Source organism: Kitasatospora sp. NPDC096128 (assembly GCF_040303105.1).
In the GTDB taxonomy this organism is placed as follows: domain Bacteria; phylum Actinomycetota; class Actinomycetes; order Streptomycetales; family Streptomycetaceae; genus Kitasatospora.
On the sequence record NZ_JBEOSP010000002.1, the window covers coordinates 230,555 to 447,877 of the forward strand.

Consider the following 217,323-nt stretch of genomic DNA (forward strand, 5'->3'; position numbering starts at 1 on the left):
TAGGGGGCGGCGATCTGGTAGTCCCAGCCGACGCGGGAGGGCGGCAGGACGATGTCCGTCGGCGGCGGGAGCGAGGGGCCCGGCGTCCCGCCCCCGGTCCCGCCGGAACCCCGGCCGCCCGAGGCACTGGCCGTGGCGTTCGGCTCGGGGTCGTCGCCTCCGTCGGAGGACGAGCCGCACGCGGACAGCGCGAGCGCGGTCGCCACGGAGGCCGCCAGCGCGGCGGTGATCCGGCGCCGGGCAGGACGGGACCGGCCAGGGATGTCGGGCATCGTCGGACTCCAGAGGGAGGGCCCGACCGCGCTGTCTCGACGGTGATTGCGGCCCGGTCGGGGCTTACGGCACTGAGGCTCACCTTAGCCGCTGTCGATCATGTCTTCGAACGCCGTTGACGAACTGTTGACGCCCTCCCCGCGTTTGCAGCGCCCCGTCCGTTCCGCCCGCCCTCGCGGACCCGGGTCACGCCTGGACGTGACCCGGGCCGACGGTCACCCGAGGAGGCGCTCATTCGAAGGCCGCCGCCGCCTCCCTCAGGGCCTGGGCCACGGTCTCCGGGTCGTAGGGGGCGGGGTCGCCGGGGATGTAGGTGACGGAGCGGAGGCCGCCGGTGTAGCGGAAGGAGCGGTGGCGTTCGTGGACGGGCCAGGACACCGGGGACTTGCGGTCGATGCCCACGCTGATGCCCTGGAACGGGGCCATGCCGATCAACTGGTGGACGGGGCCCAGCCGGCCGGCCTCCCTTCCGTCGACGGTGAGCCGGAACTCCCACGTGAGGTCCGCGACGGCCGCCGCCTCGACGGTGATCAGCCGGGTGCCCGCCGGGATCGCGCCCGCGTCCGTCTCGAACAGTTCGCCGTACTGGTTGTAGGCGAAGTGCAGTCGGCCGTCCTCGATGTAGAGGCTGTAGCCGCCGCCCTGGTCGCCGTGCGAGACCAGCACGCCCTGGTCGCCCTCGGCATGGTGGTCGAGGGCGGTCTCGATGGTGAAGGAGCGGAAGGAGATCAGCCGGGACGAGCGGTAGCGTTCGAGCTCGGGGGTGCCGGGAAGGAGGGTGACCGGGCGGCGCAGGCGTTCGGCCTCCGGGCCGCGCAGGGCGAGGGCCCCGCTGCCGTCGGCGAGCGGGAAGACGCCGTTGCGCCAGGCGGCCGCCTCCCAGGCGGCGGACAACTCCTTGACCAGATCAGGGTGTCGGTCGGCGACGTCGTGGATCTCGGTCGGGTCGGTGCGCAGGTCGTACAGCGCCCACTCGCTGTCGTCGTACGGGGTGCCGGGGCGGTGCAGGGTGACGAGCTTCCAGCCGTCGCGGTAGTAGCTGCGGTTGCCGGTCATCTCGCAGTACTGCTCGGCGTGGGTGCTCTCTGCCGCGGCGGAGCGCAGGACGGGGGCGAAGCTGACGCCGTCCAGGCTCTGGACGGGCTCGCCGCGGCGTGACGACGGCCGTTCCACGCCTGCGAGTTCGAGCAGGGTCGGCAGGATGTCCGTGACGTACTGGTACTGGGCCCGGACACCGCTGTCGCCCTCCGCGCGCGGGAGGCCCGCGGGCCAGGACAGGACGAACGGGACGCGCACGCCGCCCGCGTACGTCTGGCCCTTGTAGAGGCGGAACGGGGTGTTGGAGGCCATGCCCCAGCCGCGCGGGTAGTGGACGAGGCTCTGCGGGCCGCCGATCAGGCCGATCTCGCGCTCGACGTCCGGGTTCCAGTCGTCGGGGAGGCGGGGGTGGTGGACGAAGCGGCTGAAGTAGCTGCGGGTGCCCTCGGCGCCGCCCTCGCCGGTGCCGCCGTTGTCGGAGGTGAACAGGATGATGGTGTTGTCGAGTTCGCCGAGGGCCGCGAGGGTGTCGGTGAGGCGGCCGAGGTTCTGGTCGACGTTGTCGACCATCGCCGCGTACACCTCCATGTAGCGGGCGTACAACTTCTGCTGGACCGGGGTGAGTTCGTCCCAGGGGCCGACCTCGTACCCGGCTTCGGAGTTGCGGTCGGGCAGTTCGGTGCCGGGCGGGAAGTGGCCGGCTGCGAGCTGGCGGGCGAAGCGGGAGGTGCGCAGTTCGTCCCAGCCGCCGTCGTAGCGGCCCCGGTGGCGGGCGAGGTCCTCGGGCTTGGCCTGGAGCGGGCCGTGGACGGCGTTGTGGGCGAGGTAGAGGAAGAAGGGCTTGTCGGCGTCGTGGGCGCGCAGGGACTTGACCATGGCGATGGCCTGGTCGGTGATGTCGTCGGTGTAGTAGTAGCCGTCGTGGAACTCGTCGATGTCGAGTGGGCTGTTGTCGCGGACGAGTTGGTGCGGGTGGAAGAGACTGGTGAGTCCCTCCAGCACGCCGTAGTACTGGTCGAAGCCCTTCTGCAGCGGCCAGTTGGCGCGGTTGTCGGCGGCGCTGGAGGCGGAGTCGCGGGTGAGGTGCCACTTGCCGACGGCGTAGGTGGCGTATCCGGTGTCGTGGAGGAGTTCGGCGAGGGTGGGGATGTCGTCGGCGACCTCCATGCCGTAGCCGGGGAAGCCGGGGTCGGCGTTGGCGACGAAGGAGTAGCCGACACGGTGCGGGTTGAGGCCGGTGAGCAGGGCCGCGCGGGCGGGCGAGCAGAGCGGCATGGTGTGGTAGTTGGCGAGCCGGACGCCGGTGGCCGCGAGCCGGTCGAGGGTGGGGGTGGGGATCTCGGCGCCGAACGGGCCGATGTCGCTGTAGCCCATGTCGTCGATGAGCACGACGACGATGTTGGGTGCGCCCTCGCGCGGGCGGACCCGGGTGGGCCAGGCGGGCGTGGACTCGGCGAAGGTGCGGCCGACGGTGCCGGGGAAGCCGGCGTACGGGTCGCGGTGGTGCGGGTCGTGCTGCTGTGGGTCGTCAGGGGTGGCGGCGGGACTGGTCATGCGGTGCTCCGGGTGGTGGGTCGCGAGGCGGGCCGGGTGGTGGGTCGGGCCTCGTCGAGGCGCGGGACGGCGGCCAGGAGTTCGGCGGTGTAGGGGTGTTCGGGGGCGGTGACGACGCGGTCGGCGGGGCCGGTCTCGACGATCCGGCCGCGGTGCATCACGGCGATCCGGTGGCTGACCCGGCGCACGACGGCGAGGTCGTGGGCGATGAAGAGGACGGCCAGGCCCAGTTCGCGCTGGAGCCGGGCGAGCAGGTCGATGACCTGGGCCTGGATCGAGACGTCGAGTGCGGAGACCGGTTCGTCGCAGATCAGCACGCTCGGTTCGGGTGCCAACGCGCGGGCGATACCGATGCGTTGGCGCTGGCCGCCGGAGAAGGCACGTGGGTACCGGTCGGCCGTCGCCGGGTCGAGGCCGACCTGGCGCAGCAGTTCGGCGACCCGGGCGGTGCGCTGCGCGCGGTCGCCGAGGCGGTGGTTGAGCAGCGGTTCGGCGATGATCTGGCCTACGGTCATCCGGGGGTTGAGCGAGGAGTACGGGTCCTGGAAGACCATCTGGATCTCCCGGCGCGGCGTCCGGCCGAGTTCCCCGCCGCGGAAGCGGATGCTGCCCGCGGAGGGCGTGTGCACCTGGACGAGCGCCTTGGCGAGCGTGGACTTGCCGGAGCCGGATTCGCCGACCAGGCCGAGGGTTTCGCCGGGGTGCAGGGCGAGGTCGACGCCGTCGAGGGCGGTGACGGGTCGGCGGCGCGGGCCGTAGGTCTTGCGCAATCCGGTGACGGTGAGCAGGGGTTGGGCGCCGGGGGTGCTGTTGGCGGCGGCTGCGGACGGGGTCTCCAGCCGGGGGACGGCGGCCAGCAGGGCCCGGGTGTAGGGGTGTTGGGGGTCCTTCAGGATGTCGGCGGTGTCGCCCTGTTCGAGGATCCGGCCCTCGCGCATGACGAGGAGGCGGCGGCAGGTCCGGGCGATGACGCCGAGGTCGTGGCTGATGACGACGAGGGCGGTGCCGTTCTCCCGGTTGATCCGGGTGAGCAGGCGCAGGATCTGCTGCTGGACGGTCGGGTCGAGTGCGGTGGTGGGCTCGTCGGCGACGAGCACCTCCGCGTCGTGGGCGAGCGCGAGGGCGATCATGATGCGCTGGCGCTGCCCGCCGGAGAACTGGTGCGGGTGGTCGCGTTGCCGCCCGGCCGCGTCCGGGATGCCGACGAGGTCGAGCAACTCGACGGCGCGGGCCCGTCGTTCGGCGCGCGCGAGGGTGCCGTGGGCGCGCAGCGCCTCGTCCAACTGCTTGCCGATCGTGAGGACCGGGTTGAGCGAGGACATCGGGTCCTGGAAGATCATCGCGATGCGCCGGCCGCGCAGGGCCCGGAGCCCGTCCTCGGGGAGCTCAGCGAGGTTCTGGCCGACCAGTTGGATTGAGCCGCCGCTGATCCGGCCGCCGGTCGGGAGCATGCGGAGCAGGGCGAGCGCGGTGGTGGACTTGCCGGAGCCGGACTCGCCGACGATGCCGAGGGTGTCGCCGGGGGCGAGGTCGAAGGTGGCGCCGTCGACCGCGGTTTCCTTCGCTCCGTCGAACTCCACGGTGAGGTCGCGTACGTGCAGGGCGGCGGTCAACGGCGGATCCCCCGGTTCAGGGCCTCGGCGACCAGGGTGAAGCCGAGCACCAGTGCGGTGGTGGCGGCCAGCGGCCCGGCGGCGAAGGCGGGGTCGGTGGCGAGGTAGGCGACGGACTGGCTGAGGATGCTGCCGAGGGTGGGTTCCGGCGGCCGGACGCCCAGGCCGAGGAAGCTCAGCGCGCCCTCGATGAAGACGCCGACGGAGAGCGCCACAGCGGTCTGGACGATCAGCGGGTCCACGGCGTTGGGCAGGACGTGCCGCAGCAGGACCCTGCTCCGGGTGGCGCCACCGACCCGGGCGGCCACCGCGTACTCGCGTTCCCGCTGGACGAGGATTCCGGCGCGCAGCTGTCGGCCGAAGTAGGGGACTTCGGCGATCGCGATGACGAGCGCGACAGTCCAGCGGCCGGGCCCGAGCACGGCGGTGACGGCGAGCCCGAGGATCAGGCCGGGGAAGGAGAGCAGCAGGTCGAAGACCCGCTGGACGGCGAGGTCGGCCCACCGGGAGCTTGCGGCCAGCAGGGCGCAGGCGCAGCCGAGCAGGGCGCCGGCCGGGACGGCGAGCAGGATGATCGAGAGGTCGGTGCCGATGCCGTGGAGCACCCGGGCGAACAGGTCGCGCCCCAGGTCGTCGGTGCCGAAAGGGTGCTCGGCACCGGGCCCGGCGAGGGCGAGCGGGCCCTGGGCGTTCGGGTCGGTGCCGCTGAGCAGTGGCGCGAGCAGTCCGGCGAGGGCGACGACGCCGACCAGGGCGAGGCCGGTGAGGCCGCGCCAGGTCAACAGGCCCGTCAGGTACCGGTTTCGGGAGCGGGCGCCGGAGCGGGAAAGGGCAGCGGTGGTGGTCATCGGGTCACTCCCACCGGACTCGGGGGTCGAGCCAGGCGTAGGCGAGGTCGGTGAGCAGCTGGACGGCGACGTAGCCGGCGACGACGAGCAGCAGCAGGTCCTGCACGACGGGGTAGTCCCGCCGCAGCACGCCCTGCTCGATCAGCTGGCCGAGGCCGGGCCACGCGAAGATCCGCTCCACCAGGACCGCCCCGGCGATGAGTTGGCCGATCTGGAGGCCGAGCACGGTGACGGCGGGCGGCAGGGCGTTGGGCAGGGCGTGCTGCCACAGGATGCGCCGGCGCGAGACGCCGAGGGCGGTCGCGGTGCGCACGTAGTCCTCGCCGAGGGCCCGGTCGATGCCGTTCTTCAGGTAGCGGGCGAGGACGGCGGCGCTGGGCAGGGCCAGGCAGAGGGCGGGCATCAGCAGGTACTGGACGGCCAGGTCGGGGGCGTCGAGCAGGGACTCGTGTCCGCCGGCCGGGAGCAGGCCGAGTGTGACGGCGAAGAGGAGGACGAGGAGGACGCCGGTGACGAACGGCGGCACGGCGAGGACGGCCGTGGTGACGGCCTGGACGGTCGCCGCGACCGCGCGGTGCCTGGTGGTGGCGCCGAGGACGGCCAGCGGCAGGGCGAGGAGGACGACCAGCAGCAGTGCGCCGAGCGTGAGTTGGACGGTGGCGGCGAGGCCGTTGCCGATCAGGTCGGAGACCTGGCCGCCGATCGCGTAGCTGGGCCCGAGGTCCCCGGTCAGCAGATGGCCGAGCCAGTGCACGTACTGGCTGAACAGGGGCTGGTCCAGACCGAGTTGGGTGCGGATGGCGTCGACGGTGGCCGGGGTGGCGTCCGGGCCGGCCAGGGTGGTGGCCGGATCGCCGGGGATCAGCCGCAGGATGAGGAAGACCAGGAAGGAGGCGAGGAGGAGGATGAGCAGCCCGCTGGGGAGCCGTTTGAGGAGGAAGGTGCGCACGGTCGGGCTCCGTCAGGCGGTGAGGAAGGCGTCGTCGAGGTTGAGGTAGCCGAACTTGTTGAGGTCCGCGCCGCGGACCTTGCTTCCGGCGACCTCGATCAGGCCGGCGATGGCCAGGTCGATCACGAAGGACTCGTCCAGCAGGATCTCGGTGATCTGCTGGTGCAGGGCCTTGGCCTCGGGGCTGTCGCTGTCGGGGCGGTTCCATGCCTTCTGCACCACGTCGGTGTAGGCGGGGGAGCTGAAGTGGGAGCTGTTCTTGGCCTCGTTGAACGGGTAGGCGCTCACCGCCAGCGTGGCGGGCTGGAGTTGGGCGAAGCCGTGGCTGAGCGTCCACAGTGCGGGCATGGACTGGGAGATGAGCTGCTTCTGCATCGTCGGCGAGTCGGTGGGCTGCAGGACGGTCTGGATGCCGACCTGCTGGAGGTCGTACTGCAGGATCTGCGCGACCGCGGTGGCGCCGGGCTCGGCGGAGTGGGCGAACGGGAGGGTGATCGGGCCCACCCCGGCCTCCTTGAGCAGGGCGCGGGCCCGGTCGGGGTCGTGGTGGTAGCGGGTGGCGTCGGCCTCGCGGTAGGCGGGGGAGGACTTCGGCCAGGGGATGGAGGAGATGGTGCCGTAGCCGCCGAGCGCCTGCTGGAGGAAGCGGTCGCGGTCGATCGCCCAGGCGATGGCCTGGCGGACGCGCTTGTCCCCGACGTGCTCGGCGGTGAGGTTCGCGCCGATGTAGTAGGCGCCGGCGCCGGTGTCGTACTGCTTGATCCGGAACAGCGGGTCGTTCCTGAGGGTGGCGACGTCCTTGCCGCGGACGTTGTACGAGAGGTGGGTCTGGCCGGTGCGCAGGGAGGAGAGGAGGGACTCGGCCTGCGGGATGACCCGGATCTCGACGCCGTCGAGGTGGGGGCGGCCCGGGTTCCAGTAGTCCGGGTTGCGGGCGAAGGTGAGCGAGGAGCCCGGCCGGCGCTCGGTGAAGGTGAACGGACCGGTGCCGATCAGCTTGGTGCCGGCGACGGCGTCCTCGACCGTGGCCGAGTCCGGGATGATCATGAACTCGAAGAGGTCGAAGAGGTTGCTGACCGGGTGGGCCAGGATCAGGGTCAGCTCGAAGTCGCCGTTCTTGCGGAAGTCGGTGACGGCGGCGGCGGTGGCGCGCAACTGGGCGGAGCGGGCCGGGTTCTGGAGGTTCTTGACGGCGAACACGACGTCGTCGGCGGTGAACCGGCGCCCGCCGTGGAAGCGCACGTCCTCGCGTAGCTTGAGCGTGACGCTCCTGCCGTCGGGGGCGACCTGCCAGGAGGTGGCGAGTTCGGGCTGCGGGCGGAGCTGGTCGTCGTACCTGGTCAGGGTGTTGAAGACGAGGCGCTGCACGAGGGTGTTGGCGCTCTGGGCGAAGAGCAGGCCGGGGGTGAAGTCGATCCCGGTGCCCACGGTGAGGACACCGCCGCTGCGCGGTCCGGCCGACCCGCCGGCGGCGGGGGAGGCGGCGGTGTCGGCGGCCGACCGGCAGGCCGCCAGCGCCAGCAGGCCGGCTCCGGCGAGGCCGCCGCGCAGCAGGGCGCGGCGGGTCACGCCGTGGGCGGGTGATGGGGTGAACGCGGTCATCGGACGGGTCCTTCGGTCGGGGCGGTTTCGGAGGTGGCCCTGTTCAGGAGGCGAGGGTGCGGAAGGGGCGGGCGTAGAGCTCGCCGAGGACGGCCGCGCCGGCCGCCACGGCGAGGGCGTCGGCACCGCGCTGCTGGGCGATCAGCAGGTCGGCGTCCCGGTGCAGGTGCGAGCGGAGGGCGAACTCGCTGCGGACGACGTCCAGGTAGACCGGGTCGAGGAGGGCGAAGGTCTCGGTGAGGACGAGCAGGTCGGGATTGACGACGTCGGCGAGCAGGGCGAGCGCGCGCCCGATCACCCGGGCGCGCTCCCGGACCAGCCGGTCCGCCCGCCGGTCGCCCTCCCGGACGGCGGCGATCAGCCCGGCCCGGTCCGGCCCGGCGGTGATCCCCTCCCGGGCGGCCGCCGCGAACAGCGTCGTGTCCGAGGCGGCCACCGCCAGACAGCCGCGCCGGCCGCAGTGGCAGGGTTCGTCGCTGTCCGGGACCGGCAGGTGACCGACGTCGCCGGTCGGGGACGGCGGTCCGAGGTGGACCGCGCCCGCGACCGCCAGCGCCGCGTCCACCACGTGGCCGACGAACAGCTGCACCACGCTCCGCCGGGCAGCCGGGTGGCCGAACAGGATCTCGGCCCGGGTGAGCGCTCGGGCGTGGTTGTCGACCTGGACGGGCAGCCCGGTGGCCTCCCGGAGGAGGTCGCGCAACGGCATGTCCCGCCAGTCCAACGGATTGTGACGGATCGTCACCCCGCGCACCGGATCGACTGTGCCACCCGTCACCGCGCCCACCCCGACCACCGTCCGCTCGCCACGCCGGGCGGCGATCAGCCGGGGCAGGCGCGCCAGCAGCGGCCGAAGCACGGCGAACCCGGTGCGGCCGCGGTTCGAGATCTCCTGCCGGTGCAGCACCCGGCCGCGCAGGTCGAGCAGGGCGAAGGTGGTGTAGGGCACGCCGATGTGCAGGCCGGCCACGGCGAGGCGGTCGGTGTCGACGTCCACCGGGAGCTGCGGGCGGCCGAGGGTGCCGGTGCCCGACAGCTCCGGGTGCTCGCGCAGGAGTCCGACTCCCATGAGGTCCACCACCTGCCGGGACACCGCGGAGGCGCTGAGCCCGGTGAGCGCGGCGACCCGGCTGCGGGCGACCGGCCCGTGGTCGAGCACCGTGCGCAGGACGGCGGCGGCGTTGGCGTCCCGGCGGTCGTCCCCGGCCCGGGGAAGGGCTCTGGCCGTCATGGCCGTGATGGTCGTCATGGTCGTCATGGTCATCGGTCCCGTCTGCGCGGATCAGGCGGTTTCGAGCTCCTCGGCGGGGACCAGCCCGGCCACCCGCGGCGGGTCTGCCGGCTCGACCAGGCGGCTGGGGGTGCCGTCCACGCCCACCGGCAGGTCCCCGTCCAGGGTGATCCGGCGGACCAGGCGCGGGTCGTCCCCGTAGTCGGCGACGGCGTAGTGCTGGGTGGCGCGGTTGTCCCAGATCGCGACGTCGCCGACCTGCCAGTCCCAGCGGACGGTGTTCTCCAGCCGCTCGACGTACCGCTGGAAGATGCCGATCAGGGCCCGGCTGTCGGCGCCGGAGACGCCCTGGATGCTCTGGGCGAAGGCACCGAGCAGGAGCGTGCGCTCGCCCGTCACCGGGTGCACCCGCACGACCGGGTGCTCGGTCTTGAACGCGGTGGAGACGAACACCTCGCGGAACAGCTTCGCCACCTCGGCGTTGTCGGCGAGCTCGGGCCGCAGGGCCAGGCTCGCAGCGTAGTCGTAGTCGTTGGTGTGGACGGCGCGCAGGCCGTCCGCGAGGGCCTTCAACGGCGCGGGCAGGTCCTGGTAGGCCGCCGCCGTGTTGGCCCAGACCGTGCTGCCGCCGGCCGTCGGGAGCTCCAGGGCGCGCAGGATCGACGCCTTGGGGTAGGACGGGACGAACGTGACGTCGGTGTGCCAGTTGTTGGCGCGCACGCCCTTCGTCGCGTCCAGCTCGAAGATGTAGCGGCCGTCCGCGCTGGGGACGGTGGGGTGCCCGACCGGGTGGCCCAGCAGGCGGGCGAACGCCTCGTGGCCGGCGTCGTCGAGGTGCTGCTGGCCACGGAAGAAGAGCACCTTGTGCTCGTAGAGGGCGGTCTCGAGGGCGGCGACGGTCCCGGCGGGCAGGTCGCCCCCGAGGCGCACGTCGTGCACGACGGCTCCGATCCGGCCGGCGGCGGGGGTGAGGCGGAGTTCGGTCAGGGCAGTGCTCATGACGGTTCCCTTCGACTGTGTTTGCGTGATGACGGTGCGACGAAGCACGACAGAACCCGGCGGCACGGCGGACTTCCGGCCGAGGGGTGCGTGAAAGGAGTCCCAGCGAGTGGTCAGTGCGCGAGCGTGCGGCGACAACACCGGCAGCGAGCGGGAACCGGGCACGGAACAGGGCGATCGGCGGTGTGCACGGCCCCTCCTTCCGGTTCGCCACGAGTGGGCTCGGCGCTCATCGTGCTGAACGCCGTGGCCGGATGTCAATCGCCAACTTGCCTGCTGAGACCGGGTGTTGCCGCCCCATGGCCGCGTGTTGCGGCAGGTGTCACAGAGATGGCGAGCGTGCTTCGGCCGGGAGTCCGACCTTGTCCCGGGCTCGCGCCGGCGACTAACTTGCGGAGCGGAAGTAAGGCCCCCCTCGCGTTTTTGGGCGCCTACCGTGGCCGTTTCGTCATGACGTGAGCGGCCGTGCGGCCGTACAAGGGTGGATCGGATGGGTCCGGGCGACCGGCCGGAGCGGCTGAACCGCATGCACGATGCTGTCGGGAGGGTAGGGCGACGTTCATGGTGCGGGGCGATGCCCCAGCCGAGCAGCCCGGTGCCGAGCCGGCCGCGATCCGGGCGAAGCCCCGATCGCCGTGGCCAGGGCCGCCGAGGTGGTTGCTGCGGCACGGCGCTCCGAAACCCTGGGGCAAAGGGCTTCCACTCGGAGGGTCCCGCGGGACTTCCGTCACCGCTGGCGTCATTGCTGCCGATGGGTGGCCCCGGCGTGCGGAGCACCGAACGTCGAGGCCGCCTTTGAATCTGTAGAACTACGGTGATCTTCGAGTCCTCGAACACCCTGATTCGCTCCGTGGCCGGCACAAGCTCCAGCGCGTGCCGCGCGTCTTGTTCCGAGCGGTAGCCGCTGAGCGCCTGATCGTGGCCCGCCGCACGTAGGGCCATCCGCAGTCCGGTCCCGGTGGGATGCCCCGCGGGGACCGGACGCGTCCGCATGTCAGCGACACGGTGTGCAGGTCTCCGGCGGCCAGATAGCGTCAGCGGATGGATTCTCCCGTATTCGACAAGCTGGACCGGGATCTGGCGCACGCGTTGCGGATCGACGGCCGGGCCCCGTTCAACAAGATTGCCGGCGTGGTGGGCGTCTCCGACAGCACCATCGCCCGGCGCTACCGCCGGCTGTACTCGGCGGGGCTGCTCCGGGTGGTCGGGATGGTCAATCTGGGACGGCTCGGGTACATGCCGTGGACGATCAGGTTGCAGTGCCCGCCGGACGCGTCGGGTGCCATTGCCGCGAACCTCGCCCGCCGGAGCGACACGTTCTGGGTGCACCTGCTCTCGGGAGGCACGGAGATCGCGTGCAGCACCCAGGCCCGGGCCGGCGGCAGCGGCGACACCCTGCTGCTCCAGCGGCTGTCCCGGACGGCCCGGGTGACTTCGGTGCGGGCGCACTCGCTACTCCAGGGCTTCACGGCTCCGGGGGAGTGGTCCGGTCTGGACTCGCTCGACCCCGAGCAGGTCGAGGCGTTGCGGCCGGACCGGGTCGAGGCCGACCCCGCGCCGCCGGTGCTCGCCCAGGAGGACCAGCCCCTGCTGGAGGTGCTGTCCCGGGACGGCCGGGCCGGGTACGGCGAACTGGCCTATACCACGGGCTGGTCGGAGTCGACGGTCAAGCGCCGCATGGAGTTCCTGCGGCGCACCGAGGCGCTGCGCTACGAACTCGACCTGCCGGTGTCGGCGCTCGGCTACCACGCCGAGGCGAGGCTGTGGCTGTCGGTTCGGCCGTCCGCCCTGGTGTCGGTGGCGCAGGCGTTGGGTGCCCACCCGGAGGTCTCCTTCGCTGCCGTCACGACCGGCCCCACCAACCTCATGGCCTCCGTCATCTGCCGTGACCCTTCCGACCTCTATCGCTATCTGACCGAGCGGATCGGCGCGCTGGAAGGGGTCCACACCGTGGAGACTGCCACCGTGGACTGCACCCTCAAGCGGGCCGGCGCCGTCCTGCCGAGTGCTGCGTTCCGGCGGACCGACGCCGACTGACCGCCCGCCCCCGCACCTTCCCGGGGGCGCCCTGGGTGCGAGCAGGGCTTTCAGAGACGTTTCACCAGGTCGAGAGCGATGCTTCCGAGACTGCGGCATGTGCCTCGGTCTGGGGATCTGAGTCCGCCCCGGTGGCTGCCGGTCGTCGACCGTCGGGGAATCAGACGAGGGGGTCCGGAGCCCTGCGCAACCTCCTCGGTAGTTCCTTGCGCAGGGCCCGTTCGGTGGCGGTGAGCGGCAGCTCCGGGCGCAACCGCTCGGGGTGAGCGCCGAGGGGGCCCCGGTGCGGGGCGGGCCACCACGCGGTGGCGAACCAGGTGGTACCTACGGCGGCCAGCCGGCCGATGAGCCACCACATGCACCGTCGGGGTCCACCACGTCGTCGACCAGGCCTCACACGACACCTCCGTGCGGCGGAACCTCGGTCGGGGTGCGGCGGCCTCGGCCGAGCGGGTTCAGGTGCCGGCAATGTTCCGGTCGGCGCGTCCACATGTGCTGGGGAACAGCTGAACGGGCTTCTCAGGACGACGAAGTGAGCCGCCGGCCGTTGCGGGCCGGCGGCTCGTCCGCGCGCGGCGCGACGGGGGTTTGACGCCGCGTGCGGAGTCGGAGGGGCGGATCAGTGCGCCTCGGCCGGTTCCCTCGCCGGAACCTGGGGGGCGTCTGTGCCGCGATTGCGGATGAGGGTGACCGTCAGGACGGCCGTCGCCAGGGCCAGCCCGGCGGCGAAGAAGTAGACGGTGGTCAGGCCGTGGGCGCCGGCGTCGTGCAGGACGTCGAGGGTGGTGCGCTGACCACTGGTCAGCGCGGCTTCGGCGGCGTCCGGGGCAGCAACCCTGCCGCGCAGGTAGCTGCGGATGGTGTCGACGAAGACCACACCGAGGACGGCGACGCCAAGTGCTTGGCCCAGCTGGCGAAAGGTGGCCATTGCACCCGAGCCCATGCCCGCCCGGTGCGCGGGGACGGCGGCGAAGACGGCGGCGCCGGTCGCCGGCACGCCGATCCCGACGCCCGATCCGATGACGACCAGGCCGGGAAGCACCGCGGCCCAAGAGGACCGGCCGTCGACGACCAGGCCGTTGAGGGCGCACCCCACACCGATGAGCACCAGGGACAGCGTGATCGTCACCCTGGGTGACACGCCGTGCAGGCGCTTGCCGGACAGCGTTGACACGACGAAGGTCGTCGCGGCGAGCGGCACCAGCGCCAGGCCCGCCTTGACCGGGGTCAGGCCGACCACCGACTGCAGCCAGAGCGAGGTGAAGACCAGGCTGGCGAAGCCCCAGGCGGATGCGACGGTGCTCAGCATGATCGCCAGGAAGGATCCTTTGCGCATCAGTGTGAGGTCCAGCATCGGGTTCGAGTGCCGCTGCTCGGCGACGACGAAGAACGCCACGCCCAGCGCCGCGACGGCGAGGAGCCCGATGACGGACGGCGCCGTCCAGCCCTTTTCGCCGGCCAGGATCAGCGCGTAGGTGAGGGCGCCGGAGGCCAGTGCGAAGCTGAGGAGGCCGGGGGTGTCGATTCGGGCGCCCTTCGGCTTCTTCGACTCCGCGAAGCCCGCCCTGGTCATCAGTATCGTCACCAGGCTGATGGGGATGTTGACGTAGAAGATGGCCCGCCAGCTCATGCTTTGCGTCAGCAGGCCTCCGAAGATCGGGCCGACCGCAGCTGCGGCGCCGATGACGGCGGACCACACGCCCATGGCCGTGCCCCGGTCCTTGCCCTCGTAGGTGGTGCCGAGGAGGGCCATGCTGGTGACGAACATGGCCGCGCCGCCGACGCCCTGGAGACCGCGGGCAGTGATCAGCAGGCCGAGGTTCGGGGCAATGCCGCAGAGCAGTGACGAACCGCCGAAGATCGCCAACGACAGCAGGTACACCTTCCGCTGTCCCAGCAGGTCGCCGACGGAGCCCGCGCTGAGCGTGAGCGCCGCGAGCACCAGGGTGTAGATGTTCATTACCCACTGGAGGCTGGACAGGGAGGCGTTCAGGTCCGTGCCGATGTCGGGCAGTGCGATGGTCACCACGGTGGTGTCCACGATGAGCATGAACGACCCAAGGCTCACTGCCACAAGAGGTAACCACTTGCGCATGGGATGTCCTTTCGTTTCCGGGAGCAGTCACAGCCTGGGCCCGCAGGGCTCCTTGGCCCTAGCCAGATCGGCGATCCTGATGGATATCGGCATGGGAAGCGCTGCTTTCCGTGAGAATCCTCAGCGCGTCTCGCCGGAAGCCAGGTTGTCGCTGCCTGGCAGGGCGCGGGTGACCCAGTCGTCGATGTGCTGCGGCCGAAGGTCGAGGAGCCGGAGGCGGCCGAAGGCGGGGATGAGGTCGCGCTCGACTCATGCTGCGTAGCCAGCGTGTGTGTTCGGTGAGAGGGTGCGGCTTCCTCGCGGCGAGCCAATCGCGCAGGTGGCTCGCGACGGTCGTGCGGCGGTTCTCGTAGACCCCGCGCAACTCACCGTCCAACACGGATGCCATCTCCCGGGTGGCCTCGTCACGGCTCGCGAACCCGCGACGGCGACGGATGCGACGCCCGCCCTCCTGCCGCGCGAGATCGACTGCATACGTCCACGTCCCGTGCTTGCGGTCCCCGGCCAGCCGGGAATGCCACGGTTCCAACAGCGCGGTGGATGTCGTGAGGTAGGCCTTATGGCGGGGCGGCGACTTCCAGTCACTGACGAGGGGTCCCGTAGTGATGTGGTGACCTGAAGCCCACGCGTTCCCCGCTGGCGTACTCTCGCCGGCGAGAGTACGCCAGCGGGGGTTCGGAAAGTCGACCCCCGCCGATTTCGTGTTGGTGGCACAAACCTTCCTGCCAGTCAGCGCTCGCGATTCCCCGGGCTTCCCCAGGCTCGGCGTCGTCTCGCGCACCGAGCTGCGCGCGGTGGCCGGCGCCTTGCGTCGATGCACCGTCAGGTGACGCTCGATCGCCTCATGCCGGTGCGTCTAGTGTTCCCCCGGTCGGTGTTCCGAGGACGAGGGGGTCTCCATGGCGTGGCGCGGGCTGCGAACCGGGGCGGTGCGGCCGCTGGTCGGCCGCTCGGCCGAACGCGAGGTGATCGGACAGCTGCTGGACGCGGTGCGCGACGGGCTCGGGGGCGCCTTGGTGCTCGTGGGCGAGGCCGGGATCGGCAAGACGCGGCTGCTGGACCACGCGGCGGCCCTGGCCGCCGGCATGGAGCTGACCAGGCTGGTCGGCGTCGAGGCCGAACAGCCGCTGGGCTACGGCGCGCTGCACCGCCTGCTGCGCCCGTACCTGCACCGCGTCGACCGGCTGCCCACCAGGCAGCGGGACGCGCTGAACGCGGCGTTCGGCCTGGCCGACGCCGCCCCACCGGACCGGCACCTGGTGGCCCTCGCGGCCCTGAGCCTGCTCTCCGACGTCGCCTCCGAGCAGCCGATGCTCTGCCTGGTGGACGACGTCCACTGGCTCGACCGGGAATCGGCCGAGACGCTGGCCTTCGTTGCCCGGCGACTGCACGCCGACTCACTCGGCCTGGTCTTCGCGGCCAGGGACGACCCCGGCGGCCGCACACTCTTCGAGGCCATGCCGCACCTGAGGGTCGACGGGCTGCCCGCCGCCGACGCCCGGCACCTGCTCGCCCTCGCCGTGCCCGGCCACCTGGACACCGCGGTCGCGGACCGGATCGTGGCCGGCACCGGGGGCAACCCGCTGGCGCTCATCGAACTGGGCGCCAACCTGGGTGCCGAACAGCTCGCCGGGGTGGCGCCGGTGCCCGAGCCGCTGCCGGTGGGCAGGTTACTGGAGGAGCACTTCCGGCAGTCGGTCGCCGCCCTGCCCCCCGGCACCCGGACACTGCTCCAGCTGATGGCAGCGGCGCCGACCGACGACATGGCGGTGGTGTGGCAGGCCGCAGGCGTGCTCGGCCTGCCGGCCCGAGCCACCACCGCGGCCGTCGACGCGGGAATCCTCAACCACGGGGCCGGCGGCGGGTTCCGGCACCCGCTGATCCGGTCGGCGGTCTACGCGGCGGCCTCGGGGGACGACCGGCGGCGGGTCCACGCCGCGCTCGCGGCGGCCAGCGACCCGGCCCGCGTGCCCGACCGGCGTGCCTGGCACCGGGCCGAGGCGGCCCTCGGACCCGACGACTCGGCTGCGGCGGACCTGGACGCCGCCTCGGACTGGGCCCGGTCCAGGGGCGGCTACTCGGCCCAGGCGCTGTTCCTTTCCAGGGCCGCCGAACTCACCACCGACCCGGCCCGGCGCGCCGAGCGCTACCTCGCCGCGGCCGAGGCCCACCAGGCCTCCGGCGACCACGCCGCGGTGCAACCGCTGCTCGACCTCGCCGTACCCGCCCTCGACCGTCCTGCCGCCCGGGCCCGCGCGCTGCGGGTGCGCGCCTCGGTCGAGCTGTTCAACATCCGGATCGACCGGGTCCCGGCCATGATGCTCGACGCCGTGGCCGAACTCGGCGACGCGGACCCTTGGACGACCCGGGAGCTGCTCTACGAGGCCGTGCACGCCGCGGTCATCGCCGGAGGGCCCATCTACCGCACGACCTCGGCGGCGGTGTCCCGGGCCGTGACGGCCGCCCCGCCCGAGCCCGACGACCAGGCCTGGAGCCCCACGGGGCTGATCGAAGGGCTGAGCCTGCGGTCGGCCAGCGGCTACCGGAGCAGCGTGACGGTGCTCCGCGCAGCCCTGGCCCGGCTCCGTTCCGCGCCCGAACTGCGCAACATGGCCAGTCCGTTCAGCGCCATGGTGAGCATCGCGGCGACCGAGGTGTGGGACATCGAGGCGTACGTGGAGATCGTCGGCCGACTGGCGGCCGTGGACCGCGGCAACGGAGCGCTCTACGGCCTCAGCCTGTCCTTGTCGGACCTCGCGTACACCGAGATCTGGAACGGGAGGCCGGCCGCGGCGGAGGCGCTCTACGCGGAGGCCGACGACTACGCCACCGCGATCGGACTGACGACGCACGGGGACCTGCGCAGGGCCCTGCTGTACGCGTGGACGGGCCGGGAGGGCGAGACACGCGCCGCCGTGGCGATGATGGAGGCCGTCGCCGGGACCTACGGACTGGGCCTGCTGCGCCAGCTGGCGCTCCACGCGCTCTGCGTCCTCGAGCTCGGCGGGGGCCGCTACGACGAGGCGCTGCGTCATGCGCTGACCGTCTGTCGCGAGGACGCACCGTCACAGGGAAACCAGGTGCTGCCGCTGCTCATCGAGGCCGCCGTCCGCACCGGCGACCGGCGCACGGCGACCCGCGCGCTGGGGCGGCTCGAGGAACGTGCGCTGCTCGCCGGGACGCCGTGGGCGTTGGGGCTGTTGGCCCGGTGCCGGGCGCTGGTGGCCGAGGACGCCGAGGCGGAGAAGTGGTACGCGGAGTCGGTCGATCTGCTGGGGCGCGTGCCGTTGGCAGCGGAACAGGCCCGGTCACGCCTGCTGTTCGGCGAGTGGCTCCGGCGGCGCAGGCGCCGCGCCGAGGCCAGGACCCACCTGCGGGCCGCGCACGAGCTGTTCGAGGCCGGGGGAGCGGCACTGTTCGCCGAACGGGCCCGGACCGAGCTGCTCGCGACCGGGGAGACGGCGCGCCGGCGCGTCCCGGGGACCAGCCTCGACCTCACCCCCCAGGAACGCCAGGTGGCGCTGCTGGCGGTGTCGGGACTGACCAACGCCGAGATCGCCTCCCGGCTGTTCATCACGACCTCGACGGTCGAGTTCCACCTGAACAAGGTGTTCCGCAAACTCGGCATCACCTCGCGGCGGAAGATCGCCGCCGCACTCGACCAGGGCGCGCTCGCCGACGGTTCGACGACCTCCGGTGCGAACCCGGCGCGCGTTCCGTAGCGCCGCACCACGCCACGCCACATCGCACCACGCCACGCCGCACCACGCCACGCCACATCGCACCACGCCACGTCGCGCACCACGTCGCACCGCGCCGGGACCGGGTCAGTGCCAGACTCCGGCATGCCGTGCGCGGCTGAGCCGGTCGGCGGTGGCCGAGCAGACGGCGAGCAGCCCCGCGGCCGTCCACAGCGGGGCCGCCACGTCGGCGTGCCGTAGTAGAAGTCCGCCGCCGAGGGCGCCCGCGGCCATAGCCAGGATCGAGGCGACGCGCAGTCCGCGGACGCGGGCGCCGGTCCGGTCGGCGAACAGGCCGGCGGTGGTCAGGGTGAGCACCGTCGTCGTCAGGTCGGGTACGGCCAGGCGCCGCACGACGGCGTTCTGCATTCCCATCGCCACCGCGAGCAGGGCGACGAGGGTCAGTTGGACGGCTCGCCGCCCCGGGTCAGCGAGCGCAGCCAGCACGGCTGCTCCGATGACGACGGCGCTCTGCGCGGCGGTCGAGAGCGCCAGCAGTCGCCCGCGATGCGTGCTGCTGCCACCGACGTGGCGTCCGCCGAGGTACGCCCCGGCGCCGAAGGCTGCCAGGGCCAGCAACGTCGCGCTCCACGAGACTCCGTCGACGCCGCTGAGGGCGAAGCCCGCGAAGACGACGTTCCCGGTCATGTTGGCGACGAAGACGTGGCCGAGCACCAGATAGCTGACGGCGTCGACCAGCCCGGTCGCCACCGTCAGGGTCAGTAGCAGCGCGGGCAGCGGGCCGTGGTTGCGGGGGGCGGGCACCGGGCGTTCTCCTTCGGCGTCGGGTGTGGCGCGGCGTCGGGGGTGGCGCGGCGTCGGGGTCAGGAGCGGTCGAGGAAGTCGAGCAGCAAGGCGGTCAGTTCCTCGGGGTGCTCCTCGTAGATCCAGTGGCCGGAGTTCGGGATGGTCACGCCGGTGACGTCGGAGGCGTAGGCCTTCATCTGCTCGCCCTCGGCGCTGCCGAGGCTGCCCGATGCGCCGATGGCGAGCACCGGCATCGGGAGCGGGGTCCGCTGGAACTGCGCGTTGTCCCGGATGTCCTGCGGGAACACCCGGAACCAGGCCAGACTCGCCGCCAGGTGGGCGGGGTCGCGCAGGTAGTGGGCGAACACCCGGATGTCGTCCTGGCTCACCGCGCCCGGCACGCCCTCGAACCCGCCGATGAAGCCGGCGGTCCAGCCGACCTCACGGCCCCGGATCATGTTCTCCGGCAGGCCGTCGGTCAGGTTGAAGAACCCGAAGTTCCAGACCCCTGGGCCCCGCTCGGTCAGTGACGGGATCTGGTAGATGCCCAGGTCCGGGATCGGAGCCTCGCTGAGGACCAGCTTCTCGACGGTGGCGGGGTACTGCGCCGCGTAGGAGTAGGCGACCATCGTGCCGATGTCGTGGCCGACGATCCGCACGTCGTCGTCCTTGCCGAGCGACACCAGCAGCGCGTGGAGCTCGGCGGCCATCGTCTTCTTGTCGTAGCCCGAGGGCGGCGCGTCGCTCTGCCCGGCGCCGGGCAGGTCCGGGGCGATGACGGTGTAGTGCTCGGCCAGGGCCGGCATGATGCCGTGCCACTCGTACCAGGTCTGCGGGTAGCCGTGGAGCAGCACCAGCGTCGGCCCGTGGCCGCCGGTCACGTAGTGCAGGCCGGTGCCGGCGGCCCGGGCGCGGTGTTCGGTGAACCCCGCGGGGATCCGTTCACCGGCGGACGCGGTGGCAGGGGAAGCGGTCGTGGGGCCCGCGGCGGCGCTGATCGTCGCCGTGCTCAGCGCGACGGCCGCGGCCAGGGCCGCGCCGAGCAGTCGACGGCGGCCGCGGGTTCCGGGCAGGGGGAGTCTCACTCAGTGCTCCTGGTGGTGGGTGACGGAGGGTCGGCGGCCCCTGGCGGGGGCCTGGTCGGGCGGGCGGCGGTCGTGCCGCCGTCGACGGGTGGTCAGGCCGTCCGGCCCTGGCACCGGAGCCAGGCCAGCACCGCCTCCGCGACCTCCCGCCAGCCGCCGTCGACGGTCAGCGAGTGCCCGCGGTCGGGGAAGGACAGGAACTCGGTGACCGCCCCGGAGTGCCGGTACTGCTTGAGCGTGGCGCGGGTCACCGACTCCGGGACGGTGTGGTCCTTGCCGCCGGACACCAGCAGCAGCGGGCCGCGTCCGGAGTTCGCGGTGTCGACCTTGGCCGGCGAGTGGGGGTCGAAGTTCGCCGCGGCGGCCTCGAACAGGGGCTTGCCCGGCGCCGGGATGGTCCACCGCTCGAAGAGTCCGTCGGACTCCTCCTCGCTCAGCGCGTTGCCGAACGCGAAGCGGAACTGCTCGGTGGTCAGCGACACCGCGCGGTGCCGGTTAGCCGGGTTCCTGAACACCGGCAGCGTCGAGCGCAGCGCGGACAGCGGAAGCGGCAGGACGCCCTTGATCTGGGCTGCGTCGATCGCCACGGCCGCCGCCACCGGTTCCCGGCCGAGGAGCTTCTGGGCGATCATGCCGCCGAAGGAGTGGCCGATCAGGACCGGCGGCGCTTCCAGCCCGCGGATGATCGTCGCGTAGTGCTCGACGACGTCGTCGATGCCGTGGTCGGCGATGCTCTCCGGGTTCTGCCGGGCCTCCTCCACGGTGTCCGGGTCACCGGGCCAGCCGGGTGCCGACGGGGCGTAGCCCTCGGCACGGAAGAGGTCGATCCACGGCTGCCAGGAGGTGCTGTGCAGCCACAGGCCGTGGATGAAGAGGACGGGGGTCGGGCTGGTCATGGGCCGGGTGCCCTTTCTCGGGGAGGGGACCGGGTGGGACTGGGGCGGGTCGTGCCGCGCCCGGCTGTGCCGCGCCCGGCCGTGCCGGGCAGGGCAGGGCAGGGCGGTACCGGGCCGGGCGCTACCGGGCCGGGGGCGACAGCGGGTCGGGCCGGTTCTCGGGGCGCCGAGCGCCGACCGGTCCTCAGGGGCGGGTGCTGAACGGGCCGAGGATCCCGGCGTCGATCCGGAGCGACTCGACCATCGCTGCGGCGTTGTCGAGCGTGAACACGTCGGCTGCGGCGAGGACACCGGTGTACTTGGCGATCACCGGTGCGGCGGCCTGCGCCGCCACCGCGTCGAGGTAGGTCTTGAAGATCGCCCAGGAGTTGCCCTGCGGGCCGTACTTCGCGAAGTACGGCCCGGGGTCCAGGTTCATCGAGGCGCGGGCGGCGGCTTCGAGGTCGGCCGTGTAGGCACGCTGGAGGTCGCCGTCCGCGCGCACGCCGAGCCGGCCGAGGTGACCGCCGACCAGGGTCCGCCAGGGGTAGCCCATGGCGATGTCCTGCGCCCGCAGCCAGGCCGGGATGTCCTGGGAGACCGCGAGGTTCTTGAACGGCACCCAGCCCGGGTACAGGACGTCGACGACCATCAGGGTCCGGTGTTCCGGCGCGTGGATGAAGATGTTGTCCGGGCTGTGGTTGGGGCCGTGGTAGGCCAGTTCCAGCCGCTCGCCGCCGACCTCCAGCGTGTAGTGATCCTTGAAGGTGACGGTCGGCGCGGGACGGTTCGGGTCGCCGTCGCGCAGCAGCAGGCGTCGGCACTCGGCGTGACCGATCCGCACGACGTCCTTGCCCAGGATCGACGAGGAGCCCGCGTGGTCGGCGTGGGAGTGCGAGTAGACGAGGTGCGTGACCTGCGACGGCCGGCCGTTGGCCCGCGTCACGTCGGCTATTGCCCGCAGCAGGTTGTGCCCGATGGTCGGGGGAGCGTCGACCAGGACGACGCCTTCCCGGGTGCTGAGGAACATCGCCTGGTAGTACCCGTCGGTGACCCAGTGGAGGTTCCCGTCGATCCGGCCGACGTAGTAGCCCGTGTCGTTGATCGCGGGCCCTTTCGCGGCGAGCGGGACGGGCGCGAAGTCGGGCAGGCCGGTGCCGGTGCCCTGGGCGGCGGCCGCCGTGCCACCGCCCAGGGCCGTGCCGGCGACGGCGACCGCGGGCAGGACGGCCGCCGTGCGCAGCAGGGCGCGGCGGTTCGCCGGGGTGTTCATCGGGTGGTTCATGGCGTGGCCTTTCGGGATCGGTCCGCGATCGGGTCGGATTCGGTCGTGCCGAGCGGAGGGGGCGTCGGGTGCTCGGGGCGGATCACTCGAAGCAGGGGTCGGACACCCGCAGGACGGCGTCCGCCTCGGTACCGGCCCCGCGCCGACCGGACCGGCGCAGCCGCTCCGTGGAGTCGGCGGCGGCCTGGCCCAGCAACTCGGCCTGGCGCGCGCCGTCGCCGACCCGGCGCGGGGCGGCCTGGTAGCCGCCGAAGTGGGCCAGCGGACTCCAGTCGGGTTCGACCGGCGGCGCGGGCGCAGTGAGGCCCTCGAACTCGCCGACCGCGTGCACGATCCGGCCGCCGACAACGGTGAGGGCGGCTTCGATGAGCGGGATGTCCTGCTCGGGGACGGTGAAGTAGTCGTCGGTGAGGATCGCCAGATCGGCGAGGAAGCCCGGGCTCAGCCGGCCCTTCACCTCCTGCTCGCCGGTGAGCCGGGCGCCGGCGGTGGTGTACATCTCCAGCGCGGTCTCCCGGCTGACGCAGTGTGCTGTCGAACGGGTGCGCAGGCCGCCGACGGTGCGCCCGGAGACGAGCCAGTGCAGGGCCACCCAGGGGTTGTAGGTGGACACCCGGGTCGCATCGGTACCGGCCGCCACGTCCAGCCCGCGTTCGAGCATCGCGCCGAGCGGCGGGGCGGCCGCCGCCGCGGCGGCGCCGTATCGGCGCGCGAAGGTCTCGCCCTGGTACGCCAGCCGGTGCTGGACCCCCAGCGACCCGCCGAGCGCCGCGATGCGGTCCAGACTCTGCGGCGAGACGGTCTCGGCGTGGTCGAACAGCCACCGTCCCGGTCCCGGGAAGAGCCCTTCGGCGGCGAGCTTCTCGAAGACGGCGAGGTCGCGGCGGATGGTCTCGTCATACGTGGCGTGCAGCCTGAATCCCCAGCCGTTCTCCAGCAGGACCCGTACCGCCTGCTCCAACTGGTCCTCGTACGGGCCCAGTTCGGGACGCGGCTGGGCGAAGTTCTCGAAATCGGTGGCGGCCCAGACGAGGTTCTCGCCGGCGCCGTTGAACCTGAGCCACTCGTCCCCGTCGCCGGGCTTGACCAGGGTGGCCCAGCGCCGCAGGTCCTCGACCTCCTGCCCGAGGGTCTGCGGGAACAGGTGGTAGGCGATGCGCACCGTGAGCTCCTGCGCGGCGGCCAGCTCCGTGACGGCCGTGTAGCCCGACGGGAAGTCCTGGAACCCGCCGGCGCCGTCCACCAACGAGGTCAGGCCGAACCGGTTGAGCTCGCGCAGGAAGTGGGCGGTCGAGGCCTTCTGCAGCGCGGGGTCGAGCACCGGGGCCTTGGCGATCGTCGCGTAGAGCAGTCCGGCGGCCGGGGCGGCGATCAGCATCCCGGTCGGCTCGCCGTCGTGGCCGCGGACGATCTGCCCGCCCGCCGGGTTCGGGCTCTCGCGGGTGATGCCCGCCGCGCGCAGCGCCGCCCGGTTCAGCACGGCGGCCTGGTACAGATGCGTGATGATCACCGGCGTGTCGGGCGCCGCCGCGTTCAACTCGGCGGGCGAGGGCAGGCGGTGCTCGGCGACCGTCTCGACGCTCCAGCCCCCGGCGACCCGGACCCACTGGCCGGCCGGAGTCCGGGCGGCCTGCTCCCGCAGCATCCTGAGGCCCACCGCGAGCGACGGCACGCCGTCCCACCGCAACTCCAGGACGAAGTGCAGGCCGCCGCGGACGACGTGGCAGTGCGAGTCGTTCAGCCCGGGGACGACCCTGCGGTACTGCGCGTCCACCACCACGGTGTCCGGCCCGAGGTACGGCGCGACGTCCCGGTCGTCGCCGACCACGCCGATCCGCCCGCCGTGCACCGTCAACGCCGAGGCCGTCGGGCGTCGCCGGTCCCCGGTGTGGATCCGCGCGTTGCGGACGACCAGATCGGCGCGGTCGTCTCCCAGGCCGGGCCGCAGGCCGGCCACGGGCATCGATGTCATCGGAGCTCCTCGCTGCGGTGGGTGCCACCCACAGCAGAGCACCGAGCCCGGTCCATTCGAACCGTGGAAAGACCCCAGTCCTGACAGGTCGTCGGCGCGTGGCACGCCTGGGGGCCGGCCCCGTTGCGAAGCCTCGGCGAGCCGTGGTGCGGCGCAGCTCGTGGCACCGACCGATCACCGCACCGACCGCGCTGCGCCGCCCGGGAGAGGTCGGCGGAGCACGGTTCAGGTGCCGGCTCCGAGGCGCCACAGGAGGCCGAACTCCACGCGGACGCGGTCGATGTCGGCCCTGAGGAACGCGGCTGCCCGGTGCGCCCGGTCGGCGTCGGCACCGGACTCGGAGGCCCACTGCAGGACGCGGGCGGCGGCGAAGGTGTAGGCGATCACTCGGCCGGCCAGGACCAAGTGCTCCTGGGCGAGTTCCCCGTCGAGGAACCGCAGGTCGAGGCCGTGCACCGAGACGGCCGGCGCCGTCGGCGCCCAGGCGGCCAGGAAGGTGCTGAGGGAACGGCCGTCCGCGCTGTCCAGGCAGTGCCGGGCGAGTTGCTCGCTGAGGAGGTCGTTGGTGCCGTCGAATACGGTGAAGACCCGGGAGTCCAGGAACGCCTGGGCGGCGATGTTGGTCGGCGAGCCGTTCCGGTAGCCTTCACCGCCGGCGAGCTGCTGGTAGTGGTTGGCGGAGCTGACCATCAGCTCGGTGGCGACGACCTTGACGGCCAGGATGAAGGGGAACGCGGGGGTGAGGTCGGACGTGAGGTCCAGCCGGGTCCGGACGTAGTGGTTGAGCGCCGTACAGACCGTGTGGGCGCTGTCGATGGCTGCGAGCCGGTAGCGGACGAACCCGATCGCCGACAGCGGCGAGCGCCCGATGCGACGCGCGTCGGCGAAGGCGCGCGCCTCGCGGGCGACGCGGCGCAGGAAGCCGCATGCCAGCGCGCCGATCAGCGCCCGCCCCGACAGGTAGATGTCCACCATCGAGCTCAGGTTCCCCGCCCCGACGTCGATACGCCGGTGCGCGGGGACGAACGCGTCGATGTCGTTGACCCCGTAGTCGATCACCTTCAGGCCCAGCGCCTCGTACCGCTGCGAGGTGCGGAACCCGTCGGTGCGCTCGACGACGAACCACCCGTACTCGCGGCCGCTGTCGCCGTCCCGCTTGGCGACGACCACCCACCAGGACGCGGTGGCGCTCAGCGCCTGCCAGTGCTTCCGGCCGCGGATGCGGTAGCCGCCCTCGATCTCCTCGAAGGTGGTGGTCAGACCAGACATGGCCGAGCCGCAGCCGGGCTCGGTGGAGGCGAACCCCGCGGTCGGCGCCACCGGACCGGCGAACAGGGGCAGCACCTCGCGCTTGGCCTCCTCCCCGGCCCACAACACGACGGGCCGCAACGCCAGTCCGGTGACGATCGCGGTGTAGACGGCGACGGCCAGGTTCCGTTCCGCCAGGACCTCGACCACCCGGCACATCTCGACGTGGCTGTCCCGGCCCCCGTACTCGACCGGCAGCACCGGCAGCAGCACACCCGCCCCCGTCAGCCCGACCCAGTCCTCCGCAGGCAACTCCCGCTGCGGGTAGGTCGCCGCGTCGAACCGCACGGCGGCCGCCTCGACCCCAGCGATGAACTCCTCCGTCGAAAGCGACGCGAGGACCGCAACGGACGCGACGGCGTCCGCAGGTTCAGTCATGTCTCCATCCGTTCCAGGAAGTCCGACTCGACTGCACGGAACCATTCCGGACGGTCCGCGGCCGCCGCCGAACGGGCGGCGCGGATGTCGGTCCGGTGATCCTACGGGCGGCGACAGAGCTTCACCGACCGGGGCGGACTGTCAACGGCGTTGAGGCGCCCAGGTCGGCGGTCATCCGGTGCGGCTCAGCGGATGCGCGAACAGGGCCAACCCGCCCCGTGCTTGCTCGCGCCGAAACCACGGCCTCGGTTCGGTCGTCACCTCTCACGCGCTTCTCACGGACCGGGTGTCATGAGGCGGCACCGGGCGTCATACGAGGTGGACGTGACAGGCCCTGACCTTCGGCTTCTGTAATGAGCGGACTGACCGTCACTCCCCTTTCGACCGCTGGGGGGCAAGGGGTTGGAGAATTCACTCGGAGAGCGCCGCGGAACCTCCTGTGAGCATCATGTCGGCGTTGGCGCCGGTTCGGGCGGTGGTGGGTTCGCGTGTGTCGGACACGCATGGGGATGAGGGCAAGGTCTCGCACTTGGTGCAGGCAGGAGGGGAGACGAGTGGAAGGCGTGGCCGTGGCGCAGGACCAGGACTGGTGTAGCAGGCTGGATGCCGCCTTGGTGGACCCGGAGGGTCCTGTGAACGGGGTCGGGGCCGTGGTCACGGATGATCGCGTGATCATCCGTGACCACGGCGGGGCCGCCATGCTGGGCGCCTGACGGTTTCAGCGGGGCTTCTGCCCACGGGCCGGGTGCGGTTGCGGTCCGGTGGCCGGCCGTGTGTGCCGACCTGGCGGTCCCGCCAGGTCGGAGGCGGTTTCTGCCTCGGCCGGCGGCGGTGGGCTTCTGCGACAATCGACCGGCCGGTAACAGAGACGGACGGAGGGAGGCCTGCGTGGGCGGGGACGGAGTGCGGTCGCGGATGCCGCAGCTGCGACTGGATGAGCTGTTGGAGGAACTCCAGGCGCGGATCGACGCGGCCCGGGGTACCCGGGACCGGGTGCACAGCCTCCTGGAGGCCGTGCTGTCGGTGGGCCGGGAGCTGGACCTCACCCAGGTGCTGCGGCGGATCGTGGAGGCGGCCGCCGTGCTGGTGGACGCGCGGTACGCGGCGCTGGGGGTGATCGGGCCGGACGGCGAGACGCTGTCGGAGTTCCTGACCGTGGGGCTGTCGGAGGGGGAGATCGCGAAGATCGGCCCGTACCCGACGGGTCGGGGCATTCTCGGCGAGCTGATCCGCAATCCCGAGGCGCTTCGGTTGACGGACCTGTCGGACCATCCGGCCTCGCACGGCTGCCCGGTGCACCACCCGGTGATGCGGACCTTCCTGGGCGTGCCGGTGCGGGTGCGCGAGGAGGTGTTCGGCAACCTCTACCTGACCGACAAGCGGGGCGGTGAGGAGTTCGACGCCGACGACGAGTCGGTGCTCTCGACCCTGGCGGTCGCTGCGGGGGTGGCGATCGACAACGCCCGCCTGTACGAGGAGGCACAGCGGCAGCAGCGCTGGCTGAGCGCTAGCGCGGAGATCACCCGGGGCCTGCTGTCGGGCAGTTCCCGCGCGGACGTGATGGAACTGATCGCGCGGCGGGCGCGGGAGATCACGGGCGCCGCGCTGGCTGACGTGTCGATCCCCGTCCCCGGTACCGACACGGTCCGGGTGGAGCTGGCCCTCGGGGGTGACGCGGCTGCCAGGCAGGGCCTGGTGGTGCCGCTGGACGGGACCCTGTCGGGGGAGGCGTGTGCGCAGGGCTCGCCGACGACCACGGTCGACCTTTCCGCTGATCCGCGGCTGTCCGCCGGCCCTCGGAGGTTCGAGGGGCTCGGCCCGGCAGTGGCGGTCCCGCTGGGGCGGGCCGAGGGGCCGGTCGAGGGCGTGCTGCTGCTGGCCAGGGAGGTCGGTGAGCCGGCGTTCACCGAGCGGGAGACCGGTCCGTTGCTGGGCTTCGCCGACCAGGCGGCACTGGCCCTGGAGGTGGCGGAGCGGCGCCGCGACGCCGAGCAGCTGGCGATGCTGGAGGACCGGGACCGGATCGCCCGGGACCTGCACGACCTGGCCATCCAGCGGCTCTTCGCGACCGGGATGACGTTGCAGAGCGCGGCCCGGTTCATCGAGCACCCGGGTGCGTCGGACCGGGTGCTGCGTGCGGTCGGGGACCTGGACGAGACCATCAAGATCATCCGGTCGACGATCTTCGGGCTCCGAGCGCGCGAGGATCATGCCGGGCAGGGATTGCGGGCCAGGGCCGTGCGGGCCGTCGAACAGGCGCAGGCTGTACTGGGCTTCCCGCCCAGGCTGAGCATGGAGGGCTTGCTCGACACCGATGTTCCCGCGGAGGTCGCGGAACACGTCGTGGCCGTGCTGGGGGAGGCGCTGAGCAACGCGGCCCGGCATGCGAAGGCGAACCGGGTGGAGGTGGTGCTGCACGCCAGCGGTCAGCGGGTCGTGCTGACGGTGCAGGACAACGGTGTCGGCGTCCCCGAGCAGGGGCGGCGCAGCGGCCTGCGCAATCTCGCCGAGCGGGCGGAGGGCCTCGGGGGCGCGTTCGAGGTGATCGTCCCGGCTGCGGGCGGGACAAGGCTGACCTGGTCGGCTCCGCTGGTGTGAGAGTCGGATGCCGATGTTCGCGGGCTCGTCACGCCTCGTAGACCGGTGAGCCGGGCAGGGAACGCCCGGTCACCAGTTCCGGGCGGATCCGGATGGTCACGCGACCGGCTGTTCTCGCGGGGACGGGCACGACGGCCGGAATGGTGCGGCCCTCCTCGATGTCGGAGGTGACGTCCGCCCGCCCGAGGACGGTGACGCTCCAGCCGCTGCCGTCGGCTTCGTCGAGTTCGCTCGCCTCGAAGGCGACGATCGCGTCGGCGACGGCCCGGGTGATCTCGGAGTCGGTGTGAGCGTGGAGCAGGACGCTGCCGTCCGCCGCGATCCGGTAACGGACCGGCATGACGGCCGGCAGCGCACCAACGGTGTAGACCAATCGGCCGACGGCTGCCCCGCTGAGAAGCCTCAGGCACTGCGGCTCGTCCAGTGATGTGAATTCGGCGGTCATGGCATCCATGCTCGGTGGGGGCATGGCCTTCCGCGAGGGGCTGATGGTCCCCCGGGAGGCCTCCGGGCGGCCCCGTGCACCGGGTGCTTTCGGTTCGGGCACGAGTGCCGCTCAGACGGTCCTGCGGGCCGCCGGGTGGCCCTGGCCCGTCAGTACCTGGGTGGCGATGATCGCGGCCTGTACCCGGCGCTCCACACCGAGCTTGGCGAGCAGGCGGGAGATGTGGTTCTTGACGGTCTTCTCGGCGAGGTAGAGCCGCTGGCCGATCTGCCGGTTGGTCAGGCCCTCGCCCACCAGGGCGAGGATCTCGCGTTCGCGCTCGGTGAGCTGCGGGGCATCGGACGCCTGCTGGGTGGTGGCCTCGCCGCGCAGCCGGGCCATCAGCCGGGTGGCGGCGCCGGAGTCGAGCATGGACTGTCCGGAGGCGACCGTGCGGACCGCCGAGACGAGGTCGGTGCCGCTGATCTGCTTGAGGACGTACCCGGCGGCACCGGCCATGATCGAGTCGAGCAGGGCCTCCTCGTCGTCGAAGGAGGTGAGGATCAGGCAGGCCAGCTCCGGCATCCGGGACCGCAGTTCGCGGCAGACCGTAACGCCGTCGCCGTCGGGCAGGCGCATGTCCAGGACCGCGACGTCCGGGCGCAGCGCCGGAACGCGGGTGAGCGCCTGCGCCACCGTGGAGGCCTCGCCGACCACCGTGAAGCCGGGCTCCGCGTCCAGCAGGTCGTGCACACCCCGCCTGACCACCTCGTGGTCGTCGAGGAGGAACACCTTTACCGGGTCGCCCGCGCCTGCCGCGTTGTCCGCCATCACCGCTCCGTGCTCAATGTCTGCCCCCAGCGGCAGGTCATACAGATCTCATCGCAGTCTGCCGGACGCCGGGCGGGGCCGATAGGGCCGGAGGGCCCTCATCGTGAGGGGTGCCCGGACGCCGTGTGTGCGGGTCGGCCGTCAGGCCACCGCGGCCAGCGCGGCGGCGGGCTCCGGTACCGGCTGATCCGTCGGGGGTACGGGCATGCGGCGCGGGGTGGGAAAGCCCACAGGGCCGTACCCGGCACGCAGCAGCATCTGGGGTGCGCCGCGATGCGGGAGCGACCGGGCCAGCCGGCTGCGCAGGTCGGGCCACTCCAGGGCCTGGTGGAGCATCGACGCGCGCAGCCCGTGGAGGGTGAGGACCAGCAGAGCGTGCTGCAGGGCCTGACCCGCGTGCAGCCAGTCGACGGGGTGGTCGCTCCGGGTGACGAGCATGAGGAGACGCGGGTCGGGTTCGTACTCGGCCTTTGGCCGGCCTGCCGTGCGTTGCGGTGTGAAGTTCCGCATCGGCAACAGCCCGTCGGAGTCCAGGGCGCCGAGGGCACGGGGCGGCACACCGGTGTCGTCGCCGGGCCCCGCGATCCAGTTCAGACTCTCGGCCAGGCGCTCCGGGGCCAGGCCGTTGCGCTGTTCCGCCTCCGCTGTGAGTTCGAGCAGGTGGACCCGGGAGGTGTGTTCCGGCAGCCACAGCGTCGCACCGTCCTGGTGCGCGGCCTCGGTGGCCTCGGCGAGGACGGCGGAGGGCACGGGCTCGGGGGTGAACGGGAAGCGGCTGCTGCGGCGCTGCCAGACGGCTCGGTACAGGTCCGGCCTACGGGTCAGCGAGGCCCGGGGCCGACCGGCGAGACGGACGACGGCCAGCAGATTGGGGACACTCGGGTCGGGCATCAGCCGAACCACCGGTTCGCGGCTCAGATGGACCGCGGCGACCCGGAGGTTGAACAGGGCGGCGCCGACCGAGAGGTGCAGTGCCCGGCCCTGGGGGTCGGTGCGCGGCAGCCTCCGCAACGGGTGTGAGAACACCTCGATGGTGTCCGCCTGCGCGTCGGTGCGGAACAGCCAGGGCTGCGTGTTGTGGATGGACGGGGCGGCGCACGCGGCGGCGATGAGAATCCGGTGGACGGGATCGTTGGCATCGCGGCTGCTGACTGGCTGTGCGGACATCGGGGTCGTCTCCTTCCGAGTGGCGGGTGCGGTCAGCCCGCCCGGTTGTCGCGTGAGGCGCGGCCGCTCCACACGGGTTCCAGCTGGGCCCAGGAGTGTTGCCATGCCCGGTCGGCTCGGCGGTCCAGGACGTCCAGACGGATGCCGAGTCCGGTGACGACGAGGACGCCGAGGCCTCCGAGGAGGAACAGTCCGAGGCAGGCCGCCTTGGCGGCGATGGCGGCCGATCCGAGCGGGGACGCCACGGAACGGCCGGCGTCGTCGACCCATATGCCGATGGTCGAACCGGGGGCCGTGCCGCCCGGCACCGGGACGCTGCCCGTGGTGCGGTGCCCGGTGGGGTAGACCCAGACAGCGTCGGCCTCGTACCGTCGCCTGCCGGCGCCGGTGTCGGCCTCCCGCTGCGCCGGAGTCAGCACGCCCGCCTGGACCTGGTGCAGGCGGGCGGCCGTCACCGAGGCCTGGTGCCGGACAACGGCGAAGTCGGCCGCCGCCGCGCCCGCGCTGCCGAGCACGGCAAGGCCGATGCCGAGCACGGCCAGGACCAGGGCCCGGCTGCGTGAGCGGTCGATCGTGCGACCCAACGGATTCCGGCCCTTCCCGAGAGCCTGCCGCAGGTGGTGGCGGAAGGGCGGCACCGGGCCGGCTTGCTCGGGTGCGGTGTTCATTTCCGGTCCTCCTTCGTGGACGGTCTGGCAGATGGTGGCAACCGGCACGGGCCGGTCTTCAGAGGTGGGGGACGACCGCCACCGGGACGGTGGAGTGGTGGAGTACGGCGTGTGCGACGGGCCCGAGCAGCATGCCGATGTGGTGACGGCGCTCGCGTCGACCGATGACGACCAACTCGGCACCGGCGGAGGCGTCCAGGAGGGCCTTCGCCCCGCCGCCGAGCCGGACGTCCTCGACGACGGCCACGCCGGGATAGTTCGCCAACTGACGGGTGAGGTGCTGTGACAGCAGGGCCGCCTTCGTACCCTCCTGGCCAGGGATGTCCACCGGAGGCGGCATCACGCCTCCGAAGGCCCAGGCCGGGGCCGGGTCCCAGCCGTGGACGGCGCGCAGCCCGGCGCCGCGGCGCTCCGCCTCCGCGAAGGCGAATTCGAGGACTGCTTCGCCCGGTTCACCGGAGTCCATGCCGACCACGACGTCGCCGACGGCGGCGGTGCTCGCGCGAGGGAGGGGCCCTGCCTCGCGGACGAGGACCGTCGGGACCGTCGCGCGGGCGGCGACCGCGAGGGAGACCGATCCGACGAGCAGGCCGGCGAATCCCCCGAGGCCCCGGGAGCCGAGCACCAGCATCTCCTGTCCCCGTGCTTCGGCGACCAGTCCGTCGACCGGGTCGTCGGGCCTGACGGCGGTCTCCACCGACAGTTCCGGGTGGGCGAGGCGGATCCGGTCGGCGACGCGGGCGAGGGCGTCGAGCGCGGCGGGCCTGAGGTCGCCGGGCTCGGCCCGGTCCGCGTTCTCGCCGTTCAGCCAGGGCCAGACGTGCAGGAGGCGCAGGGGCGCTCCGAGCCGCTGGGCCTCCGCCGCCGCCCACATGGCAGCGGTCTCGCTCTGCGGTGAGCCGTCGAGGCCGGCCAGGACGTGTCGCGTCGTCACGGATGCTCCTTCGGGGTCGGGTTGAGGGCCGGGCTGGACCGTGGCCCGGCGAGCACCAATCTCCCGCGGGGCCTCGCGGGACCCCAGGGCCGGACGGAACCCGTCGGTGGGCCGGTGGTCCCGAGGGGGCGGATCCGGCAATGCGTCACGCGCCATGCGCCGGTGGGCGGTCCGGTGCTGTCGGGACCATCGGACAGGGAAGACAGGGACCGCCGGTGCGGGAAGCGGGACCGTTGGCCCATGGGGCCGGCCGCTCGCGGATTCGAGGATCTTCTCAGTGGGCCACGGCGGAGACCGGGCCCGTCAGCGCGGTCAAGCACCTGGCAGAGGAGCCCTTGATGTCCGTACACGACAGCGGAAGACCACCGGTGAGCACGTCGGGGGACGGCCCACAAGGGCGTAGTACCTCCTTCGGGCTGCCCGCGGCGACGGCGCTGGTGGTGGGCAGCATCATCGGTACCGGCGTGTTCGCCCTGCCGTCGGCGCTCGCGCCGTACGGGCCGATCGCGCTGGTGGCGTTCGTGCTGGTGACCGTCGGGGCGCTGGCGCTGGCGGTGACCTTCGGGCGGCTGTCGGAGCGGGTGCCCGGCAGTGGCGGGCCGTACGTCTACGCCCGCGAGGCGTTCGGGGAGTTCGCCGGGTTCCTGACCGCCTGGTCGTACTGGATCACGGCCTGGGCCGGGAACGCGGCCATCGTGGTGGCCTGGGTCGGCTACGTCGAGGTGTTCGTCAACAAGGGCCATCACACCGGGGCTTCGGTCGCAATAGCCCTGGTGGGCCTGTGGCTGCCCGCGATCGTGAACCTGGCCGGTGTGCGCAGCATCGGGGCCTTTCAGGTGGTCACCACCGTCCTGAAGTTCCTGCCGCTGGCGTTCATGGCCACGGCCGGCCTGTTGTTCGTGAAGTCCGGCAACTTCGGGGCCTTCAACGCGAGCGGCGGCTCGGCGCTGGGCGCCGTGTCGGCGGCCGGGGCGATCGCGCTGTTCAGCTACATCGGCCTGGAGACCGCCTCGGTGGCGGCCGGGCGGGTGCGGGACCCGAAGCGCAACGTGCCCCGGGCGACCGTGTACGGCACCCTGGCCTGCGCGGCGATCTACCTGCTCGGCACCCTGGCCGTGTTCGGCACCGTCCCGCACGGCCAACTCGGCTCCTCCACCGCGCCGTTCACGGACGCGATGAACCACATCGCGGGCGGCACCTGGGCCGGGAACCTGGTCGCCGTCGCGGCGATCATCTCCGGGCTCGGGGCACTGAACGGCTGGACCATGATCTGCGCGGAGATGCCGATGGCCGCCGCACGCGACGGGCTGTTCCCGTCCGCGTTCGCCGGCACCCGGGGCCGCGGTGAGGTGCCGGCCTTCGGCATCGTCTCGGCGACCGTCCTCGCGTCGGTGCTCACCGTGATCAGCTACACGCGGTTCACGCAGGTGTTCACCGAGATCGTGCTGCTGAGCGTGCTCACCGCTGTCATCCCGTATCTGGTCTCGGCCGCCGCGCAGCTGTACTGGCTGGTGCTGCACGGTCGGGAGGAGCTGGACCGGCGCCGCTTTGCGCGGGACGTCACCGTCACCGCCCTGGCGCTGGCGTTCTCCTACTGGTCGATCCAGGGCAGCGGCTACCAGGCCGTCTACTACGGCCTGTTCACGGTCCTGCTCGGCATCCCGGTCTACATCTGGCTGAAGCGACCGCACGCCCGGCCTGCGGCGGGGGCTCTCACCGGCACCGCCGCCCCGCTCACCGCCACCGAGCCGGCCCACCACGACGAACCGCCGTTGAAGGCGGCCCGCACCGTACGGCCCGTCGGCCTGCCGACCATTCTCCGGCGCGCGCTGACCCCGCGCCACCTGCACTGAACTCCGAGGAGCACCACCGATGTCCACCCTGCGTGTCGATTCCGAAGCGGGCCGCCTGCGTCAGGTGATCCTGCACCGTCCGGGCCTGGAACTGTCCCGGCTGACCCCGCGCAACGTCGACGACTTGCTCTTCGACGACATCCTGTGGGCCAAGCGCGCCCGCGAGGAGCACGACGCCTTCGCCCAGGTGCTGCGCGACCACGGCGTGCGCGTGCACCACTACGCCGACCTGCTCGCCGAGACCCTCGAACTGGCCCCGGCCCGGTCCTGGCTGCTCGGCCAGGTGGCCACCCCGGCCATTGTCGGCCCTGCCCTGGTCGAGCCGGTGCGCGAGCTGTGCGAGGAACTCGACGGCCGGACGCTGGCCGAGTACTTGATCGGTGGTGTCCTCAAGGACGACCTGCCGCTGAAGAACCCGCACAGCCTGGTGTGGAACACCCTCGGGAACCAGGACTTCGCCCTTCCGCCGCTGCCCAACCACCTCTTCCCGCGCGACAACTCCTGTTGGATCGGCGCTCGGTACAGCCTCAATCCGATGGCGAAGCCGGCCCGTCGGCGGGAGACCCTGCACACCGCCGCGATCTACCGCTTCCACCCGCTGTTCGCCGAGACCGCGCCCCCGCTGCTGGACGGCACCACCACCGCGCCGGGGCTCAGCGTGGAGGGCGGAGACGTCCACGTGATCGCCCCGGGCGTCGTCATGGTCGGGATGGGCGAGCGCACCACAGCGGCAGCCGTCGAAACCCTCGCCCAGCAGCTGTTCCTGACCAACACCGCGCACCGGCTGATCGCCGTGCGACTGCCGCGGAGCCGGGCGTTCATGCACCTGGACACCGTCATGACGATGATCGACCGGGACACCTTCACGCTCTACCCGGGCCTGGCCCACGAGTTGCGCTCGTGGACCCTCACCCCCGCCCCCGAACGCCCGGCCGGCTTCGACGTGCGGACCGACACCGACCTCGCCGCCTCGCTCGCCGAAGCCCTCGACCTGGACAAGGTCCGCTTCCTGTCCGCCGAGCAGGACGCCCGCGCCGCCGAGCGTGAACAGTGGGACGACGGCAGCAACTTCCTCGCCCTCGCCCCCGGCGTGGTCGTCGGCTACGAGCGCAACACCACCACCAACACCCACCTGCGCAAGCAGGGCGTCGAGATCGTCACCATCGCCGGCTCCGAGCTCGGCCGCGGCCGTGGCGGCCCGCGCTGCATGAGCTGCCCGATCCAGCGCGACCCCGCCAACTGACCCACCTCACCCGGCCAACCCAAGGAGCGAACAGCCATGACCATCGACCTGCGCGGCCGCCACTACCTGCGCGAACTCGACTTCACCGCAGAAGAGATCCACCACCTCCTCGACCTCGCCGCCGAGCTGAAGGCGGCCCGACGGGCGGGCACCGAGGCACCCCAGCTGACCGGTCGCAGGATCGCCCTGATCTTCGAGAAGAGCTCCACCCGGACCCGCTGCGCCTTCGAGGTCGCCTCAGCCGACCAGGGCGCCATGACCACCTACCTGGGCCCGGACGGCTCGCACATCGGCCACAAGGAGAGCATCGCCGACACCGCCCGCGTCCTGGGCCGGATGTACGACGGCATCGAGTACCGGGGCTTCGAGCAGGACGCCGTCACCGAGCTCGCCGACCACGCCGGCGTGCCCGTGTACAACGGCCTCACCGACCAGTGCCACCCCACCCAGAGCCTGTGCGACGTCTTCACCATGCGCGAGCACAGCGGAAAGCCGCTGGAGGACATCTCCTTCTGCTACCTCGGCGACGCCCGCAACAACACCGCCAACTCCCTGCTCACCATGGGAAGCCTGCTCGGCATGGACGTGCGCATCGCCGCACCGCGCGAGCTGTGGCCCGACCCGCTGCTCGTCTCCGAGTGCCGTCGGCTCGCCCAGGACAGCGGCGCCCGGATCACCCTCACCGACGAGGTCGAGGAAGCCGTGCGCGGCGCGGACTACCTCTACACCGACGTATGGGTGTCCATGGGCGAGGACCACGCCCAGTGGCCCGAGCGCATCGCCCGGCTACTTCCGTACCAGGTCAACGCCAAGACGCTCGCCGCGACCGGTAACCCGGACACCGCCTTCCTGCACTGCCTGCCCGCCCTGCACGACCGCCGCACCGACCTCGGCGCCGAACTCGCCGACGAGCACCGGCTCGACGGCCTCGAAGTCACCGACGAGGTCTTCGAGTCGCCGGCCTCGCTGGTCTTCGACCAGGCCGAGAACCGCATGCACACCATCAAGGCGATCCTCGTCGCCACCCTCGGGAGGAAGTGACCATGCGCATCGTCGCCGCCCTCGGCGGGAACGCCCTGCTCCAACGGGGCGAGCACCCCGACGCCGCCGTCCAGCAGCACCACGTCCACGACGCCGCCCGCTCGCTCGCCGAACTCGTCACCGCCGGGCACGAGTTGGTAGTCACTCACGGCAACGGGCCGCAGATCGGCCTGCTCGCCCAGGAGAGCGAGGCCGACCCGGCGCTCACCGCGCCGTACCCGCTGGACGTCCTCGGCGCCCAGACCCAGGGCATGATCGGCACCCTGCTCGCCCGCGAGCTCCTGGGCCGACTGCCGGGCCGTGCCGTCACCGCACTGGTGACCCACACCGAGGTCGACCCCCACGATCCCGCCTTCCAGCGGCCGGGCAAGTTCATCGGCGGGCAACTCACCGACCACCAGGCCAGGATGATGGAGATCGAGCGGGGCTGGACGATCGCGCGGGACGGTGAGCACCTGCGCCGGGTCGTTCCCTCACCCCGTCCCACGGCGATCGTCGAACTCCCGGCCATCCGGGCGCTCCTGGCCACGGGCTCGGTGGTGATCGCCGCCGGGGGCGGCGGTGTCCCGGTCAAGCGGAACCCGGACACCGGCCTCGTCCACGGTGTCGAGGCGGTCGTTGACAAGGACCTGGCCGCGGCGCTGCTCGCCGAACAGCTCGACGCCGACGCGCTGCTGATACTCACCGACGTCACCCACGTCTTCACCCGCTTCGGCTCCACCCGCCCCGGCCCCCTGGTCAGCGTCACACCCGACCGGCTGCGCGAACTGGACCTGCCGGAAGGGTCGATGCGGCCCAAGGCCGAGGCCGCCGCCGCCTTCGCCGAGCGGACCGGCCATCTCGCGGCCATCGGCCCCCTCGACAACGCCCTCGGCACGATCCTCGGCACCACCGGCACCACCGTCCGCGCACTGCCGGGCGCCGCAGGGGAGGGACCCGAGGCGTTGCCGGCGGGACCTTCGACCCTCGGCCCGGCCGATCAGCGCGCGGCAGTCTGAAAACCACCCGGAAAGGAAACTGCGATGACCCGTCTGCAGAGCCGACCCGCCACCGAGGTCCTGGTGGCGTCCCGCGGCGAAGTCTCCCTGGCCGCGCCCGAGTACGCCCGGACCAAGCTGCTCGCGGTGCTCGAACGCCTCGACGAGCCGGTCCTCGCGGTCCGGGTGAAGCTCACCCAGGAGCCCAACCACGCCGTGGCCAAGCCGTCGACCGCCCAGGCCACGCTCGACCTCAACGGACGGCCCGTGCGCGCCCACGTCGCCGGCACCACCATGCAGGAGGCCGTCGATCTGCTCCAGGACCGGCTGAACGCCAGGATCGCTCGGGTCCGGACCCATCAGCGGCACCACCGCCACCACGCTGAGCCGCCCGTGGCCGGCGGGCGCGAGCACAGGCCGCGGCGCCGGGTGTTGGATGCCGAGGAGCGCCGCATCGTGCGGCACAAGAGCTACAGCCTCGCGCGCCAGACCACCTGGGCGGCGGTGTTCGAACTGGAAGCGATGGACTACGACTTCCACCTGTACACCGACGCGGCGACGGGCTGCGACAGCGTCGTCCATCACGACGGGGAGACGGGGGCGTACCGGATCGTCTCGGCCGGAGCGGCACCCGAAGCCGAGCCGGGCATCGCGGTGAGCACCCAGGCCGTGCCCGAACTGACCGTCGCCGACGCCGTCTCGCGCCTCGACCTGAGCGGCCTGCCGTTCGTCTTCTTCACGAACGGCGAGACCGGTCGTGGCAACATCCTGTACCACCGCTACGACGGCCACTACGGCCTCATCACACCCGCGCAATAGCCAGCGCCAGCCGGGGGCCAGCTGGGACCGGTAATGCGACCGGGGGAGCGGTTGGGGCCGTCCTCCGGCCGCCCTGGAGCGGCCCTGGACATCCGCGCGCACGGCCCGCCACCGAAGCCACGGTGGCGGGCCGTGGCGTTGGGTGCTGCTCTGGACGCGAGGTTGTTCCACACACACTGCTGAGTGCGGATCCACGCTGCCGCGTCGGGGGGTGAATCCTTGTCTGCCGGTCGTTCACTTCTGCCGATGCCCGCCGAACCCACGCACTTCGCGGAGCACTGACCGGCGCGGACGCAGGTCGAGCGCAGGCCGGAAGCCGGATGCCGCGTCCACCGGGGGTGGACGCGGCATCGGAGCGTCATCGCTGTGCGCCCGGTACCCCGGAGGGCACCTGCGCCGTTTCAGTCGTGCGGGATGACGGCGACCGGCGCCTGTGCGTGGTGGATCACCGTGTGGGCGACCGGTCCGAGGCGCAGGCCGAGGTGGTGGCGGTGCCGGTGGCGGCCGACCACGACGAGTGCGGCGTCGCCGGATGCGTCCACCACCGCGCCGGCGCCGCTGGCGATCCGGCTGTCCTCGACCACCGTGACGTGCGGGTACTTGTCCCGCCACATGCTGAGTGCCTGGCTGAGCAACTCGTCCTCGATGGTGCGGAACTGCTCGGTCTCGATCCGCGATGTCACCCAGCCCGGGTAGCCCCAGACCGCCGGCGGAGTCCAGCCGTGAACGGCACGCAGCACGGTGCCGCGGGCCGCGGCCTCCTGGAAGGCGAAGTCGATGACCTCGTCCGCCGGGGCACGGGTGTCGATGCCGACGACCACCTCGGCGGCGTCGCGGGCGTCGGCCTGGTGCGTCTGCGCGGCCCGGACCAGGACGACGGGCACGTCGCATCGTGCCGCGGCGTTCAGACCGACCGATCCCACCAGCAGACCCTCGAAGCCGCCCAGGCCCAGCGAACCGACGGCGAGCAGTTCGGATTCGGCCGCGGCAGCGAGCAGGGACGCGGTCGGCTCGTGGCCGGGCAGAAGGCCGGTGTGCACCTCCAGCCCCGGGTGGGCCGAGCGCACCTGCCGCGCGGCGTCGGCGAGCATGCGCTCGGTCAGGGCGCGCACCTGCGCCGGTTGGCCGGGATCGGCGTGGACGTCGTCCTCCCAGGTCCAGGCGTGGACGAGTCGCAGGGCGTGGCCGCGGCGCACCGCTTCGTCGGCCGCCCACTGCGCTGCTGCTGTGCTCTCGGCCGAACCGTCGATACCGGCGAGAACGAACTTCCTCATGGCAGTGCCCTACTTTCCGCTGCTCGGGACCGCCTCGGGCGCAACCGCCTGAGGCCCGGGATCAGCCTTGCCGAGGGCGATCGTGCATCCCAGGGCCGGCCGGGTCCGCAGGCGGGGCCCAAGGTCCCGAATGGCCGAAGGCGGTCTTCAGCGCCCGGAACGCCGTCTTCGGATCGGAGAGGGCGTGGTGGACGGGCGGAATCGGCTTGTCGAGGCCGAGCAGTTGGTACACGGCGTGCATGGCGCCGCGCACCGAGTACTCGACGGTGAAGACGACGTCCTCGGGGATCTCGACGTACTGGCCGAGGAAGGCGAAGTTGCGCGCACCGTGCGGGATCACCCGGGGCCGGTCGTGGACCGAGCGGCGGGCGAACTGGCTGGTGATGTACGGCATCATCACCGTGGTGACGGTCGTGGTGGCGCGGACCTCGTCGGCGATGTCGTCGAAGCCGAGCTGGCCGAGGAGTTCGGTGAGGATCTCCCGTCCGGTGGACTCGGCCATCGTCGTGCCGGTGTGCTCGCCGGGTGTGTCCAGGAACAGACCGTAGCCCCAGAGGGTGAAGACGTCCTCGGGCTGGCCCTCGAAGTGCGGCGGACGGGGAACGACGATCGACATCAGCCAGGGCGAGTCCTTGAAGGTCATCAGCGCGCCGGTGCCCGGGGCGTTGCCGCTGAACTCCTCGATCCGCTTCAGCAGCGCCGGGCTTCGCATGGTCAACGTGAAGGATTCCCAGGCGGCTTCGCCGATGTTGCCGTTGAAGACCGCCGGCTGGCCGAAGTCCGGCGCCTTGCGGGAGAGGGTCTCCCACAGCGTCCAGCTGCCGTCCCGCTTGTCCCGGACCAGCTCCGGTACGGTGTCGTCGTCGCCGTAGGCGGCGTCGGCGGTCATCGAGCCGAGCGTGATGAACGCCAGGTCCAGGTCGGCGAGTTCGACGCTCTCCCGGTGGTCGTCGCGCAGCAGGTGGAGGCGCTGCGCGCGGCGGATGCCGTCCTGCTCGGTGAAGTCGACGTCGGTGACGGTGACGCCGTGCTCGAAGCGCACACCGCGCTCCTGCAGCCACCGGGTGAGCGGCCGGACGATGGAGTCGTACTGGTTGAGGCGGGTGCGGCGCACGCCCGCCAGGGTGTGGATGCGCGGGAACTCCTGGAGGAAGCGCAGGAAGTAGCGCTTGAGCTCGATCGCGCTGTGCCAGTTCTGGAAGGCGAAGGTGGTGCGCCACATCGCCCAGAAGTTCGTGGCGAAGAAGTGCTCGGAGAAGAACTGGTCGATCCGGCGGTCGCCGATCACCGACTCCGGCAGGACGAGCAGCCGGGCGAGTTCGATCCGGTCCTGGGTGTCGAGACCGAGGTGCGCGGCGTCGAGGACGCGGTGGTCCCGGTCGATCAGCCGGGCCCTGGCGCGGGTGGGGCAGTCCCGGTTGAACCGGATGATCTCCTCCCGCACCGAGACGTTCTCGTCGTCGAGGGTGGGGATCGTCCCCAGGAGGTTCCACAGGCAGGTGTACGCCTCGTCCTCCAGCATCCGCCCGCCCCGGGTCACGTACGCCCGTGCCGGGGATCCGCGCCCGTCGAGCGAGCCGCCGGCCAGCGGGAGCTGCTCCAGGATGTGGATGTTCTCGCCGGGGAACTCGCCGTCGCGGATCAGGAAGGCCGCGGCGGCCAGTGCCGCTATGCCGCCGCCGACCAGGTAGGCCTTCGTCCCGCGCCCGCTGTCGATCATGATCTGTCCCACTCGTCCACTCGTCCACGCGTCCGCGCGCCGTGCGGCGCGCCTGCACGGGTCGTGCAGGTGCCAGCCAGCCTGTGGCACGCGACGCACCCGGACGCAGGGCCGGCGGTCCCCACTTCGGGGCCGTACGTCCCGGGGCGGAGCGCGGTGCGGGGCCGTCCGGATGAAGTCGTGGACAGCAGGGACCACCGGCCCCCGGTATCCCGTGGAACGGGGCCTGTTCGGCCCTGCGCGGACCTCGGCCGAGGGGCAAGGATGAAGGTCGGCCGACCGTCGACGGTCGGTGAAGCCGACAGACTCCGAGGAGTGCACAGTCATGTCCGTCACCCCAAGTTCGGCTCCCGGTGGACCCTCCGAGGAGGAGATCCGGGCGCTCGACGCCCACTGGCGGGCCGCCAACTACCTCGCGGCCGGCCAGATCTACCTGATGGCGAACCCGCTGCTGCGCGAACCGCTGCGCCCGGAGCACATCAAACCCCGCCTGCTGGGGCACTGGGGCACCTCGCCCGGCCTCAACCTGGTGCACACCCACCTCAACCGCGTGATCAAGGACCGGGACCTCGACGCCGTCTGCGTCTGGGGCCCGGGGCACGGCGGTCCCGCCGTGCTGGCGAACTCCTGGCTCGACGGCAGCTACACCGAGACCTACCCCGACGTCACCCGGGACGGGGCCGGCATGGCCCGGCTGTTCCGGCAGTTCTCGTTCCCCGGCGGCGTGCCCAGCCACGTCGCTCCCGAGACACCGGGCTCGATCCACGAGGGCGGCGAGCTCGGCTACGCGCTCTCGCACGCCTACGGCGCCGCCTTCGACAACCCCGGCCTGCTGGTCGCCTGCGTGATCGGCGACGGTGAGGCCGAGACCGGCCCGCTGGCGGCCTCCTGGCACGGCAACAAGTTCCTCGACCCCGTCCACGACGGTGCGGTGCTGCCGATCCTGCACCTCAACGGCTACAAGATCGCCAACCCGACCGTTCTCGCCCGCCTGCCCGAGGCAGAGCTCGACGCCCTGTTGCGCGGCTACGGCCACAACCCGCTGTACGTCGGCGGCGACGACCCGCTCACGGTCCACCGGGCCATGGCCGAGGCCATGGACACCGCCCTCGACCGGATCGCCGCCATCCAGCGTGCCGCGCGTGCCGACGGGGCCACCGAGCGCCCGGCCTGGCCGGTGATCGTGCTGCGCACGCCCAAGGGCTGGACCGGCCCGGCCGAGGTGGATGGCGTGCCGGTGGAAGGCACCTGGCGCGCCCACCAGGTGCCGCTCGACCAGGTCCGCGACAACCCCGTGCACCTCGCCCAACTGGAGGACTGGCTGCGCTCCTACCGTCCGGAGGAACTCTTCGACGAACACGGCCGTCCATCGGCGCAGGTCCTCGACCGCGTCCCCGAGGGCCCCCGCCGCCTCGGCGCCAACCCGCACGCCAACGGCGGCCTGCTGCTGCGAGACCTGCCGATGCCGCCGCTGGAGCGCTACGCCGTACCCGTGGACAAGCCCGGTGCGACGCTGCACGAGCCGACCCGGGTCCTGGGCGACCTGCTCGCCGACCTGACGGCCGCCACCGCCGAGCGCCGGGACTTCCGCCTGGTCGGCCCGGACGAGACCGCCTCCAACCGCCTCCAGGCCGTCTACCGGGTGACCGGCAAGGCGTGGCAGGCCGACACCCTGCCCGTCGACGAACACCTCGCCCACGACGGGCGGGTGATGGAGATCCTCTCCGAACACACCTGCCAGGGCTGGCTGGAGGGCTACCTCCTCACCGGCCGACACGGCCTGTTCTCCTGCTACGAGGCCTTCGTCCACATCGTCGACTCCATGGTGAACCAGCACATCAAATGGCTGCGCACCACCCGCGCCCTGCCCTGGCGCGCACCGATCGCCTCGCTCAACTACCTTCTCACCTCCCACGTCTGGCGCCAGGACCACAACGGCTTCTCCCACCAGGACCCCGGCTTCGTCGACCACGTCCTCAACAAGAGCCCCGAAGCCGTGCGGGTCTATTTCCCGCCGGACACAAACACCCTGCTCGTCACCGCCGACCACGTGCTGCGCAGCCGCGACTACGTCAACGTCGTGGTCGCCGGCAAGCAGCCCTGCTTCGACTGGCTCACCCTCGACGAGGCGCGGGCCCACTGCGCCCGCGGCGCCGGGATCTGGGAGTGGGCCGGCACCGATGACGGCGCCCGCGAGCCGGACGTCGTCCTGGCCTGCGCCGGTGACGTGCCGACCCAGGAGGTGCTGGCCGCCGCCGGTCTGCTCCGCCGTCACCTGCCGGACCTCCGCGTGCGGGTGGTCAACGTGGTCGACCTGGCGCGGCTGATGCCCGCGGAGGAACACCCGCACGGGATGCCCGACGCCGAGTTCGACGCCCTGTTCACCCGCGACCGGCCGGTGATCCTCGCGTACCACGGCTACCCGTGGCTGATCCACCGCCTCGCCTACCGCCGGGCCGTCCACCCGCAGCTGCACGTGCGCGGCTACAAGGAGTCCGGCACCACCACCACGCCCTTCGACATGGTGGTCCGCAACGACCTGGACCGCTACCGCCTGGTCATGGACGTCATCGACCGCGTCCCCGGCCTGGCCGTGCGCGCCGCCACCCTGCGCCAGGAGATGGCCGACCGACGTGCCCGCCACCACGACTGGATCCGCGAGCACGGCACCGACCTGCCCGACGTCACCGACTGGACCTGGCAGGGCTGACCCGAAACCAGGGGGGCTGAACGTCAGGAGAACAGCACCATGGAGCTACCCGTCGCCGTCGGAGTCGACGGCTCCGACAGCAGCCTTACCGCCGCCGACTGGGCCGCCCGCGAGGCGCTGCTGCGCGGCTGCCCGCTGCGCGTCCTGCACGCCATGCCGCTGATGCCCCATCTGCTCCCCAGCTGGTCGGCAGGGCGGCGGCCGGAGCCGGGCGCCCTGCTGTACGAGGTCCGCCACGTCCTGGCGGTGCGCTACCCGCAGCTGGAGACCCGCACCGACGAGGTCCACGACCTCGCCACCGTCGCGCTTGTGGCCGCCGGCGAGGACGCCGAACTGCTCGTCGTCGCCGCCCGCGGAGCCGGCGGCTTCCCCGGACTGCGCATCGGGTCCACCGCCCTGCACCTGGCAGCCCGAGCCGGCTGCCCGACCGTGGTGCTCCCCGCGGACCCGCCGGGTCCGGCACCGCGCGAGCAGGTCGTGCTCGGGCTGGACGCCCGCCGACCCGCCGAGGCGGCCCTGGAGTTCGCCTTCGCCGCCGCACGCCGCCACGGACTGCCGCTGCACGTCGTCCACGCCTCGGCCGCCGGGGCACAGGACGACGAGGACGAACTCCTCGCCCGCGCCCTCGCGCCGTGGCAGGCCGCCCATCCCGAAGTCGAGGCCGTCGCGGACACCTCGTGCACGGGAGCGGGCCTGGCACTGGTGGAGGCGTCGGCCAAGGCCCGACTGCTGGTGCTGGGCAGGCGGCCCGCAGTCCTGGTCGGCGCGCTCGGCCCGGTCGGCCACGCCGTCCTGCACCACACGCTCTGCCCGGTCGCCATCGTCCCGGAGGCGTGAGCGGGACCTTCGGGCCACACCCGGGGGCTGCTCGGCCCCTGGGACAGGCCTGCGGCGACCGCGATCGTGGATCGCGCACCGGGGTCGCCGGCATCCGCGCCGGGACCGTCGAACAAGGGAGGGCTGTCATCATGCCGTACGCCGTAGTGGTCGGAGTCGACGGATCGGAGCCGAGCACGGTCGCCGCCGAGTGGGCCGCCCAAGAGGCGCACCGCAGCGGCCGGCCGCTGCGGCTGCTCCACGTCGGGGGCGCGAACTCGCCCGCGCCCGGGGAGCCCGATCGCGGCGGCGAGCCGCTGCCGTCGTCGGTGCTCGCCACCAGGAACCACACCGCGAGCGTGCTGCCCGGACTGGAGCTGACCTGCGAGCACATGCCCGGGAACCCGGCCTACGCGCTCGCCGCCGCCGGTGGCCGCAACGGCCTGCTGGTGCTCGGCTCACGCGGCCCGGGAGGGTTCGCCGGGCTGCTGGTCGGCTCAGTCTCGCTGCGGGTGGCGGGCCACGCGACGTGATCGGCCGCACCTTCCACGACGCCCTGTAGGCCTCACCCCCCGCTCGCGGTGCCGGCGCATCCCCGACCAAGGGCGCCGGCACCGCGCTTTACCGGGAGATTCCCATGCCCGACCCCGTTCTGCCCGTCCATCTGCCGAGTCGATCCGCGTCGGCCGCGACACCGGCCGCCGTCGCCAGCAGGCGCCCGGCCGGCGGAATGTTCCACTCCTGGGACCTGTCCACCGGCGTCGACGGCCCCGGCACCCGCTTCATCGCCTTCCTGGCCGGCTGCCCGCTGCGCTGCCTGTACTGCCACAACCCCGACACCTGGCACCTGCGGGACGGGCGACGCATCTGTGCGGACGAGATCGTCAGCGAGGCGGCCAAGTGCGTCGAGTTCATCCAGGTCTCCGGCGGCGGCGCCACCGTCAGCGGTGGCGAGCCGTTGCTCCAGCCGGTCTTCACCGGCGAGTTGCTGCACCGCTTCAAGCACGACCTCGGACTGCACACGGCGCTGGACACCTCCGGCTTCCTGGGTGCCCGTGCCACCGACGCGCTGCTCGCCGACACCGACCTCGTCCTGCTCGACATCAAGTCCTGGGACCGCGCCCTCTACCGGCACCTGACCGGACAGGAGCTCGCCCCAACCCTGGACTTCGCCCGCCGCCTGGCCGACCTCGGCAAGGAGGTCTGGGTCCGCTTCGTCCTCGTCCCCGGACTGACGGATGCCGTCGAGAACGCCGAGGGGGTCGCCGCATTCGCCGCCTCGCTGGGCAACGTCACCCGGGTCGACGTCCTCCCGTTCCACAAGCTCGGCGTGGCGAAGTGGCGCGCGCTGGGCCTGGACTGCACGCTGGCGGACACCCCGGTGCCCACCGGTGACCAGACGGCGCAGGCGCGTGCCGTGTTCGAGGCCCACGGCCTGCACGCCGTCTGACGGCCCTGATCGGACGCGGACGCGGACGCCGACGCATCGCGAGAGAACGAGGCTCCCCGACGGGAAGCCTCGTTCTCGTGTGTCCGGGAGTCGAAGTGCTGTGGCGGGTGGGCACCGCGGCCTGGCACGGTGCGCTGGCCTTGGTCTGGCTGCCCCAGTCGGCAGCGATGTCTGCCGGTGTGGCGTCGGAGATCAGGGGCGCGCTGAACCGGAAACCGCCGGAGCCGACGGCACCTTCCCCTGTGGAGGGGTGGGTGCCGCCGGCTCCGGCAGCGGAGTGTCGGCGTGCGGTGCTTCCGGGACGGCGGTGGGGTCTCAGCGGAGCCAGGCGTGCTCGCGGACGACCGGGAGGGCAGCCCAGCGGCGCCCCAGGCCCCAGGTGTCGCCGGCGCCGACGGCGGCCAGCGCGAGGAGCAGCAGAGCGTAGACGACGTGGTAGTCGATGACGGGGTTGCTGGAGCCGCTGGCGGCGCCGTTGGCCAGGTGGCGGGCGGGCGGCCACTCGGCGGCCCACATCAGGGCCAGCAGCAGGGTGCCGCCACCGGCGGCGGCGCGCATCCCGACGCCGCCGACGAAGGCGAGGCCGATGCCGAGCAGGCCGAGCATGAACAGCCAGTCGGCCCAGGCCTGCCCGGCCCAGGCGTGGAAGGTGGACTGGAGCGGACCGGCCGAGACGTGGCTGAGGAAGCCCTTCGTCGGGGAGCCGCCGTTGAGCCAGGAGCCGGCCTCTCCGGTGGCGTAGCCGAGGCCGAACGTCTTGTCGAGGAAAGCCCAGAGGAAGACGAAGCCGACGGTGATCCTGGCGCCCGCGATCGCGAGCCCTGCCCCGGTGCTCAGGGCGACGGTGCCCGATGCCTCCCGGGAGCGTCGGGTGGCGACCGGGCGGCGGTCCGTGGTGAGACGGTGGGTGAACCGGGGGAGGTGCGGGTGGTGGACGGCCATGGCGAGCTCTCCTTGTCGATTTCACGGTGGATCGGTCGTTTTGTGGCGCTGGGACAGGACCGTCGGCCGGGCCTTGAGGCGCCGGGTTCCCCGGCGCCGGGGCCGGGTCGTGCGGGTGGAGCGGGGAGGCGGACGGCGCCTCGCCTGCCTCCCCGGGGCGAGCCGGTCGGGCTACTTGCGGTGCATGGTGTGCAGGGCCTGGGCCAGGACGTGCGGGTCGTGGTGGCCCTTGTAGACGCCCGGGGGCTGCCGGTCGAGGTCGAGCAGTTGCGCGACGGCGGCCCAGGCGGTGCGTACGGAGTACTCGACGGTGAAGACGACGTCGTCGGGGACCTCGGCGTACTGGCCGATGAAGGCGAGGTTGGTGGAGCCCTTCGGGACCACCCGCGGCCGGTCGCCGTGGCTGCGCGCCAGGAACTGGCTGGTGATGTACGGCATCAGGCAGGGGATGACGGTCGAGGTCTCGGCGATCTTCTCGGCGGTGTCGGGGGCCACGGCCAGGTGCTGGAGGACCTCCTGGAGGATCTCCGCGCCGCTGCACTCCCGCATCGGCTTCTCGACGAAGGCGCCGGGCCTGTCGGGGAAGAGGCCGTAGCCCCACCACACGGATACGTCCTCGGGCTGCTGCTGGTAGACCGGCTGGCGGTTGACGACGACGGTGAGCAGCCACGGGGAGTCGGTGAGGGTGAGCAGGCCGCCGCGGCCGGTCTGGCGGCCGGTGAACTTCTCCATCCAGTCGAGGAAGGCGGGGTCCTCGGCGGTGACGGTGAAGGACTCCCAGGTGGATTCGTCCGGGTGGTGGTCGAAGACGGCGGGGTTGCCGAAGTCGTCGCGGCCACGGGCGATCCGGTGCCACAGCAGGAAGGAGTCGGGGCTGAGGGAGGTGTTCGGGCTCGCCGGCGGGGCGGTGTGGGAGCCGAGGGCGGAGTCGGCGGTCATCGATCCGTTGGTGACGAACACGAGGTCGTCCTCGGCGACCGGGATGTCGTCCTGCGCGCCGGCGAAATGGATGCGCTCGACGCTCGTGCCCGGCCCGTGCCGGAAGGCCAGGTCCGCGACCCGGTGACCGGTGTGGAGGTGGACTCCCTGCTCCAGGAGCCAGGCGGTGAGCGGACGGACGATCGAGTCGTACTGGTTGTAGCGGGTCCGGTAGATCCCGGACATGGTCTCGAACTCCGGGAAGAGGTGGACGAACCGCTTGAGGTAGCGGCGGAACTCGATGGCGCTGTGCCAGGGTTCGAACGCGAAGGTGGTGCACCACATGTACCAGAAGTCGGTGGTGAAGAAGTCCTCGTCGAAGCAGTCCGTGATGCGCTTGCCGTCCAGCAGCCGCTCGGGCGTGGCCAGGCACTTGACCAGTTCGAGCCGGTGGCATTCGGAGAAGCCCATGGCGTGTCCGTCGCAGATCTCGCCACCCGCCCGCACCAGCCGGGCGGGGTCGTCCCAGGGGGACTCCTCGTGTGAGTCGAGGATGTCCTGGGTGGCCGACTTCGACGGGTCGTCCAGCGAGGGGATGCCGGACAGCAGGTCGTAGGTGCAGCGGAACTGTGCCTCGAACATCCGGCCGCCGCGCATCGTGTACCCCGTCTCGGGCGTACCGCCCGCGTCCAGGCTGCCGCCGACCACCCCCTGGTCCTCGTAGAGGTGGATGTCGTCGCCGGTGAAACCCGCGTCCCGGATGAGGAACGTTGCTGCGGACAGGGCGGCGATGCCGCCTCCGACCAGGTGGGCCTTGGGCATCGGAGATCTCCTCAACTGTCGTGCACTGAACCGCCATCGGCTGAATGAGCAGCGATCCCGGCGGTCGACGCCGGGCGATCGAGTCCATCGATCGGGGGTGCGGACGACAGCTTGCTCCCGAGTCGGCCGACGGGTCGTTGGGCCATTGGTCACCGACGGTGCAACGACGGTCCCGATGGCCTCCCGGGTGCGCGGGACCGGCGGACCGGGACCTTCGGGCCCTGCCGCGGGCAACGTGGACCCTGTCGAACAGCGTGCGCGAAGGAAGAGTTGATCGGGCGGACACCTACCGCAGGACCCGAGGAGGAGACCCATCAACAGTCCCGGACCGACCCCCGGGGTGCCCGCGCCCGTGTCCCTGCTCGGCCCCCGGTTGTCGGCGTCGGCCGCTCCGCGGCCAGCCGCGGAGTCGTGACCTGGGCGGCGGACGAGGCCGCCCGCACGGGCCGGGCGCTGCGGCTGGTCCACGTCCTGGAGCGGCCGCCGAGCGATCCGGATGAGGGCCCCGACTGCTGAACGATCACCTCCGGGTCGGGGGCGACATCGTCCTGGCACAGGCACGCAAGCTCGTCGAGCAGTGGCACCCCAGTGTGGAGACCGAGACCCGCGCGGTCGACGGGCCACGGGCGCGAGGCCTGCTGGAGCAGGCCGCGGACGCCTCGCTCCTGGTCGTCGGAGGCAAGCCAGGCCGGTTGCCGAGCCGGTGCTCACGCTCCCGCCGATCGGCGTCCCGCTCAGCTCCCACGCCCCCTGCCCGGTGGCGGTCGTCCGCGAGACGGCGGATACCGCCGTGAATGCCCCAGGCTGCTGGCCGTCGTCGGAGCGGGCGGATCGCCGGACTCCCTGGCGGCTCTGGAACTCGCCTTCGCGTAGGCCGCGGCACACGGTGCCGTGCTGCGCGTAGTCCGGGTCTGCCGGGCCCGCCAGGAGCGGACCTCCGCAGCGCGCGCGGAGTCTGCAGGCCGCTCTGAGGTCGAACTGCTGTGCGCAACAGCCGAGTTGCGCAAGCGCGATCCGCGAGTCGAAGTCGAGCACGAGGTGGTGTTCGGGCGCCCCGTGGGAGCACTGCTGGGCGAGGCGACTCGGGCCCTGTGCCTCGTTCTCGGTTCGCGGGGCCTCGGCGGTTTTCGGGGTCTGCTCCTGGGGTCAGTGAGTCATGCCCTCGTCGAGCACGCGGAGTGCCCGTTGATCGTCGTTCCCCTGCGCAAGGGGCGCTGAGGGGCATGGGGGGATCCCGGCCTCGGCCGCTCACGCGGTCCGGGCGGGACCGGCAGGCCCAAGACCGCACCGTACGGCATCGCCTTCGGCAGGGAACTCACATTCCTGTGCCGGGCAAGGGTCGGGCTGAAGGTCCCGGTCTTCGGGACCCGTTCGGTCCTTCGCAAGTCCGCCGGCAGTGCCGATGGTTGAGACCGACGAGAACACGAAGGAGGAAGACACGTGAGCGAGCAGACCGGACCGGAGCAGCGGATCGTTGTCGGTGTCGACGGATCGCCGGCATCGGTCGACGCACTCCGATGGGCCATCGGCCAGGCCCGCATACAGGGTGCCGTGGTGGAGGCCCTGATCGCGTGGCAGCACCCGGCGGCCACCGGCTGGACGGTGCCGATCGAGGCCTACGAGGATCTCCCCGGCATCGCGCGGAAGATCCTCGACGACAGCGTCACGGAGGCGATCGGCTCCGACGCCCCGGTCGAGATCAGGACCAGGGTGCAGGAGGGCGGCGCCGCGGCGTGCCTGCTGGACGCGGCCCGCGGCGCCGACCTCCTGGTCGTCGGCAGCCGGGGCCACGGAGGCTTCGCCGGAGCCCTGCTCGGCTCGGTCGGCCAGCACTGCGTCCAGCACGCGCCCTGCCCCGTCGTCGTGGTCCGCCACCGGAACGACTGACCCGCACACCCAGCACCCGACGCGCGGCCGCGCCGCCGATCGGAAAGGAGCGAATCGACCATGCGACACCGGATCGTGGGAGAACTGATGACCCCGGCCGTCGTGCACGTACGGCCCGACACCGGCTTCAAGGAGATCGCCCGGCTGCTCGCCGAGCACGACATCACCGCCGTGCCCGTCCTGGACCACGAGGACCGGCCGCTCGGCCTGGTCTCCGAAGCCGACCTGCTGCTCAACGAGGCGGCCCAGGAGGACCCCGCCGGCCTGCTGCTCACCCCGGACCTGCCGCCCCGCGAGCGCGCCCGCAGCCGGGCGACCACCGCCGTGGGCCTCATGACCGCCCCGGCCGTGTGCGCGCGCCCGGAGTGGACGGTCGTCGAAGCGGCCCGCCTGATGCAGAGCGAGCGCGTCAAGCGCCTGCCCGTCGTCGACGAGGCCGGCCGACTGGTGGGCATCGTCAGCCGCAGCGACCTGCTCCGCGTGTTCCTGCGCCACGACGCAGCGATCCGCGAGGAGATCCGGGCCGAGGTCCTGCGCCGCGTCCTGGGCATCGACCCGGACACCGTGGACGTCCGGGTGCAGGACGGCCGCGTGACCCTCACTGGCGCGCTCGGCCACGGCGGCCAGGCGGCGGTGGTCGAGCGCCTGTGCCGCGGCGTGGACGGCGTCGTCGACGTCACCGGCCACCTCGACCACCGCACGAAGGCCACCACTGCCCTGAACCGGGCCGGCTGACTCTCCGCCGCAACCACCCGCGGGATCCCGCACCGGCCGCCGTCGAGAACTTCGACGCGCCGACCGGCGCCGTCTGCACCGAGACTGTCGAGCCTGCTCTGCCGCCCTTCCTGAAAGGGCGGCAGATGGCCGTCACCGGCAGTAGCTGCGGCGGGGTGACCACCCCTGGGACCACTTTGGGACCACGCGCGATGAGCGCTCATGGGCGCCCATGGATCAAAACGGACGCTTGTGAACGTCGGCTGGCCCCGGGGACAGATCCGGTCACGATGGTCCAACTCCTTGCCACGCCCCCGAACCCCGCTTGTCTAGACCAGCACATCGTCGACCGGCCAGCGAAGGGCGCAAACGGTCCGTCGTCGCCCCGGGTCGCCTTACAGCCACCAACCCACGGAGCCCACCCGTCGGGGTTGGACTACAGTTCCCGCGGTCGACCGCATGGCCCGGCCTGCGCGGTCGGTCCCGACCTCGACCGGGAAGCATCCGTCGCCCGAGCCGGTCCGTCCTTACATCCGCAGCGTGCGGCCTTCTGCCGGATCGCCTGGCCGCGCAGGACCTCGGCCGCGGTGGCGTGTTCGGGGTCGGTGACGGTCCGGTGCCGGGCCCAGCATCGGCCGTGGCGGGCGACGATCTCGCCGGTGCGGGTGGTGGCGACGATCTCCTCGGTGTCGGCCCGGACGGTGATCTGCTGTCCGATCGCGCGCGGGTGGACGGAGTAGTCGCAGGTGTCGACGCGGATGTAGTGGTCGCGGCCGAGGCGGGTGTGCAGCGGCCACCAGTGGGGCGGGGCGACGGGCGGCAGGGTGAGCATCGCGTCCCGGTCGGCTTCCCAACGCGCGCGAAGACCAGTCCTTCGCCCAATCCGTGACGGACACGACGTCTGGTCAGGGCTCCCCAGTCTTCTGAGGAGCCCTGACCATGGAGAGCTGTCAGAACTGGTGGTCGAACACGACAGTCACTGGCGCGTGGTCGGACCAGCGCTCGGCGTGGGTCTCGGCGCGTTCGACGTAGGCCTCGACGGCCTTGGCGGCGAGGCCGGGGGTGGCGACCTGGAGGTCGATCCGCCAGCCCGAGTCGTTGTCGAAGGCGCGGCCGCGGTAGGACCACCAGGAGTAGGGGCCGGTGCGGTCGGGGTGGAGGGCGCGGACGACGTCGACGTAGCCGGCCTCGTCGTAGACGCGGGAGAGCCAGGCGCGTTCCTCGGGGAGGAAGCCGGCGGACTTCTGGTTGGCCTTCCAGTTCTTGAGGTCCTCGGGGCGGTGGGCGATGTTCCAGTCGCCGCAGACCACGACCTCGCGGCCGTCGGCGGCGGCGCGGGTGCGCAGGGCGGTGAGGTGGACGAGGAATTCCGCCATGAAGCGTTCCTTTTCGTCCTGGCGCTCGGTGCCGACCTCGCCGGAGGGCAGGTAGAGGCTGGCGACGGTCAGGCCCGGCAGGTCGATTTCGACGTACCTGCCGGAATTGTCGAATTCCTCAGAGCCGAATCCGATCGTGCTGCGCTGCGGCTCCCGGCGGGAGAGGATCGCGACGCCGGCCCGGCCCTTGGCGACCGACGGGGCCCAGACCGCGTGCCAGCCGTCCAGGTCGCGCAGCTCGACGGGCAGCTGCCCGGGCTCGGAGCGCACCTCCTGGAGGCAGATCACGTCCGCCTCCGTTCCAGCGAGCCACTCGATGAAGCCCTTCTTGGCAGCTGCCCGGATTCCGTTCACATTCACACTCGTCACCACGATCACCCGGGCAGCCTACCCATTGGGCGCGCACGCACCGAAGCGTGACGCGCGGCCGGGGGTGGTCGTGGGGGCCGTCGCGGGGCGGTGGAGGGCGGCCGTCCCGGGCTGTCGTGAACGTGGCATGAATGTTCGCGACGGTCCCATCAAGCCGTGCCATTGGTCTTGACCATCTCCGGACGGAGCACCTAGGGTCGCTTACTGCAAGGACCTTTAATAAAGAAGGACGGATAAAGGCCCGCTCTCCCACCTGCCGCAACAGCGGGCAGCGGGCCCGGGATCCGCCCTCCTTGTCGTAGGGCGGACAGGACACAGGTGGAGGACATGGTGGGGACGACAGGACAGCTCTCGGCGGTGCCGGAACCGAAGTACTGGCACCTGCGCACGGTGCTGCTGCGGGCCATCGACTCGGAGTTCTCCACCGGCCAGGTCCTGCCGAACGAGCGCGAGCTCTCCGCCCGCTTCGGCGTGGCCCGGGCCACGCTGCGGCAGGCCCTGGACCAGCTGGAGCTGGAGGGCCGGCTGGTCCGCCGCCGGGGGATCGGCACCCTGATCGCCGCCCCGCGGGTCGGCGTCCCGGTGAACCGGCAGGAGGAGGGCTGGCCCGGCGCCGGTCGCAGCCAGTCCTGGCGCACGGTGGACTGCACCACCGCCCCCGCCTCCGCGCAGTTGGCCAAGAACCTCGGCATCACCGAGGGCGCCACCGTGCACACCGTCCGCCGGGTCCGCCTGGTCGAGGGCCGTGCGATGGCCACCGAGTCGCTGCACGTCCCGGCCTCCGCCCTGCCGCACCTGCCCGGCTTCCGCGCCGAGAGCGACCGCGCCCGTTCGGTGCTGCGCCAGCTGGAGCGCCTGGAGGTCGACGGCGAGTCCCGGGCCGTCGAGCTCGGCGTCGCGGAGGCCGACGAGGCCGTGCTGCTGGAGCGCCCCCCGGGCACCCCGGTGCTGGTCATGACCACCCAGTACGCCGCCGCCGGCCGTCTGGTGGCCCTCGCCGTCGCCACCTACCGCGCGGACACCTGCAAGCTGACGTTCGGTGAGACCGGCCTGGTCGAGGTCACCCCGGTCGGCGCGACCCCGGCGGTCCGCACCGCCTCCTGAACCATTCTCCGACACCCTCAGACCGCGACCCGGATGCCGAACTGGCGCCCGGGTCGCGGTCGTTGGGGGCCGGCAGGGGTCGAGCGGCCGCTGGTGACGTTCACCGACAGTGCGGACGACGCCCTGACCGTCGACCCCACCGACCCGGACTACGCCGCCACCTGAGCCCCGCCGCTCACGCCCTCGGGGGGTCCACCGCGAAGAGCTGGTCCTCGACGTGGTCGAGGGCGACCCGGAGGGCGCCCATCGAGACGACCTCGGAGCCGAGGGCGGCGAGGGCCACCTCGGGGGCGCGGAGGGTGAATTGGGCGAGGCGTTCGCGCAGGGGTTCCAGGACGCCGTCGAGGCCGGCGGCCCAGCCGCCGATGACGACCAGCTGGGGGTCGATGGCGAGGACCAGGGCGGCGACGCCCTGGACGAGTCTGGTGAGGAAGCGGTCCATGGCGACCTTGGCGACCTCGTCGCCCTCGCGGGCGAGCCGCAGGACGCGCGCGACGGCGGCCTCGTCCAGTGGGTTGAGCGGCTTGCCGGTGGTGGAGAGGAGCCGCTCGGGGGTGACTTCCTGGCCCAGCAGGTGGAGGGCCCCGATCTCGCCGGCGGCGCCGCCGTAGCCGCGGTGGAGTCTGCCGTTGATGAGGGAGCCGGCGCCGGGGCTGAGGCCGGCCATGACGAAGACCACGTCGTCGGCGCCGACGGCGGCACCCTGCCAGTGTTCGGCGATGGCGGCGAGGTTGGCGTCGTTCTCGATCAGGACGGGGCAGCGGAAGGAGCGTCGGAGTCGGGCGCCGAGGTCGAGGCCGGTCCAGCCGGGCATGGCGGTGCCGAGTCGGACGGTGCCCTCGCGGTCGACGATGCCGGGGGTGCCGATGCCGACGGACCACAGGTTGTCCCGGGAGATGCCGGCCTTGCGGAGGACTTCGGCGACGGCGGTGCGGACGGCGGTGAGCCGTTCCTCGGCGTCGAGGGTCTCGTCGACGGGCTTGAAGTGACTGCCCACCACCTCGCCGGTGAGGTCGGCGAGGATGACCCGGATGTCGTGGACGCCGATCTCGATGCCGAGGATGTGTCCGGCTTCGGCCCGGAACCGGAACCAGCGGGCCGGGCGGCCGCGGCGGCCGGGGCCGGCCAGGCCGTCCTCCCGGGGTTGTTCGACCTCGGCGACCAGTCCGGTCTCGACCAGGCCCTCGATCACGCCCTCGACGGTGGGCCGGGAGAGCCCGGTCTCGCCGACGAGTTGGGTGAGGGTCACCGAGTGGCCGGTCCGCAGCGCCCGAAGCGTGACCGCCGCGTTGATCCGCCGCAGCAGCGAGGAGTCTCCTCCGGTGAGCCGATCCGCCAATGCGATGCCCTTCGCCGTTCGCGCGACTGCCCTGGCGCGCGGTGTCGAGTGCGCGGAGCCCACCGAATGGCCCGCGGGGGTCTGCCCCCGGAACGCGGAACGGGCGGCGCACGGCCGCCCGAACGGAGGCCCGGAGGACAAGCCGGAGCCTACCCGGGGAGCACCCCGGGCGGCGAGGATTCCCGCAGCTCACCCGGGCTTCGGTATCGAAATGGTACGGATCGGGTGGCGGTACGTGACGTCGGCTTCACCGGTCGGCCACGGACGGCCCCCGCCCGGGGCGCCGCCCCCTTACGGACCAGCGGGAGCGCACCGACAGCAGCGAGCCGACGCTCAGCCAGGAGCAGGCCGAGAACGCGCTGACCACGGATCCGGCCGAGCCGATGGACAGCACGCTGCCGACGGAGCCGATGGAGAGCACGGATCCGACGGAGCCGATCGACAGCAGCGAGCCGATGGAACCGATGGAGCCGATCGAGCCGAGGGAGGCCCGGGAGCGGATCGAGCGCACGGAAGCGGCCATGCGCCCGATCGTAGCCCGGGGCCGGCCCGGCCTCGGCTCAACGGCCCCGCCGTCAGTCGAGCCGTCAGTCGAGGGGTCGGTCGAGCCGTCAGTCGAACCGTCAGTCGAGGGGTCGGTCGAGCCGTCAGCCGAGCCGTCAGTCGAGGGGTCGGTCGAGCCGTCAGTCGAGCCGTCAGTCGACCCGGGCGACGAACAGCCCCTGCCCGAGCAGCCCGATCGGGTGCCCGTCCTCCGGGAGGGTGAGGACGGTTGGGCAGCCCGCGGCGGTGAGGGCGGCCAGCCAGTTTTCGGCGGGGTGGGCGGTGAGGCCGCGGGGGTCGCCCGTGATCAGCAGGTCGAGCTGTTCGGTGACGGGGGCGAGCAGCAGCAGCCGGCCGCCGGGGGCGAGCAGGTCGACGAGGGCGGGGACCTCTTCCTCGGGCCGTCCGCCGGCGGTGGCGACGACGACGTCGTAGCGTCCGCCGTCGGGGGTGAGGTGGTGGTCGGCGTTCTGGCGGGGCCGGGCGGCGAGGGCGCGGGCGACGGCGGTCTCGGCGCCGTCGCGGTCGAGTTCGAGGACGCGCAGCGGCTGGGGCCCGGCGTGGGCTTCGGCGGTGGCGCGGACGAGGGCGCCGAGCGCGGCGCCGAGGTAGCCGCGGGCGGCGGCCCAGCGGACCGGGGCGGCGGCGGGGCGGGGGGTTTCCTCGCCGGCGAGGAGTCTGGGCAGGCGCAGGGCGCCGCGTCTGACCCGGTCGAGGACGGCGGTGGCGCCGAGGCCGTCGGTCCAGGTGTCGGTGGCGGGCCGCCAGGTCTCGCGGACTTCGGCGGAGCTGAGTTCGGGGGCGCCCTGGTAGAGCGGGCCCTGGGCGCCGCCGTCCTGGTGGGTGATCAGGCCGTGCCGGGCGAGGGCGTCGAGCCAGCGGCCGACCCGGGGGCGTTGGGCGGGGGTGACCAGGGCGGTGGCGAGGAGTTCGGCCTCGGAGCGGGCGGGGGCGGGCTCGGTGAGGATCCCGGCCTGCTGGAGGGTGTGCAGCAGGGCGGTGAGCACGGCCCGGTCGAGGTGGGTGCCGAAGGCGCTGACCTGTTCGGCGGTGACGCCGATGCTGTGCTTCCAGGCGGCGGCGGTGGCGGCCGCGGTGTCGGCGCGCAGGCGGCGGTCGGCGGCTTCGGCCTGGCTGTGCGGGGCGCGGACGTGGGCGAGGACGGCGCCGAGGGCGTCGACGGCGGCGTACACGTCGTCCTGCCGGGGTTCGGGGCCGACGTGGAGGACCAGCCGGAGCGCGCCGAGGTCGTGGTCGGTGAGGCCGGGTTGCCGGCTGAGCCGCCAGAGCAGGGCGGAGGGCAGGCTGAGGTGGGTGGTGCCGTTGGCGGCGAGCGCGGCGAGCTGGTCCTCGGGCTGCTGGTCGGGGTCGGCGCAGTGCACGGTGCCGCCGGCCAGCAGGGTGGCGAGGGCGAGTTCGACGGCGAGGTCGGTGGCGGGGTGCAGCACGGTGTGCCGGATGGGCGGCGGGCCGAGGACGCCGGCCCAGTGCCGCAGCCGCTCTTCGGCGGCGCGGGCGGTGGAGGGCGGCAGGGCGGCGTGTTCGGCGACGCGCTCGGCGAGGGCCCGGGGCAGGCCGCCGGGCGGGGAGACGCCGAGCAGCAGGCCGATGCCGCTGATCGCGCGTCCGTCGGCGACGACGGCGGGCCGGTCGCCGAGCTCGCGCAGCGCGCTGACCAGCGCAGGGGTCGAGGCCAAGGTGATCACTCCGGGGTGCAGGGGAGAAGCCGCACTACTGAACCATGGGTCCGGGCCGGTGAGCGGGGCGAACGGGTAATAATTCCGTAATGATTTTCATATCGGCCAGCCAAGCGGCGGGCGCGATCCCGGTGCGAAGGCGCCGGAACTGCGCATTCCGGGAACGCCGCGCGATCCCTTGACAGGTGGTTCGGGTGCTGGGTTACTTGGCCTGGGCTTGCCCTGACCGAACGATCGGTTTGGCTCCCCGTCCCGTCCGACCTGCGAAGGAGCGACGATGACCGGCCGTGCGTCCGACCCCGACCGCCGCCTGGGGGAGCCGATTCCGCCCGCACTCCTGGACGCCGGCGAGCGGATGAGCGTCGACGAACTGCGCGCCCACCAGCTCGACCGGCTCCGGGCCACCCTGCGGCACGCCTACGACCACGTCGAGCTCTACCGCCGCAAGTTCGACGCCGCCGGAGTGCGCCCCGAGGACTGCCGCACCCTGGCGGACCTCGCCCGCTTCCCCTTCACCACCAAGGCCGACCTGCGCGAGGGCTACCCCTTCGGGATGTTCGCCGTCCCGATGGAGCAGGTCCGCCGGATCCACGCCTCCAGCGGCACCACCGGGCGCCCGACCGTGGTCGGCTACACCGAGCGCGACCTCTCCATGTGGGCCGACGTGGTCGCCCGCTCGATCCGCGCGGCCGGCGGCCGGGCCGGCCACAAGGTGCACATCGCGTACGGCTACGGGCTGTTCACCGGAGGCCTGGGCGCCCACTACGGCGCCGAGCGGGCCGGCTGCACGGTCATCCCCGCCTCCGGCGGCATGACCGCCCGGCAGGTCCAGCTGATCCAGGACTTCCGGCCCGAGATCATCATGGTCACCCCGTCCTACCTGCTCACCCTGCTGGACGAGTTCGACCGGCAGGGCCTGGACCCGCGCGCCAGCTCGCTGAAGGTGGGCATCTTCGGGGCGGAGCCCTGGACGGAGGAGATGCGGCGCGAGATCGAGGAGCGGCTCGACCTGGACGCCGTCGACATCTACGGCATCTCCGAGGTGCTCGGCCCCGGGGTCGCCCAGGAGTGCGTGGAGACCAAGGACGGGCTGCACATCTGGGAGGACCACTTCTATCCGGAGGTGGTGGACCCGCTCGGCGACGAGGTGCTGCCGCAGGGGGAGGGCGGCGAGCTGGTCCTCAGCTCGCTCACCAAGGAGGCGCTGCCGATCGTCCGCTACCGCACCCGCGACCTCAGTCGGCTGCTGCCCGGCACCGCGCGGCCGGCCTTCCGGCGGATGGAGAAGGTCGCCGGGCGCAGCGACGACATGATCATCCTGCGTGGGGTGAACCTGTTCCCGACCCAGATCGAGGAGATCCTGCTGCGCACCCCGGGCGTCGCCCCGCACTTCCAGCTGCGGCTGACCACGCAGGGGCGGCTGGACCAACTGACCGTGCGGGTGGAGGCCCGCCCGGAGGCGGACGCCGGGCTGCGGGAGGCCGCACGGGTGGAGATCGTCCGGGCGGTGAAGGACGGCGTGGGCGTGACGGTCGCGGCCGAGGTGGTGGACCCGTACACGCTGGAGCGCTCGGTCGGGAAGATCAAGCGGGTGGTGGACGAGCGGAAGTAACCGGAGTCCGAGCAGGGAGGCCGGAGGCGCACGGCTGTCCGGGGGGTGATGCCGTGCGCCTCCGACGTCTACAGCAATGTAGACGCTCAGGGGGCGGAGAGTCCAGCCGCCCTGGCGCGGTGCGCCCGCGCCGACAGGGCCAGCGCCACCGCCATCAGCACCGCCAGGGCCAGGCTGACCGGGCCGGTGCCCAGGCCGATGCCGCCGCGGTCGGCGCCGACACCCAGCCAGTCCGCGAAGGAGGCGCCGAGCGGGCGGGTCAGCACGTAGGCCCACCAGAAACCGGCCACCGGGCCCACCCAGCGGGCCTGCGAGGCCACCGCCGGGATCGCGATCAGGACGGCGAAGCCCAGCGCGGCCACCAGGTAGCCCAGGTGCAGGGTGGCCGCCGTCAGGTCGCCGAGCGCGGTGCCCAACGCGAAGGTCAGCAGCACGGCCGCCCAGTAGAACAGCTCCCGGCGCAGCCCGGTCACCCGGTCGATCGCCAGCGAGCCCTCCACCCGGTGCCAGAGCAGGAACAGCGCCGCCAGTGCCACTGCCAGCGAGCCCGCCGACAGCGCGTACGGGACGCCGAGCGCGACGTGCGCCACATCGGCGACCATCGTGCCGAACACGCTCACCATCACGACGACGGCCCAGTACAGCCCGGGCACGCAGCGGCGGGTCCGCAGCTGGACCACGAGGGTGACCGCGAGCAGCAGCCCGGCGGCGGCCACCGCCAGGACCGGGTCGAAGGTCTTGGCGAGGAAGTCGGAGAGGGTCTCTCCCATGCCGGTGGTCAGCACCTTCACCAGCCAGAACCAGCCGTCCACGCCCGGCACCTTGCTGGCGGCGGACGGCGCGGTGCGGCCCGGGGCGGGGTGGGTCGTTGCGGTGTGGGCCATCTCAGCCCTCGGCGCCGTCGTCGGCGGCGCCGACGGCCGCAGCGGTGGTGTTGGAGGTCAGCTCACCGCTGGTGCCGTCCACCGTCAGCAGATGGCGCACGCCGTCCTGGCCGACGACCGAGACGGCCCAGGCGGCGCCGCCGCCCTGCTCGGTGATCCGGTGCAGCGACTCGGCGCGGCCGCCGGGAACGGCGGCCTGGGCCTTCTCCAGGGCGGCGGAGGCGCCGAGCGAGGGCAGCGGCGCGGGCGCCTGACCGCGCTCCTGCACCTGCCCGTTCCCCTGCCCGTTCCCCGGCCCGTTCCCCTGACCGTGCCGCTGCCCGTGTCCGTGCCCGTGCGCCCGGCCCTGGCCCTCGCCCTGCTCCTGCCCGTAACCGCGCCCGGCGCCGTTGCCGTCCTCGGCCGAGGCCGCCGCCTCGCGGTGACCGCGCTCCCCATGCCCCTCGTGGGCCACCGCCGCGACCGCGAGCCCGCCCGCGCCGAGCAGCGCCACCGTCACCACCCCGGCGGCGAGCCGGCGCTCCCTCCCGCCCGCCCAGGCACGCAGCCGCTCCGCGCGTCGGCGCCGGGGCGTCAGCGGCGGCAGCTCGGGGATCTCCGGCTCCTCGCCGGACGGCGGGGTGAAGGACGACAGGGGTTCGGTCATCGGGCATGCTCCTTGCCTGGGAAGTGCTGCGCTGTGCTGCGCTCGGCGCCCGGTGATCATGGCGGAACGTACCTGAACCCACGCTTAAGCCGATGCGGGGGCTCTCAGGCGCACCTGGCACCCTGAACGGATGCACATACTCGTCGTGGAGGACGAACAGCGGATGGCCACCGCGCTGCGGCGCGGCCTGGAGGCCGACGGCCACACCGTCGACACCGCCCACAACGGCCCCGACGGCGTCGCCCTCGCCGAGCGCCACCCCTACGACGTGATCCTCCTCGACATCATGCTGCCCGGCCTCAACGGCTACCGGGTCTGTGCCCGGCTGCGCGCAGGCGGCTGCCGGGCCGGGATCCTGATGCTCACCGCCAAGGACGGCGAGTGGGACGAGGCCGAGGCCCTGGACACCGGCGCCGACGACTACCTCGCCAAGCCGTTCTCCTTCGTCGTCCTGCTCGCCCGGCTGCGCGCCCTGCACCGCCGGATCGACCAGCAGCGCCCCCGGTTGCACACCCTCGGCGACCTCGTGCTGGACGCCAACGCCCGCACCTGCACCCGGGCCGGCACCCCCACCCACCTGACCGCCCGGGAGTTCGCGATCCTGGAGCACCTGGCCGCCCGGGCCGGGACGGTCGTCTCCAAGCGCGAGATCCTCGACCACGTCTGGGACGCCGGCCACGATGCCGACCCGAGCATCGTCGAGGTGCACGTCCACGCCCTGCGGCGCAAGATCGACGCGCCCTTCGGCCGGGCCGCCCTGCAGACCATGCGCGGCGCCGGCTACCGGCTCGACCCGGCCGGCGGCTGAGGTGCGCCGACTCCGGGAACTGCCCTCCGGACTCCGCCGGTTCGTCCCCCGCACGGTGCGCGCCCGGGCCACCGCGGCCGCCGGTACGGTGCTGGCCGCCGCCCTCGTGCTGGCCGGGGCCGGGCTGCTTGCCGCCGTCCGCGCCGACCTGGTCGCCTCGGCCACCTCCGCGACCCGGCAGCAGGCCGACTCGATCGCCCAACTCGCCGTCCAGGGACGGCTGACGCCCGTCCTGCACGCCGCCCACGGCACCGACTTCCTCCAGGTCGTCGACGCCCGCGGCACCGTCCTCGCCGCCAGCCCCAACCTGGCCGGCCGCCCCGCCCTGCCCACCGCCGGACCCACCGGCTCGCACACCACCGACCAGGTCGACCCGCTGTACGAGCACCACCGCCAGCGGCTCGCCGCCGTCACCGCCGACACCCCGACCGGCCCGGTCACCGTCTACGCGGGCGCCTCGCTGCGCGCCGCCGACGAGGCCATGGACATCACCCAGGCCGGGCTCGCCGTCGCCTGCCCGCTGCTGCTGCTCACCGGGGTGGTGGTCACCTGGAAGGTCACCGGGCAGGCGCTGCGGCCGGTGGAGGCGATCCGCGCCGAGGTCGACGCCATCACCGGCCAGGACCTGCACCGCCGCGTCCCCGAACCGGGCACCGCCGACGAGATCGCCCGGCTGGCCGCCACGATGAACGCGATGCTCGACCGGCTGGAGGCCTCCGGCCGCCGGCAGCGCCAGTTCATCGCCGACGCCTCGCACGAACTGCGCAGCCCGCTCGCCGTGCTGCGCACCCAGCTGGAGGTCGCCGACACCCACCCGGACCCGGCGGTCCGCGCCGAACTGGTGCACGGTGCCCTGGAGGACACCGACCGGCTGCAGAATCTCGCCGCCGACCTGCTGCTGCTCGCCCGCCTCGACGCCGGCGGCACCGACGACCGCCCCCGCCAGCGGATTGACCTCACCGACCTGGTCGCCGGCACCGTGCTGGCCCGCCCGTCCGGCCCGCACCGCCGCACCACCGACCTTGCCCCCGGGGTCGCCGTCGACGGCATCCCGCTCTGGCTCGGCCGGCTGCTCACCAACCTCCTGGACAACGCCGAACGGCACGCCGCCACCACCGTGCACGTCCGGCTGGCCGCCGACCCGGGGCGCGGTCTCGCCCTGCTGGACGTCGAGGACGACGGCCCCGGCATCCCGCCCGCCGACCGGGAGCGGGTCTTCGAACGCTTCACCCGGCTGGACGACGCCCGCTCCCGCGACCACGGCGGCAGCGGCCTGGGCCTGCCGATCGCCCGTGACATCGCCCGCCACCACCACGGAACCCTCGCCGTCACCCCGACCCCGGCCGGCGCCAGGCTCACCGCGGCGCTGCCGCTGGCGCCGCCGCCGGCCGAAGCGCCGACCGAAGCGCCGGAAGCGGCGCCGGCGGGGTCTCCGGCGGGGTCTCCGGCGGGGTCGTAGGGACCCGTTCGGCGCACCAGGGGTCGTGGGCGCGGCGATCCCTTCCCAGACTCGGAGGGACAGGGGGGCGGATTCAATCGGAGAGGTTTCCCGATGAGCATCAGGCTCCGCCGCGTCCTCGCGGTGACGGCAGTGGTTTCCCTCGGCCTCGGCGCGGCGTCCTGTGGCAGCGCCAAGCAGTCGTCGTCCGGAGGCAGTTCCGCAGGCGCCGCGAGCGCGAGCGGAGGCAGTGCGGCCGCGGTGGGCGCCGTACGGATCGGCCTGCTGCTGCCGGAGACCAAGACCACCCGCTACGAGCAGTTCGACCGCCCGCTGATCGAGAAGAAGATCAAGGAGCTGGCCCCGGACGCCCAGATCGACTACTACAACGCCAACCAGGACGCGACCCTCCAGCAGACCCAGGTGGACACCGCCCTCACCAAGGGCGACAAGGTGCTGATCCTGGACGCGGTGGACTCCAAGTCGATCCAGTCCTCCGTCCAGAAGGCCCACGACGCGGGCGTCAAGGTGCTCGCCTACGACCGGCTCGCCCAGGGCCCGGCCGACGCGTACGTGTCCTTCGACAACCGCAAGGTCGGCGAACTCCAGGGCCAGGCCCTGGTGGCCGCCGTCGGCAGCAAGGCGAACGCGGGCGAGATCTTCATGATCAACGGCTCGCCGACCGACCCCAACGCGGCCGACTTCAAGGCCGGCGCGCACAGCGCCATCGACGGCAAGCTCAAGGTCGGCAAGGAGTACGACACCCCCCAGTGGGATCCGAACACCGCCAACCAGGAGGCCGCCGCCGCGATCACCGCGATCGGCGCGGCCAACGTGGTCGGTGCCTACTCCGCCAACGACGGCATGGCCGCGGGCGTCGCGACCGCGCTCAAGGCGGCCGGCCTGAGCGTCCCGCTCACCGGCCAGGACGCCCAACTCGACGGCATTCAGCGGATCGTGGCGGGCAGCCAGACCATGACCGTGTACAAGCCGCTCAAGCCGGAGACCGACTCGGCCGCCCAGATCGCGGTCGCCCTCGCCTCCGGCAAGCCGCTGGACTCCAGCCTGGTGCCGACCACGGTGACCAACGGCAGCGGCCACAAGGTGCCCGCCAACCTGCTCACCCCGATCGTCGTCACCAAGGACAACGTCAAGGACACCGTGGTCGCCGACGGCTTCTACACCGTCGCCCAGATCTGCACGCCGGACTACGCCGACGCCTGCAAGGCCGCCGGCCTCCAGTAAGCCGGCCGCGCCCCCGGAAACCGAACAGGCCCCGCCCCCAGCACGGGGGCGGGGCAAGGGAGTTGGTCACTGTGCCAGGTGAGACCGTACTGGCCCTGCGCGGGGTCTCCAAACGGTTCGGCGCCGTCCAGGCGCTCACCGACATCGAACTGGAGGTGCACACCGGCGAGGTGCTGGCCCTGGTCGGCGACAACGGCGCCGGCAAGTCCACCCTGGTCAAGTCGATCGCCGGGGTGCACCAGCCCGACGAGGGCGCCATCGAGTGGCAGGGCCGGCCGGTCAGCATCCACCGTCCCCAGGACGCCCAGCAGTTGGGCATCGCCACGGTCTACCAGGACCTCGCGCTCTGCGACAACCTCGACGTGGTCGGGAACCTCTTCCTCGGCCGCGAGATCCGGCGCTTCGGCATCCTCGACGAGGTCGCCATGGAGCGGCGCTCCCGGACACTGCTGGACACCCTCTCCATCCGCATCCCCAGCGTGCGGATCCCGGTCGCCTCGCTCTCCGGCGGCCAGCGCCAGGTCGTCGCGATCGCCCGCGCGCTGATCGGCTCGCCCAAGGTCGTGATGCTGGACGAACCGACCGCCGCCCTCGGCGTCGAGCAGACCGCCCAGGTGCTCGACCTGGTCGAGCGGCTGCGCGAGCAGGACCACGGCGTGATCCTGATCAGCCACAACATGGCGGACGTGATGGCCGTCGCGGACACCGTCGCGGTGCTGCGCCTCGGCCGCAACAACGGTGTCTTCGACAAGCGCAGCACCAACCAGGAAGAGATCATCTCGGCCATCACCGGCGCCACGGACAACGCCGTGACCCGGCGCAGGGCCCGCGGCCAGGAGGATTCCCCGTGAGCGACCACACCCCCGGGAACACCCCCGGCGACGAACCCGGACGCCACCGCCCCCGGCTGCCCGAGGACTCCATGCCCACCGGCGGCGTCAACGCGCCCGTCCCGGTCGCCCCCGAGGCCACCCCCGCGGTCGACCCCCGGCTGATCGTCCGCCAGGAGGGCATCAAGGGCTACCTGGGGGAGTTCCGCCGCCGGATGAGCAGCGGCGAACTGGGCTCGCTGCCCGTCGTGCTGGCCCTGATCGTGATCTGGGCCGTGTTCGGCAGCCTCAACAGCAGCTTCCTGTCCGCCCAGAACCTCTCCAACCTGTCCCAGCAGATCGTCGGCACCGGCATGATCGCGATCGGCGTGGTCTTCGTGCTGCTGCTCGGCGAGATCGACCTCTCGGTCGGCTCGGTCAGCGGCCTGTGCGCGGCGATCTTCGCCGTCCTGAACGTCACCAACGGCGTCAACCAGTGGGTCGCCCTGATCACCGCGATCGTCGGCGGGGCGATCGTCGGCACGATCCAGGGCTTCTTCTTCGCCAAGGTCGGCGTCCCGGCCTTCGTCGTCACCCTGGCCGGCAACCTCGGCTGGAACGGCCTGATGCTCCAGGTGCTCGGCGCCACCGGCACCGTCAACCTCTCCGGCAAGGACATCGTCTCCCGGCTCTACAGCACCATCTACGGCCAGCAGATCGCCGCCTACGGCGCGGCCGCGGTCGGCGTGGTGCTGTTCCTGCTCGCCTCGCTGGTCGACTCCCGGCGGCGGCAGAGCGCGGGCGTGCCCTCCCGGCCGCTCGCCGACATCGTGCTGCGCACCGTGCTGCTGGCGGTCATCGCCTTCCTCGCCGCCTACACGCTCAACCAGTACAAGGGGCTGCCGCTGGCCCTGCTGATCTTCCTGATCTTCATCGTGGTGCTGGACTTCGTGCTGCGCCGCACCACGTACGGCCGCCAGGTGTTCGCGCTCGGCGGCAACATCGAGGGCGCCCGCCGGGCGGGCATCAACATCTCGTGGATCCGGATCAGCGTCTTCGCCATCTGCTCCACCATGGCCGCGATCGGCGGCCTGTTCCTGGCCGCGCAGATCCAGTCCGCCAGCCAGACCTCCGGTGGCGGCAACCTGCTGATGAACGCCATCGCGGCGGCCGTCATCGGCGGTACCAGCCTGTTCGGCGGGCGCGGCAAGACCTGGTCGGCGCTGCTCGGCGCGCTGGTGATCGGCTCGATCCAGTCCGGGATGAACATCCAGGGCCTGAGCAACGCCATCCAGTTCATGATCACCGGCGCGGTGCTGCTGGCCGCCGTCGTGGTCGACTCGCTGGCCCGGCGCACCCAGCGGGCCGCCGGGCGGGCGTGAGTGCGGCCCGACGGGCCCTATGCTGCGGGAATGCCGAGTGAGCTGCGAGTTCATCGACCGGACACCGACCAGGCCTTCATCCTGCGGGAGACCGAACTGACGTCCGTGCCCTTCGTCCCCGAGATCCGCCTGCACATGGCGCAGGACGCCATCGCGCTCTGGGAGACCACCGAACGCGAACGCGGCGAGATCGGACTCCCGCCGCCGTTCTGGGCCTTCGCCTGGGCCGGCGGGGTCGCGGTCGCGCGCTACGTGCTGGACCACCCCGAACTGGTCGACGGGCGGGCGGTGCTGGACATCGCGGCCGGCTCCGGGCTGGTCGGGGTGGCCGCCGCGCTGCGCGGCGCGACCGGGGTCCGGGCGGCCGAGATCGACGCCTACGCGGTCGCCGCCATCGGACTGAACGCCGAGGCCAACGGCGTCCGGGTGGACGGCGCGCTGGTCGACCTGGTCGACGGGGACGGCGCACCGGCCGAGGTGGTGCTGGCCGGTGACGTGTTCTACGAGCGCACCATGGCCGCCCGCTTCCTGCCCTTCCTGGAACGGGCCGCCGCCCGCGGCGCCACCGTGATCGTCGGCGATCCGGGCCGCGCCTACCTGCCCCGGGACCGGTTCACCGCGGTGGCCTCCTACCAGGTGCCGGTGGTGGCGGACCTGGAGGACGCCTCGGTCAAGACCACCACGGTGTGGCGCCTCGGCTGACCGCCCGCTCGGCGTCCCCTCGGCGTCCCTCGGCGTCCGCTGGGCGCCCCCGAAGGTCCCGACCCGTCCAGGACCCGGAATTCCGGGCGGCCCGGCCGGAGGCCCTGCTAGACAGGCCGGCATGACCGAACAGATCGTGCTGCGCCCCGCCCGGCCCGAGGAGATCCCCGCCCTGCTCGCCCTGTGGGCCCGGGCCGCCAAGGGCACCAGCATCACCGACGACGAGGCGGGCGTGGCCGCGCTGCTCGCCCGGGACCCGGAGTGCCTGATCGTCGCCACCGCGGCCGCCGACCCGGGCACCCCGCTCGGCACCGTCATCGCCGGTTGGGACGGCTGGCGGTGCCACCTGTACCGCCTGGCCGTCGACCCCGAACACCGCCGCCGGGGCATCGGCGCCGCCCTGCTGGCCGCTGCGGAGGAGCGCTTCGCCGCACTCGGCGGCCGCCGCGCCGACGCGATGGTGCTGGACGACAACGCCCTCGGCCACCGCACCTGGCAGTCCGCCGGCTACCACCCCGAACCGCAGTGGAGCCGCTGGGTCAAGCCCCTGGCGGGCGCGGCTTCGGCCGAGGATGTGGTGGACGCGGTGGGGCGGACGGCCACGGCGCTCGGCACGTCGAAGTGACGGCGTGCGGCCCCGGCGTGCTGCCGGGGCCGCACTTCGGCCGTCAGCCGCGCAGCTCGGCGAGCCAGGCCTCGACCTCGTCGGCGGTGCGGGGGAGGTCGGCGGAGAGGTTCTCGTTGCCGCCCTCGGTGACCAGGATGTCGTCCTCGATCCGCACCCCGATGCCCCGGTACTCCTCCGGCACCGTCAGGTCGTTCTGCTGGAAGTAGAGCCCCGGCTCGACGGTGAGCACCATGCCCGGCAGCAGGGTGCCGTCGACGTGCTCCTCGGTGCGGGAGTGGGCGCAGTCGTGCACGTCGATGCCGAGCATGTGGCCCGTGCCGGCCAGGGTGAAGCGGCGGTGCAGACCCAGCTCGTACACCTTGTCGGCGGTGAGGTCGCCGAACAGGCCCCAGGCGGTGAGGTGTTCGGCGAGCTCGCGCTGGGCGGCGTGGTGGAAGTCGCGGAAGTCCGCGCCCGGCTTGACGGCGGCGATGCCGGCCTCCTGGGCGGCGTGCACCGCGTCGTAGACCTTGCGCTGGATGTCGGTGAACCGGCCGGAGACCGGCAGGGTGCGGGTCACGTCGGCGGTGTAGAGCTCATCGGTCTCCACGCCTGCGTCGAGCAGCAGCAGGTCGCCGGGGCGGGCCTGGCCGTTGTTGCGCACCCAGTGCAGGGTGGTGGCGTGCGGCCCGGCGGCGGCGATGGTGCTGTAGCCGACGTCGTTGCCCTCCAGGCGGGCCCGGACGAAGAAGGTGCCCTCGATCAGCCGCTCGGGCGTCGCGGCGTCCGTGCCGAGGACGCGCACCACGTCCGCGAAGCCGCGCGCGGTCGCCTGGCAGGCGAGGCGCAGCTGGGCGATCTCGAACTCGTCCTTCACCAGGCGCATTCCGGAGAGGAAGACCTCGAACTCGGCGTCCCGCTCGGGGTTCGCGCGCTCCCCGAGGACGGCCTCGACCCCGGCGTCGTGCCCGCGCAGCACCCGGACCGGGGCGGTGGCCGCGCCCAGGTCGGTGCGCACGGTGCGGACGTCCCGGCAGGGCAGGCCGAGCAGTCGCTCGCTCTCGGTGAGGCTGTTGCGGCGGCCGTCCCACAGCTCGCCGTGGCCGTCGAGCCAGAACTCGCCGCTCTCGATGTCGGAGCGGTTGCGCAGGTAGAGCACGGCCCGGTGGCCGCTCTCGCCGGTGGGTTCCAGCACCAGCACGGCGTCCTGGGACTGGTCGCCGGTCAGGTAGATGTAGTCGGAGGACGGGCGGAACGGGTAGTCGGTGTCGTTGGCCCGCACCTTGGGGTTGCCGGACGGGACCACCAGCAGCTCGCCCGGGTAGGCGGCGGACAGCGCGGCGCGGCGGCGCTCGGTGTGGGCGGCCTGCGGGATCGGCTCCAGGGCGTGGCGCTCGGTGTCGGCCCACCCGTGCTTCATGCTCTCGGCGAGCTCCTCGGTCACCCCGCGCGTGAGGCCGTTCTTGCGGTACTTGATGGGCTCGGTGGGCTCGGTCACAGCGGACTCCGGGTGTGGGTACGTGGGTACGTAACAAGCGTTGTGTACCGTATATCGAACGGCGTCCGAAGAGAAGAGGGCCGGGGCATCGGGGGTCCTTTCCGGCCCCCGCTGCCTCGGGCTGCGGACAGGTGCTCCGGATGAGGCAGGATGATCGGCATGACGGACACCCTCAGCCGGCTCGCGGAACCGCAGCCGATCGCCTATGGCGGCCACAGCGCGCTCCTGGCCCGGGGCCCGGAACCCGCGGAACGCGAACTGCCCGCCGTACTGCTGGAGGCCGCGTGACGGCGCCGGGGGCGCACTGGGCGTTCGGCTGCGCCGAGTGCTACGGCGAGGACCCGGAGGCGGTGTGGGCGCGTCAGCGGGAGGGCTTCGCATACGAGGCTGCGGTGGTGGCCGACCCGCACTTCTCGGTGTCCATCCGCCGCTGCCTGGCCTGCGCGCAGCGGTTCGGCTGGATCCGCACCGAGTTCACGAACTGGTCCGGCGGGGACGACGCCTGCTACCTGACGGTCGTGCCGCTCACCGGCCAGGAGTCCACCGCCCTGGCCGTCGGCACCCTGGCCCCGCTCGACCTCGGCCCGCTCGGCGAGGGCCGCCGCCACCTGCACCACGACCGGCCGAGCAGCGGCCCGGCGCGGCTGCACTGGGCCACCGGGCCGTTCCCGGTCGAGGAAGGCCACTGATCGCTTCAAGCACCACTGATCGCCTCGAACACCGCTGAGGGATCAACACCACTGAGGGATCAACACCACTGAGGCGTCAGGGCGGGGATTCCCTGACGCCTCAGTGGGGGCTCGGTGCCGGGCTCAACGATCACGGAGGGCGGTAGACGGACTGCCAACGTCCGTCCGGGGACGGCGGGGGCGGGATGTTGATCGGCTGTCTACCGGCTGCTGCGAACGTGCGGGCGCTTGAGTCCCACGTGAGCAAGGAGCAGGGAAGTGTTGCGAACTGTTGTGAACCGCACGGTGGTTGTCGGTGCGGTGATCCTGGCGGGAGGGTCCGGGCTCGCCGCCGTGGCGGCGGGGGATCCCGCGCGGCACGGCTCGCCGGCCGCACCGCCGTCGGCCTGCGGGGGGTCGGCGGATGTGCAGTGCCTGGCGAACAAGGTCGCCTGGAACGGGACGGGGCTGGTCATCCGGCTGAAGTGACGGACCCGTCGGCGGTGGCCAGTGCCGTCAGCAGCGACCGGGCGTCGGCGGACTCCGGGGCACCCAGGCCGCTGAGCAGCCGGTGCGCCTGAGCCGCGTGAGCGCGGGCGGCGGACTGGTCACCGCGGGCGGTCAGTGCATGGGCCAACACCAGGTGGGCGAGAGCGCGTTCGCGCTGTCGCCCACCTTGCGTTGCGAGCCGTAGGGCCCGGGTCGCCTCGTCGACGGCCTCCTCGACCCGGCCGAGCAGGCGCAGCACGTCGGCCAGGCGGCTGCGGGCCGCCGACTCGCGGTCCAGGTCCCCGGCCGGGCCCGCGTGGTCGACGCAGGAGCGGAGCTGGGCGGCGGCCTCGTCGAGTCGGCCCAGCTCCTGGTGGGCGAGGCCGAGGACGTAGTGGACGTAGGCGGTCATCGCGGCGTCGGCGGTGCCGTCGGGGTCGGCGAGGAGCTGCGCGCAGGTCTCCGCGGCCGTTTGGGCCTGACCCGTGCGGATCCGGGACAGCGCCGCGTTCGCGGTGCTCGCCACCGCGCCGGAACGGTGCCCGAGGCGGCGGGCGAGGGCCGCCGCCTCGTCGAAGGCGGCGATCGCCTCCTCGTGGCGGGCCTGGGCCTGCGCGATCAGGCCCAGGTCGTTGAGGGCCTGCCGGAGCACGGCCGGGTCGTCCGCCTCCTGGCAGGCCCGGGCCGCTTGGCGGGCCTGCTCGGCGGCCTCCTCCAGCCGGGCCCGGCCCAGCAGGACGGTGCCGAGGAGGAACCGGGCGCGGCCCTCGGCGGCGCGGTCGCCGGTGTGGAGCGCGGCGGCGACGAGGAGGCGGGCGGCCTCCTCCGCCCGGCCGGCGAAGGCGCCGAGGCCCAGCGGGCTGAGGGCGACCAGCAGGTCGACGGCGGAGCGTACGGCGGTGGCGTCCGGGGCCGGTGAGGCGGGCGTGGCAGGCATGGTGGCCGAGGCGACGGCGGCGGCCAGCGCGACGGCACCGGGAGTCTCCGCCCGGGCCCAGCGGCGGGCGTCCGGCAGGTCCGTGAAGACCGGGTGGGGAGCCGGCGCGCCGAAGACGTCGGCGACCGGGTCGCCGGGGACGGCGAGGGCGAAGGCCGTACGGGCGTGGGTGAGGAGCAGGGACAGGAGGTGCTGGTGGGCCGTGGTGCGTTCGGTCGCGTCGAGGCGCAGGGACGACCGGCGGGCGAAGGCCCGCACCAGGTCGTGGAAGCGGTAGCGGCCCGCGCCCGTCGACTCCAGCAGGGCCTGGTCGACCAGCGCCTCCGTGAGGTGCTCCGCCCGGTGCTCGGGAAGGCCCAGGACGGCGGCCGCCGAGGCCAGGCCGATGTCCGGCTCCACCCAGGAGAGCCTGCGGAACGCCGTCGCCAGGCGCGGCGGGAGCAGCCGGTAGCTGAGCTGGAAGACCTGCTCGATCGCGGGGATGCCCTCGCGGTCGTCGGCGAGGAGCCGGACGAGCTCGGCGATCGGCTGGTCCGGGGTGGCGGCGAGCCGGGCCGCGGCGATCCGTACGGCGAGGGGGAGTCGGCCGCAGGCCTCCACCAGCAGCTCGGCCTCGGCGCGTTGGGCGGCTCGGCGGGCGGTACCGATGACCGAGTCGAGCAGCCCGACCGCCTCCGGCGGGCTGAACACGTCCAGGGCGATCCGCAGGACGGACGGGATGCTGGGCAGCGCGGTGCGGCTGGTGACGATGACGGCGCAGTCGGAGGAGCCGGGGAGGAGCGGGTGGAGCTGGGCGTCGTCGCGGGCGTTGTCGAGGACGATGAGCAGGCGCTTTCCCGAGGTGGTGGTCCGGAACAGGGTGGACCTGCCGGCGAGGTCCTTGGGGACTGCGGACGGCCGGACGCCGAGGGTGGTCAGGAACTCCGCGAGGATGTCGGAGGCGCTGGCGGGGACGAGGTCGGCGCCCCGGAGGTCGGCGTAGAGACGGCCGTCGGGGAAGTGGCCGCGCAGCGAGTGGGCGGCGCGCACGGCGAGGGCGGTCTTGCCGACCCCGGCCATGCCGGTGACGGTGACCAGGCGCAGGCCGGGCGTGCTCCGGTGGGTGAGGGCGTGGGCGATGTCGGCGACGTGGGACTGGCGGCCGGTGAAGTGGGCTGGGGAGGAGGGGAGTTGGTCCGGGTCCAGCTCGTGGCGGAGGGCAGTGATGTCGGGCCCGGGCTCGATCCCGAGGTGCTCGACCAGGCGGGAGTGAAGGGCGTCGTGGACCGCGCGGGCCTCGGCCGTGCGGCCGCTGCGGTGCAGGGCGCGGATGAGCAGGGCCTGGAGGCGCTCACGGAAGGGGTGTTCGGCCGCGAGTGCCTCCAATTCCGTTAGCTGGTCGGCGGAGTGGTCGAGGGCGAGGTGCTCCTCCTGGAGCGTGAGGCGGAGCTCGGAGAGTCGTTGCCGCTCGCGGCTCATGAGGGGGCCGGGCAGGTCGGCGAGCGGCTCGCCGCGCCAGAGGGAGAGGGCCTCGGCGAGGTGCTCCCGGGCCTGGTGGGGGTGGCCGGCGGCGAGTTCGTGGAGCTGTTTGACCCGCCAGAGGTCGATGCAGTCGGGGTCCACCGCCAGCCGGTAGCCGCCGGATTGGGAGAGCAGGAGGGATGGCCTGCCGCGCACCGGCTCCAGCAGCTTGCGCAGTTGCGAGATGTAGGAACGGACGGCGACGACGGGCGATCCTGGAGGCTCATCGCCCCATAAGTCGTCGACCAGTTGGTCGATCGCCACGACGGAGTTCGGCCGGAGGAGGAGCGACACCAACACCGCCCGCTGCCGAGGCGCGCCCAGCTCGATGGCCGCACCGGCGCGCTGCACCCGCAGCGCGCCGAGTAAGGCGAAGCCGACCGGTTGCAATGTGCGTCCTATGCTCGGCGAACGGAGGTCGGTCAGATTATGCCGAACTCCCCGGCAGAGGTGGTGGACGTGAAGGCGCTGAAGCCCTCGGGACTGACAGCGGGACGGACACCTGGAGTCTTGCTGTCGCCGACGGGGATGAGGTCGCGAGACGGGAGAAAGCCGGCTGCGGGGCGGGCTTCGAGCGCCGCTCGAAGCCCGCGCCCAAAGCCTTGACCTTCCACGGTGGGCGGCGGATCCTCGGTGCCATGACCGTGCCTCCGCAGTCGTCGTACGCTCCTCGATCGCGTCCCGGCGGTGGTTCCCGGGCCAATGCGGTGGCGGTGCTGCTGCTCGCGGGTGGGGCCGTCGGCTCGCTGGCGCTGCCGTGGGCCTCCTACAGCGGGGAGAGCGGCGGCCTGGAGTGGTCCGGCTTCGACCTCCTGAACAGCCCGCGCTGGGTCGGGGAGTTGACCAACGGCGCCGACATCTGGATGGGTGCCTTGCAGTGGGTCGGCCTGGCGCTGGTCGCCCTGTCCGTGCTGCGCCTGCTCACCCGGGAAGTCCGGCTGGCCGGGCTGGGGTTGCTGCTGGCGGTCGGGGTGGCCGGGGCCGCCATCGGCTCGCTGGTGCAGTTCCACAAGCTGCTGCAGGACGCCGGGGCCTTCGCCCCCTCCATGCAGGCGGGCCCGATCGTCGCCGCGGTCGCCGCCGTGCTGTGCTTCCTGGTCGCCTGCTTCGGCCCGGCCACCGAGCACCGCTGAACCTGTTGGTCCCACGAGGCGGTGCGGGCTCCGAGCATCGGCTCGGAGCCCGCACCGCCTCTCTGCTCCTCAGACGCCGTTGAGGGCGTAGTTGCGGAAGGTGGCGAGCAGCGGCAGCACCTCGGTCTTGTTGGGGTCCTCCGTCACGGCCCGCATGGAGTCGATGACGGTGTGGGCGATGACCTTGGTGACGGTGAGGTCGTCCGCGGCGGCGACCGTGCCCCAGGCCTTGAGGGTCTGGGTGAGCAGCGCGCTCATCCGTGCGCCGATGTTGGCGCTGACGGCGTCCGAGAGTTCGGCGATCTCCTCGTCGCTCATGCTGGACCGCAGCCCGAAGGCCAGGGCCATCAGCGTGTCCATCGCGTGCTCGCCGTACGCGGCGACCAGCGCCGGCAGCGACCGCTCCCCGGCCGCGCCCGCCGCGAGGGCGACCAGCGCCTCGTCGTCGTCCTTCCAGGCCGCCTCCAGGGCGGCCAAGGCCCGGAGGGCCTCGTCCATGCTCAGCCCGTCTGTCATGCGGGCAACGCTATTGACCCCCTGGTGCTCGGATCTGCAATTCGGGCACCAGGATCACTCCATCGAGCGAAGTCGGGGCTGTTCCGGCCGGTGGACGTGTGCGAAGTGCTCCGCGTTCCAGCTGCCGCCCAGCTCGGGGGCCAGGGAGGCGACGGCCAGGGCCGCGAAGTCCTCGGCCGCGCCCGCCCGTTCCGGCAGGGCGCCGAGCAGCGGGGCGCCGGCCGAGCGGGGGAGGTCGGCGAGGTTGCAGCGCTCGGCGAGGCCGGGCTCGGCGGGCCAGGAGCCGACGACGACGCCGGCCAGCGGGAGTTCGCGGGCGGCCAGGGCTTCGGCCGTGAGCGAGACGATGTTGAGGGTGCCCAGGCCGGCGGAGGCGATCAGCAGCACCTCGGCGTCGAGGCCCGCGTCCCGGACTGCCCGGGCCTGGTCGGCGAGGGTGCGGCCGTCACCGTCGTAGCGGACCAGGAGCCCGCCCGCGCCCTCGACCAGTACCAGGTCGTGCGTGGCGGCGAGGTCCCGTACCGAGGCGACCACCTCGGCGGGGGAGAGGTACGGCATCCCGGCCCGCCGGGCGGCGGTGTCGGGGGCCAGCGGCTCGGGGTAGCGCACCAGTTCGCGGAACGTCAGTTCCCCTGCCAGGCGCTGCACTTCGGCCGCGTCGCCCGGCTCGTCCGGCGCGACGCCGGTCTGTCCGGGCTTGAGTACGGCGACCTTCCGGCCGGCCCGCAGGGCGGCCGAGGCGAGGGCCGCGGTGGCGACGGTCTTGCCGACGTCCGTGTTGGTGCCGGTCACGAACAGGATGCGCGCGCTCATCCGGCCACCGCCGCGGCGGTCACGGCGGCGGCGATGCGTGCCACGTCCTCGTCCTCCGTCACATAGGGGGGCATGGTGTAGATCAGGTCCCGGAAGGGCCGCAGCCAGACGCCCTCGCGGGCGGCCGCCTCGGTCGCGGCCGACACGTCCACCGGGTGGTCCAACTGCACGACCCCGATGGCCCCTTGGACCCGCACGTCGCGTACGCCCGGCAGGTCGGTGGCCGGAGCGAGGCCCTCGGCCAGCCCGGTCCCGATGCGCTTGACCTCCACTGCCCAGTCCTGCCCGAGCAGCAGGTCGAGCGAGGCGTTGGCGGCCGCGCAGGCCAGCGGGTTCCCCATGAAGGTCGGCCCGTGGGCGAGGACGGGCATCTCGCCGCGGCTGATGCCGTCGGCGATCTCGCCGGTGCACAGTGCGGCGGCCAGCGTCAGGTAGCCGCCGGTGAGGGCCTTGCCCAGGCACATCACGTCGGGGCTGACGCCCGCGTGGTCGGCGGCGAACAGCGCGCCGCTGCGGCCGAAGCCGGTGGCGATCTCGTCGAAGACCAGCAGCACGCCGTGGCGGTCGCAGAGTTCGCGCAGCATCCGCAGGTACGCGGGGGAGTGGAACTGCATCCCGCCGGCGCCCTGGACCACCGGCTCGACGATGACGGCGGCCAGCTCGTCGGCGTGACGGACCATCAGTTCCTCGAACAGCGCCGCGTATTCGGGGTCCAGCGGGGCGTCGAAGCCGGCCGGGGGCTGCGGTGCGAAGAGCTGCCCGGGCAGCACTCCGCCCCACAGGTGGTGCATCCCGCCGTCCGGGTCGCAGACCGACATCGGGTGGAAGGTGTCGCCGTGGTAGCCGCCGCGCCAGGTCAGCAGTCGGCGCTTCTCGGGCCGTCCGGTCGACTGCCAGTACTGGAGGCACATCTTCATCGCGACCTCGACCGCGACCGAGCCCGAGTCGGCGAGGAAGACGTGCTGGAGCGGCTCCGGGGTGATCTCGACCAGCCGGGAGGCGAGCCGGACGGCGGGCTCGTGGGTGAGCCCGCCGAACATCACGTGGCTCATCCGCCCCAGTTGCTCGCGCACCGCCTCGTCCAGCACCGGGTGCCGGTAGCCGTGGATGGCCGCCCACCAGGACGACATCCCGTCGACCAGCTCGCGCCGCCCGTCCGCGACGGGCTCGGCGAGGCGCAGCCTGACGCCCGAGGCGGATTCGACCACGTACGGGGTGACGGTGCCGGGCATCGGCCCGTACGGGTGCCAGACGTGCGCCCGGTCGAGGGCGAGCAGCGTGTCCGCGGACAGCTGGGACATGGTGGGATCGCTCCGGGGTGTGCGGGAGGGTCAGGCGTTGGGCGCGAGTTCGGTGCCGGCGCCGCGGCGGCGGACCTTGACCAGGTCCTCGCGCAGCTCGTCGTTCGCGTGCTCCGGGGCCGCGGCCCGGGCCGGGGCGCTCCCGGTGTCGTGCGCGTGCCCGCCGCATGGCCCGCAGCCGCCGCCGCTGCCGCAGGCCGAGGCCGCGGTGCCGCAGCCCCCGCCGGCCTGGGCGGCCTCCGCGACGTCCGCGCGGTGGCGGGGCAGGGTGGCCTCGCCGGCGCCCTCGACCTCGAAGCCGGCGTCCTTGATCATGTCGAGGTCGGCCTGCCCGGCCTGGCCCTCGCTGGTCAGGTAGTCGCCGAGGAAGATCGAGTTGGCGATGTGCAGGCCCAGCGGCTGCATGGTGCGCAGGTGGACCTCGCGGCCGCCGGCGATCCGCACCTCGGTGTCGGGGTTGACGAAGCGGACCATCGCCAGGATGCGCAGGCAGCGCTGCGGGGTGAGGTTCCACTCCTTGGCGAGCGGGGTGCCCTCGAACGGGATGAGGAAGTTGACCGGGACGGAGTCCGAGCCGAGCTCGCGCAGCGCGAACACCACGTCGACCAGGTCCTCGTCGGTCTCGCCCATGCCGGCGATCAGGCCGGAGCAGGCGGACAGTCCGGCACCGTGGGCCTTCTGCACCGTGTCGACCCGGTCCGCGTAGGTGTGGGTCTTGGTGATGGTCCCGTAGGTGTTCTCGGAGGTGTTGAGGTTGTGGTTGTAGGCGTCGGCACCGGCCGCCTTGAGCCGCTCGGCCTGGTTGTCGGACAGCAGGCCGAGGCAGACGCAGATCTCGACCTCGGGGTCGGCGTCCTTGATGGCGGCCATGGTGTCGGTGACCCGGTCGATGTCGCGGTCCGTCGGGCCGCGGCCGCTGGCGACCAGGCAGACGCGCTTGGCGCCGCCGGCCACCCCGGCGCGGGCCGCGTCGGCGGCCTGGTCCGGCTTGAGCCAGGTGTACTTGAGGATCTCGGCCTTGGACCCGAGCCGCTGCGAGCAGTAGGAGCAGTCCTCGGGGCAGAGCCCGCTCTTGAGGTTCACCAGGTAGTTGAGCTTGACCCGGCGGCCGAACCAGCGGCGGCGCACCTTGCCGGCCGCGGCGACCACGTCGAGCAGCTCGTCGTCGGTGGTGGCGAGGACGGCCAGGGCCTCCTCGCGGGTCGGGACTTCGCCGCGCAGGCCCTTGGCGGTGAGGGTATCGAGCAGATCCATGGGGCCGATCCTGCCTGGTGGCGCGCGAACGGCGCCAGAGCAAACCCACCAGAAGATCCCCGGAAGGATGTGCCGATTGCCACAGTGTCGAAGCTCACGGCGTCGGCGCTGGTCACGCGCTTGACGGCGGCGCCGACGAGAGGTTACCGGCGGGTAGCGGCGGGGTGTGCCCGGGTGCGTGCCGGTGGAAGATCGACAAGCCCCGACCCCGTGACCCAGGCCACCCGGCCGATGCTTAGAATCTGCGCCATGACCACGCAGGGGGCGCACACCCCGACTCCGGGAGAGGGCCAGGACGGCCAGGCAGGACAGCGGACCGGCGGGGGAGCCGGGGTCGCCGCCGTAGCGGCGGACCGCAGGCGCGGCCGTCGGGTGACCGGCCGCCGGGCGGTCGGCTGGGTCGTCATGGCGGGCGTGGTCGCGGCCGGCGGATGGATCATCACCCGCCCGACGCCCGGCGACTACATACCCGGCCTGGGCCCGTCCAAGGCGGACTCCGCCCGCACGCCCCCCGTGGTCGGCACCCCGCCGCCCACCACCGATCCCGAGGCCCTCAACGCCGACAACATGTTCCCCGCCCAGCGCCCGGTCGAGGTCGGCGGCTACAAGGCCCGGCGCGGCGGCATCCGGCAGGGCGAGAAGTGCGACGAGGTGCTCCAGGACCGTACCCAGGAGCTGCTCAAGGACAGCGGCTGCCAGGCCTACCTGATCGTCAGCTTCACCGGCGTCGACCACCCGGTGCGCAGCAGCGTCACCCTGCTGCGCTTCGCCGACCAGGCCGCCGCCGCCAGGGCCGCCGACACTCTGCGCGGCAAGCCCGGCCTGGTCGCCTTCATGCTCGCCGACACCAACATCGCGCCCGCCCCGTCCGTCGGCAGCGCCAAGCCGGGCAGCGAGGCCCGTGTCGAGGCGGTCGGCCACTACGTGACCGTCACCAGCTCCCGCCCCGGCGACGCCCGCCCGGCCGACACCGCCTCCTCGAACCCGGCGCCGTCCACCCAGGCGCCGACCGCATCCGGTTCAGGCGGTGAGCCGAACCTGGACGAGGCCACCCGGGCGCTGTCCTACGCGGCGGGCCAGCCGTTTGTGTGGATGTGAGTGACAAACGCCAAGGGGCCCGGCGCGCGCCGGGCCCCTTTTGACGTTCACTCAACCGTCGATCCTGACGGAGGGTCAGCCGCCGAGCCGGTCCACCGCCGTCACCCGCACGACCGCCCGGCCCTCCTCGTCCGAGCCGTACAGGTCGACCTCGGCGCTGATGCCCCAGTCGTGGTCGCCCTCCGGGTCGTCGAAGATCTGCCGGACCTTCCAGGCGGAGTCCTCCTCCTCGATGATCAGCATCTTCGGGCCGCGCGCGTTCGGGCCGGTGCCCAGGTCGTCGTACTCGTCCCAGTAGCCGTCCATGGCGTCCGCCCAGCGGTCTGCGTCCCAGCCGTACTCGCCGTCCAGCCCGCCGAGTTCGTCCCAGTGCTCCAGGGCGCACAGCTCCACCCGGCGGAACATCTCGTTGCGCACCAGTACCCGGAAGGCCCGGGCGTTCGCCGTCACCGGCGCCGGCTTGTCGTCCAGGGTGATCTCGGCGGTGGCCGCCTCGGTCGGGTTGGCCAGCTGCTCCCACTCGTCCAGCAGGCTGGAGTCGACCTGGCGGACCAGCTCGCCGAGCCAGGCGATGACGTCCTTGAGGTCGTCCGTCTTCACGTCCTCGGGGACGGTCTGCTCCAGCGCCTTGTACGCCCCGGCCAGGTAGCGCAGCACGATGCCCTCGGTGCGGGCCAGCTCGTAGAAGCCGACGTAGTCCGAGAAGGTCATCGCCCGCTCGTAGAGGTCCCGCACCACGGACTTCGGCTGCAGCTGGTGGTCGCCGATCCACGGGTGCGCCCGGCGGTACACCTCGTACGCGTGGGTGAGCAGCTCCTCCAGCGGCTTCGGGTAGGTGATCTCCTGGAGCCGCTCCATCCGCTCCTCGTACTCGATGCCGTCCCGCTTCATCTCGCCGACAGCCTCGCCGCGCGCCTTGTTCTGCTGGGCGGCGAGGATCTGGCGCGGGTCGTCGAGGGTCGCCTCGACCACCGAGATGACGTCCATCGCGTACGACGGCGAGGTGGGGTCGAGCAGTTCGAAGGAGGCCAGCGCGAAGGTGGAGAGCGGCTGGTTGAGGGCGAAGTTCTCCTGGAGGTCCAGGGTCAGGCGGACGATCCGGCCCTCGGCGTCCGGCTCCGGCAGCCGCTCCACCACGCCGCCCTGCAGCAGCGAGCGGTAGATCGCGATCGCGGTGCGGATGTGCCGGCGCTGGGCGGCCTTGTCCTCGTGGTTGTCGGTGAGCAGCTTGCGCATCGCCTCGAAGGCGTTGCCCGGGCGGCCGATCACCGACAGCAGCATCGCGTGGCTCACCTTGAACCGGGAGACCAGCGGCTCCGGGTCGGCGCCGATCAGCTTGTCGAAGGTCTCCTCGGTCCAGCCGACGAAGCCCTCCGGCGCCTTCTTCCGCACCACCTTGCGCTTCTTCTTCGGGTCGTCCCCGGCCTTGGCGATCGCCTTGTCGTTCTCGATCACGTGCTCCGGCGCCTGGGCGACGACCTGGCCGACGGTGTCGAAGCCGGCCCGGCCCGCGCGCCCGGCGATCTGGTGGAACTCACGGGCGCGCAGGATGCGCACGCGCTGACCGTCGTACTTCGACAGGGCGGTGAACAGCACCGTGCGGATCGGCACGTTGACGCCCACGCCGAGCGTGTCCGTCCCGCAGATCACCTTCAACAGGCCTGCCTGGGCGAGGCGTTCGACCAGCCGTCGGTACTTCGGCAGCATGCCCGCGTGGTGTACGCCGATGCCGTGGCGGACGAACCGGGACAGGTTGCGGCCGAAGTTGGTGGTGAAACGGAAGCCGCCGATCAGATCGGAGATGGCCTCCTTCTCCGCCTTCGAGCACATGTTGATGCTCATCAGCGACTGGGCCCGCTCCACCGCTTCCTTCTGGGTGAAGTGCACGACGTAGACCGGCGCCTGACCGGTCTGCAGCAGCTCCTCCAGGGTGTCGTGCATGGTGGTGCGGCGGTACTCGTAGAACAGCGGCACCGGGCGGGTCGCGTTGCGCACCACCGTGGTCGGCCGGCCGGTCCGGCGGGTCAGGTCCTCCTCGAACCGGCGCACGTCGCCCAGCGTCGCCGACATCAGCAGGAACTGCGCCTGCGGCAGCTCCAGCAGCGGGATCTGCCAGGCCCAGCCGCGGTCCGGCTCGGCGTAGAAGTGGAACTCGTCCATCACCACCTGGCCGATGTCCGCCCGGGCGCCGTCCCGCAGCGCGATCTGCGCCAGTACCTCGGCCGTGCAGCAGATGATCGGCGCGGTCGGGTTGACGCTCGCGTCGCCCGTCATCATGCCGACCTGCTCGGTGCCGAACATCTTCACCAGGTCGAAGAACTTCTCCGACACCAGCGCCTTGATCGGCGCCGTGTAGAACGTCCGCTGCCCCTCGGCCAGCGCCGCGAAGTGCGCACCCGCCGCCACCAGGCTCTTGCCCGAACCGGTCGGCGTCGCCAGGATGACGTTGTTCCCGGAGACCAGCTCGATCAGCGCCTCCTCCTGCGCCGGGTACAGCGTGATCCCGCGCTCCTCCGCCCAGGCTGCGAACGTCTCGTACAGCGCATCGGGAGTGGCGGGCTTCGGCATCAGATCAAGGAGGGTCACGCCGCTATCTTGCCTGCTCGCCGCCACCCCGGGCAAAGCCCGGGATCACTCGACGGGAACGGCGGGGGCCGTGGCGGCGAGCCGGGGGGTGTTGGCGCACCTGTACGCGCCCTGAGCGGCCCGCGCGATCTTCAGCGCGACATCGGCGTACGTCTGCCGGATCCTGGCACGGGACGAAGTGGAGACCCAGGGCTCTCCGTCGACGGAGACCTGGACGTACGCCGGGGCGGCGTCGCCCTTACGGAGCTCCGCCGGAAGCTGGTATCCGTCGCAGCGGACGTACAACCGCACCCGGGGAGAGTTGTCGCCGCCCGCGTCGGCCACCCAGCCCACCGAGTCCTGGCCGAAGTCCAGTGGCATGGTGCGACCGACCTCCCGGGTGTCCTTCTGCCGGTCGGCGTCGATCCCGTCGTACGCGGGAGAGACGGTCGCCGACAGAAGGGCGTCGGCCGTCGTATGCTGCCCGGCCCACCAGACTTCGCACTTGCCGTATCGGTCGCCGCCGACCGGGTCCGACGGGGTTGCCATCCGGTCCTGGCGGTCGCCCTCGTAGCCACGGCCGTCCGGGCCCGCCAGCACCTTGAGTTCGTCCTTGGTGACCAGGGACCAACAGGCGCTCTGCGGCAGCTCCACCTCCTGCCACGGCTTCCACGCCCACAACCCGCCGCCCACAGCCGCCGCCACCCCGAGGGCGACGGCGGCGTGCCAGGGACGGACCCGGGACCTGCGCCGGGGCGGGTCGTCCGAGGACGGCGGGATGATGTGGGCGACGTCAACCATGTCTCAACGCTCTCGGTCGTGGCCTGGGACGTGGCGTCCGGGCGCCTAGTTCTTCTTGGGGAAGGCAGTGCCGAAGGAGCTCGTGCCGCTGCCGTAGCCGGTGTTCTCCTCCTGGGCGGCCCGGCGAGCCACGTCGTTGATGTAGTTCGGGTCGGCGCCCGTTGCGCGGCCGGCGTCGCGCACCGCATTGATGATCGCCTGCTGGGCGTTGGTCTCGGCGTTCTGCTTCGCGGTCACGGCCTCGTCGCTCGCGGCGTTGTGGGTGTCCACCTTGTACCCGGCGGCGACGTTGTCCATGATCTGGTTGGCCACGTTGTCGATGCCCTCGCCGATCAGGGGTGCCCGCTCCTTCAGTGCGTCGCCGGCGAACGACCAGAGCTGGCCGGCGAGTTCCCGCTTGGTGTCGATGGCGGCGTTGTACGCGGCGTCGCTGGCGGTGTGCTTGTTGTACACCTCGTCGACCATGGCACTCGTGATGAGGCCGTTGACCTGGCCGGCCGGTTTGGCGATGTTCTCGACCGCCACGGCCAGGTCCCTGTGCAGCTCGGGGTGGGCCAGCACGTCCTGGATCTGGGCGGTGGTGTAGGCCTGCTGCCCGGCAGCGATCGAGGCGTAGGCGTCCGGGTTCCGGCCGAGTGTGCCGAGGAGCCGTTCGACCTCGCCCGTCCTGAAGAGGTGCGAGTCGGAGCCCGGTCCTTCCAGGGCGCCCTGAATGTCGCCGATGTAGTTGGCGGTCATGTTGCCGAGGCTGCCATTGAGGTTCGAGAACCGTCCGCCGTTGAGGAGGTCCGGACCGTCGCCGGTGCCGAACCTGGCCACAACCTGTTGCGTGACGGTGTTCATCTCGCTGGTGTGCGGAGGGAACTTGCCGTGCACGTCGTCGTACGCTCGGCCGGTGGTCGCGGCCTCCAGAGCGTGCCCGAGGGAGGTGACGTCGAAGGGGTCGGCGGTGCCCGGGTTCGGCCGGGGCGGGTACTGCTGGTCGAGCAGCAGGGACCTGGAGCCGTTGTCGGTGAGCATCTTGAGGTAGGTGTTTTCGCCGCCGTGGCTCTTGACCGTGCCGTCGGGGTTGTATGTCGTCGGCGTGTCGTGGAAGAACTTGGTGGCCGCCTCAGGGCTGTGCCCGAGTGCGTCCAGGACGGCGGACATCGGGTTGATGCCCCTGACATTGCCGTCCTTGTCGGGGACGCCGATGAACTTGAGCTCGGTGAACGGGTACGAGGCCTTCGTTGCGGCGTCCCACCGCATCGGGTTCTCGTTGGTCAGCTGGGTGACATGCTCGGCGATCGGGTCGAGGAAGTGCGCGTCGTACTTACCGCTGCGCAGCACGTTGGCGAGGATCTGGTAGCCGTACGGGCTGTGCGCCGGATCGGCGCCGGCCGGCACCGGGATCTGCGTGGCGCCGGCGGCTCGCAGCTTCGTCTCCCACTCGTCCGAGACGTGAAACGGCTGCTTGGTGTCGGTCGCGGTGGCGAGGGTGAGGCCCAGGTCCGTCTGGATGCCCTTGATCGCGGCGGCGCGGGCCGGGCTGTTGGCGTAGTCCCCGCTCTGGGCCATCGCACCGTACTTCGACAGGAAGGTCGCCGGGTCCTGGCCGCCGTAGAAGCTGCCGGCGAACCGGGGGTCCTGGTGGTAGTGGTCCAGGATGTTCTGGAGGTTCTTGAGCTGCGCGTCGGTGGCCTTGTCGCCGAGGCCGAGGATGTAGGTGGCCATCTTGGCCTCCTCCTCCGGGATGCCGCCGACCGGGTTGGCGTTGAAGGCGGTGCCGTCACTGCCGGTGTCGTCGCCCAGGGCCCTGGCAGCGTCGATGTCGGCCTCGGTGGCGCGGTCGATCGCGTCGCCGATGGCCTTGGCCGCGGAATCGGCCTTGGCCTTCCAGCTCTTGCCGTACTCCGGGTCGCGCTTGTCCTCCCGGGTCGTGGGCGCGGGCCAGCTCACCGCGCCCTCGCCGTCGACGGTGAGGCCGGCCGTGGTGGCGTTGTGCACGGCATTGGTGAGGTCCTGCTTGGCGGCCGTGATCTCGGTGTGGGCGTCCCGAAGGGTCTTGGCCAGTGCCGAGGCCTCCTCGAAGGCGGCGTGGATCTGGTCGCGGGCCCAGGTGAGCTTGGCGTTGGCGAGGCCGGCGGCGTCACCGTGCCAGCCGGACTGCGTGATGGTGCCGATGACCTCGTTCTGCATCCGCTGGGTGAGGTCCCACTTGCGGACCAGGGCCTCGAAGTCGCCCGCCGCCGCGTTGAGGCTGCTGAGGTCGACCTGCTGGAGCTGGCTGAATGTCACCATGATCGTGTTGCTTCCCCCCGCTTGCGCTGCGGCTAGCTCTTGGCGCCCTGCGGCTTGTCGAAACTGGCGTGGATGTCGCTCTCGGTCTTGCTGTACGTCTGAGCGGTGGTCTGCAGGTTGGTGCCGATGTCGCCCACGGTGCCCTTCAGGGCGTCGGCCTGACTCGACCACGTGTTCCAGGACCCGGTGAGTGCGCCGCCGAGGGACCACCCCTTCAGCGCGCCGGCCGCGGCGGCGACGTGGTCACCGGGCTGGGTGCACTCGGACTTGACGGCGTCCCGCAGCGCGAAGGCGTTCTGGGCGGCTTGCTGGAGCACTCCGGTGTTGACCGTCACGGCTGCGCCGCCGCCTGCCGGGTTCAGGGAGACCGGGGCGGCGTTGCCGCCGGCCAGGTCCGGGAACTGCTTCTTGGCCGCTTCGGTCAGATTGCCTTTGTCGTCGAAGAGCCAAGGATTCATTCGACGCTCGAACTCGAGGTCCGTCACGTTCCCACCCCCAGGAGAAGATCGGCATGGAGCGTACCCGAAAGTATTGCCGTTGTGGTGGGAGGTCTCGCCGAAATGATCGAATGGATGGCGCGAAAGGAAACGTTCAGCATTTTTTCGGTTTACATCAGGTGAACAAAAAGTGGACGGTGACAAGAAAGTCCCGGCAGAGCTGTGCCGAGTCGCACATTGCCCCCGTCTCGCCGCCCGTGCCAGAGTGCCGGGCATGGCCCACCCCCTCGCTTCCCAGACCCGCCCCGCCGTCACGCCCGCCGTCGCGCCCGCCCCCGGGCGGGTCTTCGACTGGCTCGACGAGGCCGCCGAACTGCGCGCCGACGCCGGACTGACCCGGCGGCTGCGCAGCCGCCGCGCGGAGGACGCGGTGCTGGACCTCGCGGGCAACGACTACCTCGGGCTGACCAGGCACCCGGCCGTGACCAGGGCGGCGGGCGAGGCCGCGCTGCGGTGGGGCGGCGGGGCGACCGGATCGCGGCTGGTGACCGGGACGACCGCGCTGCACACCGAACTGGAGCAGGAACTGGCCGAGTTCTGCGGGGTGGAGGCCGCGCTGGTGTTCTCCTCCGGGTACACCGCCAACCTCGCCGCACTGACCGCACTGACCGACCCGGACACCCTGATCGTCTCCGACGCCTACAACCACGCCTCGCTGATCGACGGCTGCCGGCTCGCCCGCGCCGACGTCCACCGGGCGCCGCACAGCGACCCGGCCGCGGTGGCCGAGGTACTGGCCGGGCGGGAGCAGCGGCGGGCGCTCGTGGTGAGCGACTCGGTGTTCTCGGTGGACGGGGACGCGGCGCCGCTGCGCGGACTGTCCGAGGCCGCCCGGGCGCACGGCGCCGCTCTGCTGGTGGACGACGCCCACGGGCTCGGCGTGCTCGGCCCCGGCGGGCGCGGGGCGCTGGCGGCGGCCGGACTGGCCGGGGAGCCGGACACCGTCGCCACCGTGACCCTCTCCAAGTCGCTCGGCTCCCAGGGCGGCGCGGTGCTCGGCCCGCGCCGGGTGATCCGGCACCTCACCGAGACCGCCCGCACCTTCATCTTCGACACCGGCCTCGCCCCCGCCGCCGTCGGCGCCGCCCTGGCCGCGCTGCGCCTGCTGCGCGCCGAACCGCAGCGCGCCGATCGGGCCCGCGAGGTCGCCCGCAGCCTGTCCGCCCGGCTGACCGCCGCCGGCCTGCACGCCTGCGAGCCGGACGCGGCCGTGGTCTCGGTCCGCGCCCCGGGCCCGGAGGCCGCCGTCGCCTGGGCGGCGGACTGCCTCCGCGCGGGCCTCGCGGTGGGCTGCTTCCGCCCGCCGTCCGTCCCGGACGGCATCTCCCGACTGCGCCTGACCGCCCGCGGGGACCTCACGGACGCCCAGGTCGCCGACGCCGTCCGCACCATCGCCGACCTCGCCCCGGCCGGCGCGCGGAGCTGACGGCGGCCCGGGGTTCGATCAGGGCGTGAGGTCGATGACCCGCACGGGCTGACCGGCCCACCGCGCGGGTTCGGTGGTGGCCACGACCGCCCCGGACGGACGGTCCGGGGTGGGCGCGGCGGCGTGGCGGGTGTGGGCCTGGGCCCAGGTGGTGTCACCGGCCACGGCCAACGCGGCCGAGAGGTCCAGATCGAGGACGGTGACGCCGGGAAGTGCTGCCAGGTGCCCGGCGGTGCCGGGGCAGGTGCGGTCGGCCTCCACCAGGGCGCACGCGGGTGCGTGGAGGTACCAGCCCGGCTCGGCGTGGGCGCGGTGGATGGGACGGGATGCCAGCAGGTTGCCGCGTCCGGCCGCGATCATGGCGGTGTCGTCGAGGACGACGTGCAGTTCGGTCACCGGATCTCGGGTACGCACCCGTACCCGCCAGTGCCCTTGCGGCTGACCGCTGGGGGTGGAGGACGGCGCGGGGAGCCGCCGATGTCAGGAGGGTGGGATGGCAGGGCTGAGCTGGCAGGACCACGCCGGGTGGCTGCGCGATCCGGGCCGGGACGGCTGGCTGCCGGGCGGGGGCATCGTGGACACCACGGTGGGGGACTGGCAGGCGGTGCTGGACCTGGTGGTGGAGCGGGGCTGGGAGCGGACGTTCGTCGTGGGCTGCTTCGAGGTGCCGCTGCCGCGGGCCGAGGAGGTCCTCTCCTGGCCGCAGGGCGGGGCCGCGCGTCCGGTGTTGAGCGTGCGCCCGGGGCCCGAGGTGGGGGTGGTGTTCCGGTTCGGCAGGGCGGAGCGGATCGACTTCGACGTCGATGTCGAGCAACTCCGCGGCCAGGAAGGGCTGGACGTGCTGTGCGGCTTCCTGGCCGCGGTCGGGCGGCGGCTGGGCAGGTCGGTGCCGACGGACGTCGGGGGCGGCGGCCCGTTCCTCGGGTACGACCTGGAGACCGACCGGGTCCGGGTGCGCTGACCCCGGCGGGCCCTACGGCTGCCCGAGGACCAGCAGGGCCTCCGCGCCGACCGGGCGGTAGCCGGCGGCTTGGAAGGCACGGACGCTGGGGGCGTTGCCGGGGGCCTGCTGGGCCCAGACGGCGTCGCCCTCCGGGAGGAGGTGGCGGGCGGCGGTGGCCAGGGCGCGGCCCAGGCCCCGGGCCCGGGTGCGCGGGTCGACCTCGACGGCGCTCTCCCAGCGGCCGGCCACGCCGCGGCCCAGGATGAGCACGCCGCCGTCGGTCTCGTACACCCGGACGTCCTCGCGGTAGCGCAACGCCCGTACCACGCGGGGGTGTTCGCGGTCCTCGACCGGGGTGAGGGGCAGCGGTGGCGGGCCGGGGAGGCGGTCGGCGACGGTGAGCAGGTCGATGTTGTTGACGGTCCGTCCGGTCCGTTCCGTGAAGGCGGTGAGGAAGGGCGGGCAGAGCGGTACGGACAGTGGGTCGCCGGGGGCGGCGGCGAGGGCGGCGTGCACCCAGTCCGGGTCCTCGTCGGTGAAGACCACGGCGTGCGCGGCGAAGGAGACCACCCCGGCTTCGCGCGGCGATGGCTGGGGCACGACCGTCACCGTCCCGTCCGGCGGCGGGAACACGCCGCCCGCCGCGTCGGCCAGGATCTCCGCCAGTCCCCGTACACCCATGTCCGTTCCCTCCCTGGAAAGCCGTTCCGTTCAGTTGATCACCGCGGGCGGCGGGTACGCCAGCAGGCGGCGCCAGAACGGCAATCGGCGCACACGGCTCAGGCGGGCTTCCTGCGGGCCCGGCTCGGCTGCACCCGGGTCGGCTCGCCGGCGGCCTTGGGGTGGTCGGGCGGGTAGGGGAGTTCGCCGAGGCCCTCGTCGTGCAGCTGCTGGTCGTAGAGCTCCAGCAGGGCGTCGAGCCGGAAGGCGTGCTCCGTCATCTCCGCGTTGAGGTCGCCGAGTTCGGCGAAGCGGGCGGGGACGGTCCGCAGGTCGAAGTCCTCGGGGGTGGCGTCGTCGAGTTCGTCCCAGCGCAGCGGGGTGGAGGCGGTGGCGCGTGGTCGGGCGCGCAGCGAGTAGGCGGAGGCGATGGTGCGGTCGCGGGCCATCTGGTTGTAGTCGACGAAGATGCGTTCGCCGCGTTCCTCCTTCCACCAGGCGGTGGTGACCTTGCCGGGCATCCGCTGTTCCAGCACCCGGCCGAGGGCGATCACGGCGTGCCGCCCGTCGGTGAAGGTCCACTCGGGCACCAGCGGCACGTAGACGTGCAGGCCGCGCCCGCCGGAGGACTTGGGCCAGCCGCGTAGTCCGTGCTCCTCCAGCAGGGCGCGCAGTTCGTGGGCGGCGCGGACGGCGTCGTGGAAGTCGGTGCCGGGCTGGGGGTCGAGGTCGATGCGCAGTTCGTCGATGTGGTCGGTGTCGGCGCGCCGGACCGGCCAGGGGTGGAAGGTGAGGCAGCCCAGGTTGGCGGCCCACAGCACGGCGGCCGGTTCGGTGGGGCAGATCTCGTCGGCGGAGCGGCCGCTGGGGAACTCGATCCGGGCGGTGGGCAGCCAGTCCGGCAGGCCCTTGGGGGCGCGTTTCTGGTAGAAGAACTCGCCGTCCACGCCGTCGGGGAAGCGCTGGAGGGTGGTGGGCCGGTCGCGCAGCCCGCGCAGCACCCCGTCGGCGACGGCCAGGTAGTACTGGGCGACGTCCAGCTTGGTGAAGCCGCGCTCCGGGTAGTACACCTTGTCCGGGTTGGACAGCCGGACGGTGCGCCCGGCGACTTCGAGTTCGACGGCTGAGCCCATGGCTCTCACGCTAAGGGCGCCGTGCCCGGCGCGCGCCCCGGGGCGAACCGCGCGAGGCTGGGACGCATGGACCTGCCCGTGATGCCGCCGGTGGCGCCGACGCTCGCCAAGTCGGTGGCCAGGATCCCGCCGGGGATGCAGTACGAGGCCAAGTGGGACGGCTTCCGCAGCATCGTGTTCCGCGACGGCGACGAGGTGGAGCTGGGCAGCCGCACCGGCAAGCCGCTGACCAGGTACTTCCCCGAGCTGGTGGCGGCCTTCCGGCGGGAGCTGCCGCCGCGCTGCGTGCTGGACGGCGAGGTGGTGATCGCCCGGGACGGGCGGCTGCGCTTCGAGGAGCTGCTGGAGCGGATCCACCCGGCGGCGAGCCGGGTGAAGCTGCTCGCCGAGCGGACGCCCGCCTCCTTCATCGCCTTCGACCTGCTCGCCCTCGGTGACGACCCGCTGGTCGACGAGCCGCTGTCGGTGCGCCGCGCGGCCCTGGAGACGGCGCTCGCCGGGGCCGCCGACCCGGTGTTCACCGCCCCGGCCTCGACCGACCGTGAGCTGGCGCAGACCTGGTTCGCCGAGTACGAGGGCGCCGGGCTGGACGGGGTGGTGGCCAAGCCGCTGGACCAGCCGTACCGGCCGGGCGAGCGGACCATGTTCAAGATCAAGCACGAGCGCACCGCGGACTGCGTGGTGGCCGGCTACCGCGAGCACAAGAGCGGCCCGGTGGTCGGCTCGCTGCTGCTGGGCATCCACGACGACGAGGGCCGGCTCCAGCACGTCGGCGTGTGCGCGGCCTTCTCGATGGCCCGCCGCCGCGAACTGGTCGAGGAGCTGGCCCCGCTGAGGATCGACGACCTCACCCGACACCCTTGGGGCGCTTGGGCGGAGGAGTCCGCGCACGCGGAGGGGCGGCTGCCGGGGGCGGTCAGCCGCTGGACCGGCGGCAAGGACCTGTCCTGGATCGCGCTGCGCCCGGAGCGGGTGGTCGAGGTGGCCTACGACCACATGGAGGGCACCCGCTTCCGGCACACCGCGCAGTTCCGCCGCTGGCGGCCGGACCGCACGCCGGAGAGCTGCGGCTACGGGCAGTTGGAGGAGCCGCTCTCGTACGACCTCGGCAAGGTGCTGGGGATATGACGGACCGTCATGAATGCCGTGGGCCCGACCCGGTCGCACCGGGTCGGGCCCACGTCCTGCCCGCTGGGGTCAAGCCCGCACGGTGGTGGGGGCGTTGCTCGGGAGTGAGGGTGCGCCGCTGCCGGAGCTGCCGGCCGAGGGGGAGCCGGACGCCGAGCCGGACGCCGAGCCCGAGGCCGGGGCTGACGGCGGGGCGGTCTCCGCCGGGAGCGCGTAGACGTTGTTCGGCGAGATGATCTTGGTGATCGCGTTCGCGAACAGCGTCGACGGCTCCTGGCCCTGGGCGAGCACGTCGGTGTTGAGCAGCAGCACCAGGGTGGCCTGGGCGTCCGGCATGTACACCGCGACGCTCTCGTAGCCCGGCATCGAGCCGTTGTGCCCGATCCACCCGTTGTTGTTGAACAGCCCGAAGCCGTAGGTGACGCCCGCGTCGCCGGTGGGCAGGGTCTTCAACCGCTCGGCCTGGCTCGCCGGGCTGATGATCGCGCCGGTGGCCATGGTCTTGGCCCAGCTCTCCAGGTCGGCGAGCTGGGTGATGACGGCCCCGGCCGTCCAGGCCCAGGACGGGTTCCAGTTGGTGGCGTCCTGGATGTCCCCGTTGGGCGTCTGGTTGGTGTAGCCGTGGGCGTGCGGATCGGGGAGCGTCCCGTCGGTGGGGAAGCTCGTCTTGGCCAGCGATGCGGGGGCGAACACCTGGGCCTGGAGGAAGTCGCCGGCACTCTGCCCGCCGACCTTCTCGATCAGCTTGCCCAGGATGATGTAGTTGCTGTTGTTGTACTGGAACCGCTGGCCGGGCGGGAACACGGCGGGGTGCTTGTAGCCGTAGGCGAGCAGCTGGTCCGGGGTGAACACGTGGTTCGGGTCGCCGATCAGGGTGTTCACGAAGTCCGGGTCGGAGCTGTACGGGAACAGGCCGCTGCGCATCTCGCCGAGCTGGCGGACGGTGATCCCGTCGCCGCCGGGGACGCCGTCCACGTACTTGGAGATCGGGTCGTCCAGCCCCACCTTGCCCTGGTCCACCAGGCGCAGCACGGCGGTCGCCGTGAAGGTCTTGGTCTCGCTGCCGATGCGGGTGAACAGCCCGGGGTCCATCGGAGTGTTGGCGCTCTTGTCGGAGACGCCGAAGGACTTCTGGTACGTGCCGCCCGGCGTGATGATCCCGACCGAGATGCCGGGAACCGAGTTCTGCTTCAGCACCTGCTGGACCGCGACGTCCAGCTTGGCGGTGACGACCGGGGTCAACGGCACCACCGCGTTCGAGGAGGCGCTCCCCGAGGGGGAGCCCCCCGGGGACGGGCTGAGCGCGGCCGGTTCGGCGGTGACCGCCGGCTCGGCGGCCTGCCGGGTGGACGTCGACTCTCCGGAGCAGGCGGTGGCGGCCAGCAGGCCGGTCAGTGCGAGGGCGGCTCCTGCGGCCAGCCGGGCGGAGCGGGGAGCGGCCGGGCGGGGCCGTCGGGTGTTGGTCATGGGGGTGGACGCCTCTCTGCGGCGAAGCGGCGAAGGGCCCCGGAGCGCTGCTCCACGGGGCCGTGGGGGAGCGTCGCCACCGTAAGCACCGCGCTCGAACACCCGCGCGCCGGTGGCGGCCGGGCTGGCCCGAACGGACCCAAGCCCACCCGACTGGCCCGCTCCCACTGGCGGACCGTTGTCAAGTACCCCGGAGTCACGGCCGGTTGGTGTCGCGACCGGTACCCCGCGCTCGGCCGGACGGGTGAGCACCGGCACGCCGCACCCGCCCCCGGGCCCAGCTCGGGCACGATCGTTCAGCCCAGCTGTGGCCGTCCTTAAGAATTCCTCGATGGACCGCACCCCCTCTCACCAGGCAGATTTCTGCCTGTCGGAGCGTGCCCGCCAGGAGCGGCCGCCCCGCGCCCTGCGGCCTGCCGACCCTCGAAGGCCGTCCCGGATCAGCACGTCAGGAGCCGTCGCCCGTGAAGGCACTCGTCAAGCAGCACGCCGAGCCCGGCCTGTGGATGATCGACGTCCCCAAGCCCGAGATCGGCCCCGGCGAGGTGCTGATCAAGGTGCTGCGCACCGGCATCTGCGGCACCGACCTGCACATCCGCAAGTGGGACGGCTGGGCGCAGCAGACCATCAAGACCCCGCTGGTGCTCGGCCACGAGTTCGTCGGCGAGGTCGCCGAGATCGGCGCCGGCGTCGCGGACATCGCGATCGGCGACCTGGTCAGCGGCGAGGGCCACCTGGTCTGCGGCAAGTGCCGCAACTGCCTGGCCGGGCGCCGCCACCTGTGCCGCAACACCGTCGGCCTGGGCGTCAACCGGGACGGCGCCTTCGCCGAGTACGTGGCGCTGCCCGCCTCCAACGTCTGGGTGCACCGGGTGCCGGTCGACCTCGACGTGGCCGCGATCTTCGACCCCTTCGGCAATGCCGTGCACACCGCGCTGTCCTTCCCGCTGGTCGGCGAGGACGTGCTGGTCACCGGCGCCGGCCCGATCGGCATCATGGCGGCCGCCGTCGCCAAGCACGCCGGCGCCCGCAACGTGATGATCACCGACGTCTCCCCGTACCGCCTCGACCTGGCCCGCCAGGTCGGCGTGACGCTGGCGCTCAACGTCGCCGAGCACACCATCGAGGAGGGCCAGCAGAAGCTGGGCCTGCGCGAGGGCTTCGACGTCGGCCTGGAGATGTCCGGCCGCCCCGAGGCGATGCAGTCGATGATCGCCAACATGACCCACGGCGGCAAGATCGCCATGCTGGGCCTGCCGGCCGAGGACTTCCCGGTGGACTGGGCCTCGATCGTCACCTCGATGATCACCATCAAGGGCATCTACGGCCGCGAGATGTTCGAGACCTGGTACGCGATGTCCGTGCTGCTGGAGGGCGGCCTGGACCTGAGCCCGGTGATCACCGGCCGGTACGCCGCGGACGACTTCGAGGCCGCCTTCGACGACGCCGCGAGCGGCAACTGCGGCAAGATCATCCTCGACTGGACCGCCTGAGCCCTGCCCGGCCCCCGCCTGAGCCCGCTGATCCGCCGCCCCGCCGCTACGACTAGGAGTCTGTCCGTGTTCGACAACGTGCGCGCCGACATCGCCACCACCCTCGACGAGATCCGCGAGGCCGGCCTGTTCAAGCCGGAGCGGGTGATCGGCAGCCCGCAGAGCGCCGAGGTCACCGTCACCTCCGGCGGCCGCCCCGGCGAGGTGCTGAACTTCTGCGCCAACAACTACCTCGGCCTGGCCGACCACCCCGAGGTGCTCGCCGCGGCCAAGGACGCGCTGGACCGCTGGGGCTACGGCATGGCCTCGGTGCGCTTCATCTGCGGCACCCAGGACGTGCACAAGGAGCTGGAGAACCGCCTCTCGGCCTTCCTCGGCCAGGAGGACACCATCCTCTACTCCTCGTGCTTCGACGCCAACGGCGGCGTCTTCGAGACCCTGCTGGACGACCGTGACGCCGTCATCTCCGACGCGCTCAACCACGCCAGCATCATCGACGGCATCCGGCTCAGCAAGGCCCGCCGCCACCGCTACGCCAACCGCGACCTGGCCGACCTGGAGCAGCAGCTCAAGGAGACCCAGGACGCCCGCCGCCGCCTGATCGTCACCGACGGCGTCTTCTCGATGGACGGTTACGTCGCCCCGCTGCGCGAGATCTGCGACCTGGCCGACCGGTACGACGCCATGGTCATGGTCGACGACTCGCACGCCGTCGGCTTCGTCGGCGCCGGCGGCCGCGGCACCCCCGAACTGCACGGCGTGATGGACCGGGTGGACATCATCACCGGCACCCTGGGCAAGGCGCTCGGCGGCGCCTCCGGTGGCTACGTCGCCGCCCGCCGGGAGATCGTCGCCCTGCTGCGCCAGCGCTCCCGCCCGTACCTGTTCTCCAACTCGCTGGCCCCGGTGATCGCGGCCGCCTCGCTGAAGGTGCTCGACCTGGTCGAGCAGTCCAACGAACTGCGCGAGCGCCTCGCGGCCAACACCGCGCTGTTCCGCAGCAAGATGACCGAGGCCGGCTTCGAGATCCTGCCGGGCGACCACCCGATCGCCCCGGTGATGATCGGCGACGCGGCGAAGGCGGGCCGGCTGGCCGAACTCCTGCTGGAGCGCGGCGTGTACGTGATCGGCTTCTCGTACCCGGTGGTCCCGCACGGCGCTGCCCGGATCCGGGTCCAGCTCTCCGCGGCCCACTCCACCGAGGACGTCGAGCGCGCCGTCGCCGCCTTCGTGGACGCCCGCGCCGCGCTGGAGGGCTGACCCCCGCAAGGGGCTGATCCCCACAAGCCGCCCGCGGGGCCGAGCCGCTCGGAACCGGCCCGTCCCCGCGGGCTCACAACCGCCCGGCGGCGGTGGTGAATCGATTCGCCACCGCCGCCCGGCCCCCATGACCAACTGCCCCACCCTCCCGCCTCGGGGGTGGGACACCGGCCCGCTCCGGTGTCCCACCCCCGTTCGCGGCTCCGGCCCCCGAGCTCACGTTACCGGCCAGTAATTTGGCTGATCATCACCTCCTCCGGAGCCGGTTCCGCTCACTAGGCTCACCAAGATCACATCGGGTGGACTGAGGGAGCAGAGCGTGATGGCACGACCCCACCGGACCGGCGGACACCGGGCGGCGAGCACCGCCCTCGCCCTGGCGCTCGGGCTCGGGCTGGCAACGGGTGCGGTGGCACCGCCCGCAGTTGCCGCGCCCGCCGCACCCGCCGCACCCGCCGCGCCCGCCGCTGCGACGGTGCTCGGCGGCTTCCGGCTGGCGGACATCACCGCCCGGGACGGCGTCGTGCTCAAGGCCGACGTGTTCACCCCGCCCGCCGGGACGCCCGGGGCGGACGCCCGGGGGCGCTACCCGGTGGTGGTGCAGCCCGCGAGCTGGGGGCAGAACGACCTGGAGTACGTCGCCCAGGGGCACCGGTTCGCCGCCGCCGGCTACGTCGTCGTGACGTACACCGTGCGCGGGTTCTGGGGTTCGGGCGGCGAGGTGGACGTCGCCGGGCCCAAGGACGTCGCCGACATCTCCACGGTGATCGACTGGGCCCTCTCCCACACCCCGGCGGACCCGGACCGGGTCGGCATGATCGGCCTGTCGCTCGGCGGCGGCCTCACCCTCCTCGGTGCCGCGTTCGACCCGCGGATCAAGGCCGTCGCCTCGCTGAGCGGCTGGGCCGACCTGACCGACGCGCTGTACAGCGGGCAGACCCGGCACATCGGCGCCGCCACCAGGCTGGCCAGGATCGAGGGCCTGACCGGCCGCAAGAGCCCGGAGTTCGCGACCGCGCTGGACGACCTGTTCGCCGACCGCGACCTGCCCTCGGTGATCGCCTGGGCGAACCTCCGCTCGCCCGCCGCCTACCTGGACCGGATCAACGCCAACGGCGCCGCGGTCTACCTGGCCAACGGCTGGAACGACAGCTTCTTCAACCCCGGCCAGATGACCGACTTCTACCAGCGGCTGACCGTCCCCAAGCGCCTCGAACTGCGGCCCGGCGACCATGCGACCCAGGAGGTCACCGGCCTGCTCGGCTTCTCCAACGCCACCTGGGACGACGCCCGCGGCTGGCTCGACCAGCACCTCAAGGGCGCGGCCGGCGCGGGCCTGCCGCAGGGCGTCGGCCTGGAGGTCCGCCCGGGCGGCGGCCACGAGGCGTACCCGGACTGGGGCTCGGTCAACTCCCGCACCGAGCAGCTGACGTTCGACGGCACCGGCACCGTCCGCGGTGACCGGGCCTCCGGCGCGAGCGGCGGCACCGTGATCCTCGGCGGCCTGGTCGACCAGTGGCTGCACCAGCCGCCGACCGTCCTGGTGCCCCTGCTCGACCGCGACGCCGCCGCCGTCCGGCTGTCCGAGCCGTACGGGCAGGGCCTCGCCGTGCGCGGGGCCGTCCGGGTGCGCACCACCGTCACCGACTCCGCGCCGCAGGGCACGGCCGTCGCCTACCTCTACGACGTGGACGCGCTCGGCGTCGGCCGGCTGATCGCGCACGCCCCGCAGAGCTGGGCCGGCCGCCCGGCCGGGCAGTCCTTCCCGCTGGACGTCACGCTGTTCCCCACCGCGTACGACCTCCCGGCCGGACACCGGCTCGCGCTGGTGCTCGGCACCCGGGACGGCCTGTACGGCGGCGAGACGCCGCAGGACGCCACGGTGGCCTTCGGCCCGGCGGAGGTCTCGCTGCCCGTCCGCTGAGCTTCCGCGGACGCCCCCGCCCCGCCCTCCCGCAGCCGGCGGGCGGGGCGGGGCGGGGGCCGAGCGCCGGCGGCCCGGAAGTCAACAGCTGGGATGAATCCGATCGGAAACTACGTCAGCAGACGTATATCGACCGGCCGCCCGGCTGCCCGGCTCCCGGCGAGAGCGGCTCAGAGGAGGCGGCGGAACACGTCCGTGACGGCATTGGTGTCGCCCGGCACCAGGTTGCCGTCCTCGGCGTCGAACAGCACCGTGTCGCCGGAGGCGTCGACGTACGGGTTCTGCGCGCCGGCGGTGCTCTGGGCGCCGTCCGAGGTCAGGCTGACCCGCTCGATCCGGCCGGTCCACAGGTCGCGGCGGAACACGTCGGAGGCCTGGTTGGTGTCGCCGGGGACGAGGTCGTCGTCGGCGGAGTCGAAGTAGACCCAGCGGCCGTCGGCGGTGATCACCGGGTCGTAGGAGCCGTAGACGGAGGTGGTGCCGGGCAGCGGGGTGTTGACCGGGGTGACCTTGCCGGTGGCCAGGTCGTGGACGTACAGGTCCATCCGGAGGCCGTGCGAGCCGGGGCGGGGGCCGACGCCGTAGGTCGGCATGCCGTACAGCGCGTAGCGGCCGTCGGCGCTGAGCCGGGCGTCCATCAGGCCGACGCCGCGCTCGGCGCCGGTGTCGTCCACGCCGGCGACGACGGTCTTCCCGGTGGCGGCGGACCAGACGTAGTAGGGGTAGAAGTGCGGGCCGGCCAGCTCGGCGTGGGCGGCCGCCGGAGCGGCGGGGGCGGGCTCGGTGAGGTTGTCGGCGCGGGAGACGAAGCCGACCGTGCCGCCGTCCGCACTGATCGTCGGACGGTAGGAGTGGTTGTCCGCGCCGGTGCCGCCCGCGGGGCCGGTCGTGACCAGCCGGGTGGTGTGGGTCCAGCGGTCCGTGACATAGATGTTGATCTTGCCGCGGTGGATGCCGGTGGTCAGGTCGGTGCGGTTCGAGGCGTAGGCGACGAACCGGCCGTCCGCGCTCAGGGTGGGGTTGTCCGCGCTGCGGATGGTCTCGTCGTCGGTGGTGGCGAGCAGGCCGGCGGTGATCAGCTCGGTGCGGCCGGTCCAGCGGTCGTGGACGAAGACGTCGTTCGCGTGCTTGGCCTGGCCGGGGACGACGTTGGTGGCGGCGGTGCTGAACGCGACGAACCGGCCGTCGGCGCTGATCGAGGCGTCCGTGGTGGGGGCGTTCAGCTGCGAGCCGTCGTCGGCGACGCTGACCCGCTCGATGTGGCCGTTGCGCAGGTCGCGGACGTAGACCTCGCCGGAGTTCGGCGTGCCGGTGGACGGCAGCAGGTCGGTCGCGCCTGACGAGAACAGCGCCGAGCGGCCGTCCGCGCTCAGCCCGAGCCCGGTCGAGGCACCGTTCAGCTGCTCCCCCTTGAAGCCCTCGCTCACCCTGGCGGTCGCGCCCTTCGGCGGCCTGGCCTCGGCGGCGGGCACCGCGGCGCCCGCCACGACGACCGCGGCCAGCACGGTGGCGGTCCGGGCCAGCAGGCGGCGGGAACGTGAAGTGATCATGGACAGTCCTCCCCAGACGATCTCCGGGCCCACGAGTCCCCAGCGGCCCGGCTCGGCCACGAGCCAAGCGTCGATCGAGCGGGCCGGTCAACGGCGCCGGGCGATCTCCCGCCGAAATACGCCACCGGTGGTACTGCCCCGGAACCGCGCCCGGACCGGACCGCCGCGCCGCGCTGGCAGAATTGTCGTGTGATCGACGCACGACGGCTGCGGACCCTCCGGGCCGTGGCGGACCACCGCACCGTGACCGCCGCGGCGGCCGCCCTCTACCTGACCCCCTCCGCCGTCTCCCAGCAGCTGGCCGCCCTGGAGCAGGAGACCGGCCACCACCTGCTGGCCCGGGAGGGCCGGGGCGTGCGGCTGACCGCCGCCGGGGAGATCCTGCTCGGCCACGCCGACGCGGTGATGGCCCAGCTGGAGCGGGCCGAGGCCGACCTGGCCGCCTACAGCGCGGGCATCGCGGGCGAGGTCACCGTCGCCTCCTTCGCCACCGGCATCTCGCACGTGCTCGCCCCGGCGATCGGCCTGCTGGCCGGGCGCGCCCCCGGGGTGCGGCTCAAGGTGCTGGACGCCGAGGGCGACGCCAGCCTGCCGATGGTGCTGGACGGCCGGGCCGACCTCGCGGTGGCCGTCGAGTACCGGGGTGCCCCGCGCGCCGACGACGCCCGGCTGACCAGGGTCCCGCTGTACGCCGAGCCCTTCGAGGCCGTGCTGCCGCAGGCCCACCCGCTGGCCGCCGAGTCCGGGCCGCTGGCGGTGGCCGCGCTGGCGGACGAGCCGTGGATCGGCCCCTACCCGGGCAACCCCTGCCACGACGTGGTCCTGCTGGCCTGCGAGCACGCCGGCTTCCAGCCGCGCCTGCTGCACTCCTCCGACGACTTCCGGGCCGTCGTCGCCCTGGCCTCGGCGGGCGCGGGCGTCGCCCTGGTGCCGCGCTCCGCGCTGCGCGGGGTGGACCTGGCCCGGGTGGCCGTCCGTCCGGTCGACAGCGACCTGGCCACCCGCCGGGTCTTCGCCGCCGTCCGGGCCGGCGCCGACGGGCATCCGCTGATCCGCCCCGTCCTCGACGCACTGGCCGAGGCGGGCGCCGCCGGCGCCTGACCGATTTGCGCTCCGCGGAATTCACCGAATGCGTTCCGGGCGTTCGGGAATTCCCCGGTCAGGTATTCCCGGCTGTGCTCGGGTAAACCGAGGCGGTGAGCCGGGCGACTTCCGCGGCGGCCGGAACGAGATAGAAGTGGTCGCCCGCCAGGACGTGCAGCGAGAACGCGCCGTCGGTGGTGGCGGCCCAGCCGCGGGCCTGCTCCACCGTCACCTGCGGGTCCCGGTCGCCGGTCAGGGCGAGCAGGTCGGCGCGCAGCCGGGGCGCGTCGGTGGAGCGCCGGTAGCGGTCGATCAGCCGGTAGTCGTTGCGGATGATCGGCAGCAGCAGCTCGCGCAGGTCGGGGTCGTCGAGGACGGCGGCCTGGGTGCCGCCGAGCAAGGCCGCGACCAGCAGCCGGGTGACGGCGCTGCGGGGGAGCGGACGCAGTGGGTCTGCGAGGAGTCCTCGGGGTCTGGTTTTCCCTACCATCGCCGCTCCGCCGCGGCCCGCTAGAGTCGGGGACCGAGGGTTCGTACGCGTGCGGGGAGGGTGGAGCGCCATGACGGTTGCCGTCTGGGAGGCCGTGCGGCGGCGGCCGCTGGGCTTCCTGTGGTCCGCCTGGCCGCTGCGCACCTGGGCGTTCCTGCTGACCGGCACCGTCCAGGGCGCCGCCTCGCTGGTGGTGCTGGCCGTGCTGCTGTTCGTCGGCGTCGGGCTGTCGGTGGTCGGGATCGGGCTGGTGGTGCTGACCGGCGTCGCCGTGCTCGGGGTGCCGCTGGCGGTGCTGGAGCGGCGCCGACTGCTGCTGGTCGAGCCGGTGCCGCTGCCCGACCCGCACGGTTCGCTGCCCGGGGTCGGGGCGGCGGTCTGGCTGCGCAGCAGGCTCCGGGAGCGGGCGACCTGGCGCGAGCTGGCGTACGTGCTGATCCAGGCCGTGCTGTTCACCGCCAGCGGGATCGGCTTCGTCGCGCTGCTCGGGCTCTCCCTGATGCTGCTGGCGACGCCGCTGATCGTGTGGGCGATCAGCCCGGACACCGTGATGCTGTGGCCCGGCCGCCCGATCTCCGACCCGGTGGCGGCCCTGCCCGGCAGCGCCGCCGGGCTGCTCGGGCTGCTGGTCTCCGCCTACGCCGGTGCGCTGCTGGCCGGGGTGCAGGTGCGGACGGCGCAGTTCCTGCTCGCGGTGCGGGACGAGGATCTGGGCAGCCGGGTGGTCGAACTCACCCGCTCCCGTGCCCGGTTGGTGGACGCCTTCGAGGCCGAGCGGAGCCGGATCGAGCGCGACCTGCACGACGGCGCCCAGCAGCAGCTGGTCGCCCTGAGCATGACCCTGGGCCTGGCCGAGCTGGAGCTGCGCGGGCAGCACCCGGCCGCCGCCGAACTGGTCACCCGGGCCCGCGGCGAGGCCAAGCAGGCCCTGGAGCAGCTGCGCACCCTGGTGCGCGGAATCCACCCGCAGGTGCTGACCGACCACGGGCTGCCCGCGGCGGTCGCCGAACTGGCGCTGCGCAACCCGATCCCGGTCACCGTCGACATCGACCTGCCGCACCGGCTGCCCGGCCCGGTGGAGACCGCCGCCTACTTCACCATCACCGAGGCGCTGACCAACGCCTCCAAGCACAGCGGCGCGGACGAGGTCGCCGTCGCGGCCCACCTGAAGGGCGAGAAGCTCGTGCTGCTCGTCACCGACAACGGCCACGGCGGGGCCGATCCCGCCGCCGGCGCCGGCCTCCAGGGGCTGGCCGACCGGGTGGCCATCCTGAGAGGACGACTCATCGTGACCAGCCCGGTCGGAGGACCGACCCAACTGCGCGTGGAGGTCCCGTGCTCCGTGTAGTGCTCGCCGAGGACGCCGTGCTGCTGCGGGCCGGCCTGGTGGAGCTGCTCGGGCGGGTCGGCCACGAGGTGGTCGCCGCGGTCGGCGACGCCGGGGAACTGGCCCGCGCGGTGGACGCCGAGCGGCCCGACATCGTCATCACCGACGTGCGGATGCCGCCGGACTTCCGGGACGAGGGACTCAAGGCCGCCGTCGAACTGCGTTCCCGGCACCGGGGGTTGCCCGTCCTGGTGCTCTCCCAGTACGTGGCGACGGCGTACGCGACCCAGCTGTTCAGCAACGACTCCTCCACCGACGGCGGCCTGGGCTACCTGCTCAAGGACCGGGTCGGCGAGGTCACCGACTTCATCGACGCGCTGGAACGGGTGGCGGGCGGGCAGACCGTACTGGACCCGGAGGTGGTCCGGGTGCTGCTCCAACAGCGCACCGCCGACCAGCCGTTGAAGCGCCTCACCCCGCGCGAGCGGGAGGTGCTGGGGCTGATGGCGGAGGGCCTCAACAACCAGTCCATCGCCCAGCGGCTGACCGTCACCGAGGCCTCGGTGGTCAAGCACTCCAGCAACATCTTCATGAAGCTGGACCTCGATCCGGTGGAGGGCAACCGGCGGGTGCTGGCGGTGCTGGCCTACCTGCGCGGCGGAGGCGCCCGGTCTTAGGGCCGGACGCCCTAGCTAGGGCCTGTCCCCCGGCGGGACGGTCACCGAGCGCAGCTCCACCCCGGGGGTGAGCAGCCGGGTGAGCTGTTCCGCCGAGGCGTCCCAGGACCACTGCTCCTCGACCCACTCCCGGCCCCGCCGCCCGAACTCCCGGGCCCGGTCCGGGTCCAGCAGGGCGGCCGCGACGGCGTCGGCCACGGCCGGCACGTCCCGGCCGTCCACCACGCTCCCGGTCCGGCCGTCCAGCACCGTGTCCGGTGCGCCGCCGGAGTCGCCGACCACCACGGGCAGGCCGCTGGCGGCCGCCTCCAGGAAGACGATGCCCAGCCCCTCCGCCTCCAGGCCGGCCTTCCTGGTCCGGCACGGCATGGCGAAGACGTTCGCCGCCGCGTAGTACCAGGCCGTCGACGCGTGGTCCTGGCCGCCGGCGAACACCACGGCCCCCGGGGCGAGTTCGCTCGCCAACCGGCGCAGCCGCGGCTCGTCCGGGCCCTGCCCGACGATCACCAGGACGGCCCCCGGGACCTGCCGACGGATCAGCGGCAGCGCCCGGATCAGGGCGTCCTGGCCCTTGCGGGGCACCAGCCGGGACACGCAGAGGATCACCTCGGCGTCGCCGAGGCCGTGCTGCTCGCGGATCACCCGGCCGTGCTCCGCCGAGGGCCGGAACGCCCCGGCGTCCACGCCGGGGACGAGCCGCACCATCCGGGCCCGCGGGCCCAGCGCGGGGGCGATCCGGCGGCGGGTGTACTCGCCGAGGTAGGTGACGACGTCCACGTGGTTGCCTATCCGGCGCAGCAGCCGGCGGGCCAGCGGGGCGCGGGCCCACCAGATCTCGTGGCCGTGGGTGGTGGCGACGGTCCGCTCGATCCCGCCGCGGCGCAGCGCGGGCGCCATCGCCGCCAGCGGGGCGGCGGCCCCGAACCAGACCCGGTCGCAGCCGTGGGCGCGGGCGACCTCCAGGGCCCGGCGGGTCACCCGGGCGGTGGGCAGCAGGGTGCGGTTCGGGTCGCGGACCACCGGGAAGGGCAGGGTGGCGTCGTACGCGGCGTCACCCGGCTCGCTGGAGGTGTAGACGACCACGTCGTCGTCCGGCACGCGCACCGCCATCGCGTGCACGAAGGTCTCGATGCCGCCCTGCCGGGGCGGGAAGTCGTTGGTGACGATCAGCGTGGTGCCCATGGGTGTCGGTGCCTCGCTTCCGGGAGGGGTGGCGGGAGGGGTGGTCAGACGGTGAAGAGGTAGTTCCGGCAGTCGTCGCCGACCTGCGGGACGGGGATCCAGCGGCCGCGCCACCAGAGGTGCGGCCGGTAGCCGTACCGCTCCAGGTGCTCCAGAACGTCCGTGGCCCGGGAGCCGTACTTGGCCAGGTGCCGGTCCTCGATCTCCAGCAGCAGCGCCGGCCGGTGGCGGCGCAGGGTGGCGGATCCGCCGCGGAGCAGGGCCAGTTCGGCGCCCTCGACGTCGGCCTTGATGAACGAGATCTCGGTGAGGCGCAGTTCGTCGGCGACCCGGTCGAGGGTGGCGACCCGGGTGGGCACCCGGACCGAGGTGCTGAACTCGGCGTTCGGCCCGGGGCCGTCGGCACCCTCGGTGAGGTACGTGCGGCCGTGCACCGGGAGCCCGCGCCGCTTGGGCAGGCTGAGCGTGCCGCGCCCCGCCTCGGCGCCGAGGGCGAGCCGGTGCACGGCGACGTTGCGGGTGCCGAGCAGCCGGGAGGCGGTGCGCAGCCAGCGGGACGGGCCGGGCAGCGGCTCCACGCTGTGCACCCGGCCGGCCGGGCCGACCAGGGCGGACAGCACCCAGGTGTAGAGGCCGTACTCGGCGCCGATGTCGAGGCAGGTGGCGCCGGGGGCGACGACCTCGCGCAGCCCGGCGACCTCGGCCTCGACGAAGGACAGCCGGCCGCCGGCCCGGCGCAGCGCGCCGGCGACGGCCGTGGCACGGATGCCCGTGGGGCGGGTGCCGGCCCCGGCGGTGGGGTGCGGCCGGTCGGTGGGGTCGAGCGGGGCCGTGGCGTCCAGCGGCTGGAGGCTCATCGGACACCTCCTTCCTGGGAGGAACGGGTGGTGGTGGGTCCGGCCGCGTCCTCACGGAGCGGCGGCATCGGAATCGGGGCCGGGCCGGGGGCCGGACCCGCCGGGCGCGGCGCGGCCATGACGCGGGCCCAGAACGCCAGCACGGCCGGCAGCGCGAGGTAGCCGAAGCGGCCGGCCGGCGCCAGCAGGAAGGCCGCGCCCAGGCCGAGGGCCAGCCGGTCGGCGGCGGCGACGAGGTCGCGCGGCGGCCGGCGCACCAGCGAGACGGCGACGGCCAGGCCGCCGAGCAGCAGCAGGGCGACCGCCGCGCACCAGCCGGCCGTGCCGAGGTCGGCGAGCAGTTTGCCCGGCAGCGGACTGGCGGCCTCGGTGCGCAGCCCGCCGCGGCCGAGCGGGAAGGCCAGCACCTGGTCGACCATCGGCCCCGGGGCGAGTACCGCGGCAGGCAGCACCAGCACGGCGGTGCCCAGCAGCGCCGCGCCGAGGCAGCGGGCCGCGGCCCGCCGGCCGGCCGTGCCGGCGAGCAGCGCGACGGCGACGGCCACCGCGGGCCAGGCCGTCCACTTCATGGCGCAGGCGGCGGCCAGCACCAGCCCGGTGGCGGTCGGGCGGCCCACCGCGGCCAGTGCGAGGGCCAGGCAGAGCAGTCCGGTCAGCGGGAGGTCGACGCCGCTGACCGCGAGCGGCAGCGCCACCACGGGCGAGGCGACCAGGGCCGCCAGGGCCTGCCCGGACGGTACCGCGCCCCAGCGCCGCCCGTCGTCCGCCCCGGCCTCCGGCCCGGTGTCCGGCCCGGCGGCGCGCAGCAGCCGGTGGGCGAGCCACAGGCCGCCGAGGAGCACGGCCGCGCACCAGACCCGAGGCTCCCCGGCCAGCCGGGCCGGCAGGCCGTCGGCGCCGAGCAGCGCGCGCGGCACGCCCAGCAGCGCCATCGCCGGCAGGTACGGCGTCACCTCGCCCACCGTGTGCGGGTCGTCGAGGTAGGGCGAGACCTGGTGGACCAGCAGCGAGCCGGACCGCTCGATCACCCCGACCTCGCTCTGCGCCGCCCCGGAGTGCACCAGGAGCAGCAGCGGCAGGACGACCGCACCGGCGAGCGCGAGGGCGATCGACCCGGTCCGCGGGTCCCGCCGGGACGGCAGCAGGACGGTGACCGCCGCGGCGAGGTAGCCGACCGCGGCGACCGTCCCCCAGGTCCGGTGCGGGCCGAGGGAGGAGACGAGGGGGAACGAGGCGGCCCAGGCGGCGGATGCGAGCCATCCGGCGCACCAGTACCACCTGTGCCCGCCGGCTCCCGGGGCCCGGTGGGCCTGGTGAGTGAGCACCCCACCATTGCAGCCGCCGCCGGTCGGTGACGTCATGACAGCCAGGTCGAGAACCGGTGGTCGGGTTTCCCCTACCATCCGTGCGCCGGAAGGCCGTTGGGCGCCGGCACGGGATCGTGCCCGAACCGTCCGGGGCGGAGCGCGTAGGGTGGCGGGAAACATGACCGGCCGCACCCCTGGAGTCCCCATGACCTCGACCGTCGTCCCCGCCGGCCCGCTGCCGGTCGGGGTGATCGGCCTCGGCGACATCGCGCAGAAGGCCTACCTGCCGGTGCTCACCGCGCTGCCCGGACTGGACCTGCGGCTGATGACCCGGGACCGGGCCAAGCTGGACCGGCTGGGGGAGACTCACCGGATCGACGCCGGGCGGCGGTTCACCGACCTCGGCGCGCTGATCGACAGCGGCATCCGGGCCGCCTTCGTGCACGCGGCCACCGACCAGCACGTGCCGATCGTCGAGCGGCTGCTCGGCGCCGGGGTGGACGTGTACGTGGACAAGCCGCTCGACTACACCGTGGACGGCGCCCGCCGGCTGGTCGACCTCGCCGACCGGACCGGCCGTTCGCTGATGGTCGGCTTCAACCGGCGCCACGCGCCCGGGTACGTCCAGGCCCTGGAGCGCCCGCGCGACCTGATCGTGCTGCAGAAGAACCGCGAGGGCCTCGCCGAGGCCGCCCGGACGCTGGTCTTCGACGACTTCGTGCACGTGGTGGACACCCTGCGGTTCCTGGTGCCCGGCGAGATCGAGCACGTGGCCGTCCGGGCCCGCAAGGACCGGGAGGGCCTGGTCGAGCACGTGGTGCTGACGCTCGGCGGGGAGGGGTTCACCGCCCTCGGCATCATGAACCGGCTCTCCGGCTCCACCGAGGAGGTGCTGGAGGTCTCCGGCGGCGACTCCAAGCGCGAGGTGCGCAACCTCGCCGAGGTGATCGACCACCGCGGTCAGCCGACCGTCCGGCGGCGCGGCGACTGGGTGCCGGTGGCCCGCCAGCGCGGGATCGAGCAGTGCGTGCTGGGCTTCCTGGACGCCGTCCGGGCCGGGAAGACCCTGGACGCCCATGACGCGCTGCGCACCCACGAGTTGTGCGAGCTGATCGTGGAGCGGATCGGGGAAGCCTGACGGATCTTCTGCGCGCGCACATCAACGCCGGGTTCGCCCAGCAGGCCGGCGACCACGACCCGCGGGTGGTCCGCCTCAAGCCCTGACCTGAGCTGCGGTTATCCTGCCTCCGTCGTCGGCGGCCGCCGACGACGGAGGCGGATCGCGTGACGGGGGCGGGCATGGAGTACCGGATCGAGCGGATCGGTCGCGACGACTGGGAGCGGCTGCGCACCATCCGGCTGGCCCAGCTCCTCGACACCCCGCTGGCGTTCGGCGAGACCCACGCGTACGCGCTGCTCCAGGGTGAGGGCAACTGGCGGGCCCGGACGGACTGGCTGAACGAGCCCGGCCGGTTCGGCCTGGTCGCCGTGGACGAGACCGACCGGTGGATCGCCACCATGATCGCGACCCCCAGCCGCAAGGTCGCCACCGTCGACCTGATCGGCGTCTGGGTCGACCCGGCGCACCGCGGCCGCGAGCGCGGCGTCGCCGACGCCCTGCTGGACGCGGTGATCGCCCGGGCCCGGGAGGACGGCGCCGAGTGGATGCTGCTCGGCGTCCACGAGGCGAACGACCGCGCCGCCGCCTTCTACCGGCGGCGCGGCTTCACCTACACCGGCGGCGAGACCCCGTACGTGCTGGACGAGCAGGCCCGGATCCTGGAGATGGTCCTCCCGCTCGGATAGGGCTTCACCCCACGTACTCGGCGAGGTGCTCGCCGGTCAGCGTCGAGCGGGCCGCGACCAGCTCGGCCGGGGTGCCCTCGAAGACCACCCGCCCGCCGTCGTGGCCGGCGCCCGGGCCGAGGTCGATGATCCAGTCGGCGTGCGCCATGACCGCCAGGTGGTGCTCGATCACGATCACCGACTTGCCGGAGTCCACCAGCCGGTCCAGCAGGCCGAGCAGCTGCTCGACGTCCGCCAGGTGAAGCCCGGTGGTCGGCTCGTCCAGGACGTAGACCCCGCCCTTGTCCGCCATGTGGGTGGCCAGCTTCAACCGCTGCCGCTCGCCGCCGGACAGCGTGGTCAACGGCTGGCCGAGGCTGAGGTAGCCCAGGCCGACGTCGGCCAGCCGCTCCAGGATCCGGTGCGCGGCCGGCAGCTTCGCCTCCCCGCCGCCGAAGAACTCCTCCGCCTCGGTCACCGGCATCGCCAGCACCTCGCTGATGTCCCGGCCGCCCAACCGGTACTCCAGCACCGCGGCCTGGTAGCGCCTGCCCTCGCAGTCCTCGCAGGTGGTGGCCACCCCGGCCATCATCGCCAGATCGGTGTAGACCACGCCCGCGCCGTTGCAGGTCGGGCAGGCGCCTTCCGAGTTGGCGCTGAACAGGGCCGGCTTCACGCCGTTCGCCTTGGCGAAGGCCTTGCGGATCGGCTCCAGCAGCCCGGTGTAGGTCGCCGGGTTGCTGCGCCGGGAGCCCTTGATCGCGCCCTGGTCGACCGAGACCACGCCCTCCGTCGACGGGATCGAGCCGTGGATCAGCGAACTCTTCCCGGAGCCCGCGACCCCCGTCACCACGGTGAGCACCCCGAGCGGGACGTCCACGTCCACGTCCCGCAGGTTGTGGGCGTTCGCGCCGCGGATCGCCAGCGTCCCGGTGGGCTTGCGCACCCCCTCCCGCAGCGCCGTCCGGTCCGCCAGGTGCCGGCCGGTGACGGTGCCGCTCCTGCGCAGCCCGGCCACGCTGCCCTCGAAGCACACCGAGCCGCCCGCCGCACCCGCCCCGGGGCCGAGGTCCACCACGTGGTCGGCGATCGCGATGGTCTGCGGCTTGTGCTCCACCACCAGCACCGTGTTGCCCTTGTCCCGCAGCCGCAGCAGCAGGTCGTTCATCCGGCTGATGTCGTGCGGGTGCAGCCCGGTGGTGGGCTCGTCGAAGACGTACGTGGTGTCGGTCAGCGAGGAGCCCAGGTGGCGGATCATCTTCACCCGCTGCGCCTCGCCGCCGGACAGGGTGCCGGAGGGGCGGTCCAGCGAGAGGTAGCCGAGGCCGATCTCCACGAAGGCGTCCAGCGCCTGCCGCAGTGCGGAGAGCAGCGGCGCCACCGCGGGCTCGTCCAGCGCCCGGACCCAGTCCGCGAGGTCGCTGATCTGCATCGCGCAGGCGTCGGCGATGCTGACGCCCCCGATCTTCGAGGAGCGGGCGGCCGCGCTCAGCCGGGTGCCCTCGCACTCCGGGCAGGCGGCGAAGGTGACGGCGCGCTCCACGAAGGCCCGGATGTGCGGCTGCATCGCCTCCTTGTCCTTGGACAGCATGGACTTCTGGATCTTGGGGATCAAGCCCTCGTAGGTCAGGTTGACCCCGTTGACCTTGACCTTGGTCGGCTCCCGGTACAGGAAGTCCTGGAGCTCCTTCTTGGTGTACCTGCGGATCGGCTTGTCCGCGTCTAGGAAGCCCGAGTTGGCGTAGACCCCGACCGTCCACCAGCTGTCCGGCTTCCAGCCGGGGATCAGGATCGCGCCCTCGGCGAGCGACTTGGTGTCGTCGTACAGCTGGGTGAGGTCGATGTCGGAGACACTGCCCCGGCCCTCGCAGCGCGGGCACATGCCGCCGGTGATGCTGAAGCTGCGCCGCTCCTTGACCGTCTTGCCGCCGCGCTCCACGGTCACCGCGCCGGCGCCGCTGATCGAGGGGACGTTGAAGGAGAAGGCCTTGGGGGAGCCGATGTGCGGGGTACCCAGCCGGCTGAACAGGATCCGCAGCATCGCGTTGGCGTCGGTCGCGGTGCCCACGGTGGAGCGCGGGTCGGCGCCCATCCGCTGCTGGTCGACCAGGATCGCCGTGGTCAGGCCCTCCAGGACGTCCACCTCGGGGCGGGCCAGGGTCGGCATGAAGCCCTGGACGAAGGCGCTGTAGGTCTCGTTGATCAGCCGCTGCGACTCGGCGGCGATGGTGTCGAACACCAGCGAGCTCTTGCCGGAGCCGGACACCCCGGTGAACACCGTCAGCCGGCGCTTGGGGATGTCGACGCTGACGTCCTTGAGGTTGTTCTCGCGTGCCCCGTGCACGCGGATCAGGTCGTGGCTGTCGGCGACGTGCGGCTCGGCCATCGTTCTCTTCGCTCCCGGCGGTAGGTCTGGGGGTCCGGTGCCGGGCCGTTCCCGGCGTCGGGCGGGCCCGCCCCGGCCGGCGTGGCCGGGGCGGGCCCGGGGGATCAGCGCACTTCGTTGAAGCGGACCATGTTGCCCGCCGGGTCGCGGAAGGCGCAGTCGCGGACGCCGTACGGCTGGAGGGTGGGCTCCTGGACGAGCTCGGCGCCGCCGGACTTCAGCCGGTCGAACACCCCGTCCAGGTCGGCGGTGGCGAGCACCACCCGGGCGTACGTCCCCTTGGCCATCATCTCGGTGATGGTACGCCGCTCGTCCTCGGTGATGCCCGGGTCCGCGAACGGCGGCTCCAGCACCAGGGACACGCCGGGCTGGCCGGCGGGCCCGACGGTGATCCACCGCATCGGGCCGCCGCCGACGTCCTGGCGGACCTCGAAGCCGAGCAGGTCCCGGTAGAAGGCGAGCGAGGCCTCGGGGTCGGTGTGGGGGAGGAAGGTCCAGTGAATGCTGATGTCGTTCATGACTGCAACGCTAGGCGCGGCCCCCGGGCGGGCGCTTCTCGAAAACTGATCGGCCCCGGGGAGCGGCGGGAGTGGTCGCCGTTCCCCGGGGCCGACGGTCACGCGCAGCGCGCGGTGCTCAGCGCTCGCTGCTCAGGCGCGGCAGCGCAGCAGCTCCAGCGGCGGGTGGGCGAGCAGGTCCGCCCAGAAGTCCTCGCCGTACTCGCGCAGGCCCTCCTCGGAGATCCCCAGCGGCACCCACTCCAGCTCGGTGAACCCGGCCCCGCGCAGCGACTCCTCGTAGACCTCGCGGCGCGGGACGGTGCCGAGGATGCTGATCGGCCGGGGGTCGAGCAGCGCGGTGACCCGCACCCGCGGGCCGGTCTCGACGTGATCACCGGTCGGCTCGCAGCGGAACCCGTACTGCTCCAGGGACGCGCAGTCGAAGGCGTAATCCGGCTTCTGGGCGAAGACGTAGAACCACCCGCCCGGCACCAGGCTGCGGTGGATGTTGCGGCACATCCGGTCCAGCGAGGCGCGGTCCTCCGCGTAGTTGAGACACTGCACCGCCAGTGCGACGTCGAACTTCCGCTCCAGCGGCCGGAGTTCGGCCACGTCGCCGACCTCGTAGCGCACCCCCAGCGGCTCGCGCTGCTCGAAGGACTCCGCGGCGGCGATCATCTCGGTGGAGATGTCGACGCCGAGCACCTCCGCCGCGCCGCGCCGTCGGAGCTCGCGGCTGTAGAAGCCCGTCCCGCAGGCCAGGTCGAGGACGCTCTTGCCGCGCACGTCCCCGACCAGGCCGAGGAGGCTCGGCACCTCCCCGTACCGCGTCAGCGGCAGTGCCTTGAAGCCCTCGAACGCCTCGCCGATCCCGTCGTACTGCTGCATGCTCATCGCGTTCCTCCCGTGGTTCGACGACCTGACGGGAAGTCTTCCGCAGCGTCGGAGGCCGTCGTACTGGCGGAAGCCACGAATCAGCGGCGCCGCGCGAGGTGGACGGTGATGTCCGCGTCCAGTGCGACGCGCTCCGGCAGCACCGCCAGGATCCGGCGGAACGCCTCCTCCCGGGCGTCCTGCGGCAGCATCAGATAGGCCGAAACGGTCGACAGATGGCCGAGGTAATCCTCCGGAGCAAGCGTCAACCGCCTTGACACCAGCGCCTGTTGTACCTCGTCGAAGTACTCGGAACGCTGCAGCTCGGTGCCCGGCCACTGCAACTCCCGCTCCGGCGGCGTGCCGTCCGGGGACGGCACGTCATCGCTCGCCAGGAACGGTGCCCGCGCCGCCCGTACGGCCTCCGCCACTTCGGGGTCGGCCGGCTGGACGGGCCCGCCGAAGCAGGCGAACACCCCGCCCGGGCGCAGCAGTTCGGCCACCCTCTCCCATCGGCCGGCCGGTCGCGTCCAGTGCAGCGCCGCCGCCGCGTACACCAGGTCGTACGGCCCGTCGGGCGGCAGCTCCTCGAAGGCCGCCCGTACCGTCCGGACGCCCGTCGGGGCGTGCCGGCGCAGCTCGGCGAGCATGGCGGGGTCGGGCTCGGTCGCGGTGACGGCGACGCCGCGCCCGGCGAACAGCCGGGTGGCCTTGCCCGTCCCGGCCCCGATCTCCAGGGCGGTCCGCACCGGCCGGCCCGCGTACTCCGCGACCAGGTCGAAGAGTTCGACGGGATACCCCGGCCGGTACCGCTCATAGGCCTCGGTCACCGTCCCGAAGGTCAGCGCGCGGTCGGGCGCCGCGCGATCGAACGCCGCCCGATCAGACACCGCGCTCACCCGGCAGCGCCAGCCACTCCTCCCAGGCGAGGTCGCGCCCGAGAAAGCGCGGCCGCTCGAACGGCCAGTCGGCGGCGATCCACTGCGGCACCAGCGCGTCCAGCGCCCGCTCCACCTCCCCGCCGGCCAACTCGTCCACCACCCACCAGGCGATCTCCCCGTCCGCCCCGACCCGCTCCGGCGGATCGATGTACACGCACCCGCGCACCGCCGTCTCCGCGGAGTCCAACAGCGCGTAGTTGAACGACTGGTGGGCGGCGATCTCCCGCTCGTGCCGCGCCAGGTCCACCCGGTTCGCCTCGGCCGTCATCGTCTCGGCCGGCCACCCCCAGGCCGGCCCGAAGATCCCGAACAGCCGCTCCCGCGACCCCATCACGGCCGGATAGTCCATCGGTGCGTCCGCCTCCCGGATCGGCCGCAGGTGGTACGCCCCGTCCAGCAGCGGCACATGGACGGGGTGGACGAAGTCATCAGGAAGCCAGCTCATGCCGCCGAGGCTATCCGCGAACCGACCGCGAACCCACCGGATAGCCGCCCGCCGCGTCCCCAACCTCACGGGTCAGTACACCTAGTTCCCGGACTTCGGCGGCCACTCGTAAGGGGGCAGCCTGCGGTGCACGGGGCGGTCGTTCACCGTCTGCGACTCCTTGTACGAGGCGTAGCGGATCCTTCCGAAGGAGACCTCTCCGTCCCGGTGCACGTCCACCCCCTCGTTCGGGAAGGAGATCCAGCCCGCTCCGGCCTGGGGCCCCGACACCCAGGGGGTGACCACGCTGCGGACGTTGGTCTCGCCGGCGACGATCGTGCCCCGCTTCTTCTCGGGGTCGGTGATCTTCACGCCGGTCTCGGTGAAGGCGATCCGGCTCTTCTTCCCGTCCGGCCCCTCCGCCCAGTGGGCGGTCACGCCGTTGAGGTCGGCCCGGTCGGCCCAGACGGTTCCCCAGGCCCTACCCTGGCCGTGGAAGACGTTCAGCCCGTTCGGCGGGAACTCGATCCACCCGTCGGTGTCGCCGGGCCCCTGCACCCACGCGGTCTTCACACCGTTCACGTCGGCCTTGTCGGCCCAGACGGTCCCCCGGTCCTGCCTGCCCTCCTTGTGCACGTGCACTCCGCCCTGCGGGAAGTCGATCCACCCGTCACCGGCGCCGCTGCCGTGCACCGACCCGGCGTTCACGCGGTCCGCGTCGACCGTACCGGCCAGGACGGTGCCCGGGGCGCCGGTCCCGTTGTGGATCTCCACCCCGGTCGCGGAGAAGGCGACCCGGCCCCGGCCCGGCGCCTGCTCGACCCAGGGAGTGCGCGTCCCGTGGTCGAACCCGGGGACGAGCGCGTGGACGGTGGTGGTGAGGAAGTATCCCTGGTGCTGCTGCGCGGCGACGGTCGTCCCGGCGATCAGCGTGTAGGTGGTGCCCCGCCTCGGCGCGACGGGGGGCGACCAGGTGTACGGCCGCTGGGTCACCCGCGGCCCCTGGGATGCCGACTGGACGAGCACCTCGTTCCCCTGCGGGTCGCGGATCCAGTAGTCGAGGTTGTCCGGCCCTTCCCAGGCCAGTACGACGTTCCCGCCCGCGTCCGCATCGACCAGGGAGTCCTTCTCCGGGCGGAAGTTGCGCGGGACCTTCGGGGCCTGCTTCACCAGCCCGAGGGTGGTGGTGAATCTGGCCCGCCGGACGGGGAGGTTGTCGTCGCCGCCGCCGGAGCGCTCGTGGATCTTCAGTCTGACCAGCCCCGCCAGGTCGGAGACCGGTATGTTCTCCAGCTTCAGGATCAGCGACTCCTCGGCGGGCAGGGTCAGCCTCCCGCCGGAGGGGTCGTGCGCCCGGAAGCGGCCGAGCGTCTTGTCCCAGTCGAAGGTCGGCTCCGGTTCCCGGTTGACCGTGTAGTCCTTCTCCAGGTTCGCGCTGATCGCCGTGGGGTCGCCCGTCAGGTCGTCGGGGCCGCTGCCGACCGGTACCTCCACGTCGATGAAGTCCCACCGCACCTCGGACTGGTGGGTGTTGGAGACGATCACGTACAGCGTTCCCACGGATGGTGCGCCGGGCTGCGACGCGAGGAGCGGGTTCGGATCGGTGAGGATGGCGTAGTTCAGCAAGGACGGCACGATCAGGACTCCCTACAGTGCGGTGGCAGGAGTTCGGGCGGGCGGCCGGCGGGTTCACGGCAGCGCATCTGTGCAGCACCAACAGAATCGTCCCGGCGGGCGGTCCAGGGGCCACGATTGCGCGCGACTGGCCCGAACAGAGCCCCCGGCGGCCGAAACCGGAGCCGGTCCGGAGACTCCGGCGCGGTGGCGGAAAAACAAGCAGGCATGATTGCTTTTTTCTCCACCCGGTGCCACGCTGCTGCCCGGCGGCGCTCGTGCGGGGTGTCGTCAACCCACCGGCAGGGGAGGCGCATTGGCGCGCGCACGCTCGGTACTGCGGATCGGCAATGCCTCGGGGTTCTACGGGGACCGCTTCGCGGCGGTGCGGGAGATGCTCACGGGTGGGCCGCTGGACGTGCTCACCGGGGACTACCTCGCCGAGTTGACCATGCTGATCCTGGCCCGGGACCGGCTGCGGGACCCGTCGCTCGGGTACGCCCGGACGTTCCTGCGGCAGATGGAGGAGTGCCTCGGGCTGGCGCACGACCGGGGCGTCCGGATCGTGGTGAACGCGGGCGGGCTCAACCCGGCCCGACTCGCCGAACAACTACGGGAGTTGGCTCAGCGTCTGGGCGTCCCGGCCACCGTCGGGCAGGTCGAGGGCGACGACCTGCTGCCGCGCCGGGAGGAACTCGGCCTGCCCGGGCACCTGTTGGCCGCCAACGCCTACCTCGGCGGGTTCGGCATCGCCGCCTGCCTGGCCGAGGGGGCGGACGTCGTGGTCACCGGGCGGGTGACGGACGCCGCGCTGGTGGCCGGGCCCGCGATCGCCCACTTCGGCTGGACCGCCGCCGACCTGGACGCCCTCGCCGGTGCGGTGGTGGCCGGGCACGTCCTGGAGTGCGGCGCGCAGGCGACCGGCGGCAACTACGCGTTCTTCACCGAGCACGACGTGGACCGCCCGGGCTTCCCGCTGGCCGAGCTGCACGCCGACGGCTCCAGCGTGATCACCAAGCACCCCGGGACCGGCGGGGCCGTCACCACCGGTACCGTCACCGCCCAACTCCTGTACGAGACCGGCGGACCGCACTACCTCGGCCCCGATGTGACCGCCCGGCTGGACTCCGTACGGCTCACCGAGGAGGGCCCGGACCGGGTGCGGATCGACGGCGTGCGCGGTGAGGCCCCGCCGCCGACCCTCAAAGTCGGCCTGAACCGGCTCGGCGGCCACCGCAACGAGGTGGCCTTCGTGCTGACCGGCCTGGACATCGAGGCCAAGGCCGCCCTGGTGCGGCGGCAGTTCGCCGCCGCCCTGCCGCCCGAGGTCCGGCCGGCCGAGCTGTGCTGGACGCTCGCCCGCACCGACCACCCGGACGCCGACACCGAGGAAGCCGCCTCGGCCCTGCTCCGGCTGACCGCCCGGGACCGGGACCCGGCCAAGGTCGGCCGCGAACTCGGCAAGGCCGCAGTGGAGTTGGGCCTCGCCGGGTACCCGGGCTTCCACCTCACCGCCCCACCCGGCCCGGGCGCGCCGTACGGGGTGTTCACCGCCGCGTACCTGGACGCGAAGCTGGTCGAGCACACCGCGGTGCTGCCGGACGGCCGCCGGATCGCCGTCCCGCCCGCCCCCGTCACCGGCCACGTGGCAGCCGTCGAAGGCGAGTTGCCCGAGCCGCTGCCCCCGGGCCCGACCCGCCGCGCCCCGCTCGGCCTGGTGCTCGGCGCCCGCAGCGGCGACAAGGGCGGCGACGCCAACCTGGGCGTCTGGGCCCGCACCGAGGACGGCTGGCGCTGGCTGGCGCACACCCTCACCGTCGACCGGCTGCGCGAACTGCTGCCCGAGACCGCCGGGTTGCCCGTCACCCGGCACCTGCTGCCGAACCTCAGGGCGGTCAACTTCAGCCTCACCGGCCTGCTCGGCGAGGGGGTTGCCGCCCAGCACCGCTTCGACCCGCAGGCGAAGGCCCTGGGCGAGTGGCTGCGCTCGCGCCACCTCGACATTCCGGAGGTTCTGCTGTGACCGCCCTGCCCACCCGTGTCGACCCGGCCGGGCCCGAGTACGCGGAGCACCGTGCCGCGATGATCGCCAAGCTGGCCGAGCTGGACGCCGAGCACGCCAAGGCGCTGGCCGGCGGCGGCCCCAAGTACGTGGAGCGCCACCGCAGGCGGGGCAAGCTGCTGGCCCGGGAGCGGATCGAGCTGCTGGTGGACCAGGACTCGCCGTTCCTGGAGCTGTCCCCGCTGGCCGCCTGGGGCAGCGACCACCCGGTGGGCGCCGCGCTGGTGACCGGCATCGGGGTGATCGAGGGCGTCGAGTGCGTGATCACCGCCAACGACCCGACGGTGCGCGGCGGCGCCAGCAATCCGTGGACGCTGCGCAAGGCGCTTCGGGCGAACGAGATCGCGCTGCACAACCGGCTCCCGGTGGTGAACCTGGTGGAGTCCGGCGGGGCGGACCTGCCCAGCCAGAAGGAGATCTTCATCCCGGGCGGTGCCCTGTTCCGCGACCTCACCCGGCTCTCGGCGGCCGGGATCCCCACCGTGGCCGTGGTGTTCGGCAATTCGACGGCCGGCGGCGCCTACGTGCCGGGGATGTCCGACCACACCGTGCTGGTCAAGGAGCGCGCCAAGGTGTTCCTCGGCGGCCCGCCGCTGGTGAAGATGGCCACCGGGGAGGAGGCCGACGACGAGTCGCTGGGCGGCGCCGAGATGCACGCCCGCAGCTCCGGCCTGGCCGACCACTTCGCGGTGGACGAGGCGGACGCGCTGCGGATCGCCCGCCGGATCGTCGCCCGGCTGGAGCACCGCAAGCCGGGCCCGGACCCGGACCGCTCCGCCGAGCCGCCGAAGTACGACGAGGAGGAGCTGCTGGGCATCGTCCCCGGCGACCTCAAGGTGCCCTTCGACCCGCGCGAGGTGATCGCCCGGATCGTCGACGGCTCCGACTTCGACGAGTTCAAGCCGCGGTACGGCAGCAGCCTGGCCACCGGCTGGGCCCGGCTGCACGGCTACCCGGTCGGCATCCTGGCCAACGCCCAGGGGGTGCTGTTCAGCGCGGAGTCCCAGAAGGCCGCCCAGTTCATCCAATTGGCGAACCAGCGGAACACCCCGCTGCTGTTCCTGCACAACACCACCGGCTACATGGTCGGCCGGGACTACGAGCAGGGCGGCATCATCAAGCACGGCGCGATGATGATCAACGCCGTCTCGAACTCCAAGGTCCCGCACCTGTCGGTGCTGCTGGGCGCCTCCTACGGGGCAGGCCACTACGGCATGTGCGGCCGGGCCTACGAGCCGCGCTTCCTGTTCTCCTGGCCGAGCGCCAAGTCCGCGGTGATGGGCCCGCAGCAGCTCGCCGGTGTGCTCTCGATCGTGGCCCGCCAGTCGGCCGCGGCGAAGGGGCAGCCGTACGACGAGGACGCGGACGCGGCGATCCGGGCGATGGTCGAGCAGCAGATCGAGGCGGAGTCGCTGCCGGTCTTCCTGTCCGGCCGGCTGTACGACGACGGTGTGATCGACCCGCGCGACACCCGTACGGTGCTGGGCCTGTGTCTGTCCGCGATCCACAACGCGCCGGTCGAGGGCGCGCGTGGCTACGGCGTCTTCCGGATGTGAGAGGTCAGATGATCACCAACCTGCTGGTCGCCAACCGTGGCGAGATCGCCCGCCGGGTGTTCCGCACCTGCCGTGAGCTCGGCATCGCGACCACCGCCGTCCACTCGGACCCGGACGCCGACGCCCCCCATGTGCGGGAGGCGGACGCGGCCGTGCGGCTGCCCGGGGCCGCGCCCGCGGACACCTACCTGCGCGGCGAGCTGATCATCCGGGCGGCCCTCCAGGCCGGGGCGGACGCCGTCCACCCCGGGTACGGATTCCTGTCCGAGAACGCGGAGTTCGCCCGGGCCGTGCTGGACGCTGGCCTGCTCTGGGTCGGTCCGCCGCCGGCCGCGATCGCCGCGATGGGCTCCAAGACGGCCGCCAAGCGCCTGATGGCCGCGGCCGGGGTGCCCGTCCTGGGCGCGCTGGCCGAGCCGACCGAGGCGGACCTCCCGGTGCTGGTGAAGGCCGCGGCGGGCGGCGGCGGCCGCGGCATGCGGGTGGTCGAACGGCTGGCGGACCTGCCCGCCGAGCTGGCGGCGGCCCGGGCCGAGGCGGCCAAGGCCTTCGGCTCGGACGAGGTGTTCTGCGAGCGCTACCTGCCCGCCGGCCGGCACGTGGAGGTGCAGCTGCTGGCCGACGCCCACGGCACGGTGTGGGCGGTGGGCGACCGGGACTGCTCGCTGCAGCGGCGGCACCAGAAGGTGATCGAGGAGGCCCCGGCCCCCGGCCTGCCGCCCGCGGTGCGGGCCGAGCTGCACGCCGCGGCGGTGGACGCGGCCCGGGCGATCGGCTACGTCGGCGCCGGCACCGCCGAGTTCCTGCTCGCCGAGGACGGCCGGTTCTTCTTCCTGGAGATGAACACCCGGCTCCAGGTCGAGCACCCGGTCACCGAGGCGGTCACCGGCCTGGACCTGGTCGCGCTCCAACTCGCCGTCGCCGAGGGGGAGGAGCTGCCCGCGGCCGGGCCGCCGCCGAGCACCGGCCACGCGATCGAGGCCCGGTTGTACGCCGAGGACCCGGCGCGGGACTGGCAGCCCGCCACCGGCACCCTGCACCGCCTCGAACTGACCTCGGAGCACCAGGAGTTCGGCGGCGCCGGGCCGCGACCGGACTCCTGGCTGCGGCTGGACTCCGGGGTGGAGGCCGGCAGTGAGATCACCCCGCACTACGACGCGATGCTCGCCAAGGTGATCGTCCGGGCGCCGACCCGCGCGGCGGCCGCCCGCCGGCTGGCCGACGCCCTGGCCCGCGCCCGGATCCACGGGCCCTCCACCAACCGGGAGTTGCTGGTCCGCGCGCTGCGGCACCCGGACTTCCTGGCCGGGCGGCTGCACACCGGCTTCCTGGTCGAGCACGCGGCCGAGCTGCTCGCCCCCGCCGCCGAGGGCGCCGGACGGGCCGCCCTGGCCGCCGCCCTCGCCGATGCCGCCGACCGCCCGGGCGCCCTGCCGTCCGGCTGGCGCAACCTGCCCTCCCAGCCCCAGTCCAAGCGCTACCGGGCCTCGGACGGAGGCGAGTTGGAGGTCCGCTACCGCCGGACCAGGGGCGGCCTGGAGGCCGCCGACCACCCGGACGTCGAGCTGGTGGCGGCCCGGCCCGACCACGTCCTGCTGCGCGAGGGCGAGGTCCGGCGCCGCTACGACGTCGCCCGCTACGGCGACCGGGTGTACGTCGACTCCCCGACCGGCAGCACCGCGCTCACCGCGCTGCCGCGCTTCCCCGACCCCACCGCCCACACCGACCCGGGCGCCCTGCTCGCCCCGATGCCCGGCACGGTGCTGCGCACCACCGCCGCCGTCGGCGACACCGTCACCGCCGGGCAGCCGCTGCTGGTGTTGGAGGCGATGAAGATGGAGCACCGCGTCACCGCCCCGGCCGACGGCACCCTGGTCGAGCTGCGCGCCACCCCCGGGCAGCAGGTCCAGCTCGGCGCCCTGCTCGCCGTCGTGAAGTCCCCCGAAGAGTCCTGAGCACCGCCCGACCACCCGCACAGCGGAAGGACCACGCATGTCGTCCATCGGCAGTCAGCTCCTCGAAACCCCCGAACGCACCGCCCTGCGCAAGGCCGTCGGCGACCTCGGCCGCCGCTACGGCTCCGGCTACTACCTGGCCAAGGCTCGGGCCGGCGAGCCCGCCGAGGAGCTCTGGGCGGAGGCCGGCAAGGCCGGCTACCTGGGCGTCAACCTGCCCGTCGAGTACGGCGGCGGGGGCGGCGGCATCAGCGACCTCGCCATCGTTCTGGAGGAACTCGGCACCGCCGGCTGCCCGTTGCTGCTGCTGATCGTCTCCCCGGCGATCTGCGGCACGGTGATATCCCGGTACGGCACGGAGGAGCAGAAGCGGCGCTGGCTGCCCGGACTGGCCGACGGCAGCCGCAAGATGGCCTTCGGCATCACCGAGCCGGACGCCGGCAGCAACTCGCACCGGATCTCCACGGTCGCCCGCCGGGACGGCGAGGACTGGCTGCTGACCGGCCGCAAGGTGTTCGTCTCGGGCATCGACCACTCCGACGCGGTGCTGTTCGTCGCCCGCACCGAGGCCCGTGACACCGAAGGGGGGCGCACCGGCAGGCTCAAGCCCTGCCTGTTCGTCGTCCCCCGGGACACCCCCGGCTTCGAGTACCGGGCGATCCCGATGGAACTCGTCGCCCCCGAGAAGCAGTTCCAGGTCTTCCTGGACGACGTCCGGCTGCCCGCCGACGCCCTGGTGGGCGACGAGAACGCCGGCCTGCTGCAGCTGTTCGCCGGCCTCAACCCGGAGCGCATCCTGACCGCCGCCTTCTCCCTCGGCCTGGCCCGCCAGGCGCTCGGCAAGGCGGTCGAGTACGCGAAGACCCGCACCGTCTGGTCCACCCCGATCGGCGCCCACCAGGGCCTGGCCCACCCGCTGGCCCAGTGCGCGGTGGAGATCGAGCTGGCCCGGCTGATGACCCAGAAGGCCGGGCTGCTCTACGACGCGGGCGAGGACATGGCGGCCGGGGAGGCCGCCAACATGGCCAAGTACGCCGCCGGGGAGGCCGCCGCCCGCACCGTCGACCAGGCGGTGCAGACCCTGGGCGGCAACGGCCTCACCCAGGAGTACGGCCTGGGCGCGCTGCTGGCCGCCACCCGGGTCGGCCGGGTCGCGCCGGTCAGCCGGGAGATGGTGCTCAACTTCGTCGCCCAGCACACCCTCGGCCTGCCCAAGTCGTACTGAGCGCCGGTCCGCGGGGGCGGGAAGGCGTCACCGCGCGCCGGTCAGGTGCGCGAACACCACGGTGTTGGCCGCGTACCCGGTGTGCCGGTCGAACTTCCCGCCGCAGGTGATCAGCCGCAGCTCGGCCCGTTCGGTGGGGCCGTAGACCAGGGCGTCCGGGAAGTCCTGCTTGGGGAAGACCCGGACGACGTCCACGGTGAACACCGCGGTGCGCCGGTCCTTGCGGGTGACCTCGACGGTGTCGCCGGGGCGCAGCAGCCCGAGCCGGTAGAACACGGCCGGTCCGGTGCGGCCGTCGGCGTGGCCGACGACGAGGGCGTTCCCGGCGGCGCCGGGCGCGGTGCCGTCCCGGTACCAGCCGGTCAGGTTGCGCTGGTCCATCGGCGGGGTGCTCAGCTGCCGGGCAGGGGTCAGCTCGAGGCCGGTGACCGGGGCGTCGACCTTGATCGAGGGGATCCGGATCCGGGTCGGCACCGAGGCCGGCAGTGGCGGGTGGGCGGGCGGTGTCGGGCTCGGCTTCGCCGTCGGTGTCGGCGCCGCGGTCGGTGCGGCGGTGGCGGGTGCGGGCGGCAGCGGTGGCCCGGCCCGGCCGGTGGTGCCGTCGTGGACCAGCCAGGCGCCGCTCGCCGCCAACGCGAGCGCGGCGACCCCGGCCCGCCAGGGCCCGGAGCCGCCGCGCGGCGCGCGGGTGGCGCGGTCAGGACTCGGCATTGCGCCCGGACCGGCGGCGCATCGCGCGGACGCCCAGTCCGCCGGCGCCGAGGACCAGCGCGAGCCCGCCGAGCACCTCGACGGTGTCGGCCCCGGAGGTGCCGCCGCCACCGGTGCCCACCCCGCCGTGCGGCCCGCCGCCCGGCGAGGCGCTCGGCGAGTGGCCGGGCGGCACCGAGTGAGAGCCGCTGGGGGAGGGGCTGGGGGAGCCGCTGGGGGGCGCGGACGGCGAGTGCGAGGAGGAGGGCGAGGGTGAACCGGACGGCGAGGACGAGGCCGAGGGCGACGCGGACGGCGACGAGGTGGCGCAGGAGACGTCGAAGACCTTCTGCTTCGCCGTGCCGTTCTCACCCACGAACGTCCACTCGAGCTTGTAGTGCCCGTCCGGAAGGGTGAGGTCGCCGGTGTGCCCGGTGCCGCCGATCAGCGTGATCGACCCGGCCAGCACCTGGGCGGTGCCGGTCGGCGGCTGCTGCTCGATGGTCCAGTTGACCTGCTGGACGGTGTCGAAGTTGAAGGCGTCCAGGTAGAACAGGCAGACCTTGGGCTGGTCGCTCTGGTCGCCCACCGGGGTGGTGCTCTCGTGGATCTTGACGTCGCCGTTGTCGCCCGGCGCGGCCAGTGCGACCGGGGCCCCGCCGAGGGTGAGCGCGGCCGCGACACCGGCGGCGGCGAGCAGACGGGAGGCGGACGGCAGGGCGGCGGAGGTGGGTCTCACGGGGGGTGCTCCAGGGGGCCGGGGCCGCACCCGGGCGGGCGGCCGTGGTGCACACCGTCCATTCGGGCGCCCCCGGGAGCAACCGTGCCACGCTCCCCCGGCCCCCGGTTCCCCACAATGGCCCAGCCCGCCCCCGCACTGTCCGTATGCTCCTGAACACGCCCCGCTCCACCCGCCCGCCCGATTTGGTTGCCGCGTCAACTTCCTTGCTGGAGGCATGCCTTGGTGTTCCGTAGCGAGTTTCCGGACGTCCCCGTCGTCGACCTGCCGATCCATGACGCGGTACTCGCCGCCGCCGCCGAGTACGGCGAGCGGCCGGCCCTGATCGACGGCCTCACCGGGGAGGAGGTCAGCTACGCGCGGCTGGCCGCCGCCGTCGAGCGGGTCGCCGCCGGGCTGGCCGCGGCGGGGGTGCGCAAGGGCGACGTGGTGGCCCTCTTCAGCCCCAACTCGGTGGTCTACCCGATGGCCTACTACGGTGCCAGCCGGGCCGGCGCCACCGTGACCACGGTGTCCTCCCTCAGCACCCCCGGCGGGCGGGGGGGGGGGCGCGGGGGCGGCCCCCCCCCCCCCCGCGGCCCCCCCGCCGCGAGCCCGCCGGCCCGCCCGCCCCCCCGCCGCGGCGCCGCCCCCCCCCCCCCGCGCCCCGCCCCCCCCCCCCCCGGCCCCCCCGCCGCCCCCCCCGCGGACAGTGCCGCCCGCTGCCTGATCACCGTCTCCCCGTTCCTGCCGACCGCCCGTGCCGCCGCCGAGCAGCTGGCCGCCGAGGGCCGCCCGCCGGCCGAGATCATCGTCCTGGACGGCGCCGAGGGCCACCGCTCGCTCGCCGACCTGCTGGCCGCCACCGGCCCCGCCCCGGAACCCGCGATCGTCCCCGGCGAGGACGTCGCCGTGCTCCCCTACTCCAGCGGCACCACCGGACTGCCCAAGGGCGTGATGCTCACCCACCGCTCGATCGCCACCAACCTCGCCCAGACCGACGCCCTCTACCGCCCCTCCGTCGGCGAGCGGGTGCTCGCGGTGCTGCCGTTCTTCCACATCTACGGCCTGACGGCCCTGCTCAACCAGCCGCTGCGGTGCGGCGCCACCGTGGTCGTGCTGCCCCGCTTCGACCTTGAGCAGTTCTGCGGCGCGATCGAACGCCACCGGGTGCAGGGCCTGGTGGTCGCCCCGCCGATCGTCCTCGCGCTGGCCAAGCACCCGGTCGTCGGGCGGTTCGACCTCTCCTCGGTCGAGTACCTGCTGTGCGCGGCCGCCCCGCTGGACCAGGACCTCGCCGAGGCCTGCGCCCGCCGACTGGGCCTGCCGCACCTGCTCCAGGGCTACGGGATGACCGAGCTGTCCCCGGTCACCCATGTCGTCTCCCCGACGGAGACCGACCCGGTGCCCGGCTCGGTCGGCCGGCTGGTCGCCTCCACCGAACTGCGGGTCATCGCCCTGGACGGCTCCGGCGTGGACCTCGGCCCGGGGGAGCCGGGCGAGCTGCTGATCCGCGGCCCCCAGGTGATGAAGGGCTACTTCGGCCGCCCCTCCGACACCGCCGCCATGGTCGACGCCGAGGGCTGGCTGCACACCGGCGACGTCGGCTACGTCGACGCGCGGGGCTACCTGTTCGTCGTCGACCGGGTCAAGGAGCTGATCAAGTACAAGGGCTACCAGGTCGCCCCCGCCGAGCTGGAGGCCGTCCTGCTCGGCCACCCGCAGATCGCCGACGCCGCCGTGATCGGCGTCCGGGACGCCGAGGGGACGGAGTGCCCCAAGGCCTTCGTGGTGCGCGCCCCGGGCAGCGAGCTGACCGCCGAGGAGGTCACCGGCTACGTCGCCGGGCACGTCGCCCCCTACAAGAAGGTGCGCGCGGTGGAGTTCGTGGACGCCGTCCCCAAGTCCCCGGCGGGCAAGATCCTCCGCCGCGAACTGCGCGCCCGCGAGGCCTCCCGCTGAGCCCCGGCAGCCGGAGCCCCGGCGGCCCGAGGCCGCGGCCCGTCTGTGAGGATCGACCCGCGGCGCCCCGACCCGCCGCGCCCCGACCGGAACAGACCCCATCGATCCAGGAACCGCCACCCGCCATGACCAGCCACCCCGCCGTCCGCACCCCCCAGCAGGACCGCAGCCGCGCGACCCGGGCCCGGCTGCTCGCGGCCGCCGTGGACTGCCTGGCCGAGCTCGGCTGGCAGGGCTCCACCGTCACCGTGGTCGCCGAGCGGGCCGGCGTCTCCCGGGGCGCCGCCCAGCACCACTTCCCGACCCGTGAGGACCTCTTCACCGCGGCCGTCGAGCACGTCACCACCGAGCGGCTGGCAGCCGTCCGCGCCCACGCGGACGAGCTGCCGGCCGCCGGCCCCGACCGCACCCGGGCCGTGGTCGACATGATCGTCCGCCTCTACACCGGCCCGCTGTTCCGGGCCGCCCTGCACCTGTGGACCGCCGCCGCGACCGAGGCCGGCCTGCGCGAGCGGATCATCGCGCTGGAGGGCCATGTCGGCCGGGAGGCCCACCGGGCCGCCGTGGAGTTCCTGGACGCCGACGAGACCCGCCCCGGCGTGCGCGAATCGGTGCAGGCCACCCTCGACCTCGCCCGCGGACTCGGCCTGGCCAACCTGCTCACCGACGACAGCCTTCGACGTTCCGGAGTGATCCGGCAGTGGGCGGGCGTCCTGGAGAGTACGCTGCGGCCGGTACGCCCATGACGCCCGTACAACCGAGCGACCGGACGCCCCCTGACCAAGGGGTCGCCGGGCGGCCGATGTCCGTGCAGTCTGGAGAAGAACCCCGGCCGGCACGGACCGCGAGTCCCCATCCGGCCGGGCACGAGCCGAACCGGGGTGCTGCCTGAATGCACGGACACGAGTGGGACGCGACCGCCGCCGCCGGCCCCGCGCCGAGCGGCGATCCCGTACGCCCGGACGGTCACCGCCTCGTCCCGCTCGCCACGGCCCTGCTGCAGAGCGACGGCCTGATCCTGCACTGGAGCGAGGACGCCGAGGCACTGCTCGGCTACTCCGCCGAGGAGGCCGTCGGCAGCTACGCGGCCCGGCTGCTCACCGACGACACCGACCGCCCCGCGGTGCTCGGCCTGTTCCAGAAGAGCATGTCCGGCAGCGGCGCCTCCTTCGTCTTCCCGGTCCGCCACCGCGACGGCCACCGGGTCGAGCTGGAGTTCCGCACCTACCCCATCGCCGGCCCGGCCGGCACCCTGCTGCTGCTCGCCACCGCCTCCGACACCCGGGCCGTGCACGCGATCGAGGCCGACCTCGCCGTGCTGGGCGGCATCTTCGGCCGCTCCCCGATCGGCATGGCCGTCTACGACACCGACCTGCGCTTCGTCCGGATCAACGAGGCACTGGCCCGGATGAACGGCGTCCCGGTCGCCGGCCACCTCGGCCGACGGATATCCGCCGTCCTGCCCGGCATCAACACCGCCGAGATCGAACAGACCATGAGACAGGTCCTCAAGACCGGCAAGCCCGTGGTGGACGCCCGCTCGCACGGCCGCGTCCCGGGCGACCCCAAGCGGGACCGCGCCTGGTCCGCCTCCTACTTCCGGCTGGAGGACTCCAGCGGCCGGGTCTTCGGCGTCTGCTCCTCGATCATCGACGTCACCGAGCGCTTCCAGGCCGAGGCCCGGGCCGCCCGCGCCCAGGAGCGGCTCGCCACCATCGCCGAGGCCACCGCCCGGATCGGCACCACCCTCGACCTCCAGCGCACCGCCGAGGAGCTGATCGAGGCCGTCGTCCCCCGGTTCGCCGACTTCGCCACCGTCGACCTGCTGGAACCGGTGCTGCGCGGGGCCGAGCCCACCCCGATCCCCGCCGACCCCTCCGTCACCCTGCGCGCCGTCGCGGTCGGGGAGAACTACGACACCGGCCTCGCCCACGCCGTGGACGTGGTCGGCGAGACCTCCGAGTACGCCCCCGACCGCAGCTACGCCCAGTGCCTGCGCAGCGGGCGGCCGCTGCTGCGTGAGCACGTGGACGAGGAGGTGCTGCGCGGCCTGGTGTCCAGCGAGGACCGGGTCGCCCCCGGGATGGCGGCGGGCATCCACTCGTACCTGATGGTGCCGATAACCGCCCGGGGCATGGTCCTCGGCGGCTCCGAGTTCATCCGGATGCGCAACCCCGAGCCCTTCAACGACGCCGACGTCGCGCTCGCCGAGGAACTCGTCGCCCGCACCGCCCTCGCCCTGGACAACGCCCGGCTCTACCGCCGCGAGCGGGAGACCGCCCTCACCCTGCAGCGCAGCCTGCTGCCGCAGGAGATCCACCGCACCCTGGGCCTGGAGATCGCCTACCGGTACCTGCCCAGCAGCGTGGTCAGCGAGGTCGGCGGCGACTGGTTCGACGTGGTGCCGCTGTCCTGCGGCCGGGTCGCCCTGGTGGTCGGCGACGTGATGGGCCACGGCATCCGGGCCGCCGCCACGATGGGCCAGCTGCGCACCGTCGCCCGCACCCTGGCCACCCTGGACATGCCGCCCGAGCAGGTGCTCACCCGACTGGACGAGACCGCCTCGGGGATCGGCGAGGGCCAGTTCGCCACCTGCATCTGCGCCGTCTACGACCCGCTGGAGCGCACCGTGCAGGTGGCCTCCGCCGGGCACCTGCCGCCAGTCTGGGTCGGCACCGACGGCACCGCCCGCAGGATCGAGGTGCCGCCCGGCGTCCCGCTCGGCGTCGGCGGGGTCGCCTTCGAGTCGATCGCCTTCACCCTCCCCGAGGGCGCCATGCTCGCCCTCTACACCGACGGCCTGGTCGAGCGGCGCGGCCAGGACCTGGACCTCGGCATCGACCTGCTGGCCGGCACCCTGGCCGGGCCCGGCCGGACACTGGAGGAGAGCTGCGACGCCGTGATCGGCGCCCTGGTCACCGACGGCACCGAGGACGACATCGCGATGATCATGGCCCGGGCGCTGCCGGTGCCCGCCGACCGGATCGCCACCCTCCCGCTCACCGGCGGCGGCAGGCTCCCCGGCACGGCCCGCCGCTTCACCCGCGCCACCCTGGACGCCTGGGGCCTGAACGCGCTCTGCGACTACGCCGAACTGCTGGTCAGCGAACTGGTCACGAACGCCCTGCTGCACGCCGAGGCACCTCGCCGGCTGCGGCTGTTCCGCGACCGGGTGCTCACCGTCGAGGTCTCCGACGCGGGCGGCGCGACCCCGCAGCTGCGCCCCTTCGCCGAACAGGACGAGGGCGGCCGAGGGATGTTCCTGGTCAGCGAACTCGCCCAGCGCTGGGGCAGCCGGCTGACCCGGGACGGCAAGGTCGTCTGGGCCGAGCTGGAGCTCCCCTTCGGAGTCTCCTAGCCGCCGCCCGACGTGCGAGAACGGCCGTTCCCGAATGGGGAACGGCCGTTCTCACTTCGCATGGCGCTTACGCGTGCAGCTGCGGCTGCTCCGCCCGCTCCGCCCTCCCCGGCTCCTCCGGGCCGCCGACGGCGACCGGCTCGGGCGCCGTCGGCGCGGACAGCCCGCGCAGCAGCAGCCAGGCCAGCACTCCCGCGCCGACCAGCAGCACCCCGGCCAGCAGCCCGGCGCTGTTCATGCCGTGCACGAAGGCGTCCTTCGCGCTCGCCAGCAGCGGCTGGGCGACGTCCGGCGACAGCCCGTTCGCCGTCTCCACGGCCGCGCCCAGCGACTCCCCGGCCCGGGCGGCGACCTCCGGGGAGGCCCCGGCCGGGACGGCCAGCCCGCCGGCGTAGATCGAGCCGACCACCGAGCCGACCAGCGCGATGCCGAGCGCGGTGCCCAGCTCGTACGCCGTCTCGGAGACGGCCGAGGCGGCCCCGGCCTTGTCGGCGGGCGCGGCGCTCAGCACCAGGTCGGCGCCGAGGGTGTAGACCACGCCCTCCGCGGTGCCGGTGATCAGGAAGGAGACGGCCAACAGCAGGTAGGTGGTGTCCTGCTGGAGCCAGCCCAGCGCGCCCGCGGCCAGGCCCATCGCCAGCAGACTGACGGTCAGCGCCTTGCGCGCGCCGAAGCGCCGGGCGATCCGGGCGGTGAGCAGCCCGCCCGCCACCGAGCCGGCGAAGGCCGGCAGCTCCGCCAGGCCCGCCTGGAGCGGCTCGTAGCCGCGCACCAGCTGGAGGTACTGGGAGACGACGAAGATCACGCCGGACAGGCCGACCAGCGAGATCAGCGAGGCCGTGACGGCGGCGGTGAACCGCCGGTCGCGGAACAGCCGGACGTCCAGCAGCGGGGTCTCCAGCCGCAGCTGGCGGCGGACGAACAGGGTGAGCGCCGCCGCGCCCAGCAGGAAGGTGACCGGGACGTCCCAGCGGGCCACGCCGTGGGCGGCGCCCTCCTTGACCGCGTAGACCACGCCGATCACACCGGCCATCGACAGCCCGACGCTCAGCACGTCCCAGCGGCCCGGCTCCGGGTCCTTGGACTCCGGCAGCAGCCAGGCACCGAGGACCAGCAGCAGGAGCAGCACCGGGATGTTCAGCAGGAACACCGAGCCCCACCAGAAGTGCTCCAGCAGCACTCCGCCGACCACCGGCCCGAGCGCGGCGCCCGCGGTGGCGGCCGCGCCCCAGATGCCTATCGCGGTGGCCCGCTCCCGGTCGTCCGGGAAGAGGCTGCGGATCAGCGACAGGGTGGAGGGCATGATCGTCGCCCCGGCGACGCCGAGCAGTGCCCGGGCCAGGATCAGCCAGCCCGGGCCCGGCGCGTACGCGGCCAGCAGCGAGGCCGCGCCGAAGGCGGCGGCACCGGTGAGCAGCAGCTTCTTGCGGCCGATCCGGTCGCTGAGGGCGCCCATGCTGACCAGCAGACCGGCCAGCACGAAGGAGTAGGAGTCGCCGATCCAGAGCAGCTGGGTGCCGCTGGGGCGCAGCGTCTCGCTGATGGAGGGGATGGCGAGGGACAGCACGGTCGCGTCGAGGGCGACCACGGTGACGGCCAGCACCAGGACGGCGAGGCCGGTCCAGCGCTGGCGAACGGTCAGAACGGGGGTGCTACTCATGGTGTATCGGTTTCCGGTTTCCGGCCCGAGGTGCTGTGGGTCGTGGCGACTGGTGCGGGGGTGGGGCCGGGGGCCTCCGGTCGGCGGAGCGCGCCGCCGAGGAACAGCTCGGCGAGCGAGAAGGCGGCGTCGCGGGGGGCGAGCCGGCCGTCCTGGATGGCCCAGCCGATGCCGGCCACCAGGTCGAAGAAGGCCTCGCTCAGCCAGGCGGCGCTCAGCTCGATCCGGAAGACGCCCTCCCGCTGCCCGCGCAGGAACAGCGCGTGCAGCCGGTCGATCTGGACCTCCCAGAGGTCGTTGATGTCGGCGTGGTCGTACAGCTGGTTCTCGCCGGCCAGGAAGGCGCAGAGCATGGCGTCCGGGACGGCGGCGTCCACCAGGCGGCGCAGCGCGGCCTCGACCTCGCCCTCCTCGGTGGCGGCGGCGTCCAGGGCGGCGGCGAAGCGCTGCAGGCTGAGCAGGCCGACCTCGCGGATCAGCGCGTCGCGCCCGGGGAACAGCCGGTGGAGCGTGGCCCGGCTGATGCCCGCGGCGCGGGCGATCTCGTCCAGGTGGGCGGTGGGGCGGCGGGACAGCACGCCGACGGCGGCTTCCAGAACGGTGTCGCGGTCGGTGGCCATGAGTCGAGTGTAGGCCAAGTGAGACATCTGCGTCTCATTATTGATGTGGGGATCTCATCTGCGCTGTCCGCGACCGGCCCCCGGACAGCAAAAAACCGGGGACGGCGGTGTGCCGTCCCCGGTCGGGGTGGAGCGGGCGTGGCGCGGGCCGTGTGGCGCGCCGCGCTCAGCTCTGGTTGTAGAACCCGGTGTCGTCGAGCGGGCGGTCGATCACCATGACCTCGACGTCCGCCGGGGTGAGCAGGAAGACCCGGCGGGCGATCCGCTCGATGCCGCCCTGGGTGCCGAAGATCAGCCCGGAGGCGAAGTCGACCATGCGCTTGGCCTCGGCCTCGTTCATCTCGGTGAGGTCCATCACCACGGGGATGGACGCCCGGATGTGCTCACCGACCGTGCGGGCCGCCTCGAAGCCCGTCGGCCGCAGGGAGACGATCTTCGCGGGCGCGGGGACGGCCGGCACCGTCTCCTGATCCACCCACTCGTCGTCGTACGCCGCGGCCGGGTAGTTCCCGGAGGGCATCAGCCACCCGTTGTGGTGCTCGTCGCGAAGTGCTCCCATGCCGCGCCTCCCTGCCTCGTCCCGTCTGGTCCCCCGGGGGTGGGTGTCCTTCTTGACACGTCATCCACTCGTCGGAACTGTCCGAGTATCGCACTGTTCACCGGTCCCGTGCCCGCTCGCGGCCCCCGTACGAGTCGTGCCGCGCCGGAAACCCGGGCTGACCCGGGCACAGAGAGCGACGCGGCGCAGCGCCGTACGGTTGCGCGCGTAGACCATATCGGTAGCGGTCACCGCGTAATTGACCTTCTGTCAACAATGCGGAAACGATTTCACTCGCCGGTCGAACCGTCCACCAGTTCGCGCAACAAATCCGCGTGCCCGTTGTGTCGCGCGTACTCCTCGATCATGTGGACGAGGATCCAGCGGAGCGTCACCTCCTGGTCGTGGCGCAGCCGCTTGCCCACGGTGTCCAGCGGCAGACCGGCCGCGGCGCGGCGGGCGGCGTCGATCTCGGTGCGCCAGACGGCGAAGTCGGCCGCGACGTCGGCGGTGGCCACGTTGTCGAAGTCCCCGTCCGGGTCCGCCTCGGTCCAGTAGTGGCCGGTGGCGAACTCCTCGCCCAGCAGGACGCCCTGGAACCAGTGCCGCTCCACCTCGGCCATGTGCCGGACCAGGCCGAGCAGCGAGAGCGTGGACGGCGGGACGGAGCGCAGCCGCAGCTGGTCGTCGGTCAGGCCCGCGCACTTCAGGGCGAGCGTGCTGCGGTGGTAGTCGAGCCAGGAGGTGAGCATGGCGGCCTCGTCGGCGGCCATCGGCGGGTCCACCCGCGGTGTGAGTTCGGTCATGGCGGACATCCTGCTCGCGGTCGGCCCGCTCGTGCGACCGAATTGTCGCCCGGTGGGCGGGCGGGGGCCGTCGGCCCGGTGCGTCAGGAGGTGCGGGCCCGGCGGCGGGCGGCGGCCGCCCGCCAGAGGCCGACCAGGCTGCCGACCACCAGCAGGGCGATCACCCCGGCGGAGACCAGGAAGGCCGCCGAGCCGGGCCGGCCCGCGCTGGCCGCGGCGACCACGTACACGGCGGTGGTGGGGACCACGCCGATCGCGGTGGCGAGCAGGAAGGGGAGGAAGCGGACCCCGGAGAAGGCGGCGCCGTAGTTGCCGGCCTGGAAGGGCAGGCCGGGGAGCAGGCGCAGGATCAGGACGCTGCGGAAGCCCTGGTCGGTGAAGCGCTGGTCCAGCGCGCCGAGCACCTTGCCCCGCAGGTACGGCTTGAGGGCCTCCCGGCCCAGGCCCCGGCCGAGGCCGAAGGCCAGGGCCGCGCCCAGGGTGGTGCCGAGTACGGCGAGCAGCACGCCCTGCTGGATGCCCAGCAGCAGGCCGGCCACCGCGTTGAGCGCTGGGCGCGGGACGAAGGCGAGCGTGCCGACGGCGTAGACCAGGGCGAACAGCGGGGCGAACCAGTAGCCGGGCATCCGGTCCGCCAGGCCGCCGGAGAGCAGGTCCGTCGGGCTCCACAGCAGCAGCGACCCGGCGCACGCCCCCAGCAGGGCCACCAGCAGGCCGAACCGCCACCAGGGCGAGCGCGCCGGGGCCTGCCCGGCGGCTCCGGCGGATTCGACGAGTGCGGCGGAGGCGCTGGGGTCGGCGGGCCCGGCGGTGTTCGGAGCGGCGGGCGTGGTCAGGGCTGCGGGCACGGGCCGAGCCTAACCGCTTCCCGTGGCGCAGTGCGGTTCGAGGACGAGCCCCGCGCCCGGCGCGCAGGCGTCGTCCTTGCACCGGTCGCAGGCCAGGGCCCCGGGCGGCAGCAGGCCGGTGCAACAGGCCCCAGCCCGCCGCGGTCAGATCGCGGAGAGGTCCTTCCCGGAGGCACCTTCCGGTGCAACCGCGGTCACGTGGTCCCCCGGGGCGTCCGGTTCGGCCCGGCGCAGGGCGCCGGCGCTCAGCAGCAGGGCGAGGGCGAGCAGGGTGACCAGGCCGAAGGAGACGGTCAGCGAGGTGGCCTGGGCGAGGGCGCCGATCACGGCGGGGGCGATCAGGCCGGAGGTGTAGGTGACGGTGGCGACGCCCGCGATGGACTGGCTGGGGTTGCTGCCGATCCGGCCGGCGGCCGCGAATGCGAGCGGGACGATCACCGCGACGCCGACGCCGATCAGGGCGAAGCCCGGGATGGCCAGCGCCGGGGTGTCGGCGGTTACCACCAGCACGCCGCCGAGGGTGGCGACCGCTCCGCTCAGCCGGCTGGTGCGGACGGCGCCGAGGCGGCGGATCACCGCGTCGCCGGCCAGGCGGCTGACCGCCATGGTGAGCGCGAAGGCGGTGTACGAGGCGGCGGCGACGGTGGCCGAGGCGCCGGTGACGTCCTTGAGGTAGACGCCGCTCCAGTCCATCGAGGCGCCCTCGCCGAACACCGCGCAGAAGCCGACCAGGCCGATCACCAGGGAGCTGCGCGGCGGCAGGGTGAAGCGCGGCGGGGCCTCGGCCTCCGCGGGCGCCCGCAGGTCGGGCAGGCCGCGGCAGACCGGCTGGGCGAGGGCGAGCAGGACCAGGGCGGTGGCGGCCAGCTGGAGCCGGGCGTCCAGGGCGAGGTGGGCGGCCAGGATGCCGAATCCGGAGGCCAGCAGGCCGCCCGCGCTCCACATCCCGTGCAGTCCGGACATGATCGAGCGGCCGAGGCGCTGCTCGATCTCCACGCCCTGGGCGTTCATCGCGACGTCGGCCATGCCCGCCGTGGCGCCGTACACCAGCAGCACCGCGCACAGTGCGGGCAGCGAGGGGGCGAGCGCGGGGAGGGCGAGGGCCAGGCACCAGAGCGAGATCAGCGCGCGGACGGCGGCCCTGCCGCCGTACCGGTGGACGAAGCGCCCGGCCAGCGGCATCGCGAGGGAGGAGCCGATGGCGGGCATCACCAGGGCGAGGCCGAGCTGCCCGGGGGAGAGGTCGAGGCGCTCCTGGAGCCACGGGATGCGGGTGACGAAGGTGCCGCCGACGGCGCCGTGCACGCCGAAGACCAGCGCGATGCTCCGTCGGGAGCGGCGTGGTTCGACGAGTGGATCGAGGGTGGTGGCGGTGGTCATGCGGCGTTCCCTCCCGGTACTGGTGGTCGATAAACTATCAGGAAGGGACCCTGATAGAAACACTCTGGAAGGATGACCGGCCATGACCACCGTGCGTACGGCAACGCCGAGCACCGCCCGGGCGATCAACGACCGGCTGGCGCTCAACCTCCTGCTCGAACAGGGCCCCCTGACCGCGACCGAGCTGCGCGACCTCACCGGCCTCTCCCGGCCGACCGTCGCCGACCTGCTCGACCGCCTCCAGCGCACCGGCCTGGTCGCGCTGGCCGGCGAACGCGGCGAACAGCGGCGCGGCCCCAACGCCCGGCTCTACGCGCTGGTCGCCTCGCGCGCCCACCTCGGCGCGGTCGACGTCCGCGAGGGCGGCGTCAGCCTGGTCGTCGCCGACCTCACCGGACGCACCCTCGGCACCGCCGAGATCCCCGTCCACGGCGACGGCACCCCCGACACCGCCGCGGCGATCGTGCGCACCCTGCGGGAGACCGCGCGCAACGCCGGCGTCGAGCGGCTGCACACCGTCGCGGTCGGCGCCCCCGGCCTGGTCGACCCCGCCACCGGACGGCTGCACAGCACCGGCCAGCTCCCCGGCTGGCACGCCGAACTCCTCGCCGCGCTGCGGGAGCTGCCCGGCACCGATGTGATCCTGGAGAACGAGGTCAACCTGGCCGGCCGGGCCGAGTACCGGGTCGGCGCCGCGCGCGACCGCGACACCTTCGTGCTGATGTGGCTCGGCCAGAGCGTCGGCGCCGCCGTCATCCTCGACGGGCGGCTGCGCCGCGGCGCCTCCGGCGGCACCGGCGAGATCTGCTTCCTGCCCGTCCCCGGAGCCACCGGGCTGCCCAGCGCCGACAGCTGCGAGGGCGGCTTCCACGGGCTGGTCGGCAGCGCGGCCCTGTGCGCCCTCGCCCGCGCCCACGGGCTCCCCGCCGACCCGGCCGGCGACGCGCCCGCCGCCGAGGCCGCCGTACGCGCCGCCCTGGTCGCCGGCGAGGAGGGCGCGGCCTTCCTGGACGAGCTGGCCGAACGGATCGCGCTCGGCGCGGCCGGCGTCTGCGTGGTGCTCGACCCCGGCTGCGTGGTGCTCGGCGGCGAGATCGGCCGGGCCGGCGGCGCCGACCTGGCCGGCCGGGTCGAACGGCGCCTGGCCGGGCTCTCCCCGCTGCGCACCGAGGTGCGGGCCGGTACGGCGGGCGGCGGCGCCGTCCTCGCGGGGGCGGTGCTCACCGCCGGGGACGCCGCACGGCGGGACCTGTTCGGCGAGCCGTAGCCCTGTTTTCCGTGGGCCACCCCGGTACGGCAGGATGGCGGCTCGGGGCGTCCACCCCGTACCTCGAACCACCGTCAGGAGTCGCACATGGGCCAGCCCGAGGTGCCGGTCAACCCGTACCGCATCGGCGAGGCGGCGGCGCTGCTCGGCGTCAGCGCGGACACCATGCGGCGCTGGGTGGACGCCGGGCGGCTCGCCGCCGTACGGGACGAGCACGGGCACCGGATCATCCCCGGCGTCGAGCTCGCCGCCTTCGCCCGGGAGCTGGCCGAGCCGGAGAACGCCGAGGCCGAGGGGCGCCCCTCCTCGGCGCGCAACCGCTTCCCCGGCATCGTCACCGACGTGCGGCTCGGCGACGTGGCCGCGCAGGTGGAGGTGCAGGCCGGGCCGTTCCGGGTGGTGTCGCTGATCAGCCGGGACGCGGCGGAGGAGCTCGACCTGGTACCGGGCGCACCCGCCACTGCGGTCATCAAGTCGACCAATGTGATGATCGAACGGCGCTAGCCGTGCGTTGTGCGCCGTGCTCTGTGCGCTGTGTTCCGAGTTCTGAGTCCTGAGTCCTGACGAGTTCTCGAGCGAAAGGCCCGGATGAACCACCCGAACCTGCCGACCACCCAGGCCGCCGTGCCGGCGGTCGAGGCGGTCGCCGCCCGGCACGGCCGCGCCGTCCGCGCCGAGCACGACATCGGCGGCGACCGGACCTTCGCCGGGCTGGTCGGCGCCGGAGCGGTCGGCCCGGACGGCGAACCGGGCGCCGTCCCGCACGAGGCGCTGCTGGAGTTCGACGGCAGCCCGCGCACCGCCGTCCGGCTGTTCACCCACGACGAGGCCGTCGTCACCGTCGAGGGCATCGCCTTCGACGTCCCGCGCGACAGCGTCCCGGCCTTCCTGCACTCGGTCTGGTCCGACCTGGTGCACGTCAAGGTCCGGACCTTCCCGCCGTCCAGCACCCTGATCGTCACCGTCCCCGGGGAGCCCTCCTACCGCGAGGCCCTCGGCGTCCACGACCTCACCCCCTGGCTTTCTGGAAAGATCCGATGAGCATCGCTGCCTCCGCCCCCGCCGACCGCCGCCCGGTGCTCGCCGTCGCCCACCGCGGCGACCCGTACCGCCACCGCGAGAACACCCTGCCCTCGGTCGAGTCCGCGCTCGCCGCCGGCGCCGACGCCGTCGAGGTGGACGTCCAGCTCACCCGCGACAAGGTGCCGGTGCTGCTGCACGACACCACCCTGGAACGCCTCTGGGGCGACCCGCGCGCGATCGGCCGGGTCACCACCGACCAGCTCGCCGAGCTGCGCCAGGGCGACCTGGCCGTCCCCACCCTCGCCGAGGCGATCAAGACCGTCGCCGCCGCCGACGGTCCCCGGCTGCTCATCGACCTCGACGAACCCGGCCCGGCCGCCGCCACCTGGTCCGTCGTCACCGGGCAGGGCGCCGAGGACCTGGTCGCCTTCTGCGGCCCCGCCACCGCCATGCTCGCCGTGCGCGCACTCAGCCGCGACGCCGAGATCGCGCTCACCTGGAAGCAGCCGCGGATGCCCGCCCCCGCCCTGCTGCGGGACCTGCGCCCGCGCTTCCTCAACCCGCCGTTCGGCCTGGTCACCCCCGACTTCGTGCGGGCCGCCGCCGACGAGGGGCTCGCCGTCTCCACCTGGACCGCCGACCTGCGCCGCACCATGCGCCGGCTCCGCGACGCCGGGGCCGCCTCCATCACCACCAACCGGATCTCCGTGCTGCGCTCGGTCCTGGACGGCCGCCGGTGACGGTGCGCGGCTCCCGGGCGCCCGGTCACCAGGCGCCCGGCCCCCGGGTGCTCGGCCTCCGGGCCCTGGGCCGCGCCCTGCTGGCCCGTCAGCACCTGCTCGCCCGCACCGGCCTGGCGCCCCTCGAGGTCATCCACCACCTCGGCGGACTCCAGGCCCAGGCCGTACCGCAGCCGCCCTACCTCGGGCTGCTCTCCCGGCTCGACGGCTTCACCCCGGAGGCGCTCAGCACCCTGCTCGAACAGCGGGCGGCGGTCCGGATCGCGCTCCAGCGCGGCACCATCCACCTGGTCACCGCCGAGGACTGCCTGACCCTGCGCCCGCTGCTCCAGCCCGTCCTCGACCAGGCACTGCGCACCACCTACGGCAAACGGCTCAGCGGACTCGACCCGGCCGCGCTCGCCGCCGAGGCCCGCGTACTGGTCGAGGCGGAGCCGCGCACCTTCCAGCAGCTCGGCACGCTGCTCGCCGCCACCCGGCCGGACCGCGACCCGGCCGCCCTGGCCCAGGCGGCGCGCTGCCTGCTGCCGCTGGTCCAGGTGCCGCCGCGCGGGCTGTGGGGCCGCAGCGGCCCGGCCGCCCACACCACCGCCGAGGCCTGGCTCGGCCGCCCGCTCGACCCCGCGCCCGCGCCGGACGGCCTGGTGCTGCGCTACCTCGCCGCCTTCGGGCCCGCCACCGTGGCCGACCTGCAGAAGTGGTGCGGCCTCAGCCGGTTGGGGCCCGTGCTCAAGCGGCTCGGGTCGGAGCTGCTGACGTTCCGGGACGAGCAGGGCCGGGTGCTGTACGACCTGCCCGAGGCGCCCCGGCCGGACCCGGACGTCCCGGCGCCGGTGCGGCTGGTCGCGCCGTTCGACAACCTGCTGCTCTCGCACGCCGACCGGAGCCGGGTGCTGCCGGAGCGGTACAAGGACCGGGTGATGACCCGCAACGGCCTGGTGCTCGGCACCCTGCTGGTGGACGGGCTGGTCGCCGGGACGTGGCGGCTGACGGGGGAGCAGGAGGTGGTCGTCGAGCCGTTCGTCCGCTTGGCGCGGGCGGAGCGCGAGGCGGCCGAGACCGAGGCGCAGCGGGTGCTGGCCTTCGCGGGCGGGGGCGCGGGCCGCGGCGGGTCGGTGCGGATCGCCGTGGCGGAGCAGTCGTAGAACGGGCGGATCGTCACATTCTCTGCTGAGCTGGGTCGGTCCGGTCTCGGCGCTGCTCATCGTTGCTCATCGCTGCCGGACTCGACGACGACAACGACGATGACAACGATGACAACGACGACGACCCTGGCGGAGGTGCCGGTGTCCGTGGAGCGCCCGCCCGGTGGGCGGCCCGACCACCGCAGGCCGTACCTGATGCTGCCGCCCGCGGTGCGGTGGGCGGCGGCCTGGTCGGTGGCGGTGATCCTGCTGATCACCGTCGGCTCGCTGGTGGTCTTCGCGCTGGTGGAGCTGCGGGCGGCGACCGTGCCGTTCGTCCTGGCGCTGCTGGGGGTCTCCCTGCTGTACCCGGTGGTGCCCTGGATGGTCCGGCGGGGCGTGAGCCGCGGGCTGGCCGCCGGGCTGACCTGCCTGCTGCTGGTGGTCGCGGTGGTCGGGGTGATCGCGCTGCTGGTCAACTCCCTGGTGCACAGCGCCCCGCAGATCGCCGCCTCGCTCCCGGCGGCCGGACGCCGGCTGGCCGAGTGGCTCGGACCGTTCGGGGCCAAGATCGAGCACGCGCTGAACAATGCCAAGGGCGAGACCAACTCGCTGGTCTCCACCCTCACCAACGGCGTGCTGTCCGGCCTCGGCCTGCTCACCCAGCTGATCACCGGGGCGGTGCTGGCCCTGGCGCTGGTGTTCTTCTTCCTGCGCGACGGCCACCGCACCGGCGACGCCATCCGCGGCAACCTGCCCGGGCGCGGCGCCGAGACGGTGATCGCCTGTGCCGAGCGGGCCTTCGAGGCGATGGCCGGCTTCATGCGCGGCACCACCCTGATCGCCCTGATCGACGCGGGCTTCATCACCGTCGGCCTGGTGGCCCTGGGTGTGCCCGGTGCCCCGGGCCTGGGCGCGCTGGTGTTCATGGGCGCGTACATCCCGTTCGTCGGCGCGTTCCTGTCCGGCACGGTCGCGGTGCTGGTGGCGCTGGCCGACGGCGGCCTGGGGACGGCTCTGTGGGCGCTCGGGGTGGTGCTGACGGTGCAGATGATCGAGGGCAACGTCCTGCAGCCGGTCATCCAGAGCCGGACGGTGGAGCTGCACCCGGCGACCATCATGGTCGCGGTGGTGGCCGGCTCAGGCGTCGCGGGCATCATCGGCGCCCTGCTGGCGGTGCCGGTCTGCGCGGCGGGCATGGGCGTGATCTCGGTCCTGCGGGGGCTGGCGGAGGCTCCCGAGTAGCCCGGTGAGAACCCGGTTGCCGGACGGGGGAGGGGCATGGCAGCATCACTAATGCGACGAGAGTCGCGATAGCCCCGGAGGGGTGCGGATGGAACTGTTCGATGTGGCCGAGCCGGGGGCGGGGCCGTACGGGGTCACGGTGGGGCCCGACGGCGGGGTGTGGTTCACCCTCGTCCACGCCGGGGAGATCGGGCGGCTGGCGGCGGACGGGACGGTGCGGCGCTTCGCCCTCGACTCGGCGCGGTGCGGGCCGTCGGCGCTCACCGTCGGGCCGGACGGCGCGCTCTGGTTCACCGAGCTGAACGCGGGCCGGATCGGGCGGATCACGGTGGACGGCGAAGCCTCCTCCTTCGCGCCGCCCACGGCGGACGCCGGGCCGGGCGGCATCGTCACCGGGCCGGACGGGGCGCTCTGGTTCACCGAGCTGAACGCCGACCGGGTCGGGCGGATCACGGTGGACGGGCAGGTGACGGAGTACCCGCTGCCGCTGGCCGGGGCGTTCCCGGCGCACATCGCCGCCGGGCCGGACGGGGCGCTGTGGTGCGCGCTCAACCAGGCGGACGCCGTCGCGCGGGTGAGCGTCCGGGGCGAGGTGACCGTCCACCGGCTGCCCACCGCGGGCACCGCGCCGGTCGGCATCACCGCCGGGCCGGACGGGGCGCTCTGGTACGTCGGGATCGGTGGCGGGCTGGTCGGGCGGATCACCGTGGACGGCAAGGTGACCGAGTACCCGCTGGCCGACCGGGCCGCCCGGCCGCACGCGATCGCCGCCGGCCCGGACGGGCGGCTCTGGTTCACCGAGTGGGCCGCCGGCCGGATCGGTGTGCTCACCCCGGACGGACGGCTCGACGGGTACCCGGTCCCCGGCCCGGGCGCCGAACCGCACGGCATCGCGGTCGGGCCGGACGGAGCGGTGTACGCCGCGCTGGAGCGCGGACAGATCGCCCGGCTGGCGGGCTGAGCCGCCGTGCCGGGGCAGCGGGCCCGCAAGCGCAAGCAGGCCGAGGACCTCCGGCGGTCGACCGAGCGCCGGGCCGAGCGGGAGGCCGCCGCCGGGCCCTGGGAGGTGCTGCACAGCACCGAGGACCCGGCCGAGCACCGGGCCTTCGTGCGGCGGCTGTACGAGGCCGGGGTCCCCGACGACGTCGAGGTGGTCTGCGACGTGCTCTGCGGGCGGCTCGTCCAGCCGACCTGGTACCAGGTGCGGACACGGCGGCCGGCCGGCGCCGCTCAGGGCCTGGACGCCGCTCAGGGGCTGGACGGCGTTCAGGGTCCGGACAGCGCTCAAGGCGGTCAGGGCGGTCAGGGCTGACGCAGCAGCTCCTCCAGGTCGGCCAGCAGGCCGAGCGCCGCCGCCCGGTCGGGTGTCGGGCGCGGGGCCGGGGTGCCGCGTTCGGCGAGCACCCGCAGCGCGGCGGCGGCCTGCCGGGCGAACATCGCCAGCAGGTCCAGCTCCGGCAGGCCGGGGCGGACCTGCGGGGCCGGGTCCAGCACCTCCAGCACGCCGAGCACCCGGCCGCCGTGGGTGAGCGGCGCCGCCATCAGGGCGTTCGGCACGTAGGCGGTGGACTCGGCGAAGGCCCGGTCGAAGGTGCGGCTGGCGGCCAGGTCGTCCACCACCATCGGCTCGCCCGAGGCGGCGACCCAGCCGGCGATGCCCCGCCCGGCCGGGAAGCGCCGGCCGACCAGGGACTCCTCGCCCCGGCCGGAGACCGCCTGGAACACCAGCTCGCCGGCCGCCTCGTCGAGCAGGCAGACCGAACCCGCCTGGGCGCCGAAGATCGCCCGGGCGACGTCCACCACGGACTGCAGCAGCTCGCGGGCGAGCGGGTCGACGGCGGGGTCAGTGCTGAGGGTCATCGGACGCCTCCGGGGTGGGGGTGGACGGGACCTGGACGTTGGCCGCGGTGAGGTAGAGCGCGCTCTTCAGCTGGAAGGTCGTCAGCCTCGGCCGCCGGGACAGGATGCGGGCGCAGAGCCCGGCCACGTACGGGGTGGCGAAGCTGTTGCCGGTCGTGCGGATGGTGGAGCCGCCGAGCCAGGGCACCCGGACGTTCTGGCCGGGGGCGAAGAACTCGACCGGCGGCGCGGGGTTGTACAGGTGCAGGTCCGGGGCCGCCTCCTGATGGCTGCCCACCGAGATGACCGAGGAGAAGCGCCAGGGGAAGCTCTCCACCGGGGTGTTGTGAGCGGAGGCGACGATCGCGGTGCGGGCGAAGTAGGCGTCGTCGGCGATCGCGTGCAGCTCCTCCAGGAAGCGGGTCCGGGTGGTGGAGAGGCTGAGGTTGATCACGTCGAAGCCCTGCCGGACGGCCCAGCGCAGCCCGGCGATCAGCATGTCGCCGGTGCCGGTGAAGCGCTCGCCGAGCACCCGGACGCTGTACAGCTCGCAGTCCGGGGCGGTGCGCCGGATGATGCCCGCGCAGGCGGTGCCGTGGCCGCAGGTGTCACCGACGGTGTCGGGGCGGACGGCCAGCTCCCGGGAGACCGGGTCCCGGACCACGGCCCAGGAGCCGTGCAGCGGGCCGACCAGCGGGTGGTCGGGCTCGATGCCCGAGTCGACCACGCACACCCGCACGCCCGCACCGGTGCCGCCCGGGTGCTCCTCGACCGGGTCGGCCAGCACCGGCGGCTCGTCCACCCGGCGCTCGCGCAGACTCCAGGTCAGGCCGGCGGCCGGGGCGGTCACCGGCCGCCGCCCAGCCGCTCGGCCCGGCGCACGCCCGGCAGGTGGCCCTTGGCGGTGAAGCGGTCCCGGGCGGTGGCGGCGGCCACCGCGGCCTCGGCGGGCCGGTCGAGCAGCAGCAGGGCATGCGCCCGGTCCAGTGCGGTCAGCGCCTGGAGCAGCACCGACTCGGTGGCCTCGGCGGCGCGCAGGGCCGATCCGGTCAGCTCCAGCGCCGGAGCGGACTCGCCGCGGGCGGCGGCGAGCCGCCCGCGCAGCGCGTCCAGCTCGACGGCCAGCACCGGCGGCAGCGCCGCGGCGGCGTCCACACCGTCCAGGTGCCGGGCGGCCGGCTCGGGACGGTCGGAGTCCAGCAGGACGCGCGCGGTGGTGAGGGCCAGCCGCGGCAACGGGGCCGCGCTGCCCTGGCGGCGGGCGATCTCGGCGGCGTCGGCCAGCAGGTCCAGCGCGTGGCCGGACAGCCCGGCGGCGGCCGCGGCCTGGGCGGTCAGCGTCGGCAGCGAGACCATCGCCTCGGCCAGCGACAGCTCGCCCGCCAGGCCGTTGGCCTCGGCGAGCAGCAGCTCGGCCTCGTCCGGGCGGTCGCGCAGGGCGAGCAGGACGGCCAGCGGGCCGTTCAGCGCCACCCGTACGGTCCGTCGGCCGGCGCCGTGCTCGGCGAGCAGGGCGCGCAGTCGGAAGGTGGCGGCGGGGGCGGGCTCGGGGCCGGCCAGCAGCGAGGCGGCCAGCGCCGACAGCACTGCGGCCCGGTCCAACTCGGCGTCGGTGCGCGAGACTTCGCCGAGCGCCTGGTCGAGCAGCCGGTCCGCCTCGGTGTGCCGGCCGGCCAGCAGGTGCTCCTCGGCCAGCCGCAGCCGGGCGCGGGCCTGGCCGAGGGCGTCACCGGCGTCGGTGAACAGCGGCAGCACGGCGCGGGCGGTGGCGGCGGGCTGCTCCGGGCCGGGCGGCAGGCCCCGGGCGGCGAGGGCGAGACGGGCGTGCGCGGCGTCCAGCGGGTCGGCGGCCGAATCGCGGACCTGGGCCAGGACGGGCAGCGCCTCCTCGGCGCGGCCCAGCGCCAGCCTGGTCTCGCCGAGCCGGCGCAGCACCGGGCCGGCGGCGCGCTCGTTCGGGTAGTGCAGGCGGGCGGAGCGCTCCAGCAGGTCGTCGGCGGCCGCGAGGTCGGCACGGGCCAGGGCCGCGGCCCCGGCGGCGCCCAGAGCGGCGGCGGCGCGGGTGCGCAGGGTGTCGGTGCGGGCGTCCAGCAGGCCGAGTTCGAGCCGGTAGCGGTGGGCGCGCTCCAGGTGGCCGCCGACGGCCGCGGCCCCGGTGGCGCGGACGGCAGGCAGGTCGGCGGCGCGCTCGTGGCGCTCGGCCCGGGCCCGCTTCGACATCGACTGGTAGACCGACTCCTGCACCAGGCCGCTGCTGAACCGGTAGCCGGTGCCGGCCGGTTCGACCAGCCGGCGCTCGGCCAGCCGGTCCAGCGCGGCGTGCAGCCGGGGCGGGGTGTCGTCCCCGTCGGCGGGCGGCGCGGCGGGAAGGCCGTCGATCGGGCCGGTGAACACGTCGTCCTCCGGGTCGGCGAAGGCGTCCTGGTCGGTGCCGCCGTGGGCGAGTTCGGCGAGCTCGGCGGCGGTGAAGGCGCGGCCGAGCACGGCGGCGAGGTCCAGGGTGGTGCGCTCGTCCCGCTCCAGGCCGTCGATCCGGGCGCTGAGCAAGGCCCGTCCGGTGGGCGGGAGTTCATCGGCGAGGGCGGCGTCGCCGGGGCCGTCGGCCTCGGTGAGGGCGGCCAGCAGCTCCTCCAGGTGCAGCGGATTGCCCTCGGCACGATCCAGCAGCCGGGTCGGAACGGTGTCCTGGTGGGCGCTCAGCTCGGTCAACTGGGCGGCCAGCAGGGCGGATTCGTCCCAGGACAGGCCGCCGACCGGGAGGGTCGCCGACTTCGGCCGGGGGGAGAGGAGCTCCGGGCGGGAGGCCAGGAGCTCCGGGCGGGACAGGCAGAGCAGCAGCACCGGGGCCGGGCCGAGCGCGGCGACCAGCCGCTCGGCGGCGTCCAGCAGGACGGGGCCGGCCCACTGGCAGTCGTCCAGCACCAGGACGGCCGGGCGCTCCACGGTGCGGCCGCGCAGGATCCCGGCGAGCTGGTCGAGGGAGCGGTCGAGACCGGGCACGGCACTGGGTGCGGCGTCGGGTGCGGTGTCGGTCATGGTGTCGGTCATGGTGTCGGTTGCCTCGGCGAGGCGGGCCAGCGCTTCGGCGGGGGCCGGTGCCCCCGGCTCGTCCAGCAGGGTGCGGACCGCCTCGGCCAGCGGGGCCTGCACGCCCTGCTCGCCGAAGCTGCGGCAGCGGCCGGTGCCGCAGCGCGCGGTGAGCCGGGCCGAGCGTTCGCGCCACTCACGCACCAGGCGGGTCTTGCCGATCCCGGCCTCCCCGACCACCAGCAGCAGCTCGGCGCCACCGCCGCCCGCCACCCGGGCCAATGCCGCGTCCAGCGAGTCGAGTTCGCGCTCCCGGCCGACCAGCGGCACGTCGAAGCGGCGCAACAGCTCCGGGTCGTCCTCGTCCAGGCCGACCAGCCGGTAGGCGGTCACCGGCTCGGCCTTGCCCTTCAGCTGCAGCGGGCCCACCTCGTCCACCTGGGCGGCCGGCCCGGCCGCCCGCAGCGTCTGCGGGCCGATCAGCACCTGGCCCGGGGCGGCCCGGGTCTGCAGCCGGGCGGCGATGTTCACCGTCTCGCCGGAGATCAGCGCCTGGCGCGCCGAGGCGTCCGCACCCGCCACCACCTGGCCGGTGTTGACGCCGATCCGGACGTCCAGCCGGACCCCGAGGGTGGCGTCCAGCTCGGCGTTGAGGTCCTCCAGGTCCTCCAGCATGGCCAGGGCCGCGGCCAGCGCCCGGTGGGCGTCGTCCTCGCGGATCACCGGGACGCCGAAGACGGCCATCACCGCGTCCCCGATGAACTTCTCCAGGGTGCCGCCGTGCGCCTCGATCTGGCGGTGCATCCGCTCGAAGTAGCGCAGGATCACCTCGCGCAGCGTCTCCGGGTCGAGCGCGCCGGACAGGGCGGTGGAGTCGACCAGGTCGCAGAAGACCACCGTGACCAGCTTGCGCTCCTCGGCCGCCAGGTCGAGGGCGGCGGCCCGGGAGGTGCCGCAGGCGGGGCAGAACTGGTCGTTGGTGTTGGCGAGTTGGGCGCAGAGTGGGCAGGGCATGGTGGCAGTCCTTCGCTAGTCCTTCGCTGTGCGGGCGTGCTCGGCGCCGGGACGGCGTACGGGCGTGCCCGGCCAGCGTCGCGGGGCGGGCTTCGGAGCCGGTTCGGGGGCGGTATGCGGGCGGTATGGCCGCAGCCCGGAGCGGGTGCGGGGCGGCTGTGCAGCGGGACGGGCGGTGCTGCGGGTGGCCTCGGCACCCGCGCCGACCTGCGGCCATACCGCCGGCCAACCGATTCCCAGGCCGTCCGCAGCCGGGCCCGCCTAGCTTTGCCGCTGCGACGGACCGTCGGCCCGTGCGGTACCGGCAGCCCACTCATGGAAGGGAGTCCCACCATGGCCGAGAACATCGAGAACATGGAGCAGAACGTCGACGAGAGCGGCGAGGAGACGGCGGAGGTCGAGGCGCACGTCGCCAACGTGCTGGACCTCCAGGCGCTCAAGTTCCTCCAGGCCTCCTCCGACGGCAACTGCTTCAGCATCGTCAGCTACGTCAACTCCGCGGAGACCTCGGCCTCCTGAGCCGCGGCAGGCCCGGTGGCCCCGGCGCGGGGGCGGTCGCACCACCGCCCCCGGCCGGCGGTTCCGCCCCGGCTCGGCTTCGGTCCGGCTTCGGCCCGGCCCGGTTCCGGCCCCACCCACGACGGAGGACGGCCATGGACTCCACCCCGCTCACCCGCAACCGGGACTTCCGGCTGCTCTGGGTCGGCGGCCTGCTCGCCTCGCTCGGCTCCCAACTCTCCTCGATCGCCCTGCCGTTGCTCGTCCTCCGGGACACCGGCTCGGCTGCCCGGGCGGGCGCCATCGGAACCGTCTCGGTCGGCGCGCTGCTGCTCAGCACACTGCCCGGCGGAGTGCTCGCCGACCGGATCGAACGCCGTCGGCTGATGCGGCTGTGCGACGTCGGCAGCCTGCTCGCCGTCACCGCCCTGGTGCTCGCCGTGCTGAACGGGCGCGCGCCGCTGCTCCTGGTGCTGCTGGTCGCCGGCGCCGGGGCGGTCATCGCCGGCACGTACGGGCCCGCCGCCGGCGGCCTGCTGCGCGCGGTGGTGCCGCGCGGGCAGGTCCGCGAAGCCTCCTCCCGGATGCAGGCCCGCGGCGCCGCCGCCCGGCTGGTCGGGCCGCTCGGCGGCGGTGCGCTGTTCGCCTGGCACCCGGTGCTGCCCTTCGTGGCCGAGGGTGTCGGACTGCTGCTCTCCACCGTCTGCGTGGCGCTCATCCGGACCCGCTCGCGACCGGAGACCAAGGACGGATCCGTGTTCAGCCGCGCCGAGTTGACCGCAGGGATCGCCTTCCTCTGGCGCCGGCCCTACCTGCGGACCCTGCTGCTGATCTTCGGCCTCGGGATGAACTTCGCGTTCAGCGCGCTGATGTTCACCACCCTGGCCGTCGCCTCCGACGGCGGGCACTCCGGCCTCGGCGGCGGCACCGTCGTCTCCTGCACCGCCGCCGGGGCCCTGGCCGGCGCGCTGCTCGCCCCGAGACTGGACGCCAGGACCGGCGACGGCAAGCTGGTCGCGCTGGCCTGCTGGGCCTGCGCCGTGACCGCCGCCGTCCTGGTGCTCACCCGGCTGCCGCTGCTGATCGGGCTGCTGTGCGCGGTCTGCGTGTGCCTGTCCACCGTCGCCAGCATCGGCTTCGTCTCCGGAATGCTGCTCGCCGCGCCGCCGGACCGGATCGGCCGGGTGCAGAGCGCGGCCGGATTCCTGTCCACCCTGGTGCAGCCCTTCGGCCCGTTGGCCGGCGGCGCCCTGCTCGGCGCCCTCGGCGGCACCCGGACCTTCGCCCTGCTGGCCCTCGCGATCGCGCTCTGCGCGGCCGTGGTGACCTGGGCGCCGCCGGTGCGGCGCGGGCCGGTGGCTGTTCCGGCCGTACCGGCGGCTCCTGCTGGTCCGGCCGTTCCGGTTGTTCCAGTTGTTCCGGCTGTTCCGGCCGCCTGAGCTCTTGGTGGAAAGGGGGTGGTGCGCCGTGGCCGGCGCTCACGAGACCCAGCAGTACTGCCTCGCCGACCCGACCTACTACGACACCCCCGGGCGGCTGCCCGACCGGGCGAGCCGCTACCCGCACGGGCTCGGCGCCGTGCCCGCCGGGTGGCGGCGCCGGGAACAGGGCCTGTGGACCGTGCTGCTGCCGGCCGGCGCCCCGCTGCCCGAACAGGGCTGGAAGCTCCATGTCTCCACCGTGGAGGACCAGGCGGCCGACACCCTGGCGGTGGTCGCCCGGATCTGCACCGGGCACCGGACGGCGTACAAGTTCCTCCGCAGCGCCCAGGCCCTGCGGGTCGCCGACGGCAAGTACGCGGGGCGCGGCAGCAGCGGCAAGTTCATCACGGTCTACCCGGCGGGCGAAGCCGAATTCCTGCGGCTTGCCGAGGAGTTGGCTACCGCGCTGGACGGGCGCCCCGGCCCGTACGTGCTCACCGACCTGCGGATCGGGACGGCCCCCGTGTACGCGCGCTACGGCGCCTTCGTCGAACTCCGGTGCCAGGACGAGACCGGGCGGACCGTCCCCGCGCTGCGCGACCCGGCCGGTGAGCTGGTGCCGGACCCGCGCGAACCGGTGTTCCGGCTGCCCGGGTGGGTCCGGCCGCCCGCGGCACTGCGCCCGCACCTCGCAGCCCGGGAGGCGGCGGCCGGGGAACTGCCCTACCGGATCCTGGAGGTGCTGCAGTTCACCAACGCGGGCGGGATCTACCTCGCCGCGGACCGCAGGACGGGGCGGCGGGTGGTGCTGCGCGAGGCCCGCCCGCACGCCGGACTCGACGCGGCCGGCGCGGACGCCCTCACCCGGCTGCGGCGCGAGCAATGGGCGCTGGAACGCCTGGCCGGACTGGACTGCGTGCCCCGGCTGCACGAGGTGCGAACGGTCTGGGAGCACACCTTCCTGGTGCAGGAGCACATCGAGGGCGTCCAGCTGTTCGCCGAGGCGATCCGGCGCTACCCGCTCGTGCACCAGAACTGCACCGCCGCGCAACGGGCCGAGTACGCGGCCTGGGTGGCCGGCGTGGTCACCGGACTGGAGCGGGCGCTCGACGCGCTGCACGGGCGGGGCGTGCGGTTCGGGGACCTCCACCCCGCCAATGCGATCCTCCGGCCGGACGGGTCCGTGGTGCTCGTGGACTTCGAGTACGCGGCCGAACTGGCCGACCGGCAGGTGCCCACCGCCGGGGTGGCAGGTCTGCCCGTCCCGGCCGGGCTGGACGGGGCCGCGGCCGACCGGCACATGCTGTGGGCGAGCTGGCTGACGCTGCTGATGCCCGTCATGGAAGTCGCCGAACACGATCCCGGGAAGGCGGCGGCGCTCGAACGGCGGGCGCGGGAATGGTTCGGAGTGGGGGAGGGGGAGGGGCCGGTGCGGCCGATGGTGGTGCGGGCCCGGGCCGTCACGGCCGGGGACTCGGACGGTGAACGGAGGGGGCGTGAGCTGTTCGACGGGCTCGGGAGGTTCGACGGGACCGGGCTGGGCGCTGTGCGCGACGAACTGGTCGCCGGCATCCACGCCGGTGCCACCCCCGACCGGCCGGACCGGCTCTTCCCCGGTGACGTGGCCGGCTTCGCCGACGGCGGTACGGGCGTCGCGCACGGCGCGGCCGGGGTGCTGTACGCGCTGCACCGGGCCGGGGCCGACTGGCCCGAGGAGTACGCGGACTGGCTGATCGCGGCCATGCGGCGGCGGGGTGCGTCGTCCGGGTCCGGGTCCGGGTCCGGGTCCGGGTTCGGGGCCGGGGGGCTGCACGACGGGCCGCTCGGCGTCGCGGCGGTGCTGGCCCGGATCGGGCGGGCGGACGCGGCGCTCGAACTGCTCGCGCGGGTCCGTGGGGCGCGGCCGGCCCCGGAGGCCGGGCTGTACGGCGGACGGGCCGGGGCGGGGCTCGCCCGGGTGCGGTTGGCGTCCTCGCTCGGGGCGGCGGTGGGCGACACGCCGGTTCGGGAGGCGATCGAGGACGCCCGGGACCTGGCAGCCGTGGTGAGGGGGGAGACCGTACCCGGCCTGGCCGGGCCGACCGGCGCCGGGCTGTTGTACGGGCTGGCCGGCGTCGCGCTGCTCCAGCTGCGGCTGTACCGGTGGACCGGGGAGCGCTGGCTGCTCGACGCGGCCCGCGGAGCGGTGGAACGGGCGATGGGGCAGTGCGTCCGGGTGCCGGACGGGTCGGTGCAGGTGCTGGACCGGGGGCGGCGACTGGCGTACCTGGACCGGGGGAGCAGCGGGGTCGCGCTGGTGGTACGGGAGTTGGCGGAGCTGGGCGTCGAGGTGGCGGGGGCCGAGGACTTCGTCGCGGACGTGCGGAAGGTGTGCGCACCGGGGTTCATCCGGGAACCCGGGCTGTTCCGGGGGCGGGCCGGGCTGCTGCTGGCACTCTTGGGGCTGGGGGAGTCGGGGCTGGGGGAGTCGGGGGAGCGGGACGCGGTGCTCGGGCAGGTGCGGAAGTTGCAGTGGCACCTGGTGGCGCGGCCGGAAGGGCTGCTGGTGCCGGGGATGCGGCTGCGGCGCTTCTCGGCGGACCTGCACACCGGGGCGGCCGGGGTGCTGTTGGCGCTGTGCGGACTGGAGGAGGGGGTGGGGCGGGGCGGGGCGGACCTGGTGACGTTGGGGTGAGGGGTGGGGGCGGTGGGCTGCGCCGCGGCGCAGCGCATTCAGGCCCCTCCGGGCCGAGTTGCTGCTCCCCTCCGGGGCGCAGGATCGGCCGGTGGAGGAGGGGCGGGCGCGTGTGGGGGTGCTCAGGGGAGGGTGAGGGAGGGGGCGGTGAGGGCTTCGGGGGCGCGTTCGCGGGCGTGGAGGTGGGTGAGGCGGGGGAGGGCGTAGAGGGCGGCGTGGGCGGTGACCTCCCCGGTGGGGGAGGTGACGGCGCCGGTGTCTGTGAGGGCTTCGAGGGTGCGCAGGGCGAGGTGTTCGGGGCGGCCGAGGGCGGTGGCGGCCTCGGGGAGGGTGAAGAGCAGGGCGAGGGGCAGGGTGGCGAGGCGGGCGAGGGCGAGACGGCCCTGGTGGGGGAGGTCGTGCCAGCCGGAGTCGAGGCGGGCGCGGACGGTGACGTCCCCGGCGACGAGCTCGTCCAGGGTGCCGGACGGGTCCTCCAGACGGGCCGCGTACTCGGCGAGCGGGAGGTGGCGCAGCACCGAGAGACGGGCGCCGGCGACCCGGACGGCGAGCGGCAGCAGCCCGCAGGCGTCGACGATCCGGGCGGCGGCGGCGCGGTCGGTGCCGATCCGGCCGGGGCCGGTGGTGCGGGCGAGCAGGTCGAGGGCCTCGGCGGGGGTGAGCGGGGGGACGGCGATGCGGTGGACGGGGGCGAGGCCCGCGAGTTGGCTGCGGGAGGTGACCAGGACGGCGCCCGGGCCGAGTGCGGGCAGCAGTTCGCGGACCACGGCCTCGCCGGCGGCGTCGTCGAGGATCAGCAGCGTCCGCCGACCGGCGAGGGAGGCGCGCCAGTGGGCGGCGGCCCGGGCGGGGTCGGTGGGCAGCGGGTCCGGGTGGCCGGTGAGGGCGGTGAGTTCGGCGAGCAGCTCGGGGAGGGGGCGCGGAGTGCCGTCCCCGGTGCGCAGCCGGACGAGCAGACGGCCGTCCGGGAACCGGTCGGCGAGCAGGTGGGCGGCGTGGACGGCGAGCGCGGTCTTGCCGCTGCCGGCCGGTCCGCAGAGCACCGTGACGCTGCCGTCGCCATCGCTGTCGCCCAACTCGGCGAGGAGTCGGCGTAGTTCGGAGGTCCGTCCGGTGAAGTCGGCGGTGTCGGCGGGCAGCAGGGCGGCGGTGGGGGCGGTGGGCCGGTCGGGGCGGCCGGCGGTGGGCCGGGTGCGGCCGCGGGCGAGCAGCAGGCGATAGCGGTCGGTCAGGGCGGGGCTGGGTTCGAGGCCCAACTCCCGGGCCAGCAGCTGGCGGTGGGTGTCGTACACGGCGAGCGCCTCGGCCTGGCGGCCGGACAGGTGGAGGGCGTTCATCCGGGCGGCCTGGAGGCGTTCGCGCAGCGGGTGGCGCTCGGCGAGGTCGGCCAGCTCCTCCGCCACGGCGGTGGCGTTGCCGAGCTCCAACTCGGTCTCCGCCCAGTCCTCGTGGACGCCCAGGCAGCGGGCCTCCAGGCGGTCGGCCTCGGCCCGGACGGCGGGGGAGCAGCGCAGGTCGGCGAGCGGCGGGCCCTGCCAGAGGTCGAGGGCCTGGCGCAGCAACCGGGCGGCGGGGGCGAGCGCGCCGCTGTCGGCGGCGGAGCGGCCGGCCCGGGCCAGGGCACGGAAGCGCAGGACGTCCAGTTCGGGTTCGGTGATCCGCAGCAGGTAGCCGCCGGCCGAGTGGGCGAGCCGGTCCGGGCCGTCCTGGCGGCCGAGCAGGGTGCGCAGGGCGCAGACGTACACCTGGAGGTTCTTGCGGGCGGTGCGCGGGGGCTCCTCGGGCCAGACCGCGTCGGTGAGGAGGTCGACCGGGACGGCGGTGTTGGCCCGGCTGAGCAGCACGGCGAGCACCAGCCGCTGTTTGAGCGGCCCGAGGTTGAGCGGGCGGCCGTCGGCTTCGCCGGCGAGCGGACCGAGGACGGCGAAGCGCAGCCGGACGGGGGCGGCGGGCCGGGGCTGGGGCATCGGCGTACCTCCGGGTCGGGTGGGGGTGAGGGTGGGGAGGGGTCGGGTGGGGGAGGGGTCGGGGTGGGCGCGGGGGCGTGACCGGCGGCGGTGGGGTTCCCGGGCGCAGGCTACTGGGCGGTCGGCGGGCGTTGAAGGGCACCGGATCGGCGGGGCTCGGTCACGCCGTCCGCACGACTCGGGGGGCCGGGGGTGGGGCCGGCGGTGGTGCGCGGGGTCCGGGTCGGTCGGATTCGGGCGAGGCCTGTCGGGGGCGTGGCTGGTCGGGCGGGGTGCGGGCCGGTGGCGGCGGGCGACGGCCGGAGGCCGTACGGGGCCGTACGGGGGTTCGCCGTCCGACGGTTCGGGAACGGCGGGGCGGGGGAGCTCCGTCGGTCCTCCAGCGGGGCTGGGCGGCGGGGCGAGCGGGGCGCGAGCGGTCGGCGGCTCCGGCGGCCCCCGGCACGCCCGAGCGGCTGCCGGCCCGGTGCTCGGAGCGGTCCCCGGCAGGGAGTCCCGGTCGCGGCCCGGTCGGGAGGTCCCGGTCGCGGCCGGGAACTCGGGCCTGACGGCCCCGGCCGGGCGGGCCCAACGGCCCTGGGGCGCGGGGGGCGTGCGTTCGGATCATGGATCGCCATCCATTCGCACCACGTTCCGAAGGAGTGCGTCCTTGAGCGCCACCCAGGCACAGGGCGACCCCACCTCACCGCCAACGCCCCCTCCGCCAGGCCCGGTTCGGGCCCGACGGCCCGGTTCGGCCCTGGTCAGGCTGCTGACCACCACCGACCACAAGACGATCGGCACCATGTACCTGGTGTCCTCGTTCGCGTTCTTCCTGATCGGCGGCATCCTCGCGCTGGTCATGCGCGCCGAACTCGCCCGGCCCGGAACGCAGATCCTCTCCAACGAGCAGTTCAACCAGGCCTTCACCATGCACGGCTCGGTGATGCTGCTGCTGTTCGCGATGCCGCTGTTCACCGGCTTCGCGAACTGGATCATGCCGCTGCAACTCGGCGCGCCCGACGTGGCGTTCCCGCGCCTGAACATGCTCTCCTACTGGCTGTTCATGTTCGGCTCGCTGATCGCCGCCGCCGGCTTCGCCACCCCGCAGGGCGCCGCGGACTTCGGCTGGTTCCTCTACGCCCCGCTGTCCGACGCCGTCCACTCGCCGGGCGTCGGCTCGGACATGTGGATCATGGGCGTGACGCTGTCCGGCTTCGGCAGCATCTTCGGCGCCGTCAACTTCATCACCACGATCATCTGCATGCGCGCCCCCGGCCTGACGATGTTCCGGATGTCCATCTTCTGCTGGAACGTGCTGCTCACCTCGGTGCTGGTGCTGCTGGTCTTCCCGGTGCTGGCCGCCGCGCTGCTCGCGCTGGAGTGCGACCGCAAGTTCGGCTCGCACGTCTTCGACCCGGCCAACGGCGGGGCGATGCTCTGGCAGCACCTGTTCTGGTTCTTCGGCCATCCCGAGGTGTACATCCTGGCGCTGCCGTTCTTCGGGATCGTGTCGGAGATCATCCCGGTGTTCAGCCGCAAGCCGATGTTCGGCTACGCGGGCCTGATCGCCGCGACGGTGGCCATCGCGGGTCTGTCGGTGACGGTGTGGGCGCACCACATGTACGTCACCGGGCAGGTGCTGCTGCCGTTCTTCTCGTTCATGACCTTCCTGATCGCGGTGCCGACGGGAGTCAAGTTCTTCAACTGGGTCGGCACCATGTGGAAGGGCTCGCTGAGCTTCGAGACACCGATGCTGTGGACCGTCGGCTTCCTGGTCACCTTCCTGTTCGGCGGGCTGACGGGCGTGCTGCTCGCCGCGCCGCCGATCGACTTCCACGTCTCCGACTCGTACTTCGTCGTCGCCCACTTCCACTACACGCTGTTCGGCACGGTGGTGTACGCGATGTTCGCCGGCTTCCACTTCTGGTGGCCCAAGATGACGGGCAAGAAGCTCGACGAGCGGCTCGGCCGGATCACCTTCTGGACGCTCACCGTCGGCTTCCACACCACCTTCCTGGTGCAGCACTGGCTGGGTGCCGAGGGCATGCCGCGCCGGTACGCCGACTACCTGGCCTCGGACGGGTTCACCACGCTGAACACCGTGTCGACCATCGGGTCCTTCCTGCTGGGCCTGTCGATCCTGCCGTTCCTCTACAACGTCTGGAAGACCGCCAAGTACGGCGAGCGCGTCACCGGGGACGACCCGTGGGGCTGGGGCCGCTCGCTGGAGTGGGCCACCTCCTGCCCGCCGCCCCGGCACAACTTCGTCAAGCTGCCCCGGATCCGCTCCGAATCCCCGGCCTTCGACCTCCACCACCCGGACATCGCGGCCCGGGACGTGCTGGTGCACACCGGGAAGCCGGCGACGCACCTCGGCGACGTGGAGCCGGTGAAGTACGACCGGCCGCTGAGTCGGGCGGAACGGGCACGGGCCTCGTCCATCGACTCCATCGACGGCTGAGGCCCGGTCCCCCCTGAACGCCGTCCCCGCCCGCGTCGCTGCCCCCGGGCGGGCGGGGACGGCTCCTCCTCACCCCTCCTCGTGCGAAACCGGAAGGCCGGCCCATGACCCACACCGTCCTCGCCATCGGCACCGCCGCGATCACCGCGAGCGGCTGCGTCTGGTACCTGCCCGCCATCGCCGACCTCCAGGCCGGCGCCGACCGGCCCCGCTCCACCCGCACCGCGGCGGCGGCCTGCGTGCTCTGGTGGGCGGCGCTCGCGCTGGCCGGTGGACTGCTGCTCGCCGGGGCCGACCGGCGGCCCGCCGCCGAGGTGGCCCTCGCCGGACTGGTCGGCGGTACGGCCCTGCGGGTGTGGGCGCTGTGGGAGCGGCACGGGGAGCAGCGGGAGACCGCGGCCCGGTGGGCGGCGCTCGACGCGGGCCCGCTGCCGCGCAGCGGCCGTCCGGCGGCCGTCGTTCTGGTCGGCTGGCTGGTGGTGGGCGCGGCGGTGGCCGTGCTGGGCGCGGTCGCGATCCTGCTGTCCGACGGCGGCGGGACGGCCTCGAAGGCGGCGCTGGCGGCGGTCGGCGGGGCGGGCGTGGCGCTGGCGTTCCTGCTGGTGGGGTGGGGGAACGTCCGGCGGCGGGAGCGCTGAGGGGGGTGGGCCGCGCCGCTCCGCGGCGCCCTTTCGACCCCGCCGGGCCCGAGTCCCTGCTCCCCTCCGGGGCGCAGGGCCGGCCGGGGAATGACACGCAGCAGGAAGTAGGCCGGGGAGCGAGGGGCGGGAGGGAAGCCCGGCGGGAGGTTCTCCGGGGCGGCGCAATGGGGTCCTTGGGCCCTGGGCCGCTGCCGCGTGGCGGGGGATGATGCGGTGGGCCCCGCTGGGAGTGTGCGGGGGTGACGAAGGTGGAGCCGAGTGATGGCGACCGAGGTGGAGGGCGTCGAGGCTTCGGCGCCGGTCCGGGTGTTCCTGTTGGACGACCACGAGGTGGTGCGCCGCGGGGTGCACGACCTGCTGGACGGCGAGCCGGACCTGGTGGTGGTCGGGGAGGCGGCGACGGCCGAGCAGGCCCTGGTGCGGGTGCCGGCGCTGCGGCCCGACGTGGCGGTGCTGGACGTCCGGCTGGGCGACGGGGACGGGGTGTCCGTCTGCCGTGAACTGCGGTCGCGGATGCCCGACCTGGCCTGTCTGATGCTGACCTCCTTCGACGACGAGGAGGCGCTGCTGGACGCCGTGATGGCGGGCGCCGCCGGGTACGTGCTGAAGCAGATCAGCGGCACCGACCTGGTCGCCGCCGTCCGTACCGTCGCCTCCGGCCGCTCGATGCTCGACCCCGGCGCGGCCACCCGGCTGATGAACCGGCTGCGCAGCGACGCCGAGCCCGCCCGGCCGGTGACGGCCGGGCCGGGGCTGACGGCGCGTGAGCAGGAGGTGCTGGCGCTGATCGGCGAGGGCCTGACCAACCGGCAGATCGGCGAGCGGCTCTACCTCGCCGAGAAGACGGTGAAGAACCACGTGTCCCGGCTGCTCGCCAAGCTCGGCGTGGAGCGGCGGGTGCAGGCGGCGCTGATCGCCACCGAGCTGCGGCAGTCGGCCGCCGCCCAGTCGTCACCGCTGCGCGTCGGCCGCGGCTGGACCTGACGGTTGACGTCCGGTGACGCCGGTCCGCACCGCGGGGGCCCCTCGGCGGGACCATCGGCCCTCGTGACCGGGCCCGGCCCCGGGTGAGCATCGCTCGCATGAACCGCGATCACGTCCCCTCCCCCCGGCCCGCGTCGTCCGACCTCCCCCACCGCCCGGACCGGTCCGGGCCCCGCGAGCTCGACCGGGAGCGGGCGCTGGAGCTGCTGGGCCGGGCCGCCGTCGGGCGGGTGGTCTACACCGTCGGGGCCCTCCCGGCCGTCCTGCCGGTGAGGTTCCGGCTGGTGCCCGGCGGCGTCCTGGTCTCCGCGCCCGCCGACGCCGAGCTGGCCCGGGCGGTCGACGGCGCGGTGGTCGCCTTCGAGGCCGACGAGGTGGACGGCCGGGACGGCTCCGGCTGGTTCGTCACCGTCCTCGGCCACGCCAAGGTCCGCCCGGGGGCGGCGACCGCCCCGGACGCGGTACGGATCCGGATCCGGCCGGAGCTGGTCATCGGCCGTTGCCTGGTCCGGGGCGTCCCGGTACCGGGAGGTCAGGCGTAGGGCCTGTCCGGCTCGGGCAGGCCGAGCGGAAGGGTGGTGGTCGACACGGTGGCTTCCGGTGGGTCGGTGGTGTTGTCGTCGAGCGGCCTCCGCGGGAGCGCCCGCAGGACGCGGACGGACCGCTCGCAGCACCGGCGTCTCACCGGCGGCTCATCGGCGGCTCACCGGAAGGGTGCTGACGGTGTGTCAGGCTTCTGCCGGTCGCCCGCCGGGGCCGGTGGGCGGCCCGGGGCTACTCCCGCGGACGCTCGTCCAGGACCTGCTGGAGCTTGCCGGTCCGCGGGTTGGTGACCAGCTCCGAGCGCGGCACCCACTCCACCGCGAGGGGGTGGATGCTGCCGAGGGCGGCCTCCGAGGGGTAGAGCGGCAGGGCCCGGTGGACGGCGTCGACGAGCCGGTCGGCGAGGTCGGCGGGCGGCGGCTGGCCGATGTGGCCGAGCCGCAGGATGACGCCGTCGCGGCCGTCCCAACGGCGCTGCACCAGCTGCATCCCGGCGATGTGCCGGTCCGGGTCGGCGGCGAGCAGGACGGTGCGGATCTCCTCGGTGGGCAGGGTGACGGTGCCGACCCGGGCGCCTTCGGTGGAGCGGCCGAGCAGGCGGAAGCGGCGGCACTCGCCGTCGACCCATTCGGCGCGGTCGCCGGTGGGGTAGCGCAGGATCGGCATCAGGGTGCGGAACAGGTTGGTGACCACGACGCGGCCGGGCGTGCCGGGGGTGGTGACGGGCTCGCCGGTGACCTCGTCGAGCAGCTCGACCACGGTGCGGTCGGCGAAGGCCTCGTGCACCCGGACGTCCTCGCCGGGGACGGGCGCGCCGACCAGTCCGGCGTCGTTGGAGGCGTAGCCGACCGAGGCGACGGCCGCCTTGGGGAAGGCCCGGGAGAGCAGCGGGCGCAGGTCGGCGAAGAGCAGGTCGCCGCCGAACAGCAGCAGTTCGACGCCGTCGGCGCGCTCGCCGCGGGCGACCAGGCACTCGGCGACGGCGCTGAGCTTCATCGGCTCGCCGGCCAGCACGTGCACGCCGAAGCCGGTGATCAGGTCGGCGATGTAGCCGTCGGGGGCGGCGCCGCCGACGCCGAGGCGCACGTTGTCCACGGGTGCGTGGTGCAGGGCGTTCTCGATGTAGAGGAAGCCGCCGTAGAGCTCGCCGGCGACGAAGAGGTTGGCCACCCGGTGGCCGGGCCGCAGGCCGGCCCGGACGAGTCCGGCACCGAAGGCGGTGACCGAGTCGGCGTGTTCGGCGCGGGTCCAGGGCGAGAACTTGGGGACGCCGGTGGTGCCGCCGGTCTTGTAGACGCCGGCGTCGGTGAGCGGGCCGGTCAGGACGCGGTTGTCGGGCCAGGTGTTGGCCGTCCAGAAGGCGGTCTGGTCGATCACCGGGAGCTGGTCGAGCCGGTCGGCGGCCTCGGGCAGGTCGCGGTAGAGATCGGCGTAGAAGGGGGAGTTGGCGCGGGCGAAGCGGATCAGTTCGGCCAGGGGCTTGGCGGGCATGGCGGGACTCCGTGGGTCTGGAAGCGGGCCGGTGGCGGGGTTCGGAGGGCTCAGGGGGTGGTCGCGGGCCGCCCGAGCCAGCCGTGGGCGAGGGCCTGGACGGCGGAGCCGTCGGGGTCGGCGAGTTTGGCGGCCAGGTAGTCGGCGGCCCAGGCGTTGGTGGGCACCCGGAACGGCGGACGCGGCGCGCGCAGGGTGCGGACCACGACCTCGGCGACCTCCCGGGCGGGTTGGCCGGCCGACTCCCAGCCCGCACCGCCGACCCAGCGCAGGTAGTCGGCGAAGGTGGGCGCGTACGGGCCGGAGGCGGCCTGAAGGGTGCTCCGGTCGACGTCCGGGAAGATGCCGAACGCCGTGTCCGGGACGAAGCCCGGTACCACCACCGAGACCCGGACGCCGTGCGCCGCCGCGACCGGGGCGAGCGCCTCCATGAAGCCCTCGACGGCGAACTTCGCCGCGCAGTACGCCTCGTTGAAGGGCTGGCCGACCACGCCGTGGACGCTGCCGACGGTGACCAGCCGGCCGCCGGTGGCGCGCAGCAGCGGCAGTGCGGCCCGGCTGACGGTGGCGACGCCGAAGAAGTTGACGTCCAGGTTGGCGCGCAGCGCCGCGTCGGTGGACATCTCCAGGGTGGGGTCGGAGTTGGAGACGCCCGCGTTGTTGACGACGGCGTCGAGCCGCCCGTACGTCCGGTGCACGGCGGCCAGGCAGTCGGTCACCGAGTCGGGGTCGGTGACGTCCAGCCGGCGGACGTCCACCGCCACCCCGGCGGCCTCGGCGGCGGCCCGCAGCGCCCCGGCACGGTCGGGTGCGCGCAGGGTCGCGACGGTGGTGTAGCCGGCCCGGGCCGCGGCGACGGCGCCGGCCAGGCCGATGCCGGAGGAGGTGCCGGTGATCAGCAGGACCCGGCCGGTGGGGTCCACGGAGTCGGGCCCGTTCACGCGGCGCCCTCCTGCGCCGCGGTCCTCGTGACCTCCGAGGCGCTCTCCGCGGCGGTCCTCGCGCGCTCTGCGGCGTCCAGCAGCGGCTGGAGGCCGAGGGCCGGGGCGAAGGAGCAGGCCGCCAGCAGGGTGCCGCCGGCCATGGTGAGCCGGGCGGCGTCCAGGACGCCGAGCGGTCCGGTGAGCAGTGAGACGGCCAGGCCGCCGACGAGCGCGGCGAGCGGGATCACGCCCCAGGTGACGGTCCGGAAGGCGGCGTGCATGACGCCCTGGTTGCGCGCGGACATCCGGGACTGCCGGGCGGGGGCGCTGCACACGTTGATGCAGGACATGAAGAAGCCGTAGCAGCCCATGGTCACGGCGATCACCGGGCCGGGCGGCAGCGCGGGCGCGGCGAGCACGCCGAGGCCGACCAGGCAGTGCAGCAGCAGCGACCAGGCCATCGTGCGCCCGAGGCCGAACCGCCGGGAGAGCCGGGGGGCGACCAGGGCCCCGAGCAGGGCGCCGAGTGCCGCGACCGACATGGCCGCGCCGAAGACGCCGACCCGGACGCCCAGGCCGCGGTAGGCGAGGACGGGCAGCACGGTGACGTACACCGGACCGCCGGAGTTGAGGACCACGGCCGCCAGCACCACCCGGCGCAGCACCGGGTCGGCCCAGTTGAGCCGGAAGCCGCGGGTCAGCCGCTCCCGGATCGAGCCCTCCTCGACGGTCCGCTCGCCCCAGGGGCGCATGTGGCGGAAGCAGGCGGCCGAGACCAGGTAGCTGGCCGCGTCGACGAGTAGGGCGGCCACACCGAGCGCGCTGTAGAGGGCGGCGGCGATGGACGGCCCGGCGACCTCGGCGACCGAGCCGCTGCCCTCCAGCCGGGAGTAGGCGCGGACCATCCCGTCCTCGGGCACCACGGCGGGGACGGCGACCAGGTAGCCGACGTTGAAGAAGATCGTCGCGCCGCTGATGACGGCCACGCAGGCGAACAGCAGCGGGGTGGAGAGCGCGTCCAGCGCGTAGGCGAGCGGGATCGCGGCGACGGCGGCCAGCCGGACCAGGTCGCAGGCGAGCATGGTGAGGCGCTTGTCCCAGCGGTCGACCAGCACCCCGGCGACCGGCCCGAGCAGCGGGATGCCGAGGTACTGGGCCATCGCCACCACGCCGACCTGGAGGGCGGAGGCGTGCAGCACGAAGATCATCAGGGTCGGGACGACGAAGACGGTGACCTTGTCGCCGACCAGGCTGACGGTCTGTCCGGCCCAGAACAGGGCGAAGCCGCGCCCGAGCGGGGCGGGCGGGCCCGACTCCTCCGGACGGGCCGGTGCGGTGCCGGCCGTCAAGACTCCTCCCGGACGACCAGGGCGGCGGTCTTGCCGGTGCGGTCGTTGCTGACCAGCTCGTCCACCGGGCGCACCCGGAAGGAGCCGGGGTCGTGCTGGAAGGCGGTGCCGAGGGTGATGGTGGCGGTGAGCAGCTCGGTGCGCAGCCGTGGGAGGTCCGGGGCGGGCGCCGGGCCGGCGGCCACCACCAGGAGCTCCAGGCCGGTCGCCCGGCCGCCCCGCTCGGTGAGCACCACCTGGGCGCGGGCCACGCCCGGGGCGCGTTCCGCCCGGGCGACCAGCTCGTCCACGTCCAGTCCGAGTCCGCGGACCTGGACGACGCTGTCGCGCCGGCCCAGCACGCGCATGGCGGGCTCGGGGCGCCCGCACGGGCAGGCGGTCAACTCGCCCGCGTCACCGGTGCGGTAGCGCAGCACCGGGTTGAGCACCGCCGGGTCGAGGGCGGTGAAGTCCAGCAGCCCGTGGTCGCCGGTGTGCACCAGCTGGTGCGGCAGCGGGTGGAAGGTGTCGGCCCGGCAGTCCGGGGTGTTGGTGCCCACCACCCAGGTCTCGGTGCTGCCGAACATGCCCCAGCGGCGGGCCTCGGGGGCCACCGCGGCCAGGTCGTCGTCCAGTCGGGGCTGCCAGGCCTCGCCGAGCCAGAGCACCTTGCGCAGCGAGGGGAGGCGGAGCCCGGCGGCCCGGGCGTGGGCGAACCAGAGCCGCAGCACGCTGGGGGTGCCGCCGATGGCGGTCACCCGCCGGGCGGCCAGGAACTCCAGCCAGGCGCCGTACTCGTCCTTGGCGACCGAGCCGAGGGCGATGATCCGGCAGCCGGAGAGGTCGGCGAGGGCGGCGGCGAGGAAGTGCGCGCCCCACATCCGGCCGGCGCCCCAGGCGTTGACGAAGACGTCGGTGCGGTCGAGCGGCTGCCAGTGGGCGTGCACGCCGGCCATGTAGAAGCCGGTGGGGGCGTAGCCGACCTTCGGGGCGCCGGTGCTGCCGCCGCTCTGGAACAGCCAGGTCGCGGACCGGTCGGCGGCCGGCTCCAGGTGGGCGAGGGCGGTGTTGAGGTCGTCCCTGGCCAGCGGCGGGAGCTGGGCGAGCCGCTCCAGGGAGTCGGCGTCGAGGTGGCGCGGGTAGCGCGCGGCCAGGGCGGGTACGCCGCGCAGCCGTTCCAGGGTGCGCCGGGCCACGTGCAGCCGGGGCGCGGCGGCCTCGGGGGACAGCGAGAAGGCGGTCATCGGGGGTCCGTCCGGTGGGCGGGGAGGAGGGTGGAGGTGGAGGGGGCGGCGCCGAGGGTGAGCGGGCGCCCGCCGTCGGCGAGCCACCGGGCATGGCCGTCCCGGTAGGCGGCGAACCGGGCACGGGTGACGTCCCGTTGGAGGATGCGGTCCGGGTCGGTGTGGTCGGGGGCGATCACGCCGTCCGGCTCCAGCTCGGAGAACCAGTACCGCTCGCCGTCGTACAGGAAGTCGACGCAGAAGAACGGGATCGGCAGCCGTTCGGCGAACCAGGCGGTTGCGGCGGCGAGTTCGGGCGGCACCGGGGGGAACTCCATGGCCCCGCCGCGGCTGGCGTTGGCGACCGGGGAGCCGGGCTCGGGGGTGCGCTTCATCACCGCGTAGGGCCGGCCGTCGACCACGTACACCCGGTAGTCGACGGTGCCGTCGCCCAGGTAGGGCTGGATCACCAGGGTGGTGTCGCCGCCCTGGGCGAGGCTGGCCAGGCCGCGGACCTCCTCGGGGTCGCGGGCCAGATTGATCCCGCCGCCGCCGCACCAGCCGGCCGGTTTGACGATGGCGGGGTAGGTCATCCGCCCGAGCGCGACCTCGTAGCCGTACTTGCTCGTGTCCCGCCCGGTGCCGATCCGTACGGTCGGGATGGTCGGCACCGGGGAGTCGGCCAGGAACAGCAGGGTGGCCAGCTTGTCGTTGCCGATCAGCGACACCTGCGGAGGGAACGGCAGGTAGAAGCCGGCCTGTTCGAGCACCGCGTAGAGCGCGTACTGGTTGAAGACGTCCATCGACTGGTACGGCAGCGAGTAGAGCGCGGTGATGAACAGGGTGTCCTCGGGGGTCACCGACTCGTCGTCGACGTACACCCGGGGGCGGCCGGGGCCGGTGGCGTCCACGCTGACGGCGTCCGGGGCGTGCCGGGTCCAGCGCAGGCCCAGGTCGGCGGCGCTCTCGGCGTAGAGGTCCCAGAAGAAGCCGTGCCACATCTCGGCCATCCGGGAGGACTCCCGGTCGGGGAAGATCCAGCACAGCCGGCGCAGCGGGCCGGCCGGGTCGGGAGTGGTCATCGTGCTCCTCGGCGTGCGGTCGTCGTGGACGGCCCGGCCCACCAGCGGCGGCCGGCCTCGGGGAGGGTGTCCACCGGGTCGTAGTAGGGGTGGCGCCGGTCGAGGGCGTCGGGAGCCCCCGGGGCCTCGGGGGCGTCGGGCGTGCCCGGGGCGTCGGCGTCCAGGCTGGTGCGGTAGTTCTTGGTCCAGTACGAGATGCCGCGCTCGCGGTCGTACGCCACGGCCTGGTGCACCCAGCGCTTGCCGACCCGCGGGACGTCGCAGACCAGGCGGGGCGTGGCGTAGCCGGGCAGGTAGCCCATGATCGCCTCCTGGAGGTGCTGGGCCCGGTGCAGCGGGGTCCGCCAGTGCTCGGCGCCGGGGACGAGGTCGCAGAGGTAGAAGTAGTACGGCAGGACGTTGGCCTCGCCCTGGAGGGCGAAGCAGAGGTCCAGCAGGTCCTCGGTGGTGTCGTTGACGCCGCGCATCAGCACGCCCTGGTTGCGGACGTCCCGCACGCCCGCGTCCAGCAGGGCCCGGGCCGCCTCGGCCACCAGCGGGGTGACCGAGCGGACGTGGTTGGCGTGGGTGTGCACGGCGAGGTTGACGGCCCGGCGGGCCGCGACGGCGGCCACCCGCGCCACGCCCGCCAGCACCGCGGGCTGCAGCCAGTGTTGGGGCAGGCCGACCACGGCCTTGCTGGCCAGCCGGATGTCGCGGACCGAGCCGAGGTCCAGCAGCCGCAGCAGGAAGGACTCCAGGCGCGGCCAGGGCACGTTGGCGAGGTCGCCGCCGGACAGCACCACGTCGCGCACCGAGGGGGTGCGCTTGAGGTAGTCGAGCATCTGCTCCTGCCGGTCGGCGGGGCGCAGCCGCAGCCGGGTCTTGGCGACCTGCGGGGTGGAGGTGCCGACCAGGTCCATCCGGGTGCACTGGCCGCAGTACTGGGGGCAGGTGGCGGTCAGCTCGGCGAGCACCTTGGTGGGGTAGCGGTGGGTCAGGCCCTCGACCGCCCACATGTCGGCCTCGTGCAGCGAGTCCCGGGCGGCCAGCGGGTGGCTGGGCCAGCGGGGGTGGCGGTCGGCGCGCACGGGCAGCATGTAGCGGCGCACCGGGTCGGCCAGGAAGGCCTCGGTGAAGGCCTCCGGCGTGGTGTCGGCGCCGGGTGCCATCGTGTTCAGCACCTGTGGCGGCAGCAGGATCGGCATGGTGGCGAACTCGGCCTGGTCGACGGCCAGTTCGTCGTAGAAGCGGTCGGTGAGCAGGTTGCCGACGACGGCCCGCAGCTGGCGGGCGTTCTGCACGGAGTGGGCGCGCTGCCACTGGGCGTCGCGCCACTGCGCCGCGGTGACCCGGCGCCAGCCGGGCAGTCGGCGCCAGTCGGGTTCGACCAGTTCCGTCCGGGCGTACTGGTAGGGCTGGCGGATCGGGGGGTGGGCCGGAGGGTGGGTCGCGGGGTGCGTCGCGGGGCGGTTCGCGGGCTGGATCGCGGGGTGGTCCATGGCCGTCTACTGGCCGGTGAGCAGGCCGGCGTAGCGGGTGCGCAGCTCGCGCTTGAGCACCTTGCCGGTCGGGCCGAGCGGGAAGTCCTCCGCCGTGCGGGCGATCCGGACGGCGGCGAGGGCGGCCAGCCCGGCCGCGGCCAGTGCCGCGTTGGCTGCGGCCCGTACCGCCTCGGCCTCGGTGTCGGTCGCCTCCTGCTGCAACTGCACGACGGCGATGGGGTGTTGTCCGTTCCCGGGGCCGGCGGGGACGCCGACCACCGCGCAGTCCCGGACGAGGTCCGCGCAGTCGGCCAGCAGCACCTCCTCGATCGGCAGGCTGTAGACCGGGCCGGAGGCGGTGTCGATGACGTCCACCGTGCGGTCGAGGTGGTGGAAGCGGCCCTCGGCGTCGCGGCGGGCGACGTCGCCGGTGAGCCAGTAGCCGGCCAGTTCGAAGCTCGCGGTCAGCCGCTCGTCGTGCCAGTAGCCCGGGGTCAGCGAGGGCGTGTCGACGGCCAGCAACCCCACGGTGCCGTCCGGGAGTTCGGTGCCGTCGTGGTCCAGCACGGCGGCCCGGCGGACCACTTCGAGCGGCTTGCCGACGCAGCGGTCGTCCCGGCCGCTCTCCGGCGTGCTGACCTGCCCGAACAGGGCCATGCCCATCTCGGAGGAGCCCAGGCCGTCGATGAACTGCGATCCGGGCAGGGCGGGTTGCTCGGCCCGCTCGCTCGGCAGCAGCCAGGGGCGGATCAGCCCGGCGGGCCGCTCGCCGAGGGTCACCAGTCGGCGGATGTGCCCGTGGTGGGCGCTGTCGCCGGTGTTGAACCAGGAGTGCACCCGGGCCGCGCCGCGCACCGGCAGCTCCCCGGTGGCCAGTTCGACGAAGGTCCGCGGGAAGGAGGCGACCATGGTCGGCTGGAAGGCCTCCATCACCGGCTCCACCACGGCGCGGCGCCAGTCGGACATCACCACGGTCGGCAGCCCGAGCAGGACGGCGGTGAGGAAGTAGCTGAGGCCGCCGGCGTGGGTGTGCGGCATCAGCGACATCAGCCGGTCGTACGGCTCGGCGGGGAAGCGCACCATGCGGGGCTGCTTGCCGTCCCAGAAGCCGCGGTGCGCCAGCATGGTCGACTTGGGGGTGCCGGTGGTGCCGGAGGAGTGGATCAGCGCCACCACGTCCTCGGCGGCGTGCCGGTGCGGGTGGCCGGCGGGCAGTTCGACGGCGGCCGCGTCGAAGGCGCGCACCTCGGCGGCGAGGGCGAGGAAGCGCGGGCGGCGCTGCGGGTCGCTCCGGTAGGCGGCGGCGAGCCGGGTGGTGTCGTCGGCGACCACGCCGACCACGCCGACGTGGTCCAGATAGCGCACCATGACGTCGTGCCGCATCGCGTCGTTGACCGGCGCGGGGACGGCACCGAGCGAGGTGAGCGCGAGGAAGTGCAGCAGCGGCTCCAGCCCCTCGCCGACCACCACGGCGACCGGCTCGCCGGGGCGCACCCCGTTGGCGTGGTACCAGGCGGCGTAGCGGTCGCGAAGGGCGACCAGGTCGAGCAGGCTGTGGCCGCGCAGCACCACCTCGCCGCGGTGGTCGGTGCGGTGGGTGAAGACGAACGGCACGGACCGGTGGGGGTTCGCCGCCACCGCGTGGTCGAGGAAGTTGCCGGCCCCGAGGTCGGGTTCGGTCATCAGCCGTTCGCGGGCGGCGAGGGGCGCGATGGGACTCTGGTCGCTCATGGCGGTCTCCGGACGTGGGGTGCCGGGCGCGCGGCCTCGCGAGCCGGGCGCCTGGGGTGTGGTGAGGGGGAGGAGGGAAGCGGGGGAGGGGCGAGGGGGACGGAAGCGGGGGAGGGGCGAGGGGGAGCGGGGCGGGAGCGGGGTGCGGAGCTCAGCCGCGGGCGAGGACCTCGGCGACCACCCGGCGGCCGGAGCGGACCGCGCCCTCCATCAGCCCGAAGAACGCGGTGCTGGTCTCGGTGCCGGCCCAGTGCACCCGCCGGTGCGGCGCGGTCAGCGCCGGGCCGATCCGGGTCCAGTCGCCGGGCCCCAGCAGCGCGGCGTAGCAGCCCCGGCTGTACGGGTCGGCGAGCCAGTCGGTGATGTGGACGCCCAGCGGCTCTGGGAGCATCGGGAACAGCCGGCGGGCCTGCTCGACGGCCTCGGCGCGCTGCCGTTCGGGGGTGAGCGCGCCGAAGCGGTGGGCCTCCGCGCCGGTGACGAAGCCGGTCAGGACGCCGATCCCGTCCTCGGGGGAGTCGTCCACGGTGGAGAGCAGCGGGCCCCGGGCGTTGACCGACCAGCCGGACAGGCCGTGGTCGCGCCAGAGCGGCGCCGGGTGGACGAGGTGGACCTTGACCGCGCAGCCGCGGGCGGTGTGCTCCCCGGAACGGGGTTGCGGCAGGGCGGGCCGGTACTCGATCGCGTCGGCGAGCAGCGGCGGCAGCGCCAGCACCGCCACCTCGGCCCGGTAGGCGCCCCGGTCGGTGCGGACGGTCACCGAGCGGTCGTCCTGGTGGACGGCCCGGACCGGCTCGCCCAGCCGGACCGCGGTGCCGAGCGGCGCGGCCAGCCGCTCGCACAACTGGTGGGCGCCGCCGGCGATCCGGTCCTGCTGGGCGCCGCCGGCGAAGGCGTTGAGGTAGCGCAGGCCACCGCCTGAGCGCAGGTAGAAGGCGAGGTGCAGGACGGAGACGTCGGCCGGGTCGGCGGCGCACATCTCGCCGAGGAACAGCGGGAAGAACAGTCGGGCGTCCGGGTGGGTGAGGTGGCGCTCGGCCCACTCGGCGGCGGTCAGGGCGTCCAGCCGTTCGGCGTCCGGGGTGAGCCAGGGGGCGTCCGGCCTTACGGCGTCGGTGAGTTCGGCCAGGCGCTCGAAGAGGTCACCGAGGGCGACGGCGTCGAGCGGGGGGAACCGGCCGTCCGAGGTGGCGGGTCGGTCGTCGGCGTCGGAGAGGGCGAAGCGGCTGGCGCCGAGCATTGTGGTGGGGGTGGTCTTGAGGCACAACTCGGCTGCCAGTGCGTTGAGTTCGGTGTGCCGGTCGCCGAGGTAGGCGGCGCCGGCGTCGATCCGGACGCCGGGGGCGGCCGCGATGCCGTGGGTGCGCCCGCCGACCCGCTCCCGGGCCTCCAGGACGGTGACGGCGAAGCCGTGGGCCGCCAGTCCGGTCGCCGCCGTGAGCCCGGCCAGGCCCGCGCCGACCACGACGGCGCTGCGTGTCGGGGTACCGGGTCCGTCGTCCTCGTTCATGCCGCGGCCGCGATGCGTCTGGCCAGGCCGGCCGGGGTCGGGGCGAGCAGGAAGTCCTCGAAGGCCAGCTCGACGCCGTGGGCGCGGGCGACGGCGCTGAGCACCCGGGTGGCGACCAGGGAGTCCCCGCCGAGGTCGAAGAAGTCGGAGTCGGCGGTGACGTCCTCGCGTTCCAGGACGCGCCGGAAGACGGCCGCCAGGGCCTCCGCGGTGGCGGGGGTGGTGGTGAGGTCAGTGCTCATGGGAGGTCTCCTTCGACCTGTCGGGGGGAGCCGCGTGGCGCAGGTGGCAGCCGGCCCGGTCGACCTTGCCGCTCGGGGTGTGCACCAGGGCGGGCACGAGGGTGATCCGGGCCGGCACGAGGTGGCCGGGCAGGCGCGCCCGCAGGTGGGCCAGCAGCTCGTGGCCCAGCTCGCGGTCCGGTCTGCCCGGCTCGGGGTCCGGTTCGCCCTCCGGTGCGCGGGCGGCGGCGGCCTGCGGGCGGGCCACCACGTACGCGACCAGGGTGGTGCGGCCGGCCGCGGTGACGCCGGTGACGGCGGCCGCGGCGACGTCCGGGTGGCCGGTGAGGTGCGCCTCCACCTCGGCCGGGTCCACCCGGATCCCGCGGACCTTCAACTCGCCGTCCAGGCGCCCCCGGTGGGTGAGGTTGCCGTCCGGATCGCGGCCCACCCGGTCGCCGGTGCGGAAGAACCGTCGGCCGTCCAGGGTGGTGAACCGGGCCGCGGTGGCCTCGGGCAGGCCGAGGTAGCCGAGCGCGAGGGCCGGGCCGCCGATCAGCAACTCGTCCTGCTCGCCAAGGCGTTCGACGACGTGCGGCAGGGCGCGGCCGATCGGTGCGGGGGTGGTGCCGTCCCAGGTCCGCCCGGGTGCCAGTGGGCCGGCGAGGTCCACGGCGTGGGTGATCTGGGTGGTCTCGGTGCAGCCGTAGGTGTTCAGCAGCCGGATCCCGCCGGTCGGCAGCCGGGCCCAGTCGGCCAGGCGCGCGGGCGCGGCGGCCTCCCCGCCGATCACCAGCAGGCGCAGGCAGGAGGGCAGTCGGTCGCCGGAGTCGACCAGGTGGTGGACCAGTTCGTGCCAGAAGGCGGTGGGCAGGTCGAGGACGCTGATCCGCTCGCGCTCGACCAGCCGGAGGAACCGGGGGAAGGAGCCGCTGTGGGCGTCCTCGTGGAGGACGAGGGTCGCGCCGGTGGTGAGGGTGGGGAGGATCTCCTCGAAGCAGGTGTCCCAGTTGAGCGAGGCGAACTGGAGCACCCGGTCCTCGGGGGTGAGCCGGAACAGCCCGCCCAGTGCGTGGGCGGTGGCCGTGACGGCCCGGCGGGGGGTCAGGACGGGTTTCGGCTGCCCGGTCGAACCCGACGTGAAGAGAATGTAGGCGGGTTGTTCCGGGGCCGTCCCGGGCGGGTGCGCCGGGGGGCTGCCCGGGGGGTCCCCGGAGTTTTTCGACGGTTCCGGTAACTCCACTAATCGGATTGCGAGTCGGAGGAGGTCTCCGGAGCTTCCGGGCACCGCGGTACGGCACCCGGCGGCCGCCGCCATGGCTTGTCGGCGGGCCGCCGGGAATGCCGGGTCGACGGGGCAATAGGTGCCCCCGGCGGTCAGCACGCCGAGCAGTGCGACCACCGTTTCCGGCGCGTGGACGGCCGGCACGGCGACCGTGCCGGGCTCCGGGCCCAGGCGGGTGGCCAGGGCGTTCGCCGACTCCAGGAGTCGGCCGTAGGTCAGGGCGGGTCCGTGGTGGACGATCGCCGGACGGCGGGGATTTCGACGTGCGATATCTCTGAACACGTCAATCAGGTCGGGGGCGACCTGGGGGAAACCGTGGTTATTTGACATGCCCGCCCCAAATGCGCTGAGAACTGCTGAGAACTGCTCATCCGTGCTCGGCGAACGGCGACTCTACCTTCGAACATGCGTGGCGACAATGGATGTTGAGAGTGTTCTTCCAAGGCCTCGTGGTGGAACTGTGAACCGCTCCCGACGGTCCGGTCGTTCGGGTAGGCACGGTGTGCCCGAGCTGCTCTGACGATGCGTCATTTCTTCGTGGGGTACTTGCCGGACCGCCCGCCGGTTCGCTTGACTGTCGCCCGGAACGGAGGGGGGCGATGCCCGACCACGGCGCCGAGGCGCGCGCACGGTGCCGGACGCCGCCAGCGGGACGGGCAAGGAGTTCGCCGCCCGCCCGCCGGCCTTCCGGCGCGCGGCTGCCCACGCCGTGAGCGGTCCGCTCAGTGCGGGTCGCCCGCGATCCGACCCGCCAGCGCCCTTACGGTGGGCGGCAGTTCGCGCAGCCGCCGGGCGAGCAGTGGCAGCGCCAGGCCCAGGTAGACCCAGCTGAGGACCAGTCGGGAGGACTCGCCGGGCAGGGCGAACTGGGCGGCGAACAGGACGAGCAGCAGGGCGGCTTTCCAGGGGAGGAAGCGCAGGTCGAGCAGCAGGACGACGGCGAGGACGGTCTGGGCGGCGGTCAGCAGCACCTCGTCCACCTGGCGTTCGACCAGGGGGAGCGAGGCGGGGCCGCCACCCAGCAGGTGGGCCAGCGGCAGGCAGCCGATCAGCAGCGTCCACTGGTTGACCTTGCTGGAGAGCAGTGCGCCCAGGCCGTCGTCGCCGCGCAGCCGCCAGGCGAACACCACGGCGACGATCAGCTCGGGGGCCTCGGAGGCGAGCGGGGCGAGCCACTGCACCAGGAGGAAGCGGTCGATGCCGAGCGAGGAGCCCGCGTCCACCAGCGAGGTGGCGAAGGGCTCGGCGCAGGCGAAGACGACGGCTGCGGCCGCGACGAACACCAGGACGGTGACGGACCGCCGACGGGCCCGCGGCAGCAGCGCCAACCGGGCCGGGACGCCGACGAGTTCCTCCTCGTCGGTCTCGCTGCAGCGGCTGATCCGGAACAGGTAGTAGGCGTACCAGGCGATCAGCACCACCGCGAGCACCCAGGAGATCCGCCGCATCGCCGGCATCACGAAGGCCACCAGCGCGGCGGCGCCCAGGAAGGAGGTGTCGATCCGGCGGTGCTCCCGCAGGACGATCCCCGGGGCGACATCGCGGCGCCGGGCCGCCAGGTAGGCGGCCAGGGCGACCAGCGGCCAGCCGACGCCGACCAGCAGCCGGTTGGCGCCGGTCATGTTGGCGGCCGCGTAGGCGGCGTACTCGGGGCGGGTGCCGGCCGTGTAGGCGAACCAGAGGTCGACGGCGTACTCGGGCAGCACCGCGATGAAGGCCAGCAGGGCGAGCGCCAGCGGACCGGAGATGTCCGCCCGGGCGGTCTCCGCCGCCCACATCAGCAGGAGTGCCGCCGACAGCACACCGAGGCCGAACAGCAGCATGGACGGCACCGGCTCGGGGTGGATCCCGGCCAGCCGCAGCACCACCGCCGGCAGCGCGCCGGCCGTGGCCGCCGCGAGCCGCAGCGCCGTCACCGACCCGCTGGGCGGCGGCGCGGACGGCACCTCGGCGGTGCCCGGGGGCGGGGTGGCGGTCGCGGGTGACTCGTGGGCCATCGGCCGTCCTCGTGCTCGACGCTCGGCGCACCGCGCGGCCGGAAGCTCGGCGCAGCGCTCGGGGGACGCGAGCACCCTAGGGGCGCGCCGGGCGGTGCCGTCGCCGCGGCGCTGGGGCCGCGGCGGAGTTCCCCCGTACGGCGGCGGGTCCGGCGGGTCCGGCGCCGGGCACGCCGGGTGCACCGGGCACGCCGGGTACACCGCGCACACCTGGTACGGCACCGCCGGTCACGAGCCGAGCGGGGCCTCCCACACCAGCCGGGTGCCGCCGCCCCCGCCGTCCGCCGGGCCGCGGGTGAAGGCCCCGCCGACGCGTTCGGCACGCTCGGCGAGGTTGCGCAGCCCGCTGCGCCGGCCGCCCTCGGGGATGCCCGTCCCGTCGTCCGCGACGGTGAGCACCACCCGCCCGGCCAGGGCGCGCAGGGTGACCTCGACCCGGGTGGCGCGGGCGTGCCGGGCGGCGTTGCTGAGCGCCTCCGCCAGGACGGCGACCACGTGTTCGGCCAGTTCCTGCGGGACGTCGGTGTCCAGCAGGCCCTCCAGGCTGAGCCGGGGGGCGAAGCCGAGCGGGCCCTGGGCCTCGGTGACGACCCGGGTGGCGCGGGCGCGCAGGCCGCGGTCGGGTTCGCTGTGGGCGCGCAGGCCGAAGATGGTCGAGCGGATGATCTTGATGGTCTCGTCCAGGTCCGCCACCGCGCGGGCGACCCGGTCGGCGGCGGCCGGGCTCTCGATCAGCCGGCCCGCGCTCTGCAGGGTCATCCCGGTGGCGAAGAGCCGTTGGATGGCCAGGTCGTGCAAGTCCCGGGCGATTCGGTCGCGGTCCTCCAGCAGGTTCAACTGCTCGGCGTCGCGCCGCCGTTCGGCCAGTTCCAGGGCGAGCGCCGCCTGGTCGGCGAAGCCCAGCAGCGGGCCGGTCTCCTCCGGCCCGAAGGCGGGCTGCCCCTGCGCCCGGGCCAGCAGCAGCACACCCCGCCCGTAGCCGGGGCCGGTGCCCAGCGGCACCGCGACGGCCGGGCCCAGCCCGTCGAAGCGGCCCGCCGGACCGGCGGGGAAGCGGGCGTCGCAGGCCAGGTCGTCGCTGGTGGCCGGCGAGCCGGAGGCGTACGCGGCGCCGGAGAGCGTGCCGGCCACCGGCACCGTCACCCCCAGCCGGGCGGCGGGCTCGGCGCCGAGCGCGACCTCCACCGCCAGTTCCTCGGCCCGCTCCTCCGGCCCGGCGAGCGCCACCGATACGTCCGCCAGCTCGGCGCCGGCGATCTCCCGGGCCCGCCGGGCGATCAGTTCGACCACCTCCAGGCGCGGCGCGCCCGACAGCAGGCTGCGGGTGATCTCGGTGCTCGCCCGCAGCCAGCGCTGGCGCAGCTGCGCCTCCTCGTACAGGCGGGCGTTGTCGATGGCGACCCCGGCGGCGACCGCCAGGGTGGCGATCACCGCCTCGTCGTCCTCGTCGAAGTCCAGGCCGCCGCGCTTGTCGGTGAGGTAGAGGTTGCCGAACACCTCGCCGTGGATCCGCACCGGCACCCCCAGGAAGGTGTGCATCGGCGGGTGGCCGGCCGGGAAGCCGACCGAGGCCGGGTGGTCGGACAGCACCGGGCAGCGCAGCGGCTGCGGGTGGCGGATCAGCTCGCCGAGGATGCCCCGGCCGGAGGGCGGCGGGCCGATCTCCTCGATCTCCGTGTCGGACAGACCGACCGTCAGGAACTGGGACAGGGTGTGCCCGTCCGGCCCGATCACGCCCAGTGCGCCGTAGCGGGCGTCGACCAGGTCCACGGCGGCCTCCACGATCCGGTGCAGCGCCTGGCCGAGGTCCAGCTCGCGGCCGACCGCGAGCACCGCCTCCAGCAGGCTGTGCACCCGGTTCTGGGTGCCGCGCGCCGCGTCGATCCGCCACTGGAGCTCCTCCAGCAGCTCGTCCAGGCGCAGTCGGGGCATCCGCGCGCCGCCACCCGCCGCGCTGCCGTCCGCTCCGCCCACCGCTGTCCTCCTCGTCCGCGCCCGGCCCCGACCGGCCCCGACCGGCCCCGACCGGCCCTGGGCCGCCCTCATCGGTGAGGCCGACCAGGGGCCGTTCCGACCGGCGGGTATTCCGTGTCCACACCGTAGTGCCCGGGTGTCGGCGGGGTGGCGGCCGGGGTCGCCCGTAGTGTTCCGGCCTGGAGTCCCCGGCCGGGGGTCTTTCGTCCCGTGGGCGGGGGGCTTGCGGCCTCTGGCGGCGCGCCGCCGGGGGACGACAGGGTGGGAGCAGAGCGGACGGGGCGTCAGCGCGCACCGTTCCCGGTGCCGAAACAGTGGAGGAACCGTCATGACGTCAACCGTGGTGGCCGGGGTCGACGGCTCGCCGGAGAGTACCGCCGCCGCCCAGTGGGCGGCCGAGGAGGCGGGGCGCCGTGGGGCGTCGCTGCGGTTGGTGCACGCCTGGCCGTGGCTGACCGACGGGGTCGCCGCCTATGCCGAGCCGGACGATCTGCCGGCCGCCGCCCAGCGCACCCTGGCCGAGGCCGCCGAGGCGGTCCGCCGGGGCCACCCGGAGCTGGCCGTGCACACCGACGCGGTGCTGGACGCCCCGGTGGACGGCCTGGTGGCGGCCGCCGCGGAGGCCGAGCTGCTGGTGCTCGGCTCGCGCGGACGCGGGGGCTTCGCCGGGCTGCTGCTCGGCTCGGTCAGCATGGCGGTGGCCGGGCGCAGCGGCACGCCGGTGGTCGTGGTGCGGGAGACCGGGCAGGGCCACCGGCCCTCGGGCGAGGTGGTGGTCGGCGTGGACGCCCACGCACCCGAGGAGGAGGTGCTCGACTTCGCCTTCCGCGAGGCGGCGCTGCGCGGCGCCCGGGTCCGGGCAGTGCACGGCTGGGACCTGTCGCCGCTGTTCGGCTACGCGGGCGGGGCCGTACCGGCGGGGGAGGTCGACCAGTTGGAGGCGCTGGAGGCGAAGCTGCTGTCGCTGGCCCTGGCCGGGCCGCGCGAGCGGCACCCGGCGGTGGAGGTGGTCGAGGACGTCCGGCTGGGCGCCGCGCGCGGCCTGGTGGAGGCGTCCGCCGGGGCCGGGCTGGTGGTCGTGGGCCGGCGCCGGCGCCCGGTCGAGTTCGGCCCCCGGCTCGGCGGGGTCGCCCACGCGGCGCTGCACCACGCCGAGGCGCCGGTGGCGGTCGTCCCGCACGGGTGACGGACGGCCCGGCGGCGCGGGCCCGGTGAGGTGCGACATCACCGGGCCGGCGCCGCCGGGCCCGCCGCTCAGCGCGGGCGCTCGCCCGGTGGCAGCACCCGGGCGACCAGGCGCAGCGGCGGGCTGTGCCGGAAGGTGAGGGTGAAGCCCACCCACTGGCCGGCCTGCAGCGGGGGCGGGGCGGCGATCATCAGGTCGGCGTCCTCGGGGGACATCGCCAGTTCGCCCCGGGCGGGGACAGGCAGGCCGGAGACCGGCTCCCAGCGGCCCGCCGCGCCCTGGTGCAGATGCCGCTTGAGGGTGATCTGTCCGCCGAACTCCCAGTCGACGCCGGTCAGTTCGTCGGGTACGTCGCCCGGGTTGCGGATCGTGAAGAAGGCCGCGGTGGCCGTGGCCGCGCCCGTCGTGGGCAGCAGCACCCAGCCGGCGTCGGCCGCCACCGGGCGGGGGCCGACGCCGGCTCCGCCGACCGCCGTCCAGCCGGTGAGCAGGGCCAGTGCGAGCGCCGCCGCGCCGACCGGCGGGCCGACCACGGCGAGCCGGTCGAGCGTCCTGGATATCCTCACCGCAGCCCGCCCCTCGTCCGTCCGCCCGTCGCCTGCCCGCCCCTCGCCTGTCCGCCCGTCGTCCGTCCGCGCCCCGGCTCCCAGGTGCGCAGCCGCAGGCTGTTGCCCACCACCAGCAGGGAGCTGAGCGACATCGCGACCGCCGCCAGCATCGGGTTCAGCAGCCCGACGGCCGCCAGCGGGATCAGCACCAGGTTGTAGCCGAAGGCCCAGAGCAGATTGGCCCGGATGGTGGCGAGGGTCTGCCGGGCCAGTCGCACGGCGTCCACCACCGCCTCGATGTCGCCGCGCACCAGGGTCAGCCCGGCGGCGCCGATCGCGGCGTCGGAGCCGGAGGCCAGGGCCACCCCGAGGTCGGCCGAGGCCAGCGCGACCGCGTCGTTGACGCCGTCCCCGACCACCGCCACCGTTCGTCCGGCGGCGCGCAGTTCGGCCACCACCTCGGCCTTGCGCTCGGGCGAGGCCGAGTCGTGCACCCGCTCGATGCCCAGCTCGGCGGCGACGGCCCCGGCCGCGCCGGGGCCGTCGCCGGTCAGCAGGACGGCCTCCAGGCCCATCCCGCGCAGCCGGTGGAGCGCCCGCCAGCTGCCGGAGCGCAGGGTGTCGCCGACGGCCAGGACGGCTGCGGCCCGTCCGTCCAGCTCCACCAGGACGGCGGTGCGGCCTGCCGTGCCGGCCGCGGTGACCGCGCCGGCGAGCTCCGGGGGCAGCGCGGCGCCGTCCGGCCGGACGGCCCGGACCGGGCGGCCCTCGACCGTGCCGGACACCCCGAGGCCGGTCGCGGCGGCGAAGCCGTCCACCGGCGGCAGGGCCCCGCAGCGCTCCCGGGCGGCGGCCGCGACGGCCCGTCCGATCGGGTGCTCCGAGCGGTGCTCGACCGCGCCGACCAGCCGCAGCAGCTCCTCCTCGGCGACCCCCTCGGCCACCGTCACCGCCGCCAGCTCCATCCGGCCGGTGGTCAGCGTGCCGGTCTTGTCGACCACGACGGTGTCCACCCGGCGCAGGCTCTCCAGCACCTCCGGTCCGCGCACCAGCACGCCCAGTTCGGCGCCGCGCCCGGTCGCCGCCAGCAGCGCGGTCGGGGTGGCCAGGCCCAGCGCGCACGGGCAGGCCACCACCAGGACGGCGACCGCCGCCGTCACCGCCGCCTGCGGGGCTGCGCCCGCGCCCAGCCAGAAGCCCAGCACGCACACGGCGACCGCCAGCACGCAGGGGACGAACACCCCGGCCACCGCGTCCGCCAGCCGCTGCGCCCGGGCCTTGCCGGCCTGGGCGTCGGCCACCAGGGCGGTGATCCTGGCCAGTTGGGTGTCCGCGCCGACCGCGGTGGCCCGTACCACCAGCGCGCCGCCGACGTTCACCGTGGCTCCGGCCACGGCGTCCCCGGGGCCGACCTCCACCGGTACGCTCTCCCCGGTCAGCAGGCTCAGGTCGAGCGCCGAACCGCCCTCCACCACGACCCCGTCGGTGGCCACCCGCTCGCCCGGCCGCACCACGAACTCCTGCCCGGGAAGCAGCAGTTCGACGGGGATCAGGCGTTCCTCGCCGTCCTCCGCCCGGACGCACACCTGCTTGGCGCCCAGCTCGGCCAGTGCTCGCAGCGCGGAGCCGCTGCGGCGGCGCACCCGGCCCTCCAGCAGCCGCCCGGCCAGGACGAACAGCGGCACGCCGACCGCCGCCTCCAGGTACACGTGCGCCGCGCCGCCGCCGTCGGCGGTCAGCGAGAACGGCATCCGCATGCCCAACTCCCCGGCCCCGCCGAGGAACAGCGCGTACGCGGACCAGCCGAAGGAGGCCACCACCCCCAGGCTGACCAGGGTGTCCATGGTCGCGGCGGCGTGCCGGAGCCCTTGCAGGGCCCGCCGGTGGAAGCCCGCCGAACCCCAGGTCACCACCGGCACGGCCAGTACGAAGCAGACCCACTGCCAGGCGGTGAACTGGAGCGCCGGCACCATCGACAGGGCCAGCACCGGGACGGCCAGCAGGGCGGTGACCAGCAGCCGCCACCGCTCGTCCGGCTCCTCCTCCGGCATTCCGCCGAGCACCCCCGGCGCCGCCGACTCGGCCGTGTACCCGGCCCGCTCGACGGCCGCGACCAGCTCGTCCACGGACACCCCGGCCGGGTGCAGCACCCGGGCCCGGCCGGTCGCCAGGTTCACCCCGGCCGTCACCCCGTCGATCCGGCCCAGCCGCTTCTCCACCCGGCCCACGCAGGCCGCGCAGGTCATCCCGCCGACCGTCAGATCGGTGGACACCAGCCCCCCGGTGTCCGTCCCCGCGGCCGGGCTCACCGCATCCCGCCCATGTCGTGCCCGCCCGTGCCGGGCGAGGCCCCGCCGCCCCGGCTCGGCGTCAGCCCCGGGGCCACCGGCCCCGCCTGCCGCCCCACCGCGTAGGAGACCACGAACACCACCACCAGCAGCAGGGCGAACCCCGCCAGCACACTCAACGGCCGGGCACCCGGCGATTTCGGCTTCACCCTCCACCAGTCGGACGGGCGGAACGGTTGGTTCCCATGCGGCCGACGAGTCTCCGGGTGGCGCCCGTCACGATCCGCCGACCACTGTCGTCCGGGCGTCGTACGATCATTCGTGTGCCGAAGACCGGCACGGATGACGGACATCCGGGGGGATGGCGATGAAGACGATGAGCCCGACGAGGACGCGCGCCCTGGCCGTGGCGGCCGGAGTGCTGGGAGTGTCGGTGACGCTGCTCGGGACGGCGTCGGCGCAGCCGACCGACGGATCGGGCCCGGACACGCCGATCGGCGGCCCGGGGACGGGCCGGATCCTGCCGCCGACCCCCGACGAGGACACCATGTTCTCGATCCCGGACTGGATCGGGAACGGCGGTGCGGTGACCGCCTCGGCGATCGAGACGCTGCCGATCGACATCACCGTCGGCTGCCGGGGCGGCGGGTCGGTGCGGGTGCGCGTCGGCGGCCTGGCTCCGGCCGACTTCACGGTGCAGTGCCCGGTGGACTCCGTCGGCGTCGGCTCGGTGCGGACCCCCGCCCGTCCGGGCCGGGACTTCCAGTTCACCGTGCACACCTCGGACCCGTCGATCCACTGGGGCATCAACGCCCTCCAGGTCCGCCCGCCCGTTGACTCGCCGACCGGCTGAGCTGCTTCCACGCCCCGGCCCGGGGCTGCACGCTCACCCCGACCGGTCGCCGCCGTGGCGGCGGGCGGCGGTGGCGACCGCGGCGAAGCCGTGGTCGAGCATCTCCGCCTGGTACGAGCGGACGGCGTCGAGCAGAGGCGCGTCCGGGAGCAGCCGGGAGGCGAGCAGTCCGGCCTCGTGGAGGGCGACTCCGGCGCTGATCCCGACCGGGGGCATCGGGTGGGCCGCGTCACCGACGAGGGTCACGGGCACCGCCGGCCACGGTTCGGGGCGCTCGGAGCTCCGGACGGCCGCGGGCACCACGTGCCCGGGCTCCCCGAGCCGGATCAGTGCGCCCAGGGACGGGTGCCAGTCGGCGACGGCCCGTTCCGCCAGCGCCAGCAGTTCGGCGCCGCCGAGCCGGAAGAACTCCGGCCCGCGGTGCCCGAGGAGCGCGGTCGGCGCGGTCAGGCCCCACATGACGTAGTCGGCGGCGGGCGGCAGCCCGAACTCGCTCGGGTCGCGGCGGAAGTGCTGGGCGGCCAGGGCGAGTTGCCGGCCATCGGGGCCGTTCACGCCGAGGAAGCCGGCCAGGGCGGCCGGGGGCGTCAGCCGCCGGACGGGATCGGTCAGCGGGGTGCGGCCGTAGATGATCCGGCTGTCCCGCACGGTGACCCGGAAGTCCGGCAGCAGCCGGCGCCGGACGGCGGAGTTGGCCCCGTCCGCGGCCACCAGCAGGTCGCCCTCGGCGGTGCTGCCGTCGGTGAGGAAGAGCCGTACGGTACCGTCCGCCGGCAGCTCGTAGCGGGCGAAGCCCGCGCCGAAGCGGGTCGCGTCGGCCAGGCCCCGCAGCATGATCCGGCGCAGTGTGAGCCGGTCGACGGTGATGCCCGCGGCGCCCGGGGGCAGCTCGATCTCGGTGACGTCCCGCAGGTCGGGGCCGGTCATGCTGACCCCGGCGGTGGCGGCGCAGGCGGTGGCGGCGGCCTGGGCGTAGGCCTCGGCGGGCAGCCAGGCGCGCAGGGCGGCGGCGCCGTCGCCGTTGATGTGGATCCGGTAGCCCTGGCTGCGGGCGTCGACGGCGGCGTCCCGTTCGAAGAGCCGTACGTCGTGGCCGTGGCGGCGGAGGCCGTGGGCGAGGCAGGGGCCGGCGAGGCCGGTGCCGATGATCAGAACACGCATGATGCAACCCCGAGTTGAGATCATCTCAGGTGAGACTTTCTCGGAAGCTAGCATCGGGCCCATGGAAACACAACCGGGCGATCCGGCCGCCCTCGGACTGCTGATGTACCGCGCCCACCAACTCGCCCGCGCCAAGGCCAACCAGGCCGCCCGGCCGACCGGTATCGAGCTGCAGCACGCCGGCGTGCTCACCGCGGTCCGGGACGGAAAGGCGCGCAGCCAGCGGGAGTTGGGCGAGGCGCTCGGCATCGACAAGTCCACCCTGGTGCGGATCGTCGACGACCTGGAACGGCGGGGCCTGCTGCGGCGCGAACGCACCCCGAACGACCGCCGGGCCTACGGGATCCTGATCACGGCGGAGGGCGAGCGGAGCCTGCGCGAGGCGGGAGAGCTGTTCCGCGGCGCCATGGCGGATCTGCTGGTGGTCCTGGACGCCGAGCAGCGGGGCCAACTGCACGAGCTCCTCAGCCGGTTCGTCGCCCAGGAGCGGCAGGAGCGGCAGGAGCGGCAGGAGCGGTAGGAGCAGTGGGAGCGGCAGGAGCGGGACGGCCGCGAGGTGAAGTCGGCCGTTCAGCGCCGGACGCTGCGCGGGCCCGTGACCTCGGCGCCCAACGCGCCCACCCGGTACCGCAGTTCACGGTCGGCGGTGACCACCAGGCAGGCCCGTGCCGGTGCCCCGGCGCGGGCCTCCCGGACCAGCTCGACGATCCGGTCGTCCCCGCTGCCCGCCGCCGACACCACCCGGACCTGAGGCAGCCCGGTCACGCCGCGGGCCGCGCCCTCGACCACCAGCACCACCTCCAGCGGCCCGGGGCGCTCCGGCAGGCCCTGCGCGGCGACCGCGACCAAGGCGTCCCGCAGCCGCTCGGCGGCCCCGCGCCGGTCCCGCCACCAGCCGTCCGGGACGGACCCGACCACGTTCGCGCCGTCCACCACCAGCAGTGGCGGCCCGCTCAGCTCCAAGGACTCCATGACCGCCAAGCCTGCCACGGCGGGGCGGTCACCGCGGTCACGCCGGTCACCCCGGTCGCGCCGGTCACTCCGGCCAGTCGGAGCCCCGGATCACCTCGACGAAGTCGCCGCGCTCGAAGCCGGGCACGAAGTGCGCCAGGACGTCGGCCTTGACGTTGCCGAAGGCGGTGTCCGGGCGCTTCCGCAGGCCCTCCGTGAACGCGGCCAGGATGCGGTTCTTGAAGTCGGGCCGGGGGTGGGCGGCGGTGACGGCGGCGCGCTGCTCGGCGCTGACGGCGTGGTAGCCGAGCCCCAGGACGTCCAGCTCCACACCCCGGGTGACCAGGGCGATCTCCGGCGCCATGTGCAGCGGGACCTCCGGCGTGGTGTGCAGGGCGATGGCCGTCCAGACCCGCTGGGCGGGCTCCTCGGCGATGCCGTGGGCGGTCAGGAACCGGTGGGCCTCGTCGGCACCGTCGATCTCGAACCGCTGGTCGGTCCTGGCGAAGCGCTCGGTCAGACCGAGGTCGTGGAACATCGCTCCCACGTACAGCAGCTCGGGGTCGAAGGCCAGGCCCTGCTCGGCGCCGCGCAGAGCCCCGAACAGGAACACCCGGCGGGAGTGGTCGAACAGCAGCGGGGAGGCCGCGTCCCGGACCAGTTCGGTCGCCTCACGGGCCAGGGCGCTGTCGGGGATCCGTACGCCGGCGACGGTCTCGCTCATCGTGGTTCTCTCCTCCGGGAGTCGATCGGGGAGTCGATCGGGAGTGGATCGGTGGACTCCTCCACCCTCGCCCGGCGGCGTAGGCTGGAGCCATGTCCGTACAGACAGCAACCCCTCGGATCCGGACATGACGCGGCGGGTCGCCTTCCTCGTGTTCGACGGCGTGACCCTGCTCGACGTCAGCGGCCCGCTGGAGGTCTTCCACCAGGCGGGCCGGCTCGGCCACCCGTACCGGGCCGCGCTGGTCTCCCCGCTCGGCGGCACCGTCACCGCCTCCAACGGCGTGGCCCTGGCCGCCACTGCCGCACCGGAGCCCACCGGCCCGCTGGACACCCTGGTGGTCGCCGGCGCCGACCACCTCGCCGTCGAAGGGCCCGACGAGCCGCTGCTCGCCGCCGCGGCCGGCCTCGCCGAACGGGCGGAGCGCGTCGCCTCGGTGTGCAGCGGGGCGTTCGTCCTCGCCGCGCTCGGCCTGCTCGACGGCCGCCGGGCGACCACCCACTGGCGCCACGCCAGGGCGCTCGGGCTGCGCCACCCCCGCGTCCGGGTCGAATCCGACGCCCTGCACGTGCGCGACGGGCGCTACCACACCAGCGCGGGCATCAGCGCGGGCATCGACCTCGCCCTCGCCCTGGTCGAACACGACCAGGGCGCGGACACCGCCCGGTCCATCGCCCGTGAACTCGTCGTCTTCATGCAGCGCCCCGGCGGCCAGTCCCAGTTCTCCACCGCGCTGGCCACCCCGCCCGCCCGCAGCGAGCTGCTGCGCACCCTCACCGACGCCGTCCTCGCCGACCCGGCCGCCGACCACAGCCTGCCCGCGATGGCCGCCGGCGCCGCCGTCAGCACCCGCCACCTGACCCGGCTCTTCCAGGCCGAACTGCACACCACCCCCGCCCGCTGGGTCGAACGCGTCCGGCTGGACCGTGCCCAGCAGCTCCTCCTCGACGGACACGGCGTCACCTCCGCCGCCCGCCGCAGCGGCCTGGGCAGCGACGAGACCCTCCGCCGCGCCTTCGCCCGGCACCTGGGCACCACCCCCACCGAGTACCGCCGCCGCTTCACCAGCACCAGCACCGGCACCGGCACCGGCTGACGCCGACGCCGACAACGGTTTCCTGGCCGACGCCGAGGAACCGCTGGCCGTCCCGGAGGCGATCAGCCGGGTGGTGCCGCTGGAGCGGCTGCGCCGGGTGACCTTCGGGCACGTCGAGGCGGACGACTGCGGGGCGATGAACGAGTTCCCGGCGGCCGCGCCGCACGCGCAGGTCGCCCACGACACCCTGGGCCGCCGGGTCGTCAGTCCGTCAGGGTGATCCGGATGCCCACGGTGCCGCGCTCGCCGCGCCGCAGCCGGCTGCCGAGCAGGGTGAGCACGCCGAGCAGCCCGTACTTCTGCCGCAGCAGGGTCCGGTAGGCGGCGGTGCGCTCGGGGGTGAGGAGTTCGGCGGTGGCCGGGTACTGCTCGCCGGTCGGGCGGCCCTTGACGTCGCAGGGGCCGACCAGGACATCGGCCCGGTTGCGGATCCGCTTGACCTTCCAGGAGTCCGCGACGGTCCAGACGCCGAGCGCCTCCCCGTCCCGGACCACCCACACCGGGGTCGGCACCGGGGTGCCGTCCTTCCGGTAGGTGGTGACGAGCAGGTAGCTGCCGGAGGAGAGGCTGACGATCCGGGCGAGCCGGTCCGCTGCGGCGGGGTCGGGCGTGGTCATGGCCGAGAGTCTACGAGGTCGGAGGGCCGAGCCGGGGCACCGGAACCGCGCGAGGGCGCTCTGCCTGAACGGCTCCGGCGAGATGCCGAACTCCCACCGGCAGACCGGGCCAGGCGGTGGACAGGTGGTTCGGCAGCCACAGTGCCGTGATCGGAACCGGGGTCAGCCGTCCCGGCGGGGGCGGGTGCCGCGGAGGAGGGCACGGGCGCGGCGGGTGAGGCGGCGGCTGGTACGGCCGAGGCCGGTGGCGCCGACGCCGGTGGCGCCGATCCGGTCGGCTCCGGTGCGGCCGTCGGCAGGCATGGCGGCCTCGGGCGCCGTGGCGGCGGTGCGGGCGGTGGACGGGGTGGTGCGGCGCCGGGCGGCGGTGCGGGCGGTGCCCCAGACGGCGAGTCCGGTGGCGACGGCGGCGCCGGTCCAGAGGGCGGGGGCGAGGACGGAGTCGTTGCCGTCGAGGACGGGGGTGCGGGACCAGGGCGGCAGGTCGGCCTCGTTGTCGGCGGCGGCGTGTGGGGCGCCGTCGGCCGGGGCGGTGGGTGCGCCCGGCGCGCCGTCCTTGGCGGCGCCCTTCGGGGCGCCGAGGTCCTCGACCAGCTGCCCGACCGGCTGGACCTTGCCCGCGGCCGCGAAGCCCCAGTCGAGCAGGCTGGCGGCCTCGTCGTAGACCTTGCCCTGCGCCTCGGGGTGCATCACGGTCACCAGCAGGGTGCGGCCGCCCCGCTCGGCGGCGCCGGTGAAGGTGGCGCCCGCGTTGGTGGTGTAGCCGTTCTTGACGCCGATCAGGCCGGGGTACTTGCCGAGCAGCCGGTCGGTGTTGGCGATGTCGAAGGCGGTGCGCTGCCCGGTGGCCTTGTCGAGCCCGCCGGGGAAGCGGGCGGTGCGGGTGGCGCAGTAGGAGCGGAAGTCGGCGTTGCGCAGCCCGGCCCGGGCGAACAGGGTGAGGTCGTAGGCGGAGGAGACCTGGCCGTCCATGTCGTAGCCGTCGGGGGAGACCACCTTGGTGTCCCGGGCCTGGAGGGACTGGGCGCGGGCCTGCATCTCGCTGACGGTCTGCCGGACGCCGCCGTTCATGTGGGCGAGGACGTGCACGGCGTCGTTTCCGGAGCTGAGGAAGACGCCCCGCCAGAGGTCCTCGACCCGGTACGGCAGGTTCTCCTTGACGCCGACCAGGCTGCTGCCGACGCCGAGGTCGGCGAGTTCGGCGGGGGTGACCTGGTGTTCCGTGGAGCGGTCGAGCTTGGGCAGCACGGTGTCCGCGAACAGCATCTTGAGGGTGCTGGCCGGGGGCATCGGCCGGTGGGCGTCGCGGGCGGCGAGCACCTCGCCGGTGCCGGCGTCGGCGATCAGCCAGGAGCGGCCGGTCAGTTCGGCGGGCAGGGCGGGGGCCCCGGCCAGCGGCGCGACCTGGACGGCCGGGCGGCCGAGCCGCTCACCGCCGACGGTGGAGGCGGCGGCGTCCTGGGCGAGGGCCGCGGGGGCGCCGGCGGCGAGCACCAGGGCGGAGGCGGCGGAGGCGGCCGCGACCCTGGCGACGGACGGTGGTTTCTGCTGCACACGCTTTGGCTGCACACGGCGAACGTACCGGCGCCGCCGTCGGGCCGCCGCGCCTGCTGCTCCGTCCGGAGGGAGGAGGGGGTGCGACTCCAGGCGCGACACCGGGCACGACGGCGGGCGCGACTTTGGTCAACGCCGGTCGCGCCGAAAGTCGGTTGGGCGCGGGCCCGCGGCTTCCTAGGCTCGGTTGCATGAAGACCCTGCTCGGTTACCTCGGCTTCGTCCTGATCCTGGGCGGCGGCTCCGGCCTGCTGGCCGACCACCTCGGGGGCTTCCGGCTGTTCGGCTTCGTCCGCTTCCTGGTCCCGGACGGCCACGAGACCGCCGGGTACGCCGTGCTGCTGGTGCTGGGCGCCCTGCTCGCCCTGCCCTCCGCCCGCCGCGGCTAGGGACCGCCCGTCCCCAGCCCCTGGGCGCCCGCGGCCACGCCGTCGAGCAGGACGGCCAGGCCGGTGCGGAAGGCGTCCGCGCTGTTGTCCTCGGGGCTGCCGCCGGCGGCGCTCTGCAGGGCGGTCAGCAGGGGGAAGCGCCGGGGGAAGTCCGGTGCCAGCTCGGCGAGCCGGGCGGAGCGGGTGGTCCACCAGTCCTCGTCCGTGACGCCGGTGGCGGCCGCCGCGCCGCGGGCGTCGGCGGTGGTGGCGGCCGTGCCGCGGACGAACTGCCAGAGCGCGGCGACGGCCCCGCGCAGCCGCCCGGGGGCCAGTGCGGCCGGCTGCAGGGCGGTCAACAGGTGCTCCATGGCGGCGAGTTCGGCCGGGCCGAGGACGGGGCGGGCCTGGGACACCTGGAGCACCCAGGGGTGGCGCAGGTAGCAGGCGTACAACTCCTCGGCCCAGGCGGTGACGGCGGCCCGCCAGTCGTCGAACGCCGCCGGTGCGGCGGGGAGTTCGGCGAGCACCCGGTCGTGCATCAGGTCGAGGAGTTCGGCCTTGCCGGGCACGTAGGTGTAGAGCGCCATCGCGGTGCGGCCGAGCTGTTCGCCCACGGCGCGCATGGACAGGGCGGGCATCCCTTCGGCGTCGGCCACGGCGATTCCGGCGGACACGATCGCGTCCACACTCAGGCCCGGTTTCGGGCCGCTGCGCCCGGTGCGCGGTTCCGCGGGGCGGCCCCACAGCAGGGCGAGCGAGCGGTGGGCGTCTCCCTGCCCGGCGTAGACGGTCATCCCGACATCTCCTTATGACGTAAAGTATCCTCGCGGCGGCAACTCTTTATGCCGTAAGTTATCAGGATTCCGCAGCGAAGGGGTTTCACGATGACACTGCCCGTCACCCTCCTGGAGGCCGTCGCGGTCGACCGGATCACACCGCGCACCGCCCGGGTCGCCTTCGAGGCGCGGGCCCTGGACGACACCGTGGGCACCACTCCGGACCAGCAGCTCAAGCTCTGCTTCCCGCGCCCCGGGCAGCGCGAGCCGGTGCTGCCCGCGCAGCGGGACGACCCGATCGGCTGGTACCAGGCCTACCTGGCGCTCCCCGAGGCCGAGCGCCCGGTGCTGCGCAGCTTCACCCTGCGCCGCCGGCACCCCGGCACCCGGCGGATCGAGGTCGACTTCGTGCTGCACGGCGACACCGGCCCGGCCGCCTCCTGGGCGCTGCGCGCCGCGCCGGGGGACCGGCTCGGCATGGTCGGCCCCTCCGCGCTGTACGCCCCGCCGGTCCCGTTCGCCGAGGCCGCGGCCGCCGCCGGCCAGGTGCTGCTGGCCGGCGACGAGTCCGCGCTGCCGGCCATCGCGACGCTGGTCGAGGCGCTGCCCGAGGGGGTGCGGGCGCAGGCCTGGATCGAGGTCGCGGACCGGGCGGAGCGTCAGGAGCTGACGAGCCGGGCCGCACTGGAGGTGCGGTGGCTGTACCGCGACGGCGCGGCGCCGGGCGGCCTGCTGGTCGAGGAGTTCCGGCGCGCCGGGCGGCCGGCCGGGCGGCCGTTCGTCTGGCTGGCGGGGGAGGCGGGGGCGGTGCGGGCGCTGCGCCGGAGCCTGGTGGAGGAGCACGGGGTGCCGAAGGAGTCCGTCGACTTCACCGGCTACTGGCGGCACCGGTTGACCCAGGACGACGCGCCGACGGCCGAGGACCTGGCGGACGCCCGGGAGCGGTCGGCCGCCTCGTCCTGATCGATCGCCTCCGAACGGGCCTTTCCGGAGGGCCCGTTCGGAGCGGGCGGCCGGAATCGCCGTGGGAGCGGGGGTGTGGATGAACTCTCCGGCCGCTCGGTTCGTTCTGCTCGTCGGTCCGGTTGCCGTGCCGTGTTTCGATGCCCGTCGACGGGGAAGAAGTGTCGCGGTGTCGACAAAGAGGCAGCGAGTGGGCAGGGGTGGCGATGTTTCGCCAGTGTCCAGAGTTCGCCACTGGCGTTTTTGCTGCTGCGGCGGGCGGTTTTGACCGTCCCTGACCGGCTCTGATCGGTGAAAAAGGGGCGGATGACTCCGGATTTATACTGTGTATTTTACTTTCCGATGGTCATTTTTACTTTCTGATGGGGTTTTAACCCCTTGTCGTGGTCGTGTCGGATGCGCTGGAATGCGACCGCTGTCGGGACGCGCGGTCCGGAGCAACCGCGTGTCCGACCAGGATCTGCGTAGGCTGGACCGTGCAACCTGACGTCTCATCAGACGAAAGGATGTCCATTGATCGGCTGGCGCAAGACCCAGCTAGCAGCCGCCGTCACCGTCACCGCCGCGTCCATGGTCCTGAGCATCGGGACCATCGCGAGCGCCGCCCCGACCCAGGATCCGCAGAACGCCCAGGCGGCGTCCTCGGACGGGTCGCCGGCACCGGTGATCGTGATCCTCAAGGACCAGATAGCGGACGCCCCGGCCGACCACGGTCACCTCGGCGCCCGTCAGCAGAAGACCGCCAGCTCGCAGGCGCCGCTGCTGGACAAGGTCAAGGCCAACGGCGGCTCGAACGTCAAGAGCTTCGTGGTCGGCAACGCCTTCTCCGCCACGGTCAGCCCGGCGCTGCGCGCCTCGCTGCTGTCCGACCCGGCGGTCGCCGCCGTGGTTCCGGACACCCAGGTCCAGGTGGCCCCGGTCGCCTCGACCACCGCCAAGAAGGCGGACACCGCGGCCGCGGCGTCCGGCAAGTCCGGCGACGGGCCGCAGGCCGCTTCGGGCAGCAACGGCCAGGGCTCCCAGGAGAACGCGACCAACACGGTCTGCCCCTCCGACCCGTCCAAGCCGCTGCTGGAGCCCGAGGGCCTCTACTCGGTCCACGCCTACAGCGGCAACGGCAACCCCGGTGTGGAGAACCTCTCCACCGGTAAGGGTGTCAAGGTCGCCTACATCGCCGACGCGCTCGACCCGAACAACCCGGACTTCATCCGGGCCGACGGTTCGCACGCCGTGGTCGACTACCAGGACTTCTCGGGCGAGGGCTGGAACGTGCCGAGCGGTGGCGCCGAGGCCTTCGGTGACGCCTCGGCGGTCATCGCCCAGGGCCGTCAGACCTACGACGTCTCGCAGTTCGTCAACGCCTCGCACCCGCTGCCGGCCGGCTGCAACATCCACATCCGCGGCCTCGCCCCGGACGCCGACCTGGTCGCCCTGAAGGCCGGCGGCGAGATGATGTCCAACTCGTCGATCCTGCAGTCCATCGACTACGCGGTGCGCGTGGCCCACGTGGACGTGCTGAACGAGTCCTTCGGCGGCAACGTCACCCCGGACAGCGGCGCCCACGACACCATCGCGCTCTTCAACGAGCAGGCCGTCAAGGCCGGTGTCACCGTCGCCGTCTCCACCGGTGACGCCGGCATCAGCGGCACCATCGGCACCCCGGCCACCGACCCGTACGTGATCTCGGTCGGCGCGTCGACGGACAACCAGAACTACCAGCAGACCGGCTACGCGGCCTCCAAGTTCTCCAACGGGACCTGGAACAACAGCCGGATCTCCGCGCTCTCCTCCGGCGGCTTCACCATGGCCGGTCGGACCCTCGACCTGGTCGCGCCGGGCGAGTCGGACTGGGCGCTGTGCACCGCCGACACCTCCAAGTACACGGACTGCACCGGCTACAACGGCAAGGGCTCGAACATCCAGCCCTTCGGCGGCACCAGCCAGGCCGCCCCGTTCGTCACCGGTGCCGCGGCCCTGGTCATCCAGGCCTACCGCGACACCCACGGCGGCGACTCGCCGTCCCCGGCGCTGGTGAAGAAGTTCATCACCGGCACCGCCACCGACCTCGGCGTCCCGGCCGAGGAGCAGGGCGCCGGTCTGCTGAACGTCCGGGCCGCCGTCGAGGCCGCCCGCGGCTACGACGACGGCGACGGCACCGACGGTGCCCGCACCGTCGTGGTCAACACCGGTCAGCTGAACATCTCCGGCACCCCCGGTTCGACCCACACCGCCGACGTCTCCGTCACCAACACCAGTGACGAGCCGCAGTCGGTGAGCGCCACCACCCGCAGCTTCGCGCCGCTGGCGAACAACCAGCAGGTCGTCAAGCTGGACTCGGCCTCGACCGACACCTTCAAGTACGCCACCAACGGCGCCACCTGGGTGCAGAAGCAGGTCAAGTTCACCGTTCCGGCCGGTGCCGACCGCCTCGCGGCGTCGATCGCCTGGCACGGCGGCCCGAACCCGGTCACCAACGGCCCCGTGGTCCGCCTGACGCTGCTCGACCCGTCGGGCCGCTTCGAGACCAACACCCGTCCGCAGGGCGGCGCCACCCCGGCCAACTTCGGCCTGGTGGACGTCCCGCACCCGACGGCCGGCGAGTGGACCGCGGTCTTCTACACCCCGGCGGGCAAGGCCGGTTACACCGGCGACGTCCAGTTCGGCACCTCCACCCAGCGCGCGGTCCCGGCCGGCGCGGTGAGCCCGAACACCACCGACCTGAAGCCCGGTGAGACCAAGACCCTCAAGGTCCAGCTCACCACCCCGGCCACCAGCGGTGACAGCAGCGAGGCGGTCCTCGTCTCCAGCTCGAACGGCAACACCACCAGCGTTCCGGTCGTGCTGCGCAGCCTCGTCCCGGTCAAGGACGGCAAGGGCACCTTCACCGGCACCATCACCGGTGGCAACGGCCGCGGCTCCTCGCCGACGCAGATGTTCGCCTACGGCTTCGACGTCCCGAAGGGCCAGAAGGACCTGCGGGTCGGCGTCACCGTCGCCAAGGACGCGAACCTGTTCATGCAGGGCGCCCTGATCAGCCCGAACGGCACCCCGATCGACATCGAGGGCAACACGCTGTTCGACGCCCAGGGCAACCTGACCGGTGCGGCCAACGGCGTCTCGGCCACCACGGTCAACCCGGCCGAGGGCCACTGGCGCTTCGTCCTGAACGTGCTCGGCCCGGTCAGTGGCCAGGAGCTCGCCCAGGACTTCGCCGGCACCATCGCGTTCAACCAGAACCAGGCCACCGCGGCCGGGCTGCCGAACGACGGCAAGACCAAGCTCGCCGCCGGCAAGCCGGTCACCGTCACGGTGAACTACACCAACAACACGGTCGCCACCCAGTCGATCGCGGCCGACGGCCGCCTCGACAAGCGCGTCGACCTGCCGCTGGCGCCGCAGGGCTCCTCGGCCAGCGTCAACCTGCCGCTGAGCCTGACCTCCTCGGTGCCGAGCTTCCTGGTGCCGCCGAGCACCGACCAGCTCAAGGCCGTGGCGGCGTCCTCGACGCCGGCGCAGATCGAGCTGAGCGCCACCACCGCCTCGCCGGACCTCTTCGGTGACCTCAAGAAGGCCCAGGACGGCTCGGCCATCTCGGTGGCCACCTCCAAGGGCTCGGCGGAGCAGCCGATCGTCCCCGGTGCCTGGAGCACCTTCGTCCAGCAGATCGGCCCGTTCGGCACCGCCGGCGCGCCGAAGGGCACCTCCACCATCACCGCCACCGCGCACACCCTGGCGTTCGACCCGGCGCTGACCTCCAGCACCGGTGACCCGTACGCCGCCGCGGTGAACGCCACGGCCGCGGCCGCCACCCCGGTGACCGTCGCCCCCGGCGCCACCGGCTCGCTGCAGGTGACCGTCACCCCGACCGGCCCGAAGGGCAGCACGGTCAAGGGTGTGCTCTACCTGGTGTCCGGCCCGACCTTCGTGCCGACCGCCAACAACAGCCTCGGCACCACCGGTGCGGTGCTCGCGGCGATCCCCTACAGCTACACGGTGAACTGACGCTCAACCAGTTCAGCGCGCGAGCCTGAGGCCGAGGCCGTCCCGGAGTTCCGGGGCGGCCTCGGCTGCTTTCCGTCGGCGGCCTCCTCGGTGCCGGCCGGTGGCGTCCGGTCGGCGGTGGAAGCGCCGGGGTTGGCGGCCGGTGGAGCCGGGCAGGAGGGTCACAGGGGGCCGTTCGGGCCCTGCGGACCGGACCGGGAGCGGGAGTTGTACGAGGCGATCAAGCACAGTCACGTCGAGGTGAACGGCGTCCGGCTGCACCTCGCGGAACAGGGTGAAGGGCCGCTGGTCCTGCTGCTGCACGGCTTCCCGGAGAGCTGGTACTCCTGGCGGCACCAGTTCGCGCCGCTCGCCGAGGCCGGGTACCGGGTGGTCGCCCCCGACCAGCGCGGGTACGCCCGCAGCGCGCAGCCGGAGGCCGTGGACGCGTACACCCTGCTGCACCTGGTCGGCGACGTCACCGCGCTGATCGGCGCGCTGGGCGCCGAGCGGGCCGTGGTGGTCGGGCACGACTGGGGCGCGCCGGTCGCCTGGGCCACCGCCGCGCTGCGGCCGGACCTGGTGCGCGGGGTCGCCGGGCTGAGCGTGCCGCCGCTGCCGCTCGGCGGGCCGCCACCGCTCACCGCCGCCCGGGAGAACTTCGGCGAGGGCTTCTACCAGATCTACTTCCAGGAGCCCGGCCGGGCCGACGCCGAGCTGGCCGCCGACATCCGGACCAGCCTGCGGCGCATCCTGTGCGGCATCCAGCCGGACGGCAAGCCGCGCGCGTGGATCGTGCCCGAGGGCAAGAAACTGCTGGACACCCTCCCGGAGCCGGAGCGGCTGCCGGACTGGCTCACCGAGGCAGACCTCGACGCCTTCGAGGCCGACTACGCGACCCACGGCGAGCGGGCCTTCACCGGCGGCCTCAACTGGTACCGCAACCTGGACCGCAACGCCGAACTGCTGGCCGCCTTCACCGGGGCGACGGTCGACGTGCCCGCGCTGTACGTGGCCGGCGAGCAGGACCTGGTCAACGCGATGGTGCCGCCGGAGGCCCTGGCCTACCTGCTGGGCCGGCTGCCCCAGCTGCGCGGGCACGTCCGGCTGCCGGACACCGGCCACTGGACCCAGCAGGAGCGCCCGGCCGAGGTGACCGGGGCGCTGCTGGACTTCCTCCGGAGCCTCGACTAGCCGGAGCTCCGACCGGCCTGGTCGCCCGACCCCGTCCGGGCGGTGACCAGGCCGGACTCGTACGCGGCGATCACCGCCTGGGCGCGGTCCCGGACATCCAGCTTGCCGAAGATGCTGGTGATGTAGTTCTTCACGGTGGACTGGCTGATCTCCAGCTCCAGGGCGATCGCGGCATTGTCGAGCCCGGTGGCGATCAGCCGCCACACCTCGACCTCCCGGGGCGTGAGTTCGCCGGCCCCCACGGCGGCCGGCGGCGCCGCGGCGGCGGCGCCGGGCGCCCGGACGTAGGCCGAGATCAGCCGGGTGAGCAGCCGCGGGGCGACCACCGCCTCCCCGGCGTGCACCGTCCGGATCGCCGTGCCCAGCTCCTCCGGGGAGACGTCCTTGGGCAGGAAGCCGTGCGCACCGGCGCGCAGCGCGGCCACCACGTACTCGTCCATGTCGAAGGTGCTGAGCGCCAGGACCCGGCAGTCGGGCAGCACCCGGGCCAGCCGCTCGGTCGCGCCGACGCCGTCCAGGACGGGCATCCGGATGTCCATCACCACGACGTCGGGGCGCAGTCGGAGGGCGGCGGCGACGGCCTGTTCGCCGTCCTCGGCCTCGCCGACCACCGTCAGGGACGGGTCGGGGGAGAGGATCAGGGACAGGCCGCGGCGGACCAGCGGCTGGTCGTCCACGACGAGCACCCGGATCGGAGTGGCGGCGGTGTCGGCGGTGTCGGGGGTCCGGTCGGCCATCACGCCGCCACCTGCCCGTGCTGGACGGCCGCCTCGGCCGACTCGTCGTCGGTCAGCGGGAGTTCGGCCGTCACGGCGAAGCCGCCGCCCGGCTGCGGGCCGGTCGTCAGGGTGCCGCCGTGCAGGGCGACCCGCTCGCGCATGCCGACCAGGCCGTACCCGGCCCGGCCGGTGGGCTCGGGCGGCGGCGCGCCGCCGCCGTCGTCCCGCACCTCGACGGTCACCCGGTCCGGGTGGTAGGCGAACCGGACGGTGGCCCGGGCGGGCCCGGCGTACTTGCGGGCGTTGGTGAGGCCCTCCTGGACGATCCGGAAGACGGTCAGGCCGAGGGTGGGCGGCAGCGGGCGCGGGGAGCCCTCGACGGTGAACTCGGTCGGCAGCCCGGCCACCCGGGACTCGTCCACGAGCCGTTCAAGGTCCGCCTCCCCGGGCTGGGGCAGCGGTGGCGCGGCGTCCGGTTCGTCCCCGGTCCGCAGCACGTGCAGCAGCTGGCGCATCTCGCGCAGCGCCAGCCGGCCCGAGGACTCCAGGACGACCAGGGCGTCCCGGACCAGCTCCTGGTCCCCGAGGTTGGCCCGGGCGCCGCCGGCCATCAGCTGCATGGTGGTGATGTGGTGGGCCACGATGTCGTGCAGCTCCCGGGCGATCCGGCGGCGTTCGTCGGCGACCGCCCGGTCCGCCAGCAGCCGGCGGTTGTCGGCCACCTCGCGCTGCCAGCGGGCCACCGCCAGACCGGCCCCGGCCACCATGGTGGCGGCCGCCGGGTCGGAGATGAGCTGCGGCCAGATCGGGGCGTCGTAGCGCAACTGGGTCAGCGTGGTGCTCACCGCCGTCACCACCGTGGCGGCCGCGGTCACCGGGACGCTCCGGCTCACCGCGACCGAGTACAGCGCGACGGCCAGCACCGCTCCGTAGTGCGGGCCCATCGGGGAGAGCAGGTCGGCCGCCGCCTGGAACACCAGGACGACGGCCAGGGCCGCCACCGGGCGGCTGCGCCGGGCCAGCAGCGGCAGGCCGGAGAGGACGATCACGGCGAAGCCCGGCACGGACATGCTGCGGGTGCCGGTCAACGGGCCGAGCAGCAGGTAGCCGAGCACGTCCAGGGTGCCGGCCCCGATGGCCACCAGGGCGTCCGTCTGGGTCCACGGAAGGCGGCCCGTCCACTCCTCAGGGGGGCCGTCCCCACCCGCGTCCGCCAAGGGGCGCTGACGCCCGTCCATCTGTGTTCCTCTCGGCTGACCAGCGCTGACGCCCCCATTCTGGCATCGGCCGACCGGTCCGGGCGTGGTCCCCCGGGCGGAGGAGCAGGGGCCCGGACCAGGACCACGGTCCCGGTCCCGGGCCGGGCGGGGGGAGCGCGGGCCCCCGGCGGATCCTCCGCTGCCCCGACGCCCCGGCACCCCTGCGGCTGATGGTCTTGGAACAGGCCGGGAACCCCCGGCGCCGAGGCCGACGTTCGCGTCCATCGACCGGAGGAACAGTGATCCGCGCACTGACCGGATTCTCCACCAGACACGCCTGGAAGGTCATCGCCCTGTGGGCGGTGGTGGGCATCGGGCTGGCCGTCCTGAGCCCGATGCTGATGAGCCGGGTGACCCAGTCCCAGACCGGAGAGTTCCTGCCGCGCAGCTACGACTCGGCCGCAGCGCTGCGGATCGCCGAGCAGGACTTCGGGGTCAAGCCCGACGCCACCACCGTCACCGTGCTGGTCGCCCGGGCAGACGGCAAGCCGCTCACCGCCGGCGACCAGCAGCAGATCGACGCCGGGGCCGGCAAGCTCGCCGAACGCCGGGTCGTCATGCCCCGGAAGCCGGACGAGCCGGCCGCCCTGGTGCCCGACCACTCCCAGACGCCCCGGGTCGCCCCCGCCACGATGGCGCCCGACCGGACCTTCGAACTGCTCACCGTCGAAATGACCGGCGACTCCTCCGACGAGGGCGTCCAGAGCGTCTTCCGGGTCTTCCGGGACCAAGCCCGCGCGCAGTTCGACGGGATCGGCATGCGCACCGGCTTCACCGGCAACCTCGCCCAGGCCTCCGACACCACCGATGCCAACCGCAGCAGCGCGGTGCTCGGCCACGCCCTGCTCACCGGCCTGATCGTGCTGCTCAACGTGCTGGTGTTCCGCAGCGCGCTGGCCGCCCTGCTGCCGCTGCTCGCGGTCGCCATGGTCGGCGGCGCGGCCGGCGGCGCCGTGGCCGGTGCGGCGAGCCTCACCGGGCTGAAGCTGGACGCCTCCACCCCCGGCCTGATCAATGTCGTGCTGCTCGGCATCGGCGTCGACTACCTGCTGTTCCTGCTCTTCCGGTTCCGCGAGCAGCTGCGCGCCCGGCCCGAGCAGAACGCCCGGCAGGCCGCCGCCGAGGTGTCCGGCAAGGTCGGCACCGCGATCACCTGCGCCGCGCTGACCATCGTCGCCGCCTTCGCCACGCTGGGCGTGGCGAGCTTCGGCCAGTTCCGCTCGCTCGGCCCGGCCGTCGCCGTCGCCGTGCTGGTGATGCTGCTGGGCAGCCTCACCCTGATGCCCGCGCTGCTCGCCGCCTGCGGCCGCGCGATGTTCTGGCCCTCCCGGAGCCTGCGGCGGGTGCCGCGGCCCGGCGTGGCGGCCCGCTTCGGCGAACTCGTCGCCCGCCGGCCGCTGGCCCTGCTGCTCGGCTCCGTCGTCCTGCTCGGCACGCTGGCCGCCGGCACGGTGGGGCTCAAGATGGACTACAGCCAGCCCGCCGACACCACCACCGCGGCCGCGGCCACCGGGGCGGAGATCTCCCGCGCGCTGCCGGCCGGCGTCTCCGACCCGACCACCGTGTACATGGTCGCCAAGGACGGCGGCACGCTGGACGCCAAGCGGTTCGACGGCCTCGCCGGCGAGCTCAAGAAGACCGAGGGCGTCGGCCAGGTCGGCCGGACCGTCCTCGCCGACAACCACCGCGCCGCCCGGATCGACCTCTTCCTCAACGCCGACGCGCAGAGCCAGCGGGCCCGTGACCTGGTCTCCGGCCCGGTGCGCGCCGCGGTCGCCGCGCACACCCCGGCCGGCACCGAGGCCCACGTCGGCGGCACCGCGGCGATCGTGGTCGACGTCTCCACCGCGGTCGACCGCGACCTGCGCGTGGTCTTCCCGGTCGCGGCCGGCCTGATCGCGCTGATCCTGCTGCTGCTCCTGCGCAGCCTGCTCGCCCCGGTCGCCCTGCTGCTCTCCGTCGGCCTCGGGTTCGCCGCCACCCTCGGCGCCGCGACCCTGCTGTTCCAGCACGGCCTGGACCGGCCCGGTGTCTCCTTCACCCTCCCGCTGGTGCTGTTCCTGTTCGTGGTCGCCATCGGCACCGACTACAACATCCTGATCACCGACCGGATCCGCGAGGAGATGCACCGCCCCGGCCCGGCCCGCGGCGCGGTGGCCCGTGCCGTCCGGCACACCGCTCCGGCCGTCGCCACCGCGGGCCTGGTGCTGGCGGGCTCCTTCGCGACCCTGGCCACCACCCCGGGCAGCGAACAGGTCGCCTTCGCGCTGACCCTCGGCATCCTGCTCTCCGCGCTGGTGCTGTCCCTGGTCACCGTCCCGGCCCTGGCCGCCCTGCTCGGCCGCGCCCTCTGGTGGCCGCTGCGGCCCGCCCCGGCCGGCCCGCCCGCCGCCGACGGCCGTCCGCCCGTCCCGGAGCCGGGCCCGGCCCCGGACCACATCGGCGTCCGCTGACGGCCACCCCGGCCTCCGCCCACGGCGGGGGCCGGGGTCAGACCGGCAGCAGGCGGGCGATCAGTTCGCCGAGGCGGCGGGCGTTGCGGCAGGAGTGCATCTCCACCACGTCCGCGTACGTCAGGGCGGCGGAGTCGCCGGTCGTCCAGAGGGCGGGGCGTTCGGGGTTGAGCCAGAAGACCCGGCGGGCCCGGGCGGCGATCCGGCGCAGGGCCTCCGGGTTGGGGTCGCGGTGGTTGTTGCGGGCGTCGCCGAGCACGAGCACGCAGGTGCGCGGGCCGACGGCGGCCAGGTGCTGTTCGGCGAACTCGGCGAGCGCGGAGCCGTAGTCGCTGTTGCCGTGGTAGCCCATGACCTTCGCCTCGGCGAGGATGCGCGCGGCGAGGCGTGCCAGGTCGCCCTGGCCCCGCCGCAGCAGGTCGGTGACCTCGGCGGTGCGGTTGACGAAGGCGAACACCCGGACCTTGCTGAACTGTTCGCTCATCGCCTGTACCAGCAGCATGGTGAAGTCGGCGAAGCCCGACACCGAGCCGGAGACGTCGCACAGCAGCACCAGCTCCGGCCGGGCCGGGCGGCGCAGCCGGTACGCCGGGCGCAGCGGCACCCCGCCGGTGCCGAGCGAGCGCCGCAGGGTGCGGCGCAGGTCGATCCGGCCGCGGGCGGCCCGGCGGCGGCGCGCGGCCAGCCGGGTGGCCAGCTTCCGGGCCAAGGGGTGGACGGTGCGGCGCAGTTCGGCGAGCTGCTCGCGGCCGGCGAACAGGAAGTCGATCCGGTCGACGGTGGGGGCGACGGCGCGCTCCGCGATCCGCTCGGCGCCGCGCAGTTCGGCGACCCGGCGGCGGGCCTCGGCGGAGACCTGGGCGCGGAAGTCCTGGATGCGGCGGCGGATCTCATCGGCGAGGACGCGGTCGGAGAGGTCGTCCGTGCCCTGCTCCCGCAGGCCGGCCAGGATCCGGGCGAGCAGGGTCTCGGGGGCGAGCCGGCCGAGGGCCTGGTGGGCGGACCAGCCGTCCGAGCCGGGCGTGCTTCCGGTGCCGTACCGGCCGAAGGCCTCGACCACCTCGCCGGCCAGCCGGGCCTGGGCGGCCCGGTCGTCGGCGGCCAGGGCGGCGGCGAGGCGCTCGCGCAGCCGGTCGCGCAGCGGGTCGGGGCGGCCGAAGCGCGGGGGGTCCTGGGCGTCATCGGTGGGATCCGAGCCGCGCAGGGCCTCGGGGGTGCCGACGCCGAGCGGGAAGAACAGGTCGAAGGAGGCGTCGAAGACCGCCCGTTGGCCGTCCGAGCGCAGCAGGGCGGCGGCCAGCCCGGCCCGCATCTGCTCGCGGTCGGCGAAGCCGAGCAGGTCGAGCACGGCGGCGGCGTCCACCGTCTCGGCCGGGCCGATCCGCAGGCCGTGCCCGCGCAGCGCGCGGACCAGGCCGGTCAGCCGCGCGGCGGTGTCGGCGGCGGGAGCGGCGGCGCCGGCGGCCGACGGGGGCGTGGTCACGCGAGGGTGAGCTTCTGGGCGGCCTTGCGGACGTCGTCCTGGTGCTTGAGGATCACCCCGAGGGTGTCCTGGACGACCGCGTCGTCCAGGGTGTCGGCGCCCAGCGCCAGCAGGGTGCGGGCCCAGTCGATGGTCTCGGCGACCGAGGGCGCCTTGCGCAGGTCCATCGCGCGCAGCGCGCCGACCACCCGGACCAGCGAGGCGGCCAGCGTCTCGTCCAGGCCGGGCACCTTGAGCCGGACGATCCGGCGCTCCAACTCGGCGTCCGGGTAGTCGAGGTGGAGGAAGAGGCAGCGGCGGCGCAGCGCCTCGGAGAGCTCGCGGGTGGCGTTGGAGGTGAGCAGTACGAAGGGGCGGCGGCGCGCGGTGATGGTGCCGAGCTCGGGGACGGTCACCTGGAAGTCGCTGAGCACCTCCAGCAGCAGCGCCTCCACCTCGACGTCGGCCTTGTCCATCTCGTCGATCAGCAGGACGGTCGGCTCCTCGCCGCGGATGGCGGTCAGCAGCGGGCGGCTGAGCAGGAACTCCTCGCCGAAGATGTCGCCGCGGGCCTCGTCCCAGCCCTCGTCGCGGCCGGCGGTGATCCGCAGCAGCTGCTTGGCGTGGTTCCACTCGTAGAGCGCGCGGGCCTCGTCGATGCCCTCGTAGCACTGCAGCCGCACCAGCCGGGCCGCACCCAGTTCGGCTACGGCCTTGGCGAGTTCGGTCTTGCCGACCCCGGCCGGGCCCTCGACCAGCAGCGGCTTGCCGAGCCGGTCGGCCAGAAAGACGGTGGTGGCCACGGCGGTGGAGGCGAGGTAGCCGGTGGTGGCGAGCCGTTCGGCGGTGTCCGCCACCGATGCGAAGAAGCCCGTGCCGTCGCTGTTGCCGTCGCTGCTGCCGCTGGCCATCCGACCCGCCCCGTTCCGCTCCGCCGCGCCCGTTCCGTCGGGGCCCGTGCGGCGCCACCCTACCGGCCGGTCACTTGCTTGTCCCGGGTTCGCCTGGGGGGTGGCGGTGGAGCGGCGTACGGCCCGGGGGCTGTACGCCGCTCGTGCGTTCCGGCGTGCCGGGGGTCAGTTGACCCAGAGGACCGGGTTGCCGGCGGCGGAGCTGTCGGTGACCGGGCCGTAGGTGGCGCTGAAGTAGCCGGTGGAGAAGCACAGGCCGGGGCCGGAGACCAGGTTGGCCGGCTGGTTGGCGAAGCCGATGCTGTTGTCGCTGTTGGAGGTGGAGCCGCTGATGCCGTTGGGGCTCTGGTAGACGCAACTGATCTGGCCCAGAAGGGTGTTCAGGACGACCGTGATGCCCACCGGGCCGGCGCCGGTGCCGTTGAGCGAGACGTTGCTGCCGGAGCCGGAGGTGACCGTGTTGGTGTACGGCAGGCTGGTGGCGGTGACGCTGTCCACGCTCATGACGCCGAAGACGCTGGAGGTGCAGGAGCCGAAGGACTGGCTGTTGAGCTGCTCGGTCGCGCTGCCGGGGGCGGCCGGGTTGGAGGTCACGGTCGCGGAGAAGGAGGAGCTGGCACAGCTGACGCCGTTGCTGCTGCCGGGCCCGTCGGTGAAGGTCGCGGCGGTGCCGGAGGCCAGGTTGGCGACCAGGGTGTCGCCGACGGCGATGGCCGGGCCGCCGGCGCTGCCCTGGGTGAGGACGGCGGTGGCGTCGGCCTGGGCGGGTGCGACGGCGGCGCCGGTGAGGGCGATGGCGGCGAGGGATGCGGCTGCGAGCGTGCGACGGATGCGCATGAGGGTGCCTCTCTCCGTCCGGGGACGGGTGGGGGAATCCCCGCGTGCGGGTGTGGTGGTGTGCACGACGGGGGAGGTGACTGGCGTACCGGGAGCTCCGACGGACCACGGGTGCGGGCGGGCCCGGCGCCACGGGCCCGCTCAAGCGGTACGACGGTGTTCATGCGGTGCGGCGGTGCGTCGGTGGGGCGGTCCGGGCACGGCGGCACGGCGCTGAGCCGTGCGGACGTGCGGTCTCGCGGGGTGCACGTCGGTGGCTGCCACCACCGCGGGCCCGGCTCCCGCCCTGGTCCGGCGCCCGGGCGGCTCGCCCGGGGTCGTCGGAACCCCTGGATCCAACCGGTGGCGGCCTGCGCGCCGAGCGATTGGAAACCTGGCAGTGTTGTAAACCCGGTGTTACGTCAATGTCAATACAGGACACAGGAGTTGGTGATGGATCCCAAACACCTCCGGAGTGCCGACCTGATCCTGCTGCCGGGTGCCCGGACCGGCCGGGATCCGGCCAGGTCGATCAAGCCGGGGCCGCGCCGACAGCCCGCCGGAGTGGTCGCCGCGACCCAGCGCGAACGGCTGTTGGACGGCTTGGTCCGGACGGTCGCCGAACGCGGCTACCAGCACGCGACGGTGAGCGACATCTGCCGCGCGGCCGGGGTGACCAGGCCGGTCTTCTACGAGCTGTTCAGCGGCAAGGAGGACGCCTTCCTGGCCGCGCACCGGCACGGCACGGGCGTGGTGATCCGGCGGATGGCGGCGGCCTTCGCGGCCGAATCCGACTGGTGCGCCGGGATCCGGCAGGCGCTCGACGCGATGCTCCAACTCCTGGCCGGGACACCGTCCTTCGCGACCATGGCGGTGATCGAGATCGAGGCGGTCGGCCCGGCCGGGCGACGGGCGCGGGAGCAACTCCTGCTCAGGTTCCGGGCGTTCTTCGCCGACGTGCCACAACTCCCGGGCGGGGTAGGGGTGCAGGAGACGGTCGATGCTGTGGTGGGCGGCGTCTACAGTGCGGTCTACCGGCGGATCTCCTCCGGTCGGACCGATCAACTGACGGATCTGCTACCGGTGTTGAGCATGTTCTGCCTGGCGCCCTTCCTCGGGCCGGCCGAGGCGGACCGTCGGCTGGGCGGCTCGGCCCGCAGGATTGGTGAAGATCCTTCGTGCACCCGTATTGACCCGGCGAATACCGGGCAGTAGCTTCCCAGTTACTCAACGCGCTCCGCCCGGATCCGCCCCGCTGCCGAGAGGCGGACCGCCCGGTCGGAGCGCGGAACGCTGTCCGCGCCAGGACAACGTGCCAGTGCCTGCACACCCGATCCAGCCACAGGGAGCACACATGGCCATGTCCGAGGAAGCCGCCGCCACGGCGGAAACCCCGCAGTCGCCGACCGGGACCAGAAGAGGCCGGGTCCGGATGAAGCGCTCCGCCCTGATGGCCGTACCGGCCGTCGCGGTCGGGGGCATCCTGATGGCCCTCACCGCCCAGGGCGTGCTCGCCGCGCAGTTCTCCATCTCCGGCATGCCGTTCACGATCACCGCCGACAAGCTCGACGGTGACGGTTTCGCCCAGTTCGGTTCGCTGGACCACATGATCCCCGGCAGCCCCAACCAGGGCCACACCGGCGGTCAGGTGCTGGTCGCGGTGTCGGCGATCAAGGCCGCCGAGATCACCAACCTGTGCCAGAGCGTGGACCTCGGCGGCGTCAGCCTGGTGATCCACGCGGGCGACAAGGGCACCCCGGTGGCCGCCTCCGACCTCACCACCGACTCCGATCTGCTGTCCGGCGACGGGGAGTTCAAGAACATCGAGATCGGCGGCGACGCCAGCACCTACACCAAGGCCGGCCCGGTCGGTGTGGGCGGCAAGGGCGTCTTCGGCCAGCAGGCCGACCACATCACGCTGACCCACCTCAACCAGCACAACTACGCGAGCACCGCCGTCGGGTTCAAACTGCCCAACCTCCGGCTGAGCTTCAGCTCCAAGGGCTGCTGAACATGACGGAGTCCGTACCGGAGCCGGCCGCAACCGGTGAGGGCGCCGCTGCGCGGACCGAGGAGGTGTCGGCCGCGGGGACGGCCGCCATCCCCTCCGCGACCGCCGCCCCCGTCGCCGGCCCCGCCGCCGCTCCCGCAGGAGCCGTCGCTCCCACCGGGGCCGCCGCGACCGCTGCGCCCGCGAGCCCCGCGGGCCCGGTCAAACGCGACTGGCGGGGGAAGCGGCCGTTCTGGGGCGGGCTGCTGGTGACGCTCGGCGGAGCCGAGATCCTGCTCACGCTGTGGGCCCCGCTGCCCCTCCTGCTGCACATCTCGCTGGTGGGCCTGGCCGGGTACCTGGTGCCGTCGGTGATGCTGCTGTGCGGCCTGTTGATCCTGTTCAACCCGACACAGCGGCTGTTCTACTCGGTCCTCGCCGTGCTCGCCTCGCTGGGCAGCTGGGTGACCTCGAACCTGGGCGGCTTCCTGATCGGGATGCTGCTCGGGATCGTGGGCGCCTGCCTGACCTTCGGGTGGCTGCCCGACCAGCCGCTGCGCCGTGGGAGGCAGCGGCGGGAGGACCGGCGCGCCGAGCGCCGGGCCGGGGCGGGCGCCGGGGCGGGCGCCGGGGCGGAGACGGCCGGGGTCTGAGGACGCGGGTCCGAGGACACGGGTCCGAGGACAGGGGCTTGCGGGCAGGGGTCCGTCGGGAGTCATCGGCGGCGCCCCGCGCACCGGTGGTGGGAGAGCACCGGGTGCGCGGGGCGTTCCGCCCTGCCCGGGGACGGGGGCGGCGCGGTGACGCCGCCGGCAGCGGGGTCGCCGAGGGCCGATGGTCCCGGGGCGCTCCGGGGCCATCGGCCCTTCCGGCCCCGGCGGAACGGCAGTTGACTGGGCGGGTCATGGACTACAGCAGCCAGGCCGCCGCGGCCGCCACCGCCACCGCCGAGTACGACCGTCTGATCGCCCGTCACCACGCCATGCGACTTCGGCGCCAACTCCTCACCCCCGCTGGGCCGTCGGGCGCCGGGCCCGGCGTCGAGCCCGACCGCGACGACTGCGGGGGCTACGACGGCGCCGGGGACCAGCGGCTGATCCGGCGCGAACTCGACGCCGTCGCCCCGCTCGCGGACCTGATCGACCGGCTCTACGCGGTCATGTTCCGCCGCCGCCCGTACCTGCGCGCGCTCTTCCCCGCCGCGATGGAGTTCCAGCAGACCCACCTGGAACGCGTCTTCGAGCACCTGATCGACGGTCTGCACCAGCCCGCCGAACTCGCCCGGACGCTCCGCCGACTCGGCCGGGACCACCGGAAGCTGGGCGTCCGGCCGGTCCACTACGAGGCCTTCGAGGAGGCCCTGTGTGCGGCGCTCCGGCACCGGGCCGGCGAGCGCTGGTCGGAGGAGCTGGAAGCCGCCTGGGTACGGATGCTGCGCTTCGCCGTCGGTGCGATGGTCGCCGGTGCCGACGAGGCGCTCACCGAACCCCCGTACTGGCACGCCGTGGTGACCGGCCACGAGCGCCGCCGCCCCGACCTCGCCGTGGTGCGGGTGCGCACCGGGGAGCCCTACCCCTACCGGGCCGGGCAGTACGGCACCGTCGAACACCCGGCGCTGCCGCACACCTGGCGGCAGTACTCGATGGGCTGTGCCCCGCGCGGCGACAACGAGTTGGAGTTCCACGTCCGCCGCACCGGGCCCGGCGGCGTGAGCGCGGCGCTCGTCGAGCACACCGGCGTCGGCGACCGGCTGCGCCTCGGCCCGCCGCGCGGCGGCCTGCTGCCCGACGGCGACACCCGCGACCTGCTGCTGGTCGCAGGTGGCACCGGACTCGCCCCGATGAAGGCGATCGTCGAGCAGCAGGCCCTGCACCGCCCGCCGGGCCGCCGGGTCCACCTCTTCGTCGGCGCCCGTGACCGGTCCGACCTGTACGACTGGCGGGCGCTGTCCGAACTCGGCCTGCACAAGCCGTGGTTGTCGCTCACCCCGGTGACGACCGGCCGGCTCGCCGACGCCGTCGCGGCGGCGGGGGACTGGCGCGAGCACCTCGCCTGCGTCAGTGGACCGGCCGGTATGATCGCCTCGGTGCGCTCCGAACTCCTCGCGCTGGGAGTGCCGTTGGCGCGGGTCCGGTTCGACCGGGCGCTCCACCGGTAGGGCCCGGTCCGGTGGCGGCTACCGGTAGCAGTAGGAGTCCGAGGAGGCGTCCCCGCCCGCCAGGTGGGTCTGGTGGACGCGCAGCCCCCGGAAGTCGGCGCCGTGCGGGAAGAACCGCTCGTCGACGCTGAGCCCGCCGGCCACCGGGTCGGCGTCCAGCTTCACCAGCCAGGGCTCGATGCCGTCCGGGTAGAACTGGTCGTCCCAGGCGCCGTAGAGGGAGTTGGTGAGGTAGAGCCGCCGCCCGTCCCGGCTGATCTCCACCATCTGCGGTGCTCCGCTCAACGGCCGCCCCGGCTCGGCCGGGTGCGGCGTCCGGGCGGCGATGCCGCCGAGGCGGACGGAGGAGGCCCGCCGGGGGCGGAAGGGGTCCGAGACGTCGTACTGGAACAGCTCGCCGGTGCCCCAGGCCGACACGTACAGCCAGCGGTCGTCCACCGACAGGTTGATGTCGGTGACCAGCGGCGGCACCGCACCGAACGGCCGCAGCGCGGGCGGGAGTTGATCGGCAGGGGCGGGCTCGGCGGGGATCTCGATCACCTTGCGGGCGGTGAACGCCGGCCCGTCCCGGTACCAGAGCCAGACCGAGGAGGAGAGGTCCTCCACGTTCACCACCACCCCGGCGAAGCCCCACTCGGCCTGCGGGTCGTGCGCCGGGCGCAGCTCCAGCACCATCTGGTACTGGTCCCCGAGGTCGACCCGCTGGAGGTGCCGCCCGGTGCCCAGCTCCCAGAAGTGCAGCGCGTGCCCGTACTTGCGGGCGAGCAGCTGCTCGGGCAGCACCCCGTCCTCGACCATCCACGGGGTGCCCCACTCGCTGGTCACCCCGACGCCGGTGCCCAGGTGCCACCAGACGTCGTAGGCGAAGTGCTGCGGCCCGCGCTCCGTCTCCCAGGGGCGCAGCACCTCGAAGGTGGTGTGGTCCAGCAGCGCCACCCCGCCGGGCCCGTCCCCGCCCTCGCCCGAGCCCAGGCAGGACAGGAAGACCCCCTCGGGGCCGCAGTGCAGGGTGTGCGGCCGCGAGTAGCCCGACTTCGCCGCCAGCTCCTTCGCCTCGATCGTCTTGACCAGTCGGGGGCGCACCGGGTCCGGTCGGGTGTCCATCACGTGCAGCCGCGACGAGCGCAGCCCCGGCAGCAGCAGGAACCGCCGCTCCGGGTTCTCGTGGCAGGCGTGCGCCAGGGCGCTGGAGCAGGCGTTCCATCCGAAGTGGTGCAACTCGTCGCCGAGGGTGGGAAGTTCGGCGAAGTTGAGCACCTTCCCGTAGTCGGGCGAGGCCGGATCGGTGTCCACGGTGAGCAGGGCATCCGGCCGCCGGGCCGACCGGTCGAACCCGGCCACGTACGCCAGCCGCTCCGGCGGCGCCGCGATCGCCTCGGCGGCCGAACGGTAGAGCGACGGATCGATGTGGCCGTGCTGCATGCAGACTCCCCAACTCGCCGTGTCCGTCCGGGAAGCGTTCCACATGACCACCGGCGCACAGCAGGCGCACGAGAAGCGGTCGGGAGGCGGCCGGGAGGCGCGGACGGGCGCCGCGGCCGCGCTGCCCGCCCCGGCCCCCGGCCTCCGCCGCGCGGGCCGGGGCTACCGGCCGGTATGGTCGGGGGCGGAACGGGTGGTGACCTGCCGAAGAGGGCGGGCGGAGCAGAGGGACGGGTACGGCGGCAGATGGAGTTTCGGGAAGACATCCTGGGTGCCCCCTACGAGGCGGCCGAGCTGACGCTGCGGCCCGACGAGGAGGGTGCGGTCTGCGCGACCCTGGTGCGGCGGGTGGTGCCGGGGGCGGAGCGGGCGGTGCTGTACGTCCACGGGTACAACGACTACTTCTTCCAGACCAACCTGGCCGACCACTACACCGCGCTCGGGTTCTCGTTCTACGCCCTGGACCTGCGCAAGTACGGCCGCTCGCTGCGCCCGCACCAGTCGCCGAACTTCGTCCGCGACCTCGCCGAGTACGACGAGGAGATCGACGAGGCCGTCCGGATCATCCGGGAGGTGGACGGGCACCGGCAGCTGCTGCTGAACGGGCACTCCACCGGCGGGCTGGTCGGCGCCCTGTGGGCGGGCCGCCGGGCCGGGCGCCGGGTGGTGGACGGGCTGTTCCTGAACAGCCCGTTCCTGTCGATGCCCGCCGGGGCGGCCGTGCGGACCGCGGGCGGGCCGGTGGTGACGGCGCTCGGGCGGATGAAGCCGACCCGGATCCTGCCCTCCTCGCTCAACCCGCACTACACCCACAGCCTGCACAAGGACCACAAGGGCGAGTGGGACTTCGACCTCGCCCTCAAGCCCGCCGAGGGCTTCCCGCTGTACGCGGGCTGGCTGGCCGCGATCCACCAGGGGCACCGGCAGCTGCGGCACGGGCTGGGGATCGACGTGCCGGTGCTGCTGATGGCCTCGACGAAGTCGGTCTCCACCACCAAGTGGCACAACGCCCTGCACCACGCGGACGGGGTGCTGCGCGCCGACGACATCGCCGCGCAGGGGCCCAGGCTGGGCCGGCACGTCACGGTCGTACGGATCGAGGGCGGCATGCACGACCTGGTGCTCTCCGGCGAGAAGGCCCGCACCGAGGTGTTCGCCGAGCTGGACCGCTGGCTCGCGGCCTACCTGGACGTGCGCCCGGTGGGGGAGCCCGCGTGACGGACGAGCCGGTGCGGGACGGGTCGGTGCGGGACGAGGCGGAGGTGGACGGGCCGGTGCCGGTCGGCCGGCGCACCGACCTCGGCTTCGCCAAGCTCATGCCCGACATCGACCGGGACGGCGGCTGGCTGCTCACCCTGGACGGCACCCCGCAGTCCTACGTCGACCTCGCCGACCCGACCCACCTGGAGTTCGAGTACACCCGTCGGCTCGGCCACCTCGCCGACGCCCTGGCGCCCGCCGGCCGCCCGCTGGACGTGCTGCACCTGGGCGGCGGCGCGCTCACCATGCCGCGCTACCTGGCCGCCACCCGGCCCGGCTCGCGCCAGCGGGTGGTGGAGGTGGACGGTCCGCTGCTGGCGCTGGTCGCCGAGCACCTGCCCTGGCAGGGCCCGGGCGCGGATGTCACGGCGACGGTCGGCGACGCCCGGGAGGCGCTGGCCGCCACCCCGGCCGACTCGCAGGACCTGCTGATCGCGGACGTCTTCCACGGCTCCCGCACCCCGGCGCACCTCACCTCGGTGGAGTTCCTGCGCCTGGCGGCGACGGCGCTGCGCCCCGGCGGCTGCTACGCGGCCAACCTGGCGGACGGCCCGCCGCTGGCCTTCGCCAAGGCCCAGGCGGCCACGGTGCGGGCGGTGTTCCCGTACGTCTGCCTGGTCGCGGAGGCCCCGGTGCTGCGCGGTCGCCGGTACGGCAACATCCTGCTGGCCGGCTCCACGGCGCCGCTGCCGGTGGCGGAGCTGACCCGGCTGCTGGCGGGCGACGTCTTCCCGGCCCGGCTCACCGACGGCGAGCAGCTGGCCGCCCTGGTCGGCCGGACCGCCCCGGTCACCGACGCGGACGCCACCGACTCCCCGCCCCCGCCGGACGGCGCGTTCAGCGTGGGCTGACGGCGGAGCACTCCCGCCAGGCCGCGCTGTCGATGACGGCCGGCACGGCGCGGAGCCCCCAGCCGCTCGGCCCCGGACCCCTGCGCAGACCTCGCCTCCAATCAGGAGGCGGGGCCGGGCCAGGGGACGTCGGTGGCCACCGGGGCGGTGTAGTCGACGCCCGGGACGGCGAAGCCGTACAGGCGCTGCACCTCGGCGTGGAACCAGTCGAGGTCGGCGAGGTCGGCCACGGTGTCGGTGGTGGCGGCCGCCCAGCGTTCGGCGACGGCGGCCTGGACGCCGTCGGCGAGCTCCCAGCCGTCCAGACGTACCCGGCCCTCGTCGTCCAGGACGAGCGGGGCGGCGCCGGTGAGCTGGTCCCACAGGGCGGCGAGCTGGTGCACCGGCGGGACCATGCCCGCGCCGAGGACGCCGCGCAGCAGCCCGGTGTACAGGGCGATGCCGGGGACGGCGGTGGAGGACTGGGTGACGGCGGCGCCGTTGACGGAGGTGACGGCCCGTCCGCCCACCGCCCTGCCGAGCCGCTCGTCCAGGGTGCGGGCGGTGGCCTCCAGGTGGGCCTTGGCCGCGCCGATGGTGCCCTGCCGGTAGATCGCCGCCGTCAGCGGGGAGCCGATGTACGAGAGCGCGGCGGTGGTGAAGCCCTCGCCGAGCAGTCCCCGTTCCGTCAGGTGGTCGATCCAGCGTTCCCAGTCCGCGCCGCCCATCACGGCCACGGTCTGCTCGATGTCGTCGCCCCCGGCCGGGGCGGTCTCGACCTCGCGCACCTCGGGACGGCCCTGATCGTCGAAGACCAGCGTCCTGGTGCGGTCGGTCCGGCCGATCGGCTTGAGGACGGAGGCGTACGTGGTGCCGGTGTCGGGGTCGGTGCGCCGGGGCGCGGCCACCGAGTAGACCAGGTGGTCCAGCCGGCCGCCGAAGCGCTGCTCGATCAGGTCGGCTACCTGGTCCTTCAGCGCGTCGGAGAACGCGTCGCCGTTGAGGAAGACCAGGTCCCGCCCGGCGGCGCGGGCGAGTTCGGCGGTGGCGGCGGTGCGGTACCAGCCGGCCGTGCCGGTGCGGCGTTCGGTGGGGGCCTTCTCGAAGGAGACCAGGATGCCGCGGATGCCGGCCCGCTTGAGCCCGGCGACGGCGGCGGCCAGGCCGTACCCGGCCGAGGAGCCGATGATCAGGGCCACCGGCCCCTCGCCGTCCGGGAGTTCGGCCGGGTCGGGGCAGTCCCGCCACATGTCGGCCACCAGCCGCTCGCAGCCCGCCGGGTGGGAGTCGAGGAAGAGGAACCCCCGGTTGCGGGGGATGAGAACGCGCTCGCTCAAGATGGCAGTCCTTGGGTGGCCGGAAGGCGGGAGCGGCGCCCTGCCGGGCCGCCGCGTGCTGCCAGTCTCGGACAGGACGGAGGCGGGCAGCGGCCGTCACCGGGCACAACGATCACGAGTCGGTCTTGGAGTGTTCCGCCACTGACACCGGGCCGCAGGCGGGCCGCCGCCCCGCGGCGCGTCGCCGGAGAAGAGGGTGCGGGGCGGGTGTCAGAATCGGCGGGTTCATGCCGGAGCGCGGTGCACGTCCGAAGGAGTGAGCGATGGGCGGCGGGGAACGGCCGGAGTTGGGGCAGGTGCCGGAGACGGCGCTGTGGACGCTGTGGCACCGGGCGGTGGAAGCCCGGCGGCCCGACGCGGTGCTGCACGACCCGGTGGCGGTCGGGCTGGTGGGGCGGATCGACTTCCCGTTCGCGGCGCGCTTCGGGGAGTCGCCGCTGGTGAGTCAGTTGCAGGCGCTGCGGGCGGCCTGCTTCGACCGGGAGGTCGCGGACTTCCTGGACCGGTACCCGCGGGGCACGGTGGTCGGCCTCGGCGACGGGCTGGAGACCCAGGCCTGGCGGGTGGACAACGGCCGGGCGAGCTGGCTGTCGGTGGACCTGCCCGAGACGGCGCGGCTGCGGGAGCGGCTGCTGCCGCCGGACGAGCGGCACCGGATCCTCGCCTGCTCGGCCACCGACCCGCGCTGGATGGACGAGGTGGACCCGGACCCGGCCCGCGGCGTGCTGATCACCACCGAGGGCCTGCTGATGTACCTGCGGCCGACCGAGGTCCGCGAGCTGATCGCCGCCTGCGCCGGCCGCTTCCCGGGCGGCGCTCTGGTGCTGGACGCGGTGCCGCGCTGGGCCGGCCGCCGGGCGGTGGCGGGGAAGCTGCGGGACCGGTACTACCAGGCGCCGCCGATGCCCTTCGGCATGGACGCCGACGAGCTGGACCAGCTGGCGCAGGCGCACCCGGCGGTCACCGACGTGCGGGAGGTGTACCCGGAGGGCGGGCGCGGACTGCTGCGGGCCCTGCTGCCGCTCGCGCGCACGATCAAGCAGCGACCGTCGGTGGTCGCACTGCGTTTTACCGAATCTTGAAGAAAGGCTGGTCGGCCTGGAACTATGGGTGTCGGGACGTACGTCGTAACGACGGGTGATCGGCCAGGGGGACGGGCCGCCCGGCACGTTAGGCTGCGCCCCGGGGGGAGCGGCCAGGGTGCCGCCATCGGACAACCGCCGGGACGGGCGTGCGGCTCCACGGGGAGCCGGCCCCGCCCCGACCTGCCACGGAGGTACTGGCCTTGCACATCGACGCCTGGATCGAGAGCGTCCCACCGACCACGGTGTACGCCCTGATCGGCCTGATCATCGGGATCGAATCGCTGGGCATCCCGCTGCCCGGCGAGATCGCGCTGGTCACGGCGTCCCTGATGGCGGTCAAGGGTGTGGTGAGCCCGTGGGGGATCGCGGCCTGCGCGATCGCGGGCGCGATCATCGGCGACTCGATCGGCTACTCGATCGGCCGCAAGGGGGGCAAGCCGCTCTTCGAGAAGCTCGGACGGAAGTTCCCCAAGCACTTCGGGCCCGCCCACCTGGCCACCGCCGAGCGCTCCTTCCAGAAGTGGGGCATGTGGGCGGTCTTCTTCGGCCGCTTCATCGCCCTGCTGCGCATCTTCGCCGGTCCGCTGGCGGGCGCGCTGAAGATGCCGTACTGGAAGTTCCTGATCGCCAACGTGCTGGGCGGCGTGATCTGGGCCGGCGGTACGACGCTGCTGGTCTACAAGGTCGGCAAGGCCATCGAGCCCTGGCTGTCCCGGTTCTCCTGGGCGGGCCTGGCGGCCGCGGTGGTGATCGGGGCTGTCTCGGCCTGGGTGATGAAGCGCCGGGCGGCCAAGACCCACGCCAAGATCGAGGCGGAGGAGGCGGCCAAGGCCGCCGAGGCCGCTGCGACTGGCGCGGCCGGTGCGGCCGTGAAGGCGCCCGCCGCCGAGTGACACCGCAGGGCCGCCCACCGGGAGCGGCCGTGCACGAGCCGACCCGCGGCCTGGCCGCGGGTCGGCTCTTCCGCGTCGCGGCCGGTCTTCCGCGCTACGTCCGGCTCTGCGGTGGAGCGGCCCCGGCGGGCGGAGCCGCTCGGCCGATACGCTCGGGGCCGACCTGCGGGAACGCGCCCGGCTGCGGCAGCCGGGCGCGCGGCCCGCGCGGCACACCGAGGAACGGAGACATCGTGCGGATCGGACTGCTGGGCACCGGCACCTGGGCGGAGCGGGTGCACGCACCCGTGCTCGCCGAGCACCCCGGGCTGGAGTTCACCGGCGTCTGGGGCCGCCGACCGGAGGCCGCCGAGGCGCTCGGCGCCGCCCACGGCGTGCCCGGGTACGGCGACCTCGACCGGCTGCTGGCCGGGGTGGACGCCGTCTCCATCGCCCTGCCGCCGTCCGTCCAGGCCGGGCTCGCGGTCCGGGCCGCCGAGGCCGGCTGCCACCTGCTGCTGGACAAGCCGGTCGCGTTCACCGTGCCGGACGCCCGCGCGGTGGCCGAGGCGGTGCGCGGGCACGGCGTCGCCTCGGTGGTGTTCTTCACCGTCCGCTTCGGCGGCGAGCAGATCCCGTGGATCGAGCGGCAGGCGGAGCTCGGCGGCTGGTTCACCGGCCGCTCCGACTGGCTCGGCTCGGTGTTCGCCCCGGGCAGCACCAGCCCGTACGCGGCCTCGCCCTGGCGCAGGGACAAGGGCGCGCTGTGGGACGTCGGCCCGCACGCGCTGTCCGTCCTGCTGCCGGTGCTGGGCGACGCGACCGAGGTCACGGCCGTCGGCGGCCCGCTGGACACCGTCCACCTGGTGCTCCGGCACACCGGCGGCGCCTCCAGCACGCTGGCGCTGAGCCTCACCGCCCCGCGCGCGGGCGGCGGCGTCGCGATGGAGCTGCGCGGCGAGCACGGGGTGGCGCAGCTGCCCGAGCGCGGCGAGGGCCCGACGGTGGCCCTGCACCGGGCCGTGGACGCCCTGCTGGCCTCCGCCGCCACGGGCGAGGCGCACCCCTGCGGGGCGGGCTTCGGCCTGCGCGTGGTGGAGATCCTGGCGGGCGCCGAGCGCTCCCTGGCCGTCGGCGGCCCGGTGAAGGTGTGAGGCCCGTGGACCACGCCCCGGGGCAGGTACTGCGCTGGAACTTCCACTTCGGCGGGCAGCTGACCAGCTGCCTGCCGATGCGGGTGGTCGAGTGCGGCCCGGACGGGCCGCTGCTCTGGCTGGCGGCCGGCTCGCCGCTGTGGAAGGCGGAGCTGCCCGGCGGTCGGCACATCCGGGACATCCCGCCGGAGAGCCACCCGGCGTACTGGAGCGCCGCCGAGGCCGGCGTGGTCAGGGCGGCCGGTGAGGCGGCGGCACGGGGCGTGTCCGACCGGTTCAGGCGGGCGGCAGCCCGGGCGCGGAGGACTCCGGGCGGCGGTCGGTCGGCCGGGCCGGGGGGATGACCGGGGCGCGGAAGTCGCGCGGGCCGGTCCACAGGGCGGGGACGGCGTCGCCGCGGCGGGCCAGCTCGTATGCGAGGGCCTCGTAGTTGACCCGCCAGCCGCGGAAGTGCAGCCAGGCGTCCTCGGTCGGGCGCTCGCGCGGGAAGCCCGCTGCGGTGATCATCGCGACGGCGCCCAGGTACTCGGCGTAGCTGAGGCGGATCGGGGTGTCCGGGTCCGGGTCGGCGTCGAAGTCGATCCGCAGTGCGCGGCCGATGTCGCGCATCGCGGTGAAGCCGGCCCGGACCACCAGCCGGGCCTCGGGCGGGGCCGAGCGCGGGCAGAGGGCGAGGTGGAGGGCCGCGGCGTCCATCACCGCGATCAGCCCGACCACCCAGCTGCGGTTGGGCTGGGGCGAGCGGAAGGCCAGCAGCACCGGGTAGTTGGAGTGGCTCTCGCCGATGTCGGCGGCCAGCCGCTCCCAGTCGCGGTAGAGCTGGGGGAGCGCGGTCTCGGTGTCGACCAGGGACTGACGGGCGAGCAGCTCCGGGCCCCAGGCGGGTTCGCCGGCCCGGGACTGCAGCAGCGTCACCTCGGTCTCGCGCCGCTGGTAGGCCGCGTACAGGGTCGGCAGGTAGGCGATCTGCAGGGCGATCACCAGCGGGCCGCTGGCGGCGGCCATGAAGTCGATGGCGGAGAGCTGGAGCCGTTCGCCGCTGGCGTACCCGAGGGTGAAGAGGCTGGATCCGGCCTCCCGGATGGACACCGACCAGCTGAGTTCCGAGGTGCCGTGCAGCAGCAGGGTGTAGGCGACCAGCATCCCGCTGAGCCACACCGTGAGCATGCCGAGCAGCACCAGCGGCGCCAGCCAGGTCAGTGCGCGGTCCTGCGCCCGGTAGGTGCCGAAGGGCGCGGCCCACAGCCGCAGCGTGGTGCGCAGCACGGCCCAGAGCCGGAACACCAGGGCCGAGTAGAGCCCCCGGGGGACGACCAGGGTGCGCAGGATGCTGCCCACGACGAGCAGGAGCAGCAGCACGCCGAGCAGGGTGTGGATCAACCTCATGGCGACATTGTGGCGGTAGGCCGCAGGCGGCGCGGGGTCGGACGGTCCGACGGACGCCGCGCTGTCCGTGCTCCGGGCCGGAGTGGAAAGGGTTCCCCTTCCCGATATGAGCATGATCACACCCGTTTCGCGCGTCCGGAAGAGGGCCGATTCGGCGTCTAACGGAGTGGAGGGGGACGTCCCAGGAGATCGGAGACCGGATGCGTGCACAGCGGGGTGGGGAAGCCGAGCGGGGTGGGCAAACCGAGGAGGAGGAGCCCGGACGCCGACGGCGGGGTCCGCTGCGCCGGATCGACTACCCCCGGCGCGGGCGGCGCGGGGTCCGCCGCTGGCTCCCCTCGTGGCGGCAGCTGCTCCTGACGACCGGTCTCGGGACGGCGGCGCTGACCGCCCTGGCGGGCTGGTTCTACGCGACCACCGAGGTCCCGGAGGACCTGAACGCCTTCGCCACCCAGCAGAACAACGTCTACTACTGGGCGGACGGCACCGAGATGGCCCGGATCGGCGAGACCAACCGGCAGGAGGTGCCGCTGGGCCAGGTTCCGGAGTCCGTGCAGTGGGCAGTGCTGTCCGCCGAGAACGAGACCTTCTACTCGGACCCGGGGGTCTCCGTCAGCGGCATCGGCCGCGCCGTCTACGAGATGGCCACCGGCGGCGACACCCAGGGCGGCTCGACCATCACCCAGCAGTACGTCAAGAACATCTACCTGAACCAGCGCCAGGACGTCTCCCGCAAGCTCAGCGAGATGGTCATCGCGGTCAAGCTGGGCCGGCGGATGAGCAAGCAGGACATCCTGGCCGGCTACCTGAACACCAGCTGGTTCGGGCGCGGCAGTTACGGCATCGAGCGCGCCGCGGCCGCCTACTACGGCAAGGACGTGTCGCAGCTCGACCCCAGCGAAGGGGCCTTCCTGGCCGCCCTGTTGAAGGGGGCCGGGCAGTACGACCCGGCGCTGAGCGCCGACAACCACGACCGGGCCGTGGAGCGGTGGTCCTGGATCCTGGACCGGATGGTCACCACCGGCAAGCTCTCCGCCGCCGAGCGGGCCCGGTACACGGTGTTCCCCGAACCCCGGACACCGCCCAAGGCAGCAGGGCTCGGCGGGCAGATCGGGTACCTGGTCGACCTGTCCAGGAGCTTCGTGGAGAGCCACAGCGACATCACCCCGGCCCAGTTCGACCTCGGCGGCTACCAGATCCGCACCACCTTCGAGAAGACCAGGGTCAACGCCCTCGCCGCGGCCGTCCAGGAGGCCACCAAGGGCGTCGACCCCGACAACCGCGAGGCCGACAAGCTCCTCAAGGTCGGCGCCGCCTCGGTCGCCCTCGACGGGCGGATCGTCGCCCTCTACGGCGGCCCCGACTACCGCAAGCAGGGCTTCAACAACGCCAACGCCTCGACCGTGCCCATGGGTTCGGCCTTCACCCCGCTGGTGTACGCCGCCGGGCTCAGCCAGGGCGTGCAGCGCCAGCGCGGCGGCAACCGGACCCCGGTGACGCCCGGCACCGCCTACGACGGCGACAACGGCGTCAACGTGATGACCCCGGAGGGGCCGTACTGGGGGCGGGACGGGAAGATCGTGAAGACCGCCAACGACGGCAAGCGCAACTGGGGCCAGGTCAGCCTGCGGAGCGCGGTCGAACAGTCCGTCAACGGCCCGATGATGCAGCTCGGCATGGACGTCGGCCTCGACAAGGTGCAGCAGACCGCGGCGGCCCTGGGCCTGCTCCCCGACAGCATGGGCGAACTGGTGCCCGCCTTCGGCGTCGGCAACTCCACCCCGAGCCCGATCCGCGCCGCCGACGCCTACGCCGCCTTCGCCGCCGGCGGCAGCCACACCGACCCCTACTCCGTCCTGGGCGTCACCCGCAACGGCGCTCCCGTCGACCTGCGCCTGCCCACCGCCGTCCAGGTCCTGCCCGCGGCCGTGGCGGCCGACGTGGACACGGCGCTCAAGGGCGCGGTCCGCGGCGGCAGCGCCCAGGCGATGGCGGCGGCCGGCCCGGGCCTGGCCGCGAAGCCCGGCACCACCCCGGACCGGACCGCAGGGTGGACCGTCGGCTACAACGGGCAGCTGTCGACGGCGGTCACCGTCTTCCGGGCGGATCTGAAGGACATGAAGCTGCTGTCGCTGGAGGGGGTCGGCGGAGCCGCCCCGGACACCCTGGACTCCGAACTGCCGGGCCGGGTCTGGGCGTCGTTCATGAAGACCGCCGGGTAGGCCCTGCCCGGCGCCGGGCGGTGACCGCCGCTCAACGGGCCCACGGGCGGAGCTTCTCCGGGTTGCGGACCACCCAGATCCGGGAGACCCGGCCGTCCGGGGCGAGGTCGAAGGAGGCCACCGTCAGCACGGCGCCGGCGCGTCGGGCCACCAGGCCCGGCGTGCCGTTGACCGGGCGTTCCAGGAGTTCCAGCCCGGGGGCCCGATCGGCGACGGCCAGCATGTACTGGGCGATCAGCGTGCCGCCCTCGACCGGGCGCAGCACGGCGCCGGCCAGGCCTCCGCCGTCGGCGGTCAGCACGGCGGCCGGGTCGAGGACGGCGACCAGCGCCGCGATGTCCTTGCTCTGCCAGGCCTCCTTGACCCGCCGTACGGTGCCGGCCCGCGCCGTGGCCGGCGCTGCGGCTGCCGCCGAGGCCGGGGCGGTGCCGATCCGGCGGCGGGCGGAGGAGGCCAACTGCTTGCAGGCCGCCGGGCTGCGGCCGAGAACGGCGGCGATCTCGGCGAAGGGGTAGCGGAAGACGTCGTGCAGGACGAAAGCCACCCGCTCGGCGGGGGTCATCGACTCCAGGACGACGAGGAAGGCCATCTCCACCGATTCGTCCAGGACGATCTGGTCGGCGATGTCGGCAGTGTCGACGGCGCCGGCAGTGTCGACGGCGCCGGCAATGTCGACGGCGTCGGCGGTGAAGGCGTGATGGCCGGGGCCGGGCAGCGGTTCGGGCAGCCAGGCGCCGACGTAGCGTTCCCGCCGGGCCCGGGCCGAGCCGAGGACGTCCAGGCAGACGCGGCCGGTGACGGTGGTCAGCCAGGCGCCGGGGGCCAGCACCTCCTGCCGCCGGCCCGCCGGGAGGGCGTACCAGCGCGCGTACGCCTCCTGTACGGCGTCCTCGGCCTCGGTCAGTGAGCCGAGCAGCCGGTAGGCGACGTTGAGCAGTTGGCGCCGCTCGCCGGCCGCCCCGTCGGTGCCCGTCCGCTCTGCCGCCATGCTGTCGCCTTACCTTTCGTGGGCCCGCGTCGTCGGGTTGGTGAGACCCTACCGATCCACTGCCCACGGGCGGAGAAGAGGACCACGAGATGGCCACCCCGACGACGACGGCGCAGCACGGCTTCCCGCTCCTGCGGGCCGCGATCGCCCTGCAGACCCTGACGATATTCCTCCAGGCGGTCTCGGCCGGCCTGCTGCTGACCACCTCCTACGGGGAGACGTTGCACGGCGTCGGGGCCCGGGTGATGTACGGGGCGTCGATGCTGTACCTGCTCGCGGCGGTGCTGGCCTGGAAGCCGGGCGGCGGGCCGCTGCGGCCGGTGGGGGAGGCGGCGGGGTTCCTGGTCCTGGCCTCGCTCCAGGTCGTGCTCGGCATCGCCCACGTCCCGGCGGTCCACCTGCCGCTGGGGGTGCTGATGTTCGGCCTGAGCGTGCTGGCGCTGGCGCGCCGCACGGGCTGAGCGCGGGTCACTTGACCAGGCGGGACCAGTCGCCCGGCTGGCCGGGGTCGAGTTGGCGGAGCTTGTCGAGGACCTTCGGGTCCTGGGCGTCCAGCCAGTCGGCGACCTGGCGGAACGAGACGCAGCGGACGCCGTCCTGGTGGCAGACGTTCTTCACCACGTCCTCGACGGCCTCCATGTAGATGCCGCCGTTCCAGTCCTCGAAGTGGTTGCCGATGAACAGCGGGGCGCGGCTGCCGTTGTAGACCCGGTTGAAGCCGGCGAGGTAGCTGTCCCGGGCCTCCTTCTCCCAGTCGGCGTACTTCCTCGGGTCGCCCTTGGTGGTGTTCCCGGACTGGCCGGCGAGGAAGTTGAAGTCCATCGACAGGCCCTGGGAGGACTTGGCCGGGAAGGGCAGCATCTGGAGCGGGAAGTTCCAGATGCCGCCCTTCTTGGTCGGCCAGACCTGGAACTCGCCCGGGGAGCTGGCGTCGTAGCGGAAGCCCGCGGCCTTCTCGGCCGGGAGGAGGTTCTTCTGCCCCTCCAGGCAGGGGGCGCGGCCGCCGACCAGCTCCTTCGTGTAGTCGAAGGGCAGCGGCGGCACGTCCTTGAGGGCGGTGTTGGTCTTCCAGTTGGTCACGAAGGAGACGGCCTGGTCGAGCTCGCTCTTCCACTCGTCGGTGCTCCACTCGCCTCCGCCCTTGGCGCCGCAGAAGTGCCCGTTGAAGTGGGTGCCGATCTCGTTGCCGTCCAGCCAGGCGAGGCGCAGCTGCTCCAGGGTGTCCTTGATGTGGGCGTCGGTCGCGTAGTCGATGGACGCGGAGCCCGGGTCGTGCTGGGGCGGGTGGTAGAGCGCGCGCTTGGACTTGGGCAGGGTGTAGAGGCCGCTCAGGAAGTACGTCATCTGGGCGTTGTTGTCCGCGCCCAGCTTGCGGAAGCGGGAGAACAGGTGGTCGTCGCCCTCCAGGGCGCCGTCCCAGGAGAACACGACGAACTGCGGCGGCTTCTCGCCCGGTTTCAGCTTCTCCGGCTTCGGCTGCTTGGGCTGCGGGCCGGTGTAGGAGGTGGAGCCGTCCCCGAGCACGTGGACCTGGCCGTCCCAGGTGGGTGTCGGTGCCGGGGTGGGGGTGGGGGCGGGGGCCGGGGTGTCGTCGGGGCCCGCCTCCGGGACGGCCGGGTCGGGGGCGGCGGCGTTCGGTCTGCTCTGCGAGAAGGAGTCCCCCATGGTGAGCGTGAGGGAGGCGACGACCCCCACGGCCAACAGGACGACCGCACCGCGAGCAGTCCGCACGGATTCCCCTTCTCTCGGCCGACAGTTTCGAGCAAACAGAGCTCTCTCTTGATCGATGACGTGAAGAGGGGGAAAGGTTGCACGGTTTTCCGTACAACTTTTCGAACTGTTCCTCCGGCTGATCCGCCGGCGGGCGCCGGGCTCGGCTCATGACGCCGGGCCGGCCGGTGGTGCGCCGCTGACGGCGGCCTCGTACAGGGCTCGGACGGCCGGACCGAAGGGGGCGCTGTAGGACACCTGGGGGGTGTTGCCGCCGGTGTGGTAGCCGCCGATCACCCCGATCACCGCCCAGCCGCCCGGCCACGGCACCAGCATCGGGCCGCCCGAGGTCCCGCCCGTGAAGGCGTCGCACGCGATGCGGGCGAAGGTGCCGGGATCGGCGGGATCGTCGCTGGCCCAGCGGGTCGTCCAGCTCAGGCACTCCAGCGGCTTCTGCGCGCCGCCCGGGTACCCGATCATCCGGACCGGGGCGTGGACGTACCCGGTGCCGGTGAGCAGGTGCACCGCGCCCGCCGCGTCCTCGAGCCGCTGCCCGTCCTGGTTGGGGCCGGTCACCGCGAAGCCGAAGTCGTAGGCGGCGCCCGTGTGTTCACCCCGGTCGTAGTACTCCTGGGCGACGTAGACGCCGTTGGGTTCGACCGGGAAGACTCCGAAGGGCGTGAGCCCCTCGTGGTACTGCGGCACGAACGCCAGGTGCCGCTTCGGGGCCCGGCCCGCGTAGCCCTTGAGGCAGTGCCCCGCGCTCAGGGCCAGGCCGCGGCCCGGGCTGTGCACCACGGAGCCGCTGCAGGTGCGGCCGGTGCCGTCGGCGTCCGTCCAGAAGAACGCGCCGGCCTGCGGGATGCCGTCGAAGCTATGGCTCGGCGGAATGAACTCGCCGGGGCGGGGGCCGTCGGCGGTGGGGGAGGTGGCCTCGGTGGGGAGGGGGAGCGCGGCGGCCAGGCGTGCGGGGGTCCAGTAGATGCCGGGTGGCGGTTCGGCGGAGGCGGCCGGGGCGGATCCGACGAGGGAGAGGACGGCAGCCGCGACGGCTGCGGCGAACCTGGTGCTGGACGCCATCGGTGGTGGTCCCTTCTGGGTGGCCCCAGCAGAGCATCGGGCTGTCCCATGGCGTGAGGATGATTCCGCCGGGCTTCGTCTGCTCGATCCACGACCACGGCACCCGCCGAAC

The 217,323-nt window shown here is 73.9% G+C and carries 187 protein-coding genes and 1 pseudogene (1 of these 188 running past the window's edge); 86 read left to right on the forward strand and 102 right to left on the reverse strand.

What is annotated here, in order from left to right; all coding sequences use genetic code 11:
- From ABTY61_RS03460 to ABTY61_RS03495, 8 genes are all read right to left on the reverse strand, one after another.
- Window positions 1–272 carry the start of an endo alpha-1,4 polygalactosaminidase gene (locus ABTY61_RS03460; protein WP_350503229.1) on the reverse strand. It extends 655 nt beyond the left edge of the window, so only the first 272 of its 927 coding nucleotides appear in the window; the start codon lies at window positions 270–272; the stop codon falls past the left edge of the window.
- Window positions 273–504: 232 nt separating this feature from the next.
- On the reverse strand, window positions 505–2,865 hold the full coding sequence (locus ABTY61_RS03465) for a sulfatase-like hydrolase/transferase (RefSeq protein ID WP_350503230.1): 2,361 nt from the start codon (window positions 2,863–2,865) through the stop codon (window positions 505–507).
- A complete protein-coding gene (locus ABTY61_RS03470; RefSeq protein WP_350503231.1) occupies window positions 2,862–4,478 on the reverse strand; it encodes an ABC transporter ATP-binding protein in 1,617 nt (538 codons plus the stop codon). The genes ABTY61_RS03465 and ABTY61_RS03470 overlap by 4 nt, the downstream gene beginning before the upstream one ends.
- Complete coding sequence (locus ABTY61_RS03475; RefSeq protein ID WP_350503232.1) at window positions 4,475–5,326, reverse strand: ABC transporter permease; 852 nt, start codon at window positions 5,324–5,326, stop codon at window positions 4,475–4,477. The genes ABTY61_RS03470 and ABTY61_RS03475 overlap by 4 nt, the downstream gene beginning before the upstream one ends.
- Window positions 5,327–5,330: 4 nt before the next feature.
- Window positions 5,331–6,275, reverse strand: a complete 945-nt coding sequence (locus ABTY61_RS03480) for an ABC transporter permease (protein ID WP_350503233.1) — start codon at window positions 6,273–6,275, stop codon at window positions 5,331–5,333.
- A 12-nt stretch (window positions 6,276–6,287) separates the two neighbouring features.
- On the reverse strand, window positions 6,288–7,877 hold the full coding sequence (locus ABTY61_RS03485) for an ABC transporter substrate-binding protein (protein WP_350503234.1): 1,590 nt from the start codon (window positions 7,875–7,877) through the stop codon (window positions 6,288–6,290).
- Between the two features lie 43 nt (window positions 7,878–7,920).
- Complete coding sequence (locus ABTY61_RS03490; RefSeq protein ID WP_350503235.1) at window positions 7,921–9,126, reverse strand: ROK family transcriptional regulator; 1,206 nt, start codon at window positions 9,124–9,126, stop codon at window positions 7,921–7,923.
- A gap of 33 nt (window positions 9,127–9,159) precedes the next feature.
- A complete protein-coding gene (locus ABTY61_RS03495) occupies window positions 9,160–10,107 on the reverse strand; it encodes a TauD/TfdA dioxygenase family protein (RefSeq protein ID WP_350503236.1) in 948 nt (315 codons plus the stop codon).
- 1,041 nt (window positions 10,108–11,148) lie between these two features.
- Between ABTY61_RS03495 and ABTY61_RS03500 the strand changes: the two genes are divergently transcribed.
- Complete coding sequence (locus tag ABTY61_RS03500; RefSeq protein WP_350503237.1) at window positions 11,149–12,144, forward strand: Lrp/AsnC family transcriptional regulator; 996 nt, start codon at window positions 11,149–11,151, stop codon at window positions 12,142–12,144.
- A gap of 160 nt (window positions 12,145–12,304) precedes the next feature.
- On the opposite strand, the gene ABTY61_RS03505 is transcribed toward ABTY61_RS03500, so the two are convergent.
- The 3 genes from ABTY61_RS03505 to ABTY61_RS41935 all read right to left on the reverse strand — a co-directional run bounded on the left by ABTY61_RS03505 (window position 12,305) and on the right by ABTY61_RS41935 (window position 15,059).
- On the reverse strand, window positions 12,305–12,502 hold the full coding sequence (locus ABTY61_RS03505; RefSeq protein WP_350503238.1) for a DUF6059 family protein: 198 nt from the start codon (window positions 12,500–12,502) through the stop codon (window positions 12,305–12,307).
- Between the two features lie 261 nt (window positions 12,503–12,763).
- Window positions 12,764–14,239: a DHA2 family efflux MFS transporter permease subunit gene (locus ABTY61_RS03510; protein ID WP_350503239.1), complete on the reverse strand. Its 1,476-nt coding sequence runs from the start codon at window positions 14,237–14,239 to the stop codon at window positions 12,764–12,766.
- A 58-nt stretch (window positions 14,240–14,297) separates the two neighbouring features.
- Window positions 14,298–15,059: an Arm DNA-binding domain-containing protein gene (locus ABTY61_RS41935; protein WP_502895202.1), complete on the reverse strand. Its 762-nt coding sequence runs from the start codon at window positions 15,057–15,059 to the stop codon at window positions 14,298–14,300.
- Between the two features lie 79 nt (window positions 15,060–15,138).
- Between ABTY61_RS41935 and ABTY61_RS03515 the strand changes: the two genes are divergently transcribed.
- Window positions 15,139–17,961, forward strand: coding sequence for a helix-turn-helix transcriptional regulator (locus ABTY61_RS03515; protein WP_350503240.1), 2,823 nt, complete (start codon window positions 15,139–15,141; stop codon window positions 17,959–17,961).
- A gap of 105 nt (window positions 17,962–18,066) precedes the next feature.
- Here ABTY61_RS03515 and ABTY61_RS03520 read toward each other — a convergent pair whose 3' ends face one another.
- The 6 genes from ABTY61_RS03520 to ABTY61_RS03545 all read right to left on the reverse strand — a co-directional run bounded on the left by ABTY61_RS03520 (window position 18,067) and on the right by ABTY61_RS03545 (window position 25,629).
- A complete protein-coding gene (locus tag ABTY61_RS03520; protein ID WP_350503241.1) occupies window positions 18,067–18,744 on the reverse strand; it encodes a YoaK family protein in 678 nt (225 codons plus the stop codon).
- 59 nt (window positions 18,745–18,803) lie between these two features.
- Window positions 18,804–19,811: an alpha/beta fold hydrolase gene (locus ABTY61_RS03525; RefSeq protein ID WP_350503242.1), complete on the reverse strand. Its 1,008-nt coding sequence runs from the start codon at window positions 19,809–19,811 to the stop codon at window positions 18,804–18,806.
- A 92-nt stretch (window positions 19,812–19,903) separates the two neighbouring features.
- Entirely contained in the window at window positions 19,904–20,707 is an 804-nt protein-coding gene (locus ABTY61_RS03530) for an alpha/beta hydrolase (RefSeq protein WP_350503243.1), read from the reverse strand.
- 184 nt (window positions 20,708–20,891) lie between these two features.
- Window positions 20,892–21,971 carry an MBL fold metallo-hydrolase gene (locus tag ABTY61_RS03535; protein WP_350503244.1) on the reverse strand — a complete coding sequence of 360 codons (1,080 nt, stop codon included), beginning with the start codon at window positions 21,969–21,971 and terminating at the stop codon, window positions 20,892–20,894.
- Between the two features lie 82 nt (window positions 21,972–22,053).
- Entirely contained in the window at window positions 22,054–23,943 is a 1,890-nt protein-coding gene (locus tag ABTY61_RS03540; protein WP_350503245.1) for an amidohydrolase, read from the reverse strand.
- Window positions 23,944–24,168: 225 nt separating this feature from the next.
- Window positions 24,169–25,629, reverse strand: a complete 1,461-nt coding sequence (locus ABTY61_RS03545) for an acyl-CoA dehydrogenase family protein (RefSeq protein WP_350503246.1) — start codon at window positions 25,627–25,629, stop codon at window positions 24,169–24,171.
- Window positions 25,630–26,544: 915 nt separating this feature from the next.
- Here ABTY61_RS03545 and ABTY61_RS03550 point away from each other — a divergent pair.
- Window positions 26,545–28,227 carry a sensor histidine kinase gene (locus ABTY61_RS03550; RefSeq protein WP_350503247.1) on the forward strand — a complete coding sequence of 561 codons (1,683 nt, stop codon included), beginning with the start codon at window positions 26,545–26,547 and terminating at the stop codon, window positions 28,225–28,227.
- 28 nt (window positions 28,228–28,255) lie between these two features.
- Here the strand turns inward: ABTY61_RS03550 and ABTY61_RS03555 are convergent, their stop codons facing one another.
- The 5 genes from ABTY61_RS03555 to ABTY61_RS03575 all read right to left on the reverse strand — a co-directional run bounded on the left by ABTY61_RS03555 (window position 28,256) and on the right by ABTY61_RS03575 (window position 32,251).
- Complete coding sequence (locus tag ABTY61_RS03555) at window positions 28,256–28,672, reverse strand: pyridoxamine 5'-phosphate oxidase family protein (protein WP_350503248.1); 417 nt, start codon at window positions 28,670–28,672, stop codon at window positions 28,256–28,258.
- A 111-nt stretch (window positions 28,673–28,783) separates the two neighbouring features.
- Window positions 28,784–29,482: a response regulator gene (locus tag ABTY61_RS03560; RefSeq protein ID WP_350503249.1), complete on the reverse strand. Its 699-nt coding sequence runs from the start codon at window positions 29,480–29,482 to the stop codon at window positions 28,784–28,786.
- A gap of 141 nt (window positions 29,483–29,623) precedes the next feature.
- Entirely contained in the window at window positions 29,624–30,649 is a 1,026-nt protein-coding gene (locus ABTY61_RS03565; RefSeq protein WP_350503250.1) for an Acg family FMN-binding oxidoreductase, read from the reverse strand.
- Between the two features lie 32 nt (window positions 30,650–30,681).
- Window positions 30,682–31,317, reverse strand: coding sequence for an Rv1733c family protein (locus tag ABTY61_RS03570; RefSeq protein ID WP_350503251.1), 636 nt, complete (start codon window positions 31,315–31,317; stop codon window positions 30,682–30,684).
- A gap of 58 nt (window positions 31,318–31,375) precedes the next feature.
- Window positions 31,376–32,251 carry a universal stress protein gene (locus ABTY61_RS03575; protein ID WP_350503252.1) on the reverse strand — a complete coding sequence of 292 codons (876 nt, stop codon included), beginning with the start codon at window positions 32,249–32,251 and terminating at the stop codon, window positions 31,376–31,378.
- A 437-nt stretch (window positions 32,252–32,688) separates the two neighbouring features.
- Here ABTY61_RS03575 and ABTY61_RS03580 point away from each other — a divergent pair, with 437 nt between their 5' ends.
- Genes ABTY61_RS03580 through ABTY61_RS03600 form a run of 5 tightly spaced genes read left to right on the forward strand, consistent with a single transcriptional unit; the run spans window position 32,689 to window position 38,184 of the window.
- Window positions 32,689–34,104 (forward strand): amino acid permease, encoded by a 1,416-nt coding sequence (locus tag ABTY61_RS03580; protein WP_350503406.1) that lies wholly within the window; start codon window positions 32,689–32,691, stop codon window positions 34,102–34,104.
- Window positions 34,105–34,123: 19 nt separating this feature from the next.
- The gene (locus ABTY61_RS03585) at window positions 34,124–35,347 is read left to right on the forward strand and encodes an arginine deiminase (protein WP_350503253.1); all 1,224 of its coding nucleotides are present in this window, start codon (window positions 34,124–34,126) and stop codon (window positions 35,345–35,347) included.
- 36 nt (window positions 35,348–35,383) lie between these two features.
- Window positions 35,384–36,388, forward strand: coding sequence for an ornithine carbamoyltransferase (gene argF, locus ABTY61_RS03590; protein WP_350503254.1), 1,005 nt, complete (start codon window positions 35,384–35,386; stop codon window positions 36,386–36,388).
- Between the two features lie 2 nt (window positions 36,389–36,390).
- Entirely contained in the window at window positions 36,391–37,386 is a 996-nt protein-coding gene (locus ABTY61_RS03595; protein ID WP_350503255.1) for a carbamate kinase, read from the forward strand.
- 24 nt (window positions 37,387–37,410) lie between these two features.
- Entirely contained in the window at window positions 37,411–38,184 is a 774-nt protein-coding gene (locus ABTY61_RS03600) for a ribosome hibernation promotion factor (RefSeq protein WP_350503256.1), read from the forward strand.
- A 401-nt stretch (window positions 38,185–38,585) separates the two neighbouring features.
- Here the strand turns inward: ABTY61_RS03600 and ABTY61_RS03605 are convergent, their stop codons facing one another.
- Both ABTY61_RS03605 and ABTY61_RS03610 read right to left on the reverse strand, forming a co-directional pair.
- Window positions 38,586–39,458, reverse strand: coding sequence for a universal stress protein (locus ABTY61_RS03605; RefSeq protein ID WP_350503257.1), 873 nt, complete (start codon window positions 39,456–39,458; stop codon window positions 38,586–38,588).
- A 61-nt stretch (window positions 39,459–39,519) separates the two neighbouring features.
- Window positions 39,520–41,190: an oleate hydratase gene (locus ABTY61_RS03610; RefSeq protein WP_502895203.1), complete on the reverse strand. Its 1,671-nt coding sequence runs from the start codon at window positions 41,188–41,190 to the stop codon at window positions 39,520–39,522.
- A 313-nt stretch (window positions 41,191–41,503) separates the two neighbouring features.
- Here ABTY61_RS03610 and ABTY61_RS03615 point away from each other — a divergent pair, with 313 nt between their 5' ends.
- From ABTY61_RS03615 to pflA, 4 genes are all read left to right on the forward strand, one after another.
- A complete protein-coding gene (locus tag ABTY61_RS03615) occupies window positions 41,504–43,888 on the forward strand; it encodes a phosphoketolase family protein (RefSeq protein WP_350503258.1) in 2,385 nt (794 codons plus the stop codon).
- Between the two features lie 39 nt (window positions 43,889–43,927).
- Window positions 43,928–44,725 carry a universal stress protein gene (locus ABTY61_RS03620; RefSeq protein ID WP_350503259.1) on the forward strand — a complete coding sequence of 266 codons (798 nt, stop codon included), beginning with the start codon at window positions 43,928–43,930 and terminating at the stop codon, window positions 44,723–44,725.
- A gap of 131 nt (window positions 44,726–44,856) precedes the next feature.
- On the forward strand, window positions 44,857–45,237 hold the full coding sequence (locus tag ABTY61_RS03625) for a universal stress protein (RefSeq protein WP_350503260.1): 381 nt from the start codon (window positions 44,857–44,859) through the stop codon (window positions 45,235–45,237).
- 104 nt (window positions 45,238–45,341) lie between these two features.
- The gene (gene pflA / locus ABTY61_RS03630; protein ID WP_350503261.1) at window positions 45,342–46,154 is read left to right on the forward strand and encodes a pyruvate formate-lyase-activating protein; all 813 of its coding nucleotides are present in this window, start codon (window positions 45,342–45,344) and stop codon (window positions 46,152–46,154) included.
- Between the two features lie 315 nt (window positions 46,155–46,469).
- Here the strand turns inward: pflA and ABTY61_RS03635 are convergent, their stop codons facing one another.
- Both ABTY61_RS03635 and ABTY61_RS03640 read right to left on the reverse strand, forming a co-directional pair.
- Window positions 46,470–47,096, reverse strand: coding sequence for a hypothetical protein (locus ABTY61_RS03635; RefSeq protein ID WP_350503262.1), 627 nt, complete (start codon window positions 47,094–47,096; stop codon window positions 46,470–46,472).
- A gap of 171 nt (window positions 47,097–47,267) precedes the next feature.
- Window positions 47,268–48,836, reverse strand: coding sequence for an oleate hydratase (locus ABTY61_RS03640; protein WP_350503263.1), 1,569 nt, complete (start codon window positions 48,834–48,836; stop codon window positions 47,268–47,270).
- Between the two features lie 270 nt (window positions 48,837–49,106).
- Here ABTY61_RS03640 and ABTY61_RS03645 point away from each other — a divergent pair, with 270 nt between their 5' ends.
- The 4 genes and pseudogenes from ABTY61_RS03645 (at window position 49,107) to ABTY61_RS03660 (ending at window position 51,458) form a co-directional block, all read left to right on the forward strand.
- Window positions 49,107–49,352, forward strand: coding sequence for a universal stress protein (locus ABTY61_RS03645; RefSeq protein WP_350503264.1), 246 nt, complete (start codon window positions 49,107–49,109; stop codon window positions 49,350–49,352).
- 369 nt (window positions 49,353–49,721) lie between these two features.
- Window positions 49,722–50,054 (forward strand): annotated as a pseudogene (locus ABTY61_RS03650) (universal stress protein); the annotation flags it as partial.
- Window positions 50,055–50,276: 222 nt separating this feature from the next.
- A complete protein-coding gene (locus tag ABTY61_RS03655; protein ID WP_350503265.1) occupies window positions 50,277–50,723 on the forward strand; it encodes a universal stress protein in 447 nt (148 codons plus the stop codon).
- Window positions 50,724–50,783: 60 nt separating this feature from the next.
- Window positions 50,784–51,458 carry a CBS domain-containing protein gene (locus tag ABTY61_RS03660; protein WP_350503266.1) on the forward strand — a complete coding sequence of 225 codons (675 nt, stop codon included), beginning with the start codon at window positions 50,784–50,786 and terminating at the stop codon, window positions 51,456–51,458.
- A gap of 415 nt (window positions 51,459–51,873) precedes the next feature.
- Here the strand turns inward: ABTY61_RS03660 and ABTY61_RS41940 are convergent, their stop codons facing one another.
- On the reverse strand, window positions 51,874–52,269 hold the full coding sequence (locus tag ABTY61_RS41940; RefSeq protein WP_502895204.1) for a Mu transposase domain-containing protein: 396 nt from the start codon (window positions 52,267–52,269) through the stop codon (window positions 51,874–51,876).
- 118 nt (window positions 52,270–52,387) lie between these two features.
- Window positions 52,388–53,182, reverse strand: a complete 795-nt coding sequence (locus ABTY61_RS03670) for an exodeoxyribonuclease III (protein WP_502895210.1) — start codon at window positions 53,180–53,182, stop codon at window positions 52,388–52,390.
- Window positions 53,183–53,512: 330 nt separating this feature from the next.
- Between ABTY61_RS03670 and ABTY61_RS03675 the strand changes: the two genes are divergently transcribed.
- Complete coding sequence (locus tag ABTY61_RS03675; protein ID WP_350503408.1) at window positions 53,513–54,286, forward strand: GntR family transcriptional regulator; 774 nt, start codon at window positions 53,513–53,515, stop codon at window positions 54,284–54,286.
- 33 nt (window positions 54,287–54,319) lie between these two features.
- Complete coding sequence (locus ABTY61_RS03680; protein WP_350503268.1) at window positions 54,320–54,451, forward strand: hypothetical protein; 132 nt, start codon at window positions 54,320–54,322, stop codon at window positions 54,449–54,451.
- A gap of 10 nt (window positions 54,452–54,461) precedes the next feature.
- On the opposite strand, the gene ABTY61_RS03685 is transcribed toward ABTY61_RS03680, so the two are convergent.
- The 3 genes from ABTY61_RS03685 to ABTY61_RS03695 form a co-directional block, all read right to left on the reverse strand.
- Complete coding sequence (locus ABTY61_RS03685) at window positions 54,462–55,625, reverse strand: ROK family transcriptional regulator (protein WP_350503269.1); 1,164 nt, start codon at window positions 55,623–55,625, stop codon at window positions 54,462–54,464.
- 247 nt (window positions 55,626–55,872) lie between these two features.
- The gene (locus ABTY61_RS03690) at window positions 55,873–56,148 is read right to left on the reverse strand and encodes a hypothetical protein (protein ID WP_350503270.1); all 276 of its coding nucleotides are present in this window, start codon (window positions 56,146–56,148) and stop codon (window positions 55,873–55,875) included.
- A 172-nt stretch (window positions 56,149–56,320) separates the two neighbouring features.
- Window positions 56,321–57,865: a hypothetical protein gene (locus ABTY61_RS03695; RefSeq protein WP_350503271.1), complete on the reverse strand. Its 1,545-nt coding sequence runs from the start codon at window positions 57,863–57,865 to the stop codon at window positions 56,321–56,323.
- Window positions 57,866–58,142: 277 nt separating this feature from the next.
- On the opposite strand from ABTY61_RS03695, the gene paaK reads away from it, so the two are divergent.
- Window positions 58,143–59,477, forward strand: coding sequence for a phenylacetate--CoA ligase PaaK (gene paaK, locus ABTY61_RS03700; protein ID WP_350503272.1), 1,335 nt, complete (start codon window positions 58,143–58,145; stop codon window positions 59,475–59,477).
- An 86-nt stretch (window positions 59,478–59,563) separates the two neighbouring features.
- On the opposite strand, the gene ABTY61_RS03705 is transcribed toward paaK, so the two are convergent.
- Window positions 59,564–60,361, reverse strand: a complete 798-nt coding sequence (locus ABTY61_RS03705) for a COG4705 family protein (protein ID WP_350503273.1) — start codon at window positions 60,359–60,361, stop codon at window positions 59,564–59,566.
- A 1-nt stretch (window position 60,362) separates the two neighbouring features.
- The gene (locus tag ABTY61_RS03710) at window positions 60,363–61,007 is read right to left on the reverse strand and encodes a PepSY domain-containing protein (RefSeq protein WP_350503274.1); all 645 of its coding nucleotides are present in this window, start codon (window positions 61,005–61,007) and stop codon (window positions 60,363–60,365) included.
- A 130-nt stretch (window positions 61,008–61,137) separates the two neighbouring features.
- On the opposite strand from ABTY61_RS03710, the gene ABTY61_RS03715 reads away from it, so the two are divergent.
- From ABTY61_RS03715 to ABTY61_RS03745, 7 genes are all read left to right on the forward strand, one after another.
- The gene (locus ABTY61_RS03715; RefSeq protein ID WP_350503275.1) at window positions 61,138–61,815 is read left to right on the forward strand and encodes a response regulator transcription factor; all 678 of its coding nucleotides are present in this window, start codon (window positions 61,138–61,140) and stop codon (window positions 61,813–61,815) included.
- Window position 61,816: 1 nt separating this feature from the next.
- Window positions 61,817–63,274, forward strand: coding sequence for a sensor histidine kinase (locus ABTY61_RS03720; RefSeq protein ID WP_350503276.1), 1,458 nt, complete (start codon window positions 61,817–61,819; stop codon window positions 63,272–63,274).
- Between the two features lie 93 nt (window positions 63,275–63,367).
- Complete coding sequence (locus ABTY61_RS03725; RefSeq protein WP_350503277.1) at window positions 63,368–64,498, forward strand: sugar ABC transporter substrate-binding protein; 1,131 nt, start codon at window positions 63,368–63,370, stop codon at window positions 64,496–64,498.
- A gap of 71 nt (window positions 64,499–64,569) precedes the next feature.
- On the forward strand, window positions 64,570–65,349 hold the full coding sequence (locus ABTY61_RS03730) for an ATP-binding cassette domain-containing protein (protein WP_350503278.1): 780 nt from the start codon (window positions 64,570–64,572) through the stop codon (window positions 65,347–65,349).
- A 71-nt stretch (window positions 65,350–65,420) separates the two neighbouring features.
- Window positions 65,421–66,689: a sugar ABC transporter permease gene (locus ABTY61_RS03735; protein ID WP_350503409.1), complete on the forward strand. Its 1,269-nt coding sequence runs from the start codon at window positions 65,421–65,423 to the stop codon at window positions 66,687–66,689.
- A gap of 30 nt (window positions 66,690–66,719) precedes the next feature.
- Entirely contained in the window at window positions 66,720–67,391 is a 672-nt protein-coding gene (locus ABTY61_RS03740) for a class I SAM-dependent methyltransferase (RefSeq protein ID WP_350503279.1), read from the forward strand.
- 121 nt (window positions 67,392–67,512) lie between these two features.
- Window positions 67,513–68,016, forward strand: coding sequence for a GNAT family N-acetyltransferase (locus ABTY61_RS03745; RefSeq protein WP_350503280.1), 504 nt, complete (start codon window positions 67,513–67,515; stop codon window positions 68,014–68,016).
- 43 nt (window positions 68,017–68,059) lie between these two features.
- Here ABTY61_RS03745 and ABTY61_RS03750 read toward each other — a convergent pair whose 3' ends face one another.
- Window positions 68,060–69,496, reverse strand: coding sequence for an aminopeptidase P family protein (locus ABTY61_RS03750; RefSeq protein ID WP_350503281.1), 1,437 nt, complete (start codon window positions 69,494–69,496; stop codon window positions 68,060–68,062).
- Between the two features lie 159 nt (window positions 69,497–69,655).
- Between ABTY61_RS03750 and ABTY61_RS03755 the strand changes: the two genes are divergently transcribed.
- The 3 genes from ABTY61_RS03755 (at window position 69,656) to ABTY61_RS03765 (ending at window position 70,653) form a co-directional block, all read left to right on the forward strand.
- On the forward strand, window positions 69,656–69,784 hold the full coding sequence (locus ABTY61_RS03755; RefSeq protein WP_350503282.1) for a hypothetical protein: 129 nt from the start codon (window positions 69,656–69,658) through the stop codon (window positions 69,782–69,784).
- Window positions 69,781–70,185, forward strand: a complete 405-nt coding sequence (locus ABTY61_RS03760) for a hypothetical protein (protein WP_350503283.1) — start codon at window positions 69,781–69,783, stop codon at window positions 70,183–70,185. Before ABTY61_RS03755 ends, ABTY61_RS03760 begins: the two co-directional genes overlap by 4 nt.
- Window positions 70,186–70,446: 261 nt before the next feature.
- Window positions 70,447–70,653: a hypothetical protein gene (locus ABTY61_RS03765; protein WP_350503284.1), complete on the forward strand. Its 207-nt coding sequence runs from the start codon at window positions 70,447–70,449 to the stop codon at window positions 70,651–70,653.
- On the opposite strand, the gene ABTY61_RS03770 is transcribed toward ABTY61_RS03765, so the two are convergent.
- Window positions 70,637–73,480: an AfsR/SARP family transcriptional regulator gene (locus ABTY61_RS03770; protein ID WP_350503285.1), complete on the reverse strand. Its 2,844-nt coding sequence runs from the start codon at window positions 73,478–73,480 to the stop codon at window positions 70,637–70,639. The two genes, ABTY61_RS03765 and ABTY61_RS03770, sit on opposite strands and share 17 nt — an antisense overlap.
- Before the next feature lie 248 nt (window positions 73,481–73,728).
- Here ABTY61_RS03770 and ABTY61_RS03775 point away from each other — a divergent pair, with 248 nt between their 5' ends.
- Window positions 73,729–74,223: a hypothetical protein gene (locus ABTY61_RS03775; RefSeq protein WP_350503286.1), complete on the forward strand. Its 495-nt coding sequence runs from the start codon at window positions 73,729–73,731 to the stop codon at window positions 74,221–74,223.
- Between the two features lie 69 nt (window positions 74,224–74,292).
- Here ABTY61_RS03775 and ABTY61_RS03780 read toward each other — a convergent pair whose 3' ends face one another.
- The 4 genes from ABTY61_RS03780 to bioB are packed head-to-tail and all read right to left on the reverse strand — an operon-like array spanning window position 74,293 to window position 78,107.
- On the reverse strand, window positions 74,293–74,739 hold the full coding sequence (locus ABTY61_RS03780) for a hypothetical protein (RefSeq protein WP_350503287.1): 447 nt from the start codon (window positions 74,737–74,739) through the stop codon (window positions 74,293–74,295).
- 54 nt (window positions 74,740–74,793) lie between these two features.
- On the reverse strand, window positions 74,794–75,552 hold the full coding sequence (gene bioD / locus ABTY61_RS03785; RefSeq protein ID WP_350503288.1) for a dethiobiotin synthase: 759 nt from the start codon (window positions 75,550–75,552) through the stop codon (window positions 74,794–74,796).
- Entirely contained in the window at window positions 75,549–76,853 is a 1,305-nt protein-coding gene (locus ABTY61_RS03790) for an adenosylmethionine--8-amino-7-oxononanoate transaminase (protein WP_350503289.1), read from the reverse strand. Before ABTY61_RS03790 ends, bioD begins: the two co-directional genes overlap by 4 nt.
- Window positions 76,854–76,883: 30 nt before the next feature.
- Complete coding sequence (gene bioB / locus ABTY61_RS03795; RefSeq protein WP_350503290.1) at window positions 76,884–78,107, reverse strand: biotin synthase BioB; 1,224 nt, start codon at window positions 78,105–78,107, stop codon at window positions 76,884–76,886.
- 249 nt (window positions 78,108–78,356) lie between these two features.
- Between bioB and ABTY61_RS03800 the strand changes: the two genes are divergently transcribed.
- On the forward strand, window positions 78,357–79,205 hold the full coding sequence (locus ABTY61_RS03800; RefSeq protein ID WP_350503291.1) for a hypothetical protein: 849 nt from the start codon (window positions 78,357–78,359) through the stop codon (window positions 79,203–79,205).
- A gap of 75 nt (window positions 79,206–79,280) precedes the next feature.
- Here ABTY61_RS03800 and ABTY61_RS03805 read toward each other — a convergent pair whose 3' ends face one another.
- The 4 genes from ABTY61_RS03805 to ABTY61_RS03820 all read right to left on the reverse strand — a co-directional run bounded on the left by ABTY61_RS03805 (window position 79,281) and on the right by ABTY61_RS03820 (window position 85,309).
- Window positions 79,281–81,773: a DEAD/DEAH box helicase gene (locus ABTY61_RS03805; protein WP_502895211.1), complete on the reverse strand. Its 2,493-nt coding sequence runs from the start codon at window positions 81,771–81,773 to the stop codon at window positions 79,281–79,283.
- A 63-nt stretch (window positions 81,774–81,836) separates the two neighbouring features.
- Window positions 81,837–82,571: a hypothetical protein gene (locus ABTY61_RS03810; protein ID WP_350503293.1), complete on the reverse strand. Its 735-nt coding sequence runs from the start codon at window positions 82,569–82,571 to the stop codon at window positions 81,837–81,839.
- A 45-nt stretch (window positions 82,572–82,616) separates the two neighbouring features.
- The gene (locus ABTY61_RS03815; protein ID WP_350503294.1) at window positions 82,617–84,851 is read right to left on the reverse strand and encodes a hypothetical protein; all 2,235 of its coding nucleotides are present in this window, start codon (window positions 84,849–84,851) and stop codon (window positions 82,617–82,619) included.
- Between the two features lie 32 nt (window positions 84,852–84,883).
- A complete protein-coding gene (locus tag ABTY61_RS03820; RefSeq protein WP_350503295.1) occupies window positions 84,884–85,309 on the reverse strand; it encodes a hypothetical protein in 426 nt (141 codons plus the stop codon).
- A gap of 253 nt (window positions 85,310–85,562) precedes the next feature.
- On the opposite strand from ABTY61_RS03820, the gene ABTY61_RS03825 reads away from it, so the two are divergent.
- On the forward strand, window positions 85,563–86,774 hold the full coding sequence (locus tag ABTY61_RS03825) for an 8-amino-7-oxononanoate synthase (RefSeq protein ID WP_350503296.1): 1,212 nt from the start codon (window positions 85,563–85,565) through the stop codon (window positions 86,772–86,774).
- A gap of 18 nt (window positions 86,775–86,792) precedes the next feature.
- Here ABTY61_RS03825 and ABTY61_RS03830 read toward each other — a convergent pair whose 3' ends face one another.
- The gene (locus ABTY61_RS03830) at window positions 86,793–87,161 is read right to left on the reverse strand and encodes a PIN domain-containing protein (RefSeq protein ID WP_350503410.1); all 369 of its coding nucleotides are present in this window, start codon (window positions 87,159–87,161) and stop codon (window positions 86,793–86,795) included.
- A 106-nt stretch (window positions 87,162–87,267) separates the two neighbouring features.
- On the opposite strand from ABTY61_RS03830, the gene ABTY61_RS03835 reads away from it, so the two are divergent.
- A complete protein-coding gene (locus ABTY61_RS03835; RefSeq protein ID WP_350503297.1) occupies window positions 87,268–87,735 on the forward strand; it encodes a hypothetical protein in 468 nt (155 codons plus the stop codon).
- A gap of 12 nt (window positions 87,736–87,747) precedes the next feature.
- On the opposite strand, the gene ABTY61_RS03840 is transcribed toward ABTY61_RS03835, so the two are convergent.
- Complete coding sequence (locus ABTY61_RS03840; RefSeq protein WP_350503298.1) at window positions 87,748–88,398, reverse strand: GNAT family N-acetyltransferase; 651 nt, start codon at window positions 88,396–88,398, stop codon at window positions 87,748–87,750.
- Window positions 88,399–88,496: 98 nt separating this feature from the next.
- Complete coding sequence (gene ligD, locus ABTY61_RS03845; protein WP_350503299.1) at window positions 88,497–89,510, reverse strand: non-homologous end-joining DNA ligase; 1,014 nt, start codon at window positions 89,508–89,510, stop codon at window positions 88,497–88,499.
- 66 nt (window positions 89,511–89,576) lie between these two features.
- Here ligD and ABTY61_RS03850 point away from each other — a divergent pair, with 66 nt between their 5' ends.
- Window positions 89,577–90,638: an ATP-dependent DNA ligase gene (locus ABTY61_RS03850; RefSeq protein ID WP_350503300.1), complete on the forward strand. Its 1,062-nt coding sequence runs from the start codon at window positions 89,577–89,579 to the stop codon at window positions 90,636–90,638.
- Window positions 90,639–90,707: 69 nt separating this feature from the next.
- Here ABTY61_RS03850 and ABTY61_RS03855 read toward each other — a convergent pair whose 3' ends face one another.
- Window positions 90,708–92,105 carry a serine hydrolase domain-containing protein gene (locus tag ABTY61_RS03855; protein WP_350503301.1) on the reverse strand — a complete coding sequence of 466 codons (1,398 nt, stop codon included), beginning with the start codon at window positions 92,103–92,105 and terminating at the stop codon, window positions 90,708–90,710.
- A 464-nt stretch (window positions 92,106–92,569) separates the two neighbouring features.
- On the opposite strand from ABTY61_RS03855, the gene tdh reads away from it, so the two are divergent.
- The 3 genes from tdh to ABTY61_RS03870 all read left to right on the forward strand — a co-directional run bounded on the left by tdh (window position 92,570) and on the right by ABTY61_RS03870 (window position 96,782).
- Window positions 92,570–93,598, forward strand: coding sequence for an L-threonine 3-dehydrogenase (tdh, locus tag ABTY61_RS03860; RefSeq protein WP_350503302.1), 1,029 nt, complete (start codon window positions 92,570–92,572; stop codon window positions 93,596–93,598).
- A gap of 66 nt (window positions 93,599–93,664) precedes the next feature.
- Window positions 93,665–94,858 (forward strand): glycine C-acetyltransferase, encoded by a 1,194-nt coding sequence (locus ABTY61_RS03865; RefSeq protein ID WP_350503303.1) that lies wholly within the window; start codon window positions 93,665–93,667, stop codon window positions 94,856–94,858.
- 322 nt (window positions 94,859–95,180) lie between these two features.
- Window positions 95,181–96,782 (forward strand): CocE/NonD family hydrolase, encoded by a 1,602-nt coding sequence (locus ABTY61_RS03870; protein WP_350503304.1) that lies wholly within the window; start codon window positions 95,181–95,183, stop codon window positions 96,780–96,782.
- A 170-nt stretch (window positions 96,783–96,952) separates the two neighbouring features.
- On the opposite strand, the gene ABTY61_RS03875 is transcribed toward ABTY61_RS03870, so the two are convergent.
- Entirely contained in the window at window positions 96,953–98,332 is a 1,380-nt protein-coding gene (locus tag ABTY61_RS03875) for a hypothetical protein (RefSeq protein ID WP_350503305.1), read from the reverse strand.
- Window positions 98,333–98,521: 189 nt separating this feature from the next.
- On the opposite strand from ABTY61_RS03875, the gene ABTY61_RS03880 reads away from it, so the two are divergent.
- Window positions 98,522–99,433 carry a LysR family transcriptional regulator gene (locus tag ABTY61_RS03880; RefSeq protein WP_350503306.1) on the forward strand — a complete coding sequence of 304 codons (912 nt, stop codon included), beginning with the start codon at window positions 98,522–98,524 and terminating at the stop codon, window positions 99,431–99,433.
- 58 nt (window positions 99,434–99,491) lie between these two features.
- On the opposite strand, the gene ABTY61_RS03885 is transcribed toward ABTY61_RS03880, so the two are convergent.
- On the reverse strand, window positions 99,492–99,905 hold the full coding sequence (locus ABTY61_RS03885) for a thioesterase II family protein (RefSeq protein ID WP_350503307.1): 414 nt from the start codon (window positions 99,903–99,905) through the stop codon (window positions 99,492–99,494).
- A gap of 70 nt (window positions 99,906–99,975) precedes the next feature.
- Here ABTY61_RS03885 and ABTY61_RS03890 point away from each other — a divergent pair, with 70 nt between their 5' ends.
- Entirely contained in the window at window positions 99,976–101,253 is a 1,278-nt protein-coding gene (locus ABTY61_RS03890; protein ID WP_350503308.1) for a sensor histidine kinase, read from the forward strand.
- Window positions 101,241–101,909, forward strand: coding sequence for a response regulator transcription factor (locus ABTY61_RS03895; RefSeq protein WP_350503309.1), 669 nt, complete (start codon window positions 101,241–101,243; stop codon window positions 101,907–101,909). Before ABTY61_RS03890 ends, ABTY61_RS03895 begins: the two co-directional genes overlap by 13 nt.
- A 15-nt stretch (window positions 101,910–101,924) precedes the next feature.
- On the opposite strand, the gene ABTY61_RS03900 is transcribed toward ABTY61_RS03895, so the two are convergent.
- From ABTY61_RS03900 to ABTY61_RS03910, 3 genes are read right to left on the reverse strand one after another with little or no spacing between them, the layout of a single operon-like run.
- Window positions 101,925–103,091 (reverse strand): glycosyltransferase family 4 protein, encoded by a 1,167-nt coding sequence (locus ABTY61_RS03900; protein WP_350503310.1) that lies wholly within the window; start codon window positions 103,089–103,091, stop codon window positions 101,925–101,927.
- A 44-nt stretch (window positions 103,092–103,135) separates the two neighbouring features.
- Window positions 103,136–103,948: an FkbM family methyltransferase gene (locus ABTY61_RS03905; RefSeq protein ID WP_350503311.1), complete on the reverse strand. Its 813-nt coding sequence runs from the start codon at window positions 103,946–103,948 to the stop codon at window positions 103,136–103,138.
- Window positions 103,945–105,273 (reverse strand): hypothetical protein, encoded by a 1,329-nt coding sequence (locus tag ABTY61_RS03910; protein WP_350503312.1) that lies wholly within the window; start codon window positions 105,271–105,273, stop codon window positions 103,945–103,947. The genes ABTY61_RS03905 and ABTY61_RS03910 overlap by 4 nt, the downstream gene beginning before the upstream one ends.
- Window positions 105,274–105,490: 217 nt before the next feature.
- On the opposite strand from ABTY61_RS03910, the gene ABTY61_RS03915 reads away from it, so the two are divergent.
- Complete coding sequence (locus ABTY61_RS03915) at window positions 105,491–106,393, forward strand: Gfo/Idh/MocA family protein (RefSeq protein ID WP_350503411.1); 903 nt, start codon at window positions 105,491–105,493, stop codon at window positions 106,391–106,393.
- Between the two features lie 161 nt (window positions 106,394–106,554).
- Window positions 106,555–107,061, forward strand: a complete 507-nt coding sequence (locus ABTY61_RS03920; protein ID WP_350503313.1) for a GNAT family N-acetyltransferase — start codon at window positions 106,555–106,557, stop codon at window positions 107,059–107,061.
- Window positions 107,062–107,065: 4 nt separating this feature from the next.
- On the opposite strand, the gene ABTY61_RS03925 is transcribed toward ABTY61_RS03920, so the two are convergent.
- The 6 genes from ABTY61_RS03925 to ABTY61_RS03950 form a co-directional block, all read right to left on the reverse strand.
- Complete coding sequence (locus ABTY61_RS03925; protein WP_350503314.1) at window positions 107,066–109,426, reverse strand: ATP-binding cassette domain-containing protein; 2,361 nt, start codon at window positions 109,424–109,426, stop codon at window positions 107,066–107,068.
- A 104-nt stretch (window positions 109,427–109,530) separates the two neighbouring features.
- Window positions 109,531–109,944, reverse strand: coding sequence for a VOC family protein (locus ABTY61_RS03930; protein WP_350503315.1), 414 nt, complete (start codon window positions 109,942–109,944; stop codon window positions 109,531–109,533).
- 132 nt (window positions 109,945–110,076) lie between these two features.
- Window positions 110,077–110,820 (reverse strand): class I SAM-dependent methyltransferase, encoded by a 744-nt coding sequence (locus ABTY61_RS03935; RefSeq protein ID WP_350503316.1) that lies wholly within the window; start codon window positions 110,818–110,820, stop codon window positions 110,077–110,079.
- Window positions 110,821–110,900: 80 nt separating this feature from the next.
- Window positions 110,901–111,629: a class I SAM-dependent methyltransferase gene (locus ABTY61_RS03940; RefSeq protein ID WP_350503317.1), complete on the reverse strand. Its 729-nt coding sequence runs from the start codon at window positions 111,627–111,629 to the stop codon at window positions 110,901–110,903.
- 52 nt (window positions 111,630–111,681) lie between these two features.
- Window positions 111,682–112,185, reverse strand: a complete 504-nt coding sequence (locus tag ABTY61_RS03945) for an N-acetyltransferase (protein ID WP_350503318.1) — start codon at window positions 112,183–112,185, stop codon at window positions 111,682–111,684.
- An 81-nt stretch (window positions 112,186–112,266) separates the two neighbouring features.
- The gene (locus tag ABTY61_RS03950; protein ID WP_350503319.1) at window positions 112,267–113,799 is read right to left on the reverse strand and encodes a hypothetical protein; all 1,533 of its coding nucleotides are present in this window, start codon (window positions 113,797–113,799) and stop codon (window positions 112,267–112,269) included.
- A 295-nt stretch (window positions 113,800–114,094) separates the two neighbouring features.
- Here ABTY61_RS03950 and ABTY61_RS03955 point away from each other — a divergent pair, with 295 nt between their 5' ends.
- From ABTY61_RS03955 to ABTY61_RS03970, 4 genes are read left to right on the forward strand one after another with little or no spacing between them, the layout of a single operon-like run.
- Window positions 114,095–115,801 (forward strand): acyclic terpene utilization AtuA family protein, encoded by a 1,707-nt coding sequence (locus ABTY61_RS03955; RefSeq protein WP_350503320.1) that lies wholly within the window; start codon window positions 114,095–114,097, stop codon window positions 115,799–115,801.
- On the forward strand, window positions 115,798–117,396 hold the full coding sequence (locus tag ABTY61_RS03960; RefSeq protein ID WP_350503321.1) for an acyl-CoA carboxylase subunit beta: 1,599 nt from the start codon (window positions 115,798–115,800) through the stop codon (window positions 117,394–117,396). Before ABTY61_RS03955 ends, ABTY61_RS03960 begins: the two co-directional genes overlap by 4 nt.
- Window positions 117,397–117,404: 8 nt before the next feature.
- Entirely contained in the window at window positions 117,405–119,351 is a 1,947-nt protein-coding gene (locus ABTY61_RS03965; RefSeq protein WP_350503322.1) for an acetyl/propionyl/methylcrotonyl-CoA carboxylase subunit alpha, read from the forward strand.
- 37 nt (window positions 119,352–119,388) lie between these two features.
- Window positions 119,389–120,576, forward strand: coding sequence for an acyl-CoA dehydrogenase family protein (locus tag ABTY61_RS03970; RefSeq protein ID WP_350503323.1), 1,188 nt, complete (start codon window positions 119,389–119,391; stop codon window positions 120,574–120,576).
- A gap of 27 nt (window positions 120,577–120,603) precedes the next feature.
- Here ABTY61_RS03970 and ABTY61_RS03975 read toward each other — a convergent pair whose 3' ends face one another.
- A complete protein-coding gene (locus tag ABTY61_RS03975; RefSeq protein ID WP_350503324.1) occupies window positions 120,604–121,287 on the reverse strand; it encodes a class F sortase in 684 nt (227 codons plus the stop codon).
- The gene (locus ABTY61_RS03980; protein WP_350503325.1) at window positions 121,274–122,005 is read right to left on the reverse strand and encodes a hypothetical protein; all 732 of its coding nucleotides are present in this window, start codon (window positions 122,003–122,005) and stop codon (window positions 121,274–121,276) included. The genes ABTY61_RS03975 and ABTY61_RS03980 overlap by 14 nt, the downstream gene beginning before the upstream one ends.
- A 225-nt stretch (window positions 122,006–122,230) precedes the next feature.
- Between ABTY61_RS03980 and ABTY61_RS03985 the strand changes: the two genes are divergently transcribed.
- The 3 genes from ABTY61_RS03985 (at window position 122,231) to ABTY61_RS03995 (ending at window position 127,304) form a co-directional block, all read left to right on the forward strand.
- On the forward strand, window positions 122,231–123,946 hold the full coding sequence (locus ABTY61_RS03985) for an AMP-binding protein (RefSeq protein WP_350503412.1): 1,716 nt from the start codon (window positions 122,231–122,233) through the stop codon (window positions 123,944–123,946).
- 125 nt (window positions 123,947–124,071) lie between these two features.
- Window positions 124,072–124,692, forward strand: coding sequence for a TetR/AcrR family transcriptional regulator (locus ABTY61_RS03990; protein ID WP_350503326.1), 621 nt, complete (start codon window positions 124,072–124,074; stop codon window positions 124,690–124,692).
- Between the two features lie 146 nt (window positions 124,693–124,838).
- Window positions 124,839–127,304, forward strand: a complete 2,466-nt coding sequence (locus tag ABTY61_RS03995; RefSeq protein ID WP_350503327.1) for a SpoIIE family protein phosphatase — start codon at window positions 124,839–124,841, stop codon at window positions 127,302–127,304.
- Between the two features lie 67 nt (window positions 127,305–127,371).
- Here ABTY61_RS03995 and ABTY61_RS04000 read toward each other — a convergent pair whose 3' ends face one another.
- The 6 genes from ABTY61_RS04000 to ABTY61_RS04025 all read right to left on the reverse strand — a co-directional run bounded on the left by ABTY61_RS04000 (window position 127,372) and on the right by ABTY61_RS04025 (window position 133,156).
- Window positions 127,372–128,964 carry an MFS transporter gene (locus ABTY61_RS04000; RefSeq protein ID WP_350503328.1) on the reverse strand — a complete coding sequence of 531 codons (1,593 nt, stop codon included), beginning with the start codon at window positions 128,962–128,964 and terminating at the stop codon, window positions 127,372–127,374.
- On the reverse strand, window positions 128,961–129,584 hold the full coding sequence (locus tag ABTY61_RS04005; RefSeq protein WP_350503329.1) for a TetR/AcrR family transcriptional regulator: 624 nt from the start codon (window positions 129,582–129,584) through the stop codon (window positions 128,961–128,963). The genes ABTY61_RS04000 and ABTY61_RS04005 overlap by 4 nt, the downstream gene beginning before the upstream one ends.
- A gap of 166 nt (window positions 129,585–129,750) precedes the next feature.
- Window positions 129,751–130,143: a cell division protein SepF gene (locus ABTY61_RS04010; RefSeq protein WP_350503330.1), complete on the reverse strand. Its 393-nt coding sequence runs from the start codon at window positions 130,141–130,143 to the stop codon at window positions 129,751–129,753.
- 269 nt (window positions 130,144–130,412) lie between these two features.
- The gene (locus ABTY61_RS04015) at window positions 130,413–130,928 is read right to left on the reverse strand and encodes a DinB family protein (protein WP_350503331.1); all 516 of its coding nucleotides are present in this window, start codon (window positions 130,926–130,928) and stop codon (window positions 130,413–130,415) included.
- A gap of 83 nt (window positions 130,929–131,011) precedes the next feature.
- Window positions 131,012–131,776 (reverse strand): TVP38/TMEM64 family protein, encoded by a 765-nt coding sequence (locus ABTY61_RS04020; protein WP_350503332.1) that lies wholly within the window; start codon window positions 131,774–131,776, stop codon window positions 131,012–131,014.
- Between the two features lie 144 nt (window positions 131,777–131,920).
- Complete coding sequence (locus ABTY61_RS04025; RefSeq protein WP_350503333.1) at window positions 131,921–133,156, reverse strand: MFS transporter; 1,236 nt, start codon at window positions 133,154–133,156, stop codon at window positions 131,921–131,923.
- 82 nt (window positions 133,157–133,238) lie between these two features.
- Here ABTY61_RS04025 and ABTY61_RS04030 point away from each other — a divergent pair, with 82 nt between their 5' ends.
- The 8 genes from ABTY61_RS04030 (at window position 133,239) to ABTY61_RS04065 (ending at window position 139,867) form a co-directional block, all read left to right on the forward strand.
- Entirely contained in the window at window positions 133,239–134,423 is a 1,185-nt protein-coding gene (locus ABTY61_RS04030) for an ROK family transcriptional regulator (RefSeq protein ID WP_350503334.1), read from the forward strand.
- Window positions 134,424–134,510: 87 nt separating this feature from the next.
- Window positions 134,511–134,927, forward strand: a complete 417-nt coding sequence (locus ABTY61_RS04035; RefSeq protein ID WP_350503335.1) for a TOBE domain-containing protein — start codon at window positions 134,511–134,513, stop codon at window positions 134,925–134,927.
- A gap of 84 nt (window positions 134,928–135,011) precedes the next feature.
- Window positions 135,012–135,464, forward strand: a complete 453-nt coding sequence (locus tag ABTY61_RS04040) for a hypothetical protein (RefSeq protein WP_350503336.1) — start codon at window positions 135,012–135,014, stop codon at window positions 135,462–135,464.
- On the forward strand, window positions 135,461–136,186 hold the full coding sequence (locus ABTY61_RS04045) for a glycerophosphodiester phosphodiesterase (protein WP_350503337.1): 726 nt from the start codon (window positions 135,461–135,463) through the stop codon (window positions 136,184–136,186). Before ABTY61_RS04040 ends, ABTY61_RS04045 begins: the two co-directional genes overlap by 4 nt.
- The gene (locus ABTY61_RS04050; protein WP_350503338.1) at window positions 136,183–137,331 is read left to right on the forward strand and encodes a winged helix DNA-binding domain-containing protein; all 1,149 of its coding nucleotides are present in this window, start codon (window positions 136,183–136,185) and stop codon (window positions 137,329–137,331) included. Before ABTY61_RS04045 ends, ABTY61_RS04050 begins: the two co-directional genes overlap by 4 nt.
- A 108-nt stretch (window positions 137,332–137,439) precedes the next feature.
- Window positions 137,440–138,555, forward strand: coding sequence for an AI-2E family transporter (locus tag ABTY61_RS04055; protein WP_350503339.1), 1,116 nt, complete (start codon window positions 137,440–137,442; stop codon window positions 138,553–138,555).
- Window positions 138,556–138,643: 88 nt separating this feature from the next.
- Complete coding sequence (locus ABTY61_RS04060) at window positions 138,644–139,516, forward strand: Vgb family protein (RefSeq protein WP_350503340.1); 873 nt, start codon at window positions 138,644–138,646, stop codon at window positions 139,514–139,516.
- Window positions 139,517–139,522: 6 nt separating this feature from the next.
- Window positions 139,523–139,867, forward strand: a complete 345-nt coding sequence (locus ABTY61_RS04065) for a hypothetical protein (RefSeq protein WP_350503341.1) — start codon at window positions 139,523–139,525, stop codon at window positions 139,865–139,867.
- Here ABTY61_RS04065 and ABTY61_RS04070 read toward each other — a convergent pair.
- Genes ABTY61_RS04070 through ABTY61_RS04080 form a run of 3 tightly spaced genes read right to left on the reverse strand, consistent with a single transcriptional unit; the run spans window position 139,858 to window position 144,435 of the window.
- A complete protein-coding gene (locus ABTY61_RS04070) occupies window positions 139,858–140,415 on the reverse strand; it encodes a GAF domain-containing protein (protein ID WP_350503342.1) in 558 nt (185 codons plus the stop codon). The genes ABTY61_RS04065 and ABTY61_RS04070 overlap by 10 nt on opposite strands.
- The gene (locus ABTY61_RS04075) at window positions 140,399–141,244 is read right to left on the reverse strand and encodes a S8 family peptidase (protein WP_350503343.1); all 846 of its coding nucleotides are present in this window, start codon (window positions 141,242–141,244) and stop codon (window positions 140,399–140,401) included. Before ABTY61_RS04075 ends, ABTY61_RS04070 begins: the two co-directional genes overlap by 17 nt.
- Window positions 141,241–144,435 (reverse strand): adenylate/guanylate cyclase domain-containing protein, encoded by a 3,195-nt coding sequence (locus ABTY61_RS04080; RefSeq protein WP_350503344.1) that lies wholly within the window; start codon window positions 144,433–144,435, stop codon window positions 141,241–141,243. The genes ABTY61_RS04075 and ABTY61_RS04080 overlap by 4 nt, the downstream gene beginning before the upstream one ends.
- Window positions 144,436–144,768: 333 nt before the next feature.
- On the opposite strand from ABTY61_RS04080, the gene ABTY61_RS04085 reads away from it, so the two are divergent.
- From ABTY61_RS04085 to lanKC, 3 genes are all read left to right on the forward strand, one after another.
- Window positions 144,769–144,954, forward strand: a complete 186-nt coding sequence (locus ABTY61_RS04085; protein ID WP_350503345.1) for a hypothetical protein — start codon at window positions 144,769–144,771, stop codon at window positions 144,952–144,954.
- 134 nt (window positions 144,955–145,088) lie between these two features.
- Complete coding sequence (locus ABTY61_RS04090; RefSeq protein WP_350503346.1) at window positions 145,089–146,372, forward strand: MFS transporter; 1,284 nt, start codon at window positions 145,089–145,091, stop codon at window positions 146,370–146,372.
- Window positions 146,373–146,400: 28 nt separating this feature from the next.
- On the forward strand, window positions 146,401–149,028 hold the full coding sequence (gene lanKC / locus ABTY61_RS04095) for a class III lanthionine synthetase LanKC (protein WP_350503347.1): 2,628 nt from the start codon (window positions 146,401–146,403) through the stop codon (window positions 149,026–149,028).
- Window positions 149,029–149,150: 122 nt separating this feature from the next.
- On the opposite strand, the gene ABTY61_RS04100 is transcribed toward lanKC, so the two are convergent.
- Window positions 149,151–150,995, reverse strand: coding sequence for an AfsR/SARP family transcriptional regulator (locus ABTY61_RS04100; protein ID WP_350503348.1), 1,845 nt, complete (start codon window positions 150,993–150,995; stop codon window positions 149,151–149,153).
- A 649-nt stretch (window positions 150,996–151,644) separates the two neighbouring features.
- Here ABTY61_RS04100 and ctaD point away from each other — a divergent pair.
- The 4 genes from ctaD (at window position 151,645) to ABTY61_RS04120 (ending at window position 155,605) form a co-directional block, all read left to right on the forward strand.
- Window positions 151,645–153,438, forward strand: a complete 1,794-nt coding sequence (gene ctaD / locus ABTY61_RS04105) for an aa3-type cytochrome oxidase subunit I (protein WP_502895206.1) — start codon at window positions 151,645–151,647, stop codon at window positions 153,436–153,438.
- A 104-nt stretch (window positions 153,439–153,542) separates the two neighbouring features.
- Window positions 153,543–154,076: a hypothetical protein gene (locus ABTY61_RS04110; protein WP_350503349.1), complete on the forward strand. Its 534-nt coding sequence runs from the start codon at window positions 153,543–153,545 to the stop codon at window positions 154,074–154,076.
- 264 nt (window positions 154,077–154,340) lie between these two features.
- On the forward strand, window positions 154,341–155,063 hold the full coding sequence (locus tag ABTY61_RS04115; protein WP_350503350.1) for a response regulator: 723 nt from the start codon (window positions 154,341–154,343) through the stop codon (window positions 155,061–155,063).
- Window positions 155,064–155,161: 98 nt separating this feature from the next.
- Complete coding sequence (locus tag ABTY61_RS04120) at window positions 155,162–155,605, forward strand: pyridoxamine 5'-phosphate oxidase family protein (protein WP_350503351.1); 444 nt, start codon at window positions 155,162–155,164, stop codon at window positions 155,603–155,605.
- Between the two features lie 232 nt (window positions 155,606–155,837).
- On the opposite strand, the gene ABTY61_RS04125 is transcribed toward ABTY61_RS04120, so the two are convergent.
- The 12 genes from ABTY61_RS04125 to ABTY61_RS04180 all read right to left on the reverse strand — a co-directional run bounded on the left by ABTY61_RS04125 (window position 155,838) and on the right by ABTY61_RS04180 (window position 171,792).
- Window positions 155,838–157,097, reverse strand: coding sequence for a phenylacetate--CoA ligase family protein (locus ABTY61_RS04125; protein WP_350503352.1), 1,260 nt, complete (start codon window positions 157,095–157,097; stop codon window positions 155,838–155,840).
- A gap of 50 nt (window positions 157,098–157,147) precedes the next feature.
- Entirely contained in the window at window positions 157,148–158,038 is an 891-nt protein-coding gene (locus ABTY61_RS04130; protein WP_350503353.1) for an SDR family NAD(P)-dependent oxidoreductase, read from the reverse strand.
- The gene (locus ABTY61_RS04135; RefSeq protein ID WP_350503354.1) at window positions 158,035–159,369 is read right to left on the reverse strand and encodes an MFS transporter; all 1,335 of its coding nucleotides are present in this window, start codon (window positions 159,367–159,369) and stop codon (window positions 158,035–158,037) included. The genes ABTY61_RS04130 and ABTY61_RS04135 overlap by 4 nt, the downstream gene beginning before the upstream one ends.
- A complete protein-coding gene (locus ABTY61_RS04140) occupies window positions 159,366–160,592 on the reverse strand; it encodes an AMP-binding protein (protein ID WP_350503355.1) in 1,227 nt (408 codons plus the stop codon). Before ABTY61_RS04140 ends, ABTY61_RS04135 begins: the two co-directional genes overlap by 4 nt.
- Window positions 160,589–161,653, reverse strand: coding sequence for an ATP-grasp domain-containing protein (locus tag ABTY61_RS04145; protein ID WP_350503356.1), 1,065 nt, complete (start codon window positions 161,651–161,653; stop codon window positions 160,589–160,591). The genes ABTY61_RS04140 and ABTY61_RS04145 overlap by 4 nt, the downstream gene beginning before the upstream one ends.
- A complete protein-coding gene (locus ABTY61_RS04150; RefSeq protein WP_350503357.1) occupies window positions 161,650–163,134 on the reverse strand; it encodes a KamA family radical SAM protein in 1,485 nt (494 codons plus the stop codon). The genes ABTY61_RS04145 and ABTY61_RS04150 overlap by 4 nt, the downstream gene beginning before the upstream one ends.
- 6 nt (window positions 163,135–163,140) lie before the next feature.
- The gene (locus ABTY61_RS04155; RefSeq protein ID WP_350503358.1) at window positions 163,141–164,847 is read right to left on the reverse strand and encodes a class I adenylate-forming enzyme family protein; all 1,707 of its coding nucleotides are present in this window, start codon (window positions 164,845–164,847) and stop codon (window positions 163,141–163,143) included.
- A 151-nt stretch (window positions 164,848–164,998) separates the two neighbouring features.
- Complete coding sequence (locus tag ABTY61_RS04160) at window positions 164,999–166,357, reverse strand: flavin monoamine oxidase family protein (RefSeq protein ID WP_350503359.1); 1,359 nt, start codon at window positions 166,355–166,357, stop codon at window positions 164,999–165,001.
- A complete protein-coding gene (locus ABTY61_RS04165; RefSeq protein ID WP_350503360.1) occupies window positions 166,354–166,599 on the reverse strand; it encodes a phosphopantetheine-binding protein in 246 nt (81 codons plus the stop codon). Before ABTY61_RS04165 ends, ABTY61_RS04160 begins: the two co-directional genes overlap by 4 nt.
- Entirely contained in the window at window positions 166,589–168,193 is a 1,605-nt protein-coding gene (locus ABTY61_RS04170) for an AMP-binding protein (protein ID WP_350503361.1), read from the reverse strand. Before ABTY61_RS04170 ends, ABTY61_RS04165 begins: the two co-directional genes overlap by 11 nt.
- Before the next feature lie 392 nt (window positions 168,194–168,585).
- A complete protein-coding gene (locus ABTY61_RS04175) occupies window positions 168,586–169,860 on the reverse strand; it encodes a calcium:cation antiporter family protein (protein WP_350503362.1) in 1,275 nt (424 codons plus the stop codon).
- Window positions 169,861–170,088: 228 nt separating this feature from the next.
- On the reverse strand, window positions 170,089–171,792 hold the full coding sequence (locus ABTY61_RS04180; RefSeq protein ID WP_350503414.1) for a sensor histidine kinase: 1,704 nt from the start codon (window positions 171,790–171,792) through the stop codon (window positions 170,089–170,091).
- A gap of 370 nt (window positions 171,793–172,162) precedes the next feature.
- Between ABTY61_RS04180 and ABTY61_RS04185 the strand changes: the two genes are divergently transcribed.
- A complete protein-coding gene (locus ABTY61_RS04185) occupies window positions 172,163–173,020 on the forward strand; it encodes a universal stress protein (RefSeq protein WP_350503363.1) in 858 nt (285 codons plus the stop codon).
- Window positions 173,021–173,088: 68 nt separating this feature from the next.
- Here the strand turns inward: ABTY61_RS04185 and ABTY61_RS04190 are convergent, their stop codons facing one another.
- From ABTY61_RS04190 to ABTY61_RS04200, 3 genes are read right to left on the reverse strand one after another with little or no spacing between them, the layout of a single operon-like run.
- The gene (locus tag ABTY61_RS04190; protein WP_350503364.1) at window positions 173,089–173,586 is read right to left on the reverse strand and encodes a copper chaperone PCu(A)C domain-containing protein; all 498 of its coding nucleotides are present in this window, start codon (window positions 173,584–173,586) and stop codon (window positions 173,089–173,091) included.
- Entirely contained in the window at window positions 173,583–175,814 is a 2,232-nt protein-coding gene (locus tag ABTY61_RS04195) for a heavy metal translocating P-type ATPase (protein WP_502895212.1), read from the reverse strand. The genes ABTY61_RS04190 and ABTY61_RS04195 overlap by 4 nt, the downstream gene beginning before the upstream one ends.
- 59 nt (window positions 175,815–175,873) lie before the next feature.
- Window positions 175,874–176,035, reverse strand: coding sequence for a hypothetical protein (locus ABTY61_RS04200; protein ID WP_350503365.1), 162 nt, complete (start codon window positions 176,033–176,035; stop codon window positions 175,874–175,876).
- A gap of 188 nt (window positions 176,036–176,223) precedes the next feature.
- Here ABTY61_RS04200 and ABTY61_RS04205 point away from each other — a divergent pair, with 188 nt between their 5' ends.
- Complete coding sequence (locus ABTY61_RS04205; RefSeq protein WP_350503366.1) at window positions 176,224–176,709, forward strand: hypothetical protein; 486 nt, start codon at window positions 176,224–176,226, stop codon at window positions 176,707–176,709.
- Between the two features lie 33 nt (window positions 176,710–176,742).
- Here ABTY61_RS04205 and ABTY61_RS04210 read toward each other — a convergent pair whose 3' ends face one another.
- Window positions 176,743–177,870 carry an FAD-dependent oxidoreductase gene (locus ABTY61_RS04210; RefSeq protein WP_350503367.1) on the reverse strand — a complete coding sequence of 376 codons (1,128 nt, stop codon included), beginning with the start codon at window positions 177,868–177,870 and terminating at the stop codon, window positions 176,743–176,745.
- A 61-nt stretch (window positions 177,871–177,931) separates the two neighbouring features.
- Here ABTY61_RS04210 and ABTY61_RS04215 point away from each other — a divergent pair, with 61 nt between their 5' ends.
- Window positions 177,932–178,390, forward strand: coding sequence for a MarR family winged helix-turn-helix transcriptional regulator (locus ABTY61_RS04215; protein WP_350503368.1), 459 nt, complete (start codon window positions 177,932–177,934; stop codon window positions 178,388–178,390).
- A 50-nt stretch (window positions 178,391–178,440) separates the two neighbouring features.
- Here ABTY61_RS04215 and ABTY61_RS04220 read toward each other — a convergent pair whose 3' ends face one another.
- Both ABTY61_RS04220 and ABTY61_RS04225 read right to left on the reverse strand, forming a co-directional pair.
- On the reverse strand, window positions 178,441–178,842 hold the full coding sequence (locus ABTY61_RS04220; RefSeq protein ID WP_350503369.1) for a PIN domain-containing protein: 402 nt from the start codon (window positions 178,840–178,842) through the stop codon (window positions 178,441–178,443).
- Between the two features lie 64 nt (window positions 178,843–178,906).
- Window positions 178,907–179,545 (reverse strand): HD domain-containing protein, encoded by a 639-nt coding sequence (locus tag ABTY61_RS04225; protein ID WP_350503370.1) that lies wholly within the window; start codon window positions 179,543–179,545, stop codon window positions 178,907–178,909.
- A gap of 127 nt (window positions 179,546–179,672) precedes the next feature.
- On the opposite strand from ABTY61_RS04225, the gene ABTY61_RS04230 reads away from it, so the two are divergent.
- Together ABTY61_RS04230 and ABTY61_RS04235 are read left to right on the forward strand one after the other, a co-directional pair.
- On the forward strand, window positions 179,673–180,641 hold the full coding sequence (locus ABTY61_RS04230) for a GlxA family transcriptional regulator (protein ID WP_350503371.1): 969 nt from the start codon (window positions 179,673–179,675) through the stop codon (window positions 180,639–180,641).
- Window positions 180,642–180,711: 70 nt separating this feature from the next.
- Window positions 180,712–180,861 carry a hypothetical protein gene (locus ABTY61_RS04235; protein WP_350503372.1) on the forward strand — a complete coding sequence of 50 codons (150 nt, stop codon included), beginning with the start codon at window positions 180,712–180,714 and terminating at the stop codon, window positions 180,859–180,861.
- Here ABTY61_RS04235 and ABTY61_RS04240 read toward each other — a convergent pair.
- Complete coding sequence (locus tag ABTY61_RS04240) at window positions 180,845–181,258, reverse strand: PPOX class F420-dependent oxidoreductase (RefSeq protein WP_350503373.1); 414 nt, start codon at window positions 181,256–181,258, stop codon at window positions 180,845–180,847. The genes ABTY61_RS04235 and ABTY61_RS04240 overlap by 17 nt on opposite strands.
- Window positions 181,259–181,420: 162 nt before the next feature.
- Window positions 181,421–182,812: a D-alanyl-D-alanine carboxypeptidase family protein gene (locus ABTY61_RS04245; protein WP_502895207.1), complete on the reverse strand. Its 1,392-nt coding sequence runs from the start codon at window positions 182,810–182,812 to the stop codon at window positions 181,421–181,423.
- Between the two features lie 191 nt (window positions 182,813–183,003).
- On the opposite strand from ABTY61_RS04245, the gene ABTY61_RS04250 reads away from it, so the two are divergent.
- On the forward strand, window positions 183,004–183,201 hold the full coding sequence (locus tag ABTY61_RS04250) for a hypothetical protein (protein WP_350503374.1): 198 nt from the start codon (window positions 183,004–183,006) through the stop codon (window positions 183,199–183,201).
- Here ABTY61_RS04250 and ABTY61_RS04255 read toward each other — a convergent pair.
- On the reverse strand, window positions 183,198–183,977 hold the full coding sequence (locus ABTY61_RS04255) for a TetR/AcrR family transcriptional regulator (RefSeq protein ID WP_350503375.1): 780 nt from the start codon (window positions 183,975–183,977) through the stop codon (window positions 183,198–183,200). The two genes, ABTY61_RS04250 and ABTY61_RS04255, sit on opposite strands and share 4 nt — an antisense overlap.
- Before the next feature lie 90 nt (window positions 183,978–184,067).
- Here ABTY61_RS04255 and ABTY61_RS04260 point away from each other — a divergent pair, with 90 nt between their 5' ends.
- The 3 genes from ABTY61_RS04260 to ABTY61_RS04270 all read left to right on the forward strand — a co-directional run bounded on the left by ABTY61_RS04260 (window position 184,068) and on the right by ABTY61_RS04270 (window position 190,097).
- On the forward strand, window positions 184,068–184,922 hold the full coding sequence (locus ABTY61_RS04260; RefSeq protein ID WP_350503376.1) for a siderophore-interacting protein: 855 nt from the start codon (window positions 184,068–184,070) through the stop codon (window positions 184,920–184,922).
- A 513-nt stretch (window positions 184,923–185,435) separates the two neighbouring features.
- Entirely contained in the window at window positions 185,436–188,924 is a 3,489-nt protein-coding gene (locus ABTY61_RS04265; protein WP_350503377.1) for a S8 family serine peptidase, read from the forward strand.
- A gap of 207 nt (window positions 188,925–189,131) precedes the next feature.
- Window positions 189,132–190,097 (forward strand): alpha/beta fold hydrolase, encoded by a 966-nt coding sequence (locus ABTY61_RS04270; RefSeq protein WP_350503378.1) that lies wholly within the window; start codon window positions 189,132–189,134, stop codon window positions 190,095–190,097.
- Here ABTY61_RS04270 and ABTY61_RS04275 read toward each other — a convergent pair.
- Together ABTY61_RS04275 and ABTY61_RS04280 are read right to left on the reverse strand one after the other, a co-directional pair.
- Entirely contained in the window at window positions 190,094–190,834 is a 741-nt protein-coding gene (locus ABTY61_RS04275; RefSeq protein WP_350503379.1) for a response regulator, read from the reverse strand. The two genes, ABTY61_RS04270 and ABTY61_RS04275, sit on opposite strands and share 4 nt — an antisense overlap.
- Window positions 190,834–192,054 carry a sensor histidine kinase gene (locus tag ABTY61_RS04280; protein WP_350503380.1) on the reverse strand — a complete coding sequence of 407 codons (1,221 nt, stop codon included), beginning with the start codon at window positions 192,052–192,054 and terminating at the stop codon, window positions 190,834–190,836. The genes ABTY61_RS04275 and ABTY61_RS04280 overlap by 1 nt, the downstream gene beginning before the upstream one ends.
- A 260-nt stretch (window positions 192,055–192,314) precedes the next feature.
- Here ABTY61_RS04280 and ABTY61_RS04285 point away from each other — a divergent pair, with 260 nt between their 5' ends.
- Window positions 192,315–194,528, forward strand: coding sequence for an MMPL family transporter (locus tag ABTY61_RS04285; protein ID WP_350503381.1), 2,214 nt, complete (start codon window positions 192,315–192,317; stop codon window positions 194,526–194,528).
- 37 nt (window positions 194,529–194,565) lie between these two features.
- Here the strand turns inward: ABTY61_RS04285 and ABTY61_RS04290 are convergent, their stop codons facing one another.
- From ABTY61_RS04290 to ABTY61_RS04300, 3 genes are all read right to left on the reverse strand, one after another.
- On the reverse strand, window positions 194,566–196,011 hold the full coding sequence (locus ABTY61_RS04290) for a VWA domain-containing protein (RefSeq protein ID WP_350503382.1): 1,446 nt from the start codon (window positions 196,009–196,011) through the stop codon (window positions 194,566–194,568).
- Window positions 196,008–196,901, reverse strand: a complete 894-nt coding sequence (locus tag ABTY61_RS04295; RefSeq protein WP_350503383.1) for an AAA family ATPase — start codon at window positions 196,899–196,901, stop codon at window positions 196,008–196,010. The genes ABTY61_RS04290 and ABTY61_RS04295 overlap by 4 nt, the downstream gene beginning before the upstream one ends.
- 165 nt (window positions 196,902–197,066) lie before the next feature.
- Complete coding sequence (locus ABTY61_RS04300) at window positions 197,067–197,738, reverse strand: Tat pathway signal sequence domain protein (protein ID WP_350503384.1); 672 nt, start codon at window positions 197,736–197,738, stop codon at window positions 197,067–197,069.
- Window positions 197,739–198,170: 432 nt separating this feature from the next.
- Here ABTY61_RS04300 and ABTY61_RS04305 point away from each other — a divergent pair, with 432 nt between their 5' ends.
- The 4 genes from ABTY61_RS04305 (at window position 198,171) to ABTY61_RS04320 (ending at window position 201,865) form a co-directional block, all read left to right on the forward strand.
- A complete protein-coding gene (locus ABTY61_RS04305; RefSeq protein WP_350503385.1) occupies window positions 198,171–198,932 on the forward strand; it encodes a TetR/AcrR family transcriptional regulator in 762 nt (253 codons plus the stop codon).
- Between the two features lie 139 nt (window positions 198,933–199,071).
- Window positions 199,072–199,728, forward strand: coding sequence for a DUF6230 family protein (locus ABTY61_RS04310; protein WP_350503386.1), 657 nt, complete (start codon window positions 199,072–199,074; stop codon window positions 199,726–199,728).
- Between the two features lie 2 nt (window positions 199,729–199,730).
- Window positions 199,731–200,360 carry a DUF6114 domain-containing protein gene (locus ABTY61_RS41945; protein WP_502895208.1) on the forward strand — a complete coding sequence of 210 codons (630 nt, stop codon included), beginning with the start codon at window positions 199,731–199,733 and terminating at the stop codon, window positions 200,358–200,360.
- 251 nt (window positions 200,361–200,611) lie between these two features.
- Entirely contained in the window at window positions 200,612–201,865 is a 1,254-nt protein-coding gene (locus ABTY61_RS04320) for a globin domain-containing protein (protein ID WP_350503387.1), read from the forward strand.
- 18 nt (window positions 201,866–201,883) lie between these two features.
- On the opposite strand, the gene ABTY61_RS04325 is transcribed toward ABTY61_RS04320, so the two are convergent.
- Complete coding sequence (locus ABTY61_RS04325; protein WP_350503388.1) at window positions 201,884–203,287, reverse strand: selenium-binding protein SBP56-related protein; 1,404 nt, start codon at window positions 203,285–203,287, stop codon at window positions 201,884–201,886.
- Between the two features lie 246 nt (window positions 203,288–203,533).
- On the opposite strand from ABTY61_RS04325, the gene ABTY61_RS04330 reads away from it, so the two are divergent.
- Both ABTY61_RS04330 and ABTY61_RS04335 read left to right on the forward strand, forming a co-directional pair.
- Window positions 203,534–204,505, forward strand: a complete 972-nt coding sequence (locus ABTY61_RS04330; protein WP_350503389.1) for an alpha/beta hydrolase — start codon at window positions 203,534–203,536, stop codon at window positions 204,503–204,505.
- 44 nt (window positions 204,506–204,549) lie between these two features.
- Window positions 204,550–205,398 (forward strand): spermidine synthase, encoded by an 849-nt coding sequence (locus tag ABTY61_RS04335; RefSeq protein WP_502895213.1) that lies wholly within the window; start codon window positions 204,550–204,552, stop codon window positions 205,396–205,398.
- A 101-nt stretch (window positions 205,399–205,499) separates the two neighbouring features.
- Here the strand turns inward: ABTY61_RS04335 and fabV are convergent, their stop codons facing one another.
- Window positions 205,500–206,714, reverse strand: a complete 1,215-nt coding sequence (gene fabV / locus ABTY61_RS04340) for an enoyl-[acyl-carrier-protein] reductase FabV (protein WP_350503390.1) — start codon at window positions 206,712–206,714, stop codon at window positions 205,500–205,502.
- Between the two features lie 263 nt (window positions 206,715–206,977).
- Between fabV and ABTY61_RS04345 the strand changes: the two genes are divergently transcribed.
- The 4 genes from ABTY61_RS04345 (at window position 206,978) to ABTY61_RS04360 (ending at window position 210,169) form a co-directional block, all read left to right on the forward strand.
- A complete protein-coding gene (locus tag ABTY61_RS04345; RefSeq protein ID WP_350503391.1) occupies window positions 206,978–207,796 on the forward strand; it encodes a class I SAM-dependent methyltransferase in 819 nt (272 codons plus the stop codon).
- Window positions 207,797–207,999: 203 nt separating this feature from the next.
- Window positions 208,000–208,692: a DedA family protein gene (locus tag ABTY61_RS04350; protein WP_350503392.1), complete on the forward strand. Its 693-nt coding sequence runs from the start codon at window positions 208,000–208,002 to the stop codon at window positions 208,690–208,692.
- Between the two features lie 233 nt (window positions 208,693–208,925).
- Window positions 208,926–209,825: a Gfo/Idh/MocA family protein gene (locus ABTY61_RS04355; RefSeq protein ID WP_350503393.1), complete on the forward strand. Its 900-nt coding sequence runs from the start codon at window positions 208,926–208,928 to the stop codon at window positions 209,823–209,825.
- Between the two features lie 5 nt (window positions 209,826–209,830).
- On the forward strand, window positions 209,831–210,169 hold the full coding sequence (locus tag ABTY61_RS04360) for a hypothetical protein (RefSeq protein WP_350503394.1): 339 nt from the start codon (window positions 209,831–209,833) through the stop codon (window positions 210,167–210,169).
- Here the strand turns inward: ABTY61_RS04360 and ABTY61_RS04365 are convergent.
- A complete protein-coding gene (locus tag ABTY61_RS04365) occupies window positions 210,102–211,211 on the reverse strand; it encodes a hypothetical protein (protein ID WP_350503395.1) in 1,110 nt (369 codons plus the stop codon). The two genes, ABTY61_RS04360 and ABTY61_RS04365, sit on opposite strands and share 68 nt — an antisense overlap.
- A gap of 200 nt (window positions 211,212–211,411) precedes the next feature.
- Between ABTY61_RS04365 and ABTY61_RS04370 the strand changes: the two genes are divergently transcribed.
- Complete coding sequence (locus tag ABTY61_RS04370; protein WP_350503396.1) at window positions 211,412–213,433, forward strand: transglycosylase domain-containing protein; 2,022 nt, start codon at window positions 211,412–211,414, stop codon at window positions 213,431–213,433.
- Window positions 213,434–213,464: 31 nt separating this feature from the next.
- On the opposite strand, the gene ABTY61_RS04375 is transcribed toward ABTY61_RS04370, so the two are convergent.
- Window positions 213,465–214,421: a sigma-70 family RNA polymerase sigma factor gene (locus ABTY61_RS04375; protein ID WP_350503397.1), complete on the reverse strand. Its 957-nt coding sequence runs from the start codon at window positions 214,419–214,421 to the stop codon at window positions 213,465–213,467.
- 89 nt (window positions 214,422–214,510) lie between these two features.
- Between ABTY61_RS04375 and ABTY61_RS04380 the strand changes: the two genes are divergently transcribed.
- Window positions 214,511–214,882 carry a hypothetical protein gene (locus ABTY61_RS04380; RefSeq protein ID WP_350503398.1) on the forward strand — a complete coding sequence of 124 codons (372 nt, stop codon included), beginning with the start codon at window positions 214,511–214,513 and terminating at the stop codon, window positions 214,880–214,882.
- 7 nt (window positions 214,883–214,889) lie between these two features.
- Here the strand turns inward: ABTY61_RS04380 and ABTY61_RS04385 are convergent, their stop codons facing one another.
- Together ABTY61_RS04385 and ABTY61_RS04390 are read right to left on the reverse strand one after the other, a co-directional pair.
- Window positions 214,890–216,152, reverse strand: a complete 1,263-nt coding sequence (locus ABTY61_RS04385; RefSeq protein WP_502895209.1) for a polysaccharide deacetylase family protein — start codon at window positions 216,150–216,152, stop codon at window positions 214,890–214,892.
- Window positions 216,153–216,299: 147 nt separating this feature from the next.
- On the reverse strand, window positions 216,300–217,211 hold the full coding sequence (locus ABTY61_RS04390; protein ID WP_350503399.1) for a trypsin-like serine peptidase: 912 nt from the start codon (window positions 217,209–217,211) through the stop codon (window positions 216,300–216,302).
- Window positions 217,212–217,323: the final 112 nt, after the last annotated feature.

Bases quoted from the DNA above. Each gene is read 5' to 3' on its own strand.
- ABTY61_RS03465 (WP_350503230.1), bottom strand. From the start codon at position 2,865: ATGACCAGTCCCGCCGCCACCCCTGACGACCCACAGCAGCACGACCCG.
- ABTY61_RS03475 (WP_350503232.1), bottom strand. From the start codon at position 5,326: ATGACCACCACCGCTGCCCTTTCCCGCTCCGGCGCCCGCTCCCGAAAC.
- ABTY61_RS03485 (WP_350503234.1), bottom strand. From the start codon at position 7,877: ATGACCGCGTTCACCCCATCACCCGCCCACGGCGTGACCCGCCGCGCC.
- ABTY61_RS03490 (WP_350503235.1), bottom strand. From the start codon at position 9,126: ATGACGACCATCACGGCCATGACGGCCAGAGCCCTTCCCCGGGCCGGG.
- ABTY61_RS03495 (WP_350503236.1), bottom strand. From the start codon at position 10,107: ATGAGCACTGCCCTGACCGAACTCCGCCTCACCCCCGCCGCCGGCCGG.
- ABTY61_RS03500 (WP_350503237.1), top strand. From the start codon at position 11,149: ATGGATTCTCCCGTATTCGACAAGCTGGACCGGGATCTGGCGCACGCG.
- ABTY61_RS03505 (WP_350503238.1), bottom strand. From the start codon at position 12,502: ATGTGGTGGCTCATCGGCCGGCTGGCCGCCGTAGGTACCACCTGGTTC.
- ABTY61_RS03510 (WP_350503239.1), bottom strand. From the start codon at position 14,239: ATGCGCAAGTGGTTACCTCTTGTGGCAGTGAGCCTTGGGTCGTTCATG.
- ABTY61_RS03515 (WP_350503240.1), top strand. From the start codon at position 15,139: ATGGCGTGGCGCGGGCTGCGAACCGGGGCGGTGCGGCCGCTGGTCGGC.
- ABTY61_RS03530 (WP_350503243.1), bottom strand. From the start codon at position 20,707: ATGACCAGCCCGACCCCCGTCCTCTTCATCCACGGCCTGTGGCTGCAC.
- ABTY61_RS03535 (WP_350503244.1), bottom strand. From the start codon at position 21,971: ATGAACCACCCGATGAACACCCCGGCGAACCGCCGCGCCCTGCTGCGC.
- ABTY61_RS03540 (WP_350503245.1), bottom strand. From the start codon at position 23,943: ATGACATCGATGCCCGTGGCCGGCCTGCGGCCCGGCCTGGGAGACGAC.
- ABTY61_RS03545 (WP_350503246.1), bottom strand. From the start codon at position 25,629: ATGACTGAACCTGCGGACGCCGTCGCGTCCGTTGCGGTCCTCGCGTCG.
- ABTY61_RS03550 (WP_350503247.1), top strand. From the start codon at position 26,545: ATGCCGCAGCTGCGACTGGATGAGCTGTTGGAGGAACTCCAGGCGCGG.
- ABTY61_RS03555 (WP_350503248.1), bottom strand. From the start codon at position 28,672: ATGACCGCCGAATTCACATCACTGGACGAGCCGCAGTGCCTGAGGCTT.
- ABTY61_RS03560 (WP_350503249.1), bottom strand. From the start codon at position 29,482: ATGGCGGACAACGCGGCAGGCGCGGGCGACCCGGTAAAGGTGTTCCTC.
- ABTY61_RS03565 (WP_350503250.1), bottom strand. From the start codon at position 30,649: ATGTCCGCACAGCCAGTCAGCAGCCGCGATGCCAACGATCCCGTCCAC.
- ABTY61_RS03570 (WP_350503251.1), bottom strand. From the start codon at position 31,317: ATGAACACCGCACCCGAGCAAGCCGGCCCGGTGCCGCCCTTCCGCCAC.
- ABTY61_RS03585 (WP_350503253.1), top strand. From the start codon at position 34,124: ATGTCCACCCTGCGTGTCGATTCCGAAGCGGGCCGCCTGCGTCAGGTG.
- argF (WP_350503254.1), top strand. From the start codon at position 35,384: ATGACCATCGACCTGCGCGGCCGCCACTACCTGCGCGAACTCGACTTC.
- ABTY61_RS03595 (WP_350503255.1), top strand. From the start codon at position 36,391: ATGCGCATCGTCGCCGCCCTCGGCGGGAACGCCCTGCTCCAACGGGGC.
- ABTY61_RS03600 (WP_350503256.1), top strand. From the start codon at position 37,411: ATGACCCGTCTGCAGAGCCGACCCGCCACCGAGGTCCTGGTGGCGTCC.
- ABTY61_RS03605 (WP_350503257.1), bottom strand. From the start codon at position 39,458: ATGAGGAAGTTCGTTCTCGCCGGTATCGACGGTTCGGCCGAGAGCACA.
- ABTY61_RS03615 (WP_350503258.1), top strand. From the start codon at position 41,504: ATGTCCGTCACCCCAAGTTCGGCTCCCGGTGGACCCTCCGAGGAGGAG.
- ABTY61_RS03620 (WP_350503259.1), top strand. From the start codon at position 43,928: ATGGAGCTACCCGTCGCCGTCGGAGTCGACGGCTCCGACAGCAGCCTT.
- ABTY61_RS03625 (WP_350503260.1), top strand. From the start codon at position 44,857: ATGCCGTACGCCGTAGTGGTCGGAGTCGACGGATCGGAGCCGAGCACG.
- pflA (WP_350503261.1), top strand. From the start codon at position 45,342: ATGCCCGACCCCGTTCTGCCCGTCCATCTGCCGAGTCGATCCGCGTCG.
- ABTY61_RS03635 (WP_350503262.1), bottom strand. From the start codon at position 47,096: ATGGCCGTCCACCACCCGCACCTCCCCCGGTTCACCCACCGTCTCACC.
- ABTY61_RS03640 (WP_350503263.1), bottom strand. From the start codon at position 48,836: ATGCCCAAGGCCCACCTGGTCGGAGGCGGCATCGCCGCCCTGTCCGCA.
- ABTY61_RS03660 (WP_350503266.1), top strand. From the start codon at position 50,784: ATGCGACACCGGATCGTGGGAGAACTGATGACCCCGGCCGTCGTGCAC.
- ABTY61_RS41940 (WP_502895204.1), bottom strand. From the start codon at position 52,269: ATGCTCACCCTGCCGCCCGTCGCCCCGCCCCACTGGTGGCCGCTGCAC.
- ABTY61_RS03680 (WP_350503268.1), top strand. From the start codon at position 54,320: ATGCCGAACTGGCGCCCGGGTCGCGGTCGTTGGGGGCCGGCAGGGGTC.
- ABTY61_RS03690 (WP_350503270.1), bottom strand. From the start codon at position 56,148: ATGGCCGCTTCCGTGCGCTCGATCCGCTCCCGGGCCTCCCTCGGCTCG.
- paaK (WP_350503272.1), top strand. From the start codon at position 58,143: ATGACCGGCCGTGCGTCCGACCCCGACCGCCGCCTGGGGGAGCCGATT.
- ABTY61_RS03705 (WP_350503273.1), bottom strand. From the start codon at position 60,361: ATGGCCCACACCGCAACGACCCACCCCGCCCCGGGCCGCACCGCGCCG.
- ABTY61_RS03710 (WP_350503274.1), bottom strand. From the start codon at position 61,007: ATGACCGAACCCCTGTCGTCCTTCACCCCGCCGTCCGGCGAGGAGCCG.
- ABTY61_RS03715 (WP_350503275.1), top strand. From the start codon at position 61,138: ATGCACATACTCGTCGTGGAGGACGAACAGCGGATGGCCACCGCGCTG.
- ABTY61_RS03725 (WP_350503277.1), top strand. From the start codon at position 63,368: ATGAGCATCAGGCTCCGCCGCGTCCTCGCGGTGACGGCAGTGGTTTCC.
- ABTY61_RS03735 (WP_350503409.1), top strand. From the start codon at position 65,421: ATGCCCACCGGCGGCGTCAACGCGCCCGTCCCGGTCGCCCCCGAGGCC.
- ABTY61_RS03740 (WP_350503279.1), top strand. From the start codon at position 66,720: ATGCCGAGTGAGCTGCGAGTTCATCGACCGGACACCGACCAGGCCTTC.
- ABTY61_RS03745 (WP_350503280.1), top strand. From the start codon at position 67,513: ATGACCGAACAGATCGTGCTGCGCCCCGCCCGGCCCGAGGAGATCCCC.
- ABTY61_RS03755 (WP_350503282.1), top strand. From the start codon at position 69,656: ATGACGGACACCCTCAGCCGGCTCGCGGAACCGCAGCCGATCGCCTAT.
- ABTY61_RS03775 (WP_350503286.1), top strand. From the start codon at position 73,729: ATGACCGTGCCTCCGCAGTCGTCGTACGCTCCTCGATCGCGTCCCGGC.
- ABTY61_RS03780 (WP_350503287.1), bottom strand. From the start codon at position 74,739: ATGACAGACGGGCTGAGCATGGACGAGGCCCTCCGGGCCTTGGCCGCC.
- bioD (WP_350503288.1), bottom strand. From the start codon at position 75,552: ATGAGCGCGCGCATCCTGTTCGTGACCGGCACCAACACGGACGTCGGC.
- ABTY61_RS03790 (WP_350503289.1), bottom strand. From the start codon at position 76,853: ATGTCCCAGCTGTCCGCGGACACGCTGCTCGCCCTCGACCGGGCGCAC.
- bioB (WP_350503290.1), bottom strand. From the start codon at position 78,107: ATGGATCTGCTCGATACCCTCACCGCCAAGGGCCTGCGCGGCGAAGTC.
- ABTY61_RS03800 (WP_350503291.1), top strand. From the start codon at position 78,357: ATGACCACGCAGGGGGCGCACACCCCGACTCCGGGAGAGGGCCAGGAC.
- ABTY61_RS03805 (WP_502895211.1), bottom strand. From the start codon at position 81,773: ATGCCGAAGCCCGCCACTCCCGATGCGCTGTACGAGACGTTCGCAGCC.
- ABTY61_RS03810 (WP_350503293.1), bottom strand. From the start codon at position 82,571: ATGGTTGACGTCGCCCACATCATCCCGCCGTCCTCGGACGACCCGCCC.
- ABTY61_RS03815 (WP_350503294.1), bottom strand. From the start codon at position 84,851: ATGGTGACATTCAGCCAGCTCCAGCAGGTCGACCTCAGCAGCCTCAAC.
- ABTY61_RS03820 (WP_350503295.1), bottom strand. From the start codon at position 85,309: ATGAATCCTTGGCTCTTCGACGACAAAGGCAATCTGACCGAAGCGGCC.
- ABTY61_RS03825 (WP_350503296.1), top strand. From the start codon at position 85,563: ATGGCCCACCCCCTCGCTTCCCAGACCCGCCCCGCCGTCACGCCCGCC.
- ABTY61_RS03835 (WP_350503297.1), top strand. From the start codon at position 87,268: ATGGCAGGGCTGAGCTGGCAGGACCACGCCGGGTGGCTGCGCGATCCG.
- ABTY61_RS03840 (WP_350503298.1), bottom strand. From the start codon at position 88,398: ATGGGTGTACGGGGACTGGCGGAGATCCTGGCCGACGCGGCGGGCGGC.
- ligD (WP_350503299.1), bottom strand. From the start codon at position 89,510: ATGGGCTCAGCCGTCGAACTCGAAGTCGCCGGGCGCACCGTCCGGCTG.
- ABTY61_RS03850 (WP_350503300.1), top strand. From the start codon at position 89,577: ATGGACCTGCCCGTGATGCCGCCGGTGGCGCCGACGCTCGCCAAGTCG.
- ABTY61_RS03855 (WP_350503301.1), bottom strand. From the start codon at position 92,105: ATGACCAACACCCGACGGCCCCGCCCGGCCGCTCCCCGCTCCGCCCGG.
- ABTY61_RS03870 (WP_350503304.1), top strand. From the start codon at position 95,181: ATGGCACGACCCCACCGGACCGGCGGACACCGGGCGGCGAGCACCGCC.
- ABTY61_RS03875 (WP_350503305.1), bottom strand. From the start codon at position 98,332: ATGATCACTTCACGTTCCCGCCGCCTGCTGGCCCGGACCGCCACCGTG.
- ABTY61_RS03885 (WP_350503307.1), bottom strand. From the start codon at position 99,905: ATGGTAGGGAAAACCAGACCCCGAGGACTCCTCGCAGACCCACTGCGT.
- ABTY61_RS03890 (WP_350503308.1), top strand. From the start codon at position 99,976: ATGACGGTTGCCGTCTGGGAGGCCGTGCGGCGGCGGCCGCTGGGCTTC.
- ABTY61_RS03900 (WP_350503310.1), bottom strand. From the start codon at position 103,091: ATGGGCACCACGCTGATCGTCACCAACGACTTCCCGCCCCGGCAGGGC.
- ABTY61_RS03905 (WP_350503311.1), bottom strand. From the start codon at position 103,948: ATGAGCCTCCAGCCGCTGGACGCCACGGCCCCGCTCGACCCCACCGAC.
- ABTY61_RS03920 (WP_350503313.1), top strand. From the start codon at position 106,555: ATGGAGTACCGGATCGAGCGGATCGGTCGCGACGACTGGGAGCGGCTG.
- ABTY61_RS03925 (WP_350503314.1), bottom strand. From the start codon at position 109,426: ATGGCCGAGCCGCACGTCGCCGACAGCCACGACCTGATCCGCGTGCAC.
- ABTY61_RS03930 (WP_350503315.1), bottom strand. From the start codon at position 109,944: ATGAACGACATCAGCATTCACTGGACCTTCCTCCCCCACACCGACCCC.
- ABTY61_RS03935 (WP_350503316.1), bottom strand. From the start codon at position 110,820: ATGAGCATGCAGCAGTACGACGGGATCGGCGAGGCGTTCGAGGGCTTC.
- ABTY61_RS03945 (WP_350503318.1), bottom strand. From the start codon at position 112,185: ATGAGCTGGCTTCCTGATGACTTCGTCCACCCCGTCCATGTGCCGCTG.
- ABTY61_RS03965 (WP_350503322.1), top strand. From the start codon at position 117,405: ATGATCACCAACCTGCTGGTCGCCAACCGTGGCGAGATCGCCCGCCGG.
- ABTY61_RS03970 (WP_350503323.1), top strand. From the start codon at position 119,389: ATGTCGTCCATCGGCAGTCAGCTCCTCGAAACCCCCGAACGCACCGCC.
- ABTY61_RS03975 (WP_350503324.1), bottom strand. From the start codon at position 121,287: ATGCCGAGTCCTGACCGCGCCACCCGCGCGCCGCGCGGCGGCTCCGGG.
- ABTY61_RS03990 (WP_350503326.1), top strand. From the start codon at position 124,072: ATGACCAGCCACCCCGCCGTCCGCACCCCCCAGCAGGACCGCAGCCGC.
- ABTY61_RS03995 (WP_350503327.1), top strand. From the start codon at position 124,839: ATGCACGGACACGAGTGGGACGCGACCGCCGCCGCCGGCCCCGCGCCG.
- ABTY61_RS04000 (WP_350503328.1), bottom strand. From the start codon at position 128,964: ATGAGTAGCACCCCCGTTCTGACCGTTCGCCAGCGCTGGACCGGCCTC.
- ABTY61_RS04005 (WP_350503329.1), bottom strand. From the start codon at position 129,584: ATGGCCACCGACCGCGACACCGTTCTGGAAGCCGCCGTCGGCGTGCTG.
- ABTY61_RS04010 (WP_350503330.1), bottom strand. From the start codon at position 130,143: ATGGGAGCACTTCGCGACGAGCACCACAACGGGTGGCTGATGCCCTCC.
- ABTY61_RS04015 (WP_350503331.1), bottom strand. From the start codon at position 130,928: ATGACCGAACTCACACCGCGGGTGGACCCGCCGATGGCCGCCGACGAG.
- ABTY61_RS04025 (WP_350503333.1), bottom strand. From the start codon at position 133,156: ATGACCACCGCCACCACCCTCGATCCACTCGTCGAACCACGCCGCTCC.
- ABTY61_RS04030 (WP_350503334.1), top strand. From the start codon at position 133,239: ATGACCACCGTGCGTACGGCAACGCCGAGCACCGCCCGGGCGATCAAC.
- ABTY61_RS04035 (WP_350503335.1), top strand. From the start codon at position 134,511: ATGGGCCAGCCCGAGGTGCCGGTCAACCCGTACCGCATCGGCGAGGCG.
- ABTY61_RS04040 (WP_350503336.1), top strand. From the start codon at position 135,012: ATGAACCACCCGAACCTGCCGACCACCCAGGCCGCCGTGCCGGCGGTC.
- ABTY61_RS04045 (WP_350503337.1), top strand. From the start codon at position 135,461: ATGAGCATCGCTGCCTCCGCCCCCGCCGACCGCCGCCCGGTGCTCGCC.
- ABTY61_RS04055 (WP_350503339.1), top strand. From the start codon at position 137,440: ATGACAACGACGACGACCCTGGCGGAGGTGCCGGTGTCCGTGGAGCGC.
- ABTY61_RS04060 (WP_350503340.1), top strand. From the start codon at position 138,644: ATGGAACTGTTCGATGTGGCCGAGCCGGGGGCGGGGCCGTACGGGGTC.
- ABTY61_RS04070 (WP_350503342.1), bottom strand. From the start codon at position 140,415: ATGACCCTCAGCACTGACCCCGCCGTCGACCCGCTCGCCCGCGAGCTG.
- ABTY61_RS04080 (WP_350503344.1), bottom strand. From the start codon at position 144,435: ATGCCCTGCCCACTCTGCGCCCAACTCGCCAACACCAACGACCAGTTC.
- ABTY61_RS04085 (WP_350503345.1), top strand. From the start codon at position 144,769: ATGGCCGAGAACATCGAGAACATGGAGCAGAACGTCGACGAGAGCGGC.
- ABTY61_RS04090 (WP_350503346.1), top strand. From the start codon at position 145,089: ATGGACTCCACCCCGCTCACCCGCAACCGGGACTTCCGGCTGCTCTGG.
- ABTY61_RS04100 (WP_350503348.1), bottom strand. From the start codon at position 150,995: ATGCCCCAGCCCCGGCCCGCCGCCCCCGTCCGGCTGCGCTTCGCCGTC.
- ABTY61_RS04110 (WP_350503349.1), top strand. From the start codon at position 153,543: ATGACCCACACCGTCCTCGCCATCGGCACCGCCGCGATCACCGCGAGC.
- ABTY61_RS04115 (WP_350503350.1), top strand. From the start codon at position 154,341: ATGGCGACCGAGGTGGAGGGCGTCGAGGCTTCGGCGCCGGTCCGGGTG.
- ABTY61_RS04120 (WP_350503351.1), top strand. From the start codon at position 155,162: ATGAACCGCGATCACGTCCCCTCCCCCCGGCCCGCGTCGTCCGACCTC.
- ABTY61_RS04125 (WP_350503352.1), bottom strand. From the start codon at position 157,097: ATGCCCGCCAAGCCCCTGGCCGAACTGATCCGCTTCGCCCGCGCCAAC.
- ABTY61_RS04140 (WP_350503355.1), bottom strand. From the start codon at position 160,592: ATGACCGCCTTCTCGCTGTCCCCCGAGGCCGCCGCGCCCCGGCTGCAC.
- ABTY61_RS04145 (WP_350503356.1), bottom strand. From the start codon at position 161,653: ATGACCACTCCCGACCCGGCCGGCCCGCTGCGCCGGCTGTGCTGGATC.
- ABTY61_RS04150 (WP_350503357.1), bottom strand. From the start codon at position 163,134: ATGGACCACCCCGCGATCCAGCCCGCGAACCGCCCCGCGACGCACCCC.
- ABTY61_RS04155 (WP_350503358.1), bottom strand. From the start codon at position 164,847: ATGAGCGACCAGAGTCCCATCGCGCCCCTCGCCGCCCGCGAACGGCTG.
- ABTY61_RS04160 (WP_350503359.1), bottom strand. From the start codon at position 166,357: ATGAACGAGGACGACGGACCCGGTACCCCGACACGCAGCGCCGTCGTG.
- ABTY61_RS04165 (WP_350503360.1), bottom strand. From the start codon at position 166,599: ATGAGCACTGACCTCACCACCACCCCCGCCACCGCGGAGGCCCTGGCG.
- ABTY61_RS04170 (WP_350503361.1), bottom strand. From the start codon at position 168,193: ATGTCAAATAACCACGGTTTCCCCCAGGTCGCCCCCGACCTGATTGAC.
- ABTY61_RS04175 (WP_350503362.1), bottom strand. From the start codon at position 169,860: ATGGCCCACGAGTCACCCGCGACCGCCACCCCGCCCCCGGGCACCGCC.
- ABTY61_RS04180 (WP_350503414.1), bottom strand. From the start codon at position 171,792: ATGCCCCGACTGCGCCTGGACGAGCTGCTGGAGGAGCTCCAGTGGCGG.
- ABTY61_RS04185 (WP_350503363.1), top strand. From the start codon at position 172,163: ATGACGTCAACCGTGGTGGCCGGGGTCGACGGCTCGCCGGAGAGTACC.
- ABTY61_RS04195 (WP_502895212.1), bottom strand. From the start codon at position 175,814: ATGACCTGCGCGGCCTGCGTGGGCCGGGTGGAGAAGCGGCTGGGCCGG.
- ABTY61_RS04205 (WP_350503366.1), top strand. From the start codon at position 176,224: ATGAAGACGATGAGCCCGACGAGGACGCGCGCCCTGGCCGTGGCGGCC.
- ABTY61_RS04210 (WP_350503367.1), bottom strand. From the start codon at position 177,870: ATGCGTGTTCTGATCATCGGCACCGGCCTCGCCGGCCCCTGCCTCGCC.
- ABTY61_RS04215 (WP_350503368.1), top strand. From the start codon at position 177,932: ATGGAAACACAACCGGGCGATCCGGCCGCCCTCGGACTGCTGATGTAC.
- ABTY61_RS04220 (WP_350503369.1), bottom strand. From the start codon at position 178,842: ATGGAGTCCTTGGAGCTGAGCGGGCCGCCACTGCTGGTGGTGGACGGC.
- ABTY61_RS04225 (WP_350503370.1), bottom strand. From the start codon at position 179,545: ATGAGCGAGACCGTCGCCGGCGTACGGATCCCCGACAGCGCCCTGGCC.
- ABTY61_RS04230 (WP_350503371.1), top strand. From the start codon at position 179,673: ATGACGCGGCGGGTCGCCTTCCTCGTGTTCGACGGCGTGACCCTGCTC.
- ABTY61_RS04240 (WP_350503373.1), bottom strand. From the start codon at position 181,258: ATGACCACGCCCGACCCCGCCGCAGCGGACCGGCTCGCCCGGATCGTC.
- ABTY61_RS04250 (WP_350503374.1), top strand. From the start codon at position 183,004: ATGAAGACCCTGCTCGGTTACCTCGGCTTCGTCCTGATCCTGGGCGGC.
- ABTY61_RS04255 (WP_350503375.1), bottom strand. From the start codon at position 183,977: ATGACCGTCTACGCCGGGCAGGGAGACGCCCACCGCTCGCTCGCCCTG.
- ABTY61_RS04260 (WP_350503376.1), top strand. From the start codon at position 184,068: ATGACACTGCCCGTCACCCTCCTGGAGGCCGTCGCGGTCGACCGGATC.
- ABTY61_RS04275 (WP_350503379.1), bottom strand. From the start codon at position 190,834: ATGGCCGACCGGACCCCCGACACCGCCGACACCGCCGCCACTCCGATC.
- ABTY61_RS04280 (WP_350503380.1), bottom strand. From the start codon at position 192,054: ATGGACGGGCGTCAGCGCCCCTTGGCGGACGCGGGTGGGGACGGCCCC.
- ABTY61_RS04295 (WP_350503383.1), bottom strand. From the start codon at position 196,901: ATGGCCAGCGGCAGCAGCGACGGCAACAGCGACGGCACGGGCTTCTTC.
- ABTY61_RS04300 (WP_350503384.1), bottom strand. From the start codon at position 197,738: ATGCGCATCCGTCGCACGCTCGCAGCCGCATCCCTCGCCGCCATCGCC.
- ABTY61_RS04305 (WP_350503385.1), top strand. From the start codon at position 198,171: ATGGATCCCAAACACCTCCGGAGTGCCGACCTGATCCTGCTGCCGGGT.
- ABTY61_RS04310 (WP_350503386.1), top strand. From the start codon at position 199,072: ATGGCCATGTCCGAGGAAGCCGCCGCCACGGCGGAAACCCCGCAGTCG.
- ABTY61_RS41945 (WP_502895208.1), top strand. From the start codon at position 199,731: ATGACGGAGTCCGTACCGGAGCCGGCCGCAACCGGTGAGGGCGCCGCT.
- ABTY61_RS04320 (WP_350503387.1), top strand. From the start codon at position 200,612: ATGGACTACAGCAGCCAGGCCGCCGCGGCCGCCACCGCCACCGCCGAG.
- ABTY61_RS04325 (WP_350503388.1), bottom strand. From the start codon at position 203,287: ATGCAGCACGGCCACATCGATCCGTCGCTCTACCGTTCGGCCGCCGAG.
- ABTY61_RS04330 (WP_350503389.1), top strand. From the start codon at position 203,534: ATGGAGTTTCGGGAAGACATCCTGGGTGCCCCCTACGAGGCGGCCGAG.
- ABTY61_RS04345 (WP_350503391.1), top strand. From the start codon at position 206,978: ATGGGCGGCGGGGAACGGCCGGAGTTGGGGCAGGTGCCGGAGACGGCG.
- ABTY61_RS04365 (WP_350503395.1), bottom strand. From the start codon at position 211,211: ATGAGGTTGATCCACACCCTGCTCGGCGTGCTGCTGCTCCTGCTCGTC.
- ABTY61_RS04370 (WP_350503396.1), top strand. From the start codon at position 211,412: ATGCGTGCACAGCGGGGTGGGGAAGCCGAGCGGGGTGGGCAAACCGAG.
- ABTY61_RS04375 (WP_350503397.1), bottom strand. From the start codon at position 214,421: ATGGCGGCAGAGCGGACGGGCACCGACGGGGCGGCCGGCGAGCGGCGC.
- ABTY61_RS04380 (WP_350503398.1), top strand. From the start codon at position 214,511: ATGGCCACCCCGACGACGACGGCGCAGCACGGCTTCCCGCTCCTGCGG.
- ABTY61_RS04390 (WP_350503399.1), bottom strand. From the start codon at position 217,211: ATGGCGTCCAGCACCAGGTTCGCCGCAGCCGTCGCGGCTGCCGTCCTC.